Here is a 230,686-nt window from a genome sequence, read left to right as displayed (position 1 = left end):
AGGTAAATCGAACCACTGTTGTTTCCTTGTGCTTATGACACCAATCTTCTATCCAATGGAGTAAATATTTTTGCGTTTCTACATAGATGGGATCAATCTGCATCAGATGCTCTTTTTCCCAGTGATTCGTGGTGTGATTGTACATGGAGATCTCTTCCCAAATCCGATAGACCATGAAGCTGACTGTGTATTTATGCCAAGTTGCAATTCCAGTAATGACTACATTTCCCGATTCCCGCTCATAATTCCACAGTTCTCTTGGAACCTCTTCGCCCGTCGTTCGGTCAAAAACCTGCCAGTACTTAAACGCCTCTTTGGAATCATTCACTCGGAATTGTTCAGCAAAAAAATCCTCCATCAGATAGATGGATAAATAATCTTGTACCGCTACCTTCGGATTTGTTATTAAAAAGCTCTGCTGCAGCTTGTCTGAATTCTGGGACGCCCATTCGTTATGATCTCTGATGATGCAGATTGTAGAATAAATGCCGTATCCTGCGTTGATAATCTCATCGGACAACTGTGTGCCGTCACTGTCACGGATGACATCGGCACCCCAACGTTTAGCTAATTCCAGGGTCAATGCCTCATAACCGGATTCTCCCGGCAGTGTAAAGGCCCCCGTTGTTTTTTTAGACAACTTGGATCCCTCCTATTTAAGCATATCGGATAGAAAAGCTAATGCTAAGCCTTGCCCCCAGCCTTGAATCCAGTCTTTTGGAATATTGCGGTACCCTTCCCGATCCTTCATAACCGCTGTTCCGCCAGAAACACCTAGTACCCGTCCATCTTCACTGATATTGTTCAAAATACCTTTCAGGGCCTTTTGCACATATTTGGTATGCAGCGGATTGCCGTTATTGATCATAGCAGCCGCAATGCCGCAAGACGCGGATACTTCTTCATAAGACTCCTCGTCATCTAGTACAGTCCGCCACAGGCCGTTCTCCGTTTGCACCAGCTTGAGTGCGGCCAGCTGATCGCGCAGCGAACATTCCACGTCCATACACTGCGGATACAAATACCATTCTTTCAAAAGCTTTTTAACTTGCGACATAGTGTATGCGCCCCAAGCATTCGCTCTGCCCCAGAATAGTCCAGACATGTGATCCTGCTTCACATTATTGTAGCCGTGGTACCAAAACCCGCTGCTAGGATCTTGCAGGTATTTGATATGCCAATAATATTGATTCAAGGCATCTTGGATCATTTCCTGATCCTTTAATTTGCTTCCTACACGGAGCAGGAAAAATGCCGCCATAAACAAGGTATCCGCCCATGCCTGTTCTGGAAAATCATTAGAAATAGAGACGGTATGCTGCAACACATGATCTCCGAATCTAAGCGCATTGTTCTGCAGATAATCCACCTTGCTCATCACAATATCCCAATACTTCTGGTTACCAGTTTCTTCATACAAGGTGATCAGCATATGGCCCATAGCACAGGTGTTAACTGTCCAATCCGGCAGACCCAGCTCGATATATTCATCTGCCCACTGGACAAGCATATCCAAATACTCTTTATTTCCTGTAGTTTCATAAGCTCTGGTTACCCCATAATAAGCCACACCACAAGGCCAGTCCCATGTTAAATCCATCGCCATTGTTTTTCTGACCACTTTGTCGGTGACCCTTAAAATCTCTTCTCTGTCATAAGTTAATTGAAGCATCTTGTTTCTCCTCTCTTTCGCACACGCCCCCAAAGGCGCTTGAGAGCTGTCCGCCCATATTGTAAACGCTTTACTAACTCTATTGTAAGTAGTAAAATGGTCTGATTCTAAGCATATTCATAACTAAACTGTGCAATTTCAACCATTAACTAGTAGTTCTTATATTTCGGGATTGGCCGTGACTACAGAGAATGTTTGGACTTCCGGCCGCTGTTGTCTGCAGATTTCTTGATTTTATACCGCTCTTCGCGGTGGAAATCTGCTGACAAAGGCGGACGCTAACGCTCCTACAGTTCCAAACTTCTCCTCCGCCACTTTTTTCCCAAATTGTATAATATCAAGTTCTCTTTATATAGTTGAATTTGATATAACGTTAACCTATAATCTACTCAACCTACGTAATAAGAATGGGAGTATTGAGAATATGCCCAGAAAAAAGAAGCCCGTCATTGAATACCGCCACTACAGCTTACCGATAAACTTTCCTATCTTGCTGTTAAGCGGTGAACGTTGGAAGATTTCTGAAATTAAAAGTGAACATCTGCATTTCCATAATCATTTGGAGATTGGCATTTGCCATTCGGATAGCGGCATCATGGAGATCAAAGGAGAATCTGTGCCTTTTAAAGCCGGAGATGTGACCTTCATCCCTAGGTATCTCCCTCATACAACTTATAGTTCGCCGAATGAAGCCAGTCTGTGGTCTTATATCTTTTTTTCGCCTGAGGATCTTTTTCAGCAATCCTTCAAGAGCGCTTACAGCAACTTTGAGCCGAATCTGTGGGCAATAAAGGGAACAAACTGTATTTTGAACAAAGAGGAACATCCCAAGGTTTATACCCTTGCGACATCGGTCGTAGAGGAATTGAAGCAAAAAAATCCTTACTATCAAGAAAGTGCCTACGGCTTATTATTATCGCTTTATATAGAGCTTCTTAGAATTCATTCCCGGAATGAGCCCTTGGTTAATCAAGAAACAGAGCATAGCCTGAAGGGCGATTTTGTCATCTCACCCGTTCTGGAATACATCACTAAAAACTACATGATGCCGATTACCATCGATTTTTTAGCTGATCTGTGCCACCTAAGTACCACTCATTTCCGCAGGAAATTCCATGAGATTATGGGGTCCGCACCTCTCGACTTCCTAAACAGTACCCGTATTGAAGAGGCCTGCAAGCAGTTAAAAAGTACGGACGATTCCATTCTCTCCATCTCTGAGCAAGTCGGTTTTCAGTCCATATCCAGCTTCAACCGATGTTTCTCCAAGCTTATGGGTGATTCACCTAAACAATGGCGTAAAGGCGCACAATCCGAAGCACAATCCGCTAAAGCGTCTATATTGGAGTTTACGGGGTGGGTTTGATCCATTTATCCATTGGTCTATTCTAGATCATCTTTCTCCCGATCGTTTTATATAACATGATTCTTATCTTCTTTAACTGCGCAAAGTTTTCTTCAAATGAAATGCTGTGGGTGATTGCCAGCCCTTTTGAGAAATCTTTTTTATAAAGAAAAATTGATTCCAAATACAAACCTATGACATGAATCTGGTTCCAAGTAGGATAACTTGAATTATGATAGAAGACAGTCAGCGTTTCTAATGCATAAAAATTATGACACCATCTCGCTTCCTCCATTATGTACTTCATTGCCGGTCCGTTATTGTTAATCATTATGTCCCGGAATTCATCTAAATGATTAGGCTGAACATCGACATATTCAATTGCATAAAATGGCTTTACATGCCGTTTTCGCGCGCCTTCCCCTGGTGTAGGGTACGTACTGTTTGCTGTAGTTACAAGTAACTCCATACGGATTGTTTCGAGCACGAAAGGTATATTCACATTTTTTAAGTTAGGTAAAATGATTTCGGCATCTTCTTTTTCCTTGATCTGCATTAGGATAAGATAATCCCATATGATGAATTCTCCATGTTTTTCGGCTGTTTTGTTATGACTGTAAACTGAAATATCCTCCACAGCATTATTTTGAGTCATGGATCCTAGAACGTCTGTGAGTTGGCTCTTTATTTCTTTTTTCATATGCTTTTTATACTTCTTATCGACTCCGATACTCCAAGCAATATAATAAGTATCATTTTGTGGTGTCAGTTTTAGATTCTCTACGCTTATTTTCTTATCCATTTCTGTTTCCCTTTCTGTACAAGTCCCCAGCCATCGATGTATAATTCGTCTAAGATTTCTAATAGCTCGGAAGGGGTCTGAAGCAAGGCTGCTTATGGTTAATCGTAACGCCGCTTCCCAATAAACGCAAATAAGCCCCCTCTATGAACTGCCCCATCAGGCACAACAAAAAGGCATGCGTCCGGTACACTACCGGATTCATGCCCAACAAGTCGCCTAATAAAATAAGCTGTTATGTGATAAGGCTAGCCTTTACTTGACCTCACAAAATCTATTTAACAAGGGAATGATTTGTTCCTTGCTCATAGGGGCGTCGTGCCCTGGGATATACGTAGTAAATGAAAGAGTCGATAAAAGCTCAATATATTCTTTCATTTTTATTGGATCAATTTTACCTTCTCCATGATAATAATCCCCGCTATGTGCATCGCCTGCGAATAATACTCCCGCTTCTTTTATATATACAACACAAGAATCGTCTTCATGTGGCCCTCCTACCTTTATAATCTGGCAAGTGGTGCCCCCTAAATCCAGCGTTAAAGCATTCTCGAAAATAATATTTCCTGTGCTAACCTTAATCTTATCAAACGTATCATATTCTTTTTTCATACAGTTATAGGCGAATGCTATTTCTTCTTTTGTCTCTAAGCGCTTTACAACAGCTTCTTCATCCCATTCCCATTCTTTCAGGCGCTTTAGTGCCTCATTCGTTGCTGAAGAGACTATAGTTTCCCCGTCAAAAGCATGCATACCAAAGGTATGATCCCAATGCCAGTGCGTGATCAAAGCATATTTGGGATGTGGCAGATTGTTATCATCCAAACACTTTATAAAGACATCTAAATGCGATTTTGAATTGCCACAATCAATCATTATTGAAAAGCTGTCACCTACAACATATCCCAAAACAGGTCTGTCTGTTTCTCGGACACTTTCCAAATAATAAATAGAGTCATTTATTTTTTTGAGTTCCATCCTATTTTCTCTCCTTTATGGATACAGGTAAAGATACGCTCTATGGGGGAGATGATTACCTATTTATAATGGATGAAGCAGGTGCCATTGAGCAAGGGAGATTTTAGTTATATTCACAATGTACTACGACGTAGTTCATAAAAATATTGCACAATCGGATGCTTTAACTGGATCTTCTCGCTCATGTTTAAAATCCGCTTTTTCCCAACCCGTCTGTCCACTAAAGCCAGAATATTCAATAAGATATCATCGCTCTCTATGCTTTCCTCTATAGAAGTAGATAAAAACTTATTAGCTACAACGATAAAATTCGATTTACTTAATGAGGTCTGTGCTGACAAAAGCTCCTTTGCAACTTCTGATATCTTTCTGCTTCTTGCAATGACTATTAGACGATCCTCCGGGATGTTCCCTTTACTATCTTTTCTAACCGCTTCAATGTCTTCAGGGTGGACAGGAATTTGGAGTTCCGAATCATTCTTAATCTCCTGCTCCGTCTGATACCATCTGATTGAGTTAGTTCTATCATTCATATTGAGTACGTTCTTTTTATCTACCGAAATATAACAGCTCCCTGATTTATCAGGTAAATAACGGTAACTGCTTGCACGATATTCAACCTTGCCGGATAACGCAGGACATAGAAAACTCTCCAGTTGTTGCTTTAATTTGCTCCAGGACATGTATCCTCCAACAAGACGATCTCTTCTCCTCGTCTTTGTCTTATTTTTATATTTTCTTTTCCCCAAGAACACATAACATCCACGATCTTATTGGCTGTAACGCCATATTCCGTGAGGCTGTATTCAACTTTTGGCGGCATCTGCTGGTACACGAATCTTTTGACAAGCCCATCCCTCTCAAGTTCACGAAGCTGCTGGATCAGAACCTTTTGTGAGATGCCCTGAATATTACGCTGTAATTCAAATGATCAAATTAAGCTTACTCAAAACTTCATTGTTGCATATATTTTTTTCTGAGTCCAGTACACACCTCGAAGTAACCATCTTACTTTATTGTGTGTATTTTCTTTTTTTACAACCTGCAAGATAATAATAATATTCATAAATAATATAGGCCTGAGAATGGAGATTCATCATGAAAACACTAGTGATTTTGGCGCATCCGGGTCTTGAGAATTCGAGGGTCAACCAGCGCTGGAAAGAAGAACTGCTATTATATCCCAACGATATTACCCTTCATGAGATTTATAAGGAGTACCCTGACTGGAATATTAATGTTCCTAGAGAGCAGAATCTAATGGAAGCATATGACCATGTGATCTTTCAATTCCCGTTGTATTGGTACAGTTATCCGCCGCTATTAAAAAAATGGTTTGACGATGTGTTGGCTTACGGATGGGCTTATGGATCAAACGGTGACAAGCTTAACGGGAAAAAGTTAGGGCTGGCCCTGTCCATCGGTGATAAAAAAGAAAATTATCAGCCAGAGGGCTCTGTTTCTTTTACCGTAGACGAAGTGATCGCACCCTTTAACGCCAGTGCCAAACATGTAGGCGCAGAAGCCCTACCGTACTTTGCTGTTTTTGGAGCTTCATTTCAAGCCAGCGATGAAGAAATTAATACTAGCGCAAAAGAATATATCGAATATATCTTTAATCACCGTATTTGATACAAAAAAAATTGGGCTATCCTTAGTCTTGTTCAAAGACTTTAAGGATAGCCCATAACATTGTTGAAGCGGTCTAAAGATTCTCTGTAGTAAGTGTGAATCCTTCGATCACGGCATCTTCGTCAACCTCAATTAAAATGCAGCGTCTCCCATGATAATTCACTTGCTTCACATATTTTAAATCCTGCGGGCTGACCGAAATCGTAGCTACCTTTGTATCGATCTTAATCGATTTGGTAGTGAATTTCGGCATTACGCTGCTCGCCTTCATCTCATAATGCTTATCGTCAACGATCGTTTCAAACGCCCGTTCCACTTTTTCCATTGTCACGTTCTCTACGCCACTTACCGTCAGTACACGTTCCAGATCTCTATAATCGAGCATTGGAGGTTCTTCCTTATCGTCGTTGGTTTCGATGACCTGATGGATCTCCTCGTACACCTGTGCGAGAGTGGTTGCATCAAGCTGTTCGCCCGCCACTTCCTTCACGATGTCTTCGAATATAGCTCTCTCTTCCAGAGCCGTATTGGATCTTTCGGCATTCAAGACCTCTCCGACAAAATGCGGATCCGGGAAGTTCGATTTCCCCGTACAATACAGAATGCGGTTCACATCGGAATAATTGTCCGTCACGCTTGGGTAAAAGAAGCCTTGCTCCGGCGTACTTAACTTGACAATCGGATCTACAATGACATTGTACTTGAACTCCCGCTCTACGTAATCAAACAAGAGAGCTTTCCGTTGTTTCTCCGTGGAATTCACGCTGCATAGGATAAAAGGATGCGCGAATAGTTCGTTTTTCTCACTTTCCTCGGCTTCATCGTTTCTATCTTTAGTCGGGCGGAAATACTGTCCGCGAACGAAAGTGATCACCGTATCCCGTTCATAATGAGTATCCGCCATCATTCTGTCCACCAACAGCAGCATCAGGTCCTGCCATTCATCCGGATCCCCTGTCACCAAAGCTTGATGAAGCATCACCTGCGCTGGCTCCTCCGCTTCCGCTTGAAACTTCAACTCGAACAATTTCTGATCCAGTTCACCGGTCAGGAGTTTTTTGAAATTGCCCATATACAGCTCCTGCTTCTCTCTGTCCACCATTCCAAACGGCTGGCGCTCCCAATGATAGATCTCGTTGCTTTCCTTCATAATATACACGTTGAGAATATCGTAAATACTCATTAAATCGTGATCCAGCTTAAATTGCTTGCGTATATGCGCGACTTCTTTCTTTATCATGATTCGTTAGACAACTCCTAGGAAGATTAATTGGTCTTTTCAGTATAAAGGATAAAAAAAACCTTCGCTATATTAGTTGAACTTAAGATTTTTCTATTAAGGTAAGTACGTGACTGCGGTGAATGTTTGGACTTCCCCTCCATTCGTGCTCGTTCTAATCAATTAATCGCATGCTCTAATGCATAGTCTTCAAGCGGAATATCTACCTGTTGATTCATGGCCAGCTTGGCTAGCTGCTCACCAAGAAAGGGTCCCATCGTTAATCCGGATGACCCTAGTCCATTAGCAACAATTAGTTTATTCCATCCTTGAACCCTGCCCAACACGGGAAGAAAATCTGCAGTAAAAGGACGGAACCCTACTCTTATCTCATTTAGGCTACAATCCGCAAGACCGGAAGCCGTTTGCAGACCTTTATTTAATATTTCTTGCATTCCTCCTGCGGTTACAGCAGTATCATAACCTACGACATCATTTTCGTGAGTAGCACCTACCACGATATTTTGATCCGCAAACGCAAGGATATATTGATCTGTAGGCGGCATTACCACAGGCCATTGCTCTGTACTCGCTTGTTGAGCAAGCTTCAAATGCATAATTTGAGCTTTTTGATAACGCACCTGGAGCATGATCCCAAGCGGATGAAGCAAAGCGTTAGACCAAGCCCCTGCGCACACAATCACTTCATCCGCTGTGAATGTCTGTTCTCCTACGCTAACCCCTTTAATTTCATGATCAGCATGCTCTAAAATAGCATCGCCCTCAATCATTTGCGCACCATTACGCTGTGCCGCTCTTAGCAAAGCATCACGTAATTCACGTCCGTTCACTCTTGCTGCACCCGATACATGCAGCGCATGATAACCTTCCGACAATAAGGGAAACTTCTCTTGCGCTTCAAGATCCGTCAGCATCGTAAGTCCCCCTATTTCAGGGGCGTCCTCTCTGCGCAGCTCCGCTCTTTCTTTCATCGCGAGTAACTTTTTCAAATCCTCATGGATACATATCGCTCCAACTTTTGCGTATCCAGTCTCGGTTTCTCCAGCCTCTTCCAACTCTTGAATAAGTGCCGGATAAAAGCTTGCTCCCGCTTTAGCAAGACGATACCACGCTTTGTTTCTGCGTTGAGACAACCATGGACAAATAATCCCTGCTGCTGCATCTGTTGCTTGTCCAACATCTTTACGATCTATAATGATGACCTCAGCACCTAACTTACTTAGCTGATAAGCTGCTGAAGCCCCTAATATCCCTGCACCAATTACAATAACCTTGTTCATGTTCGAAATCCCTTCAGTTATTCATTTTTTTAATCATTCACTACTTACCTATTGTATCTTAAATTTGACATTTATAATGAATTATCGTACTATAAATCTCACTCAGTTAAAAGTACTTTAATTGGAGTACTAAAATAAAAGTGTTATTCAGAAGAAAGAAGGTATACAGTTGAAGTTTTCACAGTTTTTGAAGTCCAAAGGGGCCATTGGTTCTATTTTTATGGGTGTGTTCTATGCCATTGCGATGCTTGGTATTTTCTTACCAGGGTATACAGCACTTCCAGGGAACATGGATGATTTAAAAATTGCTATCGTCAATGATGATGCCGGTCAATATGGGGCTCAGATTTCGAGTCAGTTCTCGGAGAGCTTACCATTCAAAACGATAAAAACCGATGTATCGAATAAAAAGGCGATGGATGAATTAGAACATAATAAGTTAGCTCTAGTTGTCCATATTCCAGAAGAATTTTCCGCCAACGTTCAAAGCGGTAAGGTATCCGCAAGTATTGATTTCACAGTCAACGAAGCTTCTGCCACCATGGTATCTTCAGCCATGTCTTCCGTTGTAGGGGAAATTAACAAACAATTAAGCGCGAACTTCTCAGAGCAAACCGCAAAAGGTGTGTTAATGAACTTTAACGTACCAGAAGAACAAGCCACCGCAATGGCTACACAAATTGAAAATAGTTATGTCGGGAATTATGTTGTCATCAATGATGTTCCGGACGGCATGCACAACAACATGCTACCTATGTTCTTAACTATGGCTGGTTATGTTGGGGCAATGATTGCCTCCATGCAATTAGTTGCTTCTTTTAAAGCGAACCGCGGGAAAGCAAGCAAGACAAAACTGTTTATGTTCGTTCAACTCACAGCTTTATTAATCGCTGTATTATCAACTGTCGTTGCTTTAACCATTGCCTTCTCTGTTGCAGATGTAGACCTATCCTTACTGTTACCAGTTGCTGCTCAGCAAATTCTAATGTATATGGCTGCATTTAACGTGTGTGCGATTATGGTCTTCCTAGTTGGCGAAGGCGGTATGGTTTTAAATATTCCAATCCTGCTCATGCAAACCATCGCCAATGGTGCTACCATGCCTCGTGATATGATGTATACACCATACGATTGGTTCGGCCGCATCACACCGATGTATTATTCTGTGCAAGCTTATTTGGCACAAATGTTTGGTTCTATTAGTCCAGCACCCTTCTTATGGGGATTAGCAGGCGTATTTGCCGGGGCTATGATGATTAACATTGTTATCGTCCGGTTTGTTCATAAACCTGTACCTGTGACTAAAGAAACTATACTGCCCGTTGAAGTTAAAAATACAGCTGAAATAACCGCCTAGGTTTGGTAAGATAGAGTTTAGCCAACAATTAGGAGTGGGTTCTGTGATGTCAATTCAAATTTATATCTTAAGTAAGTTAATGGATGAAAATAATTATCCTTATAAATTAAAAAAAGAACTATCCACCCCTATTCCATTTGATACATTGCTAAATCTATCTGAAAGCAAACTATATTATCATTTTGAATCCCTTACGAAACAGGGCTTAGTTGAACAGGTAGAGATTATCAAAGAAGAACATCGCCCAGACAAACAGGTGTTTTCCATTACCGATAAAGGGCGCAAGCAACTCCCGCTCAAAATTTATAAGGTAATAGAAGATGCAGAATCTATTTCAGATATGATTGTTGCTCTTGTGAATCTTCGTTTTGTAGAGACTGATAAAGTGATCCCGATTATCGAGAAGAAAATTGAACAGTCACGTATAAAAAAAGATCAATTAAATCAAATTTACCAGCAAATAGATGTAGATAGCTCCACCCGTGACGTCGTAGATTTCATGGAAAGCTACTACGCTTCTCAACTAGAGCAATCTATTTACTGGTGGAAAGATCTTTTAGAAAAGCTGAAAACAAAAACTATATAAAAAAGAATGCCTTGGATTATAGCATAATCAAGGCATTCTTTTTTATATCCAGCACCAATCGCAAAGTTTTTTTCAATTATTCACTTTTAATCAATAAATATAAAAAGTATGGAGCACCGATTAAAGCCACGATCACTCCTGCTGGTATTTCAGTATTGACTACCACCATTTTACCAAGCGCATCTGCAATAACAACTAATCCGCCACCGATTAATAAACATGCGGGAATCATTATTTTATGGCCACGAAAGAGTCGTCTAACTAAATGTGGAACTACTAGTCCTACAAATCCAATACTCCCACTAACAGCAACCGCTGGTGCCGCCAATAAGACACTACACACTAAAAACCAAACACGATATTTATTTAGAGATACCCCTAAACTAATGACTACAGGATCGTTAAGCCTTAGCACATCCAATATAAGATGATTCCGAATTAATAAAGGCACAATAAGAAGTAACCAAGGCAGCATAGCATACACTTGACTCCAATTACTATTCCCTATGTTCCCTGCCAGCCACACCTTAATCATCTGATATTGCGAAGGATCTAGTACGAAGGTTAACACAATCATAAATGCACTAATCGCAGCCGCAACAGCAATACCCGTATAAATTAATCGAATGGGAATAATGCCTTGATTGCGATCATAGGAAAGCATAAATAATAGAGCGACAACGATAAATCCACCCAATAAAGCGTACAGTGGCTGAACATAAGTATGTAAGCCGGTTGAGCTATTTTGTAACAGCAAAAATAACATCATGGATAATCCAGCACCAGCATTTATCCCCAATATGCCCGGGTCTGCTAAAGCATTTCGGCTTATGGCTTGCAGCAGCATTCCTGCTATTGCCAACGCGCCACCCACTAGAAAACCCAAGATCATACGTGGAATACGGAACTGAAAAAGTACAAGCTCCTGCCTCGGTGTTCCCTTTCCTAATACGGTTTGCCATAACTCTTGTAAGTTTAAGCTGCTTTGACCAGTAGATACACTATATATAAAGCCTAGCAGTAAAATGATTGCTATAATTATAAATTTCCATCTTAGCTTCACTATAGTTCCCGCCTTTCTTTACGTGCCAAATATAGAAAGAACGGAACACCAATAACCGCAATTACAGCACCTACAGGGATTTCATAAGGGGCATTTACGATACGTGCCACTAAATCAGCAAGCACAACAAGGGTGGCTCCCAGAATTGCGGATAATGGAATAATATAACGATAATCCACACCCACTATGTAACGTACCAAATGCGGAGCAATTAAGCCCACAAAGCTTACAGATCCAGCTAAAGCACATGAAATCCCAGCTAACATGAATGCGGCTAAAAGCGAAAGATTTTTGATAAGTTTAATATTAACGCCTAACCCTTCCGCTGTCTCATCCCCTACAGATAGTATAGTAATCGACTTTGAAATTACGATGGCAAGTAATAGCGCAAGAAGCATCCAAGGCAACATTTGCTGTAGATGGGTCATGCTAATGCCACTTAAACCTCCTCCATACCAAAAAGCCACCTGCTGAGCCACTGAAAAAAAGATACTTATTCCTTCACTTAGGGCAGTTAGCATAGCAGAGATGGCAGCACCCGCCAGTACAAGCCGAATAGGCGTCATGCCTCGTTTACTTAATAGGCCAACACTAAAAACTAAACCCGCTCCTAATCCCGCACCTAGAATACAGAGCCAAAGTGTACCTGTGAATGAAATCGTTGGCAGGAAAACCATGGCAATAACTAACGTGACCCCGGCCCCAGCATTTAAACCAAGAATCCCCGAATCGGCTAAAGGATTGCGACTAATCCCTTGAATAATCGCTCCACTTACTGCAAATCCAGCGCCTGTTGCCATAGCGGCAAGTACCCGGGGTAAACGAATCGACTGGATCACCTGATGAGTAGAAGACTTATCATCAAAAGCAATGATCGACATGAATACATCTGCGAAGGGTATTTTTTTCGCGCCAAGGGCCATAGCAAGCACTAATACGCCTATTAATAGGAGGAGCATGAAGATTAGCAATATTAAAAAGGAGAACTTTTTTTCTCCTGCTAGTGGTGATTTCTGAACATTTGCGGCCAATGTTTCCAACCCTTTCCCTTCACTTTACAAAAAGAGCCAGCCAAGGGCCAGCTCAGATGCAAACGAATATGATTTCTAACGCAAGTCAGAGGATGTGGTAAGCAAAAATTTGACGGCCCGACTAATCGCACCCGAGATTACACTTACATGCTCCTCTTGCTCAAGCAATGCCCAGTTTACTTCAAAGCTTGGAAGGTGTAAGGCCATCATGCTGTTACATAAATCCAAGCTATCCTTGACCATATAATCCAGCTCTTCTCCACCGGCAATCATAAGTGTTTTAGGTAACTGACTTAACGTATTGCTGTGTAAATCAGCTTTAAAACTCTCATATTCCTTTAAAAGTGCGTAGTCATTCCACCAGATGGAAGCACTGCTTGCAATATAATGCGAAAACAAGGTAGGTTGTGTAAATAAGGCATGCAGAACAAATAATCCGCCAAAGGAATGACCAAACAATGCTTGCTTCTGCTTATTGATAACGAACCGCTGGGCAATGGCTGGCATTAACTCTTTTTCAAAAAAAGCTAGCAGTTCATCTGCCCCGCCAAATTCAGGCCAAGGCTCGCCGTTGGGACGTTTCGGTAAATTCGCGAGCTCGGCTGGCATGGTTAAATCATAGGTTCGACGCACGGTATCAAACGCCTCACCTCCAGGATAACCAATGCCAACAACAATCGCGGGTGGATAGCCTTTAGGCTTACGTGTTAGCAATCGGGTGATTTCAGCAGCGGTTTCAAAAAGCCCATTACCGTCTAGTACATAAATGACACCATAGCCATCTTTTGCAGGCTCATCCAACGGTTTAGCAATAAAGATTTCATAGTCCTTATGATTAGCTTCACTCGTGATCAGCATCGTTTCATAGTTGGGTTTTACGTACGGTTTGATAATCATGGCAGCAGGAACGCTACGATATCGTCCATCGTTTTTTGATAAGCAATTAATCCGCTGGATCTCCAGTGATCGCCATCCACCTCGAACACTTTACCTGCTTGAACTGCAGGCAGCGCCTTCCATAAAGGACTAGCTTTAATGTCTGCCAGGAAGGCATCTCCCAGACCATCATTATCGTTAATGAAAATATAATCAGCATCTAAATCAGACAGCATTTCCAGCGAAATATCAGCGGACATTTCACCTTCTACAAGAGCACTTTGAGCAAAGCCTAGCTCACTCAGCACATAACCCCCGTAATGGAAGTTACCCACTAAAAAGATCGCACGAGCATTCGCATTAATATAAATTGCTTTTTTACCGGCAGAAACGCTGGCTAACTGTGCTTTAGTTGCTTCCAGCTTTGTATTGTAAGCAGCAATAGCTTCTGTTGCTTTATCCTCTAAACCTAGCAATTTCGCAATCGTTTCTGTGGCTTCCACTACATTGCCGAGTGCATTCTTAAACACGTAAGTTGGAGCAATTTGCGAGTAGTTTTCATAAACACCATTTTGTGCATAAAAAGCAGTGGGGAATATAATTAATTCCGGCTCCAAATCTACTACAGATTCTGGAGAGGGAACACCATTAGCGAAGCTGATTTCTTGTACACCACTTAACGTATCCTGTAGATACTGCTGCGGTCTTTCACCCGTGGACCATTGGGCTACTGGGGTTACACCAAGGGTAACTAAATAATCCTCTAAACCAGGGGCATACACCTTTTGTACAGTCCCCGGAATGTTTACTGTATTGCCTACTTGATCAGTTACTACAAACGCTTCTCTAGCCGCTACTTCCGTTTCTTGTACAGTTGGTTCATCCGTTGCAGTTGCACTCGTTTCACTGGTTGTTACTGGAGTATCTGTTGCTTGCTGATTCGCTGTATTATTGCCGCCGCAAGCTGTTAGTAGAATGGATAATAAACTAACCATTACAACATAACTTATTATTTTTGTATTAAACCCCTTCATGATAGACCTTCCCTCTTTCCTATATTCTCAATAATAATCATTCTCAGTATTGAGTGTATAAGAGATAGGAAGCATTGACCATGTAACATCTTATGATTAGACATGTACATTTTCAAGGTATCATCATTACTGCAACTTCCTCTAGCATTCGTTTTAAAGCCACAGGAGAGTATTCAAACCAAGGATCAGAATGAATAACATAGATTTGTTGCTGCTTAATAGCCTCTAACTGTCTGAACCCAACCTCTCTCTGCAAATGATGCCATGTTGCGCGGGACTCATCATCGGGGCATATAATCGTAAATAGCTTATCTACCTTCAATCTACTTAACTCTTCAAAAGTAATCTCGGCATTATATAGACCAGGCTGCTCATAACTAGATTCTGCACCCAAATCCTGAAATAAAAGATGTTGAATACCTGTATTACAATAAGCAAAGATTTGCTGCTGATAGATACGTATAACTAGAACTCTGGGTGGTTTAGTGGCCCAGTCTAACCTGCGCCGAACGTCTTCCAATCTTGCCCTATACTGAGTGATCCACTGTTTCGCTTCTTCTTGTTTATTTAATCGGGCAGCAAGTTCAGTTAAGGCTACTAAACAATCTTGCTTATCATCCAGCCAATAGATTGGAAAATGATCCTCTATCTGTTTTACCAGCTCTGACGACAAATCTTTTGGAGAAATAAGAAGATCAATTGGCAAATGCAATAGCTCATTTGGGCTGCAATAATTTTTATTTTGCGTCAAGGTTACCTTATGCTCGATTTCTTGCGCCCACAAATTATAGTAGTACGGTGTCCACTTTGCACTTAAAGGTGCAGCAAACGGGATGATTCCTGCCGCATGTAGATACCCCATCATATTCCCAGTTACAACACCGATATTTGATTTTTGCTGGCTGGAATACATCGTTGGGGATATCCCTTCGACCTTTTTGAACACTCGGCTAAAATAAAACTCATCACTATATCCAACAGCCTCTGCTATAAACTTTAAGCGAACATCTTCCTTTTGCAATAATTGTTTAGCCTTTTGAATCCGCAGCTGGGTAACATACTCCATTGGACTTTGTATATATTCCTGTTTAAACGCCGAGGAAAAATAACTGGAACTAAGACCAGAAAGATTAGCTAAATGGGCTAAAGACAGGTGCTTCGTGAAATTCTCTTCTATATATTTTCTAACCTCAGTTAAATCCGTCTTTTGCGATTGTTTTTGCATGCTGTCACCTCTTTACTGCTTATATAAATGCACTTAACTCTTTATTCATTCATTAATTGATAATCATTATCAATTATACTTTTGTTTTTGGGGGGTGGCAATGGTTGGGGAACGTTCTATAAAAGTGTACTCAAAAAAGAAGACGCTCAGGGGACTAATCCCCTCGCGTCTTCTGTGTGTAACTATAGGCTGCTGCTGCCCGGAGTAAGTCTTTTATTTTGAATCTGCAGCCGGAGCCGGAGCTGCAACCGCTGCTCCATTCTTTTGCATGTTCTCCTTCACTTGACCTTTCTCTAAAGGCTGAACAGGCGCACCAATGTTAAAGCTATCAATGATTTCCCCTAGTGTAGCTTGATCAAAATCTACTTGGGAATACAACTCTACTGTATAGCCATCCTCTTCCCAAATCACAATTCCATTTGCAAAATAAACTTTAGTCCCGTTGATTACTTCTGTCTTCACTTCTTCTGTAGTGCTGATCCCATTGTCGCCGCCCTTGGAGATTAGAAAATTCACAGCATTCTCTCCGGAATTATACTGCACTTCAACCATGCTGATCCCCTGAAGAACACAATTCACAAACTCATAGTCTCCCATCCAGTCGGGTGCCGGGAAGTTCATGCCAAGTGCTGCACGGGCTTCATCCAGATTTAACTTAGCTGCAACCGGCAATTCAATGACCGCATTCTCCCCGCCTTGGGCATCTTCAGATGGAGTCATTGACTGTGCAGCCGATGGGATTTCCTTATCGTATTGTGTGATTTCGAGATTTCCCACTTCAAACTTTGCCATGATCGACTGGAACATATCCTGTGCATAGGAGGTTGCAGAGAAAGCTCCACCCAAACAAATTACTGCACTGCCAATCACTATTGCATTTCTCCAGCTGCTTTTTTTCATCGTTATCCCGTCCTTTATCTCTGATTGGGGGTTAAGAGCCCCATGGTCCAATTTGTATATCAAGCGGTTATAGATTCTTTCTTTGGCGGTAGTGCTGCCCTGTTCGGCATTCTCAAGCCGTTCTATGGTCTTGCTGAATTTGGTGAGATCATCTTTCTTATTCATTTTTGAACCCTCCTGCCTTTAAGGAAATATGCAGTTTTTTCAAGCTTCTATATACTACGACACCGATATTGGACTCACTAACGCCCATGATCTGTGCAATTTCGGAATTTTTCAGCCCAGCCCCATATTTCATTGCAATGATATTGCGTTCTTTCTCACGCAGCTTGGAGAGCGCCTTGAACAGTGCCTGATTATTATCCTCACGGATCGCCAGCTCCTCAGGAGACGGCTTGGGAAATATAAGCTCCAGCAACGAATCCAGTGAGGTATAGCTTCTTTTCTTCTGCGCCCGAAAGTAGTCCGTCACAGCATTTCTTACAATGGCAAACAGCCACACCTCAAAATTCGATTTTTCTTGTGAAAAACTATAATACTTACACATCACAGTCTCAAACACCTGACTGCATATGTCCTCTGCCGCGTGGTGGTTATTAATCCGATAACAGATATATTTGTAAACACGTTGGTAGTACGTATCATACATCCGGGTAAATTCCTCTTTGGACATGATAGCTTCACGTGATCTTTCGGTATTCATGTAACGCTCCACTTTACCTTGGATAACCTCCATCTCCACCCTCCTTCCACCTCACCTTCATCGAAAAGCTAAACAAATTGCGCAATTTGTTGTGAAGAAACTTACATATGTTAATACGGAGAAACGAGCGGAGCATTAACAAAATGTTTTGATAATTGTGGGATGGAGGGAAAAGGGTGAAAGATCACAATCCGTAAAAGCGGCGATACTTGAGTTGCGGGGTGGATATTTGTGTGGGAGAGAAGGGGAGAAGCTCAGCGCTATAATTCAATGATTTCATAGTTATGTACTTCAAGACTTTCAGAATCTATACAAAACACTTGTACATCCAGTGCATCCATAAGCTTTTCCAGGTGATCTCTTTCTAAATAACTGTTATCATAACATGCTCATTCCCAGTATTGTCTATTAACGGGATGTTTCGTATTTGCCTAATATAAAAAAATCCTGTCATTATCCAGCGGGATGCTTGATAAAATGGCAGGACAATAACCTTACTACATTTTTACTAACCTTAAATATTCCGAACTTCAACAACCTTTCCCAAGTCCACATACTGCTCATGATCCAACTTCACCTTCACTCTGCCCCTTCGGCGTTTCTCACGCCATTCACGAAGATCTCCCTCCGTTTCTAAGCGAAGCTCCGCGATTTCCAAGGCACGATCCAGAATATATTTACTCGTATAGAGCACCGTTTGTATTCTTTGACCACCTAGCATGATAGGAGACGTAATTGCTTTCCATTCCTCAACCGTAAATCGTACATACAGATCTTCTTCAGTACCCGGGCGACAAGGAACCTCTTTAATCTCATTACGCCGCAGCACCTTCCAATCCGCTACTTTCCCTACCCAGTGAATCCCCGTTTTTGCAGGATCAATGAACTTTTTGCGGGATTGGCACATCGCTACGTATTCAATTTGCGTTAGGATCTTCTGATTTGCAAGATTCCTTAACGGCATGTGATAAAAAGATTTCTGCAGCGCCACTTCCACTTGTTCGGGTCCCCGGACAGAACCAACAAGCACATTTTTGCCCGCAAGCTGGTTGGCATAGTATTCTTTCGTCCCGCGTGGACGGGTGGAACGCTCATAAGCTTTTTCCGGACTATCCTGAATAATCTCATCCAAGAATCGCTCCATCAGGCTTGTAGAATTCGGTAGGAATGGCAAAGCGCCAATATTCAATAGCTCGATGCTTTTGTAGAATTGGTGGGTCTTATATCGCTCCTCATCCGGGTAGGGGAATAACACATAGGCGCCAAACATGCTTCGCTCATATTCTCCCGATCCCTTCTCCTGATACACAATGGCATCCCGATAACGGTGCATGGTGTTGATGTCATCCTCTTCAGGCCCAGGCTGCCTATAAGTGCGGTGATAGGAAGTCCCTTCATAAGCCGGATTTAAGCGATATTTCGCATCAAAAACATACTTATACTCTTTGATTTTGCCAGCATCCTTCTTCTTCAGTGTCAGCACATTATCCGGACGCTGGCTGAGCGTCGGGGTCCTATCCGAGCTAGGAATCGCATTATAATACAGGATGAACTGCTCTCCGTTAACTGGATTCTCGTACACCATCTTAGCGCTCTGTGAGCGGTCAAGTGTAACAAAAATACCATTCCGATTCACCTTAATAATATCCTGCTTCACCAGCTTATACTTCTGACCCAGAAGCTGATTCAACTTGAGGAAGCACCAGTATTCATAGAGCTGCGCGACATCCTTCATAGACAGGCGCAGCAGATCACCTTGGATCGACAAGCCTTTGAGCAGCATGAGATAACAGCGATAGACTTCGCGGTATCCAGGGGCCATCTGCAGCACCAGTGTAACGGACATCTGCCTCAGTACTCCAACCTCACGTAAAAAGTCCATCTTGAGCACCCGCTCTAGTTGAGTGAGCATGGTGTCTAACCTTTTTATAAGTAATGGATCTGGGGTTCGGTTTTTAATCTTCCAGCGACCCTTGAGCTCTTTCAGCTTTCCATGAATGCGTTCCAGCATCCAGCGGATGAACCGGTTTTCATTAGTATCATAGGCGAGACGTCTTCGTGTCTCCATTAAATGTGTGGCTGTGTAATTTCGGCTGCCGATGGTCAAGAATCCATGGTTCATGTCTTCTCTTAATCGTTCGGGATGCTTCGCGAGCTCGCGGATGTTCTCTCTTCCAGCCTTTTTGACCCGATTGGCGTCCACTAGTCGGCGATCCTGGAGCAGAGCATAATTAGGATTCTTGTTAATCCGCTCAACGGCATCCAGAAGCTGTCTAAATACATGCTGAAGTATAGTGAAAAACTCCGTCAAGCTCTGATTCTGCGTTTCCCGCAGGCCTGTTAATTGGTAGGTTTTACGCAAAAAATCAAAGGCCAAATTATAAATCTGCTCATTCACTTCATTTAAAATATTCTGGTAATCCAGCTTGTAATCCATTTTAGAGGGGAAGATCTCCATCTCTACCCGCAGCAAAGCCTGTCCCGAACTGCGGATCTCCCATTCCGTCAAACCGACCTCATTCCCAAAGTTCAGAACACCCGCAAGAATAGTCTCACCTAGAGGCTTAATTGCCTGCCGAAGCAGCACATTTTCATGATAAAAAGATAGGTTAGCAGCGGTCTTCTTCTGAATCACCAGCTCATACGACTGTGTCTCATAAAAACAAGGAAACACAGACTCCCTCTGCTGCCAGTCCACCATCCCATGGGCTTCAGGGGAAAAGACTTTAATCTGAACATCACCAAGCCGTTCGGAGCAAACAAGCCCAAGCTGCGCACTCACCCATTCCTGACTAGAAGAACGATGAAGCTGTAATGTCTCCACCGTAGGATGATAAGGCCGTCCTTGAAGAAAAAGAGTAAAAAGCTCCGTTTCTACACGGAGCAATTCTACCGTCTGATTAAGAGAGCCAGTAAGAGGTAAATCCATCTTCCTCTAGCCTCCTAAGCATAAAAGCCAATTTTCGAGCACTTTGTGGATGTTTAGCCGTAGGTGGAGTTTGACCGACAGCCCATCTCAGGTAGAGTGAAGAAGCATCATTGTCCATAAGATCTTCAATATTTACTGTCACACCAGATCCGGTACCAAGAGCCCCTTTCATCAATTTCAATAATACCCGGCGAACCGAAGAATGACTTCCTTGAATGCGCGGCAGTATCTTTTGCAGCAGTTGCCAGTCAAAAGCTTCTTCCTCACTCATCAGCTTATACCGTTCGTTATAGATCATATAGAAGCAAATCGCATCCCGCACCCGAAAACCCACATGAGCGTGGATATCCTCAAGCAAGGCATTGATCTTAACCAATCTCTCTGTCGTCCGTACAACAAGCTCTTTGTTGGTATCATAGGCATCCACTAGCTGCAAATAATCGGAGCGCAGAAAAAGATGATTCAGTTCGGCAGCGTCAGAGCTATCGCTGGTCTCTACCTGCTCATTCAAATCCGGATACTGCTGCAGATTAATGTAATTGAATTCTAGTGTGTTGGCTCGATCCAGTACCTTTTTGCTAAAAGGATGTGTCGTTTCGTCCATGTTCACAGTCCCAATCAAGAACACATTCTCCGGGAGACCCAGGCTGCCAAACTTCACTTGATCCTCAGACGTATCCAGCATGGTAGAAGATATGAGATCCTGTGTCTGGATCTTTCCCTCCTGCCAGTCCTGTGTTTCCAGCACACTTAACAGGTCACTGAAATAATGCTCTACCCGCGCCAAATTCATCTCATCCATGCAGATAAAATAAGGCTTATGCTGATTCTCCGGATTCCGCGCCTCTACTAATACTTCCGTGAGCGGACCCGGTTTGAACCTGCCCGAAAGATCCTTGTACCCCAACAGATCGGCAGGATCACTCCAATCCGGCCGCACTGGGATCAAGGTAAACTGGCCGTTATTCCCCGTTGCACCAAGAGCCTCTGCAAACAGCTTCACCAATCGAGTCTTCCCCGTGCCCGATATCCCCGCCAAGATGACAAAAGGCTTTGTTTTTAGGGAGAGGTAAAAATTTTCGATAAGGTGCTCAGGGAAGAAAAAGCCTTTGCGGCGGATGTGGGATTGGATTTGGTGGAGGATACCTGTTACTTGTTCATCCTGTAAGGGCTCCGCTTCTTGCGTCACTACTTCCACTTCCTCATTATCAGCTACATTACCTGTAGAAGTCACTGTGTCCACATATAGACGGTAATCTTCCATCACATTCTCGAGATCTTGGATTAGTTGCTCGTCATTCGGAACGGCTCCTCTTTCATACTTGATGTAAGCGACAGTAGACACCTGATAATCTTGACCTAGACCGCTATCTACCAGGTGTATATTATCATCCTTATTCATATGGTTCAGTGAAAGGAGCCCTCGTATGTCTTGTGTTCGAGATCGCAGATAGGCATAACCTTCTCTACGCCCCTTCTCTTGAATAGGCGCCGTCACTCCTTGATTAAAAGTAAGATAGACAGCACTCATATCCTCAGCAAACAGATACACAACATACTCCCCACGCTGAGTCGTTTCCGTGATCCGCTTATCCAGTATTGCAAGCCAAGGAACTGTTGCCCAATTCCCTTGACCAACAGAACCTTGAATTTTATATTGATCATCTAAGAATGGTAACGCTTTGAGCTCAGAAGGAAGTGTCTGACGAAATAACGTACCTAGTGCATGACTTGCAAAGGTTTCTTTTTTTGCAGAAGTGTAATCCGCCATGATCTTCTCCAGATAACCTTGCAAAGAGAAATGCTGCAAAGCGGCATTATAAGACTGAAGTTCGTCATTAGCTAGTCTCTCTAATTGCGATAGCTCCTCTTCCCCTAGCTGTCTTTGAATTTGGCTATGAAAACCTATGGTGTTATCCTCCGAGTTCACAAACAAAATATGCGAGAGCGCATTAACTGGACTGTTAATGATATCTTTCAGCTGGCTTTTGGGTGCATCACTCCATAGTTCTCGACCTGGTGGCAGATCTACCCGGTTTCCACTATCCTGTTCAGCTATAAAGTAGTTAAGAAACCGCTGCTTCACGTGATCATACGATACGCGCTCCTGATGAAAGGCTCGCAGCTCTTCGATCAAGGATAGGATCAGGACCATCTTGTATGATTTTTGCTTACGCTTGAAAATCTGCGTGACTGATTCCGGTAATGGCATGTTGACCTCCAAGACTAGTTAACGATTTCTAGTAGTCATATTTTTTTACATGAAGTTTGCGAATCTTTGAGTCTGTAATATTTGCTTGGCTCAGTTGGTCATAGATCGATTCAACCTGTAATTGAGGCCTTAATATAGCCATAGTTTTGCTTTAGTGGATTATACATCTTGTAACGGTTACCCACTAACCATTGTTGATCCGTCCGCTTACCTTTAATTTCTCCATTGTAGTTTTTCGTCTTTCAATGACAAATAAGCAATACGTAGTCATCTGGATTTACAATATATTTGGTAATTCGACAATATGGGAATGTATTCCTTCCAATCATGCATATAAGAAAAAGGACTGTCGCATGGACAGCCCCAACATATAGTTAACGTATACCTTGTAATTCCGTCTTAATCCGAGAGAACAGAAGGAGCAAATGCATTAGCAAGCTGCATGCCATCCTTAAGCCCCTGTAGATATAAAAGTTCATAAACAACAGATTGCTTTAAAGAAACTTTATCCTCCCAATTTTCAAACTCTGGCTTACGTGCAATATCCATGGAGACAAATAACGCTTAGAAGGCCTTGCTCTTCTTCAAAAGAATGTCTATATAGAAAAACATTCAAATTTATAACGGCCAATATATTTTTCTTAACGGTATTAATGTCCGTGTCTCTGAATCAAATTGATCATAGTATTGTGTTACTAACTCCGCGAGCAGATCCAAGTCTATTAACGATAAAGGAATATTCGATCTTTCCGCTTCATATTTTGCTTCCTTTGTGAATCCACCACTAGATACATAAATCCCCCGATCTCCTACTCTTAATCCTCCGGTAAAACTACGTATTTGATTAGATCCCATACTGCCAGAACGGTGCTTTACTTCCACTATAATTCTGGGTTCTTCAAGCCCTAGACCATCTGGGGATGCAAAAATATCTCTTCCCCGGTCCGGCCCTTTGGGTGATATTCGTGTCTTGTAGCCCATTCCTCTAAGGATGCCCGCAACAAGTTCCTGCATTTGCTCCCAGTCTAACTTAGCAATCTTATCTTTGATAAATTCATTGGACTTCTCAATGACGTCTTCCTTAATTAGCTCTAATTCTTCGGCTTCTTCCTCCGTCTCAGCTTGCACAGACTCTATGGGTTGACTTGGTTGATTACCATCGGTCTGTCCGATTACCATTTGTTTGAGCAATTCCTTCTGAACATCATTCGGGATAGATATAATAGTCATTATGGAACCAAGCGTATTCCGGGCGCTTGCCGTCAAAACATCTCTAGATACAGTCCCCTCCCAATCTATTCTGCGAATATGAGGCTTATCCGTAATATAATTTGGCTTAAATTCATAATTCGACTTGATTCTTCCTATGTAATAGAGTCGCTCTTCAGGATTATATGTGATTACTTGGTCGTCTATTTTAAATTCACTTACAAAACGAAAAATCTGACCAGCAGTAATATTGATCTTACCCTCTTTATATCCAGGATACCGTACCTTCAAAAGCCTCTTCATCTCTTGCAGTGTATTTACCCCACCGATATCTCCCAATGGAGCCCAACCAATCGCTACAGCTTGCTTATCTTTAAATTCATTAATAAGATATGCCCTTTCTCCTGCTCGAACAAGCCACATACTTTTCATAGTGGACCTCCCTTTATTCTCTGTACATGAAGTTTGCGAATCTCGAAATCGTTAACATTAGCCTGAGCCAAACGATCATATATAGTTTGGATCTGCGCCGCAGAAATAGGAGGTTCAGGGGTTCCCGTTTTTAAACTAATCAACTTCCTAGAGATAAACTCACTTAGTTCCACATCATAGACAACCAGTTCGTCCGAGTGGATTTTCCGAAGATCCGGATCAATACTGAACCGACATCTCATAGTGAATGAAATCATAGAGATAAATTTCACTGCAGCTATACCTTGTATCAGGCTCTCGATGGCCTTGATATGTCCATAGTTTTGCTTCAGCGGATTATACATCTTGTAACGGTTGCTCACTGACCATTGTTGATCCGTTCGCCCACCTTTAATTTCCCCATTGTAGTTTTTCGTCTCAATGACAAATAAGCAATACGGGGAAATAACGATATGATCAATCTGGGTGTAACCTGTTCGAGACTTGGGATTAGGGAGCATTAGATCGCTTAACGATTTACACTCCTTAGGTAACTGGTCGAGTTGAATATTGATTTTATGCTCACCTAACTCTCCAATTCGTGTGGAAGCAACCTTCGGTTTCGACTTGGGAGTTTGTGCCTTACGCACTGCCTGTGGTGGCTTAGTGTCGGATTTTTTAAAGAGAGACAATAGCGCTTTAAACATAGCAAAACCTCGTCTGATATAGATTTACAATATGTATGGTTATTCGACAATATGGGAAGATATCCCTTTATTCAAATCATGAATGGAGGTCTGCCCTCTTTTTAGATGAACAGCATCTAAAAAAACAAAAATTCCAAATATATATATAGAAAAAAAGACTGTCGCATTGACCGTCCGAAGATAAGATATGCATATATCCCCTTTGGTTCCGATACCTATGTGCTTCTCCGCTACCCGCAGGACATGTCTTAGTCCGAGAGAACTGAAGGGGTAGTAAGGGCATTTGCAAGCTGCATGCCATCCTTTAGTCCTTGAAGATATAGACGTTCATAAAGAACAGCTTGCTTCGATTGAAGCTTATCCTCCCAGTGCTCAAACTCTGGCATACGTGCAATATCCATGGAGTCAAATAACGTTTGAAAAGCTATGCGCTCTTCTTCAAAAACATGCCTAGGCTCGGATTGATGTTCAATCTGTGCGGTCACCTCATCCACTCGACCTTGAATCGTCTGTAAAAACCATGCAGGAAAGCTCAACATATCCCCTCCAAGATAGAAACTCAAACGAAATGACGCTGCATGTCCGTTTTTTTCTTGGTACATCCGATTAATCAGTTCGTCAACCTTACGACTCTGGGCCTGAACCGCTTCATTGCTGCTTAACGGAATTCCCTGCTCCAGTGATTGCTGTCCGAGTTCATTCAGCTTGCGCTTTTCCTCCTCATATTTGCACATCAGATGTTGCATTGCACCCCCACCTTCCGGGAAAAGCTATATCTGTAGACGATGTATGGAAATTTTAATGCGTTTATCGGTTTATTTTATTTTAATTCGATATCCGCATTAAAACAATACTTACCTCGCATACAATTTGGTTAAATTGTGAGGTGACACCAAAATGAGGCATCGCAAAGAGCCCCCGGGTGACAAAAATATCATTGGAACCCGAGTTGTAGCTATTCGAAAAGCTAAGCGAATGAAGCAAAAGGATTTCCTTGCCAGGTTGCAAACCTTCGGTTTAGACATCAGTCCAACCAGTTTATCGCGATTGGAAGGTCAATATAGACTTGTGCAGGATTATGAGGTGGTTGCCATTGCGAAAGCATTGGAGGTTTCTGTTGGAGAGTTGTTGGGGGAAGGTTAGTGAAGTGATAGTGGGAGATAACTCTCTGTTTTTGGAATAGATCGTTATTTTCATTTAAATAGATACTACATAGATCTGCAAATTTTTTATGCAAAATCCCTGAAGGGATTTATTATTCAGATATAGACACGTACCTACGACGTCCAATAAAATGGAGGCCTGAGGCAATATCTGACCCCCAGATTTTATCCTTCGGTCCGCTTTCAGGTGTCATTCATCGTGCTATGTAGAAATCAAATAATACATAGCTAGAACAACGATATACCAACCTATCGCGTGGAATTCATTCTATAGATTCAAATTAAAAGACAATCAGTAATCTGCAATTTGCAGAAACTGATAGTCTCTCTTGTCTTACAGTCCTTCTTCTCCGTACAAAAAAACCGAGAAATAACACCTTATTTTGAAGTGTCGATTTCTCGGTTGTAGTGTATTCATCCGTTATCTTAATTAGCTAGGTTGCCCTTCCATCTCTCTAATCGATTCATCAACCTTCACCATCATGGAACATTCGACTCTTTTGCGGAAGACGTCACAGCTGAAGTCATAGGTTCCGACCAGGGAACCCGTCGCGTGCAGCGCATTGGCGGGACAACCGCCGCTACAGTAGAGTTTCGCCCAGCAGTCCTTGCATTCCGGCTTCGAGTAGCAGTTGCTCTCTTTAAATTGACATTGCAACTCAGGTTGTGTGATGCCATCCCAGAGATTTCCCATGCTGTACTCTTCATCCCCTACGAACTGGTGGCAAGGAAAAAGCTCTCCCCAAGGGGTGACAGCAAGATATTCGGTTCCCGAACCACAGCCAGTGATTCTCTTCTGGATGCAAGGTCCTTCCGAGAGGTCAAGCATGTAGTGATAAAAGGTAAATCCCTTGCCTTGTTCACCGCGCCCGATCATTTCCTTGGCGAGAATTTCGTACTGATTGTATATCTCCGGGAGGTCCTCCTCGGTAAGTGCATAGGGTTCCTTTGGATCACAGATAACCGGTTCCATCGAAATTTTGTCAAAACCAAGGTCTGCGATATGAAATATATCGTTGGTGAAATCGACATTGTTACGAGTGTAAGTTCCCCGTACATAGTACTCTTGGTCTCCGCGCTTACGAACGAATTCCTGGAACTTCGGAAGAATATGATCGTAGCTGCCTTTTCCGTTAACTGTTTGGCGAAGCCGGTCATGAACCTCTTTCCTTCCATCCAGGCTCAATACGACATTGTACATTTCCTGATTTAAAAACTCGGTGACCTCATCGTTCAGCAGCATCCCGTTCGTCGTAAAGGTGAAGCGGAACTTCTTTTTGTATTCTTGTTCTTTACTTCTTGCATAAGCTACGATCTGTTTAACCACTTTCCAGGCCAAAAGCGGTTCCCCGCCGAAAAAGTCGATGTCCAGGTTTCGATGATGACCCGAATTTTCAAGCAGGTAATCGATAGCTTTTTGTCCCACCTCATAGCTCATAATTGCTCTATCTCCGTTGTATTTCCCCTGGCTGGCGAAGCAATAGTCACAGGACAGATTACAGGTATGCGCAACATTAAGGCAGAGTGCCTTAACATAAGTTTTTCGTTTTTTTAAATCAAGCGAGAGGTTCTCATACTCATCTTTTGTAAAAAGCTGTCCATCATTTATAAGCTCCTCGATATCCACGATGGTTTCTCGAATGTCACTCTCAGAAATGGTGGAATCATGCTTATATTTCTCCAACATCATTGTCACGATTTGGTCGACAGAAGTTTTCTCATAAAGCGCTATAATTTCATATGCTAGGTCATCAACAACATGTACTGAGCCACTGTAAGTGTCGAGCACGATATTGTATCCATTTAGTTTATATTGATGAATCATACTTGCTAATCAAGCTCCTTTTGCACACAAGTAGAAACGGCTTTGCCTTCCTTTAGAGGTAGCATCCATTTCTTAAAAATAGCCGCCCATCAGCAGAGCAATGGGCGGTAAAATTACGAATCCTATCTGTTCATTGCATTTTCACACTTCTGGTTCGCAACGCCGCAAGAAGTCTTACAAGCGGACTGGCAAGAGGTCTGGCAGGCGCCGCATCCGCCGTGTTTTGCGGTATCCATCAGTTTGCGGGTGCTTAAGGTTACGATTCTTTTCACGTTAAATAACTCCTTCTGTAATTTCTTGTGATCACTTTCACTTAATTTCCATGGAACATCGTAGCAACATCACGCAAGTACGTCTATGATGCCCGTCACCTAACAGAGTAGAGAGGGCTTAAACATAATTATCAACGTTAATTTTCGTGCAGTCTTTCATGCTTGTGATCGTAGGATGCGGTAGCAGGAACCAGAGTCAGGGCAATACTAAAAAAGTGAAACAAAAAAAGAGACGGCAATGATGCCATCTCTTTAACAACGATTTTTTCTCATACTTGTCCGTAAAGTCCAATAAATATAAGGATCTCATAGCACTGTATCCTTCCTTACCAGTAGAGCGACACTCTCCACATGCGTGGGTAGACAGTGTGAACAAACTTATATGAGGAGCTTTAAGACACTTCCGGACAGTTTATCTGCTCTTGAATATTCAATGAAGTTATTTATTTTTATAATGTACTACGCCTTAGTTCATAAAAATATTGCACAATCGGATGCTTTAACTTCATCTTCTCGCTCATGTTTAAAATCCAACCGTATTGATAGAAAGCAACTCCGAGCATAGCATCTATGGCGTGCTACAGAGGGACGAGAATAGCCCTCCTATCCATAACCGAACGGATGCTTTTTGTACTCTAAGGGGCTTGAACCGACTCTATTTTTGAACACACGACTAAAATAGTACTGGCTCTTATACCCTACCTTCACGGCCAGATCCCCGATTTTGATATTCGGCATTACGTCATCCAGAATCTCCTTCGCCTTCGATATCCGAAGCTCGGTGACATAGTCAAGGAATGAAGCACCGATTTCTTGCTTCATACGCTTGCTAAGATAGGTTTGGTTGATATGAAATAGCGCTGCTACTCGAGTAATAGACAGCTCCGGATCCTGATAATGACTGTCAATATACTCGGTCACTTTTTGGATAAGCACTGTTCCATCCCCTGTATACCCGGGAAGCTCCCGCTCTTTATCCACCCTGCTTTCATGTGAATGCAAAGGATATTTTGCCTGAAGATGCTCATCGATCCGATGAAGCAGCTTGTTCAGATCACTCTTCGGCACAGGTTTCAATACATAATCGAATGCTTGCAGTTGCACGGCTTGACGCGCATATTCAAAGTTATCGTACCCGCTGATGATGACAACCAGAACCGACGGGCAGCGTTCGCGCAATATATTCATCAGATCGAGCCCATTCATATTCGGCATGTTGATGTCCACAAGACATACATGTGGTGGGGCTTCCTCCACCATATTCAATGCTTCGTTTGCACTTTTCGCTTCTCCTGCAACCTCAAAAAGATACGGACTCTCCTCAATGTATTGTCGCAAGCCTTTGCGAATGATCGTTTCATCATCGACGATGACAATCTTCCACATCTTCATTCCACTCCCCGTCCAAAGGTATTCGAATGACCATAACGGTAATGCCATCTTCGCTCTTCACTGCAAGGCCATATGGCATCCCGTAAGCTAGTCGAATGCGATGGTTTACACTGTATAGCCCAAAGCCTGTGGCAGAACGATCATATGTATCATCAAGAAGGGCTTGATTCATCTGTTCAAGCTTCTCTTGCGGAATCATAACCCCATTATTTTCAACCTTAATGACCAAATAATCGGCCTGTTTATATGCTGTAATCGAAATTTTGCACTTTTGATCCCCAAGTGGCTTAATCCCGTGATAAATCGCATTTTCCACCAAAGGCTGCAGCATGAAGCGAACGACTTGGCACTGAGCAAGCTTTTCATCATATCGTAGCTCGTAGTCCAGAATCTCCTCATATCGCACACCTTGAATATGAAGATAACTCTCGACATGGTACAACTCCTGATCAAGCAGAATGTAGGGACTGCCTGTGCCAAGCCCTAATCGGAAATACGCGCTAAGCGCTTCCACCATCTCCACCACATTGTCTGCTCCATGTTCCGTTGCCATCCACTGGATCGTATCCAATGTGTTGTATAAAAAGTGCGGCTTGATCTGCTCATGAATCAGTCTGAGTTCCATCTCCTTTCGGTCCTGCTCCACAGCGTATAATTGAACAAGCATGTCATTGAAGCTTCGTCCAAGATCGCCGATCTCATCCGAGCGCGTAACATCTGCACGTATGGTTTGGTTGCCGTTCTGCACATTTTCCATTACCTGACGAAGCGACTGAATTGGACGAATAATGGAAGAAGCAAGCAGCATCAGAAAGACGATAAACGCACTACCGATAAGAACGCCTACCAGCAATGCAGTCCGCTGGGTTTTGATCACCGCTAGCGATAGACTTGAATTCGGTACTTCGAGTACTAGCTTCCAGCCTTCCACATTTTGAATTGGAGCCTCAAATACACTCATGTTCTTCTTATCTGCTGCCTCCTCCGCTCCATCTCCTTCACCCAGCTCTCTGCAATCGATGATAAGCTGGCCTGACTGGTCATATAGCATTACATCTTGAGCAATCTCCTTCATCTTCTTAACGGAGACGGCTGCGGCAATATAAGCTACCTCATCATTCACCGATGGATTAACACGATAAAGAATGACGACGATTTCGGCTGCATTCGCTTTGGATACGATCGGATTGCTCACCACATAATTGGAATCTGAATTCAGCAGTTTTCGATAGTAGGGTCGGTTTAGTATCGAAAAAGGCTTGTCCCTTGCTGACCAGGAATTTCCGTGAATATCCACCACACGTATGGATTCGTACTCTACTTGCTTCTTCGCCTCGAACTTATCGAACTCTTGCAGCAATTCATCTCGTGTCCACTGATGGTCCGAAGCTAGAGAAGCAAGCATGTCTATCTCTCCAATGCGCTGATTAAACCAATAATCAATCTGGTCGCTGCGTGCAGTAACCACTTGCTGCGTTAAGTTCTTATTCAAAGGGACAACCGTATGGTTCATCTCCAAATATATTGTTACAAGCAATGCAACGAACAGCAGCAAGAAGCAGCCTCCTGCGATTAACGTAATTTTTAAGTGAATTGATTTCATTGTAATCATAGCCCTTCACAATATCCGTTTCTTACATGCCCGAAAAAGACAAAAAAACACTAATCTGTGCAAATACATAATGCTGTACTAAATCTATAATAGGTCTTGTGCATATTTTCACATGAAATAACATTCATGTCTAGGCTAGAGATAAAGGATTTGCCTAGCAAATCTTCCTCTCCCTAGTGTATGTAACCAATTCACAACAGAATGAAGGAGATATTATGCGAACTCACACGAAAAAGCTGTTATCTATTCTACTAGTCCTCAGTCTTATGTTCACGCTTGCTGCCTGCGGCAGTAAAGATGCAGAACCCGCTGCAGATGCAAACGGAGTTCAAGTCTTTGAAGGAGTTGGGCAAGGTAAACATGGCGATATTAAAGTACAAGTCTCCTTATTAGATAACAAGATCACTGACATTAAAGTGACAGAGCATAAGGAAAATGAAGTACTTGCAGAACCTGTTTATACGCAGCTCAAGCAAGATGTCATGGCAACTAACAGCGCAAAAGTTGATGCCATTAGTGGATCTACAGTTACAAGCAAAGGATATCTCGAAGCCATTCAAGATGCAATTACGAAGTCTGGACTTACCCTTGTCGCTGGCGCTGCAGTCAGTGGAAGCAAAGACAAAGAAGAAGTCGAGCAAACCTATGATGTTGTTGTCATCGGTGCCGGGGGTGCTGGCTTTAGTGCGGCTATCGAAGCGAAGAGCGCTGGAGCTAATGTAGTTCTGCTCGAGAAAATGCCAGCTGTTGGCGGCAACACATTGATCTCCGGTGGTGAGATGAATGCGCCGGACAACTGGGTTGAACGTGCTCTTGGCATCACTGATGACACGGCTGACTTGTTCTATGATGATACGATGAAAGGCGGAGACAACCTCGGGGATCCAAAGATGGTTCGTATTCTTGCCGACAATGCTCTAGCATCTGCCGAATGGCTGCGCGATGATATCAAGGTAGAGTTCTTACCTGATCATCTGTTCCAATTTGGAGGCCATTCCAGAAAACGTGCGTTGATTCCTGTAGGTCATACAGGTGTTGAATTGATTACTAAGTTAAAAGCCAAAACAGACGCTGATCAAATCACGATCAAAACGAATATGAAAGCCGAAACCTTGCTGAAGGACGAAAGCGGCAAAGTAACAGGTGTAACTGCGACTTCAGGTACTGGCGACAAGATCACATTTCATGCGAACAAAGGCGTCATCATCGCTACCGGTGGTTTTGGATCCAATGTAGAGATGCGTAAAAAGTATAACCCTAAAATGGATGAAAAATATATGACTACCGATACACCAGGATCTACAGGTGACGGTATCGTTATGGCAGAAACGATTGGCGCCAAGCTGACAAACATGGAGAATATTCAAACGTATCCAATCTGTAATCCTGAGACAGGTGTTATTTCCCTGGTTGCAGACTCCCGCTTCGATGGTGCGATCCTGATTAACCAAGAAGGCAAGCGCTTCGTTGAGGAATTAGAACGTCGTGACGTTATTTCTAAAGCAATTCTTGCCCAAACGGGCGGATATACGTATCAATTATGGAATCAAGGGATTGAGGATATCGGTAAAACGATAGAAGTTCATCAAGACGAATACGATCAACTCGTTAAACAAGGCTTGCTCTTTAAAGCCGATACGATTGAAGAGGCAGCTGATTTCTTCAAAATCGACGTGAACACTTTGAAAGAAACGATTAATAAAGTAAATGATTATGCGAAAACAGGTAAAGACCTTGATTTCAAACATCGCGGTGGATTGAAATCTCTTGAAAAAGGCCCTTACTACATCGAAAAAGCTGTACCCTCCGTTCACCATACAATGGGCGGCTTGGTGATTGACGAGAAGACTCACGTATTGAATGAAAAAGGCGAAGTCATCCCTGGGTTGTTCGCTGCAGGTGAAGTAACAGGGGTCATTCATGGTGCAAACCGTCTTGGCGGTAATGCCATCGCTGATATCTTCACATTCGGCCGAATTGCAGGCAAACAAGTTGTAGCAGAGTAATCTTATTTTTTGTGTAACTGCTCTATTAAGAGTTAGCCTTAAAAACGTGCAAGATAACTTGTAGAGTGCCGGTTGACTGCTAACTTTCAAGCTGCCCTCTATGACATAGCAAACCGCCCTGTTAGCAACATTGCGAACAGGGCGGTTTATTTATGTATTCGTGTCATCGTCATGAAAAAAATAAGCACTGTGACTAAAAGTGTGACCACGAAGATCTTCACGATTTTTTTATAGCGGAGCCTAGGGGCTACGCTCGTCAATTGCTACAGTATGTTCTATTATTAACGAAATAAAGTAACTTTCCAAAAAACATATTCCTCAAATGATAATATCTTGACTTGCATTACAAGTAACAATTGGATAGTATTTAATAGGTAGCTTGCAATACAAGCTACCTATTTATTTACTCAGTACCTTGTTGAACAATATAGCTAGAGGCTACAATTGGAGGAATGCACGTGTTCACTCAAATGGTTAGAGGGGTGCTTGAGGGATGTCTTCTTGCAATCATTGATGAAGAGGAAACATACGGATATGAAATTATGGAAAAGCTTGCTCTTAGTGGCTTCGTGTTCGCAAAGGAAGGGAGCATCTATCCCCTCTTACTTCGTCTGGAGAAAGAAAATTTTGTAGCAAGTACACTACGTCCCTCTGCATCGGGGCCTAACCGCAAATACTATCGCCTAACCCTAAAAGGAGAACAGCAGCTTCAATTATTCCGTGGAAATTGGAACGAACTAAGTAATGCGGTAAACAGTATTATAAAAAAAGAGGATGGTGCTAAATGCTGAACGAAAAAAACAAATCCCTCTTAAACGAAATGAGATTCTACATTCAGAGCAACTCTGCCGTATCGGATACCAGCGCTAGTGAGATCCTCATGGAACTCGAAGATCATTTATTAACGGCTCAGCGGGAGGGGAAATCATTCGAACAAGTATTTGGCCAAGATCCCAAGTCCTTTTGTAATGAGATCATTCAGGAGCTTCCCAAATCATCGAAATGGGAACAAATAAAAACAATTGCACCTATGGTCCCTTTGCTTCTTATTTGGCGTTTTCTAAACGGTTTCAGCGGAGAACTAACGATTCCGCTATACGAGAATATCGTATATCTAGCACTCTCACTAGCCCTGTCCTATGTTTTATTTACCATTCTTCGTGCTGGCTCTTTCTCCTCAAAGCACAAATCCTTCTGGATGATTTACGGACTAGGAATGGTCATTATACTCGTATATGTTGGATTCTTTCTTGTGTCCGATCGTATTCTGCCTGCTAGACCACATCTCGTTCTTCATGATGGCGCTGCTTATATTACCGCTACGGTCAGCCTTGTTATCATTCTCTATTCGTTATTTGGTACATTTGTGAAAAAGAAACGTTGACCGACACAATAAAGCAAAGAGTGCTACTTCGCTAGTTAGAACGAGAACACACTCATCTGTTAATCATTAAGATCAATGAGAAAATTAATTAGAATTGTAGGTAACTATATGTTCCCAAGTATCTTTGAAACTATGTTATATCTATTACTAGGTTGTATTATTTATATGGTTGGCGTCTTAACTGGAAGATCGAGTAGTAAATTTGGTTATGCAAGTGAAATTACCGGAGCTATTTTAGCAATTGGATTTATCTTCTATCAACAGGGCTTTCCAGAAGGCTTCATTTATTTTGCGTTTGTTTCGGCTGGGTACTTATCGATGTCTCTTTTAATGACGGGTCAGGGGAAGTTTGGAGAGTTAAAGGAAGAAGTCATCCAACTAGAAGTCGAGGAAATAGGAATTATTCGAAATAATCAACGGATGCTTGGGGAATTGGGAATTTCAATCCTTGTATTTACTGGTGCCTCCTTATATTTGATATATGGACCCGAAAATAGCCCATTAAAATACTTTATTGTATACGGGCTGCTCATTGCTATTACCGAAATGATCAAACGTCTTGTGATCTATTTTACAACTAGCCTGTATTTTTCTAAACAACAAGGAAACTTATATATCATTTCCCGCTTGGACTCAAGAAAATTTTCCATCAAAGATATACAGGAGATAACTATCGAATCAACAGTAGACCTGTTAAAACTTCATCCATATCTTACCCTCTTCACATCAAATACCGACTTCACAACTAGCTTTAACAAAGTATTACGACTTCAATTACCAGGAGAAACAATATACCTGACAATTAAAGAAACAGAAAAGTGGAAAACTGAATTGGGAACGGGAACGAAATTTGAAAATACTATTGAAAATGAGCTTTACATTCTGCCATTTTATCATAAAAGGAATATCAAACGGCTTCTTGGCAAGTTCTATTTTGCTATAACAGTAAAGGGGGTATCCGCTTATACTGGAATGATATTGCTCCTATATTACTTTAGAACTCCTGCATGGTTGATGGTTAGTATAGCGATTATTTATTGGTTATTTAATATATATATATCTGATCGTGTACTAAAGGTTGCCATGGATGCTAAACTTGCAACCGATCCTAAGGTGATATCAGTAGCTGAAAAGGTATTTGCTAAAGCTAATATTCCAAACGTGAAAGTTTATGAGACTGATTCCGCACAATACAATGGACTAGCAACAGGTATGAATATTGGACGGTCAATGGTAACTTTAACAACCGCTACATTAAAATTGCCCATAGATGCTATTGAAGGGATATTAGCCCACGAAGCAGTTCATGTAAAGAAGAGAGATATCCTGTTTGGGCAACTGTATAGAGTTCTATTAATGTTAATTGTGGTTGTTGCACTTTTATTTATCTTCAAACAAATTTCTGATGTTGAAGCTTTTGCTATTCCTTTATTTTTTTTAGTTTGGTTACTCATAATTCTATTTCCATTATTTCAATCATTTTGTTCTCAATTGATGGAAGTAAGGGCAGATCATCTAGGCGCTTCATTTCTTGATGGAGGAACGCTGCAAATGGCTAATAGCTTAGCAACTCTTGCTACATCTCAAGATGAAGCGATGAAGAAAACAGCAGAGTATAGTATGAAGAAAAATGATCTGAAAGAAATAAAGTCCTCTCTTGCAAGGTCACCTAGGTTCTTAAGGTTCTTGGAATTTCAAATGATGGATCACCCACCTATGTACTGGCGAGTATACACATTAAGAGTTTATGGTCATAAATGGGGAAAAGAAATTCGTAGACGTTGGTGGATCGACCGATTTAAGGAATCATTTTCAAAGTGATCAATGTTCTACACAATGGACGATGCCTCGAATGCCCATATCGAAATTCAAGGCGGAGTTAACGAAATTCGCCTTGCTAGAAGTAAGCAACGAGGAAATCCTGAGAGATATGATTCACAAGATGATTAACCGTGTAGTCCTTCACGAAGATGGTTCAATCGAGATAAGTTACAACTTCCAAAACCCACTAAAGCAGGGGGCGTAACCTATATAGACTCGCCCCTCAATACTACACTCTCCACATGGGATGAGTACTGACGGTAGATAGGTATATTTTACATTAAGATGTGGCTGTTATTCACCTAAAATAAAAGCTATGTTAAACCATAATAGCCTAGTAATATTCATCCCACCATATTTCTCCATAACCCGATAAGATGAAACATTCTCTGGCTGACAAGTTGCAATTATTTAAAAGAGCCAAAATAAACAAGATCCACCTTGCATTACACTTGGAGGATCTTGTTTGTTATTTACTCAGTCTTGCTCTTAAAATCCCCGTCTCAATTCGTCTCTAACACGAGCGAACTTTAACTTTACATCATCAAGCCACTTGGGTGCATCCACGACCTCTGAGCCTTCCAACGACCATAACAATTTCGAGAACCTATATAACTTCATTAGCCTTTGAAAATACGGAAACTGGTTAATATCCTCATTGCTTAGCGGAATTACTGAACAGTAACCTTTAAGAAACCATTTCACTTGAGAGTGTTCCAAATTCATATCATCATCAAGAAAATCATCAAGTGCAGTTACAATGTCGAGAGCGTACCAACTATAAACAGCATCATCAAAATCAATAACACTGAACACACGATTATTCTCTTCATAAAATATGTTATCCAATTGAAAATCATAATGGATTAATCCATAATTGGTGTTTGAAATAGGGAATGATTGAAGCCGTTCAGTAAGTATATCAAGTTCCTCAATTGCTTCTTTTTCATCTGGGTAGGCTTGTAACATAGCATCAATCTTCCATAGTATATCCTGCCAATTGAATCGCTTCGTACTAACAGGCTCGTACACCTTCGATAATTGATGAAAAGAAGCAAGTGACCGTCCCCAGTCCTCGCATTGCATCTCGGTTATGTTCTCATCCAATGTGTTGCCATGGGCTGAACTAAACACAACTGCAAAATATGTTCCTTCTGACTTCATTACTGTTTCAATATACTTTCCGTTTACTGAAAGAATAGGAGAAACACAAGGGTAATCATTAGATTTTAAATATTCCATGAATTCAAGCTCTGCACTAATTTGTTCGATAGAACTTTCTTGATCATAGCTGAACCGCAAAAAATATTTCTCCTGCTTATTCTCGAAAGCATATACGAAGTTGGAACTGGCACGCCAGAACGTTAATGTACCTTCGTCATGTTCCCAATTTTGAATAAGACTTTTTGCAACGGCATCTGAAGCTAAACCTCTAACCATGTTACTTAACTTCATCATTTCGATGTTTTCCTCCCGTTATTTATGAGAGGACTAAACTCCATTAAGAGGCAAGCCCTCTCATAAACATACAATTTTGATTATCCTTCCTTATCAAAACACGTCACCCCTTCCATCATTTTCGGTAAGAAATAACTTCCACCATTAGGTTACCATAAAATGTAGCCGCTGTATGGTAAAAAATAACTATAAGCAATTTCTCCAGCGGTGCATCCATCCTGCATTAAATGTACTGACAAGCACTCCTGTGTTAATGATTTTATGTTATATGCTGACGCATCAACATGGGTTTGTTTTTTAATATGGCGGTTTGAGTTAGGCTTACGGATCGATGCTTCCCCTGCCCCATTTTCATATATAAATAAAAAAGAGTAGGGATTTCTCCCCACCCTTTGCTATATCCACCAATACACCTCAACTATTAGTCTTTCCTGACCAGGAACGCCACCGACTCCACATGCACCGTATGCGGGAACATATCCACCGGAGTTACCTCCACTGTCTTGTACCCGCCATCTTCGAGCACCCGCAAGTCCCTTGCTAATGTCGATGGATTACACGACACATACACCACACGCTCCGGCTTCATAGCCAGAATCGTCTCTAACAACCGCGGATCGCAACCCTTACGCGGTGGATCGACCACGATAACATCCGCCGTAATCCCTTGCTCTTTCCAATTCGGAATGACATCTTCAGAGGCACCAACCTCGAACACTACATTCTTCATCTCATTCAACTTCGCATTCGCCCGGGCATCCTCAATAGCTTCCGGTACAATTTCGACACCGTATACCTTAGCCGCATGCTGCGCCAAAAAGAGGGAGATCGTACCGATCCCGCAATAGGCATCAATAACCGTTTCATTGCCAGTCAGTCCGGCATATTCAACGGTTTTACCGTACAACACCTCAGTCTGTGCCGGGTTCACTTGATAGAACGAACGCGCTGAGATAGCGAACTGTACATCGCCGATGTAGTCATAGATGACGTCTCTGCCCCACAGGACGCGGGTTTCGCCACCGAAGATGACATTCGTGCGCTGAGTGTTGACGTTCTGGCAGATGCTGACTACATCCGGCAGCTGTTCGCGGATGCTGCCGATCCAGGCGTCCAGATGCGGGATGTCGCGGCCGTTGGTTACGAGGACGACCATCATTTCACCTGTGCGGAAAGCTTTCTTCACGACGACATGACGCAGCAGGCCACGGCCAGTTTCTTCACTATAAGCAGAGATGCCAAGTTCTCTGCCGATATCTTTCACCTTGCGCACAACGTCATCATTATCTTCATGCTGAATCAAGCAGGTTTCCATATCGATGATACGGTGACTTCCGCGTGCGTAGAAGCCGCCCACAAGACCGCCTTCTGTAACCCCAATTGGCACCTGTGCCTTATTGCGGTAACGCCAAGGCTCGTCCATGCCGAGTGTAGGGCGAACAAGAATGCCATCTGTCTGAGCTACTCCAGCGCCATCAGTCGTACCATCCACGATGCCACCATCGTTAGCACTATCTATCTGACTCTCAACAGCTTCATTCCCTTTGCTCTTTCCGCTGTTCCCGCCACCAGCCACCCGAAGCTTCCCAATCCGCTCCAGGTTGTCCACCACCAGCTGCCGTTTCCACGCCAGCTGAGCAGTGTAGTCCATATGCTGCAGCTGGCAGCCGCCGCATTGGTCATAGATCTCGCAAGGCGCCGCGATGCGGGCGCTGCTTGCTTCTACTATATTCAGCAGTTTGGCGTAGCCATACTGCTTTTTGGTCTTGAGCACCTTTGCCCGGACTTTCTCTCCGGGAAGGGCTCCCTGCACAAAAAGGGTAAAGCCTTCTACGCGGCCTACCCCTTCACCTTCATGGGTCATGCCGATAATATCGAGCATAACCTCATCATTTTTATTCACAGGCAGTCCGGCGACAGGCGCCTTGCCGGCTGGGCGGCTGGTGCTGCGTCCGCTGCGGTGTTTACTCATTATTTATTGTTCACTTCTTTCATTATCATCGCTGTATAATCCCACACTCTTACTTTCAAACAACCCTAATTATTCTGAGCAAAAATCCGCAGATGCTGCGGCAAAATCCGAAAACGACCCGGCAGCTCTCCGCCAAGTTCTCCATCCAAGTTCAATTGGACATGCCCTGGAGAGATTACATCCATTGCATCCGTACGGAAATACACAACCTTTTTATCCTGCAAATGCTCGCCACGAAGGGCCAATCTAACCAAACGGACAAACTCTGCCAGGTTGCATTTTTTGACCGCAATAACATCTAACAGACCGTCATCGATTCGAGCGCCGGGAGCAAGCTTTTCAAAGCCGCCGACAGAATTCGTATTTGCAATCAGGAACAGCATGAACTCATCATGAATAACCTCCTGCCCATTGGCACGAATGATTAGTTCCTGAGGAGATAGGCTGACCATTTTTTCAATACCTTTTAAATAGTACGCAAGCTGCCCTATCATGGTCTTCAGCTTACTGGGAACTTCATAGGTCAGTTCGGTTAGACTGCCACCGCCTGCTATATTAATGAAATAACGATCATTGGCTTTACCGATATCAATCGGACGCGACTCTTGACGAAGGATCAAATCAACGGAATCTTCCCAATTCTTCGGGATCCCCATCGCACGTGCAAAATCATTGGTAGTCCCAAGTGGCAATACGCCAAGCGGGGGGAGATTAGGTTTCTCCGCCATACCATTGATAACCTCATTTAAAGTGCCATCCCCACCGGCTGCTATGATTAGATCATAACCGCGCTCTACTGCATCCGCAGCAGCTAACATAGCATCGCCTTCTCCGGTCGTTGCATGGCAGGAGGCTTCAATGCCACCCGTATCCAGCCGGTCCAAAATGTCGGCGAGCCGCTTCTTCATTTCTTCCCGTCCAGAAGTGGGATTATAAATCAATCTCGCAGTTTTCATTACCGGAACGCCACCTGTTTTTTATAATAGAATAACCTAATTGATTATACCTAATTCGGACCACTACAATCAATGTCAGAGGACATTTATCGTAAATATTCCATTATACAACAATTCACGACAACTTATTAGGCAAAAACAACTATATATATGTCTATGCAGCAAATCCCGTATTATCCACGGAAATGGGCACTATTTTTCATGATTAAGTGGGCTAAAAAGGAAGCTTTTTAACTCTTTTTTCGAATCTGTTCGAGGAGTGTCTCTACCTGTCTCTCAATCCAATGCGGAAGAAGCGGGTGCGGCAAAAGCGTCTGGCCAGAATACTTATAGGTTAACCCTTTAAGTCTGTTCGGAACCACATGTTTAGTGAAATAACCTTCACTCAAAAAAAGCGGCGCCACCAATACCTCGTGACCCTGCTCCTGCCAAAACTCCACTTTGCTTCTTACACTGTCCGGATTCAGCAGACCGTAATCAGCCGCTGCTACGCCGCTCACCTCACGTACACGTCCTGCCAGTGAAGAGATGCCCTGCTGCCAACGCTGGCGGAAGCCCTCATAGATGCTGCCATGACCCACCAGCAGAATTGTCTCACGTTCAGGTTCCGTAGACAGCTTACGAAGCTTGTCCCAGATCATCACAGCGATGTCCGGGTCATCGTCGACAGGATAACCATAGTGAACCTTAGCCTTCACGTGGAACGGCTCTAAATCGGTCTCACGTTCAGGTGCAGGTTTAGCCCCTAGTGCATATTCTATTTCATCGACATGTGTGCTTCCCGAGGAAACGAACAATGGGATCACAATTATATCTGTGACCCCTGCATGTTCCAGCTCATTTATTCCATCTTGAATCAGACGGCCCTCTACCAGCTCTAAAAAAGAGACCACCACTGGCATCTCTTCATCTAGCGATAATTCGCTTACGGCCTCTTCCACGATCGACACCCAAACCTCGTCGCGGGAGCCGTGACTGATAATAAGTACGCCCGGTACCATAAATTAGCGTCCCAAACGTTCCAGCGTTAATTTATAACCATCGTTTCCGTAGTTCAAGCAACGTTTTACACGGGAAATAGTAGCTGTACTTGCTCCTGTCTCTGCTTCGATCTGATTGTAGGTCGAGCCTTTGCCAAGCATACGCGCTACTTCCAGTCGTTGCGACAGCGACTGAATCTCGTTCACGGTGCACAAATCATCAAAGAAAACATAACATTCTTCCATATTCTTCAATGTTAAAATGGCTTCAAATAATTGGTCTATACTTTTATCATTTAACTTCTTAAGTTGCATCAATTTTTCATCCCCTAAAAGTTCTATCAGCATTAGTTTCTCTGATTAAGCTCCGTACAAAACTAGCTCCGGAAACATCAACCTAATGTCACTATCCTGCCTTTACTATATTGCACTGGAGCGCATTTTTCAAGCATTAACGATTTCACGCTGTAAAGAACGAAAATGATGGACAAACGTCCACCCCACGCGCACACCATTTATGTACCCCAATACAAGTATTTTTCTCTACATAAGAATTATCGCCTACACTATAGTACTACAAAAGCGCCGAAAATCAAGCTCGTACACGGTTTCTTCACTACTTTAGCCTGTTTATAGGCATACGCCCTTTTCCGCTCCTATCCCTATTACCCGGGCATTCGTCTATACCGTATGTTCGCCCATGACATACAGTATAGCAGACCACTAACAAAGGAATGTGATATTATGCCTGATCATTACTATAATCATTCCCGCCGGAATCAGCGTTCACTGAGCGATTCGTATAATGCCTCTGCCTACCCCGGTCTCAGTTCATATGCGCCCTCAGCTCTCCCAGGTGAGACCGGAATCCTTCCTGCTTTAGGAGCAGAAGCTGCCACCGAAACTGCGCTAGCGCTCCCTGCAGCTGAAGCTGCAACAAAGGCAAGCGGCGGGCTTGCCGGACTGCTCAGCGGCTTAGGCGGCGGTGGCGGAATTGGTGGGAATATGGAGCAAATCAAAGGCATCATCGACCGTATGGGCGGCATTGACGGGATCGTAAACTCTATGGGTAAAGTACAAAAGGTGATGTCCGGCTTCCAGCAGATGGCTCCAATGGTTAAGCTGTTCATGGGTAGCTTCGGTAAAAACAAAGGCGCAGCAGGCGCACTAGCCGCCGAAGAGGATGCCGCCCTGTACAGTCCTAATCGCCGCAAAAAAAAGCGTTCCACCTCACCCCGTCGCAAATCTACTACAACTACTCGCCGGCGCTCTACTTCTTCCACCGGAAAACGTCGCCGCAAATAGCGGTGACGTTTTCTAGCTATGTATCAGAAAAACAGCAATTCTCGCAGAAAAGAGATTTGCTGTTGGCGCTTCTGCTCTATTTTTACTTAAACCAGCCACTCCGTCGAAACCATCGGAACATCCCAAAACCAACCACCAGCATAAACAACAACACGGCAAAATAACCATACTTCCACTCTAGTTCAGGCATCTTCACAAAGTTCATCCCGTAGATCCCGGCGATAAGCGTCAGCGGCATGAATACGGTCGTGATTACCGTTAGTGTTTTCATAATCGAATTCATCCGGTTGGAATTGAGTGAAATGTAGCTGTCACGCAAATCCGCGGTCATTTCCCGATCAGCCTCAATCATATCCGAGAGCTTTAGCAGATGGTCATAAATGTCGCCAAAATAAATCCGTTCCTCGCCGTTGCTCTGGACATGCTGTGAATTCACGATCCGGTACATCAAATCGCGCATTGGCACAATCGTCCGCCGCATTTTGAGCAACCTTCCGCGTACACCAAACACCTGGCTCATCAATTCCTCCACTGACTCACTGCTGCCGCTACTTTCCAGATCCGCAAGCTCGTCCTCTAAACTGTAGAGACATGGAAAATACTTGTCCACCAGCTTGTCCATCACCGTATATGCAGCTGCCATCGGCCCACCCGACCAGCCTTTTCGACTATGTATTTCGCTCTTCACCTGTTCCCACGCTTCATTCATCTCTGCTTTTTCCTGATGGTGATAGGAGACAAGAAAGTTCGAGCTTAAAAATAGGTCAACCTCCTCAGCATCCAACGTCCGCTCATTCAGCGCATGCAGCACAAAAAACTGCACATTCTCATAATGATCCAGCTTCGGCCGCTGCAACACATGCATACAGTCCTCTATCGCCAAGGGGTGAAAATGAAAATATTGATCCAGTAAAAGCGTCTCTTCTGGCGTAGGCGTAGCAAAGTCTGCCCATATCCAAGCATAATCCTCCAGCCGGATATTTTGCAGAGGGATCTCTGTCAGCACCTCACCTTTATGTGTGACAACAAGTGTACGTATCATAAATGTTCCTCCGCTTCATCTTCTTCCACGCCTCTATTGTACAGCAAGAAGACAAGTCTTCCAAAAAGCAAAAAACATAACCAGCAGCACCTCTTAAGCTAGACTAAAAAACATTTGGCGCTTCGTCGTTCGTTAATGTTCGATTCATCTTTGCTTGGTTGGTTGCGCAGGGGCGAGCTGTCTTTATTCTCGCTGTCGGTATCGGGTTTATGAGTGAGATGAATTCACAGCTGTGAATTACTATCGCTATTTTTACTAATTAGTTGGTGAAAAAGTGCTCCTTTTGGGATGGTAAACAACCCTTCGATCGTAAGCAGACTGACCTTGATTTCGCAAAAGATTGAGTCCATCGCCTCGCGTTCATTTACCGTAAGTAACATATGTTTTACTTTGGGCTGGTAGTGATTTGTGGGATTGGGATGCAATCCTTGCATCGTACATGTAAAGTTCCGGGCAGGAATTGTGAATATAGTGATGCTCATGGACGGCAGAAAAGCAGGGAGAAAGGAAGAGGGTTGGGTTGGGTTGGGTTGGGTTGGGTTGGGTTGGGTTGGGTTGGGTTGGGTTGGGTTGGGTTGGGTTGGGTTGGGTTGGGTTGGGTTGGGTTGGGTTGGGTTGGGTTGGGTTGGGTTGGGTTGGGTTGGGTTGGGTTGGGTTGGGTTGGGTTGGGTTGGGTTGGGTTGGGTTGGGTTGGGTTGGGTTGGGTTAGGCTATGTTGAGTTAATTTGAGCTAGGTTGCGTTACGATGGATTGGGCTGAGTTAGTTTGTACTAGGTTACTTTGCGATGGACTGGATTAAGGTGCGCTGGGTTTCCTTGAAATGTGTTACGTGGGACTATGCTGAGTTAACTTTGGCTAGGTTACTTTGTACAGGGCTGGACTTCGGTGCGCTGGATTCTGCTGAAATGAGGTAAGTTGGGCTGCGTTGAGTTAGTTGGATCTAGGTTACTTTACGATGGACTGGATTAAGGTGCACTGGGTTCCGTTGAAATGTGTTACGCGGGACTGGGCTGAGTTAGTTTGTACTAGGTTACTTTGCGATGGACTGGATTAAGGTGCACTGGGTTCCGTTGAAATGTGTTACGCGGGACTGGGCTGAGTTAGTTTGTACTAGGTTACTTTGCGATGGACTGGATTAAGGTGCACTGGGTTCCGTTGAAATGTGTTACGCGGGACTGGGCTGAGTTAGTTTGTACTAGGTTACTTTGCGATGGACTGGATTAAGGTGCACTGGGTTCCGTTGAAATGTGTTACGCGGGACTGAGCTGAGTTAATCTGGGCTAGGTTACTTTGCGCAGGGCTGGACTTCGGTGCGCTGGATTTTGCTGAAATAAGGTAATTTGGACTGGGCTGAGTTAGCTTGTGCAAGGTTACGTTACGATGGGCTGGATTAAGGTGCGTTGGGTTCCCTTGAAATGTGTTTAGTTGGGCTGGTCCACCTTCATACAAGTCAGGTGCCGTCATTCTAAGGCATTTATGCCTTTCTTTCTGCTTCTTCGACGAAGTGTCTCCAATTCTAGGGCAGTTATGCTCTTCTTTTTGTCACCACCCTCGAATTTCGTAAATTCAGCGGGATTTATACCGTACATTCCCCATCCATCGCCAAACTCCATCATTTCTACGGGATTTATACCGTACATTCCCCATCCATCGCCAAACTCCGCCATTTCTACGGGATTTATACCGTACATTCCCCCTCCAACTCCAGACTTCGTCATTTCTACGGGATTTATACCGTACATTCCCCATCCATCGCCAAACTCCGCCATTTCTACGGGATTTATACCGTACATTCCCCCTCCATCGCCAAACTCCATCATTTCTACGGGATTTATACCTTACATTCTCCCTCCAACGCCAAACTTCGCCACTTCTACGGGATTTATACCGTACATTCCCCCTCCATCGCCAAACTCCATCATTTCTACGGGATTTATACCGTACATTCCCCCTCCAACGCCAAACTTCGTCACTTCTACGGGATTTATACCGTACATTCCCCCTCTATCGCCAAACTCCGCCATTTCTACGGGATTTATACCGTACATTCTCCCTCCGACGCCAAACTCCGTCATTTCTGCGGGATTTATACCGTACATTCTCCCTCCAACGCCGATTTCCGCCATTTCTACGGGATTTATACCGTATATTCTTCACTCTCCTCATGTCCACATAACAAAAAAAGATGTCCGCAGCCCAATGGCTAACTGACATCTTTATTAAAGGGTGTTTAAAAAATGATTTTGAAAATCAGACCTGCTAATACCGCACTGATTGGAATCGTGATGAACCAAGTGACCACAATACGTCCGGCTACTCCCCATTTCACTGCAGAGAAACGTTTGGCAGAGCCAACCCCGAGGATCGCTGATGTGATCGCATGCGTTGAGCTTACTGGCAAATGCAGCAGCGTTGCTGAGAAAATAACAGATGCCGCGGAAATATCAGCCGCGAAACCGTTAATAGGTTCGATTTTGAAAATCTTTGTGCCCATAGTCTTAATAATCTTCCAACCGCCAATGGAGGTACCGAGCGCCATAGCCGTAGCTGCAGCTATCTTAACCCACAAAGGGATAACATCCATAGTTTCTTGACGTCCTGAGGTAACGAGTGCAAAAGTAATGATCCCCATCGCTTTTTGCGCATCATTTGTACCATGTGTGAACGACTGTAATGCTGCCGTAAGGACCTGCATAGAGCGGAAACCCTTGTTGACCGTATGTGGACTACGCTTAGCAAAGATCCATTTCAGGATGGTCATGATAATATAACCGATAACAAACGCAATGATTGGGGAGAAAATCAGTCCTTCGACAATTTCCACAAACCCGCCCCAATTGATGTGTGCTGAGCCTGCCCCCACGTATACTGCACCCGCTAAAGCGCCGATCAGTGCATGAGACGATGAGGATGGAATCCCGAGCCACCAAGTAATCAAATTCCAAATAATCGAAGCAATCAGCGTCGCTATTATGATATCCAACCCATTTTCAAGTAAGGTCGGGTCGGTGATACTTCCGCCGATTTTTTTGGCCACACCTGTAAACATCAAGGCCCCAACAAAGTTCATCAGTGCTGCCATAATAATTGCTGTTCGCGGTTTTAAGGCACGTGTTGAGACAGAGGTAGCAATTGCGTTGGCCGTATCATGGAATCCATTGATAAAGTCAAACGCAAGCGCGAGAAATATAACAATTCCAAGAATCCATATAGATGTTTCCATATTCTAGTACCCCTTATGAGTTGCGCATGATGATCGATTCCAACATGTTGGCTACATCTTCACATTTGTCTGTAGTGGTCTCGAGCCGCTCATACAGTTCCTTGCGTTTAATCAGCTCAATCGGGTCTTTTACAGTTTCGAACAGGACCTTAGTACAAATACGCAGCACTTCGTCCCCTTGATTCTCAAGGTCATTCAGACGGATTGTATATTCACGGATCGCCAACAATTTCTTCTGGGAGAGCAAATGAACCGCTTTTTGGATTTCATAAGCACACTGACGAAGGATTTCGGCGAATTGTACAATGTATTCATCCGGGTCAAGAAGGTTGTACATATAGAAACGTGAGGCGGATGCCTCCAGACCATCGATGACATCATCCATGCTTGTGATCAAGTCCATAATGTCGTCACGTTCAAGCGGCGTAATAAACGTCTTGTTCAATTCTTTGATAACGGTGTGAGTGTAAGTATCACATTGGGATTCGTACTTTTTCATCTCTGCAGCGAAATTATCAACATTATTCCGGAGATCAGTGATATTCTGAGCAAAATAATCTGCAGCTTGGACAATAGTATCGGCCATATTTTCCAGCGTCTCAAAGAATATGTCCTTTTTTCTCAACTTCATTGTTTTAAACCCCTTTACATAAAATTACCGTGAATACAGAGCCATTCATATGTAAAAAGCATGAAAATGAATGACAACCCTTGTTATCTTATCATATCCGTACAAGGTATAGAAGCTATAGAAATGAACTTTTTTACACTCTATTAACACATACCCATTATTCCGAACACAAATCTGTATAACACTGGATATTCCGACTTTCTTATGTTGTACCATCCGCTCCGCCATATACCACATGACTGCTAAATGAAGGCGCATTAGGGACCACCAAAATATGGGTAATTCCTGGATACATCAGCTCTTCTTTTCCATCCCTCACAAAGCGGATCACATCCCCTGGTTCACGCGACCATCTGCCTTGGGTGACCTGTCCCCGCTGAAAAAGCAACGCTTCCCCGCCAAGCTCCACATCAATCTGAAGTCTTCCGACATCATCAAGCACTTTATGATCCGCTCCTATAACCATAACATTGGCCGCTTCCACCGGATTATCGTTATTTAGATCCAAATGAGGTTTGTCATTCACATAACGCTGATAGGTCTGACGTTTAGTATCATATTTATAGTCAACTTTATAACTTTTGAGCAGATAGTTTATGCTAAATTCAGCGGCTTTCTCTCCGTCCGCCGGTATGTAATCTGGATTATTAAAAAGATACCCGGGCACCTTCACACTTTGCGCAAACCCAAGCTTCTCGGCACCTTCCCGCAGTTTGGCTGCGTTGCTGTACAGGTTATGTGGTGCTTTTCGCGCTTTATCCCGCCAAAAATAAGCTCCGGCACGGCCGATCTCGTCCATATCTTCTTTTTTCTCTTTTTGCAAAATGGCATAAGCCGCCGGACTCCCTCCGGCATGCACCGTCACACCACCATAGCTCTCGCCAATATCAAGCAGATAGGGGCGGATGCTGCGAATCGGTCCGATTTTCACCACACCTGTATGGCTCTGAAAAATACCAATCAAACGCGTAATGCCACCTTCGGCAAGAATTTCATACAAAATATCTGCTTCACTAACCCCCGATTGCGGCCGAGCGGCAGGAGCATTATTTATCATTACGGCTAAGGGACGTGGGAGACTGTCTTCAGAAACCGGAAGACCTGTTAATCCGGATACGAGCTCAGCAGCGGGATCAATAGTAGGTGAGGGTTGAATCGTTTCGATAGGCGTGGGCTCTGCGGTAGGCTGCTGTGTCGGGGTGATCTCATTATTTGCACTCTGTGTTCCGCAAGCGGAGAGCAATAGGGTGGTCAATACAATGGCAGATAACAGACGGGAAGAAGAGCAATTTACTTTCATAAGCTTGTAGTTCCTCCTAAACGTTTTATGAAACTCACTGATTCCTTCCATTTAATCACAGTCAGTCCCATTTGTCTTGATTACCTACTCCCTTTTTCATAGCAAGCATAAGGAAATTTTATAGCATGGAATAGATAAATTCTTATATTAAAAAAAGGGTACAGCCATTGCGGCTGCACCCTGCAGGTTTCTTATTCATTCAGTTAGTCTAGCTTCCAGCAATTCAGACTTAATGTCCCATACTGATAAGCCTGAAAAATCCGCTCTGCCTTCCTGCTGCCATCCGCTGTTCCCATCACGTAAAAGAGAGGTGCAAAATGCTCTCTTCCATAAGAAGGAACCGCATCGCGTACATTTGGAGCTTTTTTCTCATACGCAAAAAGTGAAGGCAAATCCCAGGATTCTAGTCCCTTGGCAATCCAGGCATCGAATTCAAGTGCCCAATCCTCAGGCTGCTCACTTTCACTTAGCATCCGCAAATTGTGAACAAGTCCACCGCTTCCAATCAGCAGTATGCCTTCGTCACGAAGCGGTGCTAACATCCGCCCGATATTGTACTGCTCCTTGGGAGAGCGCAGGGAATCGACGGATAAAGCAACTACCGGAATGTCGGCGTTCGGGAACATTTTTTTCAGTATCACCCAGACTCCATGATCGAGTCCTCGCCCCAGAACGGGCTGATGTGAAAGATTGTTATCCTTGAAGAGCTCAGAAATCCGTCTTGTTAGGGCCGGATCGCCCGGGGCCGGATAGGTCAGCGTGTAAACTTCTTCAGGGAATCCGTAGAAGTCATGCTGTGTCTCGTGCAGTTCATCAACGGTAAGTAGCTGTTCAGGGCTATCCCAATGCGCTGAGAAAACTACTATACCGCGTGGCGCTTCAAGTTCTTGACCAAGCCGCTCCAGAAAACGGGTATACTCGTTATCCTCCAGTGCGAGGAGCGGAGAACCGTGCGCAATAAAAAATGACGGTAATTTCATAGGATGCCAACCTCCATAACCCAGTATATGGTGTGCATCTTTATTTTACCGCTTATTGCAAGTTAATGCGAATAAAAACCTTCTCCTAAATCATCCAATTCTGCCACTCTGTCTGCAGATGCTCTTGTTCATTCATCCATTCTATAGTCCGCTTAAGCAGCTGCTGCTGTGCCGGTCCAGAAGAAAAGGTGTGATCCCCTTGAAAAATGATCTCTTTATCGCAACGTCCTTCGGGACGTGTCCAGAACAGCTTCTGGTAAAGAAAAGCGTAATCCACCGGAATGACATCATCAGAGGTGCCATGGATAACGAGTACATCGCCGCTAAATTTGCTCGCTTCTTGGAAGGGCTGAAATGCCGCCAAAGAATTAAAATATACCGGCGTAAACGAGTAGCCCACATAATCGGCTGATCCATTCTTCACAGCACGATCATAAGCCTCCCGCCCTACAATTTTCACAATATCATTGAAAGGATAACCCACAGAGGCCCATAAGACGAGATTCTTCACGCGGCGATCGCGAATACTTGTCAGCAGCGCCACCGCGCCACCGAGGCTATGGCCAATCAGCGTCACGCGCTGCGGGTCCACATCAGCAGAGCTAATTCCGTAATCCAGCACTGCTCTAGTCTGAGCGATCATCGATTCCATGTCTTCGCCGCCATAATTTCCGCTGCTCTCGCCGCAGCCCGCATAATCAAAACGAATAACCATATATCCCTCTTGTGCCAGCTCACGAGCCGCCTTCACAAAAATCCGGTCTACGCCAATCCGATTCCCCACAAATCCGTGGCAGATCACGGCTAATGGCAGTCTATCCTTGCAACGCGAAGAGGTTCCCTTCTCTTTAATCGGGTAATGTATGCTCGCCGTCAATTCTTCTCCGTTATGCCGGATTACAATATTCCGTTCCATTGCCGCATCCTCCTATAATTATATTTATAATTTAATTTATTTTAATTTATTAGAATTCCGATTAACTTAGTATGAATTATACTCTAATTATAAAGATTTCGTTCATATTGTCAACAGCAAGGGGACAATTCTTAATAAACGCACGGAGTATTGGGCATTAGAGTCTGCACGACAAACAGGGTGTCCTGTAGATATGAACATGACTCTGGGGCGCACACGTCGAGTGGATTGGAACCTACCTCTTAAACCTCTAAACGCGAACCTTTGTTGGATTAGTTAGTAATCGCGATTCAGTAGCTCCTTCGGACTCAGTGGCTCCATCGAACTCAGTAGCTTCATCGGACTCAGCAGCTCCTCCGGATTCAGTAGCTCTATCGGACTCACCTGCTCCATCGGACTCAGCAGCTCCATCGGACTCAGCAGCTCCATCGAACTCAGTAGCTTCATCGGACTCACCTGCTCCAGCGGACTCAGTAGCTCTATAGGACTCAGAAGACCCTATTCGCAGATTTAGCACACTTTTTGAATTCTATCGGACCCCATAGTCGCTATCACCCTGAAAAACAGCAAATACGAGCTTCTTTTCGAGCAATAGCGTCACTGGAGTCCGAAACTGTGCTGAAAAGGCGATAATTTTGCTAATAACGTCATCTGAGTCCGAAAGATGGTGGATGCTACGACAACCGGGGGTCTGGGGTTCGGGGGTGCTTGAGGTTTGGTTTTGGGTTTGGGTTTGGGTTTGGGTTTGGGTTTGGGTTTGGGTTTGGGTTTGGGTTTGGGTTTGGGTCTGAGAACCCCACCAAAAAAATACAGAGCAGCGATCCCCAGTATCGGAGGATCGCTGCTCTGTTGTTTTTTCGAGATGAATGGCCAGGGTTGTTAATCAATCGTAGCTGTCGTTAAACATCTCATGGGTTTCATGGCTGCCTTCCCAATCCTTAAGCAAGCCCTCGGGAGCATCTTCCGCGGAATCCCACATGCTGAATCCATCGGAGCCGCCCCAATCCCCCATTGAATTATTGGGCGTAGGCTCGAAACCGTTGCCCATGGATCTTCCCTGTTCTTTCTTGTTCTCATGTTCCATAAAGCTCCCAACCTTTCCCAATGCTATATTGATCAAGCAACAACATTATCAGTGTTCACTCTTCTAAAAGGATTATGCATATCGCCATAGAAATGGTTGTCCTTGCGTAGACCTGTCATGCAAACGTATACTCTAGGTTAAAGACTATACCGATTAACAACACTGGAGGTTTACATCCAAATTATGAAAGTGAAAGATATGATTAAGGAAAATAACGCCCTGCGTGAGCAGTTGACGCCCTTCAATCGCTCCTATTTAGAAGATATGATCCTTGCAATGCGGGCCAGTCGAATTGACACCCTGCGCGGAGAAGAACTTTTGCTGGATGCGGCCAAGCTGCTGTTGAAGGAACAACGTAAAGGGAAAAATGCCAAGCAAGTATTCGGCGAGAATCCGCACGATTATTTTAAAGAAATCATAGACAGTGTTCCCGGGCGCCCGGTGCGCAGTAAATGGAACTATTACTTGATGATTCCCTGCGCAGCTCTGACCTGTCTTTTTGGGATATTAGCAATCGGTGGACTCTTCTTCCAATGGACTGACGATTCACCTGGAATGTTCGGACAGATCAGCCTTTTCACCCTGCTCGCTGTGGGAGTAGGCTCCATTATCTTAATTGAACTGATTATGAAATGGATGTCTTCCTTGTCGGAAAGCGATGCACCCAGTGCCAAGCCTTTTGATATAAAAAGCCTTGGAATTTATATTGGCCTCGCAGTAGCTGCTGTATTTATCGGCATGTTCCTCGATCGGTTATTTCCGGTCATTACAATATCCCCGTGGGTAAGCTTAATTCTGTGCATCATTGGGGGGTTGGGACTGAAATTTATATTTTTCAAAAAATAAATACCTAGGCTAAAAACTTTATTCCATCCGATAGATAGGGGGAAACTTCCATGATTAAGAAGCATCATATTCTCTACTCCGTTCTAGCTATAGCCTTAGGGCTAGGCATATTGCCCAGTGCTATTCACGCCGAAGGTGCTACCAGCCCTCCTGGGGAAGGCGCTAAGGCAATTCCTCAAGCAGCTAGCAATAATCATGCAGAGGCTGTCTATAAAGCTGCATTACCGCTGTTATCTACCTCTGACAAGTTACCCGAAGCCATAAAATATTTGAACTCCAATATGTATGCGGTAGGGTCATATCGTGCAACAATGATGACCCTGAAGCTTGAGAATCTGCATAAAGCTGCGCTGCAAGCCTGGGAAAGTAAATTCAGTACCAGCACTGTCCAGCGGAAGCTCACCGCCATTTATAAAGCAGGCGCCAGCATGTCGTCTCTTGCCGCTATTACTGATGATCTCCAGCTGCGTACACTGCTTAAAAGTGCCAGCGAAAGCGGATATAAGCTGGAGACAGCAGAGGGTACTTTTTTCCCGGTGATCGATTATGGGGCTTACCGCAAGTACAAGCTATACGTTACCAATGATATCAGCGCTTATATTACCATTATGGCAACCGAATCGGACCTGCCCTCTTCCAAGGACAACGGGCTAGTTATCGCCTGGACTGAGGTTGCAGCCAGAGCTTTATCTCAAGAGCAATTCATTCAAAATCATCCGAAATCAAACCGAATTTCTGCTGTAAAAGCCTTGTATACTATGTATGTGAATAATACGTTTTACGGCCAGAATAACACTCCTCTCTTCCATTATGACAATCTGGAAATGGATTTGGAGGCGCAAAAGGCTTACTCCAGTATTCTGACCAAAAATAATGACAACAGCCCATTTCTACAAAAGCTGGATAGCTTCATGAAATTGATGAAAGACAATAGCTATAAATTGACCGATGAGGTCGAGCAATATCGTAAGACTTCGTTACCTCTCTAATAAAGAAATCACAAAAGCCCGTCCCTGAAATGAATAGGGACGGGCTTGTTTATGTTCATTAACATGATTATGAAGTGGATGCGAGCATTAAATAAGGATGTTAAAGAGATTAGAATCCTTATTGATCTCTACATAATCGACGCCCTTCTGCTGCATCCGTTCGATGAGAGGTTCGTAGGCATCCGTTGACAATAATTCAATGCCAACAAGCGCGGGACCATTTTCTTTATCATGCTTCTTAATATACTCGAAACGGGTAATATCATCGTGAGGTCCAAGGATTTCACCCAAGAACTCACGCAGCGCACCTGCCCGTTGCGGGAAGTTCACCATGAAATAGTGTTTTAAGCCTTCGTAAATCAATGAACGCTCCTTGATCTCCTGCATCCGGTCAATATCGTTGTTCCCACCGCTTATGATACAGACAACTGTTTTGCCGCGGATTTGATCACGATATTGATCAAGCGCTGCGATAGGCAGCGAACCTGCTGGCTCAACCACTATGGCATTCTCGTTATATAGTTCCAAAATCGTGGTACAAGCTTTGCCTTCAGGCACCATCACGATGTCATCCAGATGACGGGAGCAAATATCATATGTCAGGCCGCCAACACGTTTTACAGCCGCTCCGTCCACGAATTTATTAATTTCATTAAGAGTCACCACTTCTCCAAGCTTGATCGCTTCCGTCATAGAAGCGGCTCCGAGTGGCTCCACACCAATCAACTTGGTAGAAGGACTAACTGTCTTCACATAGGTGGCTATACCCGCTGCTAGGCCGCCTCCACCAATGGTTACGAACATAAAATCTGCAGGGTTGTCCAGACTCTCCATCACTTCCATTGCAATGGTGCCGTTGCCCGCAATGATTCGTGGCTCATCAAAGGGGTGGATCAGCGTCATCCCATGATCTATACAAGCTTGCAGTGCTTCATCATAAGCGTCATCAAAGGTATCGCCCTTCAGAATGACCTCAACAAACTCACCACCGAACCGCCGTACCTGCTTAACCTTCTGGTTAGGCGTAGTGCTTGGCATATAGACCTTGCCTTTAATTCCAAGCGCCTTACAGGAATAGGCTACGCCTTGTGCATGGTTGCCCGCACTTGCACAGACAATGCCTTTTGCTCTATCTTCTGCTGACAAACTACGAATCATATTATAAGCTCCGCGGATTTTGAAAGAACGTACAATCTGCAAATCCTCGCGCTTCAAATACACATCACAATCATACTTGGCTGACAGCACAGCATCACGTTGTAGGGGTGTCCGGATTATGACTTCACGCAGTACGTGATGAGCCCGCACAATATCTTCCATTCCTACGATTCGGTCTTCCTCTTCTCTCATAACCCTCTCGCCTCACTATCTATCTGTTATTCTACTTCTTGTAACATACTCTCCCGAGGACATTTTTTCAAGCATCCTAATCAGTGATAAAGAAAAAGAGACTAAAGGAACCCTATAGTCTCTTACTAATATTTGCTGTCTCTACGCTATGAAACCTACTAATCCTGTTGCTTCAGCATCCACTTCACCAGGTCTGGTAAGCTTGTCCACAAACGTGAATGTACAATAACATATTCGATAGCCTCGTTAGCGTCACCCACGCCTACAAAATCAGGCAGGTTATGCGGCAATCTTTTGATACCTAACAGATAATCTGGCACATGCTTGTTCACATTCTTCGCCACGCGGTAGAGCATTTTGAGCTGGGAAGTAATCCCGTTCTTCTTATATTCTAAAACCATACGGTCATATGCTACTGTTGCTGCTGCATCCTTGCCGAACTTCTCCAGTACCTTCTCGGTCTTCTTAAGCTTATTGGTGTAAAGGTACGTTGCCGTTAGAAGGTAACGCGCACCTGTGTTATCTTCTGGGTTCAATTCTAGAATGTGCTCCAGCGTCTTTTGTGCTTCTTCTGCATTTCCGCTAAACCAGCAGGAGTCAGCGTAGCTTTTGCAGATTCGAATGTACGAACGCGTCTCGTAAAGACCCCAGAAATGTCCTTTGTTCTCAATGAAAAAGGCTTCTCCAAGCTCACGCGCACCCGCTTCCATCCCTGCTTTCAGATAAGCACGGGCATCTGCTTCATTCTCGGCTTCCTCAGCCAAAATGAGATAGGCGTCCGGACTGTCCGGATAAACTTCCAATGCTGCTTCTGCTAGCTGGATCCGACGATTGGATGCTTTAGTTTCCATTGCTTTTTGCAGCAAAGCCTGTTCCTGATCCTTCGGAGTGCCTGAAACGTTGAGCAAAAGTAATTCTTCCTCTGCCCCGCCCATGCCATACTGTTCGATATAATTAAGCATCTCTTTAACTTTTCTGGAGATGGTAGGTGCAGTAACCTCATGTTTGATCGCTAGATCAGCTTGAGTTTGAAGGAAACCATATTCCTCAGACAAGATAAATTCGATAGCCGCGCAGAAGGAGCCCATTTTCTTCACTGCAGGCTTGATGTGACGGGAATAACCATTCCATAAAACCAGACCTTCCCAGATTAGCTCCCGGTCATAGCTGTCTCTCATGGTCTCAATAAGGTGCATAGCCAATTGTTCATGTGCTGGATGCTCCCATTTCAGATCACGTGACACCTTTTTTTTGAGCGTAGTTAGGGTAAGTTTAGCTTCAGAAATGGCTGCCGCTTCTGGTTTGTCGGCCACAGCCACAGTAGCAGCGGATTCTTCCGTTGTTACCAGTCGCATGATGGATTCCACTGCAGAAGTTTCTTTCCCTAGGCAGCATTTCTTATATTTTTTCCCGCTTCCGCAAGGACACATATCATTTCTTCCAATCTTACTCAAAACGAATTCCCCCTTAAATCTGTGAGTAGCCATTCGCCATAAGCGTATCGCTAGTATGCACTATAAGTATCAACATTTTCAGGCACGAGGCATCCTTTATAAGGTTACTGCACAAAGTCTGAAGGACTCCGATTTAAAAGGGCCTTCCCATGATCGGAAAGGCCCTTATCTGTATATATCCGCACATTTTCCCCCGTACGTGTAGTATTATAGCACTTCTTCTATCACTTGTCAGTCCTTTTTTAGGACTTAAAGCGCAAAAAATTGCTAGATACAGTGCTTTATCCTTATACCAGAGCCTTCATAGCGATGTCGCTGCGATTCTGTTTCCCGGAAAAAGAGATTCCTTCAGCCCTAGCATAGGCCGCTGAACGAGCTTCGGCAATCGTAGCACCCAGACCTACCACGCCTAAGACCCGTCCGCCGTTCGTTACCCAGCTGCCAGCTGCCCCCCGTGCTGTACCGGCATGAAAGATCAGCCCTCCTTGGCTGTCCTCAAGCCCTTCAATCGGCACTCCTTTAGGATAAGAGCCTGGATATCCTCCAGAAGCGAGAACCACGCACACCGCTGCTTCATCGCTCCATTCAATGTCGATATCCGCAAGTTTGCCCTCGGTTACTGCCAAAAAGATTTCTAACAAGTCGCTCTTCAATCTAGGCAGCACGACCTGTGTCTCCGGATCCCCAAACCGGGCATTAAATTCAATGGTCTTTGGTTTACCTTCTGGAGAAATCATCAGCCCTGCGAACAAAACGCCGCTAAATGAACGGCCTTCAGCTACCATAGCCTTAGCTGTTGGCTTAATGATGGTCTCAATCGCTTCTTGGATAATCGCCTCGTCGATATGCGGTAGAGGCGAATAGGTGCCCATTCCACCGGTATTAGGACCTTTATCTCCATCGTAAGCAGGCTTATGATCCTGAGCGGCAGCCATCGGACGAACTGTCTCTCCATCAACAAAAGCCAAAATCGACATTTCTTGACCCGCTAGGAACTCTTCAATGACAACCTGAGCGCCAGCTTCACCAAACACTTTGGTTACCATAATATCAGCTAGTGCCTGCTCTGCCTCTTCCCGTGAATAGGCAACGGTCACGCCTTTTCCTGCGGCAAGCCCATCTGCCTTGATTACGATCGGCAGCGGTTGCTCGCGTAAGTAAGCCAGTGCAGCTTCATAGCCATCAAATTTTTCATAGGCTGCTGTCGGAATATTATATTTGTGCAAAAGATCCTTCATAAAGGTTTTGCTGCCTTCGATCTCAGCTGCATTCTTGCGCGGACCAAACACAGGAATAGCCTGTGCTTCAAAAGCATCCACAATGCCCCCTGCTAACGGATCATCCGGTCCGATTACAACAAGACCTACTTCCTTCTCTTTTGCAAAAGCCGTCAGACGGTCGAACTCAAACACACCGATAGGCACACATTCTGCTAGCTGCGCAATCCCGGCGTTACCGGGTGCGCAATAGATTTTACCAACCTTGGGGCTTTGGGACAGGCTCCAAATAATCGCATGCTCCCGGCCGCCGCCGCCAACCACTAAAATATCCATTAGAATAAAATCCTCCCAGCGTTCTAGTGTTTGAAATGACGGACGCCTGTGAAGACCATAGCAATTCCATACTCATTCGCGACCTTGATCGATTCTTCGTCTTTAATGGAGCCGCCTGGCTGAATAACTGCGGTAATGCCTGCTTTGGCTGCCATTTCAAGCGTATCTCCCATTGGGAAGAAGGCGTCAGAGGCAAGGACTGATCCTTTGGACTTCTCGCCAGCTTGTTCAATCGCAATTTTAGCTGCGCCAACGCGGTTCATTTGCCCTGCACCTACGCCAACTGTCATATCATCCGCAGCTAATACAATCGCATTAGATTTCACATGCTTAACTACCTTCCAGCCGAACAACAGCTGTTTCAATTCTTCTTCGGTTGGCTTACGGTCCGTAACAACTTGTAGATCATCCGGGTTCACAGAATGCACATCGCTCTCCTGTACAACCATTCCTCCATCAATAGAGGTAACTACGAAGCTGCTCTTACGCGCGCTAGCCGTGCTGAGATTGCCGATTTTGAGCAGACGCAGGTTCTTTTTCTTTGTAAGGATTTCCAGTGCTTCTTCCGTAAAGCCTGGCGCCAATACGATTTCGAGGAAAATCTCTTTCAGCAGAGTAGCAGTGTCTGCATCGATAATCCGGTTAGCTGCCACGATACCCCCAAAGATAGAGGTTGGGTCTGCGTTGTAAGCTTTTTGATAAGCTTCGTATACACTTTCACCGACACCTACACCACAAGGATTCATATGTTTAATGGCTACGACAGCAGGTTCTTCAAATTCTTTCACGATTTGCAGCGCTGCGTTAGCATCGTTGATATTGTTGTAGGATAATTCTTTGCCATGCAATTGCTCAGCTGCTGTAAGAGTATCCCCCGCAGCCAAAGGCTTGCGATAGAAAGCTGCTTTTTGATGCGGATTCTCGCCGTAGCGCAGATCCTGAATTTTCTCATAAGTCACGGTGTAGCGCTCAGGAAGCGGTTCGCCAGTAACATTAGCCAAATAATCGGAAATTAAGGCATCGTAAGCCGCCGTATGACGGAACACTTTTGCCGCAAGACGTTTGCGTGTTTCCAGCGTTGTATCTCCATCTGCGCGAACCTCTTCAAGCACTGTAGCATAGTCGTTAGCATCTACCACTACACTTACAAAAGCATGGTTCTTCGCCGCAGAACGCAGCATCGTCGGTCCGCCGATATCGATATTCTCGATGGCTTCTTCATACGATACATCCGGTTTAGCAATGGTTTCCGCGAACGGATACAGATTTACTACTACCAGATCAATGTAGTCCAGACCAAGCTCTTTCATTTGACGCGTGTGTTCCTCATTGTCACGAACCGCTAGCAATCCGCTGTGTACAGCCGGGTGCAAGGTTTTGACACGTCCATCCATGATTTCCGGGAATCCTGTAACATCGGAAATACCGATGACTGGAACACCTTCCTTAGCCAAAAGCGTGCTTGTTCCACCTGTGGAAATAATCTCTACGCCTAATGCAGACAACTCGCGGCAAAAATCCACGATACCTTGTTTATCCGATACGCTAACTAGCGCTCTTTTGATACTCACTTTGAATAGTCCTCCTTCGGGTTGTACGTGCGATTTAATGTGATGACATCTAAAAGCTTGGGAAACTATAAGAAAGAATCTGACTCTATTACCTACTACACGACACATAATGCCGCTTATGCAATATTTCCCGAGAAATACCCTGAAATCTCTCCGCCTGTCACCAAATGTCGATCCAAAACTTTGAATGACTACAGTGTGGCTTACTTTTCGCGGATAATCGTCTTTCTTCCACTCAGTTCCACTTTCCCGCTGGCAAAAGCGCCAACCACTTCAGGATATAACTCATACTCAACCTTATGAATCCGTTCCGCCAATGAATCCGCCGTGTCGTTATCCAACACAACTACGCTACGCTGAGCAATAACTGGCCCGGTATCCATACCTCCATCGACAAAATGCACAGTGACACCCGTCAGCTTCACGCCATAATTCAGCGCTTGTCCGATCGCATCCTTTCCAGCAAAAGCAGGCAGCAGCGATGGGTGAATGTTAATAATCCGACCCGCATACGGCGTTAAAAGCACTGGTGTAATGAGGCGCATATACCCTGCCAGCACAACCAGCCCGATATCCCGCCGCTGAAGCTCTGCTACAATCTCTGCTTCGTAGAGCTCACGGCTGGCGAAGTCTTTTGGCCGCAGCAGGAGGGCGGGAATTCCCGCATCCTCCGCACGTTGTGCTACAGGCGCTTCCGGCTTGTCCGAGACAAGCAATTCAATCCTGCCGTCTCCAAGCAAACCTGCTTTCTGTGCCTCGATCAGTGCTGCAAAATTGCTGCCCTGCCCCGAAGCAAAAACAGCGATTCGACTTGATTGCATCACACTTCAGCTCCAGTAAAGGTTACTTTGCGTTCCCCTTCTGTTACTTTCCCAATGATATACGCCTCTTCTCCGCTAGCCTTAAGCAGTTCAAGAGCGCGTTCTCCATCAGCAGCGCTAACTACGAGAACAAGACCAATTCCCATATTAAAAGTAGTGAACATATCACGGTTGCTTACGTTTCCTTTGTCCTGCATCAACCCGAAGATTGGCAGAATCGGCCATGATCCGTAATTGATCTCCACGTCTACATTATCAGGCAATACGCGTGGGATATTCTCGATGAATCCGCCACCCGTAATGTGAGCCATACCTTTTACCGGAAGCTGCTCCAGCAGTGCCAGCAAAGGCTTCACATAAATCTTAGTTGGTGCAAGGAGTACATCCGCCAGCGGAGCGCCAAGCTCAGGAAGCACGTCATTCAGACCATAACCCTCTTGCTCAAGCAAAAGCTTACGCACCAGCGAGAAGCCATTGCTGTGCACACCACTGGAAGCCAGACCAATCACTGTGTCTCCAGCAGCGATGTCAGCGCCTGTTACCAGCTTCGCTTTATCAGCTACGCCCACTGTGAATCCAGCGATATCATATTCACCTGCTGAATACATACCCGGCATCTCAGCCGTTTCGCCGCCAATCAGTGCACAACCCGCTTGGTGACAGCCTTCAGCGATTCCAGCTACGATAGCTTCGATTTTCTCCGGCACCACTTTGTCGCAAGCCAGATAGTCGAGGAAAAAGAGTGGCTCTGCGCCTTGCACTACGATGTCGTTCACGCACATAGCTACAGCATCGATGCCAATCGTGTCATGGCGATCCGCCGCGAATGCGATTTTGAGCTTTGTGCCTACACCATCGGTTCCCGATACAAGCACTGGCTCTTCATATTTATCTTTATTGAGGCCAAACAGCGCTCCGAACCCACCAAGATCCGTCATTACTTCTGGACGGTAAGTACGTTTTACGTGCTTTTTCATGCGTTCTACCGCTTCATTACCAGCCGCAATATCCACTCCGGCGTTTTTATAAGCTTCCGACACTATTGGACACCTCATCTTTTAATAGTTTAGAGCGCGTTTGGGCGCATTCGGCTTTTGGGTGGTTGTAGGGGAGTTACTGCGAGGAATGTTTGGACTTCCGATCGCTGTTATGCTCGAATTCCTTTGAATTTTTTACCGCTGAGCGGTAGAAATTCGAGCATAAAGGCGAACGCTAACGCTTCTACAGTTCCAAACTTCCTCTCCATAACTCCCTCCAACCACCGGTTTGTCCCTACTGCAAGCCGCAGTGCGCGCCTTGCACACGGACCTCAAGACCTCGGTGCATGAGCTGCGCCATGCAACCTCTTCTAGCGATATAAGCGAGTACCCACACTTTGCAAGGGAGACTTAGGGGGATGGCCCTACTAACAGCTGCAGCCATCTTTCTCTGCCCCGCCAAAATCCACCTGCGTCGGGTAATCATTATCAAAGCAAGAAAGGCAAAGTCCGCCTTTATAGTCATCTTTGTTGTGTCCACCAATGGAAGAGATTAAGCCTTCCGGCGACAAAAATGCCAAGGAATCGGCGTTGATCTCTTCGCACATTTCCTCAATGGTCTTGTAGGACGCGATGAGATCGCGGCGGTCTGGTGTATCAATGCCGTAGAAGCAAGGATTCTTGAACGGCGGTGAAGTAATCCGCACATGCACTTCAACAGCTCCCGCTTCCCGAAGCAGATTGACGATTCGGCGTGAGGTCGTGCCACGAACGATAGAATCATCGATCATAACGACACGTTTGCCATCAACTACACTGCGCACGGCGCTCAGCTTCATCTTCACACCTTGCTCACGCAGTTCTTGGCTCGGCTGGATGAAGGTCCGTCCAGTGTACTTATTCTTAATGAGCCCAAGCTCATAAGGAATTCCCGTTTGCTCGGCATACCCGATGGCTGCTGAAATACTGGAATCCGGCACACCGGTTACGAGATCAGCATCGACAAAAGCTTCCAGTGCCATGCGGCTACCCATCCGCTTACGGGCGGAGTGCAGGTTAGAGCCGTTCATATCACTGTCTGGGCGTGAGAAGTAAATATACTCCATCGCGCACAGCGCTTTACGTTTGGGTTCGGTAAAACGGTCCTCTAAGAGGCCGTTTTTGTCGAGGACTAGCAGTTCGCCCGGCTCAATATCTCGAACCAGCTGTGCCCCAATGACCTCTAATGCGCAGGACTCGGAAGCAAAAATATAAGCTTCACCAATCCGTCCCATCACTAGCGGACGCAAGCCATGGGAATCTGAAGCGACAATTAACTTGTCATTTGTCATAAGCAGAAAAGCAAACCCGCCAACGAGCTGCTGCAGCGCATCTTTTGCCGCTTCAACAAAATCCTTTGGCGAACGGGCAATCAGATGCGCCAGCACTTCTGTATCACTCGTAGTTTGAAAGATCGATCCGCTTTGTTCTAGCTGTTTGCGGATCAACGGTTCATTTACTATGTTGCCGTTCGTAGCAATCGCCAAATCGCCGTCACGATATTTAAATACCAGTGGCTGCGCATTGGTTAAGCGGCTGTCCCCACTGGTGGAATAACGTACATGCCCAATGGACATGTCTCCAACCAATGAGGCAATTTTGTCCTTGTCGAATACTTCTTTTACTAACCCCATCCCGCGGTGATAGTTGAAATCGCGACCGTCTGCTACGCAGATTCCCGCACTTTCTTCCCCACGGTGTTGTAAGGCGTGTAAGCCGTAATAAGACATGGACGCCGCTTCCGGGTGTCCGAAGACCCCGAAAACGCCGCATTCTTCTTTTAATGTGTCAAAAATATCTCCCGAGCCCGTTCCTTCATTGTAAAAGTCACCAGTCCACAGGATAGGAGTCTCCTGCTCTTTCCCGGTCTTTATTTCATAAGACATGGAATAGCATCCTCCCAAACGAATTTCAATTCTGCTACAGCTTCATCTAGTGCGGACACGCCGTCCAGATTTACGCGCAGTCTGTCTCCACCTACAGTTCCGATGTTCTCCACTGGAACACCGCTGGCTGCAATCGCTGCTTTCAGCTCTTCCGCACGTTCAGGAGCGGCTGTCAGCACAATGCGTGATTGGCTTTCGCTGAACAATGCTACATCAGATCTAAGACCGTTAGCTGAAAGCTCAACGTTCGCTCCGATTCCACCGCTGATACAGCTCTCTGCAAGTGCTACGGCAAGTCCACCTTCGGACAAGTCATGTGCGGAACGCACCAGACCGCCACGAATTGAGGTAAGGACTGCGTTCAGCAGTTTTTTCTCAGTAACCAAATCCAAAGCCGGAGGACGACCTTCGGTCACACCATGAACAGCATATTGGAATTCACTGCCGCCCAGCTCAGCCTTGGTTACTCCCAGCAGAAGGATGGAATCGCCTTCTTGCTTGAATCCCTGAGTCGTAATATGATCCGTGTCCGCTACTAAACCAACCATGCCGACAACCGGCGTTGGATAGATGGAACCCGTAGTATTTTCGTTATAAAGACTGACATTACCACCGATAACCGGAGTATCCAGCACACGACAGGCTTCAGCCATACCATCAACCGCACGCTCCATTTGCCAGAACACATCAGGCTTCTCAGGATTTCCGAAGTTCAGGTTATCCGTAATAGCCAGCGGTTCAGCACCGGAACAAACGATGTTGCGTGCCGCTTCGCTGACTGCAATACGTCCGCCCACTTCAGGATCAAGATGAACATAACGGCCATTACAGTCTGTAGTCATCGCAAGTCCTTTACGAGTACCATGAATGGTAACTACAGCCGCGTCAGATCCAGGGCGTACAGCTGTGCTCGTCCGCACCATGTAATCGTATTGATTGTATACCCATGCTTTACTTGCTACGGTTGGTGATCCAAGTACTGTACGCAATGCACCGCCCAGATCCGTAACTTCCTCGTAACGAAGAGTATCTACCTTTTCATTCGCAATATAATAAGCAGGAACCTCAGAAGGTTTGTTATATACTGGACACTCATCCACGAGCGCCGTTACTGGCATGTCACCAACAACCTCGCCGTGATGATACAATTTCAAGCGGCCATCATCCGTAACTTTACCGACTTTACAGCAGATAACACCCCAGCGGTCAAAAATCTCTTGTGCCTGGGCCTCATCCTTCGGCTCAACGACGAACAACATCCGTTCTTGTGATTCTGAAAGCATCATTTCGTAAGGCGTCATGCCCTCTTCACGTTGTGGCACCTGATCAAGATACAGTTCCAGACCATTGCCTGCTTTACTTGCCATCTCCGCACTAGAGCATGTAAGACCTGCTGCGCCCATATCCTGAATCCCGATAACGATGCCGCTGTCGATCAGTTCTAGACAAGATTCCATAACGAGCTTTTCCATAAATGGATCGCCGACTTGTACTGCGGTACGTTTAGCTTCTGATTCCTCACTAAGCTCTACCGATGCAAAAGTAGCACCATGAATTCCATCACGACCTGTAGGAGGACCTACATAGAAGACTGGGTTGCCAACACCCTTAGCTACGCCACGTTGGATTTTGTCATGATCAATCAGACCCACACACATTGCGTTAACTAGCGGATTGCCATCATAGCTATCATCAAACATGATTTCGCCGCCAACCGTTGGAATCCCGATACAGTTACCATAACCAGCAATACCAGACACAACATGTTCGAACAAATATTTTACTCGATCACTTTCCAGCTTCCCGAAACGTAGTGAATTGAGGATTGCGATAGGTCTGGAGCCCATGGAGAAAATATCACGGATAATCCCGCCGACACCCGTTGCCGCACCTTGGAAAGGTTCTACCGCTGAAGGATGGTTATGACTTTCGATTTTGAAAACAACCGCTTGGTTGTCACCGATATCTACAATCCCTGCGCCCTCGCCAGGTCCCATCAGGACACGTGGTCCGGAAATTGGGAAACGTTTCAGGAGTGGTTTGGAGTTCTTATAGGCACAGTGCTCGGACCACATTACGCTGAATACGCCGATTTCAGTGTAGTTCGGCAAACGTCCCATAAAAGACTTGATCAGCTCATATTCGCTGTCCGACACACCGAACTGGCTGTGAATTTTCTGCTCCGCAATCTGTTCTGCGGTCGGTTCCTTAACGGATACTTGCTGCGTCATGACGATCCCTCCAAGTCTTCAGTATGGATGTAAACATTCTTTTGCCGTCTTCTGAACCAAGTAAACTATTAGCCGCGCGCTCAGGGTGAGGCATCATGCCAACCACATTCCCTTGTACGTTACTAACACCCGCAATATCGGCTACGGAGCCGTTAGGGTTATCGCTATAGGTAAACACGATCTGATTGTTAGCTTTCAGCTCTGCTAAAGTCTCGTCATCACAGTAGTAGTTGCCTTCACCGTGTGCGATTGGGATGATGATTTCTTCATCTTTAGCATAGTCAATAGTAAATGGGGTTTCATTATTAACAACCTTAAGCACTGTATCGTGACAGCGGAACTTCATCGACATGTTGCGGCGAAGCGCACCTGGCAGCAAACCAGCCTCAGTAAGAATTTGGAACCCATTGCAAATGCCCAGCACGTATTTCCCTTGCTCTGCTGCTTTAGCAACTTCAGCCATAACAGGAGCAAATCTCGAAATCGCGCCACAGCGCAGGTAATCACCATATGAGAATCCGCCTGGAACCAAAATGCAATCATACGCCGACAAATCCGTCGCTGTATGCCACACATAATCGACTGGTTCGCCGAGACTGTCCTCTACCGCCTTGTAGCAATCAATATCACAGTTGGAGCCTGGGAAGACAAGTACAGCAAATTTCATGTCGTTTAGTCCTCCAATTCGTAGCGGTAATCCTCGATCACCGTGTTGGCAAGTAGCTTTTCGCACATTTCCTTAAGACGCACTTCCGCTTCAGCACGGTTATCCGTATCCAAAGTCAGCTCCATATATTTCCCAATACGCAAGCTTTCAACTTCTTGGAAGCCTACCGAATGAAGTGCTCCTTGTACTGCTACCCCTTGTGGATCAAGAACGCTTTTCTTTATGGTGACATATACCGTCGCTTTTAACATATGCTTGTAGTTCCTCCTAAATTTTAATGAGCATACCCTCTGAAACTGAAATTCTACAATGAGTACATTTAGCTTCAAAAATATATACTGAATTTATTCCCATGAGTGCACACACTATGTTGAACTATAAAGACTTGCCAGTAAGACGATGATAAATGTCCAGATAACGCCGTGTAGTTTCTTCTACTACTTCAGTTGGGAGCGGATCAGGTTTACTATTCTTATCCCAGGCAGATGCAGATAGATACGTACGAACAGGCTCTTTATCCATACTATCAATTTCAATATCAAGCGCGTATTTATCCTTAGCCCAGAAGCGGGAAGCATCCGGTGTAAAAATCTCATCGATCAGAATCACCTTGCCGTCCAACAAGCCGAATTCGAATTTGCAGTCCGCAAGAATGATCCCCCGCTCAGCACAATACTCTCTAGCAAAAGCGAACAGCTTTAAGCTCTTTTCCTGCAGCTCAAGCGCCAGATCAGCTCCGATTAATTCCTGCATTTTCTCAAACGGAATATCCTCATCGTGACCTACATCATTTTTAGCCGCAGGGGTAAAAATCGGCTCTGCCAGCAGCGCGTTTTTGCGGAGGTTAGCAGGAAGCTCAATACCATTTACCTTGCCTGTTTCTTGATACTGTCTCCAGCCGCCGCCAGTGATGCATCCACGCACTACGCATTCGATATCAATGCGCTCCGCTTTGCGTACCACCATGACACGGTTTCTGAGGGCCTCTTTGTCCTTAACTACGTCGCCAAGCAGATCCACATCGATATGAACGACATGATTCTCCATCAGCTCTTTAGTCTGTCCGAACCAGAACGCGCTCAGACGGTTAAGCACATTACCCTTTTCAGGGACCGCCGGGTCCAGCACATAGTCAAAAGCAGATATCCGATCCGTAACTACGATCAGTACATTTTCCCCTAAATCGTATAGCTCGCGAACCTTCCCTTTGTAGAGCAGCGGCGCATTGATGAGTTCCACGGCTGTGGATACGGCCGATGATGTCATGACCTTTCCTCCCTTGAACTAATGATCATTAATTATTACTTGAGCGAAAACGTCTCTTGCAAAATCGGAAATATCTGTTGGGTCAATCGGGCCACTACAAGAAATGTTTGGACTTCCGATCGCTGTTATCCTCAGATTTCCTGATTTGAACCACTGCCCGTGGTAGAAATCCGAGAATAAAGGCGAACGCTAACGCTTCTACAGTTCCAAAATTTCTCTCCGTTCCTTATCGACCAGTTGCATTTCAATTCTGCACAACATTAACCGCTCGTACTATTCCTAGCTCCTTAGTTCACCACTAACTTATCTTTTTTAGATAAGTTCTAGCTTGCGGAAGATGGTATCCACATGCTTAAGGTGCCAAGAAGGGTTAAATGCATCTTCAATCTCTTCTGGGGTGAGGACATTAGTGATTTCAGGTGTAGCTTCCACGATATCACGGAACTGCTTTTGCTCTTCCCAAGCTTGCATCGCACGTGGTTGAACGGTATCGTACGCTTGCTCGCGGCTGAAGCCTTTATCAATCAGCTTGGTTAAGATCCTGCCAGAGAAAGGAACGCCGAAGGTACGGTTCATGTTACGCTTCATATTCTCTGGGAATACAGTCAGGTTCTTCACGATGTTTCCGAAACGGTTCAGCATGTAGTTCAGCAGCATCGTTGCATCCGGAAGGATGATACGCTCCACTGAAGAGTGCGAGATATCGCGTTCATGCCAGAGCGGCACGTTCTCATAAGCTGTAACCATATGTCCGCGAATCACGCGGGACAGACCGGAAATATTCTCGCAGCCAATAGGATTCCGTTTATGCGGCATAGCAGATGAACCCTTTTGACCTTTGGCAAAAGCTTCTTCTACTTCGCGAATCTCACTCTTTTGCAGAGCGCGGATTTCGGTAGCGAATTTGTCTAGCGAGGTTGCTACCAGAGCAAGAGCTGCCATATACTCAGCGTGACGGTCGCGCTGTAGAGTTTGTGTCGAGATCGGTGCAGGGCTTGTACCCAGCTTACGGCAGACAAATTCTTCTACGAATGGATCAATGTTGGCATACGTACCAACGGCTCCGGAGATTTTGCCAAATTGCACACCGTTCGCAGCATGGCGGAAACGCTCCAGGTTACGTTTCATTTCTTCGTACCACAATGCCATTTTCAGACCAAAAGTAGTTGGCTCAGCATGAACCCCATGAGTACGGCCCATCATCGGTGTATCTTTATAAGCAATAGCTTTATCTTTAAGGATCTCAATAAAGTTGATGATATCCTTCTCTAGAATCTCATTCGCTTGACGCAGCAAGTAACCCAGTGCTGTATCCACCACATCTGTGGAAGTAAGGCCGTAGTGTACCCATTTGCGTTCTGCGCCAAGGCTTTCGGAAACCGCACGTGTAAAGGCAATTACGTCATGACGTGTTTCCTGTTCGATTTCATCAATACGTGCGATGTCGAATTTAGCATCCTTACGCAGCTTAGCAGCGTCTTCATGTGGGATGACTCCCAGTTCCGCCCATGCTTCACAAGCGCAAATTTCCACTTCCAACCACGCTTTGAATTTATTCTCCTCAGTCCAAATGGCCCGCATCTCGGGTCTGCTGTAACGTTCGATCATATTCTTTAGTTCCTCCAAAGTTTAGATTGCTCCACCCAGGATAAGCCGTCTCCGGTATCCTTGCACAGCAGATTGATATGACCCATCTTACGACCAGTCTTACTCTCAGTCTTGCCATATATATGAAGCTTAGGTACAATACCCAGCTTATTATCTTTTTCCTCATGTGTACAGGTCGCTTTAATAGCACCATCCAAATGCTGACCTAATACATTTACCATAACTACAGGTGTCAAAAGCGTTGTATCGCCCAGCGGCAGATTACAAATCGCCCGGACATGCTGCTCGAACTGTGAGGTCACGCAAGCATCCATGGTGTAATGGCCGGAATTATGCGGCCTTGGTGCCAGCTCATTGACGAACAATTCACCGTCCGCTGTGACGAACATTTCCACGGCAAGCAGTCCAACCGCATTCAGCCCTGCGATTAAAGTCTCAGCCAGCTCGCAAGCTCTGCGCTGAATGTCTGCTGACACTCTTGCAGGTACAATGGACAGATGCAAAATATTATTTACATGAATGTTCTCAGAAGGCGGGAAGCTTTTGACCTCCCCAGATGCACTGCGTGCAGCAACAACGGATATTTCGCATTGAAAAGCTACAAACTTCTCAAGCACCAGCTCCGGAATCACCTCACCGGGTGCAACCTGCCGGAAAGCTTCTTCCAGCTCTTCTTCCTGACGAATCACAGCTTGACCCTTGCCGTCATAACCGCCTGTGGCTGTCTTGAGCACACAAGGTAGTCCAAGTTCAGCCGCCGCCTGTTTTAGCTCCGCAAGGCTGTCCACCTTCCGGTACGGGGCGACCGGAACGCCCGCCGCCTCGATGGCGGCTTTTTCGCGCAGCCGATGCTGCGTGGTATACAGCAGCGCGCTGCCCTGCGGCACGTACGATTCCTCCGCCAGCAGCGCGGCTACGCCCGCGTCGACGTTCTCGAACTCGTACGTGATGACGTCCGCGCGGCGGGCCAGCTCCCGCGCCGCGTCCCGGTCGTTATACGCCGCCGTGATCTGCGGCGTAACTTGACCGCTAGGCGCATCCGGCGCAGGATCCAGCGCCACGAAGCGGTACCCCATGGCGCTGCCGGCCAGCGCCATCATGCGCCCGAGCTGCCCGCCGCCGAGCACGCCGACGGTCGAGCCGGGCAGCAGCGTCCGGACGGTGTCCGCACCGGACGCTTGTGCGGCTGGCGAAGCTGCGCCGCCAGCCTCCTGCAGCTTCAGCTCCTCCGGTCTCATAAGCTGTCGCTGCTTTCCAATACTTCATCGCGGATCGCATCCCGACGCAGCTGCACACGCTGCTGCACTTCAGGGTCGAACGCTCCGATGATCTGTGCGGCCAGCAGGCCTGCATTTACAGCGCCTGCTTTACCAATAGCTACCGTTGCTACCGGTATGCCTCCAGGCATCTGCACGATGGAGAGCAGCGAATCCAGCCCATTAAGTGCTTTTGACTGCACTGGCACTCCAATCACTGGCAGGATTGTCTTTGCAGCCACCATACCCGGCAAATGCGCGGCGCCGCCTGCTCCTGCAATAATCACGCGAATGCCGCGGCCTGCGGCTTCCTCCGCATAGCGGAACATCAAGTCCGGTGTACGGTGCGCGGATACTACCTTCTTCTCATAAGACAATCCCAGCTCTTCCAGCACCCTACAAGCGTGCTCCATCGTATCCCAATCCGACTTACTACCCATGATGACAGCTACCTGCACAGACATGATTCGACCTACCTTCCAATCACTAGTATGAGATATCTTTATCTTGTAAATCCGAACAAGCAGAGACTACATTCTCGTCCTTCAGGGATGACTATCGTTTTCCTTAATAATATAAGGTTGATATATTACGTGTAACTTATTCCTTATATTAAAAAAGCCCGATGTCCAGACGCATTTTGCTGCGGGAGGATCGGACTAGTAAAGGAATTAGGAAAAAACACTCCCGCTTGCCTCTTACCAAACTGGCATTAAGCGCGGAAAGCTGCACAATGCATCACTCCATTATATGGACTGAACTATCGCATTCTAGCATCCTATTTCCTCGTAGTCCGGTAATTTACGGTTCCCGGGTAGAAACTTCCGGGCCATATTCCCGGTTTTATACGAGCTCTTCATGACATCAGTTTAACAATCCCCTACACATGATGTCAACTCAAACACGAACATTGGTAAAAACACCATAATAAATGTTCGCTTTTGGACGAATTTAAATTCTCAACAACCTTTTATTTTGTCAAGAAAGACTTCTTTCCGTACACTCCTAGCTCTAACACTCTATGTTGTTTAAGCTCCAGAATACGACCTATACTTCCTTAAATTGAAAAAAAGGAACGCTATCAGCGTCCCTTTGAACTCTATATTATTTTACAACCAGCACTGGAATACGAGCGCTTTGTACTACATTATGGCTGACACTGCCCAGAACAAATTCACGTATACCGCCAAGCCCGCGGCTGCCGATAACTATGATGTCTATAGCATTTTCCTTAGCATATTTCAAAATCACTTCCGCAGGAGATCCTTGTAAAAGCTCAACCTCAGCATTCAGGCCTTCAGCCTCAAGGCGTCCCTTCACTTCTTCGGTAGTCTGCACTGCCAAATCATAATATTCTTTATTTACTGAAGCTGGTAGAGGTGCAAGAGCTTCTCCGATAAAAAATCTTGGGAATTCAAATGCGTGTACGACATGCAATATAGAACCTGGTGTGACTTTAGCGAGTTCAATTGCGCGCTCCAATGCTTGATTAGAAGCCTTTGAACCGTCATAGGCTAGCAAAATTTTAGAGAATAACATGTACGCCACCTCTTTTTCTAGTTTGTAATCCTAAAGACTATTATCTTAAAAAATAGCTGTACAAAAAGATATTCAGCAGCAGCAGAAGCGGAATTCCGATCCTGAAGGATGTATGACGCGTCTTGTGGCGCTTACGGTACATGGCAATCAGCACACCTAGTGCGCCGCCCATGGCTGCCAGCAGAAAAAGTGTTTTCTCAGGTACACGTTCCCGCCTTTTGCGGGCTTTGTTCTTGTCCTCGGACATCACTACATACCCGATAATATTAATTACCACAAACCACAACATTACAACCTTGACCATTCTCCCGGGCTCCTCCTCCTTGCTTCCTATCTCTATTATATTCCCCTTTTGCACAAAAAACCAATCATCCTTACACGCTCTGCCAAGTCTGTTAAGTTTCTTTTAGCTGCTTCTGCTTCGTATCCTTCATCCATACCCAGGATAAAATTGTAGCCAACGCCGCCGCAATCCCACCTAACCAGAATCCTCCGGTCAAGCCATATACAGAGCTCATCCAACCTGCTACAAATGGCCCTGCTGACATCCCTATCGCATAAACGGCCTGATAGAACCCCATAGCTGTAGCCCGTTTAAAGGGATCTATTTCTGATACGGATTTACTCAACAGCAGCGGAAAAATAAGTCCCTGCATAAAACCATTCCCCACCTGAGTCAGACAAAGCGCCGCTAATGTCGGCATAGAAGGAATGAGCAGCGTAAACAGTGCGCTTCCCGCAAAGCCTAGCATAAGCTTCCCTCTATCACCCAGTAGCCCTCCAAACAGACGTGAACCGTAGAGTGTTGCGATGGCATGCGGAATCATAAAAGCGAGTGTTAGCCAGCCCAAACTTTCTTTGCTTGCTCCGATATTCAGCGCCTGGTTCGGAGTATATCCGAACATCGTTATAAATAGCACACAGTGCGCCAGCACAGACAACAGCGAGACTTTTACCAGCAGAGGTTCCTTTACGACACCAGCCAGCTCCTTGATCTGTATGGCATTTTGCCGTTTTTCCTGCTTTTGTTCCGGTAACCGAAGCGCAAGAATTAGTGCCGCAATAGCTACAATTCCACCAATCAGGAAGGGGGCATTCCAGCCCCAATGCTCTACCATATAGCCGCTGATCATCATGCTGGTCAATTGGGCGATTACTGTAGTAAATTGCAGCATGCCCATCGCTTTTCCAGCTTCCTCTTTTGGAAAATATCCTGCGAACATCACAGAGTACACAACCCATGCCGATGCTGCTATCCCGGATACCGCACGTGCTGCCAACGCCCAACCCGGCTGTGCTCCCCACATAAAAAGAAAACAGCTGACTCCACTCGCAATCAATCCCAGATAGATAAACGGCCGCCGCCTATTTAAATAATCTGAACCGATGCCAATGGGTATACGGAATAGGATCTGCATTAACCCATATATCCCAAGCACCATACCCACCATAAAATACGATGATCCCAAATGCTCAACATATGGTGAAAGCACCGGCACATAAATATAAGAAGAGAACCAAAACATAAATACAATAACCAAAAAGAAAAACCTGCTGCTTCCTTGCCCCTGTGGGCGATCTGCCGCTTTCAACGGATTCGCCTGCTGCTCAGCTGCCACCTAATCACCTGCTCCACTCATTTGCTTACCATTCTAATTCAAAGCCTATCCGTAGACCACATAAACTTACTAGGATATAAAAAAGACTACTGAGCACACTCAGCAGCCTTCATTATTCTAATCATTCGTTTTAATTGAAGCTAACCATCCGATGATTCCTACTACTTATCCTTCTTTTGTCCTTCAAGCGCTGCTTTCAGCAGTTCCCCAAGGTTAGAACCAATGCTTTCCTGCTTACTGTATTGCTGCACCAGCTTTTGCTGTTCACGTTTATTAACATGTTTGTGATCCTTATCTAAGGTCTCTGTGATTCCACAGCCTAGACATTGTACGAACATGCCTGCTTTACCCTCTTTAAGCTCCATTTTCTTATGGCACTGTGGGCAGCGGCGATTCGATAATCTTTTCTCACCTGCACGGGTGTAACCACAGTTATCTGCAGGACATACCAGCAGCTTCCCTCGTTTGCTCTTCTTCTCGAGTAGTCTTGTACCGCATTCCGGACAATGGCTGTTAGAGACATTATGCGGCTTATATTCTGCTCCGCTAGTTTTCACACCTGTTACCAATTCCTGTGCCATACTGCGGATACCTTGTAAAAAGAGCTCCGGTTTGCCTTGACCACGCGCTATTTTCTCCAGCTCAGCTTCCCAACGTGCGGTTAGATCCGGGGTACGTAGCTGAGTGGATACCAGCTCGATTAACTGCTTACCTTTTCCTGTCGGATGCAGGAGATTACCTTGCCGCTCAATCGTATCGGAGCTTACCAGCTTCTCAATAATATCCGCGCGGGTAGCCGGGGTTCCGAGGCCGTGTTTCTCCATTTGCGTCAACAGCGAAGCTTCATTATAACGCTTCGGTGGCTGCGTTCGGCCAGCACGCACCATACAGCGGCTAATCGTGACAGCAGCCCCTTCGCGCAGCTCAGGCAGCTTTACACTGCCCGCTGCCGGCTCGTCCACAGATTCCTCCTCGTCATCACTACTCATATCTCCGCCGTATACTTCGCGCCAACCGGCATCTTTAACCGTCGTCCCTTTGACATGAAAATTTTCGCCTTCTACATTGACGGTTACAGCTACCGCATCATAACGAGCTGGCGGATAGAACAAGCTTATAAAACGCCGCACAATCAGATCATACAACTTACGTTCCTCAGTACTCAGACCATTTAACAATACGGTCTGTTCTGTAGGAATAATAGCATGGTGATCACTGACTTTACTATCATCCACGATTCGTTTCGTAATCGGCAGCTGCTTGCGCAGCAATGGACGTGCTAACGCTGCATATGGACCGACCGCAACACTATCCAGTCTTTCCTTGAGTGTGCCCGTCATATCTGAAGTTAAGTAACGACTGTCCGTACGCGGGTATGTGACAAGTTTATGCTGCTCATATAACCGCTGCAGCACACTGGAGGTCTGCTTCGCGGAGAAGCCGAACTTCCGGTTCGCATCACGCTGCAGTTCAGTCAGATCATAAGCCAGTGGATGAGGTTCACTTTTCTCACTCTTCTGTACCTTAATAATACGGCCGCTGCGTCCTGTAAGCTTATCCTTTAAGCTGGCTGTCTTATCCTTTTCGAATATCCGACCATCACCGTTACTGGCCCGCCATGCCGCTTGGAAATCCCCAAAATCAGCAGTCAGCGTCTCAAAATCGACGGAACGGAAACCCGTAATCTCCTGTTCACGATCCATGATCATCCCTAATGTCGGCGTTTGTACCCGTCCTGCTGAGAGCGGCGAACCGAACTTACAGGTCAAAGCTCTCGTGACATTCAGTCCAATCATCCAATCCGCCTCTGCGCGGCAACGTGCAGATTCATACAACCGATCAAATTCCCGACCCGGACGGAGTTTTGCAAATCCCTCTTTAATTGCCTTATCAGTCTGCGAGGATATCCATAACCGCTGGAATGGCTTTTTCCATCCTGCCATATTCATAATCCAGCGAGCCAGCAGCTCCCCTTCACGGGCAGCATCTGTAGCAACAATAAGCTCCTCAATGTCCTGACGTTTCATTAGATGCTGGACAGCTTTGTATTGCTGGTTGGTCTCCCGCAGCACCTTCAGCTTGGTCTTCTCCGGCAAAATCGGCAGATCCTCCAAGGCCCAAGTTGCAAACTTTTTATTATAATCCTCAGGCTCTGCCAGGCCGACCAAATGACCAAGCGCCCAGGTAACCACATATTTTGGACCTTCAATATAACTCTTCTGTTTATTATTACATCCCATGACCCGTGCAATCTCGCGTGCAACAGACGGCTTCTCCGCCAATACTAGTGTCTTCATAATGCTCCCCTTTCCACATCAAATTTCATTATAGCATTAAATGAATGTTAGCAAATATCGTCAGGCTTTACCGTATGCCTCTGTTATACACTAGATCATATCTGATACCCGAAAGGAGTCATAGTCAATGTATGAACAAGAAAGCTATAATATAGTACCTATAGGATGGGTTAGAGGTACAGCACAAAATTTGCGGCTTGAAATCAACCCAGAATTCAGACCGGCGCTTAAAGGTTTATCTCAGTTTAGTCATTGCCAAGTGCTTTGGTGGCTGCATGAGTTTGCAGATGATCATTTCCGGCAGACTACACAGATTCAGCCTCCTTATGAGGCGACCTTAACTGGAGTATTTGCTTCCCGTTCCCCTATTCGCCCTAATCCAATTGGGCTTAGTGTAGCAGCAATCCTGTCCGTCGATGTAGACTCTGGAATAGTAGAGGTGGCCGGGCTTGATGCCTATCCGGGTACACCGGTTCTCGACATCAAAGCCTATTTTCCTAGTGCAGATCGCGTAATGGAAGTGACCGTTCCCGATTGGGCTGCTGCTTGGGGCGACTGGACAGCAAATAATTGAAGTAATCGTGCTAGACACCATTTCTATTAACTGTTATGGGAGGACATCTCTTGAACAATCGCCAACTAATCATTCAAGCCTTAGATCTCATTGAGGATCGCTTAACCACGTTTCTTCCTGTAGCTGTCCTCTCCAAAGAAATGGGATACTCCCTTTATCATTTCACCCGTCTGTTTCAAGCAGTCACTGGGATAGCACCCGGCGACTATATAGCCAGACGCAAAATCTCTGAAGCAGCCTTGGACATTCATCGAATGCCAGAGCGCTCACTCCAGGACATCTCATTAGACTATAACTTTAGTAACTATGAGACCTTTACCCGTGCCTTCAAAAGAATGCTGCACACGACTCCCTCTCTTGTTCGAAAAAGACTTACTGAAACGAAACTCCCTTTGCTCCCTAGACTAAATGAACAAGATCTACTTCAAGTCCTTTCTGATAGTGATCTCTCCCCCCAGCTCGTTGATTTCGGAGAAATTATACTTCAAGGACCCGTAGTTAAAGTAGACCATGATTTCTCCGTCATTTCTGATACTTGGCCTTTGCTTTTCAATAAGGTAGCCACTATATCGGATAGAATACAGCCTGAAAAATATTATCAGCTTGGCTTCTGGCCAGATGACTATGAGAGTAATGGGTTTTCGATCATGTGTGCCTGCGAAATTAGTCCTATAAAAGCAGACCACAATCAGACTTTCCCCCTTCAGATCTTACCACCCATACGTTATCTGAAATTCATCCATAAAGGCCGGTCTTGTGATATCCCTTCTACCTATAAATATATCTACGGAATCTGGCTGCCGAAAACAGAATACAGGATGTCCATTCCATTTGAATTGGAATATTATGGCGAATTGTACCTTGGACCAGATAACGAAAACTCGGTGAGTGAAATTTATATTCCATTAGAATTTTTACAAGAAGAGACCACGTTGTCGTCTTTTATAGATGACAACCGGTTCTTTTAGAAATATAAAGATGTTATAGTTGTGTAGCTTATAAATTCTTCTCTTTTAATAAAAAGTCCGTATCTGCTATGCAGACACGGACTTTTTTTGCTTATGGGATTAACAGTTACTTTAGCTCCACCTGAATCGTTTGTTCAAGCTCCGGATAATAATGTTTAACTTGTTTTCCCTCTTCATCCCTTAATGCTTTATGATTTTCATCGATGGAGTAAGTAAACGGCTTAACTGTAATTGTCTTTGGTGTTTGCGCGAACGGTATGAAATCTTTGTCTACCAAAGGATAGACTATAGCTGGCAAGTTAAATGACCCACCCGATGAGAACGCATTACCTAGTTCATCAACAATTTCATAGAACATTTCAGAGGTTGTGTATCCATCCTTTTCTTTCACAGTTGGCGCTTTACCTTCTTCGCTGAGCTGTAATCTGCTTGTGGCTGGAGTTAATTCCAGCTTGGTAATCGTATAACTGAATTCTTCTGCCTCTTTTGTTTGGTTCAGATCAAGCTTGATAATTCCTTCCGTTACTTTTTTCACCGGCACCTTGATTACAAAAGGCTCTGCAATTTGTGTAACCGGCACACTGATGCTTAATTCAAATTCATCCCCCAAAGCCTCTATATTATTTAGATTTCTGTAATCGTATAAAATAGCATTCTTTTTTCCCTCAACATCACCAAAAGATGACATTTGGCTCTCCAGTTTTTTCCCATTCGGCAATTTCACTTCTGCTGAACCCAACAACCCTTTTTCGGACTGGTTCATTGTCACTTTCGCATGTTGTTCTGTTAGCGATGGATCGAACTCAATCGGTTCAATAATCATCTCAGCCATCATCTTATCATTATCAATGCCTTCCCGTTCAATCGCAAATGCCAACCGCGAGCCGTCATAATAGGCATCGGTAACCTTTAAGGTCACTCCATCATGAGTAACGCTTTGGTTAGGGGCAGTAGATAATCCTTTTTCCTCAGCAGCATTTAGACCTTTATCGTCAATTCCCTTGAAAATACTTCCTACAACAGGAATCTGCTTCAACGTTTCAGCCATGACCGGGGATACAAATCCGCTACCGATTATGCCCGCACCCAACACTGCTGCTGCCGAGGCAGCCACCAATGATTTTTTCAGGAACTTATTTCCATTCTTTCTTGACGCTCGTTTTTCCATTCCCTCGTCTCCTATTCGCTTCATAATTGAATCGCTGAAACTGTCTACCGGCATTTCATAATTTTGGAATGTTTGACGAATGTGCTCCATCTTCTGACTTTCAGTTGGATCTTGCCATTTCTCCATGAGGGCTGCCTCCTTCATTCATTCTTTGCCGGACTAACTTTTTGCGTAGACGTTCAAATTTTTTGCGTAAAGTAGCTGAATTACAATCCATAATCTGACCCATTTCTTCAAAACTGTATTGCTCAACCACCTTAAGAATCAAAAGATTGCTCTCTTCGGCTGTCAGGTCATCCATAAATAACTTCTGCAATGGCTCCTCATCGTTAGGATTATAATAGGCTTTGGGCTGCTGCTCTTTGTATAGCGACAACAGACGCTTTCTTCGCTTGCGTTTGCGAACCTGATCCAGACAATGATGATAGGCCACTTTATACAGCCATGCACTAAAAGAGACTCGTTTCTCATAACGTCTGAGTTCCTGATACACTTTTACAAATATATCTTGCACAGCATCCTCTGCTTCTTCATGACTTCTCAAAATATAATAGCAATACGTATAAATCTTTCTTTCATAGGCTTGTATTATAGTTCTATAGGCTTCGCGGTTACCCGCAAGAACCTGATCGATAGCCTCTTCAATTATTGTTTGATTCACTTGGACCCCGGGGCTGCGACGTTCCAAAGAATCACCTCCTTGTTATTGACTACAACTATATAACGAATGTGATCACTTTAATTGTGACAGGCTCGAAAAAATTTCCCAAATATGTTAGAAACATTATCCGTTTTTCAATAAAAAAAGCGACTGCCCCGATTGATGTTCGGAGAAATCGCTTTTATAATAATATTCCATATTTATAAATTAATTACTCATTTGTACTATTTGACACTTTTAACGCTATACATGCTTCAAAATACACAGTATCACTATTCTGACCGCGTACATATATACCATCATCCGTTACAGCTGAACGTAAAATAGTCAGTTCATCCCCAAACTTAGCTTCTTGTAGATAAGTAATCCGGAAGCGTGTGAACTCTGCATTATCCCATTCCGCTAAAGTGAGCGCATCACAACATAAATCCCCGTATCGGGCATTATTCAAATGTCCGTTGCTATCCAGCCCACTATATCTTACCTGATACCGATAAGCTTCTTCCATAGTAATATCAGAAGGGATCGTTACCTTAACAGGCATATCGCCTACTGAATCGCCATTATAGTGCTTAACCTGAACTGGAAGGGCATTCGGTCTGAGTATCTTTCTCTTCTCAATATCTACTAAAGCCCATATGGATCGTGCTGTGGCGATTTCTATATGATCTGCATCGAAAATACGATAATCCCGTTGCCACAGGGCCCCTTTAGTGCCTTTACTCCAGGTATGTACGCTAAGCACATCATTTGGGCGGGGAATACGCTTAAAATCAAGATCTAACGTAATCATCATCCAGCCCATTCCTGCATTCAGAATCTCTTCCACACTTATCCCCAAATTACCCACTGCGAAGTCTGCCGCACATTGCATGATATCCAGAATAAAGGATAACTTACCCTGCGAACGATAATCCGTGTCGCTCGCATGTACAGAAAAATCTTCTATCCACACAAGATTGCTACTGTTGTCCATTGTTTATCCTCCTGCCATGCAAAATATCCTTGCATTTACTTGAAGTATCCACATATACCACTGCTCTATCCACATAAATTGGGGACTACTTTCATTTTTGAATATATTTTATTATTTCATCCACATGTTAGTAACTTTTATAATTTCGTTAATTCCCCATAACTTATCCACATTATTTAAATTAAGCGATAAAGGGAACAAAAAAGCCATTGTTGATAAATCAACAATGGCTTCGTGTGCTTGGCAACGTCCTACTCTCCCAGGACCCTTCGGTCCAAGTACCATCGGCGCTGGAGGGCTTAACGGTCGTGTTCGGGATGGGTACGCGTGGAACCCCTCCGCTATCGCCACCAAACATGCGTCTGTGAAACAGACGCTGCCGCGTGAAATTCGGTTCATCACCAGAAGTGACAATGAATTTCTAAGCGTATTTCAGGCTTAATCGCCTGAAAACTGAATCCGAAACGAATCTGCATTCTAAGTATAGGATAAGCCCTCGACCGATTAGTATTGGTCAGCTCCATGCATTGCTGCACTTCCACCTCCAACCTATCTACCTCGTCGTCTTCAAGGGGTCTTACTAATTGGGAAATCTCATCTTGAGGGGGGCTTCACGCTTAGATGCTTTCAGCGCTTATCCCGTCCGTACGTAGCTACCCAGCCATGCTCCTGGCGGAACAACTGGTGCACCAGCGGTACGTCCATCCCGGTCCTCTCGTACTAAGGACAGCTCCTCTCAAATTTCCTGCGCCCACGACAGATAGGGACCGAACTGTCTCACGACGTTCTGAACCCAGCTCGCGTACCGCTTTAATGGGCGAACAGCCCAACCCTTGGGACCTACTTCAGCCCCAGGATGCGATGAGCCGACATCGAGGTGCCAAACCTCCCCGTCGATGTGGACTCTTGGGGGAGATAAGCCTGTTATCCCCAGGGTAGCTTTTATCCGTTGAGCGATGGCCCTTCCATGCGGTACCACCGGATCACTAAGTCCGACTTTCGTCCCTGCTCGACTTGTAGGTCTCGCAGTCAAGCTCCCTTATGCCTTTGCACTCTGCGAATGATTTCCAACCATTCTGAGGGAACCTTGGAACGCCTCCGTTACTCTTTAGGAGGCGACCGCCCCAGTCAAACTGCCCGCCTGACACGGTCCCCGTACCCGGTAAGGGTACTAGGTTAGAACCTAGATACGATCAGGGTGGTATCCCAACGGCGCCTCCACCGAAGCTTGCGCTCCGATTTCTACGGCTCCCACCTATCCTGTACAGATCGTACCCAAATTCAATATCAAGCTGCAGTAAAGCTCCATGGGGTCTTTCCGTCTTGTCGCGGGTAACCTGCATCTTCACAGGTATTAAAATTTCACCGGATCTCTCGTTGAGACAGCGCCCAAGTCGTTACGCCATTCGTGCGGGTCAGAATTTACCTGACAAGGAATTTCGCTACCTTAGGACCGTTATAGTTACGGCCGCCGTTTACTGGGGCTTCGGTTCATAGCTTCGGGTTACCCCTAACCACTCCCCTTAACCTTCCAGCACCGGGCAGGCGTCAGCCCGTATACTTCGCCTTGCGGCTTCGCACAGACCTGTGTTTTTGCTAAACAGTCGCTTGGGCCTTTTCACTGCGGCCCCCTCGTGCTATTCACACTACCGGGGCACCCCTTCTCCCGAAGTTACGGGGTCATTTTGCCGAGTTCCTTAACGAGAGTTCTTCCGCGCGCCTTAGAATTCTCTTCTCGCCTACCTGTGTCGGTTTGCGGTACGGGCACCTTCTCCTGGCTAGAGGCTTTTCTTGGCAGTGTGAGATCATGACCTTCGCTACTATAATTTTCGCTCCCCATCACAGCCCAGCCTTATCGATGTGCGGATTTGCCTACACATCAGCCTCACTGCTTAGACGGACATCCATCAGTCCGCGTCACTACCCTCCTGCGTCACCCCATCGCTCATAGCGGATTACGGTGGTACAGTAATTTCAAACTGTTGTCCTTCGACTACGCCTTTCGGCCTCGCCTTAGGTCCCGACTTACCCTGAGCGGACGAGCCTTCCTCAGGAAACCTTGGGCTTTCGGCGGATCAGATTCTCACTGATCTTTTCGTTACTCATACCGGCATTCTCACTTGTGTAGTGTCCAGCGCTCTTTTCAGTACACCTTCAACCCCTACACAACGCTCCCCTACCCCAGATACATACGTATCTAGCCATAGCTTCGGTGGTGTGTTTAGCCCCGTTACATTTTCGGCGCAGAGTCACTCGACCAGTGAGCTATTACGCACTCTTTCAATGGTGGCTGCTTCTAAGCCAACATCCTGGTTGTCTGTGCAACTCCACATCCTTTCCCACTTAACACACACTTGGGGACCTTAGCTGATGGTCTGGGCTGTTTCCCTTTTGACAATGGATCTTAGCACTCACTGTCTGACTCCCGGCAATAAGTATATGGCATTCGGAGTTTGACTGAGCTTGGTAATCCTTGCGGACCCCGCACCCAATCAGTGCTCTACCTCCACTACTCTTATACCGAGGCTAGCCCTAAAGCTATTTCGGGGAGAACCAGCTATCTCCGAGTTCGATTGGAATTTCTCCGCTACCCCCACCTCATCCCCGCACTTTTCAACGTACGTGGGTTCGGGCCTCCAGTGCGTGTTACCGCACCTTCACCCTGGACAGGGGTAGATCACACGGTTTCGGGTCTACGTCCACATACTAAATCGCCCTATTCAGACTCGCTTTCGCTGCGGCTCCACCTTCTCGGCTTAACCTTGCATGTTAAACGTAACTCGCCGGTTCATTCTACAAAAGGCACGCCATCACCCATTAATAGGGCTCTGACTTTTTGTAAGCACACGGTTTCAGGTTCTATTTCACTCCCCTTCCGGGGTGCTTTTCACCTTTCCCTCACGGTACTGTTTCACTATCGGTCGCCAGGTAGTATTTAGCCTTAGCAGATGGTCCTGCTGGATTCATACGGGGTTTCACGTGCCCCGCACTACTCGGGATCCGTCTCGGAGAGAACACAGTTTAGGTTACAGGGCTTTTACCTCTATCGCGGGCCTTTCCAGACCTCTTCACCTACCATATTCCTTTGTAACTCCATGTGAGACGTCCCACAACCCCTAAGAGCAAGCTCTTAGGTTTAGGCTGTTCCGCGTTCGCTCGCCGCTACTGACGGAATCACTATTGTTTTCTCTTCCTCAGGGTACTTAGATGTTTCAGTTCCCCTGGTCTGCCTCTACACACCCTATGTATTCAGGTATGAGTAACTGCGAATTACCACAGCTGGGTTTCCCCATTCGGACACCCCCGGATCAAAGCTTGCTTACAGCTCCCCGAGGCAGTTTCGTTGTTCGCCACGTCCTTCGTCGGCTCCTGGCGCCTAGGCATCCTCCGTGTGCTCTTATTAGCTTAACCTTGATTCTTCCGAAGAAAAATCTCACTAATAACATTTACTTGTTTGCACAAGTTGCTAAAAGATGTTCTAAAACGCAAATTCGTTTCGGTATCCAGTTTTCAAGGATCAAGTCTTACTTGAGAGCTTAAACTCTCAAAACTGAGCAACGAGTGAGTAACAGGCCTAAACCTGAGTTTTGGAAGCTGAGCTTCCGATTTGAATGTCCTCATTGCAGAGAACGATTCTCCATAGAAAGGAGGTGATCCAGCCGCACCTTCCGATACGGCTACCTTGTTACGACTTCACCCCAATCATCTACCCCACCTTCGGCGGCTGGCTCCCTTGCGGGTTACCCCACCGACTTCGGGTGTTGTAAACTCTCGTGGTGTGACGGGCGGTGTGTACAAGACCCGGGAACGTATTCACCGCGGCATGCTGATCCGCGATTACTAGCAATTCCGACTTCATGCAGGCGAGTTGCAGCCTGCAATCCGAACTGAGACCGGCTTTGATGGGATTGGCTCCACCTCGCGGCTTCGCTTCCCGTTGTACCGGCCATTGTAGTACGTGTGTAGCCCAGGTCATAAGGGGCATGATGATTTGACGTCATCCCCACCTTCCTCCGGTTTGTCACCGGCAGTCACTCTAGAGTGCCCAGCATTACCTGCTGGCAACTAAAGTTAAGGGTTGCGCTCGTTGCGGGACTTAACCCAACATCTCACGACACGAGCTGACGACAACCATGCACCACCTGTCTCCTCTGTCCCGAAGGCCGCTGCTATCTCTAGCAGATTCAGAGGGATGTCAAGACCTGGTAAGGTTCTTCGCGTTGCTTCGAATTAAACCACATACTCCACTGCTTGTGCGGGTCCCCGTCAATTCCTTTGAGTTTCAGTCTTGCGACCGTACTCCCCAGGCGGAGTGCTTACTGTGTTAACTTCGGCACCAAGGGTATCGAAACCCCTAACACCTAGCACTCATCGTTTACGGCGTGGACTACCAGGGTATCTAATCCTGTTTGCTCCCCACGCTTTCGCGCCTCAGCGTCAGTTACAGCCCAGAAAGTCGCCTTCGCCACTGGTGTTCCTCCACATATCTACGCATTTCACCGCTACACGTGGAATTCCACTTTCCTCTTCTGTACTCAAGCCACCCAGTTTCCAGTGCGACCTCAGGTTGAGCCCAAGGTTTAAACACCAGACTTAAATAGCCGCCTGCGCGCGCTTTACGCCCAATAATTCCGGACAACGCTTGCCCCCTACGTATTACCGCGGCTGCTGGCACGTAGTTAGCCGGGGCTTTCTTCTCAGGTACCGTCACTCCGGTAGCAGTTACTCTACCGGACGTTCTTCCCTGGCAACAGAGCTTTACGATCCGAAAACCTTCATCACTCACGCGGCGTTGCTCCGTCAGGCTTTCGCCCATTGCGGAAGATTCCCTACTGCTGCCTCCCGTAGGAGTCTGGGCCGTGTCTCAGTCCCAGTGTGGCCGTTCACCCTCTCAGGTCGGCTACGCATCGTCGCCTTGGTGGGCCGTTACCCCACCAACTAGCTAATGCGCCGCAGGCCCATCCCTCAGTGACAGATTGCTCCGTCTTTCATTCTTCTCTCAGGAGAAAAAAGAAATTATCCGGTATTAGCTACCGTTTCCGGTAGTTATCCCAGTCTGAAGGGCAGGTTGCCTACGTGTTACTCACCCGTCCGCCGCTAAGTTATTTTGAAAGCAAGCTTTCAAAATAACTCCGCTCGACTTGCATGTATTAGGCACGCCGCCAGCGTTCGTCCTGAGCCAGGATCAAACTCTCCAATTAGTATTGAAAAGAGCGATATGCTCATTTTGAAACATCTGACGAGAAAATTAATTCTCTAATTTTGGATTTCACTTACGTGATTTCCTACTCACTCGTTGTTCAGTTTTCAAAGATCAAGTTCTCGTTGACGCCGTTTAATGTCTCAGCAGCAACTCTTATAATATAGCATGTTGTTTTCAGAAATGCAAGCTTTATTTTTCGAAGCTTTTTATCAGCCTCGTTTGTATCGCCTGTACGCTGTCTAACAACGCTTACCTATAATACCCCAACTATTAATAGAAAAGCAACCCCTAATATAAAAATAAACAACTAGCTTAATAATTAAGCTAGTTGTTTATTTAATAGAGTTATGTTTCTAGCGGCGAATTTAATAGTATTTTGCCGCAGTATATTTGCTTGAGGCTTTAATTAAATCGGTTTTCTTATCACTCTTTGCAAGTCCTGCATCCACTGTAGTATCAATGGTAACCCACTTCCCATTAAGCAATACTTCGTTCCAGGCATGATATTGCGTAACGTAGCTTGTATTCCCCATTACCAACTTAGCAGGAACATCTACACTCCGCAGCATTGCGGCAAAAAGAGAAGCGTAATCATAGCAAATCCCTTTTTTAGTAGTCAATGTCTTATCGATGCTTGGAATATAATCAGTAGTTACACTATTAGCAAGAGAGTAGTCATATTGTACATTCGCAACTACATAGTTATAGATCGCTTTAACTTTCTCTTCGTCTGTTGTTTTGCCTTGTACTAATTGTTTAGCTTTGACAATCGCTTTATCAGAAGAACTCCATTTCACATTCTGTACGGAGCCCAAATATACGGAATTCGAGTCACTCATGGTTACGTCTACTACTTCGGAATATAACGCTTTGTATTTATTACCGGTTGTGTTCTCCAGAACAGAAACCTTATAAGTCCCATTTCCTTGTTGCAAAGGGAAGTCCTCAGCTTGTCCAGAAGCATACAAGTTATAAGTATAGCTGCTGTTATCTTTGGTGATCATGAGTTTGATTCTTTTATCTTTCGGAATATCATAGTTAATACCAATAACACCTTCAGCCACTTTGGATGTAATCAACCAGCTGGCATCTGCACTTGCAGCTTGAGCTGAACTTACCGGAACTGAAGTCATGAGGACGAACAACGCCACCAGCATAAAATAAACCTTTTTCACGGATAAAACTCCTTTCGGTAGCTGGCTGCCATCCTTTCGGGAAGGCCCTTTAGCTTTGCGTCCCTACCTTTCGATAGGTTTGCCGTTATCGTATAAGCTCTATCTGTTCTAGCTTTACTAGATATAATTGATAGAATCCATTTGAAACAAACAAAAAAAGCCTCTCCATTCGGTAGCTGGCTGCCATCCTTTCGGGAAAAGGCCCTTTAGCTTTGCGTCCCTACCTTTCGGAAGGTTTGCCGTTATCGTGTTGAGCTTTTATAGTATAATACTATCATATTTATAGTTGTGAACAAGACCTAATTTACTAGATTACCCATTATTTTATAAATATCTCCCGGTATTTGTGTTTTCTTGTCATTCACTATTCTCATTTTGTTAATTTAGCATGAACAATCAGCCGATGCGTTGGATTCACTAGCGGATCACATGTAATCAGAGTAAGAATCTTATCCTTGTCATTCCCGTCAAGAACGGAGACATCACTCGGATCTACAACAGAAATATCGTATACCTCATAGTTAAACACCTGATCACTAGTCTTTACCGTGATAACATCCCCCACAACAACCTCATTCAATCTGTTAAACAAACGACCCGTAGTTCGAGCCCGATGCGCCGCGATTGCAGCATTTCCGATCTCTCCAAGGGGTGCCGTTTCTTTCATATGGGCTGCAGCATGTTTCATATTAGCTTTTGTAGCCCCTTCTAATACAGGCAGCTTCAAATCAATCTTACCGATTTCAATTAGGGCGATTACTTTGCCACCGACCTCAATCTCCGGTTCAGGCTTTTCTGTCTCTTGGGGTTGGGGCTGTGCCTGAGCATCCAGAACCGATTCCTCTGCTAACAGCTGAGTAACTTCAGCATACCTGCTCTTCAAATCTGGCTGGGGAGTACTATCGGCAGTGCTTAGTTCAGCCGTTTCTAATAACTTCTCCTGCTGCCTGTCGTTGTACCATTCGTTAGCTGTCGGATATAACATGATAAGTATCCCAGCCAGTATGAGTAGATAGGAGAATTTACGCAATGTTATTCACCTCCGTATATTGTTTCTATGGTTATATACAAATCAAGCAGAAGCAGCTACTTGCCTTTAAGCATAGCAACTCCTTCTGCCTGAAATTAATGTTTAAAATACCCATTTACGACTTCCAAAGAAATTGATGATCACCGTGATAAAGGTAACCAGCACCTTGGAGATCAAGACTTGAATACCTAGTCGGTCTGTCAACAGATGCATTAGCAGCAGTGATATTCCGAGCACTACCAGATTCAGCACGATAAACTTGACCAGCTGCACGCGGTCGAAGCCTTCTTTATTCCCCCGGTTGCGATCACGAAAGGTTACTTTTTTATTCAAAATAAAGCTATTCGCCGTACCTGCACTATAGGAGATCACCTGCGCCAATGCGTATACCATCCCTAGTGAATTCAACAATGTAAAAATCACAAAATCAATCAGCGTATTGAGTAAACCTACGGCATTAAATTTGAGGAACTGTATGAATGCAGCGCGCAAGTTCTTATCTGACATCATTGTGGTCCTTCCGGCGGTCCAGTTGTTCTTCGTTCTGGTAGCCTTTAGTCTCACTAACAATATATAGCGGTCTATCTTTAGACTCGTCATAAATCCGTCCGATATACTCCCCAATCACACCCAACAGCATCAGAACGATACCGTTAAAGAGCAGATTGACGCCTACAATGGAAGCCCAGCCCGGAACCGTCCAGGAGGTGAAAAATATCTTTTGAAACAAGACGAAAAATAAATAGAGAAAGCTAGAGAATGAAAGGAAGAATCCAATATACGTAGCAATCTTAAGCGGCTTATGTGAAAAAGAGGTGATGCCATCTAACGCAAAACGAATCATTTTCTTCAGCGGATATTTGGTTTCTCCGGCAAAACGTTCTTCCCGTTCATATTCCACCATAGTCTGCTTGAAGCCAACCCAGCTCACCAAACCTCGGACATAGCGGTTCTTTTCTTTAAGTCCCCGCAGGACATCACATACCTTACGGTCAATAAGACGGAAATCGCCTGTATCCGTAGGAATATCCACACTTGTCATACTGCTGAGCAGGCGGTAAAAAAGCTTCGCGGTGACCTTTTTGAACATCGTTTCTCCGTGGCGCTTCAGGCGTTTCGCATATACAACGTCGTAGCCCTCTTTCCACTTCTCGATCATTTGCAAAATGACCTCCGGAGGATCCTGAAGATCAGCGTCAATAACAACAACCGCTTGACCTTCGGCATAGTCCATGCCAGCTGTAATCGCTACCTGATGTCCGAAATTACGCGAGAAGTCAATCAGCTTGACATGCTCGTCTCGTTCACAGATCTCCCGAATCATCTGGGCGGAACGATCACGACTGCCGTCATTGACGAAGACCAGCTCATAAGTATCGCCGCACTCGTCCATTACTTTTTTCAAACGTTCATAAGTATGGCTAATTACTTGCTCCTCATTGAACATGGGTACAATCACACTATATCTGGCTTTCACCTTTATTCCTCCTACAAGCTTTTTGGAGCGTTACATCCATCTACACTTCATAATAACGCTGCATGCATAAACTTATTTTATAGATTTTTATTAAATCCTAGAAAACCCAAGTAGGGAACCAACGCAGCATATCTTTCACGTAATCTCCACTGACCTGCATCCCTGACAGTACCGGGTAGAAAGCGATAAAGAGCAGCAAAGCAACGGCTACATAGACATACTGTACGTAACGGGCCTCAGGGAATTTACTATCCAGCAACTTCATTATATATACAATACCAAGAATCATAAATGGTACCATAGCAAAATAATGGTAAATAAATGTTTCTCTTGGGACAAGCATCCACGGAACATATTGCGAGAAGAAGGCGATCCAGATCATGTAGAGGTTCTTATCTTTACGTTTCAGCGTAATCCACAGCGTTGCCAGCATCGCAAAAATACCCGTCCACCAGATAAGAGGATTCCCCATAGTCACTATACTGCTGACCTGACCTTCCGGCAAACCTTCACCGCCGCTAAAGAACCAGACCGGTCTCTTCATAAACGGCCATTGCCACCATGAGGAAGCAAAGGGATGTGTAGCTACAAGCTGACTGTGATAGTTGTACATATTCTTTTGGGAATCAATCAACCCTTTAATAGTGAAGCCCTCTGCTGATGCAGATAACCCTGGCACAAAAGATAAGCTATAAATAATTACTGGAATAATTACAAAGAACCCGATACAACTAGCCAACGTAATAATAGTCTTTTTCCAAAAAGAATCTACCGCTTCACGACAGGTGCCCAGCAATTCCTTGTCTTTAATCTTCCCCTCGGCCAGCAGGCGTCCGGAGGCTTGGTATTCTCTGTAGCGTTCAAAAAGGGAGATAGCCAGCATAATGGCCAGCCCTGCTCCTCCATAGAGCACAATCCATTTCGAAGCTACGCCGATTCCGAAGAATAAGCCAGACCAGAATAACGGAATTAATGTTTTTCTTAAAGGCTGCTTGTAGAAATTCATTGTGTAATACCGCTGCATAAAATAGAACATCAACATAATGAAGAATACTCCGTATACGTCAATCGTGGAGATTCTTGTCTGTGTGAAATGCATGAAATCCAGTGCAAACAATCCTGCCGCGAGGGCCGCGTATTTGCTTTTCTTAAACAAACGCAGCGCCATTACATATATGAGAGGTAACATGGCAACTCCGAACAAGGTTCCGATAATACGCCAGCCGAATGGATTGACCCCGAACAGCTCCATCCCTATGGCAATTAACAACTTACCAAGCGGTGGATGCGTATTCTCGTAAGGCACAATCCCGTGTGTATATTCATAAGCTGTTCGCGCATGATAGATCTCGTCAAAATAAGTGCTATTCATAAAGTTAGAATATTCCGGAATGAGCGACTGCTCGTCAAAAAGATTGGCCGCTGCTCCTCTTTTAGGAACTGCGTTAGCATCCGGTGTCACACCGGCAATAGGAAGGGGTATTCTTTCTCCCCCCTGCTCATAAAAGGCCATTTCGTTCAAAGTGAACCCTGGAGAGGTAACTGTAAACTTCACATATCTCGCAGTAACGTTCAGGGGTTGGCTTTTCCAGATGAAGACATTCCCGACATCCTCACTGACATCCATCGGACTGCTCCAGACCTCAGGATTGTCGCTGAATTCCAGCTTGAACTTACCCGTGCCCACGCCACCAAAGATATTGACCCGTTCCAATGGTTTACTCTGTCCCAAATCTACATAGAAGCTTTCACCACTGGCAGCAGGCTCCCATAAAGTCTCTGGAGATTTAGTAGAGCCAAGATTATATAAAGCAAGCGCTGCGTAAACGGCCGTAATAGCTATTAGGCATATCCAATCTATACGCTTAAACTTCATCGTTAGATCGCCCTCCCTTCTGATGCGGTTTAATTTGCCCGACAACTCTCAAATCTTCTTCATATTGTTCTTCCAGTGTAATTGGTGCTGGAAGAGGTTTTATACCCTTGCGGACATACACATCGTAACCGATATTCAGCATATAAAGCAGTAATGCTAGATTAGCTATAGCAGTCACTAATACGATTCCGTCTGCACCCGGGCTAACATCTGCATTCAGGTGGGATAAGGTGTACGCCACATTGATGTATTGCGTTAAGCTGAATCCGAGAAATAGCGATAAAAAGCGGCGGTCCCGACTTTCTATATAAGTAAACAAACAAAGAATAAGAGCAGGGAACATATAACGTTCATGCATTTTGGTGCCAAGCACAAAGACCACTACTATAAGCACCATGCCGATAAAATAGGATTTGGTCAGGTCCAAGCGATCCTTTTTAAAGGAATAAAATGCCGCAACAGCTACAGCCACTAAAATAAATATGAAGCCCCATACACGGTATGGAATGCCAAGCCAGGTTAGATCAAGGGATGACCACATCGGATCAGTCAGTGCATACAGATTAAATGCATTCACTGAAGAATACGGATAGGAAGATAACGTACTCTTGTAAAGATCAATAATCCCTATCAGACCTCCGTTATTCCAGAAAAATGGTGCCGCAAGCAATCCGAAGATCCCTAATCCATACAAAGCTCCGAATCCAAGCTGCTTCCAAGCGCGGTGATGATAAAAAGCAAACAACAATACCGGCGTGAATATCAACGCTTGCGGTTTAATTAGCGTCGCTAAGGCAAACAAAATTGCGGAGCGAACAAACTTTTTGTTCGCAGCGCCATGGATACTGAGCAGCAGGAAGATCAAAAAGAATGAATCCGCTTGTCCCCAAGCCGCTGAATTAATAAGTACCGCTGGATTAAACAGAAACAACAACATTAAGCCGAAAGCTATTCCGGTGCCGAGTTTTTTGCGTGACATTTGATATATGAAGTAGCCGAGCACCAAATCAGAAAGGATCGCAGGGAGCTTGAAGAGCAAATTCTCTCCACCTGAGCCCTGAGTGAATCCTAAAACGCCACGAATGGCGCTAAGCACGTACAATATGTACAAATAGCCAGGAGGATAATCGGCAAAATAACCTTCTTCATAAAATTTGCCCGGACCTAAATCCACCATACGCTGTCCCCAAGAAATAAAGGTATTCATATCATTCTGATATCCTTGCGCGGTAAGACCAATCCACACCCTCAGGATAAAAGCAATTCCGATGGCAATGCTCAGCCATTTGGAATAAATATTCTCAGGCTGCTTCATAAGCTTCTCACTACGGAATGCCTTAGTATAAAGCATTGCAAAAAACACGCTAAACAGCGCTGAGATCAGCAACATCTTAGTTGGAGATACTTTATGTGGAGTGTCTGCCTTTTTGTCGCCGGCATCTGGACTAACCGCTGCACTATCCAGCGAAATGACGTTAGCCCCTTCGGGAGCCGCGTCTAATTTTTCTACAGCAAAATCATCAAAATAAGCCTTACCTTGAATCAAGCTAGAGTAGCCGCCCAGACTTGCGCCTATGCCAAATGACTTCTGCTCCGGTCCTGTCTGGCCGATATATTCAAGATACTGCCATTCACCTGCCGTATCAGTTACGCTGGGATACCCCCCGCCTACTCCAACGGCAAGAATGTTGGCGCCCATTCCCTCGCCTGCTGTACTTACTACTTTGATCCATCCAGAGATTTTATAATAACTATTCGGCGTAGCCTCAATCGTCTGCACCCATTTCGAATGATTGGGTTCGATATTCTCAATGACTGCCGCCTTGCTGCCGGAATGGACTTCCTCCGATTGGATTGAAAGTAGGCCTGAATTATCTCCTGAAATCCACATATCCTTAGTCCAGTTAGAAGGCGCATCATCTCCCCCCTCCTCAAAGCCAGGGTTCTGCAATAGATTCCCCTCTGCATAAATGCTTGTTACAGGAAGCACAAACAATAACAGCATCAATACAGTCATTACGGCCGCACGTGTACTCTTGATCATCGTCCCAACCTCACCTCGTCCTATATTCATCTTAGTCCAGCCAAAAGCATATACCTTCTGAAAAACAGCTCCCGATTAGTGTATTTCACCGTTGCTAAGAAATCATTTGGATTGATTTTCTCATAAAAGAGCATATAAATATAGGGCATGTTTACCTTATCTGGATCGCAAACCCTTTCATCCACAATACTCCATTCCATAGGATCGCCCTAAGCTTCAAGGCTCTTATATAGACTCTTATATAGAATAGAAGAATCGCAGTGGCTAAAGCAAATGCCGGAGCAAAAAAAACAGAGATCAGGATCAAGGTGGGGAACAAATTGGACTCTAACACCAAGGCTGCCTCGTCCTGAACATCACCTCTTCAACAATATAATCTAAAACATAGATGATGAAAAGCTAGAAACATAGACTAGCCTGAACGGTTAAGTGCCAACAAAAATATAAAAAAAGGACCCCCTCAGTTATGAAGGAGCCTTTGAATGCACATCTGTATGCTATATATGAGTTAGCCCGCACTACCAAGAAATACATAACGGAGAATAATCAGAATAGCAAGTACCCACATCATCCAGTGAATATCGTATTTTTTCTTGCCAGCAAGGTTAGCTACACAAGCAAGGATTACATAAGTTACGATACCAAAGGAAATACCATTAGCAATATTATAAGTGAAAGGCATGATTACTAGAGTAAGGAACGCTGGAATCGCAACAACCATATCTTGAAAATCAATTTCGCGAATCGATTGTGCCATGAGCACGCCTACGACAATCAATGCTGCAGCTGTAGCAGATCCAGGGATCAGAGCCACTATTGGTGCAAGGAATAACGCAAGCAAGAAGCACACACCCGTTGTTACAGCTGTAAGACCTGTACGTCCACCTTCAGCAACACCTGCCGCGCTTTCTACAAAAGCAGTAGTAGTGGAAGTACCCAATGCCGCACCACCAGCTACAGCGATAGCATCGACAAACATTGCATTACCTACACGTTTGTTACCTTCTTCAGGGTTGTCCATAATACCAGCGCGTTGAGCAGTACCTACAAGTGTACCAAATGTATCGAACAATTCTACAAAAGTGAATGTTGCGATTGCTGAAACAATACCGGTGTGCAGGATACCATCCCAGTCAAATTCGAAAAAGTTCAATTGCGTCAGGTCAGGCACCCAAGGGGTTGTCGGACTGGACAATGAGCCAAAATCAACTACACCCATCAGTATACCCGCGAGGGTTGTACCCAAGATACCGAATAAAATCGCACCTTTAACTTGCAGTACCATCAGGATGGAAATAAGAAGCAATCCGATAATTACCAATTGTACATCAGTGTTCTCTAGACTACCCATATGAATGATTGTTTCAAAGGATAGGACGTCTGTGAATGTATTGGCGGAAATATCTTTACCAGCTTCGACACCAATCGTCATCAAACCACTGTTCTTAAGCCCAAGGATTGTAATGAACATCCCGATACCTACGGTAATGGCATGCTTCAAGCTGTCAGGAATGGCTGTCAGTAAGATCTGCCGCACTCGGGTAACCGTGAGCAGGATGAAGATCAAACCGGAAATAAATACTGCAGTCAGACCCATTTGCCAAGTGAATGGATGTTCTGAGGTTGCAGAAGACAAAATTACGGAAGCAAAGTATGCATTAAGTCCCATACCTGGTGCCAATGCTACTGGAAAGTTTATAAACACGCCCATTGCAATGGTGAAAATACCTGCTGCCAGCGCAGTCGCTAGAAATACAGAGTACCAGCCCATATCGATGCGGCCAAATGCTGTTAATGTGCTCGGATTAACCGACAGGATGTAAGCCATAGCCATGAACGTAGTCAAGCCGGCCATTATCTCTGTACGTACTGTAGTGCCGTTCTCTTTCAACTTGAAAAACCGATTCAAATTGTTCTCCCCCTAAGGTATGTTGTGGCTGACAGCAACAAAAAGCCGGTATCTGATCGACACCGGCTCGAAAAAAAGAGTAGCACCCATGACTATAGCCCTAGATTCAGGCTAATACGGGTTGCTCAGCTCTTCTTAATCGTAGCCAGGTCATTACGGTGACCTCGTAGAAACTTCCAGGCCTATTCCCGGAAATATACGAAAGAATTATGTTGTTGTGCTTTATCATTTTAGGGGGACATCACATAAGTTGTCAATGAAAAAAGCGAACATTTTCGACTTTATTTTTTCTATTGTTCGTAATTCATACATTTTTATCTTTAACTTCAACCCCAAAATCCATTAAATCATGCAGCTTATTAACTATCAAAAGCCTTATCAAATGGGTATTTTTCCCTATAAAACAGTTTCAACATGCCCTAGCTTATTGGCCTTTGGAATACTGATAGCTATGCCAAGAATTAGCAAAATGCCCTATAGCTAAACAAATCACTGCAATACCTAACCAAAAAGATCTGCCCCATATAGCCGCAAATCCAAATGCACAAACAGGGAGAACTGCCATGGGAATCGGAAGAAACAATAATGGAGCCCATAATAATCTGAATTGCTGTCCCTTAACCATATAACGAATCCATAAACCGTAATAAATCGTGATAAACACAAAGATAAGTGCAGCCCAGATCCCGAATTCTACATTTTCGAAGTTATCCTTTGAAATCGCAAGAATAGCTATACACCCCAACTGCCCTACTCTCTCCAAAAGGGTGTAGACGATGCCGGCATCTTTTAAACCGCTGGGAACATGATCGGGCGGAAACTTAATCATCAGTAAACTTGGGGCAAGAATAACCATAGCTATTAGTGTTCCAATAAGTGAGAATCCCATTCTAATGGCTCCTGTAAGTTTATTTTTCCCAGTTTATCACATTCTCTAAAGTTGCTATATAGGGTCCGTCACAAGCTTCACGGTTAATAAAAAAACCTGCAGTCCCTTAATAAATAAGGAGCTGCAGGTTTCTTATTGCTATATGCTATTCCCACTCAATCGTTGCAGGTGGTTTCGAAGTAATGTCATACACTACACGGTTTACGTTCTCAACTTCGTTGACAATACGTACAGAGATTTTTTCAAGAACATCCCATGGGATACGTGCCCAGTCAGCGGTCATGCCATCGATGGAAGTTACTGCGCGGACACCTACTGTGTAGGAATACGTACGAGCATCACCCATAACTCCGACACTCTTCATGTTAGGCAGGGCAGTGAAGTATTGCCAAATTTCACGGTCTAATCCCGCTTTAGCAATTTCTTCTTGCAGAATGTAGTCAGAATCACGAACGATGGTAAGCTTGTCCTCTGTTACTTCACCCAAGACACGAATAGCAAGACCTGGACCTGGGAAAGGCTGACGCCATACGATCGCACGTGGCATGCCCAGCTCTTCACCGAGTTTACGAACTTCATCCTTAAACAAGGTGTTTAGCGGCTCGATCAAGCTGAATTTCATATCTTCTGGCAGACCGCCCACATTGTGGTGGGATTTAATGGTTTGCGCTGTAGCTGTTCCACTCTCAACGATATCCGTATAAAGCGTACCTTGTGCAAGGAATGAAAAATCTCCGAGCTTAGCTGACTCTTCGTCGAAGCAGTAGATAAACTCGTTACCAATGATTTTACGTTTTTGCTCAGGGTCTTCAACACCTGCAAGTTTGCTCATGAAGCGATCGCGTGCATCGATTTTCACTACATGAATATCGAATTTGCCTACGAAAGTCTCCATAACGCTTTCTGCTTCACCTTTACGCAGAAGGCCGTGGTCAATAAACATACAAGTCAATTGATCTCCAATTGCACGGTGAATAAGCATAGCCACAACGGAAGAATCCACTCCGCCACTAAGAGCGCAGAGTACTTTTTTATCTCCGACTTGATTGCGAATATCTTGAACGGCTTCATCGATAAACGATTCCATTGTCCATTTGCCGTCGCAACCACAAACTTGGTATAAGAAGTTCGAGATCATCTCGTTACCTTGAACGGAGTGACGTACTTCTGGGTGGAATTGCACAGCGAACAATTTGCGCTCCGCATTGCTCATTGCTGCAATTGGAGCACTTTCTGTACCTGCATCCAGCTTGAAGCCTGTTGGAAGCTCAACTACATGGTCACCGTGGCTCATCCATACAGTCTGGCGGTTCTCCAATCCTGCAACTAAAGCAGTTCCTTCTGCAAAGTCAACATCAGCTTTACCATATTCCCGTTTAGCTGAACGTTCTACTTTACCATCAAGCTGATGAGCCATCAGCTGCATACCATAACAAATACCGAAGATCGGCACTCCTAGATCATAAATAGCCGGATCTACGTGTGGTGCATCTTCAGCGTATACACTGCTAGGTCCGCCGGAGAAGACAATTCCTTTAGGCGAAAGTCCTTTAATCTTGTCAACTGGCGTATTGTACGGCAAAAGTTCGCTGTATACTCCCAGGTCCCGAATTCTGCGCGCGATAAGTTGGTTGTATTGTCCTCCAAAATCGAGAACGACGATAATTTCATTTGGCTTGTTCATTACGTGCCTCCCTTGATTATTGGATTCATTATACTCATGGTTAATTCTCATCGTCAAGGAAAGGAGGACACGCCTCTCATAATCAGAGAGTGATAAAACTTCATGCAGAACCTTCCTTGCTATGGCATAAATTAGATAGCGGATCTAAGCGTTCTTGGCCGTTTATGTTAAACGGAAGGTAATGAGCAGACATTCGCGGATAAACGCATTCGCATCAGAAGCCGCAGGTTCGCCGCCAAGGCCGGGAGCGGAGTTTACGGGATTGCCGCGGGCAGAGATCACGGCTGTGGAGGCCGAAGCTGGCGCGTACGCCAGGGTCTCCCACTGGCGGACGAACTGCCGGACGGCCACGTATAGTCCGGCATCGTAAATCCGCAGGGAGTCCACATACTCCCTGCCAGTAACGCCGGGCGGCGGCGGTCCAAACCGCTCCGCCAGCCCGTGCCAAGCCAGAGAGGCCGCGCGCAGCTGCCTCTCACGGCTCAAGCTGCTGCCGCGAAGCGCGGCCAGCAGCAGAGCCAGACTGCGCCGCCAGCGCCAAGCGGCGGCGGGAAGCAGCGCCGCGGCAGTCAGCGGCGCTGAAAAGGGTCCGCCCGCCAGCGGCAGGGCGGGTAGTTCCGCGCTGCGCGTTGCTTGCGGCGCGAGCGCCGCTGCCGCAGGCCGTGCCGGCGCGGGGAAGCCAGCCGCAAGCGCAGGACCCGGCGTCGGATCGAAAGGAACCCAACCTGCGCCGGCAAAATAAACCTCTACCCAAGCATGCGCATCCCCTTGGGTGACTAAATACTTCGCCGGCATGGCTTCCTCCTGCTGGGTTCCAGGTCCGTACCCTTGAACATACCGCGCTGGAATGCCTGTGCTTCGCAGCAATACGGTCATCGCTGTTGCAAAATGCACACAATAACCTTGCTTGGTCTCAAACAGGAAATGATCCACAAAATCAGCGCCAGCTGGCGGAACCATGGTATCCAGCGTGTAAGAATACCCGTTTTGCAAATAATCCCGAATGGCGGTTGCGGAGTCATATCGGTTACCCGAGGAAGCTGTGAGCTTCTCTGCCAGAGCTTTCACTCGCTCAGGTAATAAATCAGGCAGCTGCAAATATTTGTTCTTTATTTCTTGAGGATCAGCATCACCCAACCCGCGCAGCAGTACTGGATTACTCTCGGGAAGTATAGAATCAACTATATACTCAGTGATCCGAGTTGAACCCGCCGAATCTGGCAGACGAAAGGTATCCCTGTCCTTATTCGCCAGAACATAACCAAGCTGGCTGCCATTAGATAGTTGAACTGTCTCAACATCCGTTATGGTGCCCGCATTGAATACAGGAATTCCTCCGGAAGAAGGGCTGGCAAATTGTATCCGCTGTTGTAAAGTCCGTCCACCATTAGTAGTAGTTACCGTCGCCGGAATCTGAGGCAGGCCGGACAAGTTAAGCGGAGTAAATTCCTCACCACCTCTGATCCAACGGCGTCCGTCATAATAGGCAATGCTCTCCCCGCGCCAATAGGTACGCAGGCTGGTCAATGCTGTGAAGACTGGCTCGGTATTTCGTGACAATGGAGCACCCAGTTCTCCATCATTTGTACTATACCCTGTTGTTCCTGCAGGTATAGCCTCATTATCTTCCGGCATATGGCCCGAAGCCCATTCCTGCAGCTTTTCAAAGGTTGACTGGAGTGTAGTTTGGGTAGGCGGTCGTACTTCATATACCTGCCCACCGAACCATGCTGTCATCATTACGAATATGGCAGCCGCTAATGCCAAAACTCCCCATCGGGCATACGGCAGGTGAATGCTGCCCACCCGTTCCCGCAGACGGAGCAAACCGCTCATTGCTTGCATCCATACAATAAGCCCCACTGATATTACAACATCCGTTGTCGTATTAACGCCAAAGCCAATATCCAGAACCAATAGATAAATGAGGGTCACCGCTGTAAACAGCAGCGTGCTTCCTCTGAAAAGTGCAAGCTGCTGCACCGAAGATACCAGCAGCCCCCAACCAACAATCAAAATCAAAAGTCTGCTGATCTCGCTAAGCTGAGAAACATGCCCTGAAAAGAGCAAAATCAGATCATTTGGAATTTCTACTGCATAAATGCCCAACCATCCTGTCCCTACGCTCTCACTGCATAGATATAGCCAAGCCGTGCCGATCATCAAACATTGGATACTTAGCAATAGCCACCCGGGAATCTGAAGGATTCCCCACATCAACAGCACGGCAGCAGAAATCATCAGAATCTGCAGCAATCTAGCAGTATCTTCCAATGAAGTCGTTCTATATAAAGGGAGCAGCCATTCTAAAAATAGCCCCAAAATAGCCAAAGAGAACAGCATGCGATAATACAGAGGTATTTTTCTCTGTTTACCGGCATGACTGTTCTCCAGTTTTTCCAAATGGAGCTGCTTTGGTCCCATCCTACTTTGCCCATTCATAGAGAAGCTTGTGTCACCCGGTATCCGCTTACCGTAGCGTTGGTTTTCCGGATGATTCATGGTACTCTACCTCCCTGAGCCTGTAAGCTGGCAATGCATCATCCAGACAAAACATCCGTGCTCCAAGACGACCCAGACTATCTCCGACCGTTCCCCGCACAGGCTGGCGGATCTCCTGCAGCGTTACCTCCGCAGGCACCGGAGCTGGCTGATCCCAAGCATAATAGAGCTCAACTTTTACACCTTGCACTAAGAATTTAGCGATAACCTTAGCAGATTGTTCCTCTAATCTTCCGGTCACTATAGCAACGGTCATTCCCGGAATCCAGCCTCTAGAAGCATCCTCCAACAGCTCGGACAGGGTTCTTGTTCCATTCGGAGAAATATCAGTTAGAATATCCAGCACTCTCCCTGGGATTTTGCCCAGTCCTTCATGCCTAGCCATTCCTTCTGGCCAGCCTCCGCTGAATAACTGGACATAAGCACCTGACTGCTCAGCAAAGAGCATCAGCCCCATCGCCGTTGACACCGCCTTCTCAAATACCGGTGGCTGCTCTTCCCGACTGCCACGAGGTGTAAGTGCATTGGCTGGAATCTCATAGCTTTTTGGATCATTAGCCAACACGATACAGCTCATTTTTGCCTTTTCACGCTCTGGAACTTTGCTCTGCAGATTCCCAAGCCGGGCACTGTTCTTCCAATGGATTCGGCTAAGTGGATCACCGGGCTCATATTCCCGCGATTCCATGGTCTCATCATTGCTGCTTCTTCCCCTTCTAGAATAGAGAGAATCACCGCTAATAAAGCCGCTGTCCGGGACTGCTCCGCCATAATATAGGGGGGCTGGCAGCACTTTAACGCTATGCTCTTCAGCAGGCTCAGATCGGCCTGTGAACCAGCCGGGCAAATCTCCCCAGGTTACTCTACAGCCCTGCAAATGATGATGTCCGCGTGGCATATTCTCAAGAATGTAGGTGTATTCAAAAGAGCGTCTGAATCCCGGAAACAGTAGCTTGTGATGTCCTCTGTCCCCCCAAAAATCAGCGATAGTCAGCCATGGCAGTGGAAGCCGGGCAGAGAAATTCACCCGCACCTTCACAAGCAGTGTATTTCCAGCTATCGGTCTTACAGGAGTGATTGTACGTTCAATCTTTATCGCCCGTGGACCTGAAAGTTGAACGATAAGTCCGCCAACCATGATAACGCCTACAGCGATCAGCAGAAATAAGAGTGATGCGCCTCCGCGCCATGCATATAAAACACCTATAATTCCAGCCACAGTCAGCACCCGCAACCATTCAGCCAATGCACTACGGCTACGCGGATAGGAGAAGCTTCTAACTCTTTCAGTCTTGTTATTTAATTTGTGCTCTACTTTTTTTGAAGAGGACAATGGAACGAACACCCTTCCTTTGGGTCTAGACTTGTTCCCAGCTGAGGAACTTATTACTATCTATTCTTCCCATGAAAAAGGGTGCCCAGACATTGTTTTTTTCTTTTAGAAAAACTGCCTGAGCGCTAAATCTCAGAAGGCTATTACCCGGCGCTCACCTTCCGTCACGCTTATATTTAAAGGAGGATGATCGGCTGTCTCCAGCAGCTCACGCAGCGATACCCAGATAGAACCGCCAATCATCTCCACACTGGCACCGTTTATCTTTTGAACATGATCAGGAAGATTTAAAAGGAGTTCCTTGTTCGCCACATCCGCGATGATATCTTTGCCGTTCCAGGCAATCCTTCCACTGCGACTGCCCGCATCCCAGCTAATCTGCCCTCCCAGCCGTTCGATCACAGCGCGAAGTGGCACCATATATTTTCCTTTTTGCAGAGTATATTCACCTGGCGCCAGCTTCGTCTCCAGCTTTCCAACCTCCAGCACCAAAGGTTTGCCGGGCGCAAACAGCTCTGCATTCGGTATGATATTCGAGGTGATCCAAGCTTCCGAAGGTTTCACTCTGCCCAAGCTATTGGCTTTTGAGGAGACTCTGAATTGTACAGGCTCCACCGTCTCATCTAAAAGGCCAAAGCTGTATCCAGCAGCCTTATAACGCGCAATAATATCAGGCAGTGCTTTAACACTCTCCTGATGGCCGCCGCCATCATGCAGCAGCAGAATAACCCGAGAGGACTTCAGATCCGCGGTTGACTCTTTTAAGATTTCTGACGCCGGTACCCCTTTGCGTTTGGAATCCCCGCTGTCCACCGTCCAATCCGTAACGATATAACCGGCTTGCTTCAACAAATTGAAGTAGGTATTATCAAAGTGATCAAAGGTTCCGCCCGGGGCGCGGATAAGTTGTGGGCGAACCCCTGTAATGCCCCGAATAATTTCTTCGGTCTTTTTAATCTGGCTCCAAAATTCAGTGAATCCACTATATAAATCATGGTAATTATGATTATAGGTATGATTGCCAATAGCATGTCCTTGTTCCCATATGGCATTAATTAGCTCTGGATGGCTTTTCGCTTGATTACCAAGGACAAAAAAGGTCGCCTTCACACCTTGCTGCTGTAAAATTTCAAGAACGTTGAAGGTATTGTCACTCGGTCCGTCGTCAAATGTAATATAGACTGTTTTTGAAGCTTTCTTTGCGGCTGTGATTGCCGAATATGTTGTTGACACCTTGGATACTTGTGCCTTACTGGAATTCAATTTAACTTCTGGAGAAGCAGTCACAATGGACTCTGCTTTAGGAGGCAATTCTTGCATCGCCACTAACGGGAGATTATTCTTAACAGAGACAGACTCCGCGCTTGCGGACTGTAATGAACGATTCATCCAAGAATCTACACTCTCCCCTGCGTTCCATCCCAGCATTACGATGACGATTACAACCATAACAAGCAATCCGCGTATGAAGTTTCGGCGGCCGTGAGTGTTTTTGTTACCTTTCATCTTCTCTACCTCCAGCATTCTATTGGCTCAAAAGCCATTTGGTAGATTGTATGAAGACAAGCTTCAAAATAGAATAAGGCAACTGCCCCTTGGAGAGTGAGAATCTTATGGAAATGCTGAACTTTATACAAGAATTATTCAGCAAATATGGATATAGCGTATTGTTTTTTGGATTGCTGCTCGAATTCGTTGCCTTGCCGTTTCCCGGAGAAACTACCATGGCTTTTGCAGGTTTCCTTTCCTATACGGGAAGACTTGATTTCATAACGCTGATTCTAGTGGCGTTTGCAGGGACCACCGCCGGGATGACCCTCACCTATTTTGTCGGATTAAAAGCCGGAATGCCCTTCATCCAGCGATACGGCAAGTGGTTGCTGTTCTCCCCTGCCAAGCTGGATAAAACGCAAAAATGGTTCGAGAAATACGGCAGCATCCTTATTTCCATCGGATATTTTATTCCAGGCGTTCGTCACTTCACCGGCTATTTTGCTGGTATAGTTGCGCTGCCCTTCCGTAAATTCGCCCTCTACGCTTATAGTGGAGCATTATTCTGGGTAGTGCTGTTTCTTGGCATAGGACGGGTATTTGGTCCGCAGTGGATGGGTATTTTCCATTTATTCGAGTTATATGCACTATGGATTATCTCCGGCGGTGTAGCTATAGCTGCCCTTGTAATCCTGTATCGCTACCGCAAAAAGATAAGCATCCGCCTGTTCCCGCGCAAAGCTGCCATAAAGCTACAGACTCAGGTTAAAAAAACTTCCAAGGGACGGTGAAGCCACCGCCCTTTTTAAGTACGTTTTTTCTTGCTGCGTACCCCCGCATATCCTGCAAGCAAAAGCGCAACTGCGGCAAATCCCGCTCCCCCAGCAAACCCTACCATTCTTGGTTCCACCCCTTCTAATAGCCACCCGGCGAACAGCATAGATAACCCCAGCAGCGTATTTCCTACTGCAGACAGGAGTCCAAACATAAAGGTCTGCATAGCAGATGGCGTTTCCCGCATAACAAGCGTATCCAGACAGGCATTCCCCGTCCCCCCGGCAAATGACAGCAGAATGTATAACATTAATGCTGCCGCAAAATGATTGCTGACACTGATGCCCATCAATAATACACCTTCAAGTAAAAGCCCTCCGATGGCTACAATCAGCAGCCCCTTTTTTAAATAACGTGAGGTGAAAAAACTAAGGCTAAGACCGACGCCAAGCGCCGCATAAAATGCCCCTACTCCAATATCCCCCGCGTGAAATACCTGTATCGCATAGACACTGATCAGTACATTATCCAGACCATTTAGCAACGGCACCAACAGCTCATAACCGAAAATGACCTGCAACGTTAGGCTTCCGCCAATTACCATTCCCAGAGCACGCAGTTGACCGTATTGTGCTTCTTTATTGGATTTTTCTAAGTCCCCCTCAGGAGAATATGTAGCCTTCTTAGCCACCGTCGCCATTTCCGTATGTTGTGGAAACTCGATACCGTAAATTAACATCGCCGCAATTAAAAAAGACACTGCATTCATAATGAACGCTGCCTCCGGACCAAACCACATCGACACCACCCCTCCACTGAACGCCCCAAGGATCAGCACGCAGCCGCTCATTAACTGCTCTAGTCCGTTGACGGTCAGCAGAGAATCTTTGGTGACGAGCAAAGGGATAGTGGACTTACGAACAGGGCTGTAAATGGCTTCGCCCGCTGCCAGCAAAAAACTTGCCATATATAACAACCACAGGTTCTCCTCCCCATCCACCCATAAAAAGGCTAAGGCTACTGGGACCCTCAGCATATCTGTAGCTATCATGATATATTTGCGTGGAATTTTACTGCCAAGTATGCCTCCAAGCGGGGCCAGAAATAAATAAGGAAGCAGTCTCACACCTAACGAAATCCCCACCGCCATGCCTGATCCCGTCAACTGCAGAACCAGCGCCAGTACTGCAACGCTAGTAAAACGATCACCAATTCCATTGATCAAGCCGGCTGTGAACAATCGTGAATATCCCTTGTGACTCCTAAACATCGCAACAGCTGAGTGATTATTCATTAAATAAACCTCATTTCATCTATTTATACATATATCTAATTAGATATTAATCGAATCATTTATTTATGACAATGCTTTATTTTCAAGGATTTGCTAAGATGAAATACAGCATTACTTCACGGAAATCTCCGGGAAAGAAGGAATTGTCTTTTGAAAATAGATCGATTGCTCTCTATCGTTATCCTGCTAATGAACCGCCGCCTAATTCAGGCGAAGGAGCTAGCCGATATGTTCGAGGTATCTGTGCGCACGATTTATCGTGATATTGAAAGCATTAATGGAGCCGGAATTCCTATCGTCACCTATCAGGGAGCTAACGGTGGGATCGGGCTTATGGAAGGATACCGGCTGGACCGCAATGTCTTGACGGATCGTGAGCTGGCGGATATTTTCACGGCTCTGCAGAGCGTCTCGTCTTATGGAGGAAATGAACATACGCTGCTCATGGAAAAGATCAGCAGCGTAATCCCGCCCTCCCAATCCGCTGCCTTCCGCAGCAAAACGACTCAGCTCATCATCGACTTCTCCCCATGGGGTCTTCAACGTATTCTGGAAGAGAAGCTTGCCACTCTAAAAGAAGCACTTGAGGAAAGCGTGACCGTAAACTTTGATTATGTGGATGCTGCGGGTCAGACAAGCCAGCGTTCGGTAGAGCCCTATACTTTAGTGCTGAAGGGGCAAGCCTGGTACTTATATGGATTTTGTCTGAATCGTCAGGATTTCCGTCTGTTTAAGCTGTTGCGCATGAAAGAGCTCGTTAAGAATACCCAAGTTTTTATTGCAAAAGATGTGGATGCAAGCGAGCTGCCTTGGAGCAACGAGTATCAGAGATCAACCGTAACAACAGCAACACCCATCGTTTTGCAGTTTAAGGCTGAAAGCAAACATCTAGCGGAAGAGCGGTTTGATTCTACCGAGCTACTGCCCGACGGTAATGGAGGTTACAAGGTTACCATCAACTATCCTGAGGATGGATGGCTGTATGGTTTCCTGCTAAGCTTCGGGATGCATGTAGAGGTCTTAGAGCCACCGCATATTCGGCAAAAGCTGGGGCAGCTTGCAGCAGGCATAGCAGCAAAATATACAACCTAACAATAAACCTGACGGAATGCCGTCAGGTTTATTGTTCTATACTGAACTTAAAGCGGGCGCTCGAGAGCTTGCATACCTTTAAAGGAGTGTTAAATATGGGACATGAACATGTAGAGCAAGGAGATCTTAAAATTTGTCAAAGCTGTGGGATGCCAATGCCTACGGCGGAATTGCTTGGAACGGACCAGAATGGCAACAAGATCGAAGATTACTGTGTGTACTGCTATGAGAATGGCGCATTCAAACAGCCTAATATCACGTTGCAAGAAATGGCTGACATTTGTACAGGCTATATGGTCGAAGAAGGAATGGATGAGAATGTTGCCCGTAAACTTCTCGCGGAGCAGCTGCCACATTTGAAACGCTGGAGCGATCCTGCAGCTGTGTCTCCAGCTAACTAATAGCAGCACAACAAAAAGAAGCGCCCTAGGAACCATAACGGTTCGTAGGACGCTCCTTTTTCCATTCTTTTTTAGCCCAGTTTTTTATTGATTGTCCTGCTGTGGCTGCACTTCCTCCGTCTTCAGGAAGTCTGGCTGCGGTGAAGTCTTTTTAATAAAGAAAGCCAATACCAAAGCAATTACAGTGATCCAGGTAGCAATGTTAAAGGCATGCGTAACCCCGCTAATTGTAGCCTCTTGCGTAAGCTTAAGCATGGCTGCTTTATCGTTTAACGAAACCGTTCCGCTCATAAGCGTATCAGTGATTGTGCTCTTCGTCTTATTGGTCATTAGACTGACGAACAACGCCATTCCCAGCGCGCCCCCGACCGTCCGCAACGTATTCGACATTGCTGTACCATGCGAGCTTAAACGCTGTGGCAGCTGGTTAAGTCCAGCCGTTACAATCGGCATCGATAACATCGACATGCCTAACATCCGAACCGTGTAAGTAATAATCATATGCGTATACGTCGTACTGTCTGTAAGCTGGCTGAATTGCCAAGTCGTAATTACTGTAATAATCAGGCCTACCACAGACAGCCATCTTGCCCCGATTTTATCAAATATAATCCCCGTGATTGGAGACATAATTCCCATTAGAATGGCTCCCGGCAACAGCATAAGACCGGACTCCATTGGTGTAAAACCACGGATCGTCTGCAAATAAATCGGCAGCAAAATCATACCCGAATATAAAGCCATCGTAATGATGATATTGATTAATGTCGTGAGTGAATACATATTGTATCTGAAAATCCGGAACTCAAGCAGTGGTGTCTCAGCCTTAAGCTCTCTCCATACGAATAAAGCCAGTGCAATCACACCCACAATGAGGCAGGTGATGACTGTTGCACTTCCCCAACCATCGGTTCCAGCATCACTGAAGCCGTACAACAATCCCCCAAAACCAATGGTAGACAGGATAACACCCGTTTTATCCAGCTTCGGAGAGGTTGTTTGCCCTACATTTTGCATTGTTTTCATACCTAGCAAGGTAGAAAGAATGGCCAGCGGAAGAACGATAAAGAACAATACGCGCCAAGAATAGTTCTGAACTACCCAGCCTGACAACGTTGGACCTACAGCTGGAGCAAAAATCATGGCTACCGCCATTAGCCCCATCGCTTTCCCCCGCTCTTCAATTGGGAAGATACGAAGAAACACAATATTCATTAACGGCATCAAAATCCCTGCGCCAACCGCCTGTATGACTCTGCCGACCATGATCATTTCAAAGCCTGTTCCGATTCCACAGACAAGTGTGCCTAACGAAAAAAGTGACATCGCGGTGATGAATAGCTGGCGGGTCGTAAACTTTTCCACCAGAAATGCACTAATCGGTATCAGCACACCGTTCACGAGCATAAATCCCGTTGTTAGCCACTGTGCCGTATTCGTAGCGATTTTTAGATCGTCCATTATGCTCGGCAATGCCACATTAAGAAGTGTTTGGTTCAAAAGTGCGACAAACGCACCTATTAAGAGCGCTGCAATAATCGGTCCTCTACGTATTCCCTTAGTTGCCGCTGCAGCGTTACCTGTAATTGTACTCATAAATTCTATTTGTCTCTCCCCTGCTCTAAGATCTGAATGATTTCGTTATGAATCCTAAGTAATTCACCTGCATCCTTGGCAGGTATATTGGATAGTGGAAGTAAGTGTCTTCTGAGCGATTGCTTACTTCTTTCCCTGATCTCTCTGCCCTTTTCAGTAATCGCCAAGTTGTATATACGCCGATCTACCTCAGAGCGCTGTCTTGTGATCAAATCGGCTTTCACCATCCGGTCCACTACGCCGCTCGCTGCACTGTTCCCCAAATGTAATAGCTCGGCAAGATCTGTAATGCCAATATCGGGATTTGCAGATATTTTGCGGAGAACCATTAACTGTGTTGGTGTGATGTCCAGCTCTTCGGCATCCTTCCACAGCAACTGCTGGAATGCATGGCTAATCCGGCGAAAAGAGGAGAAAATATCATCTAATTGCTGCTCCTTATCTTCCAAATCTTCACCTCCAAAGAATTAATTAGTTAGATCATCTAATAGTTCGCATGCGTACTATTTTACACCTTAACTAAATTTCGGTCAATAATTTGCTGTAACTTTCTGAAAGGTAATTTTATATTGCAGGAAAAACATGAAAATCATACATAAGTGCACAAAGCATAAAAAAGCGAACCAAGGTAGATCCTTGGTCCGCTTTTTCGTCTGAACAATGCTCAGGTTAAGCTGTATGAACTTTCAGGTAAAGTCTGCTGTTGAGGCTTATCCGGCAGTTTTAAATTAGACGGCTTAGTCTCTTCCTGGCTGCTGGCAATCGACATCATCAGCTTGATCCGATTCGCTTGGTTGACGACGCTGACTCCAGCATCATAGTCAATCGCCACGATATTTGCACCCGGATATAATTCCTTAAGACCTTTAATCATCCCACGCCCGGTGATATGGTTGGGCAGGCACGCGAACGGTTGAATACAGGCAATGTTGTTCACACCATTATCCAACAAATCCATCATTTCTGCGGTTAAAAACCAGCCCTCACCCATCTGATTTCCTACGGACACCAGTCGGCTGGCCTTCTCGGCAAGACCATAAATATTCTCCCGTCCTTTAGCTAACCCCGCATCCTCAAGGGCAACCTTAATCGGCTTACGGTAAATTTCCAGATAAGAGATCAGCATGGGATTGATATAGCCGAGCCGTTTGCTTTTGCCGAATTGCTCAGCTTTGTAGATCGGATTATATACACAATAGAAAATGAAATCCAGGAAGTCCGGCATTACCGCCTCCCCGCCCTCTGCCTCGATCATCTCTATAATGCGGTTATTGGCATCCGGATGGAATTTGATCAGGATCTCACCGACAATGCCCACTCTTGGTTTAGCAATACCCGTAACGGGCAGCTTGCAGAACTCTGCAACAATCTCACGAATCAGGCGTTTGTATTCTCGGAATGAAAAGTTGGATAAGCTTGCCTTGCAACGCTCCATCCCTTTGCGGAAAAGAACTTCCGCACTTCCTGGAACAACCTCATGCGGCCTAAAGTGATTTAACATCCGCATCATAAGATCACCATAACAAGCGGCAGCTATCAACCGATTCGCCAGCTTAAGACTAATACGGAAACCCGGCTGATTCTCCATCCCTGAAGCATTGAGTGAAATCACCGGAATTTGTTCAAGGTCTGAATCCTTTAAGGCTTTGCGGAGCAAAGAAATATAATTCGTAGCCCGGCAGCCGCCACCCGTTTGTGACATAATCACAGCAGTACGATCCGGATCATATTCCCCACTCTTCAGCGCCGACAGAATCTGGCCAATCGTCACAATTGCCGGATAACACGCATCATTATTAACATATCTCAGACCTTCTTCTGTCTCTTCGGGTCCGGTAGTTTCAAGTATCTTCAGACGGTACCCGGCATCGCGAAAAACCTGCTCAAACAATTCAAAATGAATAGGCGACATCTGTGGTGCAAGGATGGTATAGGTCTCTTTCATTTCCTTCGTAAATAACACATTAGCCTGCACTTTTGGCGGCTTTTGCGGCACTACCTTACCTTTTTCACGCTCACGCATTGCCGCCAGCAATGAACGAAGCCGAATGCGCGCTGCACCAAGATTGCTGATCTCATCGATTTTGATCAATGTATATACCTTGTTATGTCTTTCCATAATATCCTGTACGGCATCACAAGTGATCGCATCGATCCCACAGCCGAAGGAAGTCAATTGAACAAGCTCCAGATCCGAGCGGACTGCAGCAAGGCGGGCTGCACGGTACATCCGGGCATGGTAGGTCCACTGATTCACAACAGCCACATCTCCTTCGCTGTGGTCCAGATGGCAGACAGAATCTTCTGTCAGCACGGCGAGTCCCATCCCGGTTATCATATCCGCTATCCCGTGATTAATCTCAGGATCGGCATGATAAGGGTGCCCGCAGAGCAGGATTCCTTTGGTTCCAGTATCAGCTAGATACACAAGGGTCTCCTCACCTTTAGTACGCACATCACTTTTGGCGTTATCAGCCTCTGTAAGTCCCGCCTGCACCGCGGACGTAATCTCATCTCGCGGAATGCTGGTAAATGTCTTCACCAGTCCTTTGGTCAGCGCAGAAATATCATCAAAGGTCAGGAATGGACTGACAAGCTTGATTCCATTGTCCTTTAACCCATCCATATTGTTGCGAATGACTTCGGGGTACGAGGCGACCACTGGACAATTGAAGTGATTATCCGCGGCTTCATCTTCTTTTTTCTCATACACCACCGCTGGATAAAAAATAAAATCGACACCTTTACCGATCAGGCTTTGCACATGTCCATGTGCCATCTTCGCAGGATAACATATCGATTCTGAAGGAATTGTATCCATTCCGCTTTCGAAAAGCTTCTTGCTGGATTTAGGGGAGAGAATCACCCGATAGCCAAGTTTGGTGAAAAAAGTGTGCCAGAACGGGTAATTCTCAAACATATTCATGGTGCGCGGAATCCCGACGGTCCCCCGCCATGCCCCTGTTTCCGGTAAACTCTCGTATTCAAAAAACCGTTCATATTTATACTGCATCAGATTCGGCAGGACATTTTTCTCTTTTTTGACTCCTGCGCCACGTTCGCAGCGATTGCCGGTCACATAAAAGCTCTTATCCGGAAAACGACTGATCGTCAGCGCACAGTTATTCCCACAGCGGCCACAGCGGCCTGAGGAGACCTCATATTTAAAGCTGGCAAGCTCCTCTGGTCCAAGCAGCGTACTGGATCCGTTAACCCCGGCTTGCTCACGCGCAATCAGTGCACAGCCATAAGCTCCCATTACGCCAGCTATATCCGGTCTAACCACCGTTCGCCCCGTTAAGGACTCAAAGGCACGCAATACAGCTTCATTATAGAAGGTACCGCCCTGAACGATGATATTTCGCCCTAAGTCCTCCGGATTGCGGATTTTAATTACCTTTTGCAGAGCATTCTTGATCACAGAGTAGGCAAGACCCGCCGATAAATCCGCTAATGACGCGCCCTCCTTCTGAACCTGCTTAACCTTAGAGTTCATAAATACCGTGCAGCGCGAGCCCAAATTAACAGGCTGAGTCGCTTCGAGTGCAGTCTTAGCAAATTCCTCGATGCCAAGTCCCAGGGCAGAGGCAAAGCTCTCCAGAAAAGAGCCACACCCCGCTGAACAGGCTTCATTGAGCATAAGGCTGTCGATAGCACCGCCACGGATCTTAATGCACTTCATGTCCTGACCACCGATATCCAGTATGAAATCTACTTCTGGCATGAACTTGGAAGCTGCCTTGTAGTGTGCAACAGTCTCTACTTCTCCGCCATCCGTCCGCAGAGCGGCCTTGATTAACCCCTCACCGTACCCTGTCACATATGAGCCTGCAATGTGGCAGCCTTCAGGCAGAACCCGGTAGATCTCCTTCAGTGCATCGCTGACCGAATGCAGCGGGTTGCCTTTGTTGCTGCCATAAAAGGTATAGAGAATTTCGTCAGCGGAACCGGTTAACACGAGTTTAGTTGTAGTTGAGCCGGCATCAATCCCTAGATAACAGGGTCCACGATATAAGGCTAAATCTGATCTCGCTGCAGAGGCTTTGCCGTGACGAAGCCGAAATTCTGCAAGCTCGGCGGCATTCTCAAAAAGCGGCGGCAATTCAGCATCCGCAGCTCGATCCGCAGTAAAATCAACTGCCGCAATTCGCGTGATCCAGCTTGAAAGTGGCAATACGACTGGATCAGCATCGGAGAGCGCAGCTCCAATCGCCACGAAATACTGTGAGCGTTCCGGGAACAGGATATCCTCCTCCGCCAGCTCCAGCGTTTCCGCAAAACGCTGCCGCAAGGCAGGCAGGAAGGTCAGCGGGCCGCCAAGAAAAGCCACCCGTCCTCGAATCGGACGTCCACAAGCAAGACCGCTAATCGTCTGATTAACGATACTCTGGAAGATCGAAGCCGCCACATCCTCCCGACGTGCTCCTTCATTAAGCAGCGGCTGTACATCGCTTTTGGCAAATACACCACAGCGTGAAGCTATGGGATAGATTCGCTCATGCTTCTCCGCCAAAACATTTAAGCCTGCCGGATCGGTCTGCAGCAGCGCTGCCATCTGATCGATGAACGCTCCCGTTCCGCCCGCGCAGGCTGTATTCATACGCTGCTCAATGCCGCCCCGAAGATATATTATCTTAGCGTCCTCTCCACCCAGTTCAATCGCCGTGTCACATTCCGGGATCAGCGCACTGATCGCCTTCGTGCAGGCTATCACCTCCTGAATAAAGGGAACTCCACCTAATTTGGATAAAGACAAACCCGAGGAACCGCTTACAGTAAGCCTAGCTCCCCTCTCTGGGAATCTGTCGCGTACATCAGACAGAAGAGAGAGGGCCGCTTTTTTAATATCGCTATAATGTCTTACATAGTCTTGATAAACAATGATGTCCCGCTCTATGACAACTAATTTAGCAGTAGTTGATCCGATATCAAGCCCAATATGCAGCATTATCACTCCACCACCTCTTCTTGCTCCAAATTTGAAGCAATTATGAGGAAACTATATCATGACAACACCTTATATAAGCTGTTAAAAATGTAATAGACATCTATAAAAAGTAATTAGTAAAATTTATGATTCGCTTATTCCTGCTATCGTGTTTGCGACATGCCCTTTTACCCGTACCTTCCGCCATTCTTCCACTAATATCCCCTGCTCATCAATCAGAAAAGTAGATCGCACAATCCCCATAAACTCTTTGCCGTAAAGTTTCTTAAGCTGCCATACGCCGAACATTTCACTTACCTTATGATCCTCATCAGACAGCAGTGGAAAGGGCAGACTATGCTTCTCTGTAAATTTAGCGTGCGATGTCAAAGAGTCCGGACTAATGCCCAGAACAACCGCACCCACCGCCGTGATTTGATCAAAAGCGTCACGGAATTCGCAGGCCTCCTGCGTGCAGGCTGGTGTCATATTTTTAGGGTAAAAATATAAGATGACCTTTCGGCCCAAGTAATCACTCAAACTAACCTCATGCCCATTGGAAGAGGGAAGGGTGAAATTGGGTACTTTTTGTCCAATAGCTACTTCGTTCAAGATAGATCCACTCCTTCTTAAGATTGGGGAATTATTCCTAAATTGCACGTATCCCCAAAAGAAATTATAATGTAGTCAACGTGAATGCGAAAGGAAGAACGAGAAATGCCACCTAGAAAGAAAAGGCACGCAAAGACTGGTAAGTCAAAAAAGAAACCGCTGCTTTGGACGTTGGCCATTATACTCCTCCTTATTATCGGTGGGGCCATTTTCTACATTACAACCATTTACAATGAGCTTGGTAGCATGTCGAATACTGAAGATTCACCTTTTCAAAATGCAGAGACCGTTGATGTTGACACCCCTGAGCCTCCTAAATGGGAAGGTACAGAGCCGGTCAATATCCTATTAATGGGTGTGGATGCCCGAGGTGTGAAGAAAGGGGAAATCCCCCGTTCAGATACAATGCTCGTCGCTTCTCTTGATCCTGTGAAGAAGAAAATCAGTGTATTTTCAATACTGAGAGATACGTACGTTCCGATTCCGGATCATGGCGAGAAGCGTATTAATACAGCGATTATTTATGGACCTAATACTGCGATGCAGACCGTCAGCGATCTGCTCGGTATCCCAATTCAATATTATGTCTACACGGACTTCCAAGGATTCATCAAGCTGGTTGATGCCGTTGGGGGTGTGGATTATGAAGTCGAAAAAGATATGGTCTACAAAACCGTTGCAGACGGTCCGGAATATGATATTGATCTGAAAAAAGGATACCAGCATCTTGACGGCAACATGGCGCTACAATATGTTCGCTTTCGGCATGACGCTACCTCCGATTTCACTCGAACCGAGCGCCAACGCGGTTTTCTCAAGGCTGTGGCTGATAAGCTGATCAGCACCACCTCCATCGTCAAGCTGCCAAATATCCTGTCGCAGGTTACGCCTTATATTGAAACCAATATGTCAGTTAATGATATGTGGAAGCTGGCAAGCGTAGGGTATAATAGCAGTATGGGTGGCAGCGAGCAAATTCCGCCAATGGATCTGCTCACCGAGGAAACTACAAGTGACGGATCACAGGTTATTGGAATTCGTAGCGAAAAGAAGCTAAAAGAATTTATACAGGATACCATAAATGGTCCTGAGCCAACACCAACCCCTACATCGGAGAACACCTCCAATAGCAGTTCTGGCGGGACCAATTAAGGGCCTGACAAGCAAAGTTCACATGTACACAAAGCAGTGACTTGGTATAATACGGGCGGACAACGGAAAACACCGTTGTTCGCCCGTTCCCTTGAGCACCAACAATCGAAAGGATGATCACATTATGAATCGTTCCACATCTGAACAACTTTATCACGAAGCCCTCCAGCATATCGTTGGAGGTGTAAATAGCCCTTCCCGCTCCTTCAAAGCCGTTGGCGGCGGAGCACCCGTATTTATGAAACGCGCCAGTGGATCTCACTTCTGGGATGAAGACGGCAATGAATATATCGATTATCTCCAAGCCTATGGACCGATCATTACCGGCCATGCCCACCCTCATATTACCAAAGCAATTACTACAGCAGCAGAAAATGGTGTTCTTTACGGAACCCCAACCCAGCTCGAAATCAAACTTGCTAAAATGCTAAAAGAAGCCATTCCATCTATGGATAAAGTACGTTTCGTCAATTCCGGAACCGAAGCGGTTATGACAACGATTCGTGTAGCCCGTGCCTATACAAAACGCAGCAAAATCGTAAAATTCGCCGGCTGTTACCACGGCCACTCCGATCTGGTGCTCGTAGCAGCAGGATCCGGACCTTCTACACTTGGCATTCCAGACAGTGCCGGTGTTCCAAGCAGTATCGCCCAGGAAGTAATCACCGTTCCTTTTAATGATCTGGACAGCCTGAAAGAGGCGCTGGAGAAATGGGGCGAAGATGTCGCAGCTGTTATGGTTGAACCGATTGTAGGAAATTTCGGCATGGTGATGCCTAAGCCTGGTTTCCTCGAAGGACTTTGCAAGCTGGCTCACGATAATGGCTCCCTTGTTATTTATGACGAAGTCATTACTGCCTTCCGCTTCCACTATGGTTCTACACAAACCTATGCAGGGCTGGATAACCATGAGGACATCACTCCTGACCTTACTGCACTTGGCAAAATCATCGGTGGCGGCCTGCCTATCGGCGCTTACGGCGGCCGCAAGCATGTTATGGAACAGGTAGCTCCACTTGGACCGGCATATCAAGCTGGCACAATGGCAGGTAATCCTGCGTCTATCTCTGCAGGGATTGCTTGTTTAGAGGTTCTGAGTGCAGAGGGTGTATACGAAGAAATGGATCGGCTTGCAATCCGCCTCGCCGATGGACTTCAAGCATCTGCCGACCGTCATGGCATTCCACTGACAATCAACCGCATCCGTGGTTCGTTTTCCACTCATTTCTGTAACCATCCGGTTACGAATTATGACGAGGCTCAGGATACAGACGGCGAATTGTTCGCCAGCTTCTTCCGTCATATGCTGAATCGTGGCATTAACCTTGCCCCTTCGAAATACGAAGCTTGGTTCCTGACCACAGCACATACTGATGCAGATATCGATGCTACACTTATCGCAGCTGAAGAATCCTTCCGCGCTATGGTGGCTGAGAAATAAGATTGTTTTGAAACGGCAGTGCTTCATAAGCTAAAAAAAGCTGAATAACAGCTGCATAGATCAAGGCGTTGTCCCATATAACCGCAGAAGTTAACAGAGCAGCGATTCTCCTTTATTGGAGGATCGCTGCTCTGCATTTATACTCATCCACGGTCTGCATCTGAAGCTTGTGGAACGCTTAATCCAGCCGATCTCAACGTAACAGGTATCGCCGGACCTTCCCCGTGTTTAGTGAAAGGGTTAGGGAGCTTCGATAGATAATCAGGGAAATTGTACCTTAAATTCAGGGGTTTCTGGTCATTAAACTAATAATCAGGGAAATCCTCCCTATAATTTAGCTAATTTAGTGGAAAACAAGGAACTTACCCCGTTTTTTAGGGAGAAAATCCCTAATTCTGTTCATTTACAGAGAATATAGGTTATTTTCAGGGGGTTTTTCCCTAATAACTCTGTAGCTCACACGCAAAATCTCAAATACACACCGTATATAGTCTAGGGGTTAAAGAAAGAATCGTTTTGTAAGAGTGTGAGCGATAGTGACCACCTTTATCTACGGATTTCATCCGCTAACAGCGTTTAGAAGTCCAAATATTCTACTGCTCTCATGTAAAATCCACCTGCTTGTCCAACGTAATCTCAGTCATTAATGGTCTTAACATTTGCTCGCTCCCGGGTACCAGCGAAAACTCTACACCCTCCAGATGCTCCGGCAGCGTTGGGGCGACCAAGAATTGCATTTGTGTATGCGCTCCACCTCCATGACCACCATGCGGCTGCACTTCATATTCATTCTCACCCGCCACTTCAAGCGTTAAAGCCGTTCGAAGATGAATATGTCCTACAGCTTCTTTTAAATATTTGATTTCCACAGTAACTATGCTGAAGGCTTCATACTGCATAGCATGCGTAAGTATATATTCACATTCTTCAACGACCGTCCGCTTTACAATCGGAAGCACTCCCAGCAATAAACCAGGCTCTTCCCAATATTGTCTTCTGGGTACAGTTTCATTCATAAGGTGCAAATGCTGCACAATCTGAGTAGTGTTCATCTCGAATCTAGTCACCCATTCCTCAAGTAGCTTACTATCAGGGGATAATCGTTTCTTGCCTGTTATAGCTTTACGTTCCTGAATCAGACTCAAAATCTGCTCATCAATCTTTTTAACCTCATCATTATATTCGTTGGCGAATCCTCTAATTGGCATTCTGCTCCAGTTCATTTAACGCCCTCCTCTTATTACTAATTTAAATCCATTAATTGTAAGGGTACATCCTTTCGATTGATTTGTAAAATATTTGAAATATCATAATCTTGCCGATAGGTAAAAAAAAGCGACCATCAGCTTTACGCTGTAAGGTCGCCCGCTTTTTAATTCAGAGTTACTCTCCTACTCATATAAGTTCCGGATCTCCACGCCCTGAGGTAGCTTAAACGGATTTTCCTTGTTAATTCGGTCATAGAACATAATCCCATCGAGATGGTCTATTTCATGCTGGATGATGATAGCTTGGTAGCCCTTAAATTTAAGGACAACCTCCTTGCCTTCCAGATCATAACCCTTCACCTTCACGGTTTCATACCGAGGTACAAAGCCATGCACGGGACGATCAACGGACAGACAGCCCTCGCTTTCTGGTAAGTACACCATAGACAAGGAGTGGCTTATGATCTTAGGATTAACCCAAGCATGCTCTACAGCGCGCCCTCTCTCGTCTGTAAGATACATCGCGAACATACGCTTCTCCAGTCCGATTTGATTCGCCGACAGACCTACGCCAGAGCGCAGCTTATATTCTTCGGAAATCTCCGGGTCCTGACTGTTCTTCAGAAATTGAAGCATACATTGCAAAGCCTCACGATCTTCCGCCTGTAATGGAAGCTCCACTGGTTGTGCTACGGTACGAAGCACGGGATGACCCTCCCGCACTATATCATCCATGGTGATGATATATTCAGCATTATATTTTGAACTAGACAATATTCCATCCACCTTTTCCTTACGGGCTTAATTTAATTTCTTATGATGTATAGTATGCAGCTTTATGGATTTATGAAAGCAGTTCGCAGTTTGCTGCTGTAATTAACATCGAATCCAAGTCCTGTCGCTAAAGCGGCAAGGGGTAAGTAGGTTTTGTCCTCCTTGCCTACCTTTTGCAGAAAAGCTGGAGTATCAATAGCCACGTTCTCTCCATTCACCTTAATAAATTTCGAGCCAATGGTGATCACAACGGTTCTTCCGCCATACACGATGGTAGCGCTGGAGGTTTTGTTATCCCACTTCCCGCTTGCGCCCACGGCATTTAGAATATCTTTCAGCGCCAAAAAGTTCTGCCCATTTTTAAGGATAGGCTTATTGGGTGTATTCAACTCCACGCCCTTCACTACAATCGACATCGGTACCGATGCAGTAGCCATTGTAGCTACAGTAGGAACACGATACTCTCCCCATTGTAACTCCGTGAAAACCTTAGCAATAGTCTCATATCCAAGCTGCGTTGGGTGAAAATCAGTTTGCCCTGCTCCAATAATATGTGTCAGCGAGCCTTCTACCCCGGCAAACTTTGCCGCAACATGAGCTACAAGCACCTTCGCTCCCTCTTGATTTACGCTTGCAGCTACACTATCCGCTGCTTCCGTAAATTTGCCCGCTGCCGTCATTAGTCTGTTGTACATTTGACCAAGCGCGACCTTAGGGGCAGGTTGATATTGATCGGCCAGTATAATCGTCGCTTGCGGACTTACCGCACGAATATTCTCCAGCACTGCCTTCACATTTGTTTGATAATCCGCTAACCGCTGGTCCAGCTGTGTTTGGAAATCCGCATCCGTCAGCTCCTTGAACTGCAAGAACAGACTGCTTACATCATTCCCACCAATCGTAATGGTAATCAGATCAGCTTCCTTAAGCTCTGCTGCGATCTGCGGAGTTAGCTTCACGAACTGCTCTATTCGTGGATCTGGGAGACCTGCCTGAACTCCGTCAGCAGTAATCACTGAACCATCCTTGATTGCTCCTGTGTAATTACGTAATCCGGCCGTAGTCAGCCCTAGGATACCATAATTAGTAAGTGCACTTCTGCCATGATACCAGCCCTGCTCAAGCAATCTCTCCGCATAGCCGTATGGCTTGGTATTCACGTCCGTCATTCCTGGCTCGTAGCCAGCAGTAATGGAATCACCTAGAGCTACGATGCGAAAGACATCCTGCCCAGAGTCTTGTATTGCAGTCGTGTCAGCCGCATTTGCCGTGCCTGCTCCTACGCTAATCAGCGCAGATAACAAAAGCAGGCTGCTTATGCCAGCTGCCCAAATTTTTTTCCAATTGCCTAGCATCGTATCCCTCCCAAAATGTTCTAATTCCATTCTACCATCCCAGGGTAGCAACGCAAAAGAGCGGCCTCCTATATTCAGGAAACCGCCCCTCGCAAATCTCACTGGCTATTATTTGTCTGAATCTTCATCTGACTCTAACTTCTGCCCTGCACGCTCCAGATATTTATCATAACGGTCATCCAGCTCATATCCAATCTTACGATAACGCAATGTTTCTTCCACAATAGGATCGAGCGTAGTCTGAATACGAATTTCATATTTAGGTGAGATTTCCCGGATTTCCTTAGCCGTTCGATCGCCTTGTTCCATCTCTCCATCTACCAACATTTCGCTCAGCTTGCGTTCCAAATCATCCTTCTCACTCATGCTGTATCGTCCTCCCTAAAGCTTATATCCTGTTGCTTCAGCATTCTTCAGTGACGAAACCAAATATTCGTGAATGTGGCCATTACTTGCTACTACATGGCGTGTACCAATATCATATGAACGTCCTAAGGTATCCGTAATCTTGCCTCCTGATTCAAGTACAAGCAGTACTCCTGCTGCACAGTCCCAAGGGCTTAAGCCCACTTCCCAATAGCCATCTACCCGGCCTGCCGCCACATAAGCTAGATGTAGAGCAGCCGCGCCTCCGGCACGAATACCACGAATCTGCGGAAGAATACTTTGCAGTCCGGCCATATTCACAGGTTGTGCAAACTCACGATCCGGCGGAAAGCCCATAGCGATCAGGCTGTCCCCAAAATCAGTCTCCGTAGAGACCGAGGTAGGAACACCGTGCATGTAAGCTCCCTTTCCTTTTTCAGCGACGAACATTTCATCACGAGTCGGATCATAAATAACGCCTACTGTTAGTTCACCGCGAATCACCAATGCTATGGAGACACAGTAAAAAGGAAATCCGTGTACGAAATTAGTCGTACCATCTACAGGATCTACAATCCACAAATATTCATGCTCACGAGCTTCTTCCAATGCAGCGGTAGCCGCTGCTGCTCCCGGGGAAACCCCTTCTTCCCCGAGAATGGCATGGTCGGGAAAATGTGTCAGGATCAGCCTGCGAATCATTTGCTCAACGCCTTTATCAACTTCCGTAACCAGATCTTGTGCTGAAGTCTTTGTATTCAGCTCCTTCACGAGACCCTGTCTGCTCTTTATCCATTCTCCTGCTTTGGCAGCCGCATTAATGGCCACCGCCGTATGTCCCTTGCTTGTTACTACATAGGGTTCACGTTCATTCTTACCCTCTGGATTTAAAGGACTCATATCTTCACTCCACTTTCTTGAACATAATCGCCAATGGCTTTAATTCTAAAGCAATCCTATTCACAATACCGTGCAATACGTCAAAACGTTCCCCAAGTTCCCAAAGTTCCGCCAAAAGAGGACCCAATTCTCACCTGCGAGCATAAATGCCCTAGGTCCATATAAAGACGATAAGCGATTAAAGTTTCATTCAACGTACCCTATTTCAAGTTACATATCAAGTCATGATAGGACCCGTATTCGGGACCTATCTCCTTATTTTCATTGTTTAAGGTTCAATATTCACGCTTGCCCCATTTAATAAGGAAATTCCGTTACCAGCCTCAGCCAGCTCCTTCATAGCCTCCATCAATCCAAATAACGCGCCATCTTTTAGTTTCGCCTCAATCATAACATCGACAGCAGGCGTATCTGCGGCAATACGTTTCAGAAAAGCCAGCAAAGGCGCAGGTTCCACGCCATCCGCATGGCTGCGCGGATCAGACGGGCTGCGCGGACTGGATACATGAATCTTAGGCGGCAAAAGCTCTCCAGAAGGAACGTCCTTCTGTGCTAGCTCGCTTCGCCATGTCTGCAAAATATCAGGCCACAGCTCCCAAGGGAGCTCTCCTTCATTATTCACCCATTGGTGGTGAATATCCAGCACCATCGGTAATCCTACGCTCTGACTGACTGCCAGTGTCTCCGGAGCTGTAAATGTCTTATCGTCATTCTCCAGCGTTATACGCTCCTGCAGCGCTGCCGGCAGCGCGCGGAAATGCTCCTCGAATCGCTTCGCCGCTACAGGCTTGTCCCCATAAGCTCCGCCAATATGGATATTGTTCTTCGCCATGGCAGGAAGCCCCATAGCAACCAGCATGTCCACATGGTACTGCAAATCCCGTACGGAGTTTATCAGCACCTCCGGACGGGGTGTACTAAGTACTGTAAAGTGATCTGGATGAAAAGAAACACGCAGCCCGTGCTTTTTCACATATTGGCCCACTTCCGCAAATTCCTCGGCGAGCGCCGCAAACGGATTCCAGTCCTGCAAATCCGGATGCGTCGCCAGAGGAATGATTTTGGAAGTGAGGCGGTACACCATGATGTCCGAAGCCACATTATGCTTCATCAACCGCAGCGTATTATGCAGATTCATTCTAGCGATGTTCTCCAAACGCCGAAGTGCCGCTTCACGGTCATCCAGCTTCTTAAAAGAGGCCATCGTCATTGTCTTAGATGGGGAGCAGTCTTTGATAACGGTGGACATCGCTACATATCCGAAGCGGACAATCATCCCTGTGCTCCAAAAAACATTTCCTCAGCCAAAGCCGTCTGCACTCTGGACTCTTCTTCATTCAGCTTACGCACAAGCTCCATCTCTACCGCGGTAACCTCATGTCCTTGAAAATTAATCTCTGCAATCGAGGCTGAAATTTTGACAATGGCTACAGCTACGTTCTCAGGGGTGTAAGCAATAACCTTCTGACCTGTTGGATACACACGAAAGCCTTGTTTCACCATTTTGGTGCGCCCATATTCCAGCAGCTCGTACAGCTCTTGTTCACTCTTGAATTTGCAGACGGAGTTGAATTCTGTTTGAAAACCCATGTTCTTCTCTCCTTCCAGTCGGGATATTCCCGCTATAGCTTCTATTACTCATTGTCGTACTTAAGACCTTGTTTAAAATTATAGCGCTCCAAGGCTAACTCAATCATTCGGTCTAACAGAGCTCTATAAGATACACCCGTCTCACGCCACAATAGCGGATACATGCTGTAAGGAGTGAAACCAGGCATCGTGTTCACTTCGTTAATTAGAATTTTACCATCCGATTTTCGCAAGAAGAAGTCTGCCCGGGTAATTCCACTGCCCTCAATCGCTCGAAAAGCAACTATCGCGGACTCCCGCAAACGATCGGCCACTTCAGAATCCACTGGTGCAGGAATCATCATTTGCGATTTGCCGTCCGTATATTTGGCTGCGTAATCATAATATTCACCAGAAGAAACGATTTCACCCGGAACAGAGGCTTCTGGTTCATCATTTCCAAGCACGCCAACCTCTACCTCACGCGCATCCACAAACTCCTCAATAATAACTTTGGTGTCATAACGGAAAGCAAAATCAATTGCTTTTACAAGACTATCCTTATCAGCAGCCTTAGAAATACCTACACTTGAGCCTAGATTGGCAGGCTTCACGAATAGCGGATATCCCAGTTTATCCTCTACACCAACAATCAACTCATGACGTTTTCTTTTCCAAGCGCTGATGTTGAAATAACAATACTCGCATTGATCCAGGCCGGCATCAGCGAACAGCTTCTTCATGACAACCTTATCCATACCTGCCGAAGAGGCAAGAACACCAGCACCGATGTAAGGAATATTCGCCATTTCGAACAACCCTTGAATCGTTCCGTCCTCACCATACGTGCCGTGCAGCAGCGGGAACATTACGTCCACTGTTTTGTCCGCACCGGATAACCCACTAAATACCACGTTCAGGGCTGTGCCCATATCTTCGGTCGCTTCTGCAAGCTTGAGCTGCTCCACTTGGCTGTAAGGCGCTGATAACTTCTCTCCAACCTTCCACAATCCCTGTTTTGAAATGTAAAAAGGTATAATCTCATATTTATCATAATCAAATGAGTTCATCACGGCAAAAGCCGTCTGTAGCGATACCTCATGTTCTCCTGATTTGCCCCCGTACACCAGCCCTACGGTTAGTTTTGCGTTCCCCATTCCCTTAACCTCTTTCTGTACTATAAGTAGTCGTTAATATGAAAAAAACGGTATTTCGTTTGATCAGTCCATGCGTAGGAATCACGATAGTCCCAATAGCGATGACGGCTGCTAACGGTACGTGCATTCACAAGCGGCATGCCTCCTGCATCAAAAGCTGTGACGATTGTGCTGTGCTGATACTGCCCGTTGCCATCCCAGTCATATTGAATGATATCGCCCAGCATCAATTGCTCCGGCCGCTCCATGACTTCCGCACGCAAGCCACTGCTCCGACTTCCGCTCAAATAGCGTTGCAGACTGTCTGATACAGCCCAGCTATAGCTCCACCATTCTTGTTTGCCTTGGTAACCTTTGTACCACCAGCCCGTTTCTCTTTTACCAGTATAGTTGATAGGTGCTCCCCCTGCAAAGAGACATTGGGAGACATAATTTGTGCAGTCCACCTCGAAGGTTTCGAACTCCGGATTGCCGTCTTTCCACCAGCGGTCGGCATACGCCACAGCTTCTTCACGGTTATAACGAACCTCTCTTGAACCGGCAATTTCTCCGAGAACATTCCGGTTAAGCAGGGGCTGTGATGGCAGCGGTGCCGGCAAAGCCTCTCCCCATTTGGATAGTCTGCCCGATAGCTCTACCTCTGCCCGATGAACCGTATTTCTTTCAGGGACACTTCGTTCCACACCAGCAATCTCCCAGCCCCCACCGTCCCGTACAAAGGTCAGCCGCTCCAGCTCGATAATATCCTCGCGGTGGTTAACGCCGCCTTTTTCATAATAAAGCGCACTATGCAGTGTAACCTCTGCTACTACCTCGGTCGGAGTCTGCCGGACGGTCCGCAAAGTCTTAACCCCTGTCTCTCCGCGCAAAGGAGTTATCCCACGTTCTTTATACCACTCAGCAAGACGTCTTGAACGCTCCCCTTGTTCTACCAGAAAACGCGGATCCTTAACGGACACGGAAACGGTATGCGATGATGACTTAGGCTCCACCCTGGCCTTATTCACTTGATCAACATATACATAAAGACTTTGCTTCCACTGTTGTTCCATTATACTCGCGCCCCTTCTTTCCCTTTTAACTGCTGTTCTATGTATATGAAAGGAAACAGGTCGCTATACAGATCGGTTGAATAGTTAAGGATGTTTCAAGCAAAAACTCTAGCCCCAAGTACGACATCTCAATCAAACATCGTCAACGAGGACCATATCACCTAAGGACTGAGGAAGAGAAATTCAGTGTGTATTTCGCCTAATAATTAAGTAAAACCAAGGATTCCGGTGAATTCCTTCGTATTATCTCCTTTTAATGGCTCTTTTTGAGGTAAAAAGAATATCCCGAAACGATACAATATAATAATGGAAGGGTAGCTTGGCATTTTCTCAGGCATAATTCGGGCTTTAGATGTAGGAAAAAAAACTTTACTCCCCACTTTGTAACCGTTATAATTAAGCTAGAAGCAATTTGAAATTGGGTTTCATTAGACGAAACAAGGAGGCGCATATATGCCAAGCAAGGATCATTTTTCATTGGCTCGGACCCTGGAATCAGGCGGCAAATCTTATCGCTATTATGATCTGAAGTCCCTTGAGGAACAAGGATTGGGCTCTATTTCTTCCCTGCCTTTTTCGATCAAAGTCCTACTAGAGGCTGCTGTACGTCAGTTTGACGGACGGGCAATTACTGAAGAACATGTGAAACAACTGGCCGATTGGTCAGGTGACATTGACCGTAATAAAGAAATTCCATTTATCCCTGCTCGTATCGTGCTTCAGGATTTCACCGGAGTTCCGGTAGTCGTGGATCTCGCAGCTATGCGTGATACTGTAAAAAAAGCCGGAGGAGATCCTAAACAGATCAATCCGCTTGTCCCGGTTGACCTTGTAATTGACCACTCTGTCATGGTTGATGCTTTCGGTACAGCAGACGCCTTGGAATACAATATGAACGTTGAGTTCGAACGCAACGAGGAGCGTTACCGTTTCCTTCGTTGGGCACAGACAGCTTTTAACAACTTCCGTGCAGTTCCACCGGCAACAGGTATCGTGCACCAAGTAAATCTAGAGTATTTAGCTTCCGTTGCCACTACCAAAACTATCGATGGTGAAACTGTCGTTTATCCAGATTCCCTTGTAGGAACGGACTCCCATACCACGATGATCAATGGTCTTGGTGTTGTGGGCTGGGGTGTAGGCGGTATTGAGGCTGAAGCAGGAATGCTTGGACAACCGCTCTATTTTGTTACACCTGATGTAGTGGGCTTCAAGCTTACAGGCAGCCTTATCGAAGGGGCTACAGCAACGGATTTGGCACTGACAGTAACTGAAATGTTGCGTAAAAAGGGCGTAGTCGGCAAATTCGTCGAATTCTACGGACCCGGCCTTGCTAACATCAGTCTGGCTGACCGGGCAACTGTTGCCAACATGGCGCCAGAATACGGAGCAACTATCGGTTTCTTCCCTGTAGATGACGAGACACTCGCTTATCTTCGCAGCACTGGACGTCCGGATGATCTGGTGGCGTTGGTTGAATCTTATTACAAAGCACAAGGGATGTTCCGTACCTCGGATACGCCAGACCCTGAGTTCAGCGATGTGATTGAGCTTGACTTAGCTTCTGTCGTTCCTAGCTTGGCTGGACCAAAACGTCCGCAAGACCGGATCGAACTTACGCATATGAAGGAAAATTTCGAAGGTATTATCCGTACACCTGTAGACAAAGGCGGTTATGGTCTCAGCGATGAGAAAATCGCTCAAGTCGTAGAAGTACAGCACAAAAACGATACCACTAGTAAGCTCAGCACAGGTGCAGTCGTAATCGCAGCTATTACTAGCTGTACGAATACTTCTAACCCTAGCGTTATGCTTGGAGCAGGTCTTTTAGCGAAAAAAGCCGTGGAACGTGGACTGACCAAACCAGCTTACGTTAAGAGCAGCTTGACTCCAGGATCCTTGGTGGTTACTGAATACCTGCAAAAAGCAGACTTGCTGAAGCCACTCGAAGCATTAGGCTTCTACTTGGCTGGTTATGGCTGTGCCACTTGTATCGGTAACTCCGGTCCATTGCCTGAAGAAGTTAGTCAAGCCATTACTGACAATGACATGACCGTAGCCGCAGTCATCTCCGGTAACCGGAACTTTGAAGGCCGCGTACATGCTCAGGTAAAAGCAAACTACTTGGCCTCACCGCCGCTCGTAGTTGCTTACGCACTGGCTGGTACAGTAAATATCGATTTGCAGACTGAGCCACTTGGATTTGATCCACAAGGTGAGCCAGTATTCCTGAAAGATATCTGGCCAACTACTGCTGAAATTCGTGAAGCCATTGGTCTCTCCCTTAGTCCGGAGATGTTCCGTAGCAAATACGAAAATGTATTCACCGCTAACGAACGTTGGAATTCGATTCCTGTTCCGCAAGGCGAACTGTATGAGTGGGATGATAATTCCACGTACATCCAGAATCCGCCATTCTTCGAACATCTGGCAGACGGTCTGGGAGACATCAAGGATATCAAAGATGCACGCGTTCTAGCGCTGCTTGCTGATTCCGTCACAACCGACCATATCTCACCAGCGGGTAATATCTCTACCTCTGGTCCTGCTGGCGAATATTTGCGCGATCATGGTGTAGAACGTGCAGACTTCAACTCCTACGGCTCACGCCGCGGAAACCACGAAGTCATGATGCGTGGTACGTTCGCTAACATTCGGATTCGTAACGCAGTAGCTCCTGGTACAGAAGGCGGCGTTACTACCTTCTTGCCAAGCGACGAGGTTATGTCCATCTATGATGCTTCCATGCTCTATCAGGATGCTGGACAAAATCTGATCGTCATCGCTGGTAAGGAGTACGGTACAGGAAGCTCACGTGACTGGGCAGCTAAGGGTACGCTTCTGCTTGGCGTTAAAGCAGTTATCGCTGAGAGCTTTGAGCGGATTCACCGCAGCAATCTGGTCGGTATGGGCGTGCTTCCACTTCAATTCCAAGAAGGCCACGGCTGGAGCAGCTTGGGACTGACCGGACGCGAGACCTTCAATATTACTGGTCTCGATAACAACGTGGCACCAAGTCAAGAGCTAACTGTCACTGCTACCCGTGAAGACGGCACACAATTCGATTTCCCTGTCATTGCACGACTCGACAGTACAGTCGATATTGATTACTATCGCAACGGCGGTATCCTGCAGACTGTTCTTCGCCAGATGCTGGCAGATGCTACAGACTCTTCCGCGGTGTCGGTAGAATAGGTTTAAAGTAACTTAAAAAGGGACTGTTTCACGGCCATGAGTGGCTGTGAGCAGTCCCTTTTTTATGGGGTGGTTCCAGCAGCCAATTTGTGGCGGGTGGGGTGCCTCTGACTGTTGGACGTTCACTATTGTTGCGTGAGCCTCAGGGGACGCCTAGGATTCCAGCGCGTTCGGACTCAGATGACTCTAAATGAACAAATTCACGACTTTTGGCGTGTGATCGGACTCAGATGACTCTATTCGCTCGATTATCCAACTTTTGGCGTGGGATCGGACTCCATAGTCGCTATTGGCATGAAAAACACGCTACAGGAGCTCATTTGGTCGAATAGCTGCACTGGGGTCCGAAACTACGCCAAAATGGCTTTAAATTCGCAAATAGCGTCTTCTGAGTCCGCACGCCCTAGGGGACGCTTAGAATTCGGCGCTATCGGACCCAGATGACTCTATACGCTCGATTATCCGACTTTTGGCGTGTGATCGGACTCCATAGTCGCTATTGGCATGAAAAACATACTAAAGGTTTCCGTTTTGGTCGAATAGCTGCACTGGGGTCCGAAACTATGCCAAACTGGCTGTAAATTCGCAAATAGCGTCCCCTAAGTCCGCACGCCTCAGGAGACGCCTAGGATTCCGCGCTATCGGACCCAGATGACTCTATACGCTCGAATATCCGACTTTTGGCGTGCGATCGGACTCCATAGTCGCTATTGGCATGAAAAACACACTAAAGGTTCCCGTTTGGGTCGAATAGCTGCACTGGGGTCCGAAACTATGCCCAAAAGGCTTTAAATGGGCAAATAGCGTCTTCTGAGTCCGGAAGCCTCAGGGAAGATCTAAATAACAACCCGAGATTACTTGTGTACGAGTTATGAGATACGTGGGTTCGTGGGTTCGTGGGTTCGTTGGCTCGTGGGTTCATTGGCTCGTGGGTTCGTTGACTCGTGGGTTCGTGAGTTCGTGAGTTCATGAGTTCATGAGTTCATTGGTTCGTGGGTTCATTGACTCGTGGGTTCGTGAGTTCATTGGCTCGTGGGTTCGTGGGTTCATTGGCTCGTGGGTTCGTGGGTTCGTGGGTTCGTGGGTTCGTGGGTTCATAGGCTCGTGGGTTCGTGAGTTCGTGGGTTCATTGGCTCGTGGGTTCGTGGGTTCGTGGGTTCGTGGGTTCGTGGGTTCGTGGGTTCGTGGGTTCGTGGGTTCGTGGGTTCGTTGGCTCGTGGGTTCATTGGCTCGTGGGTTCGTTGACTCGTGGGTTCGTGAGTTCATGAGTTCATTGGTTCGTGGGTTCATTGACTCGTGGGTTCGTGAGTTCATTGGCTCGTGGGCTCGTGGGTTCGTGAGTTCGTTGGCTCGTGAGTTCATTGGCTCGTGGGTTGGTGGGTTCGTTGGCTCGTGGGTTCGTGGTGGTTTCTCTACCCTCCCTCCCCTCCGTCCCTCTGCCTATCTAGGCCCTGGGTTCAAACGCTCGTGCCTCAGCATTACGAGTTACTGAGGCTCCCAAAGGTACGTATATTCACTGAAGCTCACCATACAAACGCAAGGTGGGGAGCCGTTAGTTAGTCATCAGTTAGCTGTTGATTAGCCGTCAGTTACGCATCTATCATCCCATCAGCTACCCGTCAGACCGTCAGTTACCCATCAGTTACCCATCAGTCACTCATCAGTCACTCATCAGGCCATCAATTACCCGTCAGTTAGCCATCAAGCCATCGTTTCCTGCCACTTTACCCACAATCGACTAAGCATCCCTCCCAAAAAAATCAAAACAGCGATCCTCCAGTAACGGAGAGATCGCTGCTTAGTTTCTTATATGTGTCAGCCAGCGAATTAAGGAATCATCATGCCCATTTCACTAGCCGCTTCCTTCAGTACCGCGGCATATTCCACTAACGTATCCCTTGATAGGCGACTTACTGGACCTGACAGTGATAACGCCGCGATCACATTTCCACTGCGCCCCGTAACAGGCACCGCCACCGCGGCCGCGCCGGGCTCGCGTTCCTCGAAACTGGTGGCATATCCGAGCCGGATAATGTCATTAAGCTGCTCTTGATAAACATCCTTCTCAACGTAGTCCGGCCATCCCGAACTCTCCAGCAATTCTTTCAGCACCTCTGGAGGAGCATAGGCTGCCAGCACTTTACTTGATGCGCCCACAGATAAAGGCAATCTCGCACCGATCTGCGCCACTCGCCGTATGGCCTGCTGACTCTGAACCGCCTGAATCCGCACACGTTCTATGCCGTCGCGTAAGTATAAACTAACGGTCTCCCCTAGCCGATCCCGCAGCCGTTCCATTGACGGCAACAATACCGCAGCCGACTCATCAAAAGCAGGCAAATGCGTAGACAATTCCCAAATTCGTATACCCAGGCTGTATTTCTCAGTGGCCGGATTACGAATGAGGAAGCCCTTTTCCTCCAAGGTTGCCAGCAGCCGATGGACGGTACTTTTATGTAAATCAATCTTTGAAGCGATCTCCGTCAACCCTAAATCTCTGTCCTGCGTAAAACAAAGCAATATATCAAGCGCACGTTCTACCGCACGCACTGTAAGCTTTCGGTCCTCCATGACAATCTCCCCTCGTGTTTCATCAAATGAAACTCGGTTACATTATAACTAACTCTATCTTAGTGCAAAACTCTATGGAAAGTCCAGTATATTCACTCCTCCGGAGTTGTGCCAAAAATGTGCCGGAAAAGGTTGGGCCGCACTTTACAGTTACATTACAAAAGCGTCTAATTCATTGACTTTGTAAGGGCTTTTTCATACGATTAACATATTAAATTATCTACTGATGCTTTAGAATCATTTTTACAAATTCTTCTAGGCACTAGTACTCACATCATTCTTAGGAGGGGACCATATGGATCTGGCAACTCGCCAAACCGGCACAACCGTCTCCCGTCGACCTAAACTACCTAAACAAGGCAGTTCGTCCCGGCTATCGCTGCGGATGATTCGTGTGAAGCATATTATCGTTGCACTGCTATTATCTATTTTTTTCTTTTTAGCCTTCTGCTTTGTCTCACTTCATGGCTATATCGCCTGGGTATTATCTAATCCAACGGTCGCACCTCTGTATTCCAATCCCATGCAGGCCAAAGGTCTCGCATACGAGGATGTGACGTTTCCAGCTAAAGACGGCAGTCGAATGATGAGCGGCTGGTATATTCCCTCGGAAGGGGCTACCAAAACTATCGTGTTCAGCCATGGCTATGGCGCCAACCGTGAAGAATCTTGGGTACCTATGTACGATCTCGCTCACTATGCACACAGTCTGAATTTCAATGTCGTGATGTTTGATTACGGCTTTGCTGCCCAAGGCAACAAGGATATTGCAACCGGGGGTAAAAAAGAATCCCAGCAGCTTCTAGGCGCTATTGATTTTGCTAAGGAACGTGGAGCTGAGGAGTTAGTTGTATGGGGCTTCTCCATGGGAGCAGGCACAGCACTGCAAACAGGATTAGTATCAGAGGACATTGACGCGATGATTCTGGACAGCACCTTTTTGTTAGAGCCAGATACGCTGTATCATAATATTAAGCAAAATATTGATCTGCCCCGCCAGCCTTCCCTGGCGATTATGGAAATGCTGTTCCCAGTTCTGAACGGTACGGGGCTGAATCAAATTCCTTATGCGAAGGTCAAATCCGAAGATTATCCTTTCCCTATTCTACTCATGCATGGAACCGAAGATGATAAAGCTCCTTATCCTATTGCAGAAAAGCTGGCCGCGAACCAAAGCAATCCGTTCTCAGATTCCTGGGTCGTAGAGGGCAGCCATCATGAGTTGCTGTTCCGTGAGCACCCGCGTGAGTATTTGCGGCGAGTCTCTGCTTTCTTAGGAAATGTTCAACTAGCCAAAACCTACAATGGCAACCAGCCGGCGATGGCAAGTAACTAGTTAAGCACTACAATCCGCCTCTGTCCCCTGATGGGTCAGTTGCTTCAACCATTTACCACGGCGAAAACGCACGTAACCTATAACCAATCGAACAGCCTCTTCTAGGGACAGAAAGAAGTATACCCAGGGAAGAGGCTGTTTCCATCCCCATGACAACAGTAGCCCTAGAGGCACCCCAAGCAACCAAGTTGTGGAGGCTTCCATAATAAAGACGAACTTACTATCGCCACCACTCTGCAGAATCCCTCCCGCAATCATCATATTGCCCACCTTTATCCATAAAAAAAGAGCAAAAAAGCAGATAACAGAAGTGGCCATTCGGCGTTCTTCCACTGTTAAGTTAAAGGCTGAGACGTAGAGCGGGGCTAGAACAGCAATAAGAACACCAAGCAGCAATGAAATCCCTACTCCTATTCGAACAAAAAAACGAGCATACTGAAAAGCACCTGCATTATTATTCTCTCCCAGCTTATGTCCGACCATAATCCCAGCTGCACCAGAAAGCCCAGCCAGAAGTCCAATCGTCAACCCCTGCAGCGGAAAGGTCACTGTCATAGCGGTCATCTCTGCTGTGCCCATACGGCTATATATTACGGAATAACAAGCTTCACCTAAAACCCAAACCAATTCCGTTAAAACAATAGGCGCTATCGTTCTTAAAAAAGGTATACACAGCGCTTTCGAAAACGAACTCAGCTCCTTAATTCCTCCGGCACCCGGCAGTTTCCCGCGATACACAGCTCCGATGATCAAGGTACTTTCGACTATACGTGAGATTAACGTTGCATATGCCGCACCTGCAAGTCCAAGCTCTGGAAACCCCCAATGCCCAAAAATAAGCGCATAGTTTAAAATAATATTCAGTCCTACAGCAGCTATGCTCACACCCATTGGATACTTTACATGTCCTGAACTTTGTAGAACCGCCGAATAGAGCATCGTCAACATCGTTGGAATATAACTGAGGGCAACGATTTTTAGAAAAATGTACCCCTTCTCCAACACTTCTTTATCCGTTGTAAAAATAGACAGGCATAGCCGAGGGTTGAAAAAAACAAATATCGTAAATGAACCCGACAATATCAGGCCAATTCCAAGACTTAATCCCAGTAGTGGTGTGATGCTCTTTCGGCTACACCCCCAAGCTGCCCTACCATCAATTGATCTACTAAATACAGCACCGCCATGACTAGACTTTGGAGGGATATCGGTACCGCTAATTTTAACAGCTGATTATAAAATTGTTTCTTCTCAAGCTTGTTCATACCCTCATCTCATTTCTCAAAGTTTTTCTACTACCCCAAAGGATTTCATTAATCGGTCCACACGACAAAAAAAGGTACACCCTCCTTTTCGCGAGGTTGTACCTTTCGGTATCATTGCCTTTATTTTCCTGTATTATTTCACCATATCAAACGGTTGTCAACGATATTATTATCGCGTTCTTATGCTCTTCATAAGCTATCATGAGCACACATATAATGGACTGATGAAGACATATCACGGGAGGTTTTCTTGGAATGTTATATGTATACGGGCCGATGCTGCCAGTACGTATTTTAGAAGAAATCGTATTCTGGAAAACACAAGAGAAAGAGCATACCGAGGTTATCAAAGCAATCGTACCTAACCTGGAGGAACCCTATGTTAAACTGCTGGATGAATGGGCGGTGGTCTTCGGTGCCACAGAGATGGCCGCTCAACAGTTATTGAATTCTGCCCTCTCTGCTTCTCCACCAAGTCAGGCTGAACTCACTGCGGAAACGGAAAAGCTGCTGCACATCTCCTGTACCCAATCCCAAGAATTTGTTCGGCAGCTTTTTGCCATCATGGAAAGCAGCGCAGCCGTCAAAGCCGTCCCCCTTGCTACCACTGTGATCCTGCATATTATTCGCGAATCAGAGTATTTCCTTGCCGTACTACACACTTTGAGCTCGCCCGGACAGCTCACGCAAATTATGAGAGATTATACAGCAGCCGAATATGTCGTAAGAACAGAAGAGGACAATGTCACGCGGAATGAGGGACTTATTCCTTCTACAGATACTATCCTTGATATTCGTGAAATGAGTGCTGTGCCAATTGGCGGGCATACACTGCCTCCATTGCCTTATGCTTATAATGCGCTGGAACCATACATCGATGAGAAAACCATGCGGATTCATCACGATAAACACCATCAAAGTTATGTAGATGGACTAAACAAAGCGGAAAACAAGCTGGCCGAGGCTCGCAAAAAAGGAGATTTCGATCTCGTTAAGCATTGGGAGCGGGAGCTAGCCTTTAATGGGGCAGGCCACTATCTCCATACAATCTTCTGGAACGTAATGTCTCCACAAGGTGGCGGGCGTCCAACTGGAGCCTTACTGGAAGCCATTGAACAAAGCTTCGGCAGCTATGACAGCTTTAAGAAACAGTTCACAGAAGCTGCGAATAAGGTTGAAGGTGGTGGCTGGGCTATTCTCGTCTGGAGTCCACGCAGTCATAGACTGGAGATTTTGACTGCGGAGAAACATCAGAACCTGTCACAATGGGACGTGGTTCCGTTACTGGCTCTGGATGTATGGGAGCATGCTTATTACCTTAAACATCAGAATAATCGGGCCGATTATATTGAGGATTGGTGGAAGGTCGTTAACTGGCCTTACGTCTCAGAACGTTATGCTGCTGCCAGTAAACTGGCCTGGAAGCCCTTTTGATATTATTTCAATTCACAGTGAACATCACTCTTATTCCCACACCCTGACCAAAAAGGACCCATCATTCACATTACGTGAACGATGGGTCCTTCCAATTTCGAGGTATGCACCCCGATATTTATTCCTTAATCAAGCTTAGAAACTCCGCACGAGCGGCGGCATCCTCACGGAAGACCCCTCTAGTAGCCATAGTTACCGTTTTGCTGCCTGGCTTCTTCACTCCGCGTGCACACATACACAGATGCTCTCCCTCCACAACAACCATAACACCGTGGGGGCCTAACACCTCCGTCATAATATCAGCAATTTGCGCCGTAATGCGTTCTTGAACCTGTAGACGCCGGCTTACTGCTTCAACAAGCCGAGCTAATTTGCTGAGCCCAGCAATACGTCCGCTCGGAATGTATCCTATATGCACTTTACCAAAGAAAGGAGCCATGTGGTGTTCACATTGGCTGTAATAGACGATATCCTTAACGATCACTAGCTCTTCATGAGACTCATCAAAAGTAACGCCGAGCGCCTCGCGGGGATCTATCGAATAACCGCCGAATATCTCCTCGTACATCCGCGTAACACGTGCCGGTGTTTCCAGCAGTCCCTCGCGGCCGGTATCTTCACCGATTAATTCTAATATTTTCTCAACGTGATACTCGATTTGCTCACGGTTCTCTGCAACTTTACCGTTCACATATTCCTTGATGTTCCCCATGATGTCTCCCCCTTCCGCACCCGTATACATGTTATCCGGACCCGGTTACTTACTTCTACGTTTATTCCCTTTAGCTGCTCCAGGGCGCGCACCTGGCTGTCCCTGAGTCTTCATCATTTGCTGGGCACGCTGCATTTGCTTCCCGTTCAGGTTATAACCCATTTGCTTTGCAACCTTTTGCAGCATTTCAGGATCATTCTGCATGTTTGTCATTTGTTTGCGCAGATAATATACACCGATGAAAAAACCACCGATGAGACCTACGACCAATGTAATAATAGGTAATGCGATACTCATCTAAAGCCCACCTCTACACTCTATTGTCTGCATCGCCATATGGCACGCGAATCTATCATAGCATTTCAGGAACTGGACAGCAATTGGCAATATGCAACCTGTCTATGAACTTTTTCCTCCATTAATATCGCTGTCCTCCCGTGCCTTCTTCCCAGTAAGGAGCACATCCTGCGCCCGGCTTAGCATTTCCCTCACCGTGCCATCCTCCTCGCGCTCTAAACCCGCTTCTACAGCCGCTAGAGCCTCATCACCGCCAATACGTCCAAGCGCCCAAGCAGCAGTGCCCCGCATCTCTGGCCGCGGTTCTTTCAGAACAATTTCTGATAGCTTTGGCACAGCCCCGGCTTCCTTGAAATTGCCTAGGGCAATGATCACATTTCGCTGCATCGGCTTTTTACCTCTCCAGGCTGCTGAGCTATTGCCGAATTTCTCTTTGAACTCACGATTGCTCAGATCAAGGATCGGCAGCAGCAGCGGCTTCACGATTTCAGGATCAGGTTGCATCTGAGGGCGATGATTCCAGTTCTTACCTCTATTCTTGGGACATACAATCTGGCAAGTATCACAGCCGTATAGACGGTTGCCGATCTTGGTCATATACTCCTCGCTGAGGAACCCTTTAGTCTGCGTCAAAAAAGAAATACAAGCCTGTGCGTTAAGCTGACCCGGACCCACCAGCGCTCCGGTAGGACAAGCATCAATACACTTAGTACACTCCCCGCAGCCTTCTTCAACAGGTTCATCCGGAGCAAAAGGAATGTTCGTAACCATTTCCCCCAGATAAATCCATGATCCCCATTTGGGCGAGATGATAGAACAATTTTTGCCGCTAAAGCCTATTCCCGCTCTTTCCGCTACCGCTCTATCTACTAGAACACCGGTGTCCACCATGCTTTCCAGCACAGCCTCCGGTACACGCTCGTGAATAAATTCCTCTAGCTTACTTAAGGCTTCCCTCAGCACATGGTGATAATCCCTGCCCCAAGATGCCCGGGCGAGGATGCCCCTACGTGCACCCGGCTCAGATTTAGGAGGGTTCTCCATTTTAGATGGATAAGCTACTGCAATCGAAATAATAGATAACGGCTTGTCTCCAGAAGACAATGCTGGAACTGTCCTTTTATCCAGATCGGGTTCCTCGAAGCCAGATTCATATCCTTTGTCCCGATGGTCTTGCAGTATATTTTTTAAATATAAAAAAGGTTCTGCTGTTGTAAACCCGATATCATCAATACCGAGTGATGTCGCAGCCTCCTGAATCTCTGCTTTAAGCTGTGCCCACTTGGAAGGCGGGGGAGCATACGATGACTGAAATGTATTGGTCATTTCCGCCTTCTCCTTTCATATCTTCGCTGACTTTCTTATAATCTATTCAGTTTTGACAGAGGCCACCATATATAATCAGCCCTGCCGACAATCATATCCTGTGAAATAGAGCCGAAGTAACGGCTGTCCTTGCTGGCTGAAGCATGACGGTTATCGCCCATTACAAAATAATTGCCACTTTCCACGGTTAACGCTGCAAAATCCGGATCTTCAATCTCAGTATCAATATAGGGCTCATTCACTATTTTTCCATTTACGTATAACTGATGATTCCGTACCTCTATGATATCTCCAGGTATGCCAATCACCCGCTTCACTAAATACTCCTTATGACTAGGTCCGGTACTTGGATCATGAAGAATGACAACATCACCATGTTTTGGATTTACGAACAGCAATGAAATTTTATTAATGAAGAGCCTTTCTCCTTCCCAGAGCGTTGGCTGCATAGACTGACCTTTAACCGTTGATATATTGAACACAAAAACATTAAGAACAGACATCACAGCAAAAACAATCACAGCTGTAAGCAGCCAATCCTTCATTTCCGAGACCAAACGACTGCCCAGGGTAGTCTTGGATCTGGATGATCTATGTCTTTGTTTCCTATTTCTCGTGTAATCTACTTGGGGCTCCTGATTCAATATGTCACCTCTTATTCTCAATAATTGAAAATTATACTTGCAGATATTATAACAATAAAAAAGCATATCTCCCAGCCATTAGCAATGGACTTCTGGGAAATACGCTCGAGTATGAATGAAACAGACTATATCGTCAGCTATAGTTCTTTTTTCTAGAAAATGTTTCCGCTTTCGCAGCTGAGTGATCAAAATTACCCAACAATGCTCAGCTTCCGGACAGATTTGAAGATTTGATTCTCGCTATATCCCATAGCTTCATACAATGGCAAAGCAAAAGAATTATGCTCATCGACGGCTACATAGATACCACTGACTTTACGAGCTTGAAACCTGGATTCCATAGCCGATACCAGACTTCTGCCGACTCCTCTGCGGCGATAATCAGGATGTACAGCAATCCGGAAATAACAACCGTGGTTTTTCTCAATCGTACCAATCAGTGCTCCAACAATTTCTTCTTCATCTTCCGCAACTACAATGAGATCTGAATCCCATGAAAGCTGCCTGGAGAAAGGCTCGATAGTGTTCTCGAAACACTCTTCCGATAATGCGGTTTGCAGCAAATCAGTCACAGGGCTAACGTCGCTTAATTGAAAGGAACGAACGTGCATTCTTTAAAATCTCCCTTGTCTATGGCTTATGAATTTAACAAAAAGAAGGGGTTCCCTTAACATAGAGAAAATAAAAAAAAGCATCAAATACCGAGGAATACCTGCTTTTAAATCTATTAAAGCACACTTTTCTCGTGATATCATCATTTTTCTTTTGAAAGCGCTTAATATCAAGCGTTTACATTTTGAGCTGGGTTCATTTCTTCATTAAAAGGGTATTAATAAGGATATATGTCTATAGGTTGGGGACTATTTATTTTAACATTCTAAATACAATTGTAAAACCCATTCCCTCTCCAATTATACTTTATAAACATTTATGTTTGTTTAGTGTTGCATTATTGGTCTAGATACGGTTTAATTAAAGTATCCTATCGGGCGAAACCCTATAGTACATATTTACAATAAAGGATTTTGACGTTAGTTCGCCAGAATTCTTTATCAATAACAAAATTCTAATATAACTCAGGAGGGATTTTTCCATGGCATTTCAATTACCGGCACTTCCTTATCCGAACAACGCACTCGAACCACACATCGACGCATTGACGATGGAAATTCACCATGACAGACACCATAACACATATGTAACTAATCTGAATGCAGCTTTGGAAAAAGCACCTGAATTGCAAAGCAAAAGCATTGAAGAGCTTCTTACAGATCTGAACGCTGTACCTGAAGCTATCCGTACTGCTGTTCGCAACAATGGTGGCGGACACGCTAACCACACCCTGTTCTGGGAAGTTATCGGACCAAACGGCGGCGGCGCACCAACTGGTGCATTGGCTGAAGCTATCGATAAAGAACTGGGCGGATTCGAAAAATTCAAAGAAGATTTCGCAGCAGCAGCAACTACTCGTTTCGGCAGCGGCTGGGCTTGGCTAGTTGTTAAAGATGGCAAACTGGCAGTAACAAGCACACCTAACCAAGACAACCCAATCAGCGAAGGCGCTACTCCAATCCTCGGACTTGATGTCTGGGAGCACGCTTACTACCTGAACTACCAAAACAAACGCCCTGATTACATCAAAGCGTTCTGGAACGTAGTAAACTGGGAAGAAGTTGGCAAACGTTACGAAAGCGCAAAATAAGAAATTACATTTGGCTTAAGCCATTGAACTAAAAAAGAAGGTATCTCAGAGCCGAATTGGCTATGGGATACCTTCTTTGTTTAGGTTGGAGATATAGAGAGATACAGATAGAGATACAGATAGAGATAGAGATAGAGATAGAGACAGAGACAGAGATTGATTGATTGATTGTTTGATATCCTCCCAGACACCGCATTTCACGCCGCTTGCGTCGCTTTAATGGATACACTGGATCGGAATAAATCGCAATAAATCGCAATAAATCTATACTCGGCTTACGAAAATCTGCTTTTGGAGTCGCTGAGCAATAGATTAGGGAATAACTCCCTGAAAATCTGCGATAGGCTCCATAAACACATGTAATTAGGGAAATACTCCCTAAAAATCATCCGTTATGGGCATAAAACCGATATTCGCCAAATTATTAGGGAGGTTTTCCCTAAAGTGATCAATTACAAGCCAAATCGACCTTTTTTTAGGGAAGAATTCCCTAATTAAATTTCACTCACTCTCGTAGCCATAGGAACACCAGAAGAATTTAGTTGGAACAAGACTGAACTAGTCTGAGCCAAATAAACAAATATTTGCTACGAAGAGACTGAAGCATACGACCATACTTAGGTGCATACGACCCTACTTAGGTGCATACGACCATACTTAGGTGCATACAACCATACTTAAGAGCATACAACCGTACTTAGGTGCATACAACCATACTTAGGTGCATACGACCATGCTTAGGTGCATAAGACCATGCTTAGGTGCATACGACCATGCTTAGGTGCATACATCAAACTCAGGTTTTGTACATTTAGTAGTTTAGCAACAGAACATGGCGAATCTTCTACTTCTCTAGCTTCGACCGCTCTTCCTGCTCATCAAAATAAAGGTTCAGTAGCTTCAGAAAAACGTTAGGAAACGCATAGTTAGCCATGTCTTCGCGGCTGATCCAGCGCACTGCTCCGCCGTCCTCTGGACTAGCGTTCCCGTCCTCAAATCTCTCGATAGGCATGCTGCTGTCGATCCCTGAGAACAAGTCCGCATCCGCGTTGTACACCGCCCGTCCTTCTGCCGCTATCGGCAGCGGAAGGGCGTCCTCTACGCTGCAGCGGTACACCTGCAGCGTCCACACGATATGGCTGAAGATATGCTCAGCAGCCATCCAGTGCTTTTCAGGCCGGGCAGAGATCCCGGCCTCCCGCAGTGACCGGCGCAGCCGGTCCAGCGCCGCTGCTTCCGGCAGCCGCGCGCCTTTGGCGCCGCCTTCCACAGGCGGCGCCGGCCAGTGCGGCAGCTCCCACATGCGGGCTAACAGCCCGCTTTGTGGCCGCTGCCGGATGAGCACTTGGCCCGCGTGGGCACCGCGGCCCTCGATTAAGGCCGCCAGCCGCTCCTCAGGGCGCGGCGGCTTGGCCTTGGTCTTGACGGGCAGCGAGGTCTCGCAGCCCGCCAGGCGCGCGGCGCAATGCTCCATCACCGGGCAGGTTAAACAGCGCGGTGACTTAGGAGTGCATACGAGCGCCCCGAGCTCCATCAGGGCCTGATTAAAGGATGCCGCTTCCCCCTCCGGGATCAGTTCAGCTGCCAGGTGCTCCATTTTTACGCGGGTGGGTCCCTTGGCGATATCATCCTCTATCAGGAAGTATCGGGACAACACCCGCATCACATTGCCGTCGACCGCTGGCTCCGGCCGATTGAACGCAATGCTAAGGATAGCCCCTGCCGTATAAGGTCCCACTCCCTTTAAACTGAACACAGCCTCGCGATCATTCGGCACCTGCCCGCCATACAGCTCTTTGACCTGTTTGGCCGCATGCTGTATATTGCGAGCACGAGAATAATAACCCAAGCCTTCCCAGCACTTAAGCACGTCCTCTTCTGGTGCATCGGCGAGCGACTCCACGGTAGGAAACCTTTCGATAAACCGATTGAAATACGGGATTACCGTATCCACCCTTGTCTGCTGCAGCATTATTTCAGAAATCCAAATATAATAAGGATTGCGGTGCCGACGCCAAGGCAAATCCCGTTTCTGCCCTTGATACCACTCCAGCAAATGATAGCTGAAATATTGCTTAGCCTCCCGCAGCTCCTGTTCGTCTTGAACTTGTAGATCTTGTTGTGTCATTATAACGCTCCTTGCCTTTCTATAATCATGGTTCAAATTTATGAACCTAGCCCTTCCACGACGGCAAAAGCCGAAGCCAAATCACGGCCATGTGTTATCGTAAGATGAATGGTGTACTTCTGTCTATCTGGAAGATTTAGTCTGCTCCAGGCTTCGCACGATAAAGTCACCTCTGGCTTTCCTTTTGCATCAGGCAATATCTCAATATCCTGAAACCCAACTACATTGCCGATGCCACAGCCTAAAGCCTTCACAACTGCTTCCTTGGCAGCAAAACGCCCGGCTACGAACTCAGCCAACCTCCCGCTTCGCTCTTCAGCAAGTTGATATTCTTGCTCTGTTAAGACCCGCTGGTTAAATTTCTTACCCAGTCCTCTATTTATTACCTCTGAGATTCGTTCAATTTCTAACACATCATGTCCGATTCCGTAAATCAACACTTCACGCTCCTTATGGACGTGTATCCCATTTTGCTTCAATAATGGTATGATCAATCATATGAAGTATTATTAAAAGTAATAGTCCTGCAAGATTCTTTCTGCTATCTTAAAAGAAAATGCGCTCTAAGTCTATCCAGCGACTTCACGATAAACTTGCTGATTTACTTCATTTTTATATATGGAGAGGGGATTACCCTATGAATCATCGTAATTTTGAAATACCTGCCGGTGACGGAGCTGTTCTCCGCTGCTCGCACTTCCCTGCCCAAGGCAAAGCCAAGAGTGTTATTGTTATTGCCCATGGCTACAAAGGTTTTAAAGATTGGGGAATGTTTCCTTACATAGCCACAACTCTCAGCCAGGAGCATGAAGTGATCACTTTTAACTTCTCTCATGCTGGCATCGGAGAAGATCTGCTGCATTTCACTGAGCTTGAGAAGTTCGCCCGCAACACCTATCGCCGCAGCTTAAAGGACATGGAAATCCTGTTATCTTATCTTAGCCAACACCCGAAATTCGGCAGCCTGCCCTTATTCCTTCTCGGCCACAGTCTCGGAGGGGGAATTTGTTTGGTCTACACGCTTGATCATCCCAATGAGATCAGCGGAGTAATCTCCTGGAACGGGGTTACGAAACTTGATTTGCTGACGGAAGAACAAAAGCAGCAGATGAAGGAAACAGGAAGAACCTATGTCCTTAATGGACGTACTGGCCAACAAATGCCGCTGGATGCTGTAATTTTAGAAGATATGGAGAACAACAAAGAACGCTATAACATCCTTGAACGCATACAGAAAGCGTCCTTCCCAGTTGTTCTTATTCAAGGCAGTCAAGATGGAGTACATCTCCGCCAAGGGTCTGAGCATCTCATCAAACTTCGGCCAGATATTAGCTGGGTGCAGGTTCCTGAGGGTAATCATACGTTCAACACTGTGCATCCTTTTGCTGGCACGACTCCGCAATTAGAGCTCGCGATTGCTGCGACAACTAATTTTATCGATCAGACACTTACGCTTACAGAATAATTATTCTTCTTAGTCTATCCAGCTATCCAACTCACAAAAACCGCCACGAGCTCTGCTGCTACGCAGACCCGTGGCGATTTCTAGTTCAACTATTCTAAATCCCCGGAATAACATTACGCTTATGTGCCGTTCTCCGGTAATAATTCTCAAGCTTCTCAGCTACCTCAGGATTAACCTGTTTACCTTCCAGATAGTCGCTGTTATCGTCATAAGTAATGCCCAGCTCGGTTTCATCCGTCTGCCCCGGCCATAAGCCCGCCGTAGGTGCTTTTGTGACAATATCCGCAGGCACACCAATATGTGCAGCCAGCTGACGTACCTGACGTTTATTAAGTGTGGATAGTGGTGTAATATCTACAGCGCCATCGCCCCACTTCGTGTAGAAGCCGGTAATTGCTTCAGAAGCATGATCCGTTCCTACTACAATCAGATTATTCTCAAAAGCGAGTGCATATTGCATAACCATACGTGTTCTGGCTTTAACATTTCCTTTGCCTTGATGCGTCATATGGCGGTGTTGGCCTATTGATTTCAGACCATGCTCAACTTCAAGGGCAATTTCATTTACAGCTTCCTCAATGTTGGTCTCCACAGTATGAGTCAGATTAAAAGCTTTGGCAACATCATAGCTGTGCTCGATATCTTCCTGAACCCCATAAGGCTGGAATACTCCAAGCGTCATATACTCTGTGCCTTTTTCTGCCGACAGCTCGTCCGTAGCCTGTTTACAAAGACCCGCGGCTACCGCACTGTCCACTCCACCACTAATGGCGATCAATAATCCTTTAGCCCCTGCGTTCAGCACGTACGACTTTAAGAAATCAACCCGTTTGCGTGCCTCAACCTCTACATCAATCGTTGGCTTCACGCCAAGATCCGCAATAATTTCCTTCTGTAAACTCACCAAACACACCTCGTTCCATCAGAAATGGTTCCATATCCATCAAAATATCCACCCAAACGAAGCTCATGCTTCTAAGCATATTCTATCCCATTATTGCTCTTATATTTTGAAAAATCCCGCATGCAGCCGATTTGCCGGCTGATGCGAGATTATATGGAATAACTGTTTTTACTGGCACAAACGATTGAAGACTTCTTTCAATTCAGCAGCAATTTCAGCAGCCGAACGATCTTCTACGCCATGACGTTCAATAAAGTGAACGAGTTCTCCATCCTTCATCAGTGCGATGGAAGGTGAGGATGGCGGATAAGGAGCAAAATATTCACGTGCTTTAGCAGTAGCTTCTTTCTCTTGACCTGCAAACACTGTGAACAAGTGATCCGGAGTGATTTCATTTTGCAAAGCCTGAGCTACACCTGGACGACATTGTCCAGCAGCACAACCACAGACCGAATTTACGACTACAAGCGATGTTCCTTTTGCGGTTGGAAGAGTAGCTTCCACCTCTTCTGGAGTCATAAGCTCCTGAAACCCGATACTTGTCAGGTCATCACGCATAGGCTGAATTGAATCTCTCATATATTGATTAAAAGACATGGACATTTCTCTGCACTCTCCTTCACTTTTCAACTGTTTGTCAGATAATATTACAGCAGTACTTACTAACTTTATTATACATTCATACTCTGTGAAAGCAAGAGATGCTGTAGAGGGTGATTCAATCTAAGAGCGAACCCCGCTGGGTTCCTCCTTATCCAATGGGAAGGAGATCGTAAATACCGTCCCCTCTCCTTCTACAGACTCTACATTTATTTTACCGTTATGCCGCTCCACAATACTTAGGCACAAGGATAAGCCTAGACCTGTTCCCTGGATTTTCGTCGTAAAAAAGGGAAGAAACAGCTTCTCACGTTGACTTTCTGACATACCAACGCCGCTATCGGTGACAATCAACTCCACTTTATCATGAGTACTGCGTGTCTCCAGCGTCAGCACCCCCTTGGGTCCCATAGCCTCCATACCATTACGTCCTAAATTGAGAATAAGCTGCTTGATTTCCCGGACATTTAGTTCCAATTCATGCAGTGATGGGCTCAGCTTCAGTTCAACACTTTGACCGCGAAGATTAGCATCAGCCCACAGCAATGGACTAACTTCTTCTATAATATGGTGCAGCAGCACCTTCTCTTTATCAGAAACCCGGCTCTGTGCCAAGGATAAAAAATCATTAATAATACTATTAGCGCGGTCCAGCTCTTCCATCACAATCTGATAATAAGAATCCAATTCTTGAGCACTCTTTTCTCTCATCAGCTGCAAAAAACCCCGAACTACCGCCATAGGATTACGAATCTCATGGGTAATTCCAGCAGCCATCTGCCCGACCAAGCTCAAACGTTCCACATGATCGAGCTCTACACGTAGTTTTTCCTCATTGGTCATATCCTGCACAATTATTACAGCACCACTTGTTACCCCTGAGCTCTTATGCATTAACGGCGCTGAATAAATCTGATAGATGCGCGACTCATGAATCATTTTTTCACTGGAACGCCGTTTAGAGCGGATATTATCACTTACCCGCATATATGCCTGTGTATCCACTGAGCTGTGAAAAAACTTTTTTACCGGTTCGTCAATAATATCCTCTTTTCGCAAATTGGGATAATGAGCCCGCATCATTCCTAACATGCAATCGTTAAGGTCAGTTACAACTCCGTGTTCATCCAGAGACATAATACTCAGAGGGACTACATTGGTAATCTGCTGCAGCTTCTCGGACTCCCACTGGAAACTTTCACTGATATTCTCCATCTGTACTTTATCCTGCAATCTACTTCTAACCATCTCAACATAATATACAAAAATACCACCTAAGGCGATGGTGAAAAACAGATATACCGTAATCAGAAATGCTTGCACGGAATTAGATTCATATATATTTTCCCCGCCTATAATAGGGACTAACGCAATAAATAGCATGCTTGGACAAAGAATCATCCATAACATACCGATCTTCTCAACTACTGTACCTTTCTTAAAAGGTTTGGCCAGTCCAAACAGTAGCGGATATAATAAAATCCCTGAATTCAATATCACATTACTGATTCCTGTAGGCTCCGCGATGATTACATTGCAGATAAGCAAAAAAATGGACAGCAAAATGCCCGAACGGGTAGTTCCATATAAAATACCAATATACGCAGGGATTAATCCTAAATTTAAATAGGCTACACCAAACAAAGTTGTCGAAAGAAGAGAGCACAGGATAAGACTAAACGTACACGCCAAAATCAAAAAGGTCTGATCATTTGGAAGCTTCCCCTTTTTCCGTGTCACAAATCTACGGTCCACCCACCATTGAAAAAGAAAAAGAAAGGAGCATGCTGCCGATATTTGCAATAAGATATCCTTAACCGCACCAATAATTACAATCACACCCCAAAATGGACAAATTACCCTACATGCTTAGATTAAAGCACAGGATTACTCTCCTGACAACGATAATCACCTAATGATTGGACAAGACTGGTTACATGTGAATCAGAATGGTATGATTCCGTTAGGAATACCCGCGGAATAGGCTTCCGTGTCTTAACATGTAAAGGAGTTAAATTTCATGAGCAATTACGATGTGATCGTCATTGGGGGCGGCCCTTCGGGTCTAATGGCAAGCGTGGCCGCTGCAGAACACGGGGCATCCGTTCTGCTAATCGACAAGGGAGCAAAACTAGGCCGAAAGCTCGGAATATCTGGTGGCGGACGCTGCAATGTTACCAACGTCAAGGAAAGAGACGAGCTAATCGCCCATATTCCAGGAAACGGGCGTTTTTTGTATAGTGCCTTCGACCATTTTAATAATCAGGATATCATCGCCTTTTTTGAAGGTTTAGGCATTGCATTAAAAGAAGAAGATAACGGGCGGATGTTTCCCGTTTCCGATAAGGCCTCTAGTGTCGTCTCTGCCTTAATTAGCAAAGTACGGAGTCTAGGCGTACAGATTATGACCGACAGTCCCGTCTCAAGAATAATCTATAACGAAGGGGCTGTTAAGGGAGTCCAACTGAGCTCGGGCAAGACGATCGCCTGCACTGCTGTTATCATCGCTACCGGAGGCAAGTCCGTACCACAGACCGGCTCCACGGGAGATGGTTACCCTTGGGCAGAAGCCGCAGGGCACACGATCACCGAGCTGTTCCCGACAGAGGTGCCGATTCTTTCACGGGAAGAATGGATTAAGTCCGGCGAGCTGCAAGGTCTGTCGCTACGTGATGTAGCCCTCACTGTGTGGAATCCGAAAGGAAAGAAGGTCATCTCTCATCGAGGGGATATGATATTCACCCATTTTGGATTATCAGGACCCATTGCACTGCGGTGCAGCCAATTTCTGAGACAAGTCCAACGTAAATCCGGCACAGATACGGTGGAGATGTCCATCGATCTCTTCCCTGATCTGAACGCACAGGAAGTAGAATCTATGTTGCAGGATAAGCTGGATCAGGAACCAAAGAAAGCGATCCGCAATTCGCTGAAAGGGCTGTTGCCAGAGCGTCTCATCCCCCTCTTGCTGACTAAAGCTGACTTAGATGGGGACACAACCGGTCATCACGTCTCCAAGAATGGATTGCTTCTATTGGCTGGGATTTTGAAACGCATGCCGGTTTATGTGCATGGCACCCGGTCCCTATCCGAGGCCTTTGTTACCGGCGGTGGGGTAAATCTGAAGGAGATCGATCCCAAAAGAATGGAATCGAAGCTTATGCCGGGGTTATTCTTCTGCGGCGAGGTACTCGATATCCATGGCTATACAGGAGGCTACAATATAACAGCGGCCTTCTCAACAGGATATACAGCAGGCAAACACGCCGCTGACATTCGACTGGGATAATCTCTAGTGCAACGTGAATATCCTCCAAGCAGCTTACTGCTTTGAAAATGGCGGACCGTGCGATTCTCTCATTAATTAGAGAATCGCTCCTCTGTTTTGGGTTCGTTAGCTATGTGGAGCGTCTGCCTAATCAGCTACTGCGGCTTCGGACCCAGATGACGTTATTTACGTATTTTTCACCTTATTGGCAGGGTTTCGGACTCCAACGACGCTATTCCTTATAATGAGGCTCATATATGGTGTTTTTCATGGCAATAGCAACTATGGAGTCCGTTAGCATCCCAAAAGTGGAAAAATAGTATGTTTAGGAGCAGCTGTGTCCGATAGGCTAGCTAGGTACCTCATACGTACGTGCGTGCAATAGATCGAATCAAGACAAAAAAAGAAGAGTGCCCCAGCAGCCTTTTTACGGCTTATGGGGCACTCTTCCGTTCTATTTATATCTTTATTTCGCTAAGCGAAATGTTCCAAATATTCTAGAGCTAAACAGTGCAACGATATAACCTAGCGGGATGAACAGGATAATCCCAAACCATCCATATAAGGAAATACAGATCAGCGCAGAACAAATGATTGAAAAAGGAAACAGTAAGATAGGGACCGCACGCAGCCCCGCTTCGGCTTTTTGTTCTTTCGTAAACGGCAGAATTCCGATGTAATCATCTCCCACGAATAACGACCAGAACGACAACAGCCAATTGGTCATGAGGGAAACTAAAACTATAAAGCCCAGCCATTTGAACCCTGATGGAATGATAAATATCGCTAGAAGGGACACAGCAGTAAACGATAAGTAGAGCTTTAAATGGGCCGGATTCCGTACAAGTGCCTTAATCGCTGCCGCAGAGAAACGGCTCTCGGCAGTTTTTGATTTTAGCAAAGGCTGTGATTTCCGGAAAATCCACGGCTTATGGCGGGTCGGACGTGGCTTATCCAGTACGCCGCGGAGCAATAGGGCCGCTATTTTCATCCGCTGCTTATAATCTTCACGCACATCGTTCATGAATGTCCCACGCATCACTATACGCCGCTGAAGAGCGATTACCGCTACGACTGCAAAGAGTGCTGCAATCAGCAGCATAAAAACTGGACGGTTGTTCCAAAACGCAGCTGCACGGAAATAAATCCCACAGGGAACGGAGATGGCCAGAATCAGCCACAGCCAGCGCCGCCAGCCTTGCTTTTGTACTTTTACAATATGCCCAAGTAATTTAACGCACCAGCTACATGCCAGAGTCAGAGCGAACAGCGCCCATACCTCGGATGACAGCATTCCATATCCCCGAACCAGGAAAGGTAATAACAGCACAAAAGCTACACAGAACTTCAACGATGTTACGATCAGGCTGTACAGCAACCCGCGAAACATGATCGTATTTATCCATCGCTGCCGTTGTCTTAGAAATAATAGATCGCCTTCCTGCAATAATAGCACCAGTCCACCTCTACAGAGCAGGAGCACTAATAATGAAGGAATCAACATAAACGGCAAATCTGCACTCCAAGCTGGCAGTGCCTCATTCCAGAACCCGTAATATAACCGTCCTCCCAGAAATCCTCCGGGAATCAGTATATATAACAGCACAGTCCAATCGGCTGCCGTACGAATAATAGCAGATTGCTCACGCCAATGAGAAAATAATCGCCGCCAGAATAGCTTTTTGGAGGTAGGAAAAGCAAACCCTCGCTGCTTCTGCTTACTCATGTCAGTTCGTCGAAGCAATCAAACAACGACGCCTCCGGCAGCCCAGCATAATCACGTATATCTTCAAGCGTTCCTGCAGCGGCAACCCTGCCACCCGAGATCAGCACAAAATCATCGCAAATTTTCTCAGCAGTATCCAATACATGCGTAGACATTAATACACCAGCTCCGCGCTGCCGCTCCGCTTCCAGCAGTCGCAGGAAATCTTTAGTGGCCCGAGGATCCAAGCCGATAAAAGGCTCGTCCACAATATAAACATCCGGCTGTACCAAAAAGCCCAGCATCAGCATCATTTTCTGTTTCATACCCTTAGAGAAGCCAGCTGGAAGATCATCACGGACATGATTCATACCGAACTGCTTCAGTAATCTCTCCGCCGTTTCTTGAAACTGCTCATATTTTAGTCCATAAGCAGCAGCAGCCAAATCTAAGTGCTCCCATAAGGTCAGATCCTCATAAAACACCGGCTGCTCCGGTACATAAGCATAGGACTTATTAACTCCATTAAAGGAGACCTTAGCTTTGGTATTCTTAAGCAAACCGAGCAATGTTTTGATTGTAGTACTTTTTCCCGCACCATTTGGTCCGATCAGTCCGAGCAGCTGTCCACGCCGCACCTGAAATGAAATATCGAATATGCATGGGGCACCTGCTTCATAGCCTGCTTCATCGATCTCAACATCGAGTACAATCTCTTCGTCGCTCTCGGTATCCCCTGTTATTTCTACATTCTCCATATTCGCCAACTCCTAAATATTTCTTATAAATATTATTATCGAAATTCCAATCCAGAAAGATAGCTTCTCTAATCGTACTATATATACTTTCTCCAAGGAAGCATACTGATTTTTTCACAGCTAAGAGAACTACTCTTATATTTAAAAAGAAACCTCCCATTAAAGAGAGGTCTGTCCGAGAAGCTCTAGGTTATTTGTTGCTGAAATTCCTTCCTCACGTTTAATTGCCGCTTCATCTCTCCGCTCGATTTTACCACGCAGCATTAACAGCAACACTCCAAGCAGGGCTGTAAGCGTACCAGAGAGAATGAACGCCGGGACAGGTCCTGACGCTGTAACTAAAGCCCCACCGGCTACAGGTCCCAAGATAACAGCCGCACTTGTTAGACTGCCTATAGTTCCAAATACACGGCCCGTGTATTCCGCAGGGGTCCGCTGTTGCAGCATAGAATTGAAGGGAATAAACGCAAGGCCTGCTCCCACACCAGCAAACATAAAAGAACCAAACAAAGCGATGTTCATCCAGAGTCCAGCCTGACCGTGGGCAGTTACAATTCCTGCACTTGAGAAAACAACCCCCATAATTACAGCTCCCAATCCCATGAAGACGAGCGTATGTTTACCACTGCCTATACGGCTTACAAGCAGGGCTGACAGTAAGGTGCCAAGACCACTGGCTGCCACACACCAACCCAGCAGATCTCCGTTCACACCCGGAATTTCCCGGAATAACGTTACAATCTGCGAATCACCAATTTGCAGCATTAACAGCACTAGCACCAGCATAGCAATCCCGCAAAGTACTACAGGCATTCCCACGATCACCTGCAGACCCGCCGACATTTCTTGGCGAAAAGACTTCCGAGCACCATTCTCCCCTGTGCTATCCTCTGCTGCATCTTTCTTCAGTGAAGCCGTACGCGGCAGTCCTATTAAGATGACCGCCGATAAAATGAAGGTAGCCGAGTCAATCACATAACAAGCAGCAATACCAAATGCGGCAACCAGCAGTCCACCGAGAGCAGGACCTACAATTTTAGTTATTTGTTCAATAGATGAGCTAAGCGCCATGGCTTTATCCATCTGGGCCGCAGGGACAAGCTCCTTGAGCTTTCCGCTTTTGGCTGGTGAAAAGAGTACATCCATGATCCCTTTAGCTACCAACAGGACATATACCTGCCAGAGAGAACCTGCAAATACCAAACAAACAACGATTCCGGCACGAGCTAGATCGGAACCAATCATCAGCGCCTTGCGGTTAAAACGATCACTTAAATAACCTGCAAACGGCCCTCCCAAGAGCAACGGCACAGCCATACATAAAGATATAGCCGTAATTTCCCACGGTGTAGCATTCCATTTAAAACCTACCATTGTCAGTAGCGCTAGTATATGCAACCAGTCTCCCACATTCGATACAAGCTGTGCGGCAATAAGCAGCATAAAGGGCTTATTCGCCGTCAGCTTTCCTTCTTTTGAATCATGAGCCAGCTGTTCCTCCATCTTACTTCACTCCCCGTTACTATTTCTCGATGAAGTAATAGTAAAATATTGGAGAACATCAATCATCCGTCTGGAGGCGTAAATAGCGCTTGAACCTAAGGCTGAAATTCTTATCCTTTCAAAGACTGAAATCAAAAAAACCTTCGTTTTTACCGTATTTAAAAAATTGTTTGATTTTTAATAATTAAAAGTGTGCTCATTGTGACAAATCACATGTTCTTCATTCGCTCTTTCACGTATTCTAAGGTTATCTCAAGGTTCGTTGCACAGGTAACCCGTGCACTAATGACTATTGATTGCAAACTGTGCGATGAGTTCACACATGATTAACGATAGAGGGTGGAGAAGCATGATACAATCTTACGAACGTGATACGCAATTAACACTACATTTGTACCGGGTATTTGCCAAGTCTTTTAAGAGCATTAATGAACATGCTGTTACCGGCAGCAAAATTGAAGGTTTTAATCCGACTGCCTTTGCCGTTATGGAAGTGTTGTACTATAAGGGACCACAACCCATTCAACAAATTGGCGCCAAGCTGCTGCTGCAAAGCGGCAACGTTACTTACGTAATCGATAAGCTTGAGGAACGCGGCTATTTGCAGCGTAAGCCTTGTCCGAGCGACCGCCGCGTGATTTTTGCGGAGCTGACTACGGAAGGTGAACGTCTCATGAATGAGATGTATCCGAAATATTCAGAACGCCTGCATCTTGCTTTCAGCGGTCTGAATGATGATGAGAAGGAACAAATGATTGTTCTCCTCAAAAAGATGGGTCTACAAGCTGAGAAGCTGTCCCCTCTTCCCCGTAAGTAAGAGTCGCTTATTTATGTGTTACAGACAAGCTATTCTTGATTTCTGTTAATGGTAAAAAGAAAACCAATAGGCGATTCTCCGATTTATTTGAGAATCGCCTATTGGTTTTTTTGTTCTGCGCCGGCTTACTTGAGCAGATGATCGGTAAGTCGATGCCGAAGACGGACTTTGAGGTCCGCTTTTGGCAAACCTCGGATCATAGTCATCCTTATTCGGCAGGACTTGCAAGCATGCTTCCGATTGGACTTGGCGAGCACGCTTCCGATTGGGCGTCCCTTTCAGCTGACCGTTACTATCGCTCTCGGTAAAATTCACTTTTGATGTAACTCGCTATATTTTCAGCGCCGGATCTTGATGAACCTGAGCAGTAACTTAGGGAATAACTGCATTCTATACAGCTATTTCGTATGCAAATCCGCTCATTCTAACTTTAAGTGTATTCTGTACAATTAAAAACCAGACAAACCACCCCTAGGCGAGTAAATCAAGAAAATAGGTGTACTAAATACAGCTATATCCATTGAAAAAGTTACCAGCAGGATTATAGTTGTACGAAATACAACTAAACGCGTCTATCCACTGCTTCCATCGACTCTCTACTCTAGAGGTTACATCAATCTGGCGTGCCACCGTCCGTTATTCCGTGCGTGATTCCATGTGCTACTCCGTCCGTTAGTCCATGTGTCTCTCCATGCGTCATTCTATGTGTCACTCCGTACGCCACTCCAAGAGTCAATTCGTATGGTTCAACCACTTTAACACGCTATCTACCTAATAAGTTATGCCTTTTTCAAGGACGATGTAGCATCCTCTACTGAAGGCACACCCTTGCGCAAACCCCAGGATATTATCAGCGACAAAACAGCGAAAACTGCCATTACGATAAATAATGAATGAAGACCACCTTCAAGGGCATCACGCAGACTATTTGATACTTCCCCAGACAGGTTAGTTCCTGCATGCGATCCAAGCAGCTTATTAATATCATCCCCTGAGATGTTCGAATCCGGTTGTTTTCTTAACAGCTTATCAATATTCAAGTTCAGCCAAGAACCAAAAATAGCCACCCCAACAGTCTGTCCTAAAGAACGCGTGAACGCATTAAGCGCTGTAGATGCTCCCCGTTGCTCATACGCAACAGAGGACTGCGCAATAATCGTAAAGACTGTAGAAGAATACCCAAAGCCAACTCCACAGACCAGCATCAAGCATAAAAGCAGCAGCTGTGAAGACTCCCCTGTTAAGAAAGCCAGGCCAATAGCCCCGGCAGCGATCATAATCAATCCAAGCATTGCGGTTCGACGCGAACCCGCTTTTAGAATCATCCGCCCTCCGGCGATCGAACCAAACATCCAGCCTACCGACATCGGCGCCAGTAGCAAACCTGAGATGGCGGCGCTTTTTCCGGATACACCCTGCACCCATAATGGCACATACGTAGAAAGCCCAATAATTAATGTGCTTACCAGCAGGTTAGCGCCAGTAGACACCGCTATGTTGCGGTTCGAGAATAGACCCAGCGGCAACATAGGTTCAGGAGCACGACGCTCCACAAAGAAAAATAAGACTAGCAGGATAACAGCCACACTTAGAGTTGCGATTAGCAGTGGGGATGTCCACTCCAGATTCTGTCCACCTGTGGAGAGACCGAAGAGCAATGCGCCCATACCAGCAGCGAACAGCAGCACCCCTGCCACATCAATTTGTGCTTTCCGACGTACCTTCTCTTCCTTCAGATAGCGGGCAATAAATACCATTGCTAATAAACCGAATGGCAGATTAAAAACAAATACCCAGCGCCAGCTTAGGTAATCTACTACATATCCCCCAAGAAGAGGACCTACCAAAGAGGAAATCCCCCATACAGAGCTAAGTAATCCTTGTGTCTTCGCTCTCTCCTCGATACTGTAAATATCCCCGATGATGGTAAAGGTCATTGGAATGAGCGCACCCGCGCCAATCCCCTGTATTGCCCGGAACAGGATCAGCTGCTCCATACTTTGCGAAATACCGCATAATAACGAGCCTAATAAAAAAACAGCTGCTCCCCACATGAACACCGGCTTGCGTCCAAAGAGATCACTGATTTTGCCGAAAATAGGAGTAGTAATAGCCATTGCCAGCAAATAAGAAGTGAATATCCAGCTAAGCCACTGCATTCCCTGAAATTCACCTACGATAGCTGGACCCGCTGGTCCTGTTACCGTTCCTTCAATCGCAGCCAGAAAGGTAGCTAGCAGCACCCCTATCAGTATTAATTTACGTTCTAAATCCCCTGTTGACTTCAATGTTCCAAACCCTCTCTTTATGTAATAAAATCATTCCCATTCCCCACGTAGAAGCGCATGTAGGGTCACATCCTGAAAGCCGGAAGGTGTCTGGCGATATTGACGCAGTATACCTTCCTTCTGAAAGCCGAGCGTTTGAACCAGCCTCTCCGCACGATTATTATCAGGATGACACAGCGCTTCTATCCGATTCAGCCCCATCCTATTAAAGCCGAAGTCGAGCACTAAACCAAGCGCTTCTTTCATATATCCAAGTCCCCAAAAGGCAGGCGCCAGATCGCAGCCAATTTCCCCGCGGTAAGCTCCCTGCAACTGCCAATAGTTATAACCGCAGCTCCCTATAACTTCACCTTCGGGTCCTACAATACTCCAGCGCAAGCTCTCCTCTTCCTGAGCCATCTGTAATAAAAAAGCAATCAGTTGCTTAGTCTCTTCTATAGAGGATAATGCTGGAGCCCCCAGCCAGCGGGTGACCTCTGGATGAGACCAGATCTGATATAATGCTGAAGCATGCTCAGTAGTCATAGCGCACAGCTTCAATCTACTGCCGACCAGTGTGGGTATCACTCCATTGCAGATATACAAATCTCTGCCCCCCTTCAACTTATCAATTATACATCATTCAAGAGTATATCCTTAAGATAAAAGTTCTAAATTCTTTAACATTGAAAAGAACAAATTCTACGCGTTAACATAAAAAGACGTCTGCATCAGGGGGCATACACTCCCTTAATACAGACGCTTTTTATTAAACTTAACTACAATGATTTCATTCCGCTTCATGAATAACTTCACTGCATAACACCTGAAGTTTGGCTCGAATATCCTTGAACTCTTCAATTCCAGTCCCCGTAATACTGTACCCTTCGGTATGGGCAGTCAGAAAGTTGTCCAGTGTCAGCTTTTCCAATTCCTGTTTCACTTCGCGTTCTCCTACACGATACCCCAGATCTTCAAGTCCGAGCAGCATCTCTGAGATCGTCACATCTTTATCCCGTGCACAATAAAGCATATGAATTCCTATGAACAAGTTCTGTACATCAGCGCGCATATTCCACCTCTTCCGGCTATATAGCCTTCGGTATTTATACTAGCATTACCCTCTGACCGATCCTCGGAAACATTATTGTGGCTGTTGCGCATTTCATGGACTTCAAGGAACATTCCATATTGTTACAGATTGGTATTGTCGCTTGACGTATCATGTCTAGCTGTACTATGTTGATAATTACAGTTATGAGTTCATATTTGAATTTAAAGTACAGGAAGGTGATGCTTCATGTTTCAAGCTATGCCTTACGATGGAACACGCAACGAGCAGTTTGAAGCGGTTCTAATCCAACTAGAAGCATTAGTAAAGGACGAACCAAGTGCTACGGCCAACCTGGCCAATGCTTCGGCACTGCTTAAACACGCTATGCCGGATACGAATTGGGCCGGTTTTTATTTATTTGATGGCAAGGAGCTTGTGCTCGGACCTTTCCAAGGTCTTCCTGCCTGCATCCGCATCCCGTTGTCTCGTGGAGTCTGCGGAACGGCTGCTGCGGAACGACGCACGCTAGTAGTTGGAGATGTCCATGCATTCCCGGGACATATCGCCTGTGACGCCGCTTCAAACAGCGAAATTGTTGTACCGCTGATCAAGGATGATCGTTTGCTTGGCGTACTCGATATCGACAGTCCGCTGAAAGATCGTTTTGATGATGAGGAACGCCGGTTCCTAGAGCGGTTCGCTGCCCTGGTATCGGAAGTTATCTAAAGCAGCTCTGCCTTATAAAGCATAAGAAATAGGCTGTCTCATTTGTAGGAATCTCCTACTTATAAGACAGCCTAATCTTGTTGAGCCTATAGCCGTACCGGACTGATATTCCAAATCTCCGCGGCGTAGCGGCTAATCGTATTATCGCTAGAGAATTTACCGGAATGGCCAATATTTATAATAGACTTCTTCAGCCATTCCTGACGGTTGCGGTATGCCCGGTCAATCTCGACATGAGTCTCGACATAACTTGCGAAATCCTTAAGCACAAAGAATTCATCGTTATTATCCAAAAGAGAATGGAAAATGGTCTCAAACTCCGCACCATGACAGCATATAGGTCCCGGATTAACCAACTGATCCAATACTTCCTTCACACGGCTATCCCCATTGTAGATATCACGTGCGTGATAGCCGCCATGCTGATAATAATCCATTACCTGCTCAGCGCGAAGACCGAACAGGAACATATTGTTGTCCCCTACCATCTCATGCATTTCCACGTTAGCGCCGTCCATCGTACCTACGGTCAATGCACCGTTCATCATAAACTTCATATTCCCCGTACCGGAGGCCTCTTTACTCGCTGTAGAGATCTGTTCACTAATATCCGCAGCAGGAATGATTTTCTCGGCCAAAGATACCGAATAATTCTCAAGGAAAAAGATACGAATCTTGCCTCTAACATCCGGATCGTTGTTGACAGCCTCTGCCACAGTATTGATCAGCTTGATAATTCGCTTCGCCAAATGATAGCTTGGTGCCGCCTTTGCTCCGAATATAAACGTGCGCGGTACCATATCCATCGAAGGATTATCTTTGATTTGGTTGTACATATGCAGAATATGCAAAATATTAAGCAGCTGCCGCTTATAAGCATGCAGGCGCTTCACCTGAACATCAAAGATAGAGTCGGGGTCTACATGTACTGAATGCTTGCTGTAGATGTATTCAGCCAACTTGAGCTTATTCCGCCGTTTAATGCTGGCCACTTGTTCTTGGAAAGAAGCATCCTCACAATATTTAATCAAGCCAATCATTTCTTGCGGATGGCTCATCCAGCGGGTTCCTATCGATTGATTGATAAGGTTAGCCAGATCCGGATTGGCATGCATCAGCCAGCGCCGGTGAGTAATCCCATTCGTCTTATTATTGAAGCGGTGCGGGTACATTTCATTAAAAAGCCGCATTTCGCGTTTCATCAATATTTCTGTATGCAGCGCCGCTACCCCATTGACACTATGGCTCGCCACAATCGCCAGATGGGCCATGCGAACCTGATCGTCATGAATAATCGCCATCTGTGAAATCCGGTCCTGATCACCGGGATAACGGCTCATCAGCTCGCCGCAGAAGCGGGCATTGATCTCTTCAATAATAAGAAAAATACGTGGAAGCAAGTCCCTGACCATTTGAATAGGCCATTTCTCCAGCGCTTCGCTCAAGATCGTATGATTAGTATAGGACACCATACGAGTTGTAATACTCCACGCCTCATCCCATCCTAATCCATGTACATCCATCAGAATCCGCAGCAATTCAGGGATTACAAGCGTCGGATGTGTATCATTGATATGAAGTGCAACCTTGTCGGGCAACGATTGTATAGGGAGTCCAAGCTTTCCAAAGGTTCGCAGAATACTTTGCAGGCCAGCACTGCAGAGGAAGTATTGCTGCTTCAACCGCAACAGCTTGCCTTCGTATTGTGAATCATCCGGATACAGAAACTCCGAGATGGATTCTACGGAACGCTTATATTCCAGGAATTTATGATAGTCTGAACCCGCAAAAGAGCCAAATGTTCTCGCTGGCTGAGTGATGGACTCCGCACTCCAGTTGCGCAGTGTATTCACATGCCGCCGATCTGCACCAATGATAGGCACATCATACGGAACTGCACGAACGGCCTCATATTGACTATGCTCAAAGATAAGCCGCCCGTTCTCCTCGCGAGTCTCAATCACGCCCCAGAACCTTACTTCTACCTGCTTGTCTTCACGACGCACTTCCCATACATTATCATTTTGCAGCCAGTAATCGGGCAGTTCCACCTGATACCCGTCAACGATTTTCTGCTCGAACAAGCCGTATTTATAACGTATACCGCAACCATGCCCCGCATATTGCAGGGAGGCCAGTGAATCCAAGAAACAAGCAGCTAGACGTCCAAGTCCTCCATTGCCAAGCCCAGCGTCGGCTTCTACCTCCTCAATATCCTGCAGCGAGAAACCAAGATCGGCCAATCCCTCACGCACGACCTCCAGCACGCCCATATTCAGCAGATTGTTCCCCAGAAGTCTTCCGATCAGAAACTCCATAGAAAAATAGTATACCTGCTTATCCTTATCCGTCTTGTACTTTTGATTGGTATCCGCCCAATTTTTCCCGGCATTCTCGCGAATCATGTTGCCTAATATTTTATAGACATCAGCATTCGAGGCTTCCTCCAAAGGTTTGCCCAATTTACTGATGAGCGTCTCGCGAAACACCTGTTTGAAAGTTTCTTTATCGTTAAACAACAGCAGGTTCCTCCTGACAAAAGCTTTTTTTAGGGATGCATTAGACTATGCCTGTAGATCAGATAGGTTATACTGTTTCGTTTCATCTAATCCAGTTGGTTTATATTTTGCTGCTCTTGGCGATCACAAATGGACGTTTACTATCCCCGACGAGAATTCGATTCTTACTTAAATGTACGTCCTTATCCATGATCACATTCTCAATAACAGCATCTTCCTCTATAATGCACTTCTGCATAATTACAGAATTGATGATCTTCGCTCCTTTACGTACCTGAACCCCACGAAAGATCACGCTGTTCTCCACCGTTCCAGCTATAATGCAGCCGTTAGCCACCAGTGAATTGCTGACATTTGCGCTTTCTAAATATCGGGTAGGAGCCTCATATTTAATCTTCGTCTGCACGGGACTTTCTTTGAACAGACTAAAGTAATTCTCCTGCTGAAGCAGCTCCAGACTATTCTTATAATAGCTTTCCAACGAATTAATTACGGCATGATAGCCATGATATTCATAAGCAGCGATTTTGAATTTATGGCGGTTTTTCTGAATCACATCACGGAAAAAATAACTCTCACCATGTGCAATGCAATGTTCCACCTGCTCCAGGAACAGTTTTTTCTCCATAATGAAGATATCGAGATATAAATTGGGATGATCCTTCTCATGATGGATATTGGTCACATTATTCTCTTCGTCCACTTCAATACGCTGGCATAACTCATGTTCTGGCTGCAACTGCTCTATTTTTTTGTATACTACTGTAACGTCGGCACCCTTCTCCAAATGATAGCTGTACAAGTCCTGGAGATCGATAGTATTAATATGCTGGCTACCGGAAAACACAATATATTTAGCAGATCCCCGTTTAAAAAGATCCAGATTATTATGATAATGCTGAAGGTCGCCAAGAGAAGTATCGGTGGGATCATTCCAGTCCGGAGGCAAAATAAATAGTCCCCCATGCTTGCGATTCATATCCCAAGATTTCCCGTCACCCAAATGGTCCATTAAAGAACGATATTTACGGCGAACAAACAGGCCCACGCTCTCCAGATCCGCACGCATCATATTGGAAAGCACAAAATCTATCAACCGATAACGACTGGCAAAAGGTACGGCTGCACCACAGCGGAAATAAGTGAGTTCATTTAGTTTATCGAGTTCATGATCCAGATTAATTACACCCATGAGTTGCTTCATCGGAATCCACCGTCCTCTTATAATTTATAAGAAAGTATAAGTTTCACTATATACTTTATCCTTATAAATCTCGCATAAACGCTTACCGTCCCTAGAAGGACGCCGAAGGCGTTTTAGCTTGATTATATGGTTTTGGCCACAGCTGATTTACGTTTCTTGCTTTTATTGTCGATCAGCAGAATTTCGTTCTCGTTCTCCCGCTCGATGCCTATTTCCATATAATCGTCGATTACCGTATTCTCACTAATAATCGCTTTATGAATGCGTACGTTCTTACCAATCTTAACCTTAGGCATAATTACGGAGTCCGTAATCACACTGCCTTCACCTACTTCTACGCCATAAAAAAGAACCGAGTGCTTCACTTCACCATGCACAATGCAGCCTTCATTAATAATGCATCCTGACACTTTCGCCCCAGGTGCGACATATTGGGCGGGTTGATTCGGATTGCGTGTAAATATGCGCCAGCTGGGATCATTTAGATTAAGCGGTGGATTATCGCTCAGTAAATCCATATTCGCTTCCCACAGGCTTGCTACCGTACCAACGTCTCTCCAATACCCTTCAAAAGGGTACGCAAATAAAGAGTTCCCGTCTTCCAGCATCAAAGGAATGATATCTTTACCAAAATCGTGAGATGATCCTATATTCTCTCCGTCCTCCAGTAAATGCTTGCGGAGAATTTCCCATTTAAAGATGTACACACCCATAGAAGCTAGCGTGCTTTTTGGCTGTGCAGGCTTTTCCTCAAATTCGTAAATTTTCAGATCGTCCTCCGTATTTAAGATTCCAAATCGACTTGCTTCCTCCAGCGGAACGTCAATCACAGAAATCGTGCAATCTGCGTTTCTCTCCTTGTGGTATTGCAGCATAGCATGATAATCCATTTTATAAATGTGATCACCGGATAGAATAAGGACATGCTCGGGGTCGAACTGATCTACAAATTTAAGATTTCGATAAATCGCATCGGCTGTTCCCCGATACCAGCTGCTTCCATTCTCACGTTCATGCGGTGGCAATACGAATACTCCACCATTCTTACGGTTCAAATCCCAATCACTGCCTACTCCGATGTAAGAATGTAGTATAAGTGGCTCATACTGTGTCAATACACCGACAGTATCAATACCCGAATTGGAGCAGTTACTTAAAGGAAAGTCGATAATCCGATAAGTGCCCCCAAAATAGACAGCGGGCTTGGCAAGCGATTTGGTTAAACCTTTCAATCTTTTGCCTTGGCCTCCAGCCAATAGCATGGCTACCATTTCTTTTTTCTTCATGGAAGAGCCTCCCTTGACTTATGGGTAATATAAAGTTCAGCAAACCTAGGATAAATGAACAGAATTCCAGAAAGAAGTGAATTAGAAAAGAAATACACCAGAAAGAAATGAGCCTTGATAGGAAGATGACAAAGTTGAAAAAACGAGGAAGGAAATTTTACACGTTCGGATGATCTAACCTAAAATAGGGAGAGCATTCTCCAAAATCAGGAGCCTGAATCAGGAGATTATCCTTATTGTAAAGTGTTCTATATTCTTCGTCAAAACCCTTTATCGCAATTCCGAAAATCCGGAATTTTTAACCCTGTTTGTCATTAAACACGTTAATATTCCTTATAACTAGATTAACCAATTTAAAGCCATGTGAAAGAAATCCACTCATTTATTCTAGAAAAAGAATCATCCGGTCTTCAGCAAACATTCAACCGGATATGGCATAATGAAGCTATCTATCACCGATTTGGAGGAACCTATGATGAAAGCAGTACAAGGAGTTCGACTTCTGCTCGTAGATGATGAGCCTCATATATTACAGTTCCTGGAGCTGGGTCTCCTTAACGAAGGTTTTGAAGTACGAACCGCGTCGGACGGGCTAAGCGCCATTTCGATTGCAGCTGAATTCAAGCCCCATGTAGCTATCCTGGATGTTATGATGCCGGGTATGGATGGATTCGAGGTATGTCACTATCTGCGCTCAGAAGAGACAGAGGTAGCTGTCATCATGCTTACTGCAAAAGACGAAGTGGATGATCGCGTAAAAGGACTATCTATTGGTGCTGACGACTATATGGTCAAGCCCTTCAGCTTTGATGAATTACTAGCGCGGATCCAAGCGCGGCTGCGGAATCAGTTTCCGGGGCTGCTAGGCGAGGTCCGCTGCGGTCCTTTCCGAATTGACAGCCGGCGAAAGGAAATTCGCTTCAGGGAAGAAGTACTTGAGCTCTCCCCTACGGAATACGAGTTATTGCAGTATCTCGTTATCAATCACGGCCTTGTACTCAGCAAGCCTATGATTCTTGATAAAGTGTGGGGCTATGATTTTGGCGGTGAGGAAAATATCGTTGAGGTCTATATCCGTTCGCTTCGTGAGAAGCTCGGAGATAAGGAGCACCGTATTATCCGTACCCTGCGGGGCGCAGGCTACCGGGTGGATCTATGAGCACTCCCATCTTCAGATGGCTTCGCAGACTACCTGCACCACGTTCCCTGCGTAAACAGCTGCTTGCCACATCGCTGCTCATTCTATCAGGATTGCTGCTGCTAATTGGAGTCTTACAATATATCCTTATGCGAGATTTTATATACAGCAATAGAGCGGAGTCTATGGAAGCGCAAATACGTTCTGTCCCCCGTGAGATGTTTTTTAACTTTTTTAATTCCTATGACGAGGACACCACAGGTATAAATGACACAAACAATGAGTTTAACAGCAATTTCCCGTTGGAAAGAGAAGACATGAATAAAATGCCAAGTGGGCTGCGAACTGGCGAGAACCGGCGCCCGCTTCTGCTTGATGCCCATACAACTCTCGCCATGTACAGCTCGGATGGCACCTTCAGGGATTTACAGCAATTAACCCTCTCAGATATAGCAGCACCCAGGCTGACCAATGAGCAATACGATGCGCTGCTGATTCACACCACAGATAGGGCAACAGGAAATTACAAGCTCATCCAAGCTGAAGACGGCACTGAACATCTAGCCATATTCATGAATCTTTATAGGCCTGGAAATACTAGATTGCTGCTGCAAATGAGTGTGAGCACGGGGCCATTAACGGATGTGATTATGCAGCAGCTGCTGATCTACGCAGGTTTGTCAGTGATTGCTTTATTGACTGGATTATTCCTATACTTGCCGGCCCTGCGAAAGACGTTAGTTCCTCTTTCTAATATGGGAGAATCGGCTGAGATCATTAATGCCGGTAATTTGGACATTCGGTTTCCAGTTGACCAAGGACAGGCCGAGATCGACAAGCTTGCTCATTCATTCAATGGTATGCTCGAACGTCTCGAAATATCCTTTCATAATGAACGAGAGGCCAAGGAGCAGATGCGCAGGTTCGCTGCCGATGCTTCTCACGAGCTTAGAACTCCGCTTACCTCAATACACGGTTTTCTTGAGGTCTTGCTGCGGGGCGCCGCCGATAATAAAGAACAGTTATATAACTCGTTGCGAAGCATGCATGGTGAATCGAAACGGATCAATAAGCTGGTCGAGGATCTGCTACTGCTCGCTCGAATGGATGGAGCTCCACAGCTGCAGATGACTGACCTGATTCTCAGCGAGGTAATTCACGAAATGAAGCCGCATCTGCTTTTGCTCGCAGATCAACGTAAAGTTACTTTTGATATCTCCTATGGCATCCGTGGTAAATATGATCCCTATAAGCTCAAGCAGGTGATTCTGAATCTGTTCCACAATGCAGTTCAGCATACCGATGCCGCGGCAGGCAGCATTCATCTCTCTTTACAAGCCGCAGGAAATCAGACTCTCTTAAGCGTGCGGGATAATGGCTGCGGAATTCCCGCAGAGCATATCCCACATATCTTTGATCGATTCTACCGCAGTGACTCCTCTCGCACACGTAAATATGGCGGATCAGGTTTAGGCCTCTCTATCACAAAATCTATTGTCGAGGCGCATCACGGCAAGATTAGTGTAAATAGCACCGTCGGCGAGGGGACAACATTTACGGTCAGCCTGCCTTGTGAGGAAGGATTAGCCAAGGAACAGTAACAACCGTTATAATTAAGAGGAACTGGAGCATCGCTCCACAAAACCAAGCGTATGCTTTCGTTGCCAGTTTTGCTATGTAGTCCATTCTAAGGAGCATCGCTCCACAAAACTTTTAGGAGGTTAATACATGTACGAAATCGCCGTAATTGGCGCCGGTCCTGCCGGTGCAAGCGCAGCCCTGTTCGCCGCCAAGGCGGGCAAAAAAACGCTGCTGATCGACAACGATAAGGGCATGACCCGCAGAGGTTGGTTTGAGAACTTTTATGGAATTTCCGAAGTAGGTGGTCCTGAGCTGGTCGAAACCGGACATAAGCAAGCCGTTAAATTTGGCGCTGAGCTGGTTTCCGAGCAGGCTATCAACCTCACCTCCAGCGGCAACGGTTTTGTCATTGAAACTGAAGATGGAATTATCTATGAAGCAAAACATGTTATTCTTGCCACAGGCGCCCTTACAGATCTAGCTGCCAAAGCTGGCGTAGAGACTAAGGATGGTACAGAGCCAAGAATCAAAACTGTAGTAGCCGTTGATGCTGAAGGCAAAACGAATATCGCAGGTATTTGGGCTGCTGGTACTGTTGCTGGAGTAAGTGTACATGCCATTATTACCGCAGGCGATGGTGCGAAGGTAGCTATTAATGTAATTAGCGAGTTAAATGGCGCGCGTTACGTTGATCATGATGTGTTGAAAGCTTAATCTTCAGTACTCAAATCATAATCCGGAGGATGATTCTTAGGAATCGGTCTTCCGGATTTTTTCGTCACCAAGGAGAACCAAGTTACGAGATTTAAAAATAACTGCACTTGATGCAGCTATTTCAAACAATAACACCCACACGGCTGTTTTAAGTGTATTTTATGCAACTAAAAACAGGCTAAATGAGCATTATAGCTAAGATGTGAAGATATAGATGTATCAAGTGCAACTAAATCGATTTGCAGCTGTTCCCCCATACTTTTAATTGTATAAAGTACACCTATTTGCTCGTCCCTCACCTGCCCTTTGAACACCACACGCAAAAAAACTGCTTCAAAACCTCATGCCACCGCCGAAGCCGATGTTATGATCATTTGAAACAGTTCCTCTCCCTCAACTGTGTATACTCCGATGCAAGGAGTCCACTTCTTCTTCTCTTCCCTTAAGACTAGCAGCCAGCTCCTGCAAATACGGAACCAATAATGGGCGCAAATCCTCCCGCATCAAACCTACCTCCAGCGTGGCCTTAATGTAACCGAATTTATCACCAATATCATAACGCTTGCCGATTAAATCGAGCGCCAGCAATCCTTCATGCCGGCATACCTCGTGCAAAGCATCCGTCAGTTGATATTCACCGCCCGCTCCACGTTCGAGGTTAGCCAGCACTGTGAATATCGAAGGCTCCAAAATATATCGCCCCATAATGGCATACTCTGAAGGAGCTGTTTCAGGCGAGGGCTTCTCTACCAATCCTTTTACTTCATGAACTCCATTTAGTGGGCCGCTGGAGGAGATAATCCCATATTTGTTAACCTCCTGCCGTGGCACATGCTGCACACCGACGATGGTCTGCTCCTCTTGCTCATACAATCTCATCATCTGCAGCAGCGCCGGGTCCTCCGAGACCATGATATCGTCACCAAGCAGAACAGCAAAAGGTTCATCACCGATAAATTGTTCCGCACAAAGGATGGCATGGCCTAGTCCCAGCGGCTCCTTTTGCCTAATGTAATGGATGCTCGCTAGCTCACTAATTAGCTGGACTTCACGAAGTAGATCCTCTTTCCCTTTTTCCAGAAGCGTCTGCTCCAGCTCCACCGATTTATCAAAATGATCTTCAATCGACTTCTTATTACGGCCGGTCACGATGATAATACTTTCAATACCAGACCGAACGGCTTCCTCTACGATATATTGAATCGCTGGTTTATCCACAATGGGCAGCATTTCTTTTGGCTGAGCCTTAGTTGCAGGCAGGAAACGAGTGCCTAAGCCCGCGGCGGGAATGACAGCTTTTCTAATCTTCATCAGGAATCCCTCCCTTGCAGTTTATTTACGGAGATGGGTCACAGGGTGCTCACGAACATTCTTTTGCTGCCCCTTACCTTCATAGAACTCTTGGACAATATAAAGCGGACGTCCCTTAGTTTCATCATAAATCCGGCCGATATACTCACCTAGTATTCCTAGCATAATGAGTACGAAGCCATTAAAGGTCAGCGTAATTCCAATCATCGAAGCCCAGCCCTTAACGACTGAGTCTGTAAAAATTACCAGATACAATACATACATAAGGTACAGAAAACCAGAAGCCGACAGCAGTGCGCCCAAATATCCTGCCAGCTTCAGCGGCTTATAAGAAAAGGAGGTGATTCCGTCCAAAGAGAGCTTGATCATACGTTTTAGTGGATATTTTGTTTCCCCCGCCAGACGTTCATCCCGTTCATATTCAATCGCCTTCTGACGGAAACCAACCCAGCTGACCAGTCCGCGTACGAAACGGTTTTTCTCCGGTAGACGTTTGAGCTCTTCGCAAACCCTACGATCTATGAGCCGAAAATCACCTGTATCCACAGGGATAGAAATATCGGTTGAATAACGCAGAATTCTATAAAACAGGCTGGCCGTCCACTTTTTGAATAAGGATTCACCGTTTCGCTTCACCCGTTTAGCATATACAACTTCATACCCCTTCTTCCATTCTGCAATCATGTCCAAGATCAATTCAGGCGGGTCTTGCAAATCAGCATCAATAATGACAACTGCATCCCCAAGGGCATAGTCCATTCCGGCAGTAATAGCGATCTGATGTCCAAAGTTACGTGACAAATCGATCAGCTTCACACTCTCATCCCAATAGCTATATTCCTCGATCATCTGGGCACAGTTGTCTGTGCTGCCGTCATTCACGAAGATCAGCTCATATACTTCCTCCGTCATTGCCATCACTTTTTTAATACGACGATACGTTTCCTGAATGACTGCCTCTTCATTAAACATCGGTATAATAATGGAATAGCGCACGTTGATACTCATGAGCAGCTCCTCCTTTAATTTGAATGCTGAAGCGTGCCTGCAAATGTATTAGCACGCTTCGTATCCTAAAACACTGAACTAGTTAACTGTAACTTTGTATAACGTTCCGCTGTTGCCAGCGTCGTTTCCTGCCCAATCCGCTGCTGGAACCTCTGTGCCATTGTCGGTAATCCAGGTAGATAGCGTAGAATTCCCTCCACGTCCACCACCCATACCGCCGCTGCTCAGCAGGAAGTATTTCACCTTGCCACTCTCTACTAACGCCTTTAGGGTATCTGTGGTATATACTGTGTCCGAATTGGAAAAACCGTTCAGAATAACAACCGATGCCCCCTTATCGACGATATAAGGAGCTGCTGTGCCATAATCCAATACGGCAAACAGATAAGGCTCCCCAGTATTATTTTCCTCCAGATAGGACAGCAGACTCTCATTCGCACTTGTGGCGCTATTACGCCCAAAGTTGCTAGAATTGCCGCCCATTCCTCCTCTGCCCTCACTGCTGCCTGGTCCTGCTTCAGGGGTTTGGCTATTCAGGCCATAAGTAATTGGGGTAGCTGCCCAGTAGAGCGGGCCAATTAACAATACTAGTACAGCGACAATACTTGCCGAGAAAACAAATGGCTTCTGCTTGCCTTTAAGAACGACCAGCACCAAAGAAACAACTATACCGGCAGCCAGAATGCCAATCGACCAGCCCCTGCCAATCGTATCGTCATAAGGATGAATAATGTACCATTGAAAAACTGCTGTAACCAGCGTCGCAACTGGCAATAGCCATGACAGCCAACCAGAGTGCTCGCGATACAGACTCCAGAGCTTTGACCAGCCTGCACCGACCAGCGCGGCTATCGGCGGAGCCATCATCACCAGATAATATTGATGGAAGAATCCCGCAATACTGAAGAATCCCATCACCGGCACCAGCCATGCTAACCAGAATAGAGCTTCTTTATGCCCTTGCGTAAAGTTCCTTCTCCGCAGATTAGCGAATAATCCAATACAACCAAACAATACAAAAGGCAGCATCCAGCTTGCCTGACCTGACAGCTCTGATTGAAACAGGCGCAGTGGACCTGCGGTTCCAGTATTGAACATTCCACCTCCGCCGCCATTCATGCCGCCGCGTTGTCCTTGGCCCCCACCTTCACCACCAAATTGCCGGTTTTGATTATCTGTTCCACCGCCGGGTGGTTGCCCTGGTGAACCTCCATCATCGGCGCCATTTTGACCGTCTGAGATTGAATTTATGCCTTGCCGACCCGAAAATGCTCCACGTCCGCTATCCGTACCATTTTCAGCATCTGTCCCGTTCATAGCGGGTCTTTCACCGTTCATAGCTGGCATCTCGCCATTCATGTTCGGCATCTCACCACCATTCATTGAAGGCATTCCACCTCCGCCACCACCTGTCCCCCGATCACCCGTCAACCGCGCGACACCATTATAACCAAAGGCAAGATTGAGCACGGAGTTAGTACCGCTGCTGCCGATATAAGGTCGTTTACTAGCGGGAATCGAATCCACTATCACTGCCCAGGATAACGAGACCACGAGTAATATAGCTGTCGAGGCCGCTAATACTCCAGTTTTTCGCTTCCAGTTCACTTTCGCAGCCAAGACATAAAAGAGATAAAAAGCCGGCAAAACCATATAAGCCTGCAGCATCTTCTCATTAAACCCAACACCGATTAAAGCGAATGCGGCAAGGAGACTGCCCAGCTTATTACTCTTCGTTCCTTTAAATAAAAACCAAACCGCCAACAGTAACGTGAATACTAACAAAGCATCAATGTTATTCGTCCGGCTAACAGCCGCCGCTACTGGAGTTGTTGCCATGGCCAGCGCTGCTAAACGTGCTGCTGCTTTACCAAAGGTAGGTTTAACCAGAAGGTATACGAGCAACACGGAGCCCACGCCCCCAAGTGCCTGAGGTAAAATTACACTCCAGCCATGCAGCCCGAAAATGAGTGCGCTAAGAGTCTGAATCCAAAAGGTGACCGGTGGTTTATCCACCGTGACTGAACCTGCAGAGTCGAGTGAAGCGAAGAAGAAATTATGAAAGTTTTGCAGCATACTTCCCACGGCAGTGGTGTAGTATGTATTCACATAGTGGTCATTCCAAACTCCATAACCGTACAAAAAAGCAGCGAGTATTAAAATGAGCCACAGTATAAGATCCGAGCTTATTTTTCTAGCAAAACTCATCTCCATTTCACTCCTATCCCTTGATCATTCTATATGCCGGCAGTTCTGTAACTCCGGCCCAAGCTTTCCGTAGGTGTATTATTTCATCCATACCTTAACTCTCAATGAGTGCAAGCTGAATGTTTGCTGAATAAATGAGGCTGCCAGAACGCAAAAAAGACCCCACAATGTGGAGCCTTTCGGTACTCTTTTCAATCCAAACTATGTTATTCCATCTTGCCTATGGCAACAAGCTTATTCACCGTGTTCCAGTTGCGTGCGGTAATGGGCATCCCGAGTATTTTGTCAAAAGGGACTTTAAAAAGCGGCGATTGGCTCACACTGACCTCATATAATATATACATCTCTCTGCCGACAAAACGTACTTTATCCGGTCCATTCTCATAAGTGCGCAGTTTATCCAATGCTTCCGCTGAAGGCTCGGCTGGTAAAAAAGTAACATACCATCTTTTGAATTCCTCTGGCTCGGAGAGCTGAAAGGGATCGTTAGCGATCACGTTCTCCATCTCCGCTAAAGTACGGATAATAACAGAGACCTCGAATCCAAAAACCTCATGAATCTGACGTTCAATGACTCCGCTAAGCAGGCTCTCCGAACCTTCATCACTCTCAAATACGACATTTCCGCTCTGAATATACGTTCGTACATTTGCAAATCCAAGAGTCTGAAACATCGCCTTCAGGTCCAGCATTTTAATAATTTTGTTCCCGCCGACGTTAATTCCACGCAGCAGCGCTATATAGGTAGTCATAGAATACGCCTCCGTTTTGTGCCATGATCAGCTTACCTCTGCGGCTAAGGTGTGTAGACGTTTACGAACTTCTTTTACCAGCAGCTCCTTCTCTGGAGGCGAAAGCCCCTCCACCAGACGCGCGGCCGCGATCGGCAAAATCCAGCGGTCTACGTCCTCATAAGTGTGTCCTGATAATCTGAGATACTCTTGAATGTATCCCTTAGTTAATCTTTTTCTTATAAAACCTAACATTAATTTGGAGAAGGCAGAAGCTCCCGGAGGCATAGCTCCCAAACTGAACATCACTACGGAACGCGCAGCATCTCCAGCAGGTTCTCCCACTACACCCGTCATCCAGTCGATCACCCAGAGCTGTTCATCCATAAGCACATTGTCGGGATGAAAATCCCCATGACATAAACGAGTGCCTTCCGGCAGCTTCTCCAGATACTTCAAAATGACGGATTTTTCCTCTTCGCTCAGCATAGGGGCAACCATGATCTGACTTTTCAGCATATCCTTTTGCTGGCCGATTTCCTCTGTAGTTTCAAGCTTATGCAAATCACAATGAAGCCCCGCCATCAGCCTGGCATATTGGGTAACTTTCCAAGGCTTCTCACCCATCACCTTTAGTAAAGAGGGACCCTGAATTTGTTGAAAAACGATACCTTGTCGATTCTGTTCAGTAATAAGCTCAAAAGGCTGAGGGGTCCGAACACCCCGCGCATGTACAAACCGGCTGATTTTATATTCCCGGCTGACGTGTTGCTCTGCTATATCCTCCCGGTACAATTTAAGAATCCTCTGATCGTCATGCTGCCAGATCTCCGCTGTTCTGCCTTCCCCAACAAGCTTCGCCTTCATTCGGTATCCTCCATTTAGTCCAGATTAATGCGGGTAAAATGCTCAACTACCGGAAATGGGTCGTAGTAATGGTGAAGGAGTGCTTTCCATTCCTGATATTGGCTGGATTCTCTAAAACCAACAGTGTGGTCTTCAAGCGTTCTCCACTTCACCAGCAACAGATACTTATGATCATCCTCCAAGCAATGTTGTAATTCATGGCCCATATAACCCTCTATCGAGGAGATTAAACTTGACGCCTCCTTGAAGCTTTGCTCAAATTCAGTAGTCAAACCAGGCTTTACTTGCAGCATCGCAGCTTCCAAAATCACACTCATCATCTCCTAAAGTTATGGATTTAAAGCATCCCGGTAAAATTCATGATAGAAATTAATGATAACCAACAGTATAGCTAGTGACTCATTGACACTGCCTACCTCCAGCGAATGATTGGCATCATCGATTCTATACACCTTCAAATGATTCAGCCCACTAATTTCACCGGAATGTTCTTGACCAAATAAGGGGTCACTGCCGCCATAGATTACAGTACCCCGACTCCGCTGAATCAGCGGCACCGCCTCAGGCAACGGGGTGATATATAGATGAGACGTCTTCTTCTGTATTTCTAGCTCTTCAGCTATTCTACCTGCAATAACAGCGCCCATGCTTTTACTTATAAAAAGAAATCTCTTATAATCCGGAAGAGAAGCGATCACAGCTTTACATTCCTCAATGATAATACTCATTTCTTCACGTTTGAAATCCACCCTTGCACTCTGGTAACCATATTCTAAAAGCAGAACATCACAATTATGCTCCCGGGCAGCTTTAGCCGCATAATCTAGCAGAGAGCGATCAGCTGAATAATTTTTACCCGGAAAAATAACAGCCAGCGCTTTGGACCCTTGGGTGATATATTTATGTTTAACCTCTCTACCCCAATAAGAGGACATAATGATATTGCTAACGTTCATACATGTTTCCCCTCTTCTACTCCTTAGACGGATTTAAAATGTTTAAAGAAATCTATCGTTTCTTGCAAATCTGCCTCATCTTTATAGATACTCATTATTCGCCCAATTTCAAGCGCAAAGTCTACATATCCATTCGGTTTAGCGGTAATGATTGTTCCATCGACAAAGACGTTAGATACCCCAGATTCATTGTCCACATAAACCTTACCATCCAGTACTCCGGCAGCCTTAAGAATGGATACCCCACCGCAAATGCCCGCGATGACTTTTCCTGCTCGATTTAGGCTTCTGATTAAATCTAATAGAGCCTCCTGCCCTATTAAATTATCTGTTTCCCCACCAGGGATAATCAATAAATCTATGGTGCTAACGTCCACATTTTCAACCAATACTGATGGATTCACAGAAAAACCCTCGTAGGAGATTAACGCCTTATCTTCCAAGCTTAAGGTATAGACCTGGCCCTTTGTTTTCATAAAATAAGCTGCCAATGTAACCTCAAACTGCACAAAGCTATCATATATAAGAATATATGTATTCAATGATAGATCAGCTCCCCTGTTCTCAATAAAAAAGTAAACTCTATCTATGTATCTATCATTATAGCATCATCGCCTTCTCCTGAAACTTACGGACTCAGAGGACGCTATTTGCACATTTCCCGCGGCTTTAAAAGCGTAAATGTGATCAAATAAAACGAAATAAAAAAAGACACGGGCAACCAGCCACTTTAAGGCTTACGAGACACCTGTATCCTCCTATTAGAGCTATTGCTGCGACTGCGGCGCTAGCTGTTTATTTTTACGCCGGCTCACAACAATTTCAGCGCAAATCCATAACATCAGTGGAATAATCACCTGAAAAGGAAAGGCGTATATTTTATAAATATGGTAAGAAAAATAGTACATTTCCATAATATCCTTGTACACAAAATCCGCAAAATAGATCATGAGTAGTCCCATCTGAAGCACAACAGAGCGGTAACTCTTGAGCTTGAGTACTTTTGCTATCCCACTACTCGCTACATACAGACATAAACTTGTCTTGATAAAAGTAGTGATTACAAAAGCAACTGCCGATGAACCTTCAATTCGGGTCAGAAAATCACCTACATTAATACGGCCAGCAGACACATAAGCGGGAAAATATAAACTGGATAGAACTTCAGGACCCAGCATCAACAGGTTACGCAAAGTAGCCATAATGATAATCACCCCTGAAATTACTAGACTACCAAATAATATCTTCCGTATTGAGCTCTTGTCCGATAAATTACTGAATGCTCCCAGAAATATTACAATCTCCGCAAATGGAAAAGAAAAAGTACCCAGAGTGTCGCTTAATAAAGGCTGCCAGCCTTTGTCCAACAGAGGAAGTAAATGATGATATTCCAGTCTGGAAAAGGCGAGTGTTATCAGTACTAAATTAACAAATACAGCAAACAGCAACAGGAGCTTAGCGCTTCTCCCCATCACTTCAATCCCCGCCTTAACCACCCAAACACACAATAGTCCCAGACATATCATAGGTGCTAACATAGGGGTATCCGTTAAGGTAATTGTGCGACTGAATTCTCCAAAGTTTCTAATAATTAGTGCCCCCAAATGAAAGGAATACCATATATAGAGAGTGGAGATGATTCGACCCAGGATTCCGCCAAACACGGTAATCAACATATCAAATAGATCCTTACCCGGTAATAGGACGTGGAGTCTGGCATATATCAGCAAAAGTGGGGCAACCAGCACCATAGCTAACAATACGGCGATCCAGTTACTGTTACCGGATTGTCCCGGTACGCCCATAAATATTGAAGTCCCCATAATAAATAAGACAGCAATACTAATAGCATGCCCTGTTGATATGATCTCTTTATTCATACTCTATTCTCCCTTTAGGCTAATACCTAGAATAGCATCTTGATCCAATACACAAGGAATGGTGACGGACTAGGAATCGACCATCTCATTGCCAATGCAAAGGCAATACAGAATGAAATTAGACATAATGCAGAAGAAACATAAAAATCCCGCTTCATCCCCTGCTTCCACAGACCATAAGGATCGATTAAAACAATTACTACATAGATAAACATGACCACCACAACCAATATTATCACCTATTTTTGATGAATCTTGATAGACCTTGTCGTTTGTGCACTGTTCTCAATAATCACCTTGGAATTCACTACTACTTCTACGTTGGAAAATTCTCTCACCCAGTTTTTCTCGATTTTCTCCCAGGTCCGCGGCATTTTCTCATGAAGGAGCTCTCCAAACCCAAAAATATCTGCATGGTAATCCTTCTGAACCTTATGAATAACGGAGAAAATCTGCTCTTCTAGTTCTTTTTCAGCCCACCTTTCTATCGTTTTCTTGCTGTCCAGACTATTGAATTCGCCCGAAGATTTGACCTCGTCCAATCCGGCATGTGTCAGTGTATTAAGTTTTATTTGGAGCTTACCATTTACCCATACAGGTTTTATTTTTGTGCGATTGGATAAAATTTCGAGCGAAAAGTTAGGCTCTCCACTTTCATCCTTTACGATTAACACACCTCCCTGGATTTGATTGTTGGCAAACAGCATGTATTTCGTTTCTTCGCCACTGATCATACCGATCATTTTATCCATTTTGAATATAGCTGTTCCGCTAACTCGTGCATTCTTCATCTTATTTTGTTCATGGACATAAATTAACGGAGCGATAGCATATTCTCCAGAAGCCTCAAGCTTGTCAATGAAGTCCCAGATTTCCACAACAGGCGCTGTGCTGACATTCTTCTCAGTTCTCATCTGCTGTGCAAGTGCGTAAGACATAATACTCTCAGTTGAACTACTTAGGCTTATGATTTCTTGAGCCGGTTTGTCTTTAGCGACAAAGATATACACATCTGATCGGGTTTCCGTATCCCTGTTGTACCAATCAATTACTTTGGTGACTCCCTCCCTTGCAATCTCCTCACTGAGGATAATCGCCTTAGAATGGCTCCAAAATAACTTTTTTCCAGTAATCGAGATCATCCCCCGCACAATATCAAACATGGTCTCGCCCGCGAGCGTAATCATTTTGAAACCAGCCTGACTTGATTTCAACCCTTCCTTCGTATCTACAATTTCTGTCGTTACCAATAACTGACCGTCTTTTTTCCCCTTATCAATTGCGACCCCAGCAACAATCGACATATCGTCAATTTCAAAGTAGTTCCAGCAGCCTGTATTGCAGATCAGAAGCATCATGGATATAACAATCAGAAGTATCCTTTTCAGCTTGCTCATGGTCTTCTCCTTACTTTATTGGAGCCTTTTCTCCTCATATTTCGTGCCCCAATCAACGCCGGACGCAGATACATATGCCACCACGGCGCCCTGATCGCTGTATCTTTAATGTCCTGAGGACGGATAGAGCCTACTTCAAGCATGTATGGAACCCCAAAGCTGCGCAAACTCATCAAATGTACTACTAAACCAAGCATTCCAAGAAAATATCCGTATATCCCCAGGAAAAAACTCGCACCCAGCAGCAATGTTCTTACGATAATTAAAGGACCGGTCAACCTAGGATTAAGTAGCGTCATGATCCCTGTTAAACCGACTACAATAATCATTGGAGCACTCACTATTCTGGCCTCCACTGCCGCTTGTCCTAACACGAGAGCGCCTACGATACTGATAGCCTGCCCTATATAGGTAGGTATCCGCTCGCCCGCCTCTCTTAATATTTCAAAAATAGTTAACATGAATAGCGCCTCTACTATTGTAGGAAAAGGGACTGCTACTCTTGCTGTAGAAATACTGAGCAACAACATGGTGGGGATCATTTCCTGGCTATAGGTAACTAAAGCTACGTAAAGAGCAGGAATACTGATCGACAAAAAAGCTCCAAAAACTCTTAACATTCGATTGAACGAACCAAAATAAAAGTTAATGTAATAATCCGAGCTGGCTTGAAAATTCTCTACAAATAGATAGGGAACGGTCATTGCAAACGGGCTGCCTTCTATAAGCACGGCAACTCTGCCCTCCATCATGTTACTGACTACGGCATCCGGGCGCTCTGTACTTCCTGTCATCTCAAAGGGCGAATAGGGTTCGTCTCTAATTAATTCCGCCAGAGATGCCGTGTCCAGAATAAGATCTATGTCAATCTGTTCAATTCGATTCTGTAATTCTTTGAGAATAGCCGGTGATGCCAAGCTCTCCATATAACAGATACATATCGGTGTTTTGGAACGTGTTCCCAGTGAACTAAAAACAAACTTTAACTCGGAGTCTTGCACCCTGCGACGAATAAGAGTGAGATTCACTAACAGTGATTCCGTAAATCCTTCCCTTGGACCTTTGACACTTTTTTCGGTCACCGGTTCCGCAAGAGCTTTCGTCTCCCAACCCTGTGCCCCAATGTTCAGAACACCCGCAAAGCCGTCTATCAGCAGTAAGGTCTTGCCAGCTATAATCGAATAAATCATTTCATCAAAATCTTCAGAGGCGACCACATCACTAATGCTAATGACCTGCGTCCGGATGTTCTCCATCAGCTCGGCTTTATTGTCACAATTCTTTTTGGTAAAATCAAAAGCCATAACAGGCTTAATAATCCCTTCCTGGATCAAATGCTTGTCAACCATTCCGTCAACATAGACTAACCCAAAGCGAAGACTATCAGTAAACATGTTGCTAAACACCCTGATTCTAAGCGTTTCATCGTCCTTGAATATGTTTCGAAACAAAGTCATCATTTCATCCAGTGACGTACTCAGAGTCTGCTCAGATTTTGTGTTTTTTTGAGACGTATTGCTGTTTCCACCTGCTGGCCGTTCCTCCACAGTAGTCACTCCTGTCAGAATTAGGTTTCCTAGAAATTATCCCCCGTCTCTCCAAATCCTATCCGCCAAAATTATACTGAAAAGGGATCAACAAGAAAGAAACGAGACTACTCCATACGCCGGGTTCGGCAGGTAAGTAACCCAATCAGCCCTTGGGGTCATGCCAATAGTGACTCACCGCATAACATCCTCAGACGCTTATGGACTCAGGCACGATAACACCGCATATATCCTCAGACGCTTTCGGCTCAGGCACGCAACACCGAGTACATCCTCAAATGCTTATGAACCTAGGGAAGATAACACCAAGTACATCCTAAGGCGCTTACGGACTCAGGAGGCGTTATTTGCTCATTTATCGCCTTTTTGGCACATTTTCGGACTCCAGTGCAGCTATTTCATCAAAAGAGTCTCATATTGGGCGTTTTTCATGCCAATAGTGACTATGGGGTCCGATAGCACGCCAAAAGTCCATAAATGCAACGTTTAGGGGCTACTGGGTCCGTTACCGCCGAATCACACTCATCCCTTGGGGTTTACGGACCTCGCACAATAACACCCAACACATCATCAGGCGCTTACGGACTTAGCCGCGATAACACCACTTGCATCCTCAGGCACTTACGGACTCAGGAGGCGTTATTTGCTCAATTATTGCCTTTTGCGAACAGTTTCGGACTCCAGTGCAGCTATCTCATCAAAAGTGGCTCAAACCGGGCGTTTTTCATGCCAATAGTGACTATGGGGTCCGATAGTACGCCAAAAGTCGATAAATGCTACGTTTAGGGGCTACTGGGTCCGTTAGCGCCAAAACACCCTCTCCCCGGGGAGCTTACGGACCTAGCACAATAACACCGAACACATCCTCAGACACTTACGGACTTAGCCGCGATAACACCACTTGCATCCTCAGGCACTTACGGACTCAGGAGGCGTTATTTGCTCATTTATCTCCTTTTTGGCACATTTTCGGACTCCAGTGCAGCTATTTTATCAAAAGAGGCTCATATTGGGCGTTTTTCATGCCAATAGCTACTATGGAGTCCGATAGCAAGCCAAAAGTCGATAAATGCTGTGTTTAGCGGCTACTGGGTCCGTTAGCGATCTCTTGCGTGCAAATGACATACCATGAAGCAAAGTTTGTTTTAAGAGCATGGGGGATACGAGCATGTGATTAGGTGTTTTTGAGTTGTCAGCTCTGAGATAGCAACTTCGATCTAGACGTTTGAGGCTGGTATCTCTATGCTAGCAACTTTGAGTTAGGCGTTTGGGGTTGGCATCTTCTTCTAGTAGTTTGGCACTGGCATCTCTATGCTAGCAACTTTGAGTTAGGCCTTAGGGGTTGCCAGCTTGTTCTATGCGTTTGGCACTGGCATCTCTGAGCCAGCAACTTTGAGTTAGGCGTTTGGGGCTGGCACCTTTGAGCTAGCAGCTTTGAACTAATAAAGCTGGCGTTCGGGACATACGGTCAGCAGCAAAAAAACACAGGTACCCCACCAGTCATTGGCATGACTAGGACACCTGTGTTTTTTATATCTTGTATTGCTGCACGATTATTGAAGCTGCTCAAACAGGCGGAAGATCACTGTCGCTGCTTGCGCTCTTGTAGCCTTATCGTTTGGCCCAAATTGGTTGGATGTCATACCGTTAATAATTCCACTAATACGCATCGCTTCTACAGCTTTGGCTGCATCCGCAGACAACTGGTTCACATCAGAGAATGCTTCACCAGTAGCCTTTGTTCCGTCAGTCAATGGGATATTAATCGTCTGAGCCAAACGATAAATCATGACTGCCATTTCCTGACGAGTAATCTCCTCGCTTGCACCAAAGTTGCCATCCGCTTTGCCTTTAACAATGCCGAGCTTTTGAGCGCTCGCAATCGGACTGGCATACCATGCCCCATCCTTAACGTCTGTAAATGTGCTTACAGCCGTCTCATCTAGTAAATCAAAAGCGTTCATCAATATTTTGATGAATTCTGCACGGGTCACATTTCCACTTGGATTAAAGTGTTCAGCATCCATCCCTTCGATTGCACCTCGTGCTGCGAGTGCTTCAATGCTGTTTACCGCCCAATTAGCTGTAGCGATATCTTTGAATGAAACATTCGAGTGACCCACTACATAACTGCCAAGCTGCGGCAAAGTTAACTCAAGCATCTGTGTTCCTGTATTAAATCTTCCGTTCTTAACGATCTCTAGTTGCTGATTACTGTTCAAGTAATAAACCACTACTTTATGAGCTTTCTCACCAGACTTCAGCGTATAAGGAAGTGCCAGCTTGATCCCCGATGTCTTCAGAACATCACTCGGAATAACCACACCGTCTACGCTAAGACTGATGTCTTTAATTGTACCAGCATTCAACTGACTGCTTACCGACAGTGGCAATCCGGATACATCTCCAGTGCCCACAATAAGCTTAAGTTTGCCGTTCTTAGCATCTGTGTAAGTCTTCAAGAAACTTTCCGGCAGCATTATGCTTGCTGTTCCTGTATCAATCTTGAGGGATTTAACATTTCCCGCTGCTGCCAGTGACTGCAGTGGCAGCTCAATTACAATTTGTTTCGCGTTTCCGGCAGGATTCACGACAATGGACAGAATACCATCCTTTGCATCCTTTCCTGCCTTTTCAACATCTGCGGCAGTGAGTTCAGCCAATGCTTTTCCATCTGCTCCGATGACCGTCTGGACCACGATTTTACCACTGCTTACAGCAGGGGTTGCTGTCGCAGACGCGCTAGGCGACGGTTTGGCCGTGGCTACCGGCACATAAGTACCCGGTGCCTCTGTTGGTTTTGGTGTTGACGTTGGCGTTGGTGTCGCTGTCGGTACAGGTGTTGATGTTGGCGTAGGTGTTGGCGTAGCTTCTGAAAGCAACTTCAGGCCCGCAACCGCCGCATTAAGCTGACTTAATGCCTCATCAATGTCTGCCTGAGTGGCAGTCCCACTCTCCAGCAATATCACTGCTCGTGCTACTTCTTTCTCAAGAGTATTCCAGCTCTCCTCTACATAAAGGCTCTTATCCAAAGCTTCTATTGCTCTAAGCTTCTCTTCCAAAGGTGCCGTTATGAGAGGCGGATTTACAGAAACCAATGTTAAGGTATACGTTCTGGTCGTTGTTTTATCCAGTGCTGTCACAATGACCTTGTAACCCGTTTGGATTTCTCCCGCAAGAGTAATGCTATCAGGTTCGTACACAGCGAAGGTAACCCCTACCGGAACAGTAAGTCCTTCCTTCAGCTCATCAAGCGTAGTCGTATCCGGTAAAATAATTTCTTTGGCTACCTGATCAATAGATCCGCCCGGAATTGTGATTCCGCTGATCGTTGCATCATGAGCTTCGACAGGCTGTAAGGCTTCAAAGGCATTTTTCAAATTGGAATATGCCACATTAATATCACCATCGGTAGCACCGTCATTTGCATAAGTGGCTTTAGCAGCCTCTAGTGCAATGCGTAATGCCTCCCATTGCTCAGGCGTTCCGGTATAATTCTCTTCATTTACCGAAGGATCTTCCGCTGTATCAATGGCTGCTTTAAGTTTAGATTTATCGTACCTCACACTGATGCGGCAGCTGGCAGCAATATCAGTGCCCGCCACTTTACCAAATATAGTGAAGTCTGTAGCAATGGTGAGTTTGTTAAGGGGAATTTCCTCCCATACCACACTTGCCAAGCCTGTCGTTTTATCGGCGTAAGTTACCGTAACCTTAGCTGGAAGCGTAGGCACGACGTTAACTGTCGTACTCACCGCAATCTGTTCAATGCCCGCAATCGCGCCGTGGTCGCCGGGAGCAGGAACTTCTCCTTCTGGCTTAGACGAAATAGCCCGCCATTCCTTAACGCCTGTCCAAATACTGGTGGACTGCTTATTAAGAATCAAACGGAGTTTATCCGTCTTCACCTCGTCAAAGGTTACCTCGTTAAATACATTTCTTGCTTTGCCTTTCTCGCTCAAGCCCGATACCGGTACATATTTTCCAGCATCCTTATCCCAATATTCGAAGTTGTAATCTCCCGGTACCTGCACACCGCCTTCATCATCATAGAAGTACACGGAGCTGCCTGACAAAGTCACGGGCTCTTTCCAGGTCAGTTGCAGCCAGTGGCTTTCACCGGGACCGCCCCAGTTCCCATACTGAGTTTCTGCTTCGCTATTGTAAATACTTGCTGAAGTATAAGGGATATAACCATCATTAATGCCATACACAGACTCCCATGCCGAAGTGTATGAGGCACTAGGGGCAGCCAAAAGGGCAGCATTTCTGTATCTAAGGTTATCCACCGCCATCCGCATTTGATCCGTTGCCACCTTGATCTCTTCCAGCGTATATTCTCCCTGAGCCAGCAATGCCTTGGCAGCAGTCAGCGCAGCTTGCAGCTCTTGCCATGTTGCCGCAGTAAAATCATCCTTGTTCCGGACAAGTCTGCCGGAATCCCGATCCGCAAACTTCGCGATCATCTCTGTCAGTTCCGCAGTAGCTACAAATACGGTGACTGGAACCTTCACGACAGTTTCCAGTTCTCCATCGCTGACAGTCAGGCGGTATTCGTATTCACCAGTCGTCTTAAAGGTAGCTTGCAGCATGGCTTTATCAAGCCCTGTCTCCTCTACTTCTCCTTCACCTGAAATCTTCTCCCAGGTATAAGTCAGCTTGCCACTTGGCAACCCATCATCAACGATCTGCGGCATAATCGTCAGAGGAACATTTTGCTCAACCTTCAATGGTGTTTCTAGATAAACCTTTGGTGCTTGATTGGCAGCCGCCTTAACCTCCAGATTATTATTGTAGATCTGAATCTCCTTGATGGCGGTCGCAAGTTCCAGCGGATGCGTCACATGAATGCGAATCGCTGCAGTATTAACCTTTTGGAACTCCACATTGTTATAGTTGGAAGCAATATATTCCGGATAGCGGAATTGTCCCTCCACTGGTTTCCAGCTTCCATCAGCATCCTGATATTCGACACCAAATGTCTGTGGTGTACCATAACCGTTCAGAAGCCGGTCATTATAGAAATAGACTTTTACATTGTCCACAGCCTGGACTCCATCAAATTTGAACGTAACCGTATCGACAGAATTCGGCGAACCGCCGAATAAAGCTGTGTTTGACGTATGATTAATTGATGCGATTGTCGAATTGTCCGCCAGGTTGCGGATATTCGAACCGCTCTTGATATAAGTCGATTCAACAGTAGTGCCTGAAGCAACAGCCAGATTCGTACCGTTATTAACAATATCAACGCCTGCTTTATTAAACATGTCGACAGTCTTCTCATTGCTGGCTAAGGATGTTTGATCTGCCGCAGCAAGCGTCGTAGCACTGCCTTTTTCATATAACACCTGTGTCTTCGAGTTGTCGCCAACGGCCCCAGTTACATCCCCTGAAGGTTTTTCCACCTTGCCAGTAGCTGTATCATAAATCAGATGGGACATTTCGTTAGTTGTCATTACGAGTTCATCATTAATGAAGAGCGAATAACCTGCTGGAATACCTTGATAATGAGGATTGTCACTATACTTAGCAGGATCCTGCCATACGATAGATAAGTTAGCATCATGGTAACGCACGTTATCTACAGCAAAATAGTCATAATCGACATTAATCGGCCATAGCTCGATTTTGTCATCTGTCCGTGGCTGAATACCCGCCATATCTTCAACCACAGTGTAATTCATCATGCCAAGCGTATCGTGGTGAATCCATGCCCGTACCATATCTCCACTAGGGTTAGGAGGATTGTCTTTTGTCCATGGTGTGCCGAAGAAGTAATCCTCCAGCCAGAAAAATTCATTAGAGTCCAGGTGGTCCGTATTGCCCGGTTCCAGTGTATGCAACCAAGCGCCCCAATCAAACAGTGTTTTGTAAACGTCACTGTTGATATTATCTATAGGATAATAGCGCAGAGAGGCACGAACGGTATTAATATAGTTGCCGAAGTTACACCATGCGAACTGGTCTGTACCGAAGGCATCCGTCTTGCCATTCTTGAAATCTTCTACCCGCTTCATAATGCTGTTCTGATCCGCTGTAAAGAAAGGAAAGATCGGATAATAATTCGGATCTGCGTAATCAGACAACTGAGATAAATATTTCGCCTCATATCCTTCTTCACCTTCAGTTGGTACTACACCAAAGTTAAAGACAAACATGTTATTATCCCGCCAAGGGTTGAATACATCGGTACCGCCCACAACTTTTTTATGCAAAAAGCTGCCTGTACCATTCGTATCTGCCACACCGTCACCATCAAAGTCAGCCTTGTCGTACCACATCTCATTCAGAATTGAATTCTTAATATTCTGCGCCACAGTGTTCATTTTAGCTGCACCCGCAGTATCTCCAAGCTGCTCGTACATCTTCGCTGTTGCCACTGCATTGGCGTAGGTAGTAGAAGAACCATCCAGGCGGGCATAGTTACCACTGCCATTCCAGTGCATGGATACGGTATCTCCGTCATTACCTGTAATCGGACCATGGTTATAATAAACAAGATTTGGATTAGTGCCTTTAAAATGTTCAAGTGTGCCGGTAACATCAGTCGCAGAAAAATCAGCGAACTTCTTCAATATTTCCTGACCACCACCGTAAATCTTGTAAGCGTCCCAGCCTACTTGCGACGTGTTCTGCATCATATCCCAGGTCCAGATGTTAGGACGTCCGGGATTATTTTTATAATTCTTATTCTCGGAATATTCCCCTTGAGCCAGCCAGGTTCCATACAAGTAGGAAGGATCACGCAGCCATTTCAGATCCTGCATCGCCCAAGGTACACTGACCGTAATCCCGTTGTTGTAGCCGAGAACGCCCTCCATGTTCATTGGGAACTGCCAGTCATTGCCCGGAATGTTGGCATCCAGCAAATTAAAGCGGTTACACCACCAACGATAATAAAGTACCTTCTTCACATTCTCATCGGGAACATCGATATATGGAATGTTCTCTGCCCACCACTCGTTGTACTCCCGCACCTGTGCAGAGAAGGCCGTGTCATTGCTGTCAGCAGCCTTAAAGCTCTCATAATGCAGCTTTGAGCCCGGTATTTCATCCGCGAGCCAACCCATGACTACCTTTTGGTCAACGGAGCCACCGGCGGGCACTGTAATCTCTCTAACCAGTTCATTTCCGGAAGGACTCATGCCGTTTCCGCTCAGATGAACATCCACGTAGGACATCGCTTCAACTACCTTTTGCCCGGCTTTGCCTATCATTAGCGGAGCAGCCACTCTGTAACCCACCAGCTCATCACCCTCAGCCGCTGAGACGAAAGGTGATTTAACCTTCATCGTCAACGTTATATCACTGGCCGTAGGATTCTTCAATTGAAGCAGCGTTACAGCACTGTTATAGCTGGAAATAAATTTCCGCTGGTTAATCTCCAGGCCTCCGCTTGTGTAGGTCTGATTCTCATGACTCGGGTAGTTCTTCCGCACATTTTTCTGTTCCGCCAAGTCTCCTGTAGAAAGGGTGATGTTATACATCGTGTCCTTGTTCAAAGTATCCGCGTAATGCACCGTTCCCACAAAACCCAGCTTGGTATTATCCTGAGTCTTCATGTACAAAGCGCTTCCCCGGCTGAACAGAGTATTGGCGCTAACTTCATCGTTGACATCATCCGGAATGACACCTTCGTTAACAAGCAAGGCATCAAGCCAAGGCAAATCGGAATTATCTTTTGCAAAAGCCTCAAAATCAAAAGCTTCAATCGCCTGCATCATTTCTCCGACGGTGACATCGCTGAAATTAACGCCTTCCTTAACAATAGAATTATCCTTCCACTTCGCCTGCCCGTAATCGGTGCCTACGCCTTCATGATAGAAATCAGTCGTGTAGTTAGCCGATACGGGAACAATCCCTGCATTTAATACAACAGCCGCACATAATGCCGCCACAGAAGCTCTTCTGGGCCATTTATGACTTGTCATTTGGATGAATTCCTCCTTTTTATCCCTTGATTCCCGTTAATGTAATGCCCTCAACAAAATATTTGTTGCCGATCAAGAAAAATACTAGACAAGGAGCTGTAACGACGAGCGCCAGTGCCATGACCTGTTCATAGTTCGGAATGCGCATCCCGTTCACAATATACAAGCCCATAGGCAGCGTATAATCTGCTTCAGTCTTCAAATAAATCATGGTATAGAAAAATTCATTCCAACAGTTAATAAAGCTGAACAACGCCACAACAATCATTGCGGGACGTATAAGCGGCAGCATGATACGGGAGTAGATACGGAAGTAACCCGCGCCGTCAATCTTGGCAGCTTCACTGAGTTCTAGCGGAATCGTCATAAAAAATTGCCGGAGCAAAAAGACAAAATACGCGTTGCCGCCTGCACAGAAAAAGGCCGGAATAATAAGAGCAGGTTTGCCAGCTAGTCCCAGCGAAGTGTACAGGGAATATTGTGGCAGCAGGGTTACGGCACTAGGCAGCATCATCGTACTGATGACCAGCACGAACCACATCCCGCGCAGCGGAAAGTTCAGCTTAGCAAAGGCATACCCGGCAAAGCTTGTCGTCAGCACCGTCCCAATCACATAAGGAACTACAATCGAAACTGAATTCCAGAGCTGCCGCAGGAACTGAATACGTTCCAATCCAAGCCGAAAATTATCGACATTTAGTGACTCGGGGAAAAACACAGGCGGCCGCGCCAGTATTTCTGTGTGGCTCACGAAGGCACCTCGCAGCAGCCAATAAAGCGGAAAAGCAAACACCACTGCGAGCAGACAGGAGAACAGAATCAGCCCGGTATTGATGGCTTTAGCTCTTTTCTTTTTTTTCTGGATACTTGTATAATTCATAATTGCGGTTGCCGCCATTATCTCACCTTCTTTCTTTTGCCCATCGAATCGTCCCTTTTAAATGCGCCCTGGAAGTAGAACAGCACACCAGTAATGGCCATAGTGATTAGGAAGACGACCCATGCCTCAGCAGACGCCAAACCGCGCATCCCTACCTGAACAAATGAATGGTCATAGATCATAACGTTGATAAAATAAGTCATCCGATCGGGTGCACCATTTCTGGACAACACCACACTTTGCGTATAAATCTGGATAGAGGTCATCATGCACATAATCAATTGGAAAAAGAGGACAGGCTTGATCGTCGGATAGGTTACTTTGAGGAACTTGTGCCAAGCATTTCCCCCGTCCATCTCGATGGCTTCCAGCAATTCTCCCGGAACATCCTGCAGCGTAGCGATGAACACAACAATCGTCCCACCACAGGTCCACAAGCTCATGATAAACAATGTCTCAAAAATACGGATGGGATCAGTCAGGAAATCAACAGGGGCTATTCCTATCTGCAATAAAATCCAGTTAAGCAGTCCACCCTTGGCTTGGTTCTGTAGAAGCATCTGCCACACAATCGTTGTCGCCAGCATCGGAACTACAGACGGCAGAAAGAATATAGCCCGCATCAAGTTTCTGCCGATAAATTTACGGTTCAATAAGAGTGCAACAATCAGACAAAAGGTGATTACAAGCGCCACGTTAATGAAGGCATAAATCAAGGTCACCGTTATGGATTTCTTGAATTCGGAGCTGGTATTGGTGAATATGTACCGGAAATTATCCAGCCCAATCCATTCCATAACTTGGCTTCCGCTCATAATCGTTATTTTATGAAAGCTGTAAAACAAACTGGCCAGCATCGGATAAAGCGTCAATACCAAAAATCCAATAATGGCCGGTGCTGCAAACAAATATCCAGCCACCGCCTCTTTGGTGACACCTTTGGCATGCTTTTTAACATAGACCGCAGCCGTTTCGGTTTTGCTCTCTGGGTTCATAAGCAATAGCCCTCTTTTCAAATATAAGCTCTAATTAGGAAACCTTGCCGCTCTCGAACAACTGCTTGATCGCTGGCATGATCGCGTCATAGACTTCTTTAACACTTTTCTTACCTGCCAATGCCTGATCAATAGATTTCTCATATTCAGTATTCATCTTGAGGTAGGCAGGAACGTAATATGCAGGCCATTGTGCGATAGAATCTTTCGTTGTCGAATAACTAAGGATAGTTTCTTTTGCGCTTTCAGGAAGATCGGAGGTCCACTTTTCAACCAAGGTAGGATCGGTATACCAATCTGCCTGGTTCGGCAACCACGCACCACTCTTCAGCAGCTCCAGACTGTTCTCAGGGTTGACCATGTAGGCATAGAATTTCTTGGCTTCCTCAATGTGCTTCGATGTATTGTACACAACAAGCGGAGCACCACAGTTCATCGTTACTGCCTTTTCCATCTTAGGTAGAACCCCAACGCCGATATCTTCATTTCCTTTGATATTAGCTAGATCCCAAGAGCCGCTGATCGCCATGGCATAACCACCACTCAAAGCGTCTACCGCAGAACCAATTCCGGAATTCCAAGTGTAATTGAAAGCGGATGCAACCTTATCTTTGTTAACGAGATCAGCTAGCTTCTGGATGGCATCAACCGTTTTGGGAGAATCCCATTGAAACTCCTTTCCATCCGGGGAAACAATCCCGCCACCGTTGGCATAAGCTGCCCAGAAATGGTGGAACTCCCGTCCCGCTGTCATACCAAGCCCGTAGTTCTCGGTCAGAGCAGCATCAAAGCCTTCATCTGCCGCTGTTTTTCCTTTAGTATCTGTCGTTAACTTTTTCGCGTTTGTTACGAATGTATCCCAATCCCACGCATTTTCAACTTTGGAGGGTGGATATTCAAGACCTGCTGCATCAAATTTGGACTTGCTATAGTAAAGCAGCTCCAGCTGGTTGGATAGACCGACTCCGATCACTTTTTGCTCAGGTGAATGGATTGTTATCGCTGATAGTTTTTCAGGAATACTTCCGTCCGCTAATAAATCGCTGATATCTTCGATAATTCCCATTTCATTGTACTTTTGGATATCGCCTTCGCCCATATAACTGATATCTGGAAGTTCGCCGGATTCGAGCCGGGTCTGAATAAATGTATCAAAGGAGCCATCCGCTGGAAGCACTTGTGCATTGATTTTTACTCCGGTGTCGGCTGTATATTTTTCTGCTGCCGCTTCTACCAGCTTTTTCTGTACATCATCACCCCAATACAATAATTCCAAGGTTACATCTTTATCAGGCGTAGTTTCTTTGTTGGCTGCTCCAGACCCTTCAGATGCCTTTGGAGCCGCATTGTTGGAATTGCCTGAACAGCCTGCCAGTGCGGAAAAAACCATCATTGATGCTAAAGATAGAACTAGAGTACGTTTTCCAAACTTCATGTTTGTTGCCTCCCTTTTTTCATATCTATTTATTTCAAGCCAAGCATTTAAAGCTTTAGCCTAAAATCATCATGGTTTGTCATTCTTAGCGATTACAGACAAGGGCTGAACATTCCGCCTGCCAGTCTTACGTGAGGCTCTAGCATCCCCTCAGTTGTGCGATATTCGAGCTTGTCCTCAAGCAGCACATATCTTGACGGATATGCAGCGTAACTTGTTACGATCCAGCCCTCCGAGTCTTCTTCAATATAACCGTTAATACAGCGCATCTTTCCGCGTGGATCCCTGTACAAATATGTGGTTGTCCCGAAGCCCATTAGATAGGCCACTAGCTCCTCCCCCATATCCCAATCATCTCCTGTCACACCCGAGAACAGCGAAGCAAACAAGGAATCACTTGCCCCCACAAATACGGATTGCCCAAAACGGTTTCGCGACAATTCTGGCATATTCAGGTTAGGAGCTGCCACACTATATGTAGAAGCTGCCTCTCCAGGCAACAAACGGCGTGGAGTAGAGCGTACATTCCAATCGTAACAATTGAATACTGCCATCGTAGAACGGTAAGCGGCTTCCAAATATTCAGGGTCTCCAAGGAATTCATAGGCAACCCGGGATGCTCCTGCTACCAATCCACCCCAAAGGGAATGAATCATATAAGACAAAGCTTCCCACCAGCGATCCGGATTCTGCACTCTGTAATCATTACTGAATCCGATATTTGCCAGAATTAGTTGTCCATAACGCTGGGCCTCCTCTTTATTTCCAAGGTGACACAACGTTTCACAGGTAGGGCCAAATCCTGCATTATCGTAAAAATGCTCCGTTATAGCTCCCTCATACTGCTGTATCCCTGTCTCCAGATTTCTACCAAAGCGCTCCCATAAGGTAAGTAGACGTTTATACTCTTCTGAAAGACCGCACTGCTTCAGTGCTTCTAATAAATCAAGAATATAGAGCACAAATATCCCATTTAGACGGCTCTCATCCTTCTCACGCTGGCCACTGTGCCGATCAGGGTCTAGGCGAAGGCACATGATTTCGGCAGCCCATTGTAGATATTCTCTAGGAGAATGAATTTTAAGTAATGAACCATCCATTCGTGACAATAGATAAAAGACATGCCCAATATAATCCAGATCATAAATGCGGTAGAATTCTCCGTACAAGGGACGCGGATGATTAAAATCCCCGCCTTCAAACCAATGCTCCTTCACATCCAATACTGCTGCAATCTCGGCCTTAGCTACTTGTTCTGGGACAGCCTTGGCCATGCTATTCTTCATCAGTAGAAAAGCAACCTTACCCAGCGATTCTCCCTGATTCGATAGCGGACGGAAGGCATATGGCCTTTCGACCTCCCCTGTCCCTCCAAAGTTGTTATTTACCAACCACTCGGCTCTCTTTTCCAGAATCCAGTCAATCGACTCCAGTACATTCCAGACCAGAATATCGCTCCGTCCATCTTCTAGCACCAGCTCCAGCTTATGTTCTCCCGGCTCCAAACGCTGTAAAGATATAGCATAGCTACTGCCTGACTCCAACCGTACAGCTTCGTTCGTAATATTCTCCTGGCGGATCAGCTCCGTCCCCGGTAAAGTGCTATACAAACGCAGCTCACGTAGAACCTGGCCCTGCGGCAGATCAACAACAGCTTCGAACCTTCCTCCTCGGGTTAATACAGGCGTATAGCTCCAGCGCGGATGTCCATAGGCCATGCCCTGCCTATAGAAATCATCTCGATTCTGACAGGGATGGAATATGTATTCCCAGCTGTAGGTCTCCCCAGCGCCAAGATCCAGCGGACTGTAAGCGCCACCATATATCCAGTCGGCAGCTGCAGATTCGGTCATAGATGATCCGTCCTCCACCAACGATAGCCGATGATACAGCAGACCATCCAAAGAAGGGGAGACCTGCTCAAGAAAACGATTCTTATAACTACAATAAGTACCTACGGTTACTGTTCTGCCCTGAACCCCATAAACACCCAGATGTGGTGCTTTGTTGCTCCGTCGAATAGCAGCGATTTTAGCGAAATCCCCACCAAGATGGGGGAACACTGCACAGGACTGGCTCATATTGCGCTGCACATTTTCATCTCTGTACATGATATACGCGAGCGAAAGCCACACATGAAGTCCATTAATTCTTACAGATTGTGGTGAGCGGTTTGTAGCTTCAATAGTCCATCTTAGTCGCTCATCTTCCAGAGAATATGTAAGTTTGATTGCAATCGGTGCGCCTTCAAAATCCACAATTACACGGTGTTTTCCTTCTGGCGTAATTTTGGGCAACAGATCAGTGCTTTTTATGATATTCCCGTCCAGCTCTATTGTCCATTCTCCGAATAGCTTATCTGTATCCGCATAACCTGCCTCTTTCAAATAAGACGGATCAACTACCCAATTCATTTCACTAGGGTCGCCCTGTAATATCAGAGACTGAAGTGCTCCGCGGTCGCTTAGCTCCATCGTGAAGTTTTCATTGCCTAGAATCGTCATTGCCTAGCACCTCTTCGATATTTTAAGTTAAACGTTTAGATTTATGAGGAAAAAGGAGCTGTGAAACTTATTTTTGTTTCACAGCATTTTTTAACGTAGCCACGGAATCACGTTCGATCAACCGGCACTCCGGCATGGTCAGTGAATCCATCTTCGTCCCCTTGATTAAATTGAACAAAACCTCAATAGCTTGATAGCCCATCTCATGTAGCGGAAGTCCCATTGTTGTTATACGCGGGCGTAAGTAATCACTGAATTCACGATTATCAAAACCGACAACCGACAGATCATCCGGTATTTTAACCCCTTTTTCCTCTGCCGCCTGCAAAATACCTACAACCATTACATCATTCATGGAAAGAATCGCGGTTGGGGGCTCCGGCAAAGCGAGCAACTCGGAGGTAAGGCGATACCCTGATTCCCTCTCCCAGTCTCCCATCTTAATTAACAGTGGATCGAACGGTAATTGATATTCAGTAACTGCCTTGTAATAACCGTTCAGTCTTAATCTGGAAGGGATAGAATCCATCAAACCACTGATTACAGCAATTCTGCTATGTCCTTGGTTAACCAAGTAGGACATGGCTTGGTAAGCAGCTTGCTCATCATTATACTGGATAGAGATATCGTCCTGTGTGTAAGAGTAGGTATACACAATCGGCTTACCCTCCGTATCGATTAGACCCGTTAAATCACGGGGATGAACACCGATATAAATAATCCCATCCACTTGATTGCTGAGCAGTTCGGCAACCGCATTAGCGGCATACTTTCGGTAGTCTTCCGTATTCGAGAAGTTACGGCCGATACGCTTGTCTAAACGAAGATTCACCAGTAAAATATGCAAATCGTTTCGATCTCCAAAATCATTAATTCCATCGATAATATCGGGGGTGTTAAATACCGTCACATCTTCTGCAATAACACCTATTGTATTCGTACGGTTGAGTTTGAGACTCTTCGCAATAGCATTCGGCTTATAATTCAACTCCTCAATGGCGGCAACAACTCGTTCCCTTGTATCAGAACGTACATTGCGGGTACCATTAAGCACATAGGAGACTGTAGCAATCGAAACATTAGCCTTTGCGGCTATGTCTTTAATGCTGGTTTTCCTCATTACACCTTCTCCTATCTTATTATGGAACTCTTTCAATCACGTTGTTAAACGTTTAGATTATTTTTACAGTTAGAATATACCACGCGTATTTATTGCTTTGCAACCCTTTTTTTGCTATCCTCAAAAAATCCTCCTGTTCGTCCCCCGTTTCGTTTAGAATTGATTTATCTGTTGAGCAATGGATAAAAATAAGATATAGGAGCTTGAGCTTGCTATGACACCATTTACTGAGAGAGTTATTCATATCATACAGTCTATACCAGAAGGTAAAGTGATGACTTACGGAGGAGTTGCCCGCGCGGCAGGCAGCCCAAGAGGAGCGAGGCAGGTCGTTCGCATCCTTCACTCCATGAGCAAAAAATATAAGCTGCCCTGGCATCGGGTCATTAATGCTAAAGGAATGATCGCACTAACTGAGGATGAGTCTAACTCCCTCCAGAGGCTCTATCTACAGGGAGAGGGAGTTAGTTTTAATGAAAAAGGTGTGGTAGATCTGAAGCAATTCCAGTTTGAGCCGGAGTGTACCGATTAGTACCCTCTGGTAACTCTTCGTCTTTCTCCGGTGCCAAGAGCATTGAGTAGACAATACATCGTCGCGTAAATGACCAGCAGGACAAAGGCAATGAACAAGCTGAAAAATACGGACTGGAGATTCAGGCTATCCAGAACAAGTTGATACAACTGATGCCTGTCCGTCAGGACGTCCCAGCTATTGAGTCTGTAGACTCGGCCAAGCAGTACACCATATCCCCCGAGCATACATGCCGCAAGCACAAATACCCATGACCACAGCAGGTTGCTTTTACGATAAATGACCGTCTGGAACTGATACAATGAGAAGAACCCGGTCAACCATCCACTCCAGGTGAACAATAAAAGAGTGACCAAGTCATACCAGTAGCGATTCTGAATGGCTCCCTCCACGATATATCTACTTTTTCTTACCGTTAAATGCACCAGGTCAGTCATGAGATAAGGCGCGTTTGGAAAGAACAGCAGCCACGCGACACCCAAAGGAAGAAGTAATAAACCGCCTATCTTCCTTTTGTCTAGTTCATAAGCAGCCATGGAGAATAAAAACGGAATCCACGCTAAGAACAAATTCCAAATTAAAAAACCGTAAAACGAATCCGTCTGAAGTGACACTACACGATATACCGCCAATGTAGCGACAGACAATCCCGCCAAGAGCATAAACACCTTCGGATAATTCAATTCCTTCATGAGCTTATATTCTCCTTATCGATATTGATTACATTAAACTTATACCCAATTGTACAAATTCAGAATTCCGAAGTCCAATTTTAATACAAAAGCCCAGACGCAAGAATAGCGCCCAGGCCGACTTTATTTATTAAGCTCAAGTACCGCTGATTAGTTCAGAGGCAATGCTGGCTTCTTGCGTCCTGTCAGACCCCGTAGTCCACCTGCATCCTCCTGACAGGATAATGCCGTACACTCCCTAAACGCCGCATGACTGCATCCGATACATTTGTTGTGATTAATACTGCTAAGAGCTTCATTGATCGCTTCACCGGTATGATGATAAAACTGTGCTTCTCCTATTTTGTCATATAGCCCGGTTCTCTTAAGTAGCTCAAGCGGCTGTGGCTGAACACCAGAGATCATTAGTTTCCCTCCAACAGCATGTAAATGCCGCACCAGCTCCGCCAGATTGGATTCGCCCGTAGTATCCATGAATGGCACTTTTCCCATCCGCATTAATATAATTTTCGGCTGATCGGATCCATAACCCGGCATGGTGTCATCAAATCTATACGCAGCGCCAAAAAACAGCGGCCCTTCCACGGTATAAATCCCAATCTGCGGACAATCATGACTCTCCGTTACCATATGTGCCCCTACCTTGACGGAATTAGGATCAGGCAATACTTTGGATACCAGATGAACCTCTCCCATCCGTTTCACAAACAAAATCACCGCAAGAATCAATCCCACCTCTACGGCCAGCGTTAAATCTGCAAATATCGTCAACAAGAAGGTGATGAATAATACCAAAGAATCGCCTGTTTTGATTTTAAGCAAATGAAAAAATTGTTTGCGCTCACTCATATTCCAAGCTACTACCATCAAGATAGGAGCCATCGCTGCCAACGGAATACTAGAAGCATAGGGTGCAAACAATAGAAGAATTAGGAATACCACTACCCCGTGAACGATCCCTGAGATCGGAGAAACTGCACCGCTTTTGATATTTGTGGCGGTTCTGGCAATGGCACCTGTGGCTGGAATTCCTCCAAACAATGGAGCTGCAATATTGGCGATTCCCTGACCAATCAGTTCACGGTTGCTGTTATGGCGGCTGCCCGTCATCCCATCAGCTACGACAGCTGATAATAAGGATTCAATAGCACCCAACATCGCGATGATAAAGGCCGGACGAATCAGCAGTGTAATCCGCTCCCAGGTAATGGTCGGAAAACGGAAGCTTGGCAGTGTGTTAGGGATATTCCCATAGGCCAAACCAATCGTAGTCACCTTACCGCTAAAAAATAACGCTGCTATGACAGTCGCACAAAGAAGACCGACCAATGAGCCCGGCACCTTCGGAGCGAAGCGAATCGCTAGGATGACAACGGCCAGACAAATCGCGGCGGTCAGGATACTATATCCATTGATCGTCGATAGATGAAGTCCAATTTCTTTCATGTTATCTACAAAGCTCTCGTGCCGTTCAATATTCCTTAACCCAAGGAAATTAGCAATCTGTCCGGTGAAGATAATAACCGCTATTCCTGCTGTGAAACCAATCGTGACCGGCTTCGGAATAAATTTAATCAGTACACCCAGCCTTAACAATCCCATGAGGACTAAAATAACCCCCGCCATCATCCCCGCTAACAGCAGGTTCTCATAACCATACTGCATCCCAATGGCGAACAAGATAGGAATAAATGCACCTGTCGGTCCACCAATCTGAAATTTTGATCCTCCGAACAATGAAATACATATGCCGGCAACGATTGTCGTATAAATGCCATACTCCGGCTTTACACCAGAAGCAATAGCAAATGCCATCCCTAAAGGAATGGCAATAACCCCGACGATTGTCCCTGATATCAAATCCTTGCGAAAAGCGTTCATGTTGTAGCCTTTATAACGACCCCGCCCTGTCATGTTCAAACCTTCTTTTCTTTAAATATCTGATTATTTGAATATAAGAAGAACATTACTCTAGGACGCGACTGTTGTCAACGCCAAAATAACGTTAATCTATTCCATTTTCACTCGCCGCGCATGCCTTCCAGCAATGAAATGGTATTCACGAGATGGTTATCAAATATTTGTTTGGCCACAACCAGAAGGTCCTTGATCAGAGGATCACGTAAGGCATAAATGACTGTGGTGCCTTCTTTCACACTGGTTACTACATTTTTGGCGCGTAAAACAGCTAGCTGCTGGGATACAGCAGAACCTTCCGAGCCGAGAATAGCCTGCAGTTCATTCACATTCTTCTCACCTTCGCTGAGCAGCTCCAGAATACGAATACGCATCGGATGAGCCAGCGCCTTGAAGAATTCGGTCTTAAATTGCTGAATTTCGGTGTTCATAGCTTTCTACTCCTCTTGCTTAACTTTCTGAATCTAATGTTATCTTTGTATGTTATCTTAGTCCCTGAGAAGCGTCAAATACTGAAGGGATAGATTCGCACATCACGAACCTGCAATTCTACGAACACACCCAGTGCCATAGGTTCACCGAGACACTCGAACATCACTAACCCTTCACCTATTCGTAAGTATCCTGTGCCATCTTCTTCAATATTCTCCAACACGCCCGTAAAAATAACCTTATCCTGCTCGAGCCTGATATTGAACTCACCTGCAAGTACAGGATGGATATCCACCCACCTCATTAGCAGCTCCGAAAGCTCGAATTCCACATCCATTTCTGCCCCTGGATTCACAGGAGCACCACACCAGATTCCCCGGCCCTCCCCAAATTCTGTGAGAAAGAATACCTCGTCCTTTTTCAAACCACTTTTTGTAATTTTGATTTGCATAGCCAATACTCCACCCTAATGATTTATAACGATCATTATATCATGAGAATTAGCCCAATTTATCAAGTATAATTCTGGGTTACCTTATTCAGATAAGTACTAGGGTGTAGCCAAGGATGCTTAAAGAACTCACTTTTACTGGTAATCTTCCGCGAGACACTCAGGTCATAATCGATCATAGACTTTATCTGCTCTGCAAAGGCCTCCCCTTTTACCAGCATTCCCAGCTCAAAATCGTGGCAGGCACTTCTTTCGTTGATATTATATGAACCATGAAAAACGGCTTGTGCTCTATGATCATAGGTAATTTTCCAATGGGAAAATCGACCGGTGGCACTGTAGTCATAGAAGGAAACACCGTTAATAAACGGCATATACATATTGCCTCTTACCGCCGCGCGATTTGTAGGATGATCATTGACCTCCAGCGGGTTGCAAATGTTCAAATTACACGAGCATTCCGGACCAAGCAGCCCAAGCCGATCCCAAAAATCCTGATCAATCAAATAAGGATTCACGATAATCGTCTCCTCAGCCGCGTAAGTAATTAAATCCAGATAATATTGTTGAATCAGGTTAACCGGGTTACCTGGAAAGCTTGCTAACAGCGTACATTCTTCCTCACCAAAATGATAATCTACATCAGGATAATAAAAGACATCATTCACGTCAAAATGATCTCCGCCTAGTAGCAGCCAGCGAGAATAGAACATCGCATTCAAAGGCTGCGCTGCAGCGCCGCGAATCCGGAAGCAGCCATCATGCCACTCAGCCTCTTTACTAGGAATCCCCTGTGGATGTCCATCTATACTCATTGCAGAGGATGCCTGCACTGGGGTCTCATACGTATATTGGTCACCAATGTTTATACTGCCTATAATCGAGGTTACCCCATCTATGACCATAAACTTCCGATGATCGATGACATTCAGTCCTGTAACCTCAACATCCTCTTGCACTTTATCCTGCAGAAACAGGATACTTTCCGGCACTCCCTCTTGCTCCAGCGCCTTTCGTTTCACCCGCCATTCAATGGCTGTATAATACGAATTGAAGGTATTCAGCAGCTTGGCGCCTGCATTCTCAAGCTGATCAGCAATCTTGGAGAACTGGCCGTACTCCAGATTATTTCCGTACCCCAAAGCCGTCAATGTGTAATTGACCATAACCCTTACCTTAACGCCACGCTTAAGAGCATAAAACAGTTCATCTGCAACCAGATTCCCCGAACGATCATTAAAAAAAAGCATGACAGACAGGTGGATATAATGCTGCGCTTTTCTGATCTCCTCTAATATCATTCCTAGACACTCTGGACCATTCACGTAAGGTGTTACTTGATTATTCCACGTAGTCTGCGGAGCCAGAACCTTTAGCTTACCTGAGTCTAGTCTGCCCAATACTTCAGTAAGTTGTTCCAGTAAGCTTGGACTAAATCCAGGAAGCTGGAATAGCTGCTGACTTGTCGTAATGACCCCGCCAAGCGTCTGACGATAGGCTCTGGCAGCCTCTAGGTCTATCCCCTCAAGCTTACGCTCCACCTCTTCTCCTGCTACACCCATAATACGGGCAAGCGATCCGCCGGATAGATAATAATTCAAGAAATCAATCATATTTCTCTGTGTCTTCATATGTAAAGTCCCCCATCGTTTATATTGCATGCCTTTGAATCAAGGTAAGGATAGATACCCTAGATCTCCTTTTTATAAACGGGGTGTAATGCAAAACAGGGATGCCCCACAGCCTTTATGGCTATGGATCATCCCTGTTTAGGTTTAAACAGAATTCCTAAGAATGGAGACAGCTTATTTTACCTGTTCTGCGCTAAATACTTTAACATCTAGAGGAGCAGCCAAGAATTCGCCAGCTTTAGCTGAGAAAGCAGTGAAATGAGCGCTCGTATTGTGGCTGGATACTGCTTCAGCATCACGCCATTGCTCAATCATGATAAATGAGTTGGCTTCTCCAGCATTCTCATATAGCTCATAAGAAAGGTTACCCTCTTCAGCATGAGTAGCAGCCAGTAATGCTTTAGACTCCGTCAAAAACTGTTCACGACGCTCTGGATTAACTTTAAGTACAGCATGAATAATGATCATTGTATATTCCTCCTAAGATTAGTGTTTATGGTAGCGCGTTGGCTTACTAACTTTATAATTATTTCCACTCAGCAACTTTATCGATAGGCAGACGAACAGATGGGTAACCTGCATCAACAGCTTTACCAATGGAGAGTAGCATTACAGGAACATAACGATCTTTTTCCATACCAAACGCTTCAGCGATTTGGTCTTTTTCAAATCCACCAATTGGGTTTGTATCGTAACCATGTGCACGAGCAACCAGCATCAGCTGCATAGCAACAAGTGCGCCATCGATAAGCACGGTGTCTCTGTTAATTTCCCGTGGCAGGTTAGCGAAATGAGCGGATAATCTGGTTAATTGATTTTCTTTTACTTCAGCAGGCATAAGTCCACGTTCAACAGCAGTACCGTAAATTTCTTCAGCATAATCGAAGTTGTTCAGATCACCAAAGATGGCAATCATAGCCGCAGAAGTCTCTACTTGTACGTTATTAAAACGAGCGAGAGGCGCTAAAGTAGCTTTAGCTTCGTCACTTTCAATGACCAGAAAACGCCAAGGCTGCATGTTCACTGAAGATGGAGCAAGTGTAGCTTCGGTAAGGATCTGTGTCATTTCTTCTTTGCTGATTTTAACGGATGGATCATATTTGCGGATAGAGCGGCGTCCTGTAATAATTTCTTGAAAGTCATTTGTTTGTGTAGCGTTCATATGTGTAATTCTCCTTTGAGTGTGTGATTTGTAAGTTACAACAGAATGATATTAGATTGCAGACGATTAAGCATATCAATGAGCACTGCTCGCTCCTGATCGTTAAAACCTGTTAGCAAAGTAGCGATAAACCGCCTTTTCTCTTCGCTATATTTAACCATTCTTTCCCGACCTTGATCGGTTAATGAGACCAATGTGACCCTGTTATCGGCTGGGTTATTGCGGCGGGCGATCATGCCACTCTCTTCCAATCCCTTCAGATGACGTGTGACGGCTGCCCCATCAATCTCCATTTCCTTTTGCAGACTGATTTGGCTGACTTCGTCTACCCGAAACAGTTCGTGCAGGAGGCGAAGCCGTGTGGGACTAATCCCGGCACAACGTTCGAATTTTGGAGAGATTCCTTTGTTTAAAGCCTGCAGCAGTTCAAATATATGCTCTTCCTCAGGACAGTGCTCCGTCAAAATATGCCTCCTTTCTAAATTTAATTGCATGCAATTGTTTTGTACAAAATTATACTAACGCATAATCATTGACCCGTCAACTAATATATCAAATCATTTTTAAAAAATCAACATTGCTTATCCTTATCCGGTGCTATACGCTTGAACAAAAGAGGAGGATACCTATGAGAATATCCCTGATTCAGCTGGATATAGCATTTGGCAATCCCGCTATGAATTATGCTGCTGTTGCCCAGAAAATAAATGAAGCTGCTTCCGCAGCCCCTGATTGTCTGATTCTCCCTGAGCTATGGACCACTGGCTATGATCTGACTCGCTTAGAAGATATTGGCGATCTAGAAGGAGAAATTACCAAGGAATTCATCTCCAGCTTGGCTAAACAATACAGCATCAATATCATCGCCGGTTCAGTGGCTAGCCGTAATGATGCTGGGGTCACCAATCGTATGTATGTATTTAATCGATCAGGTGAGCTTGTTGGACAATACAGCAAGCTGCATTTGTTCCAGCTGATGGAGGAGCATTTGTATCTCCAACCGGGAGAAACTAAAGGACTCTTCACATTGGACGGCATCTTATGTGCAGGGCTAATCTGTTACGATATCCGTTTTCCGGAGTGGGTTCGCGCCCATACCGCACAAGGGGCGGAAATCCTGTTCGTCTGCGCTGAATGGCCACTGCCCAGGTTGTCCCACTGGCGGGCGCTGTTGATCAGCCGGGCCATCGAGAATCAATGTTATGTTGTAGCCTGCAACCGTGCAGGCAGCGATCCAGCCAATATCTTTGCTGGGCATTCTATGATTATTGATCCTTGGGGAGATATTGTGTGTGAAGCTTCTGAAGAGGAAGAAATTCTAACTGGAGATATCGATTTACATCAGGTGCGTGAGATTAGGAAACAAATTCCGATTTTTTCGGACAGACGTCCTGAGTTGTATAATTAAAAGAGCGTGATTGAATATTAAAAAAAGACGTTTCGTAGGCTGGCTCTAGCCAGCTTTCCATTACGTCCTTTTTTAACAGACTCCAACCCATGCTTAGCCCTCAGGAATACCGCTCGCGAAGCACCCGCGTTGCATCGAGCACACGTGGATCATCATAGTCCAAGCTGTATCCTGTCTCTTGCTGCAAAATGCCGGATGGTCTAAGAGACACTCCCCGGTGAATTAAAGCCTGAATAATTCCCTCCACAAACACTGTCGCCACTTCAGGTCCACCGAGTTCACCAAGTCCAGCAATCGTCTCTGGACGAACCCGTGGATAAGCTAATGAGGAGTCTCCTCCGGAGGCTTGCGCATAGAAATCGCGGATTTGTTCACCGCGTTCTTGTCCCGAGCCAGAAACTACAACAAATGCATGTACAAAATAAGCATTATTCTGCCTACGCTGAGCGATCCCACAAAACTTCCGACCATTAATGGCCAGATCGAAATCACCCGGGCAGTAAGAACCAACAATCTCACCAGCCTCAATTTGCGCCGCAGCCTGTGGATGACTTATAGCAACCGCTTCCGTGATCAAAGCAGCCAAGAGCTTAAAGTCATCATGAAAGTCCAGCTTTCCACGTCCTTTGGGCAGAACTAGAGAAACATTAACGATCCCTGAATCCAGAGGCACCGCAGCCCCGCCTGAATGCCTAACCGCCGTTCTAATCCCTTGCTCCTCAAGCATAAGCATCGCCTGAGCTGCACACGGTAGCTTACTGTCCCGAAGTCCAAGCGCCACACCACCAGAATGACTCCACAGATGTAAGCTAGGAGGTATAATGCCCGCTCCAACATCCCTGCATAAGGTTTCCTCAAAAGCGAATGGAACCAACATATCTTCTAGGCTCCCTGCTTCTGTATCTTTGCTCTCATCCTTTGCACTCAGATGTTGAAAGAGCCCCATTTCTGAAGGAAGTTTACTAACTATTGAATCATACTCACGAGTATCCACCAAAGCCCCTCTTTCCCGAATATGAGCCACGAGACCTGCTATTCTCTACCAGCTAAAGATCCAAGCCTATCCGTATAAATAATGATAGTAATATTGTAACCGATCTGTCTCTATGCTGTGAGTAGAGAATTGAAATGAGGTTATGATAACGCTATTCTTATAGTAAATGGACTTGCCCCAGAGCATAATAGGGGAAGCCCTAAATTCATGCTATCCCAAACGTTAAGGAGTGATGCTGCATGACAGGAGACAAGCTGACCAAAGAACGACAGCTAACCAAAACAAAGCAATGGGAACAAGCCCTTAACCACCTTTATATCAACTTTTGGGATTACAGCCATGACGCATTAAATAAATTCGCTGATGAAGATATCCACCAGGCAAGAGTGAACTGCCGTAAGCTGCTAAGTCTATTATCCATTCTTGATCCGCGGCACACTTCAGGCCTGTACCCTATTTTCAAAAAAGCGCAAAAGAGATTAGGTAAAGTGAGAGATGCAGATGTTCTAATAGAATCTTTTAAGAACAAGCGCAAGCAAGCGAAGGAGAACGGAGATTCTAAAACTGCAGACCTGTTAAAGGCAGTGATTGCTTACCAAAAGGACAAGCGCAAAACTTACCGCAAGAAGCTCACTAATGAGCTGCCTGAACTAATCAATGAAGGCCTCGAGGAAAAGTGGAAGACCTTCCTAAGCGAGCAGCTTGAAGCCCTAGTCGCAAAAAAGAATGTTAACGTTGTTATGCGTGAGCTTGAGATCGCTTATGAGCAGAAGAAAAAAACCTGTAAAGCTATTTTTCATGAAGACAATGCCGAATCTAAAGAAGCCTTCGACGCTTTGCACCAGCTAAGAATTGCCGCTAAGGAACTGCGCTATACCGCGAGTGCAGCCGATTTTGCGTTAAATCAGAAATTTCATGCGCATGAGGAGATCTATAAGGAGATTCAAGATCAACTTGGGCTGATTAACGACAAACGTCTGTGGCTAGAAACACTGAATGCTATTGGACGTGAAGAACTGGACATCGGTAAAAAAACATGGAATGCCTTCACATCTCAATTAAAGGATGAAGTGCTCGATGCACTGCATCAGAATGATGTCATTCCTATCCAGACACAAACGAAGTAGCTCCATACAACATTGCAAATAGCCCTTTCTATTCAGCCGATGTATCTGATGCACCATACTCTTCAATATTCAGTTTCACTTCATAGGTAATCGGAATCTCGCTAAAGGTTTCATCCCAGTTATCCTCTACGCTCCGCCATACGGCTGGATGTTGAATACGCAAAGCGTTGCCGAAACCTGCAACCTCTGTATGCAGCTCCTTCTGCATTTTTTTCACAGTGACCTGAAGCATGTCTACGACATGCTTCTCTAGCACTGCTTTATCCTCCTTTACAATGCCGTCATGTAACTTCTTCGCACTCTTAGCAAAAGCCTCACCATATCTCCCCGTAGATTCTATTTTCACATGAAAGGAGATCTTCCCATCCTTCACAATAGCCTTATACTTGCTACCCAGGGATTTGATTTCATAGGTAATGAGCTTATTGTTAGACGGGTCGTATGCTTTGAGAGCACCCCCCTCTCCCTTTCCAGTCAGCCAGACCATTCCTTCCAGCTCCGATGCATCAAAAAAACCAACGAGTTTTCCCGTTTTCCCTTTAATTACGCCTGCTCCATCCAGCTTTGTCTCCTTCTCTTTTTCTAAAGATATTACATTCTGCAACATGAAACTTCTTTTACCATGCAAAGGACCCGCTACTTTAGCTATTGAAACTGGCTCCCATATCCTCGTGCTCCGACTTCTATTCACAAAAATCCCCTCTAATACAAATGAAGGGGTTTGGCCCGGCAGCGCATTTTCCAATACATCTCTGGCTTTTCCCTTGCTGACATATAGTAGAACACTGGGACGAATATCGTTATCCCTGCTAAAGAAATCAATTAACTCAGAAAACTTAGTAGAGCGTGCAAGCTTCTCACCGATCACAATGACCTTAAGGTGATGTCCGATCGGAGTACGTCTAGTACGCAGTGAAAGTGCCCGTAATGCTTCAAACATCGAATCACTTACTTCACTCATGTTATAGTAATTTCTGGTTGAAGATGGGGAAGCCCCAGACTTCATACCTGACCCTCCTGAGCCTTGAGGAATCGTAAACTGATAGGTACTCATTATTTGGGCAGGCATGGGATTCCCCCCACCTCCTTGCTGAGTTGCCTCCTCATCCCCTGTCTCCTCCGCACTGTCCAGGGCAACACCAATCTCCATACTTAACTCCTCAACAGGTGTACTGCTCCAGCAACCGGTCAACAGAATACATAATATAAGAAATGTAATCGACACTCTCCACTTTTTCATGAAGCCGCCCTCCGGAAATGTGCGATGATTAACAGCGGCAATGGAATTAATCCAAATAAAACGATCATCCAATTCCCCACAACTGTCCCTAATGCAAACAAAGCATTCACATTTGGAGGCGTTCTGGAAACTACATAGGCTACTGGAAGTATAGCCAATAAGCAGCTATTAAATCGTTTATGAAATATTTGAGAAACTCCCAAAGCAGCAGCATAAATAGTGATGCAGAAGGTGCAGAAAATTTGCATAATCCAGATTACCAGCAGCAGCGATTCAAACCTCTCAAAAATAAGATAATTCACCTCAAAGCTTCTCACTAGATCAAGAAATGGCCAAGTTCTTGTGACCACTCCATCTATAGAAAACGCACCAATAGTCATTACAACGGCTAAAAGATAAAAGAACGTTGATATACATGATCCAGCAATAATTACCTTTACTGCTTTTTGTGGCTTATCCATAAAAGCAACAATGAACAGCATCGCTTCACCAGCAGTAAAAGTCAGAATGGTTGGCCTGATGCCCTTCCATACCGGTCCTAACCCATCTCCAAGAAAAGGCCGCAGATTATCGATATCAAAAACTTCAACACTAAGCAAACATACCCCAACAAAAACTGTCCATGCAATCGGAACAATCAACCTGCACATGCTAGTTATGGCATTAAGCCCTCCTCTGCACAAATAGAAGGCTATCCAAATAAACACGGCAACAATAGCCCAAGGTGGGGTCCCCTCCAGCAGAAAAAAAGAGGTCACTTCCTGCACGGAACGTGCTTCAAAACTGGCTATGCACAGAAAATACACAATCACTAATACAGAGAGAATCACTCCAAGTGGCTTGCCAATGATTTTCCCGCTAAATTGAAAAATGGTTTGACCTGGAAACCGTTGACTAAGCTTCACTATAATTAAACCTGTAAAAAAGGTAATCACTCCCCCTAAAAAAACGGAGATCCATACGTCTGGAGTCTCACTAGCCTCTACAATCGTCCGAGGAAGGGTAAGTATCCCTGCCGCAATAGTATAATTGGCTAATATGATCGTTGCTTGAACAGCAGTAATTCGGTCCTTAACCTCGGTACTCATAATTTCTTCCTCCTTTACCTAGACCCCTCACCCTTTGCGTCGGGGGTCCTTCGGCTTCAACAGCGTAGGGCGGCCTGTTAGAAATTGCAGTGGCATACGGAATATAAAATCTTTCCAATCCTTAATCTTATACGGTATGAACATGCCAAGATAGGGCATGCCAAAGCTTCTTAGCTTGATTAAATGGGCACTCAGGAAAAGGAAAAATAACACAACTCCATATAATCCAAAGACTGCTGCAGAAAACATAGCTACAAAACGGAGCGTGCGAAGTGTCATTCCAGCACTATACATAGGGATGGTGAAGGAAGAAATTGCTGTAACTGAAACAACGATGACTAGAATTGGACTCACAATTCCGGCTTCTACCGCGGCTTGACCGATGATTAGACCGCCAACAATCCCCATTGCAGGACCGATAGGTTTAGGCAGCCGGAGTCCAGCCTCCCGTAATATTTCGATGGAGGTCTCCATAATCAATGCTTCGATTAATACCGAAAAAGGTACACCTTGGCGGGAGCTGATGATTGAAATAGCCAACTTTGTCGGAATCAATCCTGGCTGAAAGGAGAGGAAGGAAATATATAGTGCCGGTGCAAACATTGATATCAATGCCGCGAGAAAACGCAGTAAGCGCACCAACGAACCCACCATCCACCGATCGTAATAATCCTCAGGTGATTGCAGCAGCATCCCGAAGGAAACTGGCATGATCAGGGCAAAGGGAGTGCCATCCAGTAAAATAGCTACTCTCCCTTCCAGTAGCGCTGCCATTACGCGGTCAGGTCTTTCCGTATTCTGAATCTGCTGGAATGGCGTGAAGCTATTATCTTCGATTAATTGCTCCACATAACCAGATTCTTGCACATCATCTATATCAATCGTCCTAATTCTTCGTTTGACTTCTTCGACAAGTTCATCATTCGCGATATCTTTGATATAAGTTAGAACCAAATCCTTCTTCATTCTCTTTCCTACAGTAAACGAAATCATCGCTAGCTCTGTGCTTTGCCCGTGCCTGCGCAGTAATGCTGTGTTGTCACTTAACGTCTCATTAAATCCGCTTCGTGATCCCCGCAAGACTGCCTCTGATTCAGGCTCCTCTATCCCTCTTGTGTTCCCCTTCGGGGTGCTGAGCACAATAGCCTCCGGTATCCCTTCCACTAGCAGCACTACAGAGCCGAACAACACCTTTTGAAGCGAGAGCTTCACATTATCCGTAAACTCAACTTCCGAAATAAGCACAATTTCATGAATGAGAATATCTTTTAGATCCTTTGCTTCCGGTATCGTATGGGGATCCTTAAAGACCTGATAAGCATCCATTAAAGGCTTCAGAATATTCCGATCCATTTTATCTTTATCCGTCAATCCATCTACAAATATAAGGGCCGCTTGCAGCTTTATACCTCCGATACGCAACTCCCGAAAACTCACATCATGCATATCTGTGCTCATCTCTTTAAATCGTTGCAAATCCTCCCGAAATTGACCGCTATAGCTTGCTCCTGTAGGACCTTCACTTAGATCAGCCGATCCATCTGGCTTAGCAACCTTTTTCGTGCCGCTAGTCCCTATAGATGTTTCTCCGTAAGGAACACCCCCGCCTATGCTGCCGGCAGCTTTTTTTGCTCTAGTACTTATCGTATCTTCCTTTGCCCTAGCCCAACTCGTCGTACGAATTAGAATAAACGGAACGAAAAAGATCATAAAACCTTGGAAAATTACGCTCCATTTAGGAATTAGCTCTAAAATACTACCCCACACCCTCATCACCTCCTTTATAGCTGTGTTCGTATTTTTTACCGAAGATGGTTAATTCATGCACAAAAAGAAGACCCCACAATATGGAGTCTCCCTAATTTCATCTTTATATTTATTGCCTTATGCTTGGAGAACCTTGTTCAGTATGCCTTGGTAGGCTGCTTTCGGACGCAGACCGACCAGCTTTTCTATAGGCTGTCCCTCTTTATATACAATGACAGTAGGCATCCCCATAACACCAGCTTCCCCAGCAAGATCCGGAAGTTCATCACAATTCACCTTTACAATAGAAACATCGTCTCCATATTCCTGGTGAAGATCTTCCAGAAGAGGCAACAGCACCTTACAAGGGGGGCACCATGGCGCACCATAATCCACCAGCACGGTTCCTCCACCACGTATTTCTGCCCGCACCCAATCCGCGCTATCGGCATTTATAATTGACATTTGCCATTCCTCCTCATATTTTCCAGCACCAGCAGTACCTATTCCAAGTTCTCCAGTGTACACGCGCCCAACTTGCTCTCATCCTGCTCCTGCAAGATAGATGCCATTCGTTCTTCCAAATTCCTCTTGATCTGATTTAGCTCTACAAGCTGACGTTCAATATCCTCCAGTTTACTGCGGTATAGTGGCATCACTTCTGCGCAGAAGGCTTCTTTGTTCTTCAACACACAATGTAGAAAGCCCGCGATCTGCTCTGTCGACAGACCCAGGTTCAAATATAGTTTAATCGTTTCTACCGTCTCTACAGCAAGTAAAGAGTACTCCCGATATCCGTTGGCCTGACGGATCGGCGAGATTAATCCCTGACTCTCATAGTAACGAAGTGAACGGACGCTTACGCCCGTCAGTTTAGCAAGCTCACCTATTTTCATAGCATTCTCCCCGGGGTTCATGAGAATTGTTCTACACCAGTATAAACCCTGACACCAATGTTAGAGTCAACAAAAAAAATCCAACCGCAGTTAACCCGCAGTTGGACTCGTGTTTTATGTTACAACAGGTATATCCGCTTATATCCTACAATAATCCCGCCGCCCAAAGTCCACCTCTACGAATCATCTGGCGAAAAGGCTCTACGGAAAATGACGGCAAATGATGACCAGGCATTAAATAAACAACCCGGCCTAGACCAAACTCATGGCACCAAGCCGCCTGCCTCATTGCCCCATCATGAGGATATTCCATAAGCACAGTTGTTTCGAAATAGGGATGCTGCTCAAAATAATAAGGCTCATCATCGATCACAAATTCTTCTATTCCCTGCATAATGGGATGCTCCCCTGCCGGTATGGACATCTGGAGCGAAGTGAATTCTGGATGATGAGTGAAATGAGCTCCCAGCATGGCGCCTAGCTCCTGATTACGCTGTAAGGAGATTCCGTTATGTACCACTAGTAATCCGCCACCATTAGCCACATAGGAGAGCAATGCGCTGCTTTGTTCCGCCGGTATTTTATCATCGGAGAATTCGGTATAGGAGATCACCAGCTTGTAGTCAGATAATGTTTCTTTATTAAGCAGCCCGTAATCCTCCGAGGAGAATACCTGCAGGTCATTGGCAAATATCTGCTCAATCTCCCGGTCTACTCCCGCAAATGGGTGATATTTAACCTCCGAATAACTTCCGAGTGCCAGTGCTTTTAGTGTAGACATCCTATCATCGCCTTTCTTCGTGTACTTTTTTTGATTACGGGAAACCCCTCTACCAAGGCCATGTATTGCCATCCACATCAAGATAGGCCGGCTCATCCCCTAGATATTTTTTATACTCCATAACCTGACTTATAATCTGATCTGCGGACACATCAGGTGAAATATCCGCTTGCTCATTTTTTTCGCCATGCATATAAGTCTTCATCCAGCCGGGGTGAAACACCATCACTTGACCCCCAAGCGTCTTTAGATGATTGTGCATCAGGGAGGACTGCATATTCAGTGCCGCTTTAGACATGCAGTAGCCGTACATATTAATACGCTTATTTCTGCCAATGCTGCCCGCTTCCGAAGAAATATTAACAATTAATTTATCCTTACTTTGCAATAATAGGCCCATAAGTGCATTGCTGACTCTCAACGCGCCTAGCGTATTCACATTATAAATCTCTGCCATGCCCTCATCATCCATATCCACCAGCATCGTAGCATCATCTGCGGAATGAATAATTCCGGCATTATTAATAAGAATATCAACATGCCCAGTTCTGCTGGCGATAGCCCTTGCTGCCTGCTTTACACTATCCTTACTACCAATATCGAGTGGAATAAGTTCCAGCTGTTCCGGATACTCTTCTTGAAGCGCTTTCAATTCATCTGCGTCTCTCATGTATTGTCCAGCAAATACTAAGAACTGTTTCTCTAAAAGAGAGTGTACAAGAGACAATCCAAGACCCCGATCAGCTCCAGTCACACATGCGACTCTGTTCATTCTTATCAACACTCCTACCTAGTAAGGATTATTGAAGCAAGTTGTCTTGCTTTCACCTTAGCATGCCGTCCCCTTTTTTTCAACGCGCTAAAATGAGGGTTTGGTCATCCTTGGATTAGCTGCTCCAGAATCCTTTTTGTTTTAAATTTAATATATGTTACAATCATGATTACAGGTTGTTAACAACACAATGGTTAGTAAAATAACGATCCCAGGAGGGTGATATCTATGTCTATTCAACAACTTCATACATTGGAAGATCTTAAGCAGTATGTGGCTAAACCTGGCAAAAAACTGCTGTTCAAACACAGCACTACCTGCCCGATTAGCGCCAAAGCTAATGAAGAATTCCAGGCTTATCTAAAGGATGCGGATACTGCAGCAGCAGTAGTTCTAGTCATCGAGGATCGTCCAGTTTCCAATCAAATTGCCGAGGATTTTCGGATTAAGCATGAATCTCCACAGCTCTTCCTGCTTGAGGATAATGAGGTTCGCTGGAACACTTCCCACTGGAAGATCACAAGAGATGCTATCAAAGAGGCTGTGAACCAATGAGCCAGCAAGTGATTGTTTATTCAACAGCAGGCTGCAGCGATTGTAATCTGGTCAAACAATATCTTACGGAGCAAGGTATCCCTTTTGAAGTAAGAGATGTTATGACTAGCACAGTCTATCAAGAGGAAGTCGAAAAGCTTGGTTTCATGGGTGTTCCTGTTACTGTAGCAGGGGATCATGCCACCAAGGGATTCAATCTTCCCGAGCTGAAAGCACTCATCGAAGCGGCCCAGTAATTCATCCGGTTAATTATTTAGCACTTGATATATGCATACCAAAAAAGGGTATTCCAACAGCCACTTGGCTAGGAATCCCCTTTTTTCATTGTTCTAAAGCTTAAGGTTCCTCACGCATAAGATTTGCCACGACCAGTACATCTACATTTCTGGCCGAACGCAGAATCTGCTTAGTGACATCCCCACGCAGCCATTTACGTACCCAGGAGCGTTGAGATTGGCCGATAATAATCTGTGTGCTCTGTAAGGCTTGAGACCTTTCAAGCAGCAAGGAAGACACTCGTGCCGGGAGCACGTTAGGAATCATCTTAAACGTTCCACCCAGTCGTTCCGTCAATTCTTTCAAATCATTAATTCGTTTATCGTAAGAAGGCCCGCTCTGCTTATATTCCTGTACGTACGTAACATACCAGCAAGCTTTTAGACGATAGGCAATCCGAAAACCTCGCCGAATCAGACGTTCCGCATGATCTCCTAAGGTGATGCACACATAGATCACTTCCTGCCGCCGCCAAGGTCCCCGCAGCGACCCGACACGTTCCCAGGCCTCCAGACGTTCATCCACATCATCAGCAATTTCCCGCAGCGCCAGTTCACGGAGGGCGATTAGATTGCCGATTTTGAAAAAAGCCCCCAGCGCCTGATCCACTTTGGTCATCGCATATATTTTCCCATCCTTCATCCGCTCTTGCAGTGTTTTAGGAGATACATCGATAAGTTCAACCTCGTCGGCCCGTTGCAGAATGCTGTCTGGGAAAGTCTCTCTAACTCTAACTCCGGTAATTTGTTCTACAGCATCATTCAAGCTTTCTAAGTGCTGAACATTCACTGTGGAGATTACAGAGATCCCTGCATCCAATAGCTCCATAACATCCATATACCGCTTCTTATGTTTGCTGCCCGGCATATTGGTATGTGCCAGTTCATCTACCAGTACGACCTCCGGATTACGCTTAATGATAGCTGCCGTATCCATTTCCTCAAGGACAGTCCCCCGATAGTCAATACTCAGTCGCGGAAGGATCTCCAGATCACCGATCTGTTCAAGGGTTTCTTTACGTCCATGCGTTTCTAGTAGTCCAATAACAACATCGATCCCTCTCTTTAGGAGATCATTTCCTTCTCGCAGCATCTTATAAGTCTTGCCCACTCCGGGAGCAGCACCAATGTACACTTTAAATGTGCCCCCACGAATGGCATCGATTTTATCCTTTACTTCCTGACTGCTTAATCTGTGATAGGCATCGGCTTTCCGCTCATTTCGGCTCTGCCGGGTAGGAAGAACGCGTTCTCCCTCACGCTCAGCACGATCAGCCACGAAAAACACATCTACTCCGCGGATTTGCTTTAACAATGAGTTAGCAATCGAACCCTTCCACAGCTCCTGCCACGCCGTTTGCTTGGAGTGTCCCATAACGATACGGGTAATATTATGCTGGATGGCGTATTTCACTAGAAGTCCCGGAATCTCCCTCTTCGAGCGAAAAGAAATCTCCTCCATCGAGGCCCCAATCTTCTCAGTCAGCTTCCATAGGGATCGCTTGAAGGTTGCTGCTTCCTTAGAGGGCGTCAGGCCCTGCTTCCAGAAGGATACCACCGCCAGATCTCCGTTTAACCGTTTAGCGATTTGCTGTCCACGGCGGATATGAATCGAGCCATTCCAATAATACTGTGCGGACACCAACACTTTTTCGGCAATCCCCGAAGCCCCCAGCAATCCTTGCTCCTCCCGATGCTTCTCCAGCGAGCCATTAACATCCTCCGCAACCATTCTCAGCGCCAGCTCCCGCAGCTTGCTTAGATTCCCTTTGTTAAAAAGCGAAGTCCGCTGCTTCTTGCCCAAATGTCCTTCGGACAAACGTTGAAGTATCTTTTCCGGAGTCACATCAATTAGAACGATATCATCTGCAAGGGTGAGCACTTCCGCAGGCAAGGAATATTCCACTTCAATCCCCGTCCACTTCCGCGCTAGATCTGCTGCGCCCTCCAGCTCGTATACGTTTACAGTTGTGATGACACTAATTCCACAGCCCAATAAATATTTGATATCCTCCAGCCTAGTTGATCTCTCCGCACCCTCGCGATTATGATGAGCCAATCCATCGGTCAGTACAACCTCTGGATTACGTGCCACAATAGCCTCCACGTCCAGATCCTTCTTCTCGATCTCCTTCTGAAACCAATGAATACTTGGAATCCGTTCCAAGTCACCCAGCTGATCCCTTGTTTCTGGACTCTGGTTGGTTGAAACCGCACAGATTACAACATCGATGCCCTGTGCTTTCAGCGCCTGACCCTCACGCAGCATCTGATAGGTTTTGCCCGATCCGCTGACCGGACCAATATAGATCTTCAGGCGTCCACGATGCAGCTCATAGATAGAGAGCAGCAGTTCCTCCGGCGTCTTCCTCCGATATGTTCCCATCAAGACCACTCCTTAATAACCCGTTCATCCATTCACTCTTCTATGCCAGAAAGCAAGATATCCCTGACCCAGTTTGAACAATCGGGCAGGGATATTAGCTATATTTATTTGTTCGTTAATTTCTGCAGCTCCATGTTCAACTTCAGAACATTTACCCGCTCTTCACCAAACAGCCCTAGATCGCGGCCTTCGGTCTGCTTACTCACTAGCTCTTCCAGCTGCGTGGCTGGAATCCCGGTCAAATTACTGATCCGGGGAATCTGCACAATTGCCGACGCAGGAGTGATATGCGGATCAAGACCTGAACCCGAGTTGGTTACTAAATCAACCGGCAGCTTGTTTACAGGCACATCCGGATTATCCAGCTGCCACTGTGTGATGGAATCCTTCGTCCGCTGCAGCATATCCGGGTTGGATGGGCCGTAGTTATTGGAGCCTGAAGCTTCCGCTTTATAATCAATGCTGGATACACGGCCATGGAATAACGCCGGGTCCGTAAAGCTTTGCCCGATGAGTTCTGAACCCACAACAACTCCAGCGTCATTCTTCAGCTGACTGCCGTTTGCTTGCGATGGCATCAGAACTTGAGCAATCGCTGTAGTAGTCAGAGGATAAATCACTCCGCAAAGAACAACAAACACTAGACATAGCCGTAATATAATAAAGAAATTAGCACCCTTCGATGATGACAACTGTTCTTCAGCGTCCGCAATCGATTTTCTGTTATTCACGATGCTCTCACCCTTTCAATGATTAGTCAATCCGTTGTTATATCCATACACTTACGAGCAAATCAATAAGTTTGATGCCCGCAAAAGGAACGACTACCCCACCTAAACCATAGATAAAAATATTACGTCCCAGCAGCTTCGTAGAACTCATCGCTTTATACGAGACACCTTTCATAGCCAATGGGATCAGCAGCGGAATAATAATCGCATTAAATATTAATGCAGATATAATTGCCGAGCTAGGTGAACCCAATCCCATGACATTCAGGGCTTCCATTTCAGGAATAGCGAGCATGAACATTGCCGGAATAATTGCGAAATATTTAGCGATATCATTCGCAATACTGAACGTTGTCAACGCGCCCCGCGTCATCAGTAGCTGTTTACCAATAGCTACAACCTCAATGATCTTCGAGGGATCGGAGTCCAGATCAACCATATTTGCTGCTTCCTTAGCGGCTGTGGTCCCGCTGTTCATCGCTAAGCCCACATCAGCTTGGGCGAGGGCAGGTGCGTCATTCGTACCATCACCAGTCATTGCCACCAGCTTGCCTTCGTTCTGCTCGCGGCGGATAACCGCTATTTTATCCTCAGGTGTACTCTCTGCAATAAAATCATCTACCCCTGCTTCACGGGCAATAGTAGCTGCGGTCAGCGGATTGTCCCCTGTACACATGATAGTCTTGATTCCCATTTTTCGCAGCTCATCAAACCGCTCTTTCATGCCTGGCTTAACTGTATCCTTTAAGTAAATAAGTCCATAAATCCGGTTGTCTACCGCAACAGCAAGCGGGGTCCCCCCCATCCGGGCGATAGCATCGGAATTACTGTCGAGGTTCGCGGGAATGACTCCGCCCTTCGACTGTACCCATTTCTTCACGGAATCGACTGCCCCTTTACGAACAGATCGTCCATCCCGCAGATCTATACCACTCATCCGGGTCTCAGCCTTAAACTCTACGAACTCTCCGCCTTCAGCAAGTTTGCTGTCATAGCTGCGTTCCAGCTTCTTAGCCAGCTCAATAACAGAACGTCCTTCCGGAGTCTCATCCTTTAGCGAACTAATAGCTGCCCAAGCCGTAAGCTCAGCTTCCGTTTCATCTCCAACTGGCACAAAATCACTCGCCATCCGGTTTCCGAAAGTAATCGTACCGGTCTTATCTAGAATCATTGTATTAATGTCGCCGGCAGCTTCAACGGCCTTCCCTGACATAGCAAGGACATTAAACTGTGTGACGCGGTCCATCCCTGCTATCCCGATAGCGGAGAGCAGTCCCCCGATTGTGGTCGGGATCAGACAGACCAACAGGGCGATCATAACAGGAATATCTAGATCAACACCCAGATAAGTCGCAATTGGCCGCAAGGTCACTACTACAATCAGGAAAATCAACGTCAGACTGATCAAGAGTGTATTTAGTGCAATTTCATTGGGTGTCTTCTGACGTTTCGCCCCTTCAACGAGGGAGATCATCCGATCCAAGAATGACTCACCGGGATCACTGGTAATTTTGACTTTAATCTCATCACTAACTACCCGGGTGCCGCCTGTGACTGAGCCGAAATCTCCGCCGGCTTCCTTAATAACAGGTGCAGATTCACCTGTAATTGCCGATTCATCTACGGAGGCCAGCCCTTCAATCACTTCACCATCGCCAGGGATAAGTTCTCCCTGACTGACGATCACGATATCTCCTTTCCGCAGCTCGGAGGAAGAAACGGTCTTCACAGACCCTCCAACGAGCTTATTAGCTGTGATATCCTGTTTCGTTTTCTTAAGCGAATCCGCCTGTGCCTTCCCGCGGCCTTCAGCCAGCGCTTCAGCGAAGTTGGCAAACAGCACTGTGAATAACAGAATGAACAACACCGTGATATTGAAGCCTACCGATTTCTCTGCATTAAAATATCCGGGGGCCAGTACCATAAGCAATACAATAATCGTGCCGATTTCGACTACGAACATGACCGGATTTTTGATTAACGTCACCGGGTTAAGCTTAATAAAGCTATCCTTTACAGCGCTTAGGAGTATGGGTCCCGTCAGCAGCTTTTTTCTTTTTACAGTACTCATCTTGTTCTCCCTCTTCCTACCGTAAGGTCAAATATTCTGCAATCGGGCCGAGCACAATGACCGGCAGAAACGTCAGCGCACCGATAATCACTACCGTACCAATCAGAATTCCGGTGAACAGACCATTGTCTGTGCGGAATGTGCCAATCGTCTCAGGAACCGGCTTCTTCTGGATCAGTGAACCTGCAACTGCCAGCATTGCGATTATAGAGACATAACGGCCAAGCATCATTACGATCCCGGTTGTAACATTCCAAAAGGTGGTATTGTCCGCAAGCCCTTCAAATCCTGAACCATTGTTCGCGGCAGAAGAGACATATTCATATAACACTTGGCTAAGTCCATGGAATCCGGGATTCGTGATGGAACCGTTGCCCAAGTCCGTTAAGAACGCACCTGCTGTTGGTACAAGGATAATGAACGGATGCACAAGGATAGCAATCGCAATCAGCTTCATCTCCTTGGCTTCTATCTTTCGCCCGAGAAACTCTGGTGTTCTGCCAACCATTAGTCCACATAAGAAGACGCCCATGATGGCATACATCAGCATATTGATTAGTCCTACACCTTTTCCCCCGAAGACGTTATTGAGCATCATTAGGGCCAGAGGGGTAATGCCACCCAGCGGTGTCAGCGTATCATGCATATTGTTAACACTACCTGTCGTAGCTGCCGTTGTTACCGAAGTGAACAGCGAAGATTGCGGGATACCAAAACGCACCTCTTTACCTTCCATGCTGCCTTGCGAAGACTCGATCCCCAGCGCATTAATAGCGGGATTCCCTTTAGTTTCCGCATAATAATTCAGCCCCAGCAGCAGAACGAACAAGGTCATCATTGCTGTGAAAATCACCCAGCCCTGACGTTTGTTCTTAGCGAACAATCCGTACATATATGGCAAAGAGGCTGGCAACATCCACATAGAGAGAATCTCCAGAACGTTCGTAAGTGGATTAGGGTTCTCAAAAGGATGCGCTGAATTGGCTCCGAAGAAGCCGCCACCATTCGTACCTAAGTGTTTAATTGACTCCAAAGAAGCGACTGGACCGATAGCGATTTGTTGCGTCTGCCCTTCGAGTGTAGTGACCTCAAGCGATGGCTTGAGCGTTTGTGGCACATGCAATCCTACCAGCACCAATGAAACTAGCAGAGCTAATGGAATGAATACACGAATATGTGCTTTTACGAAGTCCTCAAAAAAATTTCCGACTGATTTCTGTCCTGTAATCCCTCTGACAAAAGCAACCGCAACAGAAAATCCGCTCGCTGCAGACGTGAACATCATCATCGTGATGACTGCCATTTGTGAAAAATACGATAGTCCCGTCTCCCCGCTATAATGCTGCAGGTTCGTATTGGTCATAAAGCTGATCACCGTATTAAATGAAAGCGTCTGTTCCATATCGGCAATTCCATTCGGGTTCAGCGGCAATCCCCGCTGTAATCTTAGAAAAATATAACTGAAAGCAACCAGTACGATATTAGTTAAAACAAAGCTGAGTGCATACTTCTTCCAGGACATTCCGTCCCGTTTTTTCAGGCCGATCAGCTTATAAATACCTTTCTCTGTGCCTGCAAACCAGCGATCCGTACGATTCGGTTCGTTAGAAAATACATGATATAAATACGTCCCCATCGGCTTGACCAACAAGATGAGAATTACAATTACGACGACTATTTGCAAAATGCCCATGAATGCCCCTCCTTAAAATTTCTCAGGATGAATCAACGCGTAAACCAGATATATAAACAACAGTAGGGTAACAGCGATTACTAGAATCACAGCTTATCCCTCCCCGTATCCTCAACTACACCTGCGCACCAGCGCATAAAGCCATAAAATAACCCGTAAATTACAGCTAACGAAGCCACCATATACAGATCCATCATATCTTCCGCACTCCTTCCATTATCCTTGATGAGGTGATCTATCGATTAGAAAATCAGCATCACCACTATGGGAATAGATTACATAGCTCGCACCAAGTCTTTTATAGACCAATCTAGGATTTATAGAACTTGTAATCACAAAAATTGGCTGTGTCGTCCAGGTACGGCACATCTGAATATAGCGGCAGCAAAGCGGAAAGCTGCTCTCAAACAGATATACCCTGCCTACCGGGAACGATGGGCGAAACCAAGTGCTCTGATGGCGGGTATCCACTAGAATAACCTGCTCGATTCCGAGCTCCTCTAGTAAAGCTTTCTCAGCCAGATTGTTGGTTAATCCCGCCATCTTAATACCCCTGAACTTCAGAAGTTTAATGAAATGTTCTCCCGCCTTTGTAGGCGCACATACAAGCACATATTCATTCTGATCCGTCATCTCTTTTTTCTCCTCCTGCTCATTTACAACAAGGAGGCAACGAAAATCTCCGAAAGGATGTTGACCTATCGTCATTTTCGGGCACAACCTAAAGCTCGGTTGTGTCACGTCATTAGACGCTGCCTTACAAATACCGCTAATGATGAATTTAGCGACCTCTTGGGGGAGGCCTCCATAAATGCTTTGCTTCTAAGAGCACAGCAAAAAGCCACAAAGGATCTCCTCTGTGGCTCGCTAGCGGTCACATTGCACTCATCCTCTCTCCATACGCTTACGAGGTTAGCTGTCGGATTCGGGCGGTGAGAGTCGCCCTACCTGTATAGATGCGAGCTCACTCGCACCCTCTACAGGATTCACCCCATAATCAGCTTCCGACTCTCACATCGGCTGCCGATTGTTGGTTCCCCCGCTTTCCTTATCGGAAATTAAGCGGATCAAATATTCGATTGTCGTTGAAACAGGAGTAATCATACTCTTATGCACGAAGACTTGTAAAACCTGAATGATGCCAAAATAATGCAAATTAAAAACTATTTTCCCATTAGATAGCGCTTACTTGATATCTAATCTCTCTATATCTCTTGTTTACTCGAGTTTCGAGCGTTTAATCGCTATCTATAACCCATGTGATTTTATTCACCTTTTTAGAGCGAAAATACTGCAAATTCCCTTTATAGGTAGAAACGCAAGAAGCTGAGGTTGAGCGAGAAAGAGGCGCGATAACACGCCATAAATACCTATTTACCTCGTTTTTCAGTCGTAGTCGGCAGGATATGGTTAAAATCGCTCTAAAAGAACATTTTCCGTTTTTTACAGAAAATCTTGAAAAGAGTATGATTCGGGTTGAATCTAATTCATGAAAAACAATCAACGCTGAGTTCCTGCATTCGCAGGGAACGGGGGAACCATCAGGCCACCTGGCCTACTTGGGGTGAATCCAAAGGAGACTGCGTAAGTCTCAATAGGTAGGGCGACTCTCACCGTCCGAATCCGACAGCTAACCTCGTAAGCGTAAAGAGAGAGACCCTTGATCCGCCACGCTTTGGCCCAGGTATATCTGCCTGTAATCCAAAACCGCAGCAGAGGTCCTCCTCTTGCTGCGGTTTTTGCGTTACCTGAGCCTATTAGGTGATAGCACGCTGGATGGGGTGAATGTTTTGAAGCACTATTATTTAGGGATACATCAAGGGCTGCTTGAGCCGATAAGTCTAAATTACGTTTGTTTCGGGGCCTTGTGGTTCGAAGAAAATAATCACAGGTACATTGTAGGTTATGCATTTGGCCAGAACCAGATCCAAGCCCTTCGCCAATTCAGTACACCTTCTTCTTGTAAAGACTGTTTAGACTCTAAGATTGTATATGAAATATATAAAAAAATTCGAGAACAACAACAGCAGCAGGATTGGTCATCGCATCAAAAACTCCCGTGGTTTACAGCCTTCAAGGAGCCTTGGAAAGATGTAAGCGCCGGTTGGTATGTCTTGAGATCCCGCAGCACCTTTCCCTTACATCTATCTGTTATACGGAAAGAGAAGTTCCGACTATGGCTAGAGCATACCGCAGTCTGTGAGAATAAAATGGAAATGCTCGCTTGTGTAGAAAAGGCTAGTGTCACTCATCATGTAGACTTAAAGCTGTTGGAAATCTAAGGAGGAACCCTACTATGGACCAGCGCAGACTATCCCGCATTGAAGTATTTGTATTGGATGAACCCGAGCCTATTCACTATGGAATGGAAGGGGCTGAAGGCTGCCGTTATGGTATTCTGAAGCTCACCTGTAAGGGAGGTTGCAGTTGGGGGGCTTGTCTAATCTCTGCCAACACCAAAAATTTCGATCTCATTAAATGGAGTTCTTTTTTACGGGCTATCTGTCATTGCCGTCTTGAGGAAGCGCTGGATAAGGTCCGCCGCGAAGGTTCAGATTGGGAGCAGGTTAAGCTTGAGCTAGTTCAGGGTGCTTTGCAGGATTTAAAGGCCAAGCTCCAGGGTAAATCCTTGGCAGGGCATATTCAGCAAGGGCGTCTGTACAGTGTTGCAGCTGGGGGGAGCAATTCCAGAAGTGAACGGCTCTACTACAAACCTTCCAAAGCTTTATCCACTGCCTCCCAGCAGAAACACAGTTGCCCGGAACCAGACACCGCCGATCTTATCAATAAATCCATCTCTTACTTTTCTATATTATAGATTCAAGCAAATCTCTCATTCTGAAAGGATCGTGTTCACCATGCCTGACCCCTTACCTCCCGTGTCCACCTACAGTGCTAAATTTGCAGAGTGTGTTCAAAAGTATACTAATGAAGTCTACGTACTCAGTTCCATGTTATTAGAACAATCTAATGAGGCAGACAAGGTTACTATCCGCACCTTCACAGAGCTTCATAAAATATATCGTCAGGATAACTTCGACCCTCAGTTATTCTCTATCCACGCTTACCGCACTTGTATTCGCCAGTGTGCTGATTCTTTTGCCCGGCGCTCTCTTCTATCGGCTAAGGGATTACCTTGGGAGGAACAGCTTGTGAAGGTATTGTGGTACGGCTTAAAGCTGCCTCTTTCTCAAATAAGCATTATTCTGCAAAAAAGTGTTCCTGCACTGAAAGCACAGCTTAGAGCTGTACGGGAGCAGATGACCGCCCAAGCGGATATACGAACGAGCGCAAATCTTTCTATAATTTAGTCACTGACTAGAATTCAGACGATCTTTAAGCGCATGAAGCATCTAACGGACTCAGGAGCCTTTAATTGAAGCTTTTCCTCAAATTTGGCCGGCGTTCGGACTCCAGTAGAAATCCCGAGCGATGAGCGTCTCGGATCGTCTTCAAGCAGGCCCTAATCATCTTCCACCAAGGCAAGGCTTACGGACCCAGATGACATTATTTGCACGTTTATCGCCTTTTGAGCATAGTATCGGACTCCAGTGCAACTATTTGGTTAAAAGAGCTACTAATTCACCGTTTTTCATGCCAATAGCGACTATTGTGTCCGATATCTTGCCAAATCTCGATGATTGTTGCATTTAAGTGTTGCTGGGTCCGTTAGCTATATCAGCTCGTATACAAAGAGATTGCCAACGCAAAAACGGGGATATCCCAGCAACCATAAATGGCTGTTAGGATCCCCCCCGAAAATTCAGTACCTACTATTGTGCCTTACTCTTACGCGCCTTACTCTTACGCGCCTTACTGTACATCCACAATCCTGCCAACATCCCCACTATAGCAACACCGGTCAATACGCCTTGAACGAAATCCATAAAAGTGGAGCCATCCGGAAGCATTCTACTAACCGAAGCCAGTGATACCGAACTCATTAAAAGCATAATGGTATATTGTTCGCTTGTAGACATCATTAGCACTCCTTAAAAGTTATATGAGGCCTTCTTAGATCTTGTATGCTTTCATTGCTTTTCTGATTTCTTTAATACTTGGGCGTTTGCCGTACATCAGTACGCCGGTACGATAGATCTTGGCTGCCAGCCATCCGAAGATGAAGGTAGTCACAAGCAGGATCAGCAGCGATACAATGACTTGCCAGATCGCCACCTCACCGACACCAATTCGGAGCAGCATCGTCAATGGTGAAGTGAAAGGTACATAACTCGCTATCTTAACCACTAGAGTATCGGCATTGGAGATACTGAACAGTGGAACATAGAACGCTACGAAGCCTAACATCATGATTGGCATTACCGCCTGACCGAGATCCTCCGTACGGCTGACAATCGAACCTACAGCCGCATACATCAAGGCATAGAGGAAGTAACCAAATACGTACAAGACAAATCCATAGAGCAGCAAGTTAATATTGAGCTGGCCTAAATCGAGATCAAAATCCGCCAATACGGTTGCGTTATGCGGGAGCGTCAAATTGACGACGATCGCTGCGACAAAGATCCCAATTTGCAATATTCCTACTAGGAAAACACCGATAACTTTACCGAACATTTGCGCTAAAGGTGAGGCACTTGTAATGAGAATCTCCATAATCCGCGAGCTTTTCTCAGAGGTTATCTCAGCGGCAATCATGTTGCCTGTCATCATAATGGACATAAAGAACAACATAAGCATGGCATATACGATAATGTAGTTAATGGCCGGAGTGTCCTCCTGAGAGCTTTCACTGCCACCGCCTGCGTTAAGCTGTTGTGTAGTAATCTGCACTGGTGTTGACATTGCAGCAATCTGTTCAGAGGTCAGCTTGTCGCCAACGATGAATTGTGTGTTTGCTTGCTGAAGTGCATTTTGAAGATAAACTTGAACATCTCCGTTTAGTTCTCCATCATTACTGTGATAAGTAACGGGTGGAAGCCCTTCACCAGTAGGTTCTGCAAAAGTAACATAACCTTCTACTGTCTCTTCATCTAATGCTTTCTTTAACTCGGCATCATCCGCAGAAGCATATTGTACTATCTTAGCCTGTGGCATGCCCTCTGGCGCAGTATAAGCCTTCAACAATTCTGCAACCTGATTTCCCTCTTCAGCAATCACAGCAATTTGAGTAACTTCACTTTTGGCCGAATCACCCTTAAACTGATCGATGATATAGGGAAGATTCATCCCTATGCTGAGCAATAATACTAGAATCAAAGTAGTAATCATAAATGATTTCGTTCTAACTTTATTTTTAAAGGTAAAGCCGATAATTGTCCCCATCTTATTCATTAGATTCACCCACCGCTCTGATAAAGATTTGGTTTAACGTAGGTTCCTTGATTTCAAAATGCTCCACTTCACCCTGTGCTATCGCCTGCTGTAAAATACGCTGTGCTGCACCGATCTCACTGATCGATAACAGATACCCACGCTCCAGCCGTTTCACTGCTGTAACGCCTGCGATGGACTCCAGACCTTTTACCTCATTAGCTGTACGCAGCAATACTTCTTCCCGCGGGTAGCCATTCTTGATCGTGCGGATATCCCCTTGAACGACCGTATTGGAACGATCGAGAATCGTAATGTTACGGCACAGCTCTTCTACATGCTCCATCCGGTGCGTAGAGAAAAGGATACTTGTTCCCGAATCACGCAATTCTTTGACCGTATCTTTCAGCAGCTCCACGTTTACTGGGTCCAGCCCGCTGAAAGCTTCATCTAGAATCAGAATCTGCGGTTTATGAACGACAGCGGCGATAAAGCCCATTTTTTGCTGATTTCCTTTGGAAAGCTCTTCTATCTTTTTATTGTAATAATCCGGAACCTCAAATCGATCCAGCCAATAGCGCAAGCTCTTATCTGCATCACTAGCTGACATCCCACGCAGGCGGGCTAAGTAAACGATTTGATCGCTGATCTTCACCTTAGGATATAGTCCGCGTTCTTCGGGCAGATAACCCATAAGTTGCTGCAGTTCACTGTTGAAAGGCTTCCCGTTATACAAAATTTTGCCCTCATCAGGGTAGATTAGGCCGAGTACCATACGCATCGTGGTTGTTTTTCCCGCGCCGTTCGCCCCCAGTAATCCGTAAATTTCCCCTTTACCTACAGTTAGGTTAATTCCGTTTACTGCGGTTTTTTCTCCATATTGCTTAACTACACTTTCCAGCTTTAAGGCTTCCATTTCTCTAGTCCCCTCTCTTGTGGTCAATTAGAATAGGACGATGACCCTGTGTCCATAAACTTAATATTTCGTCCAGTTCCAAACTGCGGCTCTTGATAACCTTTACGCCCAAGTTATGAATGCGTTTCTCGTTTTCAGAAAATTGTTCTATGATAAAAGAAGCTACACCCGGTGTATCCATTGTAAAGTGCAAGCCTCCTGGCAACTCAGCCGATAACTCCGCAAGCTCCTCTTCATCCGCAGCATTCACCCAAACCTCGGTCCAAGCACCGAACAGACTGTCTTTTTCAGCCATGCCCAGCAGTTCTCCCCGATGCATAAGGACGATATAATCCGCCAGCCGCCGCACCTCATCCACAATGTGTGTGGAGATGATGATCGTTGCGTTGTTCTCATCCATATATTTACGAAGTGTCTCGATCATAATCTTCCAGGCAAAAGGATCAAGACCTGATGAAGGTTCATCCAATAGCAGCAGACTTGGCCGCGCCGCAAGTGCTGCAGCAATTTCGAATTTCCGACGCTCCCCTTTAGACATCTTCGAAAGTCTCATATGATACGGAACCTCCAAGCGATCCATCAGCTCCTGAAAATATTGATCGTCCCAATTTGGATACCAATACTTCCGAAATCGAGCTGCCTCCTCTGCATTCCAGTGGTTCTCCTCAGTAATTGACGTTTCAGGAACATAGGCAATGGTCTGGCGAAGCTCCAGAGACAACCCACTATCATACCTGTTCTCAAACCAATATATCTCGCCTTCCTCTGGATTAGTCAGCTGCATCAGCAGATTCAGCAGTGTGCTTTTGCCGGAACCATTCTGACCTACCAAAGCTGTAATATATCCTTTAGGCATATTCAGGGTCAGCGGCCCTATCGTCTTGTTTCGCCGCCGTTTAAGTACATTCCGCAATTCTATAGCCATCTGTACCATATGAGTAAGCGCCCCCCTCTCAATCCTTTTCTCTATACTTGCGTTCTACAATCTCCATAAAAATCTGTTCAAGTTCATCCTTGCTGCAATGTACCGATCGGCCGATATCCACTGCACTTTCAAGTGCTTTGCCAACCGTTTCCCGTTTATATTCTTCCATTGCTCCGTCACCTACATGGGATACAAAGGTACCTGTTCCTTGTCGCGTTCGCAGCAAACCTTCGTTCTCCAGATCCTGATATACCCGCCGCACGGTAATTACACTGCATTTCAGATCTCCTGCGAACTCACGAATTGAGGGCAGCAGCGTACCTTCTGTAATGACTCCGCTAATGATTAATGATCTAAGCTGAGTCTCTATTTGATGATAGAGGGGCTCTGCACTATTTTCGTTGATTTGTACCGGTATCCACATTATTTACACCTCGCCTTCCACTCTAGCGTGCTAGAGCGCAGTCCTTGCCATTTCCGATTTTTTATACGAGATTGCGACTTTTCAGCCGATGTATAGTCCATTTAGAGAATAATTGCACAGATATTGTCCCCAGCAGAAGTGACCCCCACATGATCGGAGATAACAACCCCCACTCCTTGGAATAGGAGATACTGTATAAGAACAAACTGCCTCCGCCCAGTGTAACTAGGAACGATGTTGCCCACGATAAAACTACGATAAGCAATGTTAGCCATAGATAAGCTTTGCCGCTAAAAAGATATTCAATAAAAATATATAGACCCGAGACCATGAATCCGAAGCCGAGCCAAGTAATCGCAAAAGCTATATACGAAGGAACCGCCAGTTCTGTCCGGAAATTCTCTCCTAACAAGTAAATAATACCGAAGAATAACGTACCATTTAGTGTAAAGGAGCCCACACCCTGAAGTTTCCTCCGCGATAATATTACTGCAGCTGGAATCGGTAAAGTCCGTAAGTAAACCAACATTTTTGTGTAAGAGTCTTCACTCCAATATTTCATGGAGCGGCGAGAGAATGTTAATCCCAATAAGGGGATAAAGGAGAGAAATAAGAAATCCGCTAGCATCGTCCGATCCTGCTCACCTAGTACATCATTTGCTATCAGGCTAGTCAGTCCACCAAGATAACTCATAAAAACAACTGTTATTACGAGGGTCCCTAATATTTTTAATTTGTCTCCGCGAAAATCAGAGCGCAACATAAACCATGAATCTTTTAATGTTCTCATCAATGCTAACCTCGCTTTACAATGTCTTCAGCGTCTAGCAGAAGCAGGTGTTCATATCCCTGTGCTTACTGTATATATCTATATACACAGTATATGACCTTAATTTTACATTGTCAATCCTGTAACTGGAAATTATTCAAAAGAAATAGGAGGTTTGGGCAACCTCATACTTCAAGTTTATGGAGATACTCTCAGACGTTAGGTACCGCTTATTTATTGAGATTAACTACAATGAGGGAGAATTGAGGGGGAATTGAGGTAGAATGCTACGGGGCGAATGTAACTGGGATAATTGAGTTTATTAGATAATTCATTCAGTGGAATGAATTAGTAAGAGCTCACTCTCTGCTTCTATGCAACGTGTTGGTGTGATGTGCGTTGAGAGAGGCGGGTGGCGGAGCAGATACTGGTTCGGGTTAGGGTGCTAGTGCGGCTGTGGTGCTGATTCGGGGGTATGATGCGTGTGCGGCGAATGGTGCAGTTCCGATTGTGTGATGCGGGTATGGCGGATGGTGCGGTTTGGGTGCGGGATACCGTTTCGGCTGCTAGTGCAGTTTCAGGTGTGGGATATGGGCGACTGCCGGACGGAATAGAAACATTAGGGAAAAACTCCCTAAAATCAGCCAAATAGAGCTTAGATTACGAGCTTTTAGGGAATTCCTCCCTAAAAATTCAGCTATTACTCTGTTATTGGGTTAATTCCATTCAATTTTAGGGAGGATTTCCCTAATTATGGCCTTTTTTAGCTAATTTCGTTCATTTTCAGGGAGGTTTTCCCTGATTACGTCTTTTTCGAGCTAACTTCATTCAATTTCAGGACAGATCCCCGAAACTCCAAAAATGAAAATAAGCCCATTACCCGCAATCCCTACTCAGGAACAGACAGATATATAGGCTTATTTCATAACCATTTACGGTTCTACTCTCTAATACTCTTCATTCGCTCAACGCACTAAACTCTGTGCTCTATTCAAGCACTTATTTTACGCACCCAAAATAACTTCCCACACCGGCTTGGTGTGTCCACCTGGATACAAAACATACAACAGCACGTACACCATAACGCCTGTAATCGCTGTGATAAACCAAATTATCGATGTCACTCTGCCCCACTTACGGTGCTTGGAATACTTCGCCTTGAAACCAAGAGTTAACGTAGTAAGTCCGAATACCGCAGCTACGGTTGCCAGGACGATATGGAAGATCAGAAACACTTGATAAATCGTCTTCAGTTCATCCGGACCGCCCCATGAGGTATTCCCCACAAACAACGTTCTCGATACGTAAACAATAAAAAACAGCAGCGCAGCGATAGCGGCAGCAATCATCGTTTTCTTATGCGCCTCGCGTTTGCCCTTGATAATGAGCCACCAACCTATAGCCACCAGCACCGCGCTGAGCACGATGAATGACGTACTAATAGTCGGGAACACTGTGAAAATATCCATGATTCTCCCCCTCGGCAGTCTACCAGTTATGCACGGTTCAAGTTGCTCTCCTGAAGTGTTGAGGATGGCGTCGACAATTCATCGTCGTCTTGTCCGTTCTCTTTTTTATACCAATGATAGAACACATAAGCAAGCATAGAGGCAAAAATAAATTCCTGAATGAACTTCATCGCGATGCCTCCCACCTGTTGATCCACCTTCGGCGACATCACTTCAAAGAATGCAGGACCTCCAAAATTCTGAAGTAAAACAGTGGGGTCACCCGAGATACAATAGCCCATAGCACGCGCCCAAGTCTCTGGATCACTGTAAGTGGCGTAGAGCGGATGATCGGCAAATATAATCAGCCCGCAAGCTGGCGTCAGCAATACCATGTTCAGAAAAATAAACCCAATCTTCCCAAGCCCACTCGCCATACGATGTTCCGGCAGCGGATTAATCAGCGTCCACCACATTAAAGCAGAGGTCAGGAACAAAATAATGTAATAAACACGATGAACAGTAAAATGCAACATCACATAATCATGAATAACAGGAATATGGTACAAGGAAAAAAGTCCGTTAAACAATAGGGCAGCGACCACTGGATGAGCTAAAAAAGATAACCGCCGAAGCGGATTCACCTTTAGTATCCTGCGCCAGATAAAATCTGGAATGCCAAGCATAATCAGCGGCACCGCTACCAGATAAGACAAGGCCATACTGACCATGTGGAAGGAAAACATCATATGCCCTAAAAGGCTAATGGGTCCTCCTTGTGCCAGATAAAGGGCAAGCATCCCACAGACAAATAACGCTCTACGCCAAAATGGCACCGTAACTGAATCGGCATAACGCCCAGCAATCGGACCAATCCACACAAAATAACCTGCTGTCAGCAGCAGCATTACCGCTAGAAAAAGCGGACTCCATAGTTCAGCAAAGCTAAAGTATTCTAATCCCAGCATAATCCCAACCTCCTAGCGCAGGAATTCTTATATCTAAACATCAAAAAGAGGGGGCATCGCAGCCCACCTCTTTCATTATTGTCCGTTAGTTCCACCAAACCCAATACAGCGACATAACAATACAGGTCCCAGCGATAAAGAAGCCGCCCAGCATGAAGAGAATCGGCAGAAGATGCCCTTTATCTTTTAGGTGCATCCAGAAGCCCATCTGTACAATCACCTGAAGAACAGCCATTACCAGCAGCAAAATAATCGCAAAGGTTGCATTTACTCCCCCAGCCGCAACAGCGGCGAAAGCAATCAATGTTAAGACAATGGAGAAAATAAAGACAACAATATGTTTCTGTGGTCCTTCATGCCGATGACGTTGCTTATACCCGCCGCTATCTGGCATATGCTGATCCGTCGTCATAGTGCCTAGCCCACCTTTCCGAGTAGGTATACAACCGTAAAGATGAAGACCCATACCACATCGATAAAATGCCAGTACATGGCTGACACATACACTTTTGGTGCAGTAACTACCGTTAACCCCTTGCGGGCGAGCTGCCCGATTAAGATGGAGATCCAAGCGATCCCGAAGGCTACGTGCGCACCATGAAATCCTACCAGTGTGTAGAATGCCGAGCTGAATGCACTTGTGGTCATTCCGAATTCTTCGTGTCTTACATATTGAGTAAACTCATAGATCTCCAAAACCAGGAAACCTAAACCTAAGACTACAGTCACTAAAAGCCAATTCCGTAGCAGTGCCGGCCGATTTCTGTGCATCGCTTGAATAGCGAATACACTCGTCAGACTGCTTACCAGCAGGATGAATGTTGCAGCGGCTACTAGCGGCAGGTGAAACAGTTCATTCGCCGAAGGCCCCTCATTCGTCTGATTACGCAGTGCGAGGAAAGTAGCGAACAACGTGCCGAACAATACCGCTTCGCCGCCTAGAAACAACCAAAAGGCAAGAACCTTGTTGCGTCCTTCGAGCGTAGCTTTTTCCGGCTCGTGCGGAAAGGTATCCTTAGAAGCTTCTGCATGTGCCGTTGTCATGTCCGCTCACTTCCTTCCAGCTCTTCAGGTTCAATATGCCATCCGTGATCATCATACAGCGAACGCATCAGCATGGATCCAAATGTAATAATAAGACCGATGGCTGTAACGATATAATTATTAAACAGGAAGCTCATAAAAGCATTGCCGAATTCATCACGGCTAAACATAAAGCCAAGCCCAGCGATAAAAATTCCGATAGACATCGTAAACGGTAAAATCGTTGCCGACGGCATATGAATTGAGCCCACCGGCTCTGCTGGTGTCATGCCTTTATTCCCTGCTACTTTTTCTTTCCAGAAGGCATCAATCCCCCGAATAAGAGGTGTTTGCTTGAAGTTATATTCTGGCGGCGGTGAAGGAATGGTCCATTCCAATGTACGTCCATCCTCCCACGGATCATTGCTTGCATCCGCTGGTTTTCTGGAAGTCAGGAAGATGTTCACCAAGAAAATAATCATACCGACACCCATAAGTCCTGCACCGATGGTACTGACTAGATTCAGGAAATCAAATTGCTGATTAGGTAAATAAGTAAATACGCGGCGCTGCATCCCCATAAGCCCAAGGAAATGCTGTACAAAGAAGGTCAGATGGAATCCGATGATAAACGTCCAGAAAGTCCACTTGCCCAGCTTCTCACTCAGCATCCGTCCGAACATCTTCGGCCACCAGTAGTGCAGACCTGCGAACAGGCCAAGCACCAAGCCACCAACAATAACATAGTGGAAATGCGCTACGACAAAATACGTATCATGGAACTGAAAGTCAGCAGGTGCGGACGCCAGCATCACTCCAGTTACTCCCCCCATAGTGAAGGTAGGAATAAATCCAACAGCGAACAGGTTAGGGGTTGTGAAACGTACTTGCCCGCCCCACATCGTGAACAACCAGTTAAAAATTTTAATCCCGGTAGGAACCGCAATTAACATCGTTGATACGGAGAACAACGCGTTAGCTACAGGTCCAAGTCCAGTTGTGAACATGTGGTGAGCCCAGACCATGAAGCCTAAAAAGGCGATCAAGATGGTTGCAAACACCATGGAGCTATATCCGAACAGTCTTTTACGCGAAAAGGTTGGGATGACCTCGGAAATAATCCCGAAGGCAGGCAGAATGAGAATGTAAACTTCCGGATGACCAAATATCCAGAAGATATGCTGCCATAGCACTGGACTTCCTCCGGCTCCAACTTCGAAGAAATTGGCTCCGAGAATCCGGTCGAATGTCAACAGTACTAAACCTACTGTTATTGCTGGAAAAGCAAACAAAATAATGGCGGAAGTGATAAATGTGGTCCAGGCGAACATCGGCATCCGCATATAGGTCATTCCCGGTGCACGCATCGTAATGATCGTGGCTAGAAAGTTAATCCCCCCGATGAGGGTCCCTAATCCGGCAATTTGTAAGCCGATCGTATAGAAGTCTACACCGTGTGTAGTGCTGTATGTACTCGTAGATAGTGGGGTGTAGGCGGTCCACCCGGCGTCAGGAGCGCCACCCATAACCCAGCTAAGATTCAGTAGAATCCCGCCGAACAGGAAGGTCCAGAAACCAAGTGCATTTAGAAAAGGAAAGGCTACGTCACGTGCACCGATCTGTAGCGGAATGACGGCATTCATGAGTGCGAAGATGACTGGCATGACGCCGAGGAAGATCATCGTCGTACCATGCATGGTTATGAGTTCATTAAACGTTTGTGCATCCAAAAAGTTATTCATCGGCTTGATGAGCTGCCAGCGAATCAGAAGCGCTTCAATTCCCCCGATGCCAAAAAACAATCCTCCGGCCCATAGGTACAAAATCGCGATTTTTTTGTGATCGACGGTAGTAAGCCAATCCATAAGTCCTGTATGGCGCTTCACACTGTGGCCGTGCCCCAGAGGCTTGGATGAATTCAAGGTATGCGCTGCTTGAGCCAAAGTTCGTCCCCCCTTTTCGAAAGTTCCGCCCGCCTTTAGGCTAAGGCATTAGTCCAGCTTATAGTTGGCCAGATACTCTGCAATGCCATCAATCTCAGCATCACTCAGGCCCAGATCTTTGGGGTTAGGCATCAGATTGCCTGGTTTTACGGATTGCGGGTCGTGCAGCCAGGTTTTGAGATTCTCTTCAATCGGCGCACCATCTTCCCTCGTGTCGTCGTTGAGCAGAATTCCAGCAATCGACTCCCGAGAACCAATTCCGGTCAAGTTCGGCGCATTATTAATCCCTTGATCGCCTACAGCGTGGCAAGTCAGACATGCCGCTTTGAACTTCTCAGCTAAAGCAGGATCCTCCGGCAGCACAGCGACAGGCGTTTTCATCGAATCAATCCACTTCTGAAATTCCTGTTCACT

The 230,686-nt window shown here is 45.6% G+C and carries 201 protein-coding genes, 3 rRNA genes, 3 pseudogenes and 6 riboswitches (2 of these 213 running past the window's edge); of the genes and pseudogenes, 41 read left to right on the top strand and 166 right to left on the bottom strand.

From position 1 onward, the window contains the following. Both gnpA and NYE35_RS03945 read right to left on the bottom strand, forming a co-directional pair. Nucleotides 1-640, bottom strand: partial view of a 1,3-beta-galactosyl-N-acetylhexosamine phosphorylase gene (gene gnpA, locus NYE35_RS03950; protein WP_094902188.1) — the 5' end (the start) only. 1,523 nt of this gene lie to the left of the window's left edge; only the first 640 of its 2,163 coding nucleotides appear in the window; it begins with the start codon at nucleotides 638-640; its stop codon lies beyond the left edge, outside the window. A 12-nt stretch (nucleotides 641-652) separates the two neighbouring features. Then, a complete protein-coding gene (locus tag NYE35_RS03945; protein WP_076104109.1) occupies nucleotides 653-1,672 on the bottom strand; it encodes a glycoside hydrolase family 88/105 protein in 1,020 nt (339 codons plus the stop codon). 424 nt (nucleotides 1,673-2,096) lie between these two features. Between NYE35_RS03945 and NYE35_RS03940 the strand changes: the two genes are divergently transcribed. Further along, nucleotides 2,097-3,038 carry an AraC family transcriptional regulator gene (locus NYE35_RS03940; protein ID WP_094902190.1) on the top strand — a complete coding sequence of 314 codons (942 nt, stop codon included), beginning with the start codon at nucleotides 2,097-2,099 and terminating at the stop codon, nucleotides 3,036-3,038. Between the two features lie 22 nt (nucleotides 3,039-3,060). On the opposite strand, the gene NYE35_RS03935 is transcribed toward NYE35_RS03940, so the two are convergent. The 5 genes and pseudogenes from NYE35_RS03935 to NYE35_RS03915 form a co-directional block, all read right to left on the bottom strand. After that, nucleotides 3,061-3,819, bottom strand: a complete 759-nt coding sequence (locus tag NYE35_RS03935; RefSeq protein WP_094902192.1) for a hypothetical protein — start codon at nucleotides 3,817-3,819, stop codon at nucleotides 3,061-3,063. 58 nt (nucleotides 3,820-3,877) lie between these two features. Beyond that, on the bottom strand, nucleotides 3,878-4,021 hold the full coding sequence (locus tag NYE35_RS03930) for a hypothetical protein (RefSeq protein WP_176462594.1): 144 nt from the start codon (nucleotides 4,019-4,021) through the stop codon (nucleotides 3,878-3,880). A gap of 50 nt (nucleotides 4,022-4,071) precedes the next feature. After that, the gene (locus NYE35_RS03925; RefSeq protein ID WP_094902194.1) at nucleotides 4,072-4,794 is read right to left on the bottom strand and encodes an MBL fold metallo-hydrolase; all 723 of its coding nucleotides are present in this window, start codon (nucleotides 4,792-4,794) and stop codon (nucleotides 4,072-4,074) included. Nucleotides 4,795-4,907: 113 nt separating this feature from the next. After that, nucleotides 4,908-5,477 carry an SF0329 family protein gene (locus NYE35_RS03920; RefSeq protein WP_076098716.1) on the bottom strand — a complete coding sequence of 190 codons (570 nt, stop codon included), beginning with the start codon at nucleotides 5,475-5,477 and terminating at the stop codon, nucleotides 4,908-4,910. Further along, a pseudogene (locus NYE35_RS03915) lies at nucleotides 5,459-5,707 on the bottom strand (winged helix-turn-helix transcriptional regulator); the annotation flags it as partial. The pseudogene NYE35_RS03915 and the gene NYE35_RS03920, both read right to left, overlap by 19 nt. 185 nt (nucleotides 5,708-5,892) lie before the next feature. Here NYE35_RS03915 and NYE35_RS03910 point away from each other — a divergent pair. After that, the gene (locus NYE35_RS03910) at nucleotides 5,893-6,426 is read left to right on the top strand and encodes an NAD(P)H-dependent oxidoreductase (RefSeq protein ID WP_341120200.1); all 534 of its coding nucleotides are present in this window, start codon (nucleotides 5,893-5,895) and stop codon (nucleotides 6,424-6,426) included. A 73-nt stretch (nucleotides 6,427-6,499) separates the two neighbouring features. Here NYE35_RS03910 and NYE35_RS03905 read toward each other — a convergent pair whose 3' ends face one another. Both NYE35_RS03905 and NYE35_RS03900 read right to left on the bottom strand, forming a co-directional pair. Continuing rightward, entirely contained in the window at nucleotides 6,500-7,666 is a 1,167-nt protein-coding gene (locus NYE35_RS03905) for a DUF4317 domain-containing protein (protein ID WP_036684821.1), read from the bottom strand. Nucleotides 7,667-7,824: 158 nt separating this feature from the next. Continuing rightward, the gene (locus NYE35_RS03900) at nucleotides 7,825-8,946 is read right to left on the bottom strand and encodes an NAD(P)/FAD-dependent oxidoreductase (RefSeq protein ID WP_341120198.1); all 1,122 of its coding nucleotides are present in this window, start codon (nucleotides 8,944-8,946) and stop codon (nucleotides 7,825-7,827) included. Nucleotides 8,947-9,115: 169 nt separating this feature from the next. On the opposite strand from NYE35_RS03900, the gene NYE35_RS03895 reads away from it, so the two are divergent. Next, nucleotides 9,116-10,303, top strand: a complete 1,188-nt coding sequence (locus tag NYE35_RS03895; RefSeq protein WP_076276961.1) for a YhgE/Pip domain-containing protein — start codon at nucleotides 9,116-9,118, stop codon at nucleotides 10,301-10,303. A 46-nt stretch (nucleotides 10,304-10,349) separates the two neighbouring features. Continuing rightward, nucleotides 10,350-10,889 carry a PadR family transcriptional regulator gene (locus NYE35_RS03890; protein ID WP_076274712.1) on the top strand — a complete coding sequence of 180 codons (540 nt, stop codon included), beginning with the start codon at nucleotides 10,350-10,352 and terminating at the stop codon, nucleotides 10,887-10,889. A 76-nt stretch (nucleotides 10,890-10,965) separates the two neighbouring features. On the opposite strand, the gene NYE35_RS03885 is transcribed toward NYE35_RS03890, so the two are convergent. The 14 genes from NYE35_RS03885 to NYE35_RS03820 all read right to left on the bottom strand — a co-directional run bounded on the left by NYE35_RS03885 (nucleotide 10,966) and on the right by NYE35_RS03820 (nucleotide 25,935). Then, nucleotides 10,966-11,952: a FecCD family ABC transporter permease gene (locus tag NYE35_RS03885; RefSeq protein ID WP_341120196.1), complete on the bottom strand. Its 987-nt coding sequence runs from the start codon at nucleotides 11,950-11,952 to the stop codon at nucleotides 10,966-10,968. Next, the gene (locus tag NYE35_RS03880; RefSeq protein ID WP_094902202.1) at nucleotides 11,952-12,992 is read right to left on the bottom strand and encodes a FecCD family ABC transporter permease; all 1,041 of its coding nucleotides are present in this window, start codon (nucleotides 12,990-12,992) and stop codon (nucleotides 11,952-11,954) included. Before NYE35_RS03880 ends, NYE35_RS03885 begins: the two co-directional genes overlap by 1 nt. A gap of 66 nt (nucleotides 12,993-13,058) precedes the next feature. Then, entirely contained in the window at nucleotides 13,059-13,880 is an 822-nt protein-coding gene (locus NYE35_RS03875) for an alpha/beta hydrolase (protein WP_094902204.1), read from the bottom strand. Continuing rightward, nucleotides 13,877-14,893 carry an ABC transporter substrate-binding protein gene (locus NYE35_RS03870; protein WP_076215003.1) on the bottom strand — a complete coding sequence of 339 codons (1,017 nt, stop codon included), beginning with the start codon at nucleotides 14,891-14,893 and terminating at the stop codon, nucleotides 13,877-13,879. Before NYE35_RS03870 ends, NYE35_RS03875 begins: the two co-directional genes overlap by 4 nt. 112 nt (nucleotides 14,894-15,005) lie before the next feature. After that, entirely contained in the window at nucleotides 15,006-16,118 is a 1,113-nt protein-coding gene (locus NYE35_RS03865; RefSeq protein WP_094902206.1) for a helix-turn-helix domain-containing protein, read from the bottom strand. A gap of 213 nt (nucleotides 16,119-16,331) precedes the next feature. After that, on the bottom strand, nucleotides 16,332-17,183 hold the full coding sequence (locus tag NYE35_RS03860) for a hypothetical protein (protein ID WP_094902208.1): 852 nt from the start codon (nucleotides 17,181-17,183) through the stop codon (nucleotides 16,332-16,334). Next, nucleotides 17,176-17,754, bottom strand: a complete 579-nt coding sequence (locus NYE35_RS03855) for a sigma-70 family RNA polymerase sigma factor (RefSeq protein WP_081383426.1) — start codon at nucleotides 17,752-17,754, stop codon at nucleotides 17,176-17,178. Before NYE35_RS03855 ends, NYE35_RS03860 begins: the two co-directional genes overlap by 8 nt. Before the next feature lie 481 nt (nucleotides 17,755-18,235). Beyond that, on the bottom strand, nucleotides 18,236-20,650 hold the full coding sequence (locus tag NYE35_RS03850) for a restriction endonuclease-like protein (RefSeq protein WP_094902210.1): 2,415 nt from the start codon (nucleotides 20,648-20,650) through the stop codon (nucleotides 18,236-18,238). After that, nucleotides 20,622-22,862: an MrcB family domain-containing protein gene (locus NYE35_RS03845; protein WP_094902212.1), complete on the bottom strand. Its 2,241-nt coding sequence runs from the start codon at nucleotides 22,860-22,862 to the stop codon at nucleotides 20,622-20,624. The genes NYE35_RS03850 and NYE35_RS03845 overlap by 29 nt, the downstream gene beginning before the upstream one ends. A 110-nt stretch (nucleotides 22,863-22,972) precedes the next feature. Continuing rightward, nucleotides 22,973-23,080: an NERD domain-containing protein gene (locus NYE35_RS03840; RefSeq protein WP_081382388.1), complete on the bottom strand. Its 108-nt coding sequence runs from the start codon at nucleotides 23,078-23,080 to the stop codon at nucleotides 22,973-22,975. 181 nt (nucleotides 23,081-23,261) lie between these two features. After that, nucleotides 23,262-23,411, bottom strand: coding sequence for a hypothetical protein (locus tag NYE35_RS03835; RefSeq protein ID WP_176462595.1), 150 nt, complete (start codon nucleotides 23,409-23,411; stop codon nucleotides 23,262-23,264). Between the two features lie 69 nt (nucleotides 23,412-23,480). Continuing rightward, nucleotides 23,481-24,503 (bottom strand): restriction endonuclease, encoded by a 1,023-nt coding sequence (locus tag NYE35_RS03830; protein ID WP_076098730.1) that lies wholly within the window; start codon nucleotides 24,501-24,503, stop codon nucleotides 23,481-23,483. Next, the gene (locus NYE35_RS03825; RefSeq protein ID WP_094902214.1) at nucleotides 24,500-25,189 is read right to left on the bottom strand and encodes a nuclease-related domain-containing protein; all 690 of its coding nucleotides are present in this window, start codon (nucleotides 25,187-25,189) and stop codon (nucleotides 24,500-24,502) included. The genes NYE35_RS03830 and NYE35_RS03825 overlap by 4 nt, the downstream gene beginning before the upstream one ends. Before the next feature lie 248 nt (nucleotides 25,190-25,437). Then, nucleotides 25,438-25,935 carry a hypothetical protein gene (locus NYE35_RS03820; RefSeq protein WP_036684797.1) on the bottom strand — a complete coding sequence of 166 codons (498 nt, stop codon included), beginning with the start codon at nucleotides 25,933-25,935 and terminating at the stop codon, nucleotides 25,438-25,440. Between the two features lie 151 nt (nucleotides 25,936-26,086). On the opposite strand from NYE35_RS03820, the gene NYE35_RS03815 reads away from it, so the two are divergent. Further along, nucleotides 26,087-26,332: a helix-turn-helix domain-containing protein gene (locus NYE35_RS03815; RefSeq protein ID WP_036684794.1), complete on the top strand. Its 246-nt coding sequence runs from the start codon at nucleotides 26,087-26,089 to the stop codon at nucleotides 26,330-26,332. A gap of 450 nt (nucleotides 26,333-26,782) precedes the next feature. Here NYE35_RS03815 and scfB read toward each other — a convergent pair whose 3' ends face one another. From scfB to NYE35_RS03795, 5 genes and pseudogenes are all read right to left on the bottom strand, one after another. Then, entirely contained in the window at nucleotides 26,783-28,177 is a 1,395-nt protein-coding gene (gene scfB / locus NYE35_RS03810) for a thioether cross-link-forming SCIFF peptide maturase (protein WP_094902216.1), read from the bottom strand. A 122-nt stretch (nucleotides 28,178-28,299) separates the two neighbouring features. Next, complete coding sequence (scfA, locus tag NYE35_RS03805; RefSeq protein WP_076098734.1) at nucleotides 28,300-28,449, bottom strand: six-cysteine ranthipeptide SCIFF; 150 nt, start codon at nucleotides 28,447-28,449, stop codon at nucleotides 28,300-28,302. A gap of 449 nt (nucleotides 28,450-28,898) precedes the next feature. Continuing rightward, nucleotides 28,899-28,979 (bottom strand): annotated as a pseudogene (locus NYE35_RS31375) (SF0329 family protein); the annotation flags it as partial. 73 nt (nucleotides 28,980-29,052) lie between these two features. Continuing rightward, complete coding sequence (locus tag NYE35_RS03800; protein WP_341120186.1) at nucleotides 29,053-29,835, bottom strand: response regulator transcription factor; 783 nt, start codon at nucleotides 29,833-29,835, stop codon at nucleotides 29,053-29,055. Then, complete coding sequence (locus NYE35_RS03795; RefSeq protein WP_341120184.1) at nucleotides 29,810-31,396, bottom strand: histidine kinase; 1,587 nt, start codon at nucleotides 31,394-31,396, stop codon at nucleotides 29,810-29,812. Before NYE35_RS03795 ends, NYE35_RS03800 begins: the two co-directional genes overlap by 26 nt. Nucleotides 31,397-31,668: 272 nt before the next feature. On the opposite strand from NYE35_RS03795, the gene NYE35_RS03790 reads away from it, so the two are divergent. The 4 genes from NYE35_RS03790 (at nucleotide 31,669) to NYE35_RS03775 (ending at nucleotide 36,664) form a co-directional block, all read left to right on the top strand. Then, the gene (locus tag NYE35_RS03790; protein WP_341120182.1) at nucleotides 31,669-33,459 is read left to right on the top strand and encodes a flavocytochrome c; all 1,791 of its coding nucleotides are present in this window, start codon (nucleotides 31,669-31,671) and stop codon (nucleotides 33,457-33,459) included. A 470-nt stretch (nucleotides 33,460-33,929) separates the two neighbouring features. Next, the gene (locus tag NYE35_RS03785) at nucleotides 33,930-34,250 is read left to right on the top strand and encodes a PadR family transcriptional regulator (RefSeq protein WP_370510529.1); all 321 of its coding nucleotides are present in this window, start codon (nucleotides 33,930-33,932) and stop codon (nucleotides 34,248-34,250) included. Continuing rightward, the gene (locus NYE35_RS03780) at nucleotides 34,244-34,843 is read left to right on the top strand and encodes a DUF1129 family protein (protein ID WP_076317079.1); all 600 of its coding nucleotides are present in this window, start codon (nucleotides 34,244-34,246) and stop codon (nucleotides 34,841-34,843) included. The genes NYE35_RS03785 and NYE35_RS03780 overlap by 7 nt, the downstream gene beginning before the upstream one ends. A 165-nt stretch (nucleotides 34,844-35,008) precedes the next feature. After that, the gene (locus tag NYE35_RS03775; RefSeq protein ID WP_341120180.1) at nucleotides 35,009-36,664 is read left to right on the top strand and encodes a M56 family metallopeptidase; all 1,656 of its coding nucleotides are present in this window, start codon (nucleotides 35,009-35,011) and stop codon (nucleotides 36,662-36,664) included. A gap of 489 nt (nucleotides 36,665-37,153) precedes the next feature. On the opposite strand, the gene NYE35_RS03770 is transcribed toward NYE35_RS03775, so the two are convergent. The 5 genes from NYE35_RS03770 to NYE35_RS03750 all read right to left on the bottom strand — a co-directional run bounded on the left by NYE35_RS03770 (nucleotide 37,154) and on the right by NYE35_RS03750 (nucleotide 42,345). Then, complete coding sequence (locus tag NYE35_RS03770; protein ID WP_341120178.1) at nucleotides 37,154-38,122, bottom strand: phosphotransferase enzyme family protein; 969 nt, start codon at nucleotides 38,120-38,122, stop codon at nucleotides 37,154-37,156. A gap of 421 nt (nucleotides 38,123-38,543) precedes the next feature. Then, entirely contained in the window at nucleotides 38,544-40,094 is a 1,551-nt protein-coding gene (rlmD, locus tag NYE35_RS03765; protein ID WP_341120176.1) for a 23S rRNA (uracil(1939)-C(5))-methyltransferase RlmD, read from the bottom strand. A gap of 65 nt (nucleotides 40,095-40,159) precedes the next feature. Then, nucleotides 40,160-41,050 carry a diacylglycerol kinase gene (locus tag NYE35_RS03760; protein WP_036680719.1) on the bottom strand — a complete coding sequence of 297 codons (891 nt, stop codon included), beginning with the start codon at nucleotides 41,048-41,050 and terminating at the stop codon, nucleotides 40,160-40,162. Nucleotides 41,051-41,280: 230 nt separating this feature from the next. Further along, complete coding sequence (locus NYE35_RS03755) at nucleotides 41,281-42,051, bottom strand: sirohydrochlorin chelatase (protein ID WP_076274694.1); 771 nt, start codon at nucleotides 42,049-42,051, stop codon at nucleotides 41,281-41,283. Between the two features lie 3 nt (nucleotides 42,052-42,054). Next, the gene (locus tag NYE35_RS03750; RefSeq protein ID WP_019913624.1) at nucleotides 42,055-42,345 is read right to left on the bottom strand and encodes a YerC/YecD family TrpR-related protein; all 291 of its coding nucleotides are present in this window, start codon (nucleotides 42,343-42,345) and stop codon (nucleotides 42,055-42,057) included. 429 nt (nucleotides 42,346-42,774) lie between these two features. Here NYE35_RS03750 and NYE35_RS03745 point away from each other — a divergent pair, with 429 nt between their 5' ends. Then, nucleotides 42,775-43,335, top strand: coding sequence for a hypothetical protein (locus NYE35_RS03745; RefSeq protein WP_038568686.1), 561 nt, complete (start codon nucleotides 42,775-42,777; stop codon nucleotides 43,333-43,335). 82 nt (nucleotides 43,336-43,417) lie between these two features. Here the strand turns inward: NYE35_RS03745 and corA are convergent, their stop codons facing one another. Further along, on the bottom strand, nucleotides 43,418-44,377 hold the full coding sequence (gene corA / locus NYE35_RS03740) for a magnesium/cobalt transporter CorA (RefSeq protein WP_326048085.1): 960 nt from the start codon (nucleotides 44,375-44,377) through the stop codon (nucleotides 43,418-43,420). A 462-nt stretch (nucleotides 44,378-44,839) separates the two neighbouring features. Between corA and NYE35_RS03735 the strand changes: the two genes are divergently transcribed. Continuing rightward, nucleotides 44,840-45,106 carry a hypothetical protein gene (locus NYE35_RS03735; protein WP_341120173.1) on the top strand — a complete coding sequence of 89 codons (267 nt, stop codon included), beginning with the start codon at nucleotides 44,840-44,842 and terminating at the stop codon, nucleotides 45,104-45,106. A gap of 731 nt (nucleotides 45,107-45,837) precedes the next feature. Here the strand turns inward: NYE35_RS03735 and NYE35_RS03730 are convergent. From NYE35_RS03730 to NYE35_RS03690, 9 genes are all read right to left on the bottom strand, one after another. After that, nucleotides 45,838-46,170: a hypothetical protein gene (locus NYE35_RS03730; RefSeq protein WP_339211285.1), complete on the bottom strand. Its 333-nt coding sequence runs from the start codon at nucleotides 46,168-46,170 to the stop codon at nucleotides 45,838-45,840. Between the two features lie 45 nt (nucleotides 46,171-46,215). Continuing rightward, entirely contained in the window at nucleotides 46,216-46,476 is a 261-nt protein-coding gene (locus NYE35_RS03725) for a hypothetical protein (protein WP_341120171.1), read from the bottom strand. Between the two features lie 131 nt (nucleotides 46,477-46,607). Then, a complete protein-coding gene (locus tag NYE35_RS03720; RefSeq protein WP_036686873.1) occupies nucleotides 46,608-47,600 on the bottom strand; it encodes an inorganic phosphate transporter in 993 nt (330 codons plus the stop codon). 13 nt (nucleotides 47,601-47,613) lie between these two features. Then, nucleotides 47,614-48,231 (bottom strand): DUF47 domain-containing protein, encoded by a 618-nt coding sequence (locus NYE35_RS03715; protein ID WP_036686871.1) that lies wholly within the window; start codon nucleotides 48,229-48,231, stop codon nucleotides 47,614-47,616. A 202-nt stretch (nucleotides 48,232-48,433) separates the two neighbouring features. Continuing rightward, nucleotides 48,434-49,531 (bottom strand): DUF3048 domain-containing protein, encoded by a 1,098-nt coding sequence (locus NYE35_RS03710; RefSeq protein WP_326048105.1) that lies wholly within the window; start codon nucleotides 49,529-49,531, stop codon nucleotides 48,434-48,436. A gap of 203 nt (nucleotides 49,532-49,734) precedes the next feature. Beyond that, nucleotides 49,735-50,511 (bottom strand): DODA-type extradiol aromatic ring-opening family dioxygenase, encoded by a 777-nt coding sequence (locus tag NYE35_RS03705; protein WP_076142589.1) that lies wholly within the window; start codon nucleotides 50,509-50,511, stop codon nucleotides 49,735-49,737. A gap of 85 nt (nucleotides 50,512-50,596) precedes the next feature. Beyond that, nucleotides 50,597-51,427, bottom strand: coding sequence for an alpha/beta hydrolase family protein (locus NYE35_RS03700; protein WP_341120169.1), 831 nt, complete (start codon nucleotides 51,425-51,427; stop codon nucleotides 50,597-50,599). A gap of 276 nt (nucleotides 51,428-51,703) precedes the next feature. Further along, on the bottom strand, nucleotides 51,704-51,874 hold the full coding sequence (locus tag NYE35_RS03695; RefSeq protein WP_341120168.1) for a hypothetical protein: 171 nt from the start codon (nucleotides 51,872-51,874) through the stop codon (nucleotides 51,704-51,706). Nucleotides 51,875-52,310: 436 nt separating this feature from the next. After that, the gene (locus NYE35_RS03690) at nucleotides 52,311-52,511 is read right to left on the bottom strand and encodes a hypothetical protein (protein WP_036680885.1); all 201 of its coding nucleotides are present in this window, start codon (nucleotides 52,509-52,511) and stop codon (nucleotides 52,311-52,313) included. Between the two features lie 183 nt (nucleotides 52,512-52,694). Here NYE35_RS03690 and NYE35_RS03685 point away from each other — a divergent pair, with 183 nt between their 5' ends. Together NYE35_RS03685 and NYE35_RS03680 are read left to right on the top strand one after the other, a co-directional pair. Next, on the top strand, nucleotides 52,695-53,357 hold the full coding sequence (locus tag NYE35_RS03685) for a DUF1129 family protein (RefSeq protein WP_341120166.1): 663 nt from the start codon (nucleotides 52,695-52,697) through the stop codon (nucleotides 53,355-53,357). A gap of 50 nt (nucleotides 53,358-53,407) precedes the next feature. After that, nucleotides 53,408-54,346, top strand: a complete 939-nt coding sequence (locus NYE35_RS03680) for a hypothetical protein (RefSeq protein WP_341120164.1) — start codon at nucleotides 53,408-53,410, stop codon at nucleotides 54,344-54,346. A gap of 87 nt (nucleotides 54,347-54,433) precedes the next feature. Here NYE35_RS03680 and ilvA read toward each other — a convergent pair whose 3' ends face one another. From ilvA to NYE35_RS03590, 18 genes are all read right to left on the bottom strand, one after another. After that, the gene (gene ilvA / locus NYE35_RS03675) at nucleotides 54,434-55,696 is read right to left on the bottom strand and encodes a threonine ammonia-lyase IlvA (RefSeq protein ID WP_036680889.1); all 1,263 of its coding nucleotides are present in this window, start codon (nucleotides 55,694-55,696) and stop codon (nucleotides 54,434-54,436) included. Between the two features lie 158 nt (nucleotides 55,697-55,854). After that, nucleotides 55,855-57,150, bottom strand: coding sequence for an SEC-C metal-binding domain-containing protein (locus NYE35_RS03670; protein ID WP_038568669.1), 1,296 nt, complete (start codon nucleotides 57,148-57,150; stop codon nucleotides 55,855-55,857). A gap of 287 nt (nucleotides 57,151-57,437) precedes the next feature. After that, the gene (purD, locus tag NYE35_RS03665; protein WP_038568667.1) at nucleotides 57,438-58,703 is read right to left on the bottom strand and encodes a phosphoribosylamine--glycine ligase; all 1,266 of its coding nucleotides are present in this window, start codon (nucleotides 58,701-58,703) and stop codon (nucleotides 57,438-57,440) included. Between the two features lie 23 nt (nucleotides 58,704-58,726). After that, on the bottom strand, nucleotides 58,727-60,274 hold the full coding sequence (purH, locus tag NYE35_RS03660; RefSeq protein ID WP_038568665.1) for a bifunctional phosphoribosylaminoimidazolecarboxamide formyltransferase/IMP cyclohydrolase: 1,548 nt from the start codon (nucleotides 60,272-60,274) through the stop codon (nucleotides 58,727-58,729). Between the two features lie 203 nt (nucleotides 60,275-60,477). Continuing rightward, nucleotides 60,478-61,095 (bottom strand): phosphoribosylglycinamide formyltransferase, encoded by a 618-nt coding sequence (gene purN, locus NYE35_RS03655; protein WP_038568663.1) that lies wholly within the window; start codon nucleotides 61,093-61,095, stop codon nucleotides 60,478-60,480. Next, nucleotides 61,095-62,135 (bottom strand): phosphoribosylformylglycinamidine cyclo-ligase, encoded by a 1,041-nt coding sequence (gene purM, locus NYE35_RS03650; RefSeq protein ID WP_076215809.1) that lies wholly within the window; start codon nucleotides 62,133-62,135, stop codon nucleotides 61,095-61,097. Before purM ends, purN begins: the two co-directional genes overlap by 1 nt. A gap of 365 nt (nucleotides 62,136-62,500) precedes the next feature. Continuing rightward, entirely contained in the window at nucleotides 62,501-63,997 is a 1,497-nt protein-coding gene (purF, locus tag NYE35_RS03645; protein WP_036680905.1) for an amidophosphoribosyltransferase, read from the bottom strand. Further along, nucleotides 63,982-66,228: a phosphoribosylformylglycinamidine synthase subunit PurL gene (gene purL / locus NYE35_RS03640; RefSeq protein WP_341120160.1), complete on the bottom strand. Its 2,247-nt coding sequence runs from the start codon at nucleotides 66,226-66,228 to the stop codon at nucleotides 63,982-63,984. The genes purF and purL overlap by 16 nt, the downstream gene beginning before the upstream one ends. Further along, nucleotides 66,206-66,895: a phosphoribosylformylglycinamidine synthase subunit PurQ gene (gene purQ, locus NYE35_RS03635; protein ID WP_036680909.1), complete on the bottom strand. Its 690-nt coding sequence runs from the start codon at nucleotides 66,893-66,895 to the stop codon at nucleotides 66,206-66,208. Before purQ ends, purL begins: the two co-directional genes overlap by 23 nt. Before the next feature lie 5 nt (nucleotides 66,896-66,900). After that, nucleotides 66,901-67,146 (bottom strand): phosphoribosylformylglycinamidine synthase subunit PurS, encoded by a 246-nt coding sequence (purS, locus tag NYE35_RS03630; protein ID WP_036680912.1) that lies wholly within the window; start codon nucleotides 67,144-67,146, stop codon nucleotides 66,901-66,903. Between the two features lie 124 nt (nucleotides 67,147-67,270). After that, a complete protein-coding gene (locus NYE35_RS03625; protein ID WP_036680914.1) occupies nucleotides 67,271-68,161 on the bottom strand; it encodes a phosphoribosylaminoimidazolesuccinocarboxamide synthase in 891 nt (296 codons plus the stop codon). Nucleotides 68,162-68,473: 312 nt separating this feature from the next. Then, nucleotides 68,474-69,769, bottom strand: coding sequence for an adenylosuccinate lyase (purB, locus tag NYE35_RS03620; protein ID WP_036680917.1), 1,296 nt, complete (start codon nucleotides 69,767-69,769; stop codon nucleotides 68,474-68,476). Nucleotides 69,770-69,774: 5 nt separating this feature from the next. Next, a complete protein-coding gene (purK, locus tag NYE35_RS03615; protein ID WP_051491162.1) occupies nucleotides 69,775-71,007 on the bottom strand; it encodes a 5-(carboxyamino)imidazole ribonucleotide synthase in 1,233 nt (410 codons plus the stop codon). Next, the gene (gene purE, locus NYE35_RS03610) at nucleotides 71,004-71,489 is read right to left on the bottom strand and encodes a 5-(carboxyamino)imidazole ribonucleotide mutase (protein ID WP_038568659.1); all 486 of its coding nucleotides are present in this window, start codon (nucleotides 71,487-71,489) and stop codon (nucleotides 71,004-71,006) included. Before purE ends, purK begins: the two co-directional genes overlap by 4 nt. 305 nt (nucleotides 71,490-71,794) lie before the next feature. Next, nucleotides 71,795-71,896, bottom strand: a riboswitch (purine riboswitch). Nucleotides 71,897-72,129: 233 nt separating this feature from the next. Then, nucleotides 72,130-72,564, bottom strand: coding sequence for a universal stress protein (locus NYE35_RS03605; RefSeq protein WP_036680923.1), 435 nt, complete (start codon nucleotides 72,562-72,564; stop codon nucleotides 72,130-72,132). A gap of 40 nt (nucleotides 72,565-72,604) precedes the next feature. Further along, nucleotides 72,605-72,868, bottom strand: a complete 264-nt coding sequence (locus tag NYE35_RS03600) for a DUF1294 domain-containing protein (protein ID WP_036680925.1) — start codon at nucleotides 72,866-72,868, stop codon at nucleotides 72,605-72,607. A 91-nt stretch (nucleotides 72,869-72,959) separates the two neighbouring features. After that, nucleotides 72,960-74,183 (bottom strand): MFS transporter, encoded by a 1,224-nt coding sequence (locus tag NYE35_RS03595; RefSeq protein ID WP_052096757.1) that lies wholly within the window; start codon nucleotides 74,181-74,183, stop codon nucleotides 72,960-72,962. 161 nt (nucleotides 74,184-74,344) lie between these two features. Further along, nucleotides 74,345-76,480, bottom strand: coding sequence for a DNA topoisomerase III (locus NYE35_RS03590; protein ID WP_076104165.1), 2,136 nt, complete (start codon nucleotides 76,478-76,480; stop codon nucleotides 74,345-74,347). A 127-nt stretch (nucleotides 76,481-76,607) separates the two neighbouring features. Here NYE35_RS03590 and tsaA point away from each other — a divergent pair, with 127 nt between their 5' ends. Then, the gene (gene tsaA, locus NYE35_RS03585) at nucleotides 76,608-77,054 is read left to right on the top strand and encodes a tRNA (N6-threonylcarbamoyladenosine(37)-N6)-methyltransferase TrmO (RefSeq protein ID WP_076104166.1); all 447 of its coding nucleotides are present in this window, start codon (nucleotides 76,608-76,610) and stop codon (nucleotides 77,052-77,054) included. Between the two features lie 50 nt (nucleotides 77,055-77,104). Further along, entirely contained in the window at nucleotides 77,105-78,022 is a 918-nt protein-coding gene (locus NYE35_RS03580) for an AraC family transcriptional regulator (protein WP_339812270.1), read from the top strand. A gap of 106 nt (nucleotides 78,023-78,128) precedes the next feature. On the opposite strand, the gene NYE35_RS03575 is transcribed toward NYE35_RS03580, so the two are convergent. The 18 genes from NYE35_RS03575 to NYE35_RS03490 all read right to left on the bottom strand — a co-directional run bounded on the left by NYE35_RS03575 (nucleotide 78,129) and on the right by NYE35_RS03490 (nucleotide 103,455). After that, nucleotides 78,129-79,316: a DUF4179 domain-containing protein gene (locus NYE35_RS03575; RefSeq protein WP_038568651.1), complete on the bottom strand. Its 1,188-nt coding sequence runs from the start codon at nucleotides 79,314-79,316 to the stop codon at nucleotides 78,129-78,131. Then, nucleotides 79,291-79,878 carry an RNA polymerase sigma factor gene (locus NYE35_RS03570; RefSeq protein ID WP_036680935.1) on the bottom strand — a complete coding sequence of 196 codons (588 nt, stop codon included), beginning with the start codon at nucleotides 79,876-79,878 and terminating at the stop codon, nucleotides 79,291-79,293. Before NYE35_RS03570 ends, NYE35_RS03575 begins: the two co-directional genes overlap by 26 nt. A 184-nt stretch (nucleotides 79,879-80,062) precedes the next feature. Beyond that, complete coding sequence (locus tag NYE35_RS03565) at nucleotides 80,063-80,827, bottom strand: acyl-[acyl-carrier-protein] thioesterase (RefSeq protein WP_076273589.1); 765 nt, start codon at nucleotides 80,825-80,827, stop codon at nucleotides 80,063-80,065. A 238-nt stretch (nucleotides 80,828-81,065) separates the two neighbouring features. After that, nucleotides 81,066-81,182 (bottom strand): 5S ribosomal RNA (gene rrf / locus NYE35_RS03560). A gap of 129 nt (nucleotides 81,183-81,311) precedes the next feature. Beyond that, a 23S ribosomal RNA gene (locus NYE35_RS03555) occupies nucleotides 81,312-84,238 on the bottom strand. A 232-nt stretch (nucleotides 84,239-84,470) separates the two neighbouring features. Further along, nucleotides 84,471-86,028 (bottom strand): 16S ribosomal RNA (locus NYE35_RS03550). The 16S, 23S and 5S rRNA genes sit together here, the layout of an rRNA operon. Before the next feature lie 367 nt (nucleotides 86,029-86,395). Next, on the bottom strand, nucleotides 86,396-87,205 hold the full coding sequence (locus tag NYE35_RS03545; protein ID WP_341120157.1) for a transglutaminase-like domain-containing protein: 810 nt from the start codon (nucleotides 87,203-87,205) through the stop codon (nucleotides 86,396-86,398). A 13-nt stretch (nucleotides 87,206-87,218) separates the two neighbouring features. Next, a riboswitch (cyclic di-GMP riboswitch) is annotated at nucleotides 87,219-87,299 on the bottom strand. 74 nt (nucleotides 87,300-87,373) lie between these two features. Continuing rightward, nucleotides 87,374-87,456: riboswitch (cyclic di-GMP riboswitch) on the bottom strand. Between the two features lie 119 nt (nucleotides 87,457-87,575). Beyond that, nucleotides 87,576-88,235, bottom strand: coding sequence for a class D sortase (locus NYE35_RS03540; protein WP_235219435.1), 660 nt, complete (start codon nucleotides 88,233-88,235; stop codon nucleotides 87,576-87,578). Between the two features lie 102 nt (nucleotides 88,236-88,337). After that, nucleotides 88,338-88,745, bottom strand: coding sequence for a GtrA family protein (locus NYE35_RS03535; protein WP_036679899.1), 408 nt, complete (start codon nucleotides 88,743-88,745; stop codon nucleotides 88,338-88,340). Beyond that, on the bottom strand, nucleotides 88,732-89,712 hold the full coding sequence (locus NYE35_RS03530; protein ID WP_038568643.1) for a glycosyltransferase family 2 protein: 981 nt from the start codon (nucleotides 89,710-89,712) through the stop codon (nucleotides 88,732-88,734). Before NYE35_RS03530 ends, NYE35_RS03535 begins: the two co-directional genes overlap by 14 nt. Before the next feature lie 97 nt (nucleotides 89,713-89,809). After that, nucleotides 89,810-91,588, bottom strand: a complete 1,779-nt coding sequence (locus NYE35_RS03525) for a phospholipid carrier-dependent glycosyltransferase (RefSeq protein ID WP_076106075.1) — start codon at nucleotides 91,586-91,588, stop codon at nucleotides 89,810-89,812. Then, entirely contained in the window at nucleotides 91,578-93,632 is a 2,055-nt protein-coding gene (locus NYE35_RS03520; protein WP_341120154.1) for a glycosyltransferase 87 family protein, read from the bottom strand. Before NYE35_RS03520 ends, NYE35_RS03525 begins: the two co-directional genes overlap by 11 nt. Nucleotides 93,633-94,140: 508 nt before the next feature. Continuing rightward, nucleotides 94,141-95,541, bottom strand: coding sequence for an NCS2 family permease (locus NYE35_RS03515; RefSeq protein ID WP_036679893.1), 1,401 nt, complete (start codon nucleotides 95,539-95,541; stop codon nucleotides 94,141-94,143). A 122-nt stretch (nucleotides 95,542-95,663) separates the two neighbouring features. Then, nucleotides 95,664-95,763: riboswitch (purine riboswitch) on the bottom strand. A 202-nt stretch (nucleotides 95,764-95,965) separates the two neighbouring features. After that, nucleotides 95,966-96,430, bottom strand: a complete 465-nt coding sequence (locus NYE35_RS03510) for a hypothetical protein (protein ID WP_076106071.1) — start codon at nucleotides 96,428-96,430, stop codon at nucleotides 95,966-95,968. Between the two features lie 145 nt (nucleotides 96,431-96,575). After that, nucleotides 96,576-98,114, bottom strand: a complete 1,539-nt coding sequence (gene guaA, locus NYE35_RS03505; protein ID WP_341120153.1) for a glutamine-hydrolyzing GMP synthase — start codon at nucleotides 98,112-98,114, stop codon at nucleotides 96,576-96,578. A gap of 162 nt (nucleotides 98,115-98,276) precedes the next feature. Next, nucleotides 98,277-100,616, bottom strand: coding sequence for a transglutaminase family protein (locus tag NYE35_RS03500; protein WP_341120151.1), 2,340 nt, complete (start codon nucleotides 100,614-100,616; stop codon nucleotides 98,277-98,279). Further along, nucleotides 100,585-101,949 (bottom strand): DUF58 domain-containing protein, encoded by a 1,365-nt coding sequence (locus NYE35_RS03495; protein WP_341120149.1) that lies wholly within the window; start codon nucleotides 101,947-101,949, stop codon nucleotides 100,585-100,587. Before NYE35_RS03495 ends, NYE35_RS03500 begins: the two co-directional genes overlap by 32 nt. Nucleotides 101,950-102,081: 132 nt before the next feature. Next, nucleotides 102,082-103,455 (bottom strand): polysaccharide deacetylase, encoded by a 1,374-nt coding sequence (locus tag NYE35_RS03490; RefSeq protein ID WP_341120148.1) that lies wholly within the window; start codon nucleotides 103,453-103,455, stop codon nucleotides 102,082-102,084. 107 nt (nucleotides 103,456-103,562) lie between these two features. Here NYE35_RS03490 and NYE35_RS03485 point away from each other — a divergent pair, with 107 nt between their 5' ends. Next, entirely contained in the window at nucleotides 103,563-104,231 is a 669-nt protein-coding gene (locus NYE35_RS03485) for a DedA family protein (protein ID WP_076106058.1), read from the top strand. 14 nt (nucleotides 104,232-104,245) lie between these two features. Here the strand turns inward: NYE35_RS03485 and NYE35_RS03480 are convergent, their stop codons facing one another. After that, on the bottom strand, nucleotides 104,246-105,508 hold the full coding sequence (locus tag NYE35_RS03480) for an MFS transporter (protein ID WP_341120146.1): 1,263 nt from the start codon (nucleotides 105,506-105,508) through the stop codon (nucleotides 104,246-104,248). 150 nt (nucleotides 105,509-105,658) lie between these two features. Here NYE35_RS03480 and NYE35_RS03475 point away from each other — a divergent pair, with 150 nt between their 5' ends. Beyond that, on the top strand, nucleotides 105,659-106,600 hold the full coding sequence (locus NYE35_RS03475) for a helix-turn-helix transcriptional regulator (RefSeq protein ID WP_036679868.1): 942 nt from the start codon (nucleotides 105,659-105,661) through the stop codon (nucleotides 106,598-106,600). Nucleotides 106,601-106,695: 95 nt separating this feature from the next. Then, complete coding sequence (locus NYE35_RS03470) at nucleotides 106,696-107,001, top strand: zinc ribbon domain-containing protein (protein WP_052096752.1); 306 nt, start codon at nucleotides 106,696-106,698, stop codon at nucleotides 106,999-107,001. 84 nt (nucleotides 107,002-107,085) lie between these two features. Here NYE35_RS03470 and NYE35_RS03465 read toward each other — a convergent pair whose 3' ends face one another. The 4 genes from NYE35_RS03465 to bcp all read right to left on the bottom strand — a co-directional run bounded on the left by NYE35_RS03465 (nucleotide 107,086) and on the right by bcp (nucleotide 114,136). Next, the gene (locus NYE35_RS03465; protein WP_036679866.1) at nucleotides 107,086-108,597 is read right to left on the bottom strand and encodes a DHA2 family efflux MFS transporter permease subunit; all 1,512 of its coding nucleotides are present in this window, start codon (nucleotides 108,595-108,597) and stop codon (nucleotides 107,086-107,088) included. A gap of 5 nt (nucleotides 108,598-108,602) precedes the next feature. Next, nucleotides 108,603-109,046, bottom strand: a complete 444-nt coding sequence (locus NYE35_RS03460) for a MarR family winged helix-turn-helix transcriptional regulator (protein WP_036679864.1) — start codon at nucleotides 109,044-109,046, stop codon at nucleotides 108,603-108,605. A 215-nt stretch (nucleotides 109,047-109,261) separates the two neighbouring features. After that, complete coding sequence (locus tag NYE35_RS03455) at nucleotides 109,262-113,545, bottom strand: 2-hydroxyacyl-CoA dehydratase (RefSeq protein ID WP_081384003.1); 4,284 nt, start codon at nucleotides 113,543-113,545, stop codon at nucleotides 109,262-109,264. A gap of 123 nt (nucleotides 113,546-113,668) precedes the next feature. Then, nucleotides 113,669-114,136, bottom strand: a complete 468-nt coding sequence (bcp, locus tag NYE35_RS03450) for a thioredoxin-dependent thiol peroxidase (protein WP_080742389.1) — start codon at nucleotides 114,134-114,136, stop codon at nucleotides 113,669-113,671. 105 nt (nucleotides 114,137-114,241) lie between these two features. On the opposite strand from bcp, the gene NYE35_RS03445 reads away from it, so the two are divergent. Continuing rightward, on the top strand, nucleotides 114,242-115,288 hold the full coding sequence (locus tag NYE35_RS03445) for an LCP family protein (protein ID WP_038568628.1): 1,047 nt from the start codon (nucleotides 114,242-114,244) through the stop codon (nucleotides 115,286-115,288). 124 nt (nucleotides 115,289-115,412) lie between these two features. After that, complete coding sequence (locus NYE35_RS03440; RefSeq protein WP_038568626.1) at nucleotides 115,413-116,729, top strand: glutamate-1-semialdehyde 2,1-aminomutase; 1,317 nt, start codon at nucleotides 115,413-115,415, stop codon at nucleotides 116,727-116,729. Nucleotides 116,730-117,331: 602 nt separating this feature from the next. Here the strand turns inward: NYE35_RS03440 and NYE35_RS03435 are convergent. The 9 genes from NYE35_RS03435 to NYE35_RS03395 form a co-directional block, all read right to left on the bottom strand. Then, a complete protein-coding gene (locus NYE35_RS03435; RefSeq protein WP_038568624.1) occupies nucleotides 117,332-117,952 on the bottom strand; it encodes a hypothetical protein in 621 nt (206 codons plus the stop codon). 168 nt (nucleotides 117,953-118,120) lie between these two features. Beyond that, nucleotides 118,121-118,672 carry a peptide deformylase gene (gene def / locus NYE35_RS03430; protein WP_036679906.1) on the bottom strand — a complete coding sequence of 184 codons (552 nt, stop codon included), beginning with the start codon at nucleotides 118,670-118,672 and terminating at the stop codon, nucleotides 118,121-118,123. A 101-nt stretch (nucleotides 118,673-118,773) separates the two neighbouring features. Next, entirely contained in the window at nucleotides 118,774-120,066 is a 1,293-nt protein-coding gene (locus NYE35_RS03425; RefSeq protein ID WP_094902772.1) for a stalk domain-containing protein, read from the bottom strand. Between the two features lie 108 nt (nucleotides 120,067-120,174). Then, nucleotides 120,175-120,432 carry a hypothetical protein gene (locus NYE35_RS03420; protein WP_036679858.1) on the bottom strand — a complete coding sequence of 86 codons (258 nt, stop codon included), beginning with the start codon at nucleotides 120,430-120,432 and terminating at the stop codon, nucleotides 120,175-120,177. Nucleotides 120,433-120,447: 15 nt separating this feature from the next. Next, the gene (locus NYE35_RS03415) at nucleotides 120,448-121,332 is read right to left on the bottom strand and encodes an inositol monophosphatase family protein (RefSeq protein ID WP_036679857.1); all 885 of its coding nucleotides are present in this window, start codon (nucleotides 121,330-121,332) and stop codon (nucleotides 120,448-120,450) included. A 268-nt stretch (nucleotides 121,333-121,600) separates the two neighbouring features. Continuing rightward, nucleotides 121,601-122,608, bottom strand: a complete 1,008-nt coding sequence (gene uvsE / locus NYE35_RS03410; protein WP_036679855.1) for a UV DNA damage repair endonuclease UvsE — start codon at nucleotides 122,606-122,608, stop codon at nucleotides 121,601-121,603. Next, nucleotides 122,605-122,922 carry a hypothetical protein gene (locus NYE35_RS03405; RefSeq protein WP_036679853.1) on the bottom strand — a complete coding sequence of 106 codons (318 nt, stop codon included), beginning with the start codon at nucleotides 122,920-122,922 and terminating at the stop codon, nucleotides 122,605-122,607. Before NYE35_RS03405 ends, uvsE begins: the two co-directional genes overlap by 4 nt. Nucleotides 122,923-122,966: 44 nt before the next feature. Then, nucleotides 122,967-124,058: a D-alanine--D-alanine ligase gene (locus tag NYE35_RS03400; RefSeq protein ID WP_326047513.1), complete on the bottom strand. Its 1,092-nt coding sequence runs from the start codon at nucleotides 124,056-124,058 to the stop codon at nucleotides 122,967-122,969. A gap of 20 nt (nucleotides 124,059-124,078) precedes the next feature. Beyond that, entirely contained in the window at nucleotides 124,079-125,110 is a 1,032-nt protein-coding gene (locus NYE35_RS03395; protein ID WP_080742388.1) for an amidase domain-containing protein, read from the bottom strand. 453 nt (nucleotides 125,111-125,563) lie between these two features. Between NYE35_RS03395 and acnA the strand changes: the two genes are divergently transcribed. Beyond that, a complete protein-coding gene (gene acnA, locus NYE35_RS03390; protein WP_038568617.1) occupies nucleotides 125,564-128,305 on the top strand; it encodes an aconitate hydratase AcnA in 2,742 nt (913 codons plus the stop codon). Nucleotides 128,306-130,132: 1,827 nt separating this feature from the next. Here acnA and NYE35_RS03385 read toward each other — a convergent pair. Further along, nucleotides 130,133-130,876: an IclR family transcriptional regulator gene (locus NYE35_RS03385; RefSeq protein WP_036676839.1), complete on the bottom strand. Its 744-nt coding sequence runs from the start codon at nucleotides 130,874-130,876 to the stop codon at nucleotides 130,133-130,135. Between the two features lie 295 nt (nucleotides 130,877-131,171). On the opposite strand from NYE35_RS03385, the gene NYE35_RS03380 reads away from it, so the two are divergent. Next, complete coding sequence (locus tag NYE35_RS03380; protein ID WP_139329954.1) at nucleotides 131,172-132,212, top strand: alpha/beta hydrolase; 1,041 nt, start codon at nucleotides 131,172-131,174, stop codon at nucleotides 132,210-132,212. Here the strand turns inward: NYE35_RS03380 and NYE35_RS03375 are convergent, their stop codons facing one another. Both NYE35_RS03375 and NYE35_RS03370 read right to left on the bottom strand, forming a co-directional pair. Continuing rightward, on the bottom strand, nucleotides 132,213-133,292 hold the full coding sequence (locus NYE35_RS03375) for an MATE family efflux transporter (protein ID WP_341120141.1): 1,080 nt from the start codon (nucleotides 133,290-133,292) through the stop codon (nucleotides 132,213-132,215). A 20-nt stretch (nucleotides 133,293-133,312) separates the two neighbouring features. Then, entirely contained in the window at nucleotides 133,313-133,477 is a 165-nt protein-coding gene (locus tag NYE35_RS03370; RefSeq protein WP_254924687.1) for a hypothetical protein, read from the bottom strand. A gap of 255 nt (nucleotides 133,478-133,732) precedes the next feature. On the opposite strand from NYE35_RS03370, the gene NYE35_RS03365 reads away from it, so the two are divergent. Beyond that, nucleotides 133,733-134,911 carry a Fe-Mn family superoxide dismutase gene (locus NYE35_RS03365; protein ID WP_076275451.1) on the top strand — a complete coding sequence of 393 codons (1,179 nt, stop codon included), beginning with the start codon at nucleotides 133,733-133,735 and terminating at the stop codon, nucleotides 134,909-134,911. Nucleotides 134,912-135,029: 118 nt separating this feature from the next. On the opposite strand, the gene folE is transcribed toward NYE35_RS03365, so the two are convergent. The 5 genes and pseudogenes from folE to NYE35_RS03340 all read right to left on the bottom strand — a co-directional run bounded on the left by folE (nucleotide 135,030) and on the right by NYE35_RS03340 (nucleotide 138,501). Then, entirely contained in the window at nucleotides 135,030-135,623 is a 594-nt protein-coding gene (gene folE / locus NYE35_RS03360) for a GTP cyclohydrolase I FolE (protein ID WP_036676830.1), read from the bottom strand. A gap of 45 nt (nucleotides 135,624-135,668) precedes the next feature. Then, entirely contained in the window at nucleotides 135,669-135,920 is a 252-nt protein-coding gene (locus NYE35_RS03355; RefSeq protein WP_036676828.1) for a YneF family protein, read from the bottom strand. Between the two features lie 129 nt (nucleotides 135,921-136,049). Beyond that, a pseudogene (gene queG / locus NYE35_RS03350) lies at nucleotides 136,050-137,246 on the bottom strand (tRNA epoxyqueuosine(34) reductase QueG); the annotation flags it as partial. A gap of 35 nt (nucleotides 137,247-137,281) precedes the next feature. Further along, complete coding sequence (lepB, locus tag NYE35_RS03345; RefSeq protein ID WP_341120139.1) at nucleotides 137,282-137,890, bottom strand: signal peptidase I; 609 nt, start codon at nucleotides 137,888-137,890, stop codon at nucleotides 137,282-137,284. A 191-nt stretch (nucleotides 137,891-138,081) separates the two neighbouring features. Continuing rightward, nucleotides 138,082-138,501 (bottom strand): GNAT family N-acetyltransferase, encoded by a 420-nt coding sequence (locus NYE35_RS03340; RefSeq protein ID WP_036676822.1) that lies wholly within the window; start codon nucleotides 138,499-138,501, stop codon nucleotides 138,082-138,084. A gap of 482 nt (nucleotides 138,502-138,983) precedes the next feature. On the opposite strand from NYE35_RS03340, the gene NYE35_RS03335 reads away from it, so the two are divergent. Beyond that, a complete protein-coding gene (locus tag NYE35_RS03335) occupies nucleotides 138,984-139,592 on the top strand; it encodes a superoxide dismutase (protein WP_036676820.1) in 609 nt (202 codons plus the stop codon). Between the two features lie 844 nt (nucleotides 139,593-140,436). Here the strand turns inward: NYE35_RS03335 and mutY are convergent. Both mutY and acpS read right to left on the bottom strand, forming a co-directional pair. Beyond that, the gene (gene mutY, locus NYE35_RS03330) at nucleotides 140,437-141,720 is read right to left on the bottom strand and encodes an A/G-specific adenine glycosylase (RefSeq protein WP_341120137.1); all 1,284 of its coding nucleotides are present in this window, start codon (nucleotides 141,718-141,720) and stop codon (nucleotides 140,437-140,439) included. A gap of 38 nt (nucleotides 141,721-141,758) precedes the next feature. Next, nucleotides 141,759-142,157, bottom strand: a complete 399-nt coding sequence (acpS, locus tag NYE35_RS03325) for a holo-ACP synthase (protein ID WP_076316501.1) — start codon at nucleotides 142,155-142,157, stop codon at nucleotides 141,759-141,761. Between the two features lie 200 nt (nucleotides 142,158-142,357). Here acpS and NYE35_RS03320 point away from each other — a divergent pair, with 200 nt between their 5' ends. Next, on the top strand, nucleotides 142,358-143,185 hold the full coding sequence (locus NYE35_RS03320) for an alpha/beta hydrolase (protein WP_036676817.1): 828 nt from the start codon (nucleotides 142,358-142,360) through the stop codon (nucleotides 143,183-143,185). A gap of 94 nt (nucleotides 143,186-143,279) precedes the next feature. On the opposite strand, the gene nadE is transcribed toward NYE35_RS03320, so the two are convergent. The 3 genes from nadE to NYE35_RS03305 form a co-directional block, all read right to left on the bottom strand. Beyond that, nucleotides 143,280-144,089: an ammonia-dependent NAD(+) synthetase gene (gene nadE / locus NYE35_RS03315; protein ID WP_036676815.1), complete on the bottom strand. Its 810-nt coding sequence runs from the start codon at nucleotides 144,087-144,089 to the stop codon at nucleotides 143,280-143,282. A gap of 168 nt (nucleotides 144,090-144,257) precedes the next feature. Next, nucleotides 144,258-144,692, bottom strand: coding sequence for a BrxA/BrxB family bacilliredoxin (locus tag NYE35_RS03310; RefSeq protein WP_036676813.1), 435 nt, complete (start codon nucleotides 144,690-144,692; stop codon nucleotides 144,258-144,260). A gap of 120 nt (nucleotides 144,693-144,812) precedes the next feature. Continuing rightward, nucleotides 144,813-146,429: a two-component system sensor histidine kinase NtrB gene (locus tag NYE35_RS03305; protein WP_341120133.1), complete on the bottom strand. Its 1,617-nt coding sequence runs from the start codon at nucleotides 146,427-146,429 to the stop codon at nucleotides 144,813-144,815. Between the two features lie 280 nt (nucleotides 146,430-146,709). Here NYE35_RS03305 and NYE35_RS03300 point away from each other — a divergent pair, with 280 nt between their 5' ends. After that, nucleotides 146,710-147,978: a BaiN/RdsA family NAD(P)/FAD-dependent oxidoreductase gene (locus NYE35_RS03300; protein WP_076146821.1), complete on the top strand. Its 1,269-nt coding sequence runs from the start codon at nucleotides 146,710-146,712 to the stop codon at nucleotides 147,976-147,978. A 445-nt stretch (nucleotides 147,979-148,423) separates the two neighbouring features. Here the strand turns inward: NYE35_RS03300 and NYE35_RS03295 are convergent, their stop codons facing one another. From NYE35_RS03295 to NYE35_RS03285, 3 genes are all read right to left on the bottom strand, one after another. Then, a complete protein-coding gene (locus NYE35_RS03295) occupies nucleotides 148,424-149,701 on the bottom strand; it encodes an ABC transporter permease (protein WP_143766907.1) in 1,278 nt (425 codons plus the stop codon). After that, the gene (locus tag NYE35_RS03290) at nucleotides 149,680-150,420 is read right to left on the bottom strand and encodes an ABC transporter ATP-binding protein (RefSeq protein ID WP_036676805.1); all 741 of its coding nucleotides are present in this window, start codon (nucleotides 150,418-150,420) and stop codon (nucleotides 149,680-149,682) included. The genes NYE35_RS03295 and NYE35_RS03290 overlap by 22 nt, the downstream gene beginning before the upstream one ends. A gap of 159 nt (nucleotides 150,421-150,579) precedes the next feature. After that, nucleotides 150,580-151,923: an MFS transporter gene (locus NYE35_RS03285; protein ID WP_076101388.1), complete on the bottom strand. Its 1,344-nt coding sequence runs from the start codon at nucleotides 151,921-151,923 to the stop codon at nucleotides 150,580-150,582. Between the two features lie 349 nt (nucleotides 151,924-152,272). On the opposite strand from NYE35_RS03285, the gene NYE35_RS03280 reads away from it, so the two are divergent. Both NYE35_RS03280 and NYE35_RS03275 read left to right on the top strand, forming a co-directional pair. Further along, entirely contained in the window at nucleotides 152,273-152,740 is a 468-nt protein-coding gene (locus NYE35_RS03280) for a MarR family winged helix-turn-helix transcriptional regulator (protein ID WP_036676802.1), read from the top strand. A gap of 101 nt (nucleotides 152,741-152,841) precedes the next feature. Beyond that, nucleotides 152,842-153,048 carry a hypothetical protein gene (locus NYE35_RS03275; protein ID WP_038568603.1) on the top strand — a complete coding sequence of 69 codons (207 nt, stop codon included), beginning with the start codon at nucleotides 152,842-152,844 and terminating at the stop codon, nucleotides 153,046-153,048. Between the two features lie 471 nt (nucleotides 153,049-153,519). Here NYE35_RS03275 and NYE35_RS03270 read toward each other — a convergent pair whose 3' ends face one another. The 3 genes from NYE35_RS03270 to NYE35_RS03260 all read right to left on the bottom strand — a co-directional run bounded on the left by NYE35_RS03270 (nucleotide 153,520) and on the right by NYE35_RS03260 (nucleotide 156,079). After that, nucleotides 153,520-155,028: an MDR family MFS transporter gene (locus NYE35_RS03270; RefSeq protein ID WP_076101386.1), complete on the bottom strand. Its 1,509-nt coding sequence runs from the start codon at nucleotides 155,026-155,028 to the stop codon at nucleotides 153,520-153,522. 30 nt (nucleotides 155,029-155,058) lie between these two features. Next, nucleotides 155,059-155,613: a GNAT family N-acetyltransferase gene (locus NYE35_RS03265; protein WP_076105960.1), complete on the bottom strand. Its 555-nt coding sequence runs from the start codon at nucleotides 155,611-155,613 to the stop codon at nucleotides 155,059-155,061. A gap of 184 nt (nucleotides 155,614-155,797) precedes the next feature. Continuing rightward, on the bottom strand, nucleotides 155,798-156,079 hold the full coding sequence (locus NYE35_RS03260) for a hypothetical protein (RefSeq protein WP_036676794.1): 282 nt from the start codon (nucleotides 156,077-156,079) through the stop codon (nucleotides 155,798-155,800). 228 nt (nucleotides 156,080-156,307) lie between these two features. Between NYE35_RS03260 and NYE35_RS03255 the strand changes: the two genes are divergently transcribed. Beyond that, complete coding sequence (locus NYE35_RS03255) at nucleotides 156,308-156,787, top strand: GAF domain-containing protein (protein WP_036676791.1); 480 nt, start codon at nucleotides 156,308-156,310, stop codon at nucleotides 156,785-156,787. Nucleotides 156,788-156,873: 86 nt separating this feature from the next. On the opposite strand, the gene NYE35_RS03250 is transcribed toward NYE35_RS03255, so the two are convergent. From NYE35_RS03250 to NYE35_RS03240, 3 genes are all read right to left on the bottom strand, one after another. Then, nucleotides 156,874-159,306 carry a glycogen/starch/alpha-glucan phosphorylase gene (locus tag NYE35_RS03250; protein ID WP_076105958.1) on the bottom strand — a complete coding sequence of 811 codons (2,433 nt, stop codon included), beginning with the start codon at nucleotides 159,304-159,306 and terminating at the stop codon, nucleotides 156,874-156,876. Nucleotides 159,307-159,406: 100 nt separating this feature from the next. Beyond that, nucleotides 159,407-160,510 (bottom strand): glucose-1-phosphate adenylyltransferase subunit GlgD, encoded by a 1,104-nt coding sequence (glgD, locus tag NYE35_RS03245; RefSeq protein WP_036676786.1) that lies wholly within the window; start codon nucleotides 160,508-160,510, stop codon nucleotides 159,407-159,409. A gap of 122 nt (nucleotides 160,511-160,632) precedes the next feature. After that, nucleotides 160,633-161,796 (bottom strand): glucose-1-phosphate adenylyltransferase, encoded by a 1,164-nt coding sequence (locus tag NYE35_RS03240; RefSeq protein ID WP_038568594.1) that lies wholly within the window; start codon nucleotides 161,794-161,796, stop codon nucleotides 160,633-160,635. Between the two features lie 475 nt (nucleotides 161,797-162,271). Between NYE35_RS03240 and NYE35_RS03235 the strand changes: the two genes are divergently transcribed. The 3 genes from NYE35_RS03235 to NYE35_RS03225 all read left to right on the top strand — a co-directional run bounded on the left by NYE35_RS03235 (nucleotide 162,272) and on the right by NYE35_RS03225 (nucleotide 165,229). Then, nucleotides 162,272-162,955, top strand: coding sequence for a response regulator transcription factor (locus tag NYE35_RS03235; RefSeq protein ID WP_038568592.1), 684 nt, complete (start codon nucleotides 162,272-162,274; stop codon nucleotides 162,953-162,955). Beyond that, entirely contained in the window at nucleotides 162,952-164,535 is a 1,584-nt protein-coding gene (locus NYE35_RS03230; RefSeq protein WP_076105955.1) for a sensor histidine kinase, read from the top strand. The genes NYE35_RS03235 and NYE35_RS03230 overlap by 4 nt, the downstream gene beginning before the upstream one ends. 127 nt (nucleotides 164,536-164,662) lie before the next feature. Beyond that, nucleotides 164,663-165,229 (top strand): FAD-dependent oxidoreductase, encoded by a 567-nt coding sequence (locus tag NYE35_RS03225; protein WP_036676776.1) that lies wholly within the window; start codon nucleotides 164,663-164,665, stop codon nucleotides 165,227-165,229. Between the two features lie 393 nt (nucleotides 165,230-165,622). On the opposite strand, the gene galU is transcribed toward NYE35_RS03225, so the two are convergent. The 17 genes from galU to NYE35_RS03140 all read right to left on the bottom strand — a co-directional run bounded on the left by galU (nucleotide 165,623) and on the right by NYE35_RS03140 (nucleotide 192,002). Continuing rightward, complete coding sequence (gene galU / locus NYE35_RS03220; protein ID WP_218641946.1) at nucleotides 165,623-166,543, bottom strand: UTP--glucose-1-phosphate uridylyltransferase GalU; 921 nt, start codon at nucleotides 166,541-166,543, stop codon at nucleotides 165,623-165,625. An 18-nt stretch (nucleotides 166,544-166,561) separates the two neighbouring features. After that, nucleotides 166,562-167,548: a glycosyltransferase family 2 protein gene (locus tag NYE35_RS03215; protein WP_036676773.1), complete on the bottom strand. Its 987-nt coding sequence runs from the start codon at nucleotides 167,546-167,548 to the stop codon at nucleotides 166,562-166,564. A gap of 78 nt (nucleotides 167,549-167,626) precedes the next feature. After that, entirely contained in the window at nucleotides 167,627-169,756 is a 2,130-nt protein-coding gene (locus tag NYE35_RS03210; RefSeq protein WP_341120128.1) for a glycosyltransferase family 39 protein, read from the bottom strand. A gap of 206 nt (nucleotides 169,757-169,962) precedes the next feature. Next, complete coding sequence (locus NYE35_RS03205) at nucleotides 169,963-170,508, bottom strand: DUF1697 domain-containing protein (protein WP_076101379.1); 546 nt, start codon at nucleotides 170,506-170,508, stop codon at nucleotides 169,963-169,965. 27 nt (nucleotides 170,509-170,535) lie between these two features. Next, entirely contained in the window at nucleotides 170,536-171,354 is an 819-nt protein-coding gene (locus NYE35_RS03200) for a phosphotransferase family protein (RefSeq protein WP_038568584.1), read from the bottom strand. Nucleotides 171,355-171,368: 14 nt separating this feature from the next. Continuing rightward, a complete protein-coding gene (locus NYE35_RS03195) occupies nucleotides 171,369-171,665 on the bottom strand; it encodes an antibiotic biosynthesis monooxygenase family protein (RefSeq protein ID WP_036676767.1) in 297 nt (98 codons plus the stop codon). 18 nt (nucleotides 171,666-171,683) lie between these two features. Then, the gene (locus NYE35_RS03190; RefSeq protein WP_341120126.1) at nucleotides 171,684-172,310 is read right to left on the bottom strand and encodes a hypothetical protein; all 627 of its coding nucleotides are present in this window, start codon (nucleotides 172,308-172,310) and stop codon (nucleotides 171,684-171,686) included. Between the two features lie 23 nt (nucleotides 172,311-172,333). Then, the gene (locus tag NYE35_RS03185) at nucleotides 172,334-172,852 is read right to left on the bottom strand and encodes a DJ-1/PfpI family protein (RefSeq protein ID WP_341120123.1); all 519 of its coding nucleotides are present in this window, start codon (nucleotides 172,850-172,852) and stop codon (nucleotides 172,334-172,336) included. A 225-nt stretch (nucleotides 172,853-173,077) separates the two neighbouring features. Beyond that, nucleotides 173,078-174,190, bottom strand: a complete 1,113-nt coding sequence (locus NYE35_RS03180; protein ID WP_036676761.1) for a GerAB/ArcD/ProY family transporter — start codon at nucleotides 174,188-174,190, stop codon at nucleotides 173,078-173,080. Between the two features lie 239 nt (nucleotides 174,191-174,429). Next, the gene (locus tag NYE35_RS03175; RefSeq protein WP_076223371.1) at nucleotides 174,430-175,587 is read right to left on the bottom strand and encodes a Ger(x)C family spore germination protein; all 1,158 of its coding nucleotides are present in this window, start codon (nucleotides 175,585-175,587) and stop codon (nucleotides 174,430-174,432) included. Next, nucleotides 175,584-177,134 (bottom strand): spore germination protein, encoded by a 1,551-nt coding sequence (locus tag NYE35_RS03170; protein WP_218641692.1) that lies wholly within the window; start codon nucleotides 177,132-177,134, stop codon nucleotides 175,584-175,586. The genes NYE35_RS03175 and NYE35_RS03170 overlap by 4 nt, the downstream gene beginning before the upstream one ends. A gap of 1,553 nt (nucleotides 177,135-178,687) precedes the next feature. Next, nucleotides 178,688-185,068 (bottom strand): S-layer homology domain-containing protein, encoded by a 6,381-nt coding sequence (locus NYE35_RS03165; protein ID WP_341120121.1) that lies wholly within the window; start codon nucleotides 185,066-185,068, stop codon nucleotides 178,688-178,690. Between the two features lie 19 nt (nucleotides 185,069-185,087). Beyond that, nucleotides 185,088-185,966: a carbohydrate ABC transporter permease gene (locus NYE35_RS03160; RefSeq protein WP_081382617.1), complete on the bottom strand. Its 879-nt coding sequence runs from the start codon at nucleotides 185,964-185,966 to the stop codon at nucleotides 185,088-185,090. After that, a complete protein-coding gene (locus tag NYE35_RS03155) occupies nucleotides 185,966-186,943 on the bottom strand; it encodes a carbohydrate ABC transporter permease (protein WP_081384363.1) in 978 nt (325 codons plus the stop codon). The genes NYE35_RS03160 and NYE35_RS03155 overlap by 1 nt, the downstream gene beginning before the upstream one ends. Nucleotides 186,944-186,977: 34 nt before the next feature. After that, entirely contained in the window at nucleotides 186,978-188,378 is a 1,401-nt protein-coding gene (locus tag NYE35_RS03150) for an extracellular solute-binding protein (RefSeq protein ID WP_076101376.1), read from the bottom strand. Nucleotides 188,379-188,470: 92 nt separating this feature from the next. Next, on the bottom strand, nucleotides 188,471-190,882 hold the full coding sequence (locus tag NYE35_RS03145; RefSeq protein ID WP_341120119.1) for a hypothetical protein: 2,412 nt from the start codon (nucleotides 190,880-190,882) through the stop codon (nucleotides 188,471-188,473). A 67-nt stretch (nucleotides 190,883-190,949) separates the two neighbouring features. Beyond that, nucleotides 190,950-192,002 carry a LacI family DNA-binding transcriptional regulator gene (locus NYE35_RS03140; RefSeq protein WP_036676749.1) on the bottom strand — a complete coding sequence of 351 codons (1,053 nt, stop codon included), beginning with the start codon at nucleotides 192,000-192,002 and terminating at the stop codon, nucleotides 190,950-190,952. Nucleotides 192,003-192,216: 214 nt separating this feature from the next. Between NYE35_RS03140 and NYE35_RS03135 the strand changes: the two genes are divergently transcribed. After that, nucleotides 192,217-192,534: an MGMT family protein gene (locus tag NYE35_RS03135; RefSeq protein WP_036676747.1), complete on the top strand. Its 318-nt coding sequence runs from the start codon at nucleotides 192,217-192,219 to the stop codon at nucleotides 192,532-192,534. Here the strand turns inward: NYE35_RS03135 and NYE35_RS03130 are convergent. From NYE35_RS03130 to NYE35_RS03095, 8 genes are all read right to left on the bottom strand, one after another. Further along, entirely contained in the window at nucleotides 192,531-193,226 is a 696-nt protein-coding gene (locus NYE35_RS03130) for a DUF1361 domain-containing protein (protein ID WP_038568569.1), read from the bottom strand. The two genes, NYE35_RS03135 and NYE35_RS03130, sit on opposite strands and share 4 nt — an antisense overlap. Nucleotides 193,227-193,376: 150 nt before the next feature. After that, nucleotides 193,377-195,140, bottom strand: a complete 1,764-nt coding sequence (locus NYE35_RS03125) for a SulP family inorganic anion transporter (protein WP_340900209.1) — start codon at nucleotides 195,138-195,140, stop codon at nucleotides 193,377-193,379. A gap of 107 nt (nucleotides 195,141-195,247) precedes the next feature. After that, nucleotides 195,248-195,574, bottom strand: coding sequence for an ArsR/SmtB family transcription factor (locus tag NYE35_RS03120; RefSeq protein WP_036676741.1), 327 nt, complete (start codon nucleotides 195,572-195,574; stop codon nucleotides 195,248-195,250). Between the two features lie 74 nt (nucleotides 195,575-195,648). Beyond that, on the bottom strand, nucleotides 195,649-196,026 hold the full coding sequence (locus tag NYE35_RS03115; protein WP_341120117.1) for a hypothetical protein: 378 nt from the start codon (nucleotides 196,024-196,026) through the stop codon (nucleotides 195,649-195,651). 62 nt (nucleotides 196,027-196,088) lie between these two features. Continuing rightward, a complete protein-coding gene (locus NYE35_RS03110) occupies nucleotides 196,089-197,657 on the bottom strand; it encodes a phospholipase D-like domain-containing protein (RefSeq protein WP_341120115.1) in 1,569 nt (522 codons plus the stop codon). A 174-nt stretch (nucleotides 197,658-197,831) separates the two neighbouring features. Next, nucleotides 197,832-198,125: a putative quinol monooxygenase gene (locus NYE35_RS03105; RefSeq protein WP_036676736.1), complete on the bottom strand. Its 294-nt coding sequence runs from the start codon at nucleotides 198,123-198,125 to the stop codon at nucleotides 197,832-197,834. 58 nt (nucleotides 198,126-198,183) lie between these two features. Then, nucleotides 198,184-198,819 carry a nitroreductase family protein gene (locus NYE35_RS03100; RefSeq protein WP_076101373.1) on the bottom strand — a complete coding sequence of 212 codons (636 nt, stop codon included), beginning with the start codon at nucleotides 198,817-198,819 and terminating at the stop codon, nucleotides 198,184-198,186. 35 nt (nucleotides 198,820-198,854) lie between these two features. Then, entirely contained in the window at nucleotides 198,855-199,283 is a 429-nt protein-coding gene (locus NYE35_RS03095) for a MarR family winged helix-turn-helix transcriptional regulator (protein ID WP_036676732.1), read from the bottom strand. Nucleotides 199,284-199,441: 158 nt separating this feature from the next. Between NYE35_RS03095 and NYE35_RS03090 the strand changes: the two genes are divergently transcribed. Next, nucleotides 199,442-200,227, top strand: a complete 786-nt coding sequence (locus NYE35_RS03090; RefSeq protein ID WP_036676852.1) for a carbon-nitrogen family hydrolase — start codon at nucleotides 199,442-199,444, stop codon at nucleotides 200,225-200,227. Between the two features lie 100 nt (nucleotides 200,228-200,327). Here the strand turns inward: NYE35_RS03090 and NYE35_RS03085 are convergent, their stop codons facing one another. Continuing rightward, nucleotides 200,328-201,221, bottom strand: a complete 894-nt coding sequence (locus NYE35_RS03085; protein WP_081384020.1) for a lipoate--protein ligase family protein — start codon at nucleotides 201,219-201,221, stop codon at nucleotides 200,328-200,330. Between the two features lie 239 nt (nucleotides 201,222-201,460). Between NYE35_RS03085 and NYE35_RS03080 the strand changes: the two genes are divergently transcribed. Continuing rightward, a complete protein-coding gene (locus NYE35_RS03080) occupies nucleotides 201,461-202,348 on the top strand; it encodes a CHAD domain-containing protein (RefSeq protein WP_036676731.1) in 888 nt (295 codons plus the stop codon). Between the two features lie 28 nt (nucleotides 202,349-202,376). On the opposite strand, the gene NYE35_RS03075 is transcribed toward NYE35_RS03080, so the two are convergent. From NYE35_RS03075 to NYE35_RS03045, 7 genes are all read right to left on the bottom strand, one after another. Continuing rightward, a complete protein-coding gene (locus tag NYE35_RS03075; RefSeq protein ID WP_036676729.1) occupies nucleotides 202,377-203,588 on the bottom strand; it encodes a Ger(x)C family spore germination protein in 1,212 nt (403 codons plus the stop codon). Further along, a complete protein-coding gene (locus NYE35_RS03070; RefSeq protein ID WP_076101370.1) occupies nucleotides 203,585-204,676 on the bottom strand; it encodes a GerAB/ArcD/ProY family transporter in 1,092 nt (363 codons plus the stop codon). Before NYE35_RS03070 ends, NYE35_RS03075 begins: the two co-directional genes overlap by 4 nt. Nucleotides 204,677-204,703: 27 nt before the next feature. Further along, a complete protein-coding gene (locus tag NYE35_RS03065) occupies nucleotides 204,704-206,443 on the bottom strand; it encodes a spore germination protein (RefSeq protein WP_370510593.1) in 1,740 nt (579 codons plus the stop codon). A gap of 117 nt (nucleotides 206,444-206,560) precedes the next feature. Continuing rightward, a complete protein-coding gene (locus NYE35_RS03060) occupies nucleotides 206,561-206,887 on the bottom strand; it encodes a thioredoxin family protein (protein ID WP_036676728.1) in 327 nt (108 codons plus the stop codon). Nucleotides 206,888-206,925: 38 nt separating this feature from the next. Continuing rightward, entirely contained in the window at nucleotides 206,926-207,318 is a 393-nt protein-coding gene (locus tag NYE35_RS03055) for a MerR family transcriptional regulator (RefSeq protein WP_036676727.1), read from the bottom strand. Nucleotides 207,319-207,463: 145 nt separating this feature from the next. Further along, complete coding sequence (locus NYE35_RS03050; RefSeq protein ID WP_076103895.1) at nucleotides 207,464-208,099, bottom strand: ThuA domain-containing protein; 636 nt, start codon at nucleotides 208,097-208,099, stop codon at nucleotides 207,464-207,466. 49 nt (nucleotides 208,100-208,148) lie between these two features. Next, nucleotides 208,149-208,871, bottom strand: a complete 723-nt coding sequence (locus tag NYE35_RS03045) for an SDR family NAD(P)-dependent oxidoreductase (protein WP_076297314.1) — start codon at nucleotides 208,869-208,871, stop codon at nucleotides 208,149-208,151. Nucleotides 208,872-209,099: 228 nt separating this feature from the next. Between NYE35_RS03045 and ytxJ the strand changes: the two genes are divergently transcribed. Both ytxJ and NYE35_RS03035 read left to right on the top strand, forming a co-directional pair. Beyond that, nucleotides 209,100-209,426 carry a bacillithiol system redox-active protein YtxJ gene (gene ytxJ, locus NYE35_RS03040; RefSeq protein WP_076103892.1) on the top strand — a complete coding sequence of 109 codons (327 nt, stop codon included), beginning with the start codon at nucleotides 209,100-209,102 and terminating at the stop codon, nucleotides 209,424-209,426. After that, complete coding sequence (locus NYE35_RS03035) at nucleotides 209,423-209,662, top strand: glutaredoxin family protein (protein WP_036676715.1); 240 nt, start codon at nucleotides 209,423-209,425, stop codon at nucleotides 209,660-209,662. Before ytxJ ends, NYE35_RS03035 begins: the two co-directional genes overlap by 4 nt. Nucleotides 209,663-209,762: 100 nt before the next feature. Here the strand turns inward: NYE35_RS03035 and NYE35_RS03030 are convergent, their stop codons facing one another. The 6 genes from NYE35_RS03030 to NYE35_RS03010 form a co-directional block, all read right to left on the bottom strand. Next, complete coding sequence (locus NYE35_RS03030) at nucleotides 209,763-212,087, bottom strand: histidine kinase (RefSeq protein ID WP_036676712.1); 2,325 nt, start codon at nucleotides 212,085-212,087, stop codon at nucleotides 209,763-209,765. A 104-nt stretch (nucleotides 212,088-212,191) separates the two neighbouring features. Next, entirely contained in the window at nucleotides 212,192-212,779 is a 588-nt protein-coding gene (kdpC, locus tag NYE35_RS03025) for a potassium-transporting ATPase subunit KdpC (RefSeq protein ID WP_370510594.1), read from the bottom strand. A 76-nt stretch (nucleotides 212,780-212,855) separates the two neighbouring features. Further along, nucleotides 212,856-214,889, bottom strand: a complete 2,034-nt coding sequence (gene kdpB / locus NYE35_RS03020) for a potassium-transporting ATPase subunit KdpB (RefSeq protein ID WP_076138246.1) — start codon at nucleotides 214,887-214,889, stop codon at nucleotides 212,856-212,858. A 16-nt stretch (nucleotides 214,890-214,905) separates the two neighbouring features. Continuing rightward, entirely contained in the window at nucleotides 214,906-216,582 is a 1,677-nt protein-coding gene (gene kdpA / locus NYE35_RS03015) for a potassium-transporting ATPase subunit KdpA (protein ID WP_341120111.1), read from the bottom strand. Between the two features lie 12 nt (nucleotides 216,583-216,594). Next, the gene (kdpF, locus tag NYE35_RS31370) at nucleotides 216,595-216,672 is read right to left on the bottom strand and encodes a K(+)-transporting ATPase subunit F (protein ID WP_076101420.1); all 78 of its coding nucleotides are present in this window, start codon (nucleotides 216,670-216,672) and stop codon (nucleotides 216,595-216,597) included. A gap of 126 nt (nucleotides 216,673-216,798) precedes the next feature. Continuing rightward, nucleotides 216,799-217,215 carry a hypothetical protein gene (locus NYE35_RS03010; RefSeq protein WP_036676842.1) on the bottom strand — a complete coding sequence of 139 codons (417 nt, stop codon included), beginning with the start codon at nucleotides 217,213-217,215 and terminating at the stop codon, nucleotides 216,799-216,801. A 252-nt stretch (nucleotides 217,216-217,467) separates the two neighbouring features. Continuing rightward, nucleotides 217,468-217,657, bottom strand: a riboswitch (cyclic di-AMP (ydaO/yuaA leader). A 419-nt stretch (nucleotides 217,658-218,076) separates the two neighbouring features. Then, nucleotides 218,077-218,241: riboswitch (cyclic di-AMP (ydaO/yuaA leader) on the top strand. A 68-nt stretch (nucleotides 218,242-218,309) separates the two neighbouring features. Between NYE35_RS03010 and NYE35_RS03005 the strand changes: the two genes are divergently transcribed. The 3 genes from NYE35_RS03005 to NYE35_RS02995 are packed head-to-tail and all read left to right on the top strand — an operon-like array spanning nucleotide 218,310 to nucleotide 219,893. Continuing rightward, nucleotides 218,310-218,864 carry a hypothetical protein gene (locus NYE35_RS03005; RefSeq protein WP_036676704.1) on the top strand — a complete coding sequence of 185 codons (555 nt, stop codon included), beginning with the start codon at nucleotides 218,310-218,312 and terminating at the stop codon, nucleotides 218,862-218,864. A gap of 14 nt (nucleotides 218,865-218,878) precedes the next feature. Next, nucleotides 218,879-219,400 carry a hypothetical protein gene (locus NYE35_RS03000; protein ID WP_051490930.1) on the top strand — a complete coding sequence of 174 codons (522 nt, stop codon included), beginning with the start codon at nucleotides 218,879-218,881 and terminating at the stop codon, nucleotides 219,398-219,400. 40 nt (nucleotides 219,401-219,440) lie between these two features. Then, nucleotides 219,441-219,893 (top strand): hypothetical protein, encoded by a 453-nt coding sequence (locus tag NYE35_RS02995; protein ID WP_036676701.1) that lies wholly within the window; start codon nucleotides 219,441-219,443, stop codon nucleotides 219,891-219,893. A 462-nt stretch (nucleotides 219,894-220,355) separates the two neighbouring features. Here NYE35_RS02995 and NYE35_RS02990 read toward each other — a convergent pair whose 3' ends face one another. The 6 genes from NYE35_RS02990 to NYE35_RS02965 form a co-directional block, all read right to left on the bottom strand. Beyond that, the gene (locus NYE35_RS02990) at nucleotides 220,356-220,562 is read right to left on the bottom strand and encodes a hypothetical protein (RefSeq protein ID WP_076101362.1); all 207 of its coding nucleotides are present in this window, start codon (nucleotides 220,560-220,562) and stop codon (nucleotides 220,356-220,358) included. Nucleotides 220,563-220,596: 34 nt separating this feature from the next. Next, nucleotides 220,597-221,877, bottom strand: coding sequence for an ABC transporter permease (locus tag NYE35_RS02985; RefSeq protein ID WP_341120109.1), 1,281 nt, complete (start codon nucleotides 221,875-221,877; stop codon nucleotides 220,597-220,599). Then, the gene (locus NYE35_RS02980) at nucleotides 221,870-222,772 is read right to left on the bottom strand and encodes an ABC transporter ATP-binding protein (RefSeq protein ID WP_036676693.1); all 903 of its coding nucleotides are present in this window, start codon (nucleotides 222,770-222,772) and stop codon (nucleotides 221,870-221,872) included. The genes NYE35_RS02985 and NYE35_RS02980 overlap by 8 nt, the downstream gene beginning before the upstream one ends. Nucleotides 222,773-222,776: 4 nt before the next feature. Beyond that, entirely contained in the window at nucleotides 222,777-223,706 is a 930-nt protein-coding gene (locus NYE35_RS02975; protein WP_036676691.1) for an ATP-binding cassette domain-containing protein, read from the bottom strand. 19 nt (nucleotides 223,707-223,725) lie between these two features. Then, a complete protein-coding gene (locus NYE35_RS02970; RefSeq protein WP_036676688.1) occupies nucleotides 223,726-224,121 on the bottom strand; it encodes a GntR family transcriptional regulator in 396 nt (131 codons plus the stop codon). A gap of 61 nt (nucleotides 224,122-224,182) precedes the next feature. Then, nucleotides 224,183-224,911: a hypothetical protein gene (locus NYE35_RS02965; protein WP_051490929.1), complete on the bottom strand. Its 729-nt coding sequence runs from the start codon at nucleotides 224,909-224,911 to the stop codon at nucleotides 224,183-224,185. A gap of 463 nt (nucleotides 224,912-225,374) precedes the next feature. Here NYE35_RS02965 and NYE35_RS02960 point away from each other — a divergent pair, with 463 nt between their 5' ends. Beyond that, entirely contained in the window at nucleotides 225,375-225,542 is a 168-nt protein-coding gene (locus NYE35_RS02960) for a hypothetical protein (protein WP_341120108.1), read from the top strand. 352 nt (nucleotides 225,543-225,894) lie between these two features. Here NYE35_RS02960 and NYE35_RS02955 read toward each other — a convergent pair whose 3' ends face one another. The 6 genes from NYE35_RS02955 to coxB all read right to left on the bottom strand — a co-directional run. After that, on the bottom strand, nucleotides 225,895-226,359 hold the full coding sequence (locus tag NYE35_RS02955) for a DUF420 domain-containing protein (RefSeq protein ID WP_036682502.1): 465 nt from the start codon (nucleotides 226,357-226,359) through the stop codon (nucleotides 225,895-225,897). A gap of 26 nt (nucleotides 226,360-226,385) precedes the next feature. After that, nucleotides 226,386-227,306 (bottom strand): cytochrome c oxidase assembly factor CtaG, encoded by a 921-nt coding sequence (gene ctaG, locus NYE35_RS02950; RefSeq protein WP_341120106.1) that lies wholly within the window; start codon nucleotides 227,304-227,306, stop codon nucleotides 226,386-226,388. Between the two features lie 85 nt (nucleotides 227,307-227,391). Further along, nucleotides 227,392-227,718: a cytochrome C oxidase subunit IV family protein gene (locus NYE35_RS02945; protein ID WP_036682505.1), complete on the bottom strand. Its 327-nt coding sequence runs from the start codon at nucleotides 227,716-227,718 to the stop codon at nucleotides 227,392-227,394. Nucleotides 227,719-227,723: 5 nt separating this feature from the next. Then, nucleotides 227,724-228,350, bottom strand: a complete 627-nt coding sequence (locus NYE35_RS02940) for a cytochrome (ubi)quinol oxidase subunit III (RefSeq protein WP_076101357.1) — start codon at nucleotides 228,348-228,350, stop codon at nucleotides 227,724-227,726. Further along, the gene (gene ctaD / locus NYE35_RS02935; RefSeq protein WP_051491246.1) at nucleotides 228,347-230,194 is read right to left on the bottom strand and encodes a cytochrome c oxidase subunit I; all 1,848 of its coding nucleotides are present in this window, start codon (nucleotides 230,192-230,194) and stop codon (nucleotides 228,347-228,349) included. Before ctaD ends, NYE35_RS02940 begins: the two co-directional genes overlap by 4 nt. A gap of 126 nt (nucleotides 230,195-230,320) precedes the next feature. After that, nucleotides 230,321-230,686, bottom strand: partial view of a cytochrome c oxidase subunit II gene (gene coxB / locus NYE35_RS02930; RefSeq protein ID WP_038568530.1) — the 3' portion only. Its footprint extends 681 nt past the window's final position; 366 of the gene's 1,047 nt are visible here — the last part of the coding sequence; its start codon lies beyond the right edge, outside the window; it ends in the stop codon at nucleotides 230,321-230,323.

This window comes from Paenibacillus sp. FSL L8-0494 (genome assembly GCF_038003695.1).
Lineage (GTDB): Bacteria > Bacillota > Bacilli > Paenibacillales > Paenibacillaceae > Paenibacillus_AQ > Paenibacillus_AQ odorifer.
The sequence above is the reverse complement of the archived record's forward strand: the minus strand, read 5'-3'. Positions and strand labels throughout refer to the sequence as shown.

Coding starts and splice junctions, on each gene's coding strand:
- NYE35_RS03945 (WP_076104109.1), bottom strand. CDS start 1,672: ATGCTTCAATTAACTTATGACAGAGAAGAGATTTTAAGGGTCACCGAC.
- NYE35_RS03940 (WP_094902190.1), top strand. CDS start 2,097: ATGCCCAGAAAAAAGAAGCCCGTCATTGAATACCGCCACTACAGCTTA.
- NYE35_RS03935 (WP_094902192.1), bottom strand. CDS start 3,819: ATGGATAAGAAAATAAGCGTAGAGAATCTAAAACTGACACCACAAAAT.
- NYE35_RS03930 (WP_176462594.1), bottom strand. CDS start 4,021: ATGAATCCGGTAGTGTACCGGACGCATGCCTTTTTGTTGTGCCTGATG.
- NYE35_RS03925 (WP_094902194.1), bottom strand. CDS start 4,794: ATGGAACTCAAAAAAATAAATGACTCTATTTATTATTTGGAAAGTGTC.
- NYE35_RS03920 (WP_076098716.1), bottom strand. CDS start 5,477: ATGTCCTGGAGCAAATTAAAGCAACAACTGGAGAGTTTTCTATGTCCT.
- NYE35_RS03910 (WP_341120200.1), top strand. CDS start 5,893: ATGAAAACACTAGTGATTTTGGCGCATCCGGGTCTTGAGAATTCGAGG.
- NYE35_RS03905 (WP_036684821.1), bottom strand. CDS start 7,666: ATGATAAAGAAAGAAGTCGCGCATATACGCAAGCAATTTAAGCTGGAT.
- NYE35_RS03900 (WP_341120198.1), bottom strand. CDS start 8,946: ATGAACAAGGTTATTGTAATTGGTGCAGGGATATTAGGGGCTTCAGCA.
- NYE35_RS03890 (WP_076274712.1), top strand. CDS start 10,350: ATGTCAATTCAAATTTATATCTTAAGTAAGTTAATGGATGAAAATAAT.
- NYE35_RS03875 (WP_094902204.1), bottom strand. CDS start 13,880: ATGATTATCAAACCGTACGTAAAACCCAACTATGAAACGATGCTGATC.
- NYE35_RS03870 (WP_076215003.1), bottom strand. CDS start 14,893: ATGAAGGGGTTTAATACAAAAATAATAAGTTATGTTGTAATGGTTAGT.
- NYE35_RS03865 (WP_094902206.1), bottom strand. CDS start 16,118: ATGCAAAAACAATCGCAAAAGACGGATTTAACTGAGGTTAGAAAATAT.
- NYE35_RS03860 (WP_094902208.1), bottom strand. CDS start 17,183: ATGAATAAGAAAGATGATCTCACCAAATTCAGCAAGACCATAGAACGG.
- NYE35_RS03855 (WP_081383426.1), bottom strand. CDS start 17,754: ATGGAGGTTATCCAAGGTAAAGTGGAGCGTTACATGAATACCGAAAGA.
- NYE35_RS03850 (WP_094902210.1), bottom strand. CDS start 20,650: ATGGATTTACCTCTTACTGGCTCTCTTAATCAGACGGTAGAATTGCTC.
- NYE35_RS03845 (WP_094902212.1), bottom strand. CDS start 22,862: ATGCCATTACCGGAATCAGTCACGCAGATTTTCAAGCGTAAGCAAAAA.
- NYE35_RS03835 (WP_176462595.1), bottom strand. CDS start 23,411: ATGGATATTGCACGTAAGCCAGAGTTTGAAAATTGGGAGGATAAAGTT.
- NYE35_RS03830 (WP_076098730.1), bottom strand. CDS start 24,503: ATGAAAAGTATGTGGCTTGTTCGAGCAGGAGAAAGGGCATATCTTATT.
- NYE35_RS03825 (WP_094902214.1), bottom strand. CDS start 25,189: ATGTTTAAAGCGCTATTGTCTCTCTTTAAAAAATCCGACACTAAGCCA.
- NYE35_RS03820 (WP_036684797.1), bottom strand. CDS start 25,935: ATGCAACATCTGATGTGCAAATATGAGGAGGAAAAGCGCAAGCTGAAT.
- NYE35_RS03815 (WP_036684794.1), top strand. CDS start 26,087: ATGAGGCATCGCAAAGAGCCCCCGGGTGACAAAAATATCATTGGAACC.
- scfB (WP_094902216.1), bottom strand. CDS start 28,177: ATGATTCATCAATATAAACTAAATGGATACAATATCGTGCTCGACACT.
- NYE35_RS03800 (WP_341120186.1), bottom strand. CDS start 29,835: ATGTGGAAGATTGTCATCGTCGATGATGAAACGATCATTCGCAAAGGC.
- NYE35_RS03790 (WP_341120182.1), top strand. CDS start 31,669: ATGCGAACTCACACGAAAAAGCTGTTATCTATTCTACTAGTCCTCAGT.
- NYE35_RS03785 (WP_370510529.1), top strand. CDS start 33,930: ATGGTTAGAGGGGTGCTTGAGGGATGTCTTCTTGCAATCATTGATGAA.
- NYE35_RS03780 (WP_076317079.1), top strand. CDS start 34,244: ATGCTGAACGAAAAAAACAAATCCCTCTTAAACGAAATGAGATTCTAC.
- NYE35_RS03775 (WP_341120180.1), top strand. CDS start 35,009: ATGGTTGGCGTCTTAACTGGAAGATCGAGTAGTAAATTTGGTTATGCA.
- NYE35_RS03770 (WP_341120178.1), bottom strand. CDS start 38,122: ATGATGAAGTTAAGTAACATGGTTAGAGGTTTAGCTTCAGATGCCGTT.
- rlmD (WP_341120176.1), bottom strand. CDS start 40,094: ATGAGTAAACACCGCAGCGGACGCAGCACCAGCCGCCCAGCCGGCAAG.
- NYE35_RS03760 (WP_036680719.1), bottom strand. CDS start 41,050: ATGAAAACTGCGAGATTGATTTATAATCCCACTTCTGGACGGGAAGAA.
- NYE35_RS03755 (WP_076274694.1), bottom strand. CDS start 42,051: ATGGTACCGGGCGTACTTATTATCAGTCACGGCTCCCGCGACGAGGTT.
- NYE35_RS03750 (WP_019913624.1), bottom strand. CDS start 42,345: ATGCAACTTAAGAAGTTAAATGATAAAAGTATAGACCAATTATTTGAA.
- NYE35_RS03745 (WP_038568686.1), top strand. CDS start 42,775: ATGCCTGATCATTACTATAATCATTCCCGCCGGAATCAGCGTTCACTG.
- corA (WP_326048085.1), bottom strand. CDS start 44,377: ATGATACGTACACTTGTTGTCACACATAAAGGTGAGGTGCTGACAGAG.
- NYE35_RS03730 (WP_339211285.1), bottom strand. CDS start 46,170: ATGTACGGTATAAATCCCGTAGAAATGGCGGAGTTTGGCGATGGATGG.
- NYE35_RS03725 (WP_341120171.1), bottom strand. CDS start 46,476: ATGTACGGTATAAATCCCGCAGAAATGACGGAGTTTGGCGTCGGAGGG.
- NYE35_RS03720 (WP_036686873.1), bottom strand. CDS start 47,600: ATGGAAACATCTATATGGATTCTTGGAATTGTTATATTTCTCGCGCTT.
- NYE35_RS03715 (WP_036686871.1), bottom strand. CDS start 48,231: ATGAAGTTGAGAAAAAAGGACATATTCTTTGAGACGCTGGAAAATATG.
- NYE35_RS03710 (WP_326048105.1), bottom strand. CDS start 49,531: ATGAAAGTAAATTGCTCTTCTTCCCGTCTGTTATCTGCCATTGTATTG.
- NYE35_RS03705 (WP_076142589.1), bottom strand. CDS start 50,511: ATGAAATTACCGTCATTTTTTATTGCGCACGGTTCTCCGCTCCTCGCA.
- NYE35_RS03700 (WP_341120169.1), bottom strand. CDS start 51,427: ATGGAACGGAATATTGTAATCCGGCATAACGGAGAAGAATTGACGGCG.
- NYE35_RS03695 (WP_341120168.1), bottom strand. CDS start 51,874: ATGAAGCTACTGAGTTCGATGGAGCTGCTGAGTCCGATGGAGCTGCTG.
- NYE35_RS03690 (WP_036680885.1), bottom strand. CDS start 52,511: ATGGAACATGAGAACAAGAAAGAACAGGGAAGATCCATGGGCAACGGT.
- NYE35_RS03685 (WP_341120166.1), top strand. CDS start 52,695: ATGAAAGTGAAAGATATGATTAAGGAAAATAACGCCCTGCGTGAGCAG.
- NYE35_RS03680 (WP_341120164.1), top strand. CDS start 53,408: ATGATTAAGAAGCATCATATTCTCTACTCCGTTCTAGCTATAGCCTTA.
- ilvA (WP_036680889.1), bottom strand. CDS start 55,696: ATGAGAGAAGAGGAAGACCGAATCGTAGGAATGGAAGATATTGTGCGG.
- purD (WP_038568667.1), bottom strand. CDS start 58,703: ATGGATATTTTAGTGGTTGGCGGCGGCGGCCGGGAGCATGCGATTATT.
- purN (WP_038568663.1), bottom strand. CDS start 61,095: ATGCAATCAAGTCGAATCGCTGTTTTTGCTTCGGGGCAGGGCAGCAAT.
- purF (WP_036680905.1), bottom strand. CDS start 63,997: ATGTCTTATGAAATAAAGACCGGGAAAGAGCAGGAGACTCCTATCCTG.
- purL (WP_341120160.1), bottom strand. CDS start 66,228: ATGACGCAGCAAGTATCCGTTAAGGAACCGACCGCAGAACAGATTGCG.
- purQ (WP_036680909.1), bottom strand. CDS start 66,895: ATGAAATTTGCTGTACTTGTCTTCCCAGGCTCCAACTGTGATATTGAT.
- purS (WP_036680912.1), bottom strand. CDS start 67,146: ATGTTAAAAGCGACGGTATATGTCACCATAAAGAAAAGCGTTCTTGAT.
- NYE35_RS03625 (WP_036680914.1), bottom strand. CDS start 68,161: ATGACATCATCGGCCGTATCCACAGCCGTGGAACTCATCAATGCGCCG.
- purB (WP_036680917.1), bottom strand. CDS start 69,769: ATGATCGAACGTTACAGCAGACCCGAGATGCGGGCCATTTGGACTGAG.
- purK (WP_051491162.1), bottom strand. CDS start 71,007: ATGAGACCGGAGGAGCTGAAGCTGCAGGAGGCTGGCGGCGCAGCTTCG.
- purE (WP_038568659.1), bottom strand. CDS start 71,489: ATGTCTGTGCAGGTAGCTGTCATCATGGGTAGTAAGTCGGATTGGGAT.
- NYE35_RS03605 (WP_036680923.1), bottom strand. CDS start 72,564: ATGTTATTCTCTAAAATTTTGCTAGCCTATGACGGTTCAAAGGCTTCT.
- NYE35_RS03600 (WP_036680925.1), bottom strand. CDS start 72,868: ATGGTCAAGGTTGTAATGTTGTGGTTTGTGGTAATTAATATTATCGGG.
- NYE35_RS03590 (WP_076104165.1), bottom strand. CDS start 76,480: ATGAAGACACTAGTATTGGCGGAGAAGCCGTCTGTTGCACGCGAGATT.
- tsaA (WP_076104166.1), top strand. CDS start 76,608: ATGTATGAACAAGAAAGCTATAATATAGTACCTATAGGATGGGTTAGA.
- NYE35_RS03575 (WP_038568651.1), bottom strand. CDS start 79,316: ATGGAGAAATGGCAAGATCCAACTGAAAGTCAGAAGATGGAGCACATT.
- NYE35_RS03565 (WP_076273589.1), bottom strand. CDS start 80,827: ATGGACAACAGTAGCAATCTTGTGTGGATAGAAGATTTTTCTGTACAT.
- NYE35_RS03535 (WP_036679899.1), bottom strand. CDS start 88,745: ATGATGTCAGATAAGAACTTGCGCGCTGCATTCATACAGTTCCTCAAA.
- NYE35_RS03525 (WP_076106075.1), bottom strand. CDS start 91,588: ATGAAGTTTAAGCGTATAGATTGGATATGCCTAATAGCTATTACGGCC.
- NYE35_RS03520 (WP_341120154.1), bottom strand. CDS start 93,632: ATGATCAAGAGTACACGTGCGGCCGTAATGACTGTATTGATGCTGTTA.
- NYE35_RS03510 (WP_076106071.1), bottom strand. CDS start 96,430: ATGGGATTCTCACTTATTGGAACACTAATAGCTATGGTTATTCTTGCC.
- guaA (WP_341120153.1), bottom strand. CDS start 98,114: ATGAACAAGCCAAATGAAATTATCGTCGTTCTCGATTTTGGAGGACAA.
- NYE35_RS03500 (WP_341120151.1), bottom strand. CDS start 100,616: ATGAATCATCCGGAAAACCAACGCTACGGTAAGCGGATACCGGGTGAC.
- NYE35_RS03490 (WP_341120148.1), bottom strand. CDS start 103,455: ATGAAAGGTAACAAAAACACTCACGGCCGCCGAAACTTCATACGCGGA.
- NYE35_RS03485 (WP_076106058.1), top strand. CDS start 103,563: ATGGAAATGCTGAACTTTATACAAGAATTATTCAGCAAATATGGATAT.
- NYE35_RS03480 (WP_341120146.1), bottom strand. CDS start 105,508: ATGAATAATCACTCAGCTGTTGCGATGTTTAGGAGTCACAAGGGATAT.
- NYE35_RS03470 (WP_052096752.1), top strand. CDS start 106,696: ATGGGACATGAACATGTAGAGCAAGGAGATCTTAAAATTTGTCAAAGC.
- NYE35_RS03465 (WP_036679866.1), bottom strand. CDS start 108,597: ATGAGTACAATTACAGGTAACGCTGCAGCGGCAACTAAGGGAATACGT.
- NYE35_RS03455 (WP_081384003.1), bottom strand. CDS start 113,545: ATGCTGCATATTGGGCTTGATATCGGATCAACTACTGCTAAATTAGTT.
- NYE35_RS03445 (WP_038568628.1), top strand. CDS start 114,242: ATGCCACCTAGAAAGAAAAGGCACGCAAAGACTGGTAAGTCAAAAAAG.
- NYE35_RS03440 (WP_038568626.1), top strand. CDS start 115,413: ATGAATCGTTCCACATCTGAACAACTTTATCACGAAGCCCTCCAGCAT.
- NYE35_RS03435 (WP_038568624.1), bottom strand. CDS start 117,952: ATGAACTGGAGCAGAATGCCAATTAGAGGATTCGCCAACGAATATAAT.
- def (WP_036679906.1), bottom strand. CDS start 118,672: ATGGATGATATAGTGCGGGAGGGTCATCCCGTGCTTCGTACCGTAGCA.
- NYE35_RS03425 (WP_094902772.1), bottom strand. CDS start 120,066: ATGCTAGGCAATTGGAAAAAAATTTGGGCAGCTGGCATAAGCAGCCTG.
- NYE35_RS03420 (WP_036679858.1), bottom strand. CDS start 120,432: ATGAGTGAGAAGGATGATTTGGAACGCAAGCTGAGCGAAATGTTGGTA.
- NYE35_RS03415 (WP_036679857.1), bottom strand. CDS start 121,332: ATGAGTCCTTTAAATCCAGAGGGTAAGAATGAACGTGAACCCTATGTA.
- uvsE (WP_036679855.1), bottom strand. CDS start 122,608: ATGATTGTCCGCTTCGGATATGTAGCGATGTCCACCGTTATCAAAGAC.
- NYE35_RS03405 (WP_036679853.1), bottom strand. CDS start 122,922: ATGGGTTTTCAAACAGAATTCAACTCCGTCTGCAAATTCAAGAGTGAA.
- NYE35_RS03400 (WP_326047513.1), bottom strand. CDS start 124,058: ATGGGGAACGCAAAACTAACCGTAGGGCTGGTGTACGGGGGCAAATCA.
- NYE35_RS03395 (WP_080742388.1), bottom strand. CDS start 125,110: ATGGAACAACAGTGGAAGCAAAGTCTTTATGTATATGTTGATCAAGTG.
- acnA (WP_038568617.1), top strand. CDS start 125,564: ATGCCAAGCAAGGATCATTTTTCATTGGCTCGGACCCTGGAATCAGGC.
- NYE35_RS03385 (WP_036676839.1), bottom strand. CDS start 130,876: ATGGAGGACCGAAAGCTTACAGTGCGTGCGGTAGAACGTGCGCTTGAT.
- NYE35_RS03380 (WP_139329954.1), top strand. CDS start 131,172: ATGGATCTGGCAACTCGCCAAACCGGCACAACCGTCTCCCGTCGACCT.
- NYE35_RS03370 (WP_254924687.1), bottom strand. CDS start 133,477: ATGAACAAGCTTGAGAAGAAACAATTTTATAATCAGCTGTTAAAATTA.
- NYE35_RS03365 (WP_076275451.1), top strand. CDS start 133,733: ATGTTATATGTATACGGGCCGATGCTGCCAGTACGTATTTTAGAAGAA.
- folE (WP_036676830.1), bottom strand. CDS start 135,623: ATGGGGAACATCAAGGAATATGTGAACGGTAAAGTTGCAGAGAACCGT.
- NYE35_RS03355 (WP_036676828.1), bottom strand. CDS start 135,920: ATGAGTATCGCATTACCTATTATTACATTGGTCGTAGGTCTCATCGGT.
- NYE35_RS03340 (WP_036676822.1), bottom strand. CDS start 138,501: ATGCACGTTCGTTCCTTTCAATTAAGCGACGTTAGCCCTGTGACTGAT.
- NYE35_RS03335 (WP_036676820.1), top strand. CDS start 138,984: ATGGCATTTCAATTACCGGCACTTCCTTATCCGAACAACGCACTCGAA.
- mutY (WP_341120137.1), bottom strand. CDS start 141,720: ATGACACAACAAGATCTACAAGTTCAAGACGAACAGGAGCTGCGGGAG.
- NYE35_RS03320 (WP_036676817.1), top strand. CDS start 142,358: ATGAATCATCGTAATTTTGAAATACCTGCCGGTGACGGAGCTGTTCTC.
- NYE35_RS03310 (WP_036676813.1), bottom strand. CDS start 144,692: ATGTCCATGTCTTTTAATCAATATATGAGAGATTCAATTCAGCCTATG.
- NYE35_RS03300 (WP_076146821.1), top strand. CDS start 146,710: ATGAGCAATTACGATGTGATCGTCATTGGGGGCGGCCCTTCGGGTCTA.
- NYE35_RS03290 (WP_036676805.1), bottom strand. CDS start 150,420: ATGGAGAATGTAGAAATAACAGGGGATACCGAGAGCGACGAAGAGATT.
- NYE35_RS03285 (WP_076101388.1), bottom strand. CDS start 151,923: ATGGAGGAACAGCTGGCTCATGATTCAAAAGAAGGAAAGCTGACGGCG.
- NYE35_RS03280 (WP_036676802.1), top strand. CDS start 152,273: ATGATACAATCTTACGAACGTGATACGCAATTAACACTACATTTGTAC.
- NYE35_RS03260 (WP_036676794.1), bottom strand. CDS start 156,079: ATGCGCGCTGATGTACAGAACTTGTTCATAGGAATTCATATGCTTTAT.
- NYE35_RS03255 (WP_036676791.1), top strand. CDS start 156,308: ATGTTTCAAGCTATGCCTTACGATGGAACACGCAACGAGCAGTTTGAA.
- glgD (WP_036676786.1), bottom strand. CDS start 160,510: ATGAAGCAACTCATGGGTGTAATTAATCTGGATCATGAACTCGATAAA.
- NYE35_RS03240 (WP_038568594.1), bottom strand. CDS start 161,796: ATGAAGAAAAAAGAAATGGTAGCCATGCTATTGGCTGGAGGCCAAGGC.
- NYE35_RS03235 (WP_038568592.1), top strand. CDS start 162,272: ATGAAAGCAGTACAAGGAGTTCGACTTCTGCTCGTAGATGATGAGCCT.
- NYE35_RS03230 (WP_076105955.1), top strand. CDS start 162,952: ATGAGCACTCCCATCTTCAGATGGCTTCGCAGACTACCTGCACCACGT.
- NYE35_RS03225 (WP_036676776.1), top strand. CDS start 164,663: ATGTACGAAATCGCCGTAATTGGCGCCGGTCCTGCCGGTGCAAGCGCA.
- NYE35_RS03215 (WP_036676773.1), bottom strand. CDS start 167,548: ATGAGTATCAACGTGCGCTATTCCATTATTATACCGATGTTTAATGAA.
- NYE35_RS03210 (WP_341120128.1), bottom strand. CDS start 169,756: ATGAGTTTTGCTAGAAAAATAAGCTCGGATCTTATACTGTGGCTCATT.
- NYE35_RS03205 (WP_076101379.1), bottom strand. CDS start 170,508: ATGACTACCTATATAGCGCTGCTGCGTGGAATTAACGTCGGCGGGAAC.
- NYE35_RS03200 (WP_038568584.1), bottom strand. CDS start 171,354: ATGAAGGCGAAGCTTGTTGGGGAAGGCAGAACAGCGGAGATCTGGCAG.
- NYE35_RS03190 (WP_341120126.1), bottom strand. CDS start 172,310: ATGAACGTTAGCAATATCATTATGTCCTCTTATTGGGGTAGAGAGGTT.
- NYE35_RS03180 (WP_036676761.1), bottom strand. CDS start 174,190: ATGAATAAAGAGATCATATCAACAGGGCATGCTATTAGTATTGCTGTC.
- NYE35_RS03175 (WP_076223371.1), bottom strand. CDS start 175,587: ATGAGCAAGCTGAAAAGGATACTTCTGATTGTTATATCCATGATGCTT.
- NYE35_RS03165 (WP_341120121.1), bottom strand. CDS start 185,068: ATGACAAGTCATAAATGGCCCAGAAGAGCTTCTGTGGCGGCATTATGT.
- NYE35_RS03160 (WP_081382617.1), bottom strand. CDS start 185,966: ATGGCGGCAACCGCAATTATGAATTATACAAGTATCCAGAAAAAAAAG.
- NYE35_RS03155 (WP_081384363.1), bottom strand. CDS start 186,943: ATGAACCCAGAGAGCAAAACCGAAACGGCTGCGGTCTATGTTAAAAAG.
- NYE35_RS03150 (WP_076101376.1), bottom strand. CDS start 188,378: ATGAAGTTTGGAAAACGTACTCTAGTTCTATCTTTAGCATCAATGATG.
- NYE35_RS03145 (WP_341120119.1), bottom strand. CDS start 190,882: ATGACGATTCTAGGCAATGAAAACTTCACGATGGAGCTAAGCGACCGC.
- NYE35_RS03140 (WP_036676749.1), bottom strand. CDS start 192,002: ATGAGGAAAACCAGCATTAAAGACATAGCCGCAAAGGCTAATGTTTCG.
- NYE35_RS03135 (WP_036676747.1), top strand. CDS start 192,217: ATGACACCATTTACTGAGAGAGTTATTCATATCATACAGTCTATACCA.
- NYE35_RS03130 (WP_038568569.1), bottom strand. CDS start 193,226: ATGAAGGAATTGAATTATCCGAAGGTGTTTATGCTCTTGGCGGGATTG.
- NYE35_RS03125 (WP_340900209.1), bottom strand. CDS start 195,140: ATGACAGGGCGGGGTCGTTATAAAGGCTACAACATGAACGCTTTTCGC.
- NYE35_RS03120 (WP_036676741.1), bottom strand. CDS start 195,574: ATGAACACCGAAATTCAGCAATTTAAGACCGAATTCTTCAAGGCGCTG.
- NYE35_RS03115 (WP_341120117.1), bottom strand. CDS start 196,026: ATGCAAATCAAAATTACAAAAAGTGGTTTGAAAAAGGACGAGGTATTC.
- NYE35_RS03110 (WP_341120115.1), bottom strand. CDS start 197,657: ATGAAGACACAGAGAAATATGATTGATTTCTTGAATTATTATCTATCC.
- NYE35_RS03105 (WP_036676736.1), bottom strand. CDS start 198,125: ATGATCATTATTCATGCTGTACTTAAAGTTAATCCAGAGCGTCGTGAA.
- NYE35_RS03100 (WP_076101373.1), bottom strand. CDS start 198,819: ATGAACGCTACACAAACAAATGACTTTCAAGAAATTATTACAGGACGC.
- NYE35_RS03080 (WP_036676731.1), top strand. CDS start 201,461: ATGACAGGAGACAAGCTGACCAAAGAACGACAGCTAACCAAAACAAAG.
- NYE35_RS03075 (WP_036676729.1), bottom strand. CDS start 203,588: ATGAAAAAGTGGAGAGTGTCGATTACATTTCTTATATTATGTATTCTG.
- NYE35_RS03070 (WP_076101370.1), bottom strand. CDS start 204,676: ATGAGTACCGAGGTTAAGGACCGAATTACTGCTGTTCAAGCAACGATC.
- NYE35_RS03060 (WP_036676728.1), bottom strand. CDS start 206,887: ATGTCAATTATAAATGCCGATAGCGCGGATTGGGTGCGGGCAGAAATA.
- NYE35_RS03055 (WP_036676727.1), bottom strand. CDS start 207,318: ATGAAAATAGGTGAGCTTGCTAAACTGACGGGCGTAAGCGTCCGTTCA.
- NYE35_RS03050 (WP_076103895.1), bottom strand. CDS start 208,099: ATGTCTACACTAAAAGCACTGGCACTCGGAAGTTATTCGGAGGTTAAA.
- NYE35_RS03045 (WP_076297314.1), bottom strand. CDS start 208,871: ATGAACAGAGTCGCATGTGTGACTGGAGCTGATCGGGGTCTTGGATTG.
- ytxJ (WP_076103892.1), top strand. CDS start 209,100: ATGTCTATTCAACAACTTCATACATTGGAAGATCTTAAGCAGTATGTG.
- NYE35_RS03035 (WP_036676715.1), top strand. CDS start 209,423: ATGAGCCAGCAAGTGATTGTTTATTCAACAGCAGGCTGCAGCGATTGT.
- NYE35_RS03030 (WP_036676712.1), bottom strand. CDS start 212,087: ATGGGAACATATCGGAGGAAGACGCCGGAGGAACTGCTGCTCTCTATC.
- kdpB (WP_076138246.1), bottom strand. CDS start 214,889: ATGAGTACTGTAAAAAGAAAAAAGCTGCTGACGGGACCCATACTCCTA.
- kdpA (WP_341120111.1), bottom strand. CDS start 216,582: ATGGGCATTTTGCAAATAGTCGTCGTAATTGTAATTCTCATCTTGTTG.
- NYE35_RS03010 (WP_036676842.1), bottom strand. CDS start 217,215: ATGACGGATCAGAATGAATATGTGCTTGTATGTGCGCCTACAAAGGCG.
- NYE35_RS03000 (WP_051490930.1), top strand. CDS start 218,879: ATGGACCAGCGCAGACTATCCCGCATTGAAGTATTTGTATTGGATGAA.
- NYE35_RS02995 (WP_036676701.1), top strand. CDS start 219,441: ATGCCTGACCCCTTACCTCCCGTGTCCACCTACAGTGCTAAATTTGCA.
- NYE35_RS02990 (WP_076101362.1), bottom strand. CDS start 220,562: ATGTCTACAAGCGAACAATATACCATTATGCTTTTAATGAGTTCGGTA.
- NYE35_RS02985 (WP_341120109.1), bottom strand. CDS start 221,877: ATGAATAAGATGGGGACAATTATCGGCTTTACCTTTAAAAATAAAGTT.
- NYE35_RS02980 (WP_036676693.1), bottom strand. CDS start 222,772: ATGGAAGCCTTAAAGCTGGAAAGTGTAGTTAAGCAATATGGAGAAAAA.
- NYE35_RS02975 (WP_036676691.1), bottom strand. CDS start 223,706: ATGGTACAGATGGCTATAGAATTGCGGAATGTACTTAAACGGCGGCGA.
- NYE35_RS02970 (WP_036676688.1), bottom strand. CDS start 224,121: ATGTGGATACCGGTACAAATCAACGAAAATAGTGCAGAGCCCCTCTAT.
- NYE35_RS02965 (WP_051490929.1), bottom strand. CDS start 224,911: ATGAGAACATTAAAAGATTCATGGTTTATGTTGCGCTCTGATTTTCGC.
- NYE35_RS02955 (WP_036682502.1), bottom strand. CDS start 226,359: ATGGATATTTTCACAGTGTTCCCGACTATTAGTACGTCATTCATCGTG.
- ctaG (WP_341120106.1), bottom strand. CDS start 227,306: ATGCTGGGATTAGAATACTTTAGCTTTGCTGAACTATGGAGTCCGCTT.
- NYE35_RS02945 (WP_036682505.1), bottom strand. CDS start 227,718: ATGACGACGGATCAGCATATGCCAGATAGCGGCGGGTATAAGCAACGT.
- NYE35_RS02940 (WP_076101357.1), bottom strand. CDS start 228,350: ATGACAACGGCACATGCAGAAGCTTCTAAGGATACCTTTCCGCACGAG.
- ctaD (WP_051491246.1), bottom strand. CDS start 230,194: ATGGATTGGCTTACTACCGTCGATCACAAAAAAATCGCGATTTTGTAC.